General features: G+C 66.2%; 206 protein-coding genes, 2 tRNA genes, 1 pseudogene and 1 other annotated feature (1 of these 210 running past the window's edge). Of the genes and pseudogenes, 119 read left to right on the forward strand and 90 right to left on the reverse strand.

Annotation, left to right across the window (positions count from 1 at the left end; all coding sequences use genetic code 11):
• The 8 genes from AC3WJR_RS13045 to AC3WJR_RS13080 all read left to right on the forward strand — a co-directional run.
• Positions 1-105, forward strand: partial view of a dicarboxylate/amino acid:cation symporter gene (locus tag AC3WJR_RS13045; RefSeq protein WP_492725445.1) — the 3' portion only. 1251 nt of this gene lie to the left of the window's left edge; only the last 105 of its 1356 coding nucleotides appear in the window; its start codon lies beyond the left edge, outside the window; it ends in the stop codon at positions 103-105.
• Positions 106-124: 19 nt separating this feature from the next.
• Positions 125-1612, forward strand: a complete 1488-nt coding sequence (locus tag AC3WJR_RS13050) for an alginate export family protein (RefSeq protein WP_354279214.1) — start codon at positions 125-127, stop codon at positions 1610-1612.
• Positions 1530-3239, forward strand: coding sequence for an NAD-dependent malic enzyme (locus AC3WJR_RS13055; protein ID WP_492726139.1), 1710 nt, complete (start codon positions 1530-1532; stop codon positions 3237-3239). The genes AC3WJR_RS13050 and AC3WJR_RS13055 overlap by 83 nt, the downstream gene beginning before the upstream one ends.
• Positions 3240-3290: 51 nt before the next feature.
• Positions 3291-4019 carry an extensin-like domain-containing protein gene (locus AC3WJR_RS13060; RefSeq protein ID WP_492725446.1) on the forward strand — a complete coding sequence of 243 codons (729 nt, stop codon included), beginning with the start codon at positions 3291-3293 and terminating at the stop codon, positions 4017-4019.
• A gap of 154 nt (positions 4020-4173) precedes the next feature.
• The gene (locus AC3WJR_RS13065; protein ID WP_492725447.1) at positions 4174-6591 is read left to right on the forward strand and encodes a hypothetical protein; all 2418 of its coding nucleotides are present in this window, start codon (positions 4174-4176) and stop codon (positions 6589-6591) included.
• Positions 6592-6655: 64 nt separating this feature from the next.
• Positions 6656-6856 (forward strand): hypothetical protein, encoded by a 201-nt coding sequence (locus tag AC3WJR_RS13070; protein WP_010214848.1) that lies wholly within the window; start codon positions 6656-6658, stop codon positions 6854-6856.
• Positions 6857-6908: 52 nt separating this feature from the next.
• Positions 6909-8549: an NAD(P)/FAD-dependent oxidoreductase gene (locus AC3WJR_RS13075; protein WP_492725448.1), complete on the forward strand. Its 1641-nt coding sequence runs from the start codon at positions 6909-6911 to the stop codon at positions 8547-8549.
• Between the two features lie 51 nt (positions 8550-8600).
• Positions 8601-8882, forward strand: a complete 282-nt coding sequence (locus AC3WJR_RS13080) for a SemiSWEET family transporter (protein ID WP_492725449.1) — start codon at positions 8601-8603, stop codon at positions 8880-8882.
• Positions 8883-9005: 123 nt separating this feature from the next.
• On the opposite strand, the gene putA is transcribed toward AC3WJR_RS13080, so the two are convergent.
• Entirely contained in the window at positions 9006-12662 is a 3657-nt protein-coding gene (putA, locus tag AC3WJR_RS13085) for a trifunctional transcriptional regulator/proline dehydrogenase/L-glutamate gamma-semialdehyde dehydrogenase (protein WP_492725450.1), read from the reverse strand.
• A 100-nt stretch (positions 12663-12762) separates the two neighbouring features.
• Between putA and AC3WJR_RS13090 the strand changes: the two genes are divergently transcribed.
• Positions 12763-13248 (forward strand): Lrp/AsnC family transcriptional regulator, encoded by a 486-nt coding sequence (locus AC3WJR_RS13090; protein ID WP_492725451.1) that lies wholly within the window; start codon positions 12763-12765, stop codon positions 13246-13248.
• Between the two features lie 21 nt (positions 13249-13269).
• Here the strand turns inward: AC3WJR_RS13090 and AC3WJR_RS13095 are convergent, their stop codons facing one another.
• The 8 genes from AC3WJR_RS13095 to AC3WJR_RS13130 form a co-directional block, all read right to left on the reverse strand.
• On the reverse strand, positions 13270-14271 hold the full coding sequence (locus AC3WJR_RS13095; protein WP_492725452.1) for a glycoside hydrolase family 43 protein: 1002 nt from the start codon (positions 14269-14271) through the stop codon (positions 13270-13272).
• Positions 14272-14407: 136 nt separating this feature from the next.
• Positions 14408-14483, reverse strand: a tRNA-Val gene (locus tag AC3WJR_RS13100).
• A gap of 79 nt (positions 14484-14562) precedes the next feature.
• Positions 14563-15519 (reverse strand): hypothetical protein, encoded by a 957-nt coding sequence (locus AC3WJR_RS13105; RefSeq protein WP_492725453.1) that lies wholly within the window; start codon positions 15517-15519, stop codon positions 14563-14565.
• 216 nt (positions 15520-15735) lie between these two features.
• Complete coding sequence (locus AC3WJR_RS13110; protein ID WP_492725454.1) at positions 15736-17148, reverse strand: NAD(P)(+) transhydrogenase (Re/Si-specific) subunit beta; 1413 nt, start codon at positions 17146-17148, stop codon at positions 15736-15738.
• A 41-nt stretch (positions 17149-17189) separates the two neighbouring features.
• A complete protein-coding gene (locus AC3WJR_RS13115) occupies positions 17190-17483 on the reverse strand; it encodes an NAD(P) transhydrogenase subunit alpha part 2 (RefSeq protein ID WP_010218984.1) in 294 nt (97 codons plus the stop codon).
• An 18-nt stretch (positions 17484-17501) separates the two neighbouring features.
• Entirely contained in the window at positions 17502-17717 is a 216-nt protein-coding gene (locus AC3WJR_RS13120) for a type II toxin-antitoxin system HicB family antitoxin (protein WP_010161882.1), read from the reverse strand.
• A 248-nt stretch (positions 17718-17965) separates the two neighbouring features.
• Positions 17966-19087, reverse strand: coding sequence for an NAD(P) transhydrogenase subunit alpha (locus AC3WJR_RS13125; protein WP_492725455.1), 1122 nt, complete (start codon positions 19085-19087; stop codon positions 17966-17968).
• A gap of 2 nt (positions 19088-19089) precedes the next feature.
• Positions 19090-19218: an aa3-type cytochrome c oxidase subunit IV gene (locus tag AC3WJR_RS13130; RefSeq protein ID WP_277968944.1), complete on the reverse strand. Its 129-nt coding sequence runs from the start codon at positions 19216-19218 to the stop codon at positions 19090-19092.
• 176 nt (positions 19219-19394) lie between these two features.
• Here AC3WJR_RS13130 and AC3WJR_RS13135 point away from each other — a divergent pair, with 176 nt between their 5' ends.
• A complete protein-coding gene (locus AC3WJR_RS13135; RefSeq protein WP_492725456.1) occupies positions 19395-20819 on the forward strand; it encodes a sigma-54-dependent transcriptional regulator in 1425 nt (474 codons plus the stop codon).
• Between the two features lie 7 nt (positions 20820-20826).
• Here AC3WJR_RS13135 and AC3WJR_RS13140 read toward each other — a convergent pair whose 3' ends face one another.
• The 6 genes from AC3WJR_RS13140 to AC3WJR_RS13165 form a co-directional block, all read right to left on the reverse strand.
• Positions 20827-21711, reverse strand: a complete 885-nt coding sequence (locus tag AC3WJR_RS13140) for a bestrophin family protein (RefSeq protein ID WP_354279202.1) — start codon at positions 21709-21711, stop codon at positions 20827-20829.
• Between the two features lie 200 nt (positions 21712-21911).
• Positions 21912-22976 (reverse strand): dihydropteroate synthase, encoded by a 1065-nt coding sequence (gene folP, locus AC3WJR_RS13145; RefSeq protein ID WP_492725457.1) that lies wholly within the window; start codon positions 22974-22976, stop codon positions 21912-21914.
• Between the two features lie 58 nt (positions 22977-23034).
• On the reverse strand, positions 23035-26448 hold the full coding sequence (gene smc, locus AC3WJR_RS13150) for a chromosome segregation protein SMC (RefSeq protein ID WP_492725458.1): 3414 nt from the start codon (positions 26446-26448) through the stop codon (positions 23035-23037).
• Positions 26449-26467: 19 nt separating this feature from the next.
• Positions 26468-27220 carry a thioredoxin domain-containing protein gene (locus AC3WJR_RS13155; RefSeq protein WP_354279199.1) on the reverse strand — a complete coding sequence of 251 codons (753 nt, stop codon included), beginning with the start codon at positions 27218-27220 and terminating at the stop codon, positions 26468-26470.
• Between the two features lie 27 nt (positions 27221-27247).
• Entirely contained in the window at positions 27248-27976 is a 729-nt protein-coding gene (locus tag AC3WJR_RS13160; protein ID WP_492725459.1) for a thioredoxin domain-containing protein, read from the reverse strand.
• Positions 27973-28536 carry a DUF721 domain-containing protein gene (locus tag AC3WJR_RS13165; protein ID WP_354279197.1) on the reverse strand — a complete coding sequence of 188 codons (564 nt, stop codon included), beginning with the start codon at positions 28534-28536 and terminating at the stop codon, positions 27973-27975. The genes AC3WJR_RS13160 and AC3WJR_RS13165 overlap by 4 nt, the downstream gene beginning before the upstream one ends.
• 50 nt (positions 28537-28586) lie before the next feature.
• Between AC3WJR_RS13165 and AC3WJR_RS13170 the strand changes: the two genes are divergently transcribed.
• The 3 genes from AC3WJR_RS13170 to nudC are packed head-to-tail and all read left to right on the forward strand — an operon-like array spanning position 28587 to position 31797.
• Positions 28587-29597, forward strand: a complete 1011-nt coding sequence (locus AC3WJR_RS13170; RefSeq protein ID WP_492726141.1) for an A/G-specific adenine glycosylase — start codon at positions 28587-28589, stop codon at positions 29595-29597.
• The gene (locus AC3WJR_RS13175; RefSeq protein ID WP_354279196.1) at positions 29597-30931 is read left to right on the forward strand and encodes a serine hydrolase domain-containing protein; all 1335 of its coding nucleotides are present in this window, start codon (positions 29597-29599) and stop codon (positions 30929-30931) included. Before AC3WJR_RS13170 ends, AC3WJR_RS13175 begins: the two co-directional genes overlap by 1 nt.
• Positions 30928-31797 carry an NAD(+) diphosphatase gene (gene nudC / locus AC3WJR_RS13180; protein WP_492725460.1) on the forward strand — a complete coding sequence of 290 codons (870 nt, stop codon included), beginning with the start codon at positions 30928-30930 and terminating at the stop codon, positions 31795-31797. The genes AC3WJR_RS13175 and nudC overlap by 4 nt, the downstream gene beginning before the upstream one ends.
• A 126-nt stretch (positions 31798-31923) precedes the next feature.
• Here nudC and AC3WJR_RS13185 read toward each other — a convergent pair whose 3' ends face one another.
• Entirely contained in the window at positions 31924-32814 is an 891-nt protein-coding gene (locus tag AC3WJR_RS13185) for a prephenate dehydratase (RefSeq protein WP_492725461.1), read from the reverse strand.
• A 145-nt stretch (positions 32815-32959) separates the two neighbouring features.
• Here AC3WJR_RS13185 and AC3WJR_RS13190 point away from each other — a divergent pair, with 145 nt between their 5' ends.
• Positions 32960-33625, forward strand: coding sequence for a c-type cytochrome (locus tag AC3WJR_RS13190; protein ID WP_492725462.1), 666 nt, complete (start codon positions 32960-32962; stop codon positions 33623-33625).
• A 63-nt stretch (positions 33626-33688) separates the two neighbouring features.
• Here the strand turns inward: AC3WJR_RS13190 and AC3WJR_RS13195 are convergent, their stop codons facing one another.
• From AC3WJR_RS13195 to AC3WJR_RS13210, 4 genes are all read right to left on the reverse strand, one after another.
• The gene (locus AC3WJR_RS13195) at positions 33689-34795 is read right to left on the reverse strand and encodes an ATP phosphoribosyltransferase regulatory subunit (RefSeq protein ID WP_354279192.1); all 1107 of its coding nucleotides are present in this window, start codon (positions 34793-34795) and stop codon (positions 33689-33691) included.
• Positions 34795-35190, reverse strand: coding sequence for an endonuclease domain-containing protein (locus tag AC3WJR_RS13200; RefSeq protein WP_492725463.1), 396 nt, complete (start codon positions 35188-35190; stop codon positions 34795-34797). The genes AC3WJR_RS13195 and AC3WJR_RS13200 overlap by 1 nt, the downstream gene beginning before the upstream one ends.
• A gap of 63 nt (positions 35191-35253) precedes the next feature.
• Positions 35254-36831: a phosphoglycerate dehydrogenase gene (gene serA, locus AC3WJR_RS13205; RefSeq protein ID WP_492725464.1), complete on the reverse strand. Its 1578-nt coding sequence runs from the start codon at positions 36829-36831 to the stop codon at positions 35254-35256.
• Positions 36832-36967: 136 nt separating this feature from the next.
• Positions 36968-38101, reverse strand: coding sequence for a phosphoserine transaminase (locus tag AC3WJR_RS13210; RefSeq protein ID WP_492725465.1), 1134 nt, complete (start codon positions 38099-38101; stop codon positions 36968-36970).
• Positions 38102-38249: 148 nt separating this feature from the next.
• On the opposite strand from AC3WJR_RS13210, the gene AC3WJR_RS13215 reads away from it, so the two are divergent.
• From AC3WJR_RS13215 to AC3WJR_RS13225, 3 genes are read left to right on the forward strand one after another with little or no spacing between them, the layout of a single operon-like run.
• The gene (locus AC3WJR_RS13215) at positions 38250-38882 is read left to right on the forward strand and encodes a DUF4328 domain-containing protein (protein ID WP_492725466.1); all 633 of its coding nucleotides are present in this window, start codon (positions 38250-38252) and stop codon (positions 38880-38882) included.
• Positions 38883-38916: 34 nt separating this feature from the next.
• Positions 38917-39591: an extensin family protein gene (locus tag AC3WJR_RS13220; RefSeq protein WP_492725467.1), complete on the forward strand. Its 675-nt coding sequence runs from the start codon at positions 38917-38919 to the stop codon at positions 39589-39591.
• A gap of 52 nt (positions 39592-39643) precedes the next feature.
• On the forward strand, positions 39644-40537 hold the full coding sequence (locus AC3WJR_RS13225; RefSeq protein ID WP_492725468.1) for an LOG family protein: 894 nt from the start codon (positions 39644-39646) through the stop codon (positions 40535-40537).
• Between the two features lie 48 nt (positions 40538-40585).
• Here the strand turns inward: AC3WJR_RS13225 and AC3WJR_RS13230 are convergent, their stop codons facing one another.
• Positions 40586-42067 carry a SulP family inorganic anion transporter gene (locus AC3WJR_RS13230; RefSeq protein WP_492725469.1) on the reverse strand — a complete coding sequence of 494 codons (1482 nt, stop codon included), beginning with the start codon at positions 42065-42067 and terminating at the stop codon, positions 40586-40588.
• A 74-nt stretch (positions 42068-42141) separates the two neighbouring features.
• Positions 42142-42197 (reverse strand) — a sequence feature (sul1 is cis-regulatory element that is thought to sense ions involved in sulfur or methionine metabolism; They are found in Alphaproteobacteria).
• Positions 42198-42508: 311 nt separating this feature from the next.
• Here AC3WJR_RS13230 and AC3WJR_RS13235 point away from each other — a divergent pair.
• Together AC3WJR_RS13235 and AC3WJR_RS13240 are read left to right on the forward strand one after the other, a co-directional pair.
• The gene (locus AC3WJR_RS13235; protein WP_492725470.1) at positions 42509-43426 is read left to right on the forward strand and encodes a GGDEF domain-containing protein; all 918 of its coding nucleotides are present in this window, start codon (positions 42509-42511) and stop codon (positions 43424-43426) included.
• Positions 43427-43511: 85 nt separating this feature from the next.
• A complete protein-coding gene (locus AC3WJR_RS13240) occupies positions 43512-44801 on the forward strand; it encodes an adenylosuccinate synthase (RefSeq protein WP_492725471.1) in 1290 nt (429 codons plus the stop codon).
• Positions 44802-44866: 65 nt separating this feature from the next.
• Here AC3WJR_RS13240 and AC3WJR_RS13245 read toward each other — a convergent pair whose 3' ends face one another.
• A complete protein-coding gene (locus tag AC3WJR_RS13245; RefSeq protein WP_492725472.1) occupies positions 44867-45193 on the reverse strand; it encodes a hypothetical protein in 327 nt (108 codons plus the stop codon).
• A 110-nt stretch (positions 45194-45303) separates the two neighbouring features.
• Entirely contained in the window at positions 45304-46383 is a 1080-nt protein-coding gene (gene aroC, locus AC3WJR_RS13250; protein ID WP_492725473.1) for a chorismate synthase, read from the reverse strand.
• Positions 46384-46630: 247 nt separating this feature from the next.
• Between aroC and AC3WJR_RS13255 the strand changes: the two genes are divergently transcribed.
• Positions 46631-46909 carry a hypothetical protein gene (locus tag AC3WJR_RS13255; protein WP_492725474.1) on the forward strand — a complete coding sequence of 93 codons (279 nt, stop codon included), beginning with the start codon at positions 46631-46633 and terminating at the stop codon, positions 46907-46909.
• A 592-nt stretch (positions 46910-47501) separates the two neighbouring features.
• The gene (locus AC3WJR_RS13260) at positions 47502-48404 is read left to right on the forward strand and encodes a class I SAM-dependent methyltransferase (RefSeq protein ID WP_492725475.1); all 903 of its coding nucleotides are present in this window, start codon (positions 47502-47504) and stop codon (positions 48402-48404) included.
• 241 nt (positions 48405-48645) lie between these two features.
• On the opposite strand, the gene AC3WJR_RS13265 is transcribed toward AC3WJR_RS13260, so the two are convergent.
• The 10 genes from AC3WJR_RS13265 to AC3WJR_RS13310 all read right to left on the reverse strand — a co-directional run bounded on the left by AC3WJR_RS13265 (position 48646) and on the right by AC3WJR_RS13310 (position 59476).
• Complete coding sequence (locus AC3WJR_RS13265) at positions 48646-49005, reverse strand: VOC family protein (RefSeq protein ID WP_492725476.1); 360 nt, start codon at positions 49003-49005, stop codon at positions 48646-48648.
• Positions 49005-49808: an enoyl-ACP reductase FabI gene (fabI, locus tag AC3WJR_RS13270; RefSeq protein WP_354279177.1), complete on the reverse strand. Its 804-nt coding sequence runs from the start codon at positions 49806-49808 to the stop codon at positions 49005-49007. The genes AC3WJR_RS13265 and fabI overlap by 1 nt, the downstream gene beginning before the upstream one ends.
• Entirely contained in the window at positions 49805-50764 is a 960-nt protein-coding gene (locus AC3WJR_RS13275; RefSeq protein WP_354279176.1) for a YihY/virulence factor BrkB family protein, read from the reverse strand. The genes fabI and AC3WJR_RS13275 overlap by 4 nt, the downstream gene beginning before the upstream one ends.
• A 6-nt stretch (positions 50765-50770) precedes the next feature.
• A complete protein-coding gene (locus AC3WJR_RS13280; protein WP_492725477.1) occupies positions 50771-51709 on the reverse strand; it encodes a DnaJ C-terminal domain-containing protein in 939 nt (312 codons plus the stop codon).
• 73 nt (positions 51710-51782) lie between these two features.
• Positions 51783-52673: a transglutaminase family protein gene (locus AC3WJR_RS13285; protein WP_492725478.1), complete on the reverse strand. Its 891-nt coding sequence runs from the start codon at positions 52671-52673 to the stop codon at positions 51783-51785.
• Positions 52670-55147, reverse strand: a complete 2478-nt coding sequence (locus AC3WJR_RS13290; RefSeq protein ID WP_492725479.1) for a circularly permuted type 2 ATP-grasp protein — start codon at positions 55145-55147, stop codon at positions 52670-52672. The genes AC3WJR_RS13285 and AC3WJR_RS13290 overlap by 4 nt, the downstream gene beginning before the upstream one ends.
• Positions 55148-55333: 186 nt before the next feature.
• Positions 55334-57871, reverse strand: coding sequence for a DNA ligase D (ligD, locus tag AC3WJR_RS13295; RefSeq protein ID WP_492725480.1), 2538 nt, complete (start codon positions 57869-57871; stop codon positions 55334-55336).
• 123 nt (positions 57872-57994) lie between these two features.
• Entirely contained in the window at positions 57995-58858 is an 864-nt protein-coding gene (gene ku, locus AC3WJR_RS13300; protein ID WP_492725481.1) for a non-homologous end joining protein Ku, read from the reverse strand.
• A gap of 64 nt (positions 58859-58922) precedes the next feature.
• On the reverse strand, positions 58923-59201 hold the full coding sequence (locus AC3WJR_RS13305) for a type II toxin-antitoxin system RelE/ParE family toxin (RefSeq protein ID WP_492725482.1): 279 nt from the start codon (positions 59199-59201) through the stop codon (positions 58923-58925).
• Positions 59198-59476 carry a ribbon-helix-helix domain-containing protein gene (locus tag AC3WJR_RS13310; RefSeq protein WP_492725483.1) on the reverse strand — a complete coding sequence of 93 codons (279 nt, stop codon included), beginning with the start codon at positions 59474-59476 and terminating at the stop codon, positions 59198-59200. Before AC3WJR_RS13310 ends, AC3WJR_RS13305 begins: the two co-directional genes overlap by 4 nt.
• A 71-nt stretch (positions 59477-59547) precedes the next feature.
• Between AC3WJR_RS13310 and pdxH the strand changes: the two genes are divergently transcribed.
• Genes pdxH through AC3WJR_RS13330 form a run of 4 tightly spaced genes read left to right on the forward strand, consistent with a single transcriptional unit; the run spans position 59548 to position 62716 of the window.
• A complete protein-coding gene (pdxH, locus tag AC3WJR_RS13315) occupies positions 59548-60129 on the forward strand; it encodes a pyridoxamine 5'-phosphate oxidase (protein ID WP_492725484.1) in 582 nt (193 codons plus the stop codon).
• Complete coding sequence (locus AC3WJR_RS13320) at positions 60126-61070, forward strand: cation diffusion facilitator family transporter (protein ID WP_354279167.1); 945 nt, start codon at positions 60126-60128, stop codon at positions 61068-61070. The genes pdxH and AC3WJR_RS13320 overlap by 4 nt, the downstream gene beginning before the upstream one ends.
• Positions 61067-61897, forward strand: a complete 831-nt coding sequence (locus tag AC3WJR_RS13325; RefSeq protein ID WP_492725485.1) for a PhzF family phenazine biosynthesis protein — start codon at positions 61067-61069, stop codon at positions 61895-61897. The genes AC3WJR_RS13320 and AC3WJR_RS13325 overlap by 4 nt, the downstream gene beginning before the upstream one ends.
• A 54-nt stretch (positions 61898-61951) precedes the next feature.
• Positions 61952-62716 (forward strand): metallophosphoesterase, encoded by a 765-nt coding sequence (locus AC3WJR_RS13330; protein WP_492725486.1) that lies wholly within the window; start codon positions 61952-61954, stop codon positions 62714-62716.
• A 228-nt stretch (positions 62717-62944) separates the two neighbouring features.
• Here the strand turns inward: AC3WJR_RS13330 and galU are convergent, their stop codons facing one another.
• The 8 genes from galU to AC3WJR_RS13370 form a co-directional block, all read right to left on the reverse strand.
• Entirely contained in the window at positions 62945-63814 is an 870-nt protein-coding gene (gene galU, locus AC3WJR_RS13335) for a UTP--glucose-1-phosphate uridylyltransferase GalU (protein ID WP_354279164.1), read from the reverse strand.
• A gap of 100 nt (positions 63815-63914) precedes the next feature.
• On the reverse strand, positions 63915-64268 hold the full coding sequence (locus tag AC3WJR_RS13340) for a HesB/IscA family protein (protein ID WP_354279163.1): 354 nt from the start codon (positions 64266-64268) through the stop codon (positions 63915-63917).
• Positions 64268-64726 carry an SUF system Fe-S cluster assembly protein gene (locus tag AC3WJR_RS13345; protein ID WP_492725487.1) on the reverse strand — a complete coding sequence of 153 codons (459 nt, stop codon included), beginning with the start codon at positions 64724-64726 and terminating at the stop codon, positions 64268-64270. The genes AC3WJR_RS13340 and AC3WJR_RS13345 overlap by 1 nt, the downstream gene beginning before the upstream one ends.
• 9 nt (positions 64727-64735) lie before the next feature.
• Entirely contained in the window at positions 64736-65947 is a 1212-nt protein-coding gene (locus tag AC3WJR_RS13350) for a cysteine desulfurase (protein WP_492725488.1), read from the reverse strand.
• Between the two features lie 133 nt (positions 65948-66080).
• Positions 66081-66830 carry a SufD family Fe-S cluster assembly protein gene (locus AC3WJR_RS13355; protein ID WP_492725489.1) on the reverse strand — a complete coding sequence of 250 codons (750 nt, stop codon included), beginning with the start codon at positions 66828-66830 and terminating at the stop codon, positions 66081-66083.
• Between the two features lie 121 nt (positions 66831-66951).
• Complete coding sequence (gene sufC, locus AC3WJR_RS13360; protein ID WP_492725490.1) at positions 66952-67695, reverse strand: Fe-S cluster assembly ATPase SufC; 744 nt, start codon at positions 67693-67695, stop codon at positions 66952-66954.
• Positions 67696-67839: 144 nt separating this feature from the next.
• Positions 67840-69324: a Fe-S cluster assembly protein SufB gene (gene sufB, locus AC3WJR_RS13365; protein ID WP_492725491.1), complete on the reverse strand. Its 1485-nt coding sequence runs from the start codon at positions 69322-69324 to the stop codon at positions 67840-67842.
• A 142-nt stretch (positions 69325-69466) separates the two neighbouring features.
• A complete protein-coding gene (locus AC3WJR_RS13370; protein ID WP_277970935.1) occupies positions 69467-69880 on the reverse strand; it encodes an SUF system Fe-S cluster assembly regulator in 414 nt (137 codons plus the stop codon).
• A gap of 231 nt (positions 69881-70111) precedes the next feature.
• On the opposite strand from AC3WJR_RS13370, the gene AC3WJR_RS13375 reads away from it, so the two are divergent.
• From AC3WJR_RS13375 to AC3WJR_RS13385, 3 genes are all read left to right on the forward strand, one after another.
• Positions 70112-71143: a quinone-dependent dihydroorotate dehydrogenase gene (locus AC3WJR_RS13375; RefSeq protein ID WP_492725492.1), complete on the forward strand. Its 1032-nt coding sequence runs from the start codon at positions 70112-70114 to the stop codon at positions 71141-71143.
• A 108-nt stretch (positions 71144-71251) separates the two neighbouring features.
• A complete protein-coding gene (locus AC3WJR_RS13380; RefSeq protein ID WP_492725493.1) occupies positions 71252-72130 on the forward strand; it encodes an aldose 1-epimerase family protein in 879 nt (292 codons plus the stop codon).
• Between the two features lie 17 nt (positions 72131-72147).
• Positions 72148-73719 carry a peptide chain release factor 3 gene (locus tag AC3WJR_RS13385; RefSeq protein WP_492725494.1) on the forward strand — a complete coding sequence of 524 codons (1572 nt, stop codon included), beginning with the start codon at positions 72148-72150 and terminating at the stop codon, positions 73717-73719.
• Positions 73720-73872: 153 nt separating this feature from the next.
• Here the strand turns inward: AC3WJR_RS13385 and AC3WJR_RS13390 are convergent, their stop codons facing one another.
• The 5 genes from AC3WJR_RS13390 to rpmF all read right to left on the reverse strand — a co-directional run bounded on the left by AC3WJR_RS13390 (position 73873) and on the right by rpmF (position 76878).
• Positions 73873-74238: a MerR family transcriptional regulator gene (locus AC3WJR_RS13390; RefSeq protein WP_492725495.1), complete on the reverse strand. Its 366-nt coding sequence runs from the start codon at positions 74236-74238 to the stop codon at positions 73873-73875.
• An 8-nt stretch (positions 74239-74246) separates the two neighbouring features.
• Entirely contained in the window at positions 74247-74546 is a 300-nt protein-coding gene (locus tag AC3WJR_RS13395) for an integration host factor subunit alpha (protein ID WP_131530498.1), read from the reverse strand.
• Positions 74547-74639: 93 nt separating this feature from the next.
• Positions 74640-75614, reverse strand: coding sequence for a beta-ketoacyl-ACP synthase III (locus AC3WJR_RS13400; protein ID WP_354279154.1), 975 nt, complete (start codon positions 75612-75614; stop codon positions 74640-74642).
• Positions 75611-76642, reverse strand: coding sequence for a phosphate acyltransferase PlsX (gene plsX, locus AC3WJR_RS13405; protein ID WP_354279153.1), 1032 nt, complete (start codon positions 76640-76642; stop codon positions 75611-75613). Before plsX ends, AC3WJR_RS13400 begins: the two co-directional genes overlap by 4 nt.
• A gap of 56 nt (positions 76643-76698) precedes the next feature.
• Positions 76699-76878, reverse strand: a complete 180-nt coding sequence (rpmF, locus tag AC3WJR_RS13410; protein WP_131530505.1) for a 50S ribosomal protein L32 — start codon at positions 76876-76878, stop codon at positions 76699-76701.
• 220 nt (positions 76879-77098) lie between these two features.
• Here rpmF and AC3WJR_RS13415 point away from each other — a divergent pair, with 220 nt between their 5' ends.
• Positions 77099-77521, forward strand: a complete 423-nt coding sequence (locus AC3WJR_RS13415) for an MAPEG family protein (protein WP_492726143.1) — start codon at positions 77099-77101, stop codon at positions 77519-77521.
• A 105-nt stretch (positions 77522-77626) separates the two neighbouring features.
• On the opposite strand, the gene AC3WJR_RS13420 is transcribed toward AC3WJR_RS13415, so the two are convergent.
• The gene (locus AC3WJR_RS13420; RefSeq protein ID WP_492725496.1) at positions 77627-78286 is read right to left on the reverse strand and encodes an MBL fold metallo-hydrolase; all 660 of its coding nucleotides are present in this window, start codon (positions 78284-78286) and stop codon (positions 77627-77629) included.
• A gap of 111 nt (positions 78287-78397) precedes the next feature.
• Between AC3WJR_RS13420 and pabB the strand changes: the two genes are divergently transcribed.
• The 3 genes from pabB (at position 78398) to AC3WJR_RS13435 (ending at position 81721) form a co-directional block, all read left to right on the forward strand.
• Complete coding sequence (pabB, locus tag AC3WJR_RS13425) at positions 78398-80212, forward strand: aminodeoxychorismate synthase component I (RefSeq protein ID WP_492726144.1); 1815 nt, start codon at positions 78398-78400, stop codon at positions 80210-80212.
• Between the two features lie 42 nt (positions 80213-80254).
• Positions 80255-81454 (forward strand): pyridoxal phosphate-dependent aminotransferase, encoded by a 1200-nt coding sequence (locus tag AC3WJR_RS13430; protein WP_492725497.1) that lies wholly within the window; start codon positions 80255-80257, stop codon positions 81452-81454.
• Positions 81455-81580: 126 nt separating this feature from the next.
• On the forward strand, positions 81581-81721 hold the full coding sequence (locus tag AC3WJR_RS13435; protein ID WP_354279482.1) for a hypothetical protein: 141 nt from the start codon (positions 81581-81583) through the stop codon (positions 81719-81721).
• 153 nt (positions 81722-81874) lie between these two features.
• On the opposite strand, the gene pepN is transcribed toward AC3WJR_RS13435, so the two are convergent.
• Positions 81875-84481 carry an aminopeptidase N gene (gene pepN / locus AC3WJR_RS13440; RefSeq protein WP_492725498.1) on the reverse strand — a complete coding sequence of 869 codons (2607 nt, stop codon included), beginning with the start codon at positions 84479-84481 and terminating at the stop codon, positions 81875-81877.
• Between the two features lie 98 nt (positions 84482-84579).
• Between pepN and AC3WJR_RS13445 the strand changes: the two genes are divergently transcribed.
• A complete protein-coding gene (locus tag AC3WJR_RS13445; RefSeq protein ID WP_492725499.1) occupies positions 84580-86190 on the forward strand; it encodes a M28 family peptidase in 1611 nt (536 codons plus the stop codon).
• Between the two features lie 94 nt (positions 86191-86284).
• Here the strand turns inward: AC3WJR_RS13445 and AC3WJR_RS13450 are convergent, their stop codons facing one another.
• The gene (locus AC3WJR_RS13450; protein WP_354279148.1) at positions 86285-87556 is read right to left on the reverse strand and encodes a dicarboxylate/amino acid:cation symporter; all 1272 of its coding nucleotides are present in this window, start codon (positions 87554-87556) and stop codon (positions 86285-86287) included.
• Positions 87557-87634: 78 nt separating this feature from the next.
• Here AC3WJR_RS13450 and glmM point away from each other — a divergent pair, with 78 nt between their 5' ends.
• The 9 genes from glmM to AC3WJR_RS13495 all read left to right on the forward strand — a co-directional run bounded on the left by glmM (position 87635) and on the right by AC3WJR_RS13495 (position 97819).
• Positions 87635-88975: a phosphoglucosamine mutase gene (glmM, locus tag AC3WJR_RS13455; protein WP_492725500.1), complete on the forward strand. Its 1341-nt coding sequence runs from the start codon at positions 87635-87637 to the stop codon at positions 88973-88975.
• Positions 88976-89029: 54 nt separating this feature from the next.
• Positions 89030-89509 (forward strand): nuclear transport factor 2 family protein, encoded by a 480-nt coding sequence (locus tag AC3WJR_RS13460; RefSeq protein WP_492725501.1) that lies wholly within the window; start codon positions 89030-89032, stop codon positions 89507-89509.
• 224 nt (positions 89510-89733) lie between these two features.
• Entirely contained in the window at positions 89734-89964 is a 231-nt protein-coding gene (locus tag AC3WJR_RS13465; protein WP_492725502.1) for a DUF1272 domain-containing protein, read from the forward strand.
• Positions 89961-91082 carry a bifunctional hydroxymethylpyrimidine kinase/phosphomethylpyrimidine kinase gene (gene thiD, locus AC3WJR_RS13470; protein ID WP_492725503.1) on the forward strand — a complete coding sequence of 374 codons (1122 nt, stop codon included), beginning with the start codon at positions 89961-89963 and terminating at the stop codon, positions 91080-91082. Before AC3WJR_RS13465 ends, thiD begins: the two co-directional genes overlap by 4 nt.
• A complete protein-coding gene (gene rnhB / locus AC3WJR_RS13475) occupies positions 91075-91671 on the forward strand; it encodes a ribonuclease HII (protein ID WP_492725504.1) in 597 nt (198 codons plus the stop codon). The genes thiD and rnhB overlap by 8 nt, the downstream gene beginning before the upstream one ends.
• Positions 91672-91855: 184 nt before the next feature.
• On the forward strand, positions 91856-92986 hold the full coding sequence (locus AC3WJR_RS13480) for a site-specific DNA-methyltransferase (protein WP_492725505.1): 1131 nt from the start codon (positions 91856-91858) through the stop codon (positions 92984-92986).
• A 61-nt stretch (positions 92987-93047) separates the two neighbouring features.
• Positions 93048-94808 (forward strand): gamma-glutamyltransferase, encoded by a 1761-nt coding sequence (gene ggt, locus AC3WJR_RS13485; protein WP_492725506.1) that lies wholly within the window; start codon positions 93048-93050, stop codon positions 94806-94808.
• A gap of 53 nt (positions 94809-94861) precedes the next feature.
• Positions 94862-96646, forward strand: coding sequence for an AMP-dependent synthetase/ligase (locus tag AC3WJR_RS13490; RefSeq protein WP_492725507.1), 1785 nt, complete (start codon positions 94862-94864; stop codon positions 96644-96646).
• A gap of 174 nt (positions 96647-96820) precedes the next feature.
• A complete protein-coding gene (locus AC3WJR_RS13495) occupies positions 96821-97819 on the forward strand; it encodes an SMP-30/gluconolactonase/LRE family protein (RefSeq protein ID WP_492726146.1) in 999 nt (332 codons plus the stop codon).
• Positions 97820-97969: 150 nt separating this feature from the next.
• Here AC3WJR_RS13495 and AC3WJR_RS13500 read toward each other — a convergent pair whose 3' ends face one another.
• A complete protein-coding gene (locus tag AC3WJR_RS13500; protein WP_354279139.1) occupies positions 97970-100897 on the reverse strand; it encodes a M16 family metallopeptidase in 2928 nt (975 codons plus the stop codon).
• Between the two features lie 116 nt (positions 100898-101013).
• On the opposite strand from AC3WJR_RS13500, the gene AC3WJR_RS13505 reads away from it, so the two are divergent.
• The 8 genes from AC3WJR_RS13505 to miaB all read left to right on the forward strand — a co-directional run bounded on the left by AC3WJR_RS13505 (position 101014) and on the right by miaB (position 106617).
• The gene (locus AC3WJR_RS13505) at positions 101014-101586 is read left to right on the forward strand and encodes a NifU family protein (RefSeq protein ID WP_354279459.1); all 573 of its coding nucleotides are present in this window, start codon (positions 101014-101016) and stop codon (positions 101584-101586) included.
• A complete protein-coding gene (locus tag AC3WJR_RS13510; protein ID WP_492725508.1) occupies positions 101586-102176 on the forward strand; it encodes a malonic semialdehyde reductase in 591 nt (196 codons plus the stop codon). The genes AC3WJR_RS13505 and AC3WJR_RS13510 overlap by 1 nt, the downstream gene beginning before the upstream one ends.
• A gap of 4 nt (positions 102177-102180) precedes the next feature.
• Positions 102181-102828, forward strand: a complete 648-nt coding sequence (gene tsaB, locus AC3WJR_RS13515; RefSeq protein WP_492725509.1) for a tRNA (adenosine(37)-N6)-threonylcarbamoyltransferase complex dimerization subunit type 1 TsaB — start codon at positions 102181-102183, stop codon at positions 102826-102828.
• Positions 102825-103295: a GNAT family N-acetyltransferase gene (locus AC3WJR_RS13520; RefSeq protein WP_492725510.1), complete on the forward strand. Its 471-nt coding sequence runs from the start codon at positions 102825-102827 to the stop codon at positions 103293-103295. The genes tsaB and AC3WJR_RS13520 overlap by 4 nt, the downstream gene beginning before the upstream one ends.
• Before the next feature lie 110 nt (positions 103296-103405).
• A complete protein-coding gene (locus AC3WJR_RS13525) occupies positions 103406-103828 on the forward strand; it encodes a Ros/MucR family transcriptional regulator (RefSeq protein WP_354279135.1) in 423 nt (140 codons plus the stop codon).
• 94 nt (positions 103829-103922) lie between these two features.
• Positions 103923-104345 carry a Fur family transcriptional regulator gene (locus AC3WJR_RS13530; RefSeq protein ID WP_010162106.1) on the forward strand — a complete coding sequence of 141 codons (423 nt, stop codon included), beginning with the start codon at positions 103923-103925 and terminating at the stop codon, positions 104343-104345.
• The gene (locus tag AC3WJR_RS13535; protein ID WP_492725511.1) at positions 104329-105246 is read left to right on the forward strand and encodes a lysophospholipid acyltransferase family protein; all 918 of its coding nucleotides are present in this window, start codon (positions 104329-104331) and stop codon (positions 105244-105246) included. Before AC3WJR_RS13530 ends, AC3WJR_RS13535 begins: the two co-directional genes overlap by 17 nt.
• A 42-nt stretch (positions 105247-105288) precedes the next feature.
• Positions 105289-106617, forward strand: coding sequence for a tRNA (N6-isopentenyl adenosine(37)-C2)-methylthiotransferase MiaB (miaB, locus tag AC3WJR_RS13540; RefSeq protein WP_492725512.1), 1329 nt, complete (start codon positions 105289-105291; stop codon positions 106615-106617).
• Here miaB and AC3WJR_RS13545 read toward each other — a convergent pair.
• Positions 106610-107128 carry a PilZ domain-containing protein gene (locus AC3WJR_RS13545; protein ID WP_354279132.1) on the reverse strand — a complete coding sequence of 173 codons (519 nt, stop codon included), beginning with the start codon at positions 107126-107128 and terminating at the stop codon, positions 106610-106612. The two genes, miaB and AC3WJR_RS13545, sit on opposite strands and share 8 nt — an antisense overlap.
• A 198-nt stretch (positions 107129-107326) precedes the next feature.
• On the opposite strand from AC3WJR_RS13545, the gene AC3WJR_RS13550 reads away from it, so the two are divergent.
• From AC3WJR_RS13550 to AC3WJR_RS13585, 8 genes are all read left to right on the forward strand, one after another.
• Positions 107327-107485: a hypothetical protein gene (locus AC3WJR_RS13550; RefSeq protein WP_354279131.1), complete on the forward strand. Its 159-nt coding sequence runs from the start codon at positions 107327-107329 to the stop codon at positions 107483-107485.
• Positions 107486-107693: 208 nt separating this feature from the next.
• A complete protein-coding gene (locus AC3WJR_RS13555) occupies positions 107694-108698 on the forward strand; it encodes a PhoH family protein (protein ID WP_354279130.1) in 1005 nt (334 codons plus the stop codon).
• A 47-nt stretch (positions 108699-108745) separates the two neighbouring features.
• Complete coding sequence (locus AC3WJR_RS13560; protein ID WP_354279129.1) at positions 108746-109000, forward strand: type II toxin-antitoxin system VapB family antitoxin; 255 nt, start codon at positions 108746-108748, stop codon at positions 108998-109000.
• Complete coding sequence (locus AC3WJR_RS13565; RefSeq protein WP_492725513.1) at positions 108997-109392, forward strand: type II toxin-antitoxin system VapC family toxin; 396 nt, start codon at positions 108997-108999, stop codon at positions 109390-109392. Before AC3WJR_RS13560 ends, AC3WJR_RS13565 begins: the two co-directional genes overlap by 4 nt.
• Complete coding sequence (gene ybeY / locus AC3WJR_RS13570) at positions 109392-109901, forward strand: rRNA maturation RNase YbeY (RefSeq protein WP_492725514.1); 510 nt, start codon at positions 109392-109394, stop codon at positions 109899-109901. Before AC3WJR_RS13565 ends, ybeY begins: the two co-directional genes overlap by 1 nt.
• A gap of 9 nt (positions 109902-109910) precedes the next feature.
• The gene (locus tag AC3WJR_RS13575; protein ID WP_492725515.1) at positions 109911-110852 is read left to right on the forward strand and encodes a hemolysin family protein; all 942 of its coding nucleotides are present in this window, start codon (positions 109911-109913) and stop codon (positions 110850-110852) included.
• Positions 110853-111121: 269 nt separating this feature from the next.
• Positions 111122-113368, forward strand: coding sequence for a catalase/peroxidase HPI (gene katG / locus AC3WJR_RS13580; protein ID WP_492725516.1), 2247 nt, complete (start codon positions 111122-111124; stop codon positions 113366-113368).
• Between the two features lie 226 nt (positions 113369-113594).
• Positions 113595-114920 carry a PQQ-dependent sugar dehydrogenase gene (locus AC3WJR_RS13585; RefSeq protein WP_492725517.1) on the forward strand — a complete coding sequence of 442 codons (1326 nt, stop codon included), beginning with the start codon at positions 113595-113597 and terminating at the stop codon, positions 114918-114920.
• Between the two features lie 50 nt (positions 114921-114970).
• On the opposite strand, the gene AC3WJR_RS13590 is transcribed toward AC3WJR_RS13585, so the two are convergent.
• A complete protein-coding gene (locus AC3WJR_RS13590; protein ID WP_492725518.1) occupies positions 114971-115273 on the reverse strand; it encodes a polyhydroxyalkanoic acid system family protein in 303 nt (100 codons plus the stop codon).
• Positions 115274-115298: 25 nt separating this feature from the next.
• Positions 115299-115715: a VOC family protein gene (locus AC3WJR_RS13595; protein ID WP_354279122.1), complete on the reverse strand. Its 417-nt coding sequence runs from the start codon at positions 115713-115715 to the stop codon at positions 115299-115301.
• Between the two features lie 258 nt (positions 115716-115973).
• Between AC3WJR_RS13595 and lnt the strand changes: the two genes are divergently transcribed.
• Both lnt and metK read left to right on the forward strand, forming a co-directional pair.
• A complete protein-coding gene (gene lnt / locus AC3WJR_RS13600) occupies positions 115974-117503 on the forward strand; it encodes an apolipoprotein N-acyltransferase (protein ID WP_492725519.1) in 1530 nt (509 codons plus the stop codon).
• Between the two features lie 72 nt (positions 117504-117575).
• Positions 117576-118793 (forward strand): methionine adenosyltransferase, encoded by a 1218-nt coding sequence (gene metK, locus AC3WJR_RS13605; RefSeq protein ID WP_354279120.1) that lies wholly within the window; start codon positions 117576-117578, stop codon positions 118791-118793.
• Between the two features lie 118 nt (positions 118794-118911).
• Here the strand turns inward: metK and AC3WJR_RS13610 are convergent, their stop codons facing one another.
• Both AC3WJR_RS13610 and AC3WJR_RS13615 read right to left on the reverse strand, forming a co-directional pair.
• Complete coding sequence (locus AC3WJR_RS13610; protein WP_492725520.1) at positions 118912-119514, reverse strand: phosphatase PAP2 family protein; 603 nt, start codon at positions 119512-119514, stop codon at positions 118912-118914.
• 67 nt (positions 119515-119581) lie between these two features.
• The gene (locus AC3WJR_RS13615; RefSeq protein ID WP_492726147.1) at positions 119582-120424 is read right to left on the reverse strand and encodes a formate/nitrite transporter family protein; all 843 of its coding nucleotides are present in this window, start codon (positions 120422-120424) and stop codon (positions 119582-119584) included.
• Positions 120425-120500: 76 nt separating this feature from the next.
• Between AC3WJR_RS13615 and trmB the strand changes: the two genes are divergently transcribed.
• Positions 120501-121181, forward strand: coding sequence for a tRNA (guanine(46)-N(7))-methyltransferase TrmB (gene trmB / locus AC3WJR_RS13620; protein ID WP_492725521.1), 681 nt, complete (start codon positions 120501-120503; stop codon positions 121179-121181).
• A gap of 3 nt (positions 121182-121184) precedes the next feature.
• Here trmB and AC3WJR_RS13625 read toward each other — a convergent pair whose 3' ends face one another.
• On the reverse strand, positions 121185-121457 hold the full coding sequence (locus tag AC3WJR_RS13625; protein WP_492725522.1) for a UvrB/UvrC motif-containing protein: 273 nt from the start codon (positions 121455-121457) through the stop codon (positions 121185-121187).
• Between the two features lie 76 nt (positions 121458-121533).
• Between AC3WJR_RS13625 and AC3WJR_RS13630 the strand changes: the two genes are divergently transcribed.
• Positions 121534-121983 carry a DUF2721 domain-containing protein gene (locus AC3WJR_RS13630; protein ID WP_354279115.1) on the forward strand — a complete coding sequence of 150 codons (450 nt, stop codon included), beginning with the start codon at positions 121534-121536 and terminating at the stop codon, positions 121981-121983.
• Between the two features lie 15 nt (positions 121984-121998).
• On the opposite strand, the gene AC3WJR_RS13635 is transcribed toward AC3WJR_RS13630, so the two are convergent.
• Entirely contained in the window at positions 121999-123588 is a 1590-nt protein-coding gene (locus tag AC3WJR_RS13635; protein ID WP_492725523.1) for an amidase, read from the reverse strand.
• 466 nt (positions 123589-124054) lie between these two features.
• Entirely contained in the window at positions 124055-124717 is a 663-nt protein-coding gene (locus tag AC3WJR_RS13640; RefSeq protein WP_492725524.1) for a hypothetical protein, read from the reverse strand.
• Positions 124718-124751: 34 nt separating this feature from the next.
• Here AC3WJR_RS13640 and AC3WJR_RS13645 point away from each other — a divergent pair, with 34 nt between their 5' ends.
• On the forward strand, positions 124752-125120 hold the full coding sequence (locus AC3WJR_RS13645) for a PRC-barrel domain-containing protein (RefSeq protein WP_354279113.1): 369 nt from the start codon (positions 124752-124754) through the stop codon (positions 125118-125120).
• Here AC3WJR_RS13645 and AC3WJR_RS13650 read toward each other — a convergent pair.
• From AC3WJR_RS13650 to uvrB, 3 genes are all read right to left on the reverse strand, one after another.
• On the reverse strand, positions 125117-125452 hold the full coding sequence (locus tag AC3WJR_RS13650; protein ID WP_354279112.1) for a HigA family addiction module antitoxin: 336 nt from the start codon (positions 125450-125452) through the stop codon (positions 125117-125119). The genes AC3WJR_RS13645 and AC3WJR_RS13650 overlap by 4 nt on opposite strands.
• Positions 125427-125720 carry a type II toxin-antitoxin system RelE/ParE family toxin gene (locus AC3WJR_RS13655; protein ID WP_492725525.1) on the reverse strand — a complete coding sequence of 98 codons (294 nt, stop codon included), beginning with the start codon at positions 125718-125720 and terminating at the stop codon, positions 125427-125429. The genes AC3WJR_RS13650 and AC3WJR_RS13655 overlap by 26 nt, the downstream gene beginning before the upstream one ends.
• Positions 125721-125824: 104 nt before the next feature.
• Positions 125825-128032: an excinuclease ABC subunit UvrB gene (uvrB, locus tag AC3WJR_RS13660; RefSeq protein WP_492725526.1), complete on the reverse strand. Its 2208-nt coding sequence runs from the start codon at positions 128030-128032 to the stop codon at positions 125825-125827.
• 81 nt (positions 128033-128113) lie between these two features.
• Here uvrB and AC3WJR_RS13665 point away from each other — a divergent pair, with 81 nt between their 5' ends.
• On the forward strand, positions 128114-128665 hold the full coding sequence (locus AC3WJR_RS13665; protein ID WP_492725527.1) for a DUF3617 domain-containing protein: 552 nt from the start codon (positions 128114-128116) through the stop codon (positions 128663-128665).
• A gap of 47 nt (positions 128666-128712) precedes the next feature.
• Here AC3WJR_RS13665 and AC3WJR_RS13670 read toward each other — a convergent pair whose 3' ends face one another.
• From AC3WJR_RS13670 to panC, 3 genes are all read right to left on the reverse strand, one after another.
• Positions 128713-129867, reverse strand: coding sequence for an MBL fold metallo-hydrolase (locus tag AC3WJR_RS13670; RefSeq protein WP_492726149.1), 1155 nt, complete (start codon positions 129865-129867; stop codon positions 128713-128715).
• A gap of 200 nt (positions 129868-130067) precedes the next feature.
• Positions 130068-130364: an SEL1-like repeat protein gene (locus tag AC3WJR_RS13675; RefSeq protein ID WP_354279108.1), complete on the reverse strand. Its 297-nt coding sequence runs from the start codon at positions 130362-130364 to the stop codon at positions 130068-130070.
• A 103-nt stretch (positions 130365-130467) separates the two neighbouring features.
• Positions 130468-131313, reverse strand: coding sequence for a pantoate--beta-alanine ligase (gene panC, locus AC3WJR_RS13680; protein WP_492725528.1), 846 nt, complete (start codon positions 131311-131313; stop codon positions 130468-130470).
• A gap of 80 nt (positions 131314-131393) precedes the next feature.
• Between panC and AC3WJR_RS13685 the strand changes: the two genes are divergently transcribed.
• The 9 genes from AC3WJR_RS13685 to AC3WJR_RS13725 all read left to right on the forward strand — a co-directional run bounded on the left by AC3WJR_RS13685 (position 131394) and on the right by AC3WJR_RS13725 (position 139838).
• A complete protein-coding gene (locus AC3WJR_RS13685; protein WP_492725529.1) occupies positions 131394-132188 on the forward strand; it encodes a division plane positioning ATPase MipZ in 795 nt (264 codons plus the stop codon).
• A complete protein-coding gene (locus AC3WJR_RS13690) occupies positions 132188-132445 on the forward strand; it encodes a J domain-containing protein (RefSeq protein ID WP_492725530.1) in 258 nt (85 codons plus the stop codon). The genes AC3WJR_RS13685 and AC3WJR_RS13690 overlap by 1 nt, the downstream gene beginning before the upstream one ends.
• A gap of 59 nt (positions 132446-132504) precedes the next feature.
• Positions 132505-133887, forward strand: a complete 1383-nt coding sequence (gene pgmG, locus AC3WJR_RS13695) for a phosphoglucomutase/phosphomannomutase PgmG (RefSeq protein WP_492725531.1) — start codon at positions 132505-132507, stop codon at positions 133885-133887.
• A gap of 83 nt (positions 133888-133970) precedes the next feature.
• On the forward strand, positions 133971-134735 hold the full coding sequence (locus tag AC3WJR_RS13700; RefSeq protein ID WP_354279103.1) for a 3'-5' exonuclease: 765 nt from the start codon (positions 133971-133973) through the stop codon (positions 134733-134735).
• A gap of 74 nt (positions 134736-134809) precedes the next feature.
• Positions 134810-136330, forward strand: coding sequence for a sensor histidine kinase (locus tag AC3WJR_RS13705; RefSeq protein WP_492725532.1), 1521 nt, complete (start codon positions 134810-134812; stop codon positions 136328-136330).
• Between the two features lies 1 nt (position 136331).
• Positions 136332-136781, forward strand: coding sequence for a response regulator (locus tag AC3WJR_RS13710; protein ID WP_492725533.1), 450 nt, complete (start codon positions 136332-136334; stop codon positions 136779-136781).
• The gene (locus AC3WJR_RS13715; protein WP_354279100.1) at positions 136778-137830 is read left to right on the forward strand and encodes a sensor histidine kinase; all 1053 of its coding nucleotides are present in this window, start codon (positions 136778-136780) and stop codon (positions 137828-137830) included. Before AC3WJR_RS13710 ends, AC3WJR_RS13715 begins: the two co-directional genes overlap by 4 nt.
• Before the next feature lie 134 nt (positions 137831-137964).
• Entirely contained in the window at positions 137965-138243 is a 279-nt protein-coding gene (locus AC3WJR_RS13720; RefSeq protein ID WP_492725534.1) for a hypothetical protein, read from the forward strand.
• Positions 138240-139838 carry a methyl-accepting chemotaxis protein gene (locus AC3WJR_RS13725; protein ID WP_492725535.1) on the forward strand — a complete coding sequence of 533 codons (1599 nt, stop codon included), beginning with the start codon at positions 138240-138242 and terminating at the stop codon, positions 139836-139838. The genes AC3WJR_RS13720 and AC3WJR_RS13725 overlap by 4 nt, the downstream gene beginning before the upstream one ends.
• A gap of 34 nt (positions 139839-139872) precedes the next feature.
• Here the strand turns inward: AC3WJR_RS13725 and AC3WJR_RS13730 are convergent, their stop codons facing one another.
• Entirely contained in the window at positions 139873-140658 is a 786-nt protein-coding gene (locus AC3WJR_RS13730) for a class I SAM-dependent methyltransferase (RefSeq protein WP_492725536.1), read from the reverse strand.
• Positions 140659-140831: 173 nt separating this feature from the next.
• On the opposite strand from AC3WJR_RS13730, the gene AC3WJR_RS13735 reads away from it, so the two are divergent.
• Positions 140832-141788 carry a DUF808 domain-containing protein gene (locus AC3WJR_RS13735; protein ID WP_492725537.1) on the forward strand — a complete coding sequence of 319 codons (957 nt, stop codon included), beginning with the start codon at positions 140832-140834 and terminating at the stop codon, positions 141786-141788.
• 16 nt (positions 141789-141804) lie between these two features.
• On the opposite strand, the gene AC3WJR_RS13740 is transcribed toward AC3WJR_RS13735, so the two are convergent.
• Positions 141805-143022 carry an ROK family transcriptional regulator gene (locus AC3WJR_RS13740; RefSeq protein ID WP_492725538.1) on the reverse strand — a complete coding sequence of 406 codons (1218 nt, stop codon included), beginning with the start codon at positions 143020-143022 and terminating at the stop codon, positions 141805-141807.
• A gap of 336 nt (positions 143023-143358) precedes the next feature.
• Here AC3WJR_RS13740 and AC3WJR_RS13745 point away from each other — a divergent pair, with 336 nt between their 5' ends.
• Entirely contained in the window at positions 143359-144825 is a 1467-nt protein-coding gene (locus tag AC3WJR_RS13745) for a glycoside hydrolase family 125 protein (RefSeq protein ID WP_492725539.1), read from the forward strand.
• A gap of 40 nt (positions 144826-144865) precedes the next feature.
• Entirely contained in the window at positions 144866-147193 is a 2328-nt protein-coding gene (locus tag AC3WJR_RS13750) for a GH92 family glycosyl hydrolase (RefSeq protein ID WP_492725540.1), read from the forward strand.
• Between the two features lie 33 nt (positions 147194-147226).
• Here the strand turns inward: AC3WJR_RS13750 and AC3WJR_RS13755 are convergent, their stop codons facing one another.
• Entirely contained in the window at positions 147227-148465 is a 1239-nt protein-coding gene (locus tag AC3WJR_RS13755; RefSeq protein WP_492725541.1) for an amino acid deaminase, read from the reverse strand.
• 89 nt (positions 148466-148554) lie between these two features.
• Between AC3WJR_RS13755 and AC3WJR_RS13760 the strand changes: the two genes are divergently transcribed.
• The 3 genes from AC3WJR_RS13760 to AC3WJR_RS13770 are packed head-to-tail and all read left to right on the forward strand — an operon-like array spanning position 148555 to position 151748.
• Positions 148555-150012: an N-acyl-D-amino-acid deacylase family protein gene (locus tag AC3WJR_RS13760; protein WP_492725542.1), complete on the forward strand. Its 1458-nt coding sequence runs from the start codon at positions 148555-148557 to the stop codon at positions 150010-150012.
• Between the two features lie 4 nt (positions 150013-150016).
• The gene (locus AC3WJR_RS13765; protein WP_333996803.1) at positions 150017-150409 is read left to right on the forward strand and encodes a RidA family protein; all 393 of its coding nucleotides are present in this window, start codon (positions 150017-150019) and stop codon (positions 150407-150409) included.
• Position 150410: 1 nt separating this feature from the next.
• Positions 150411-151748, forward strand: coding sequence for a GntT/GntP/DsdX family permease (locus tag AC3WJR_RS13770; RefSeq protein ID WP_492725543.1), 1338 nt, complete (start codon positions 150411-150413; stop codon positions 151746-151748).
• An 11-nt stretch (positions 151749-151759) separates the two neighbouring features.
• Here AC3WJR_RS13770 and AC3WJR_RS13775 read toward each other — a convergent pair whose 3' ends face one another.
• From AC3WJR_RS13775 to AC3WJR_RS13785, 3 genes are all read right to left on the reverse strand, one after another.
• Entirely contained in the window at positions 151760-155224 is a 3465-nt protein-coding gene (locus AC3WJR_RS13775; RefSeq protein WP_492725544.1) for a glycosyl hydrolase 2 galactose-binding domain-containing protein, read from the reverse strand.
• A gap of 32 nt (positions 155225-155256) precedes the next feature.
• Entirely contained in the window at positions 155257-157842 is a 2586-nt protein-coding gene (locus AC3WJR_RS13780) for a glycoside hydrolase family 3 C-terminal domain-containing protein (protein WP_492725545.1), read from the reverse strand.
• A 70-nt stretch (positions 157843-157912) separates the two neighbouring features.
• Positions 157913-160936, reverse strand: coding sequence for a TonB-dependent receptor plug domain-containing protein (locus AC3WJR_RS13785; protein ID WP_492725546.1), 3024 nt, complete (start codon positions 160934-160936; stop codon positions 157913-157915).
• A 292-nt stretch (positions 160937-161228) separates the two neighbouring features.
• On the opposite strand from AC3WJR_RS13785, the gene AC3WJR_RS13790 reads away from it, so the two are divergent.
• Both AC3WJR_RS13790 and AC3WJR_RS13795 read left to right on the forward strand, forming a co-directional pair.
• The gene (locus AC3WJR_RS13790; RefSeq protein ID WP_354279085.1) at positions 161229-161711 is read left to right on the forward strand and encodes a c-type cytochrome; all 483 of its coding nucleotides are present in this window, start codon (positions 161229-161231) and stop codon (positions 161709-161711) included.
• A gap of 5 nt (positions 161712-161716) precedes the next feature.
• Complete coding sequence (locus AC3WJR_RS13795; RefSeq protein WP_492725547.1) at positions 161717-162391, forward strand: cytochrome b/b6 domain-containing protein; 675 nt, start codon at positions 161717-161719, stop codon at positions 162389-162391.
• A 27-nt stretch (positions 162392-162418) separates the two neighbouring features.
• On the opposite strand, the gene AC3WJR_RS13800 is transcribed toward AC3WJR_RS13795, so the two are convergent.
• A complete protein-coding gene (locus AC3WJR_RS13800; RefSeq protein ID WP_492725548.1) occupies positions 162419-164215 on the reverse strand; it encodes an ABC-F family ATP-binding cassette domain-containing protein in 1797 nt (598 codons plus the stop codon).
• Positions 164216-164361: 146 nt separating this feature from the next.
• On the opposite strand from AC3WJR_RS13800, the gene AC3WJR_RS13805 reads away from it, so the two are divergent.
• The 3 genes from AC3WJR_RS13805 to AC3WJR_RS13815 all read left to right on the forward strand — a co-directional run bounded on the left by AC3WJR_RS13805 (position 164362) and on the right by AC3WJR_RS13815 (position 166810).
• Positions 164362-164670, forward strand: a complete 309-nt coding sequence (locus tag AC3WJR_RS13805; protein WP_354279080.1) for a hypothetical protein — start codon at positions 164362-164364, stop codon at positions 164668-164670.
• Between the two features lie 32 nt (positions 164671-164702).
• Entirely contained in the window at positions 164703-165368 is a 666-nt protein-coding gene (locus tag AC3WJR_RS13810; RefSeq protein ID WP_010162021.1) for a response regulator transcription factor, read from the forward strand.
• A 116-nt stretch (positions 165369-165484) separates the two neighbouring features.
• Positions 165485-166810 (forward strand): sensor histidine kinase, encoded by a 1326-nt coding sequence (locus AC3WJR_RS13815; protein WP_354279454.1) that lies wholly within the window; start codon positions 165485-165487, stop codon positions 166808-166810.
• A 118-nt stretch (positions 166811-166928) separates the two neighbouring features.
• Here AC3WJR_RS13815 and AC3WJR_RS13820 read toward each other — a convergent pair whose 3' ends face one another.
• The 3 genes from AC3WJR_RS13820 to AC3WJR_RS13830 form a co-directional block, all read right to left on the reverse strand.
• Positions 166929-167570 carry a PEPxxWA-CTERM sorting domain-containing protein gene (locus AC3WJR_RS13820; RefSeq protein WP_354279079.1) on the reverse strand — a complete coding sequence of 214 codons (642 nt, stop codon included), beginning with the start codon at positions 167568-167570 and terminating at the stop codon, positions 166929-166931.
• Positions 167571-167897: 327 nt separating this feature from the next.
• Positions 167898-168896, reverse strand: a complete 999-nt coding sequence (locus tag AC3WJR_RS13825; protein ID WP_492725549.1) for an LLM class flavin-dependent oxidoreductase — start codon at positions 168894-168896, stop codon at positions 167898-167900.
• A 23-nt stretch (positions 168897-168919) separates the two neighbouring features.
• Positions 168920-171289, reverse strand: coding sequence for a S8 family peptidase (locus AC3WJR_RS13830; RefSeq protein WP_492725550.1), 2370 nt, complete (start codon positions 171287-171289; stop codon positions 168920-168922).
• Between the two features lie 113 nt (positions 171290-171402).
• On the opposite strand from AC3WJR_RS13830, the gene AC3WJR_RS13835 reads away from it, so the two are divergent.
• The 3 genes from AC3WJR_RS13835 (at position 171403) to glpX (ending at position 174070) form a co-directional block, all read left to right on the forward strand.
• Positions 171403-172071 carry a pyrimidine 5'-nucleotidase gene (locus tag AC3WJR_RS13835; RefSeq protein ID WP_492725551.1) on the forward strand — a complete coding sequence of 223 codons (669 nt, stop codon included), beginning with the start codon at positions 171403-171405 and terminating at the stop codon, positions 172069-172071.
• A complete protein-coding gene (gene dapD / locus AC3WJR_RS13840) occupies positions 172068-172892 on the forward strand; it encodes a 2,3,4,5-tetrahydropyridine-2,6-dicarboxylate N-succinyltransferase (RefSeq protein WP_492725552.1) in 825 nt (274 codons plus the stop codon). Before AC3WJR_RS13835 ends, dapD begins: the two co-directional genes overlap by 4 nt.
• A 209-nt stretch (positions 172893-173101) precedes the next feature.
• The gene (glpX, locus tag AC3WJR_RS13845) at positions 173102-174070 is read left to right on the forward strand and encodes a class II fructose-bisphosphatase (RefSeq protein ID WP_354279074.1); all 969 of its coding nucleotides are present in this window, start codon (positions 173102-173104) and stop codon (positions 174068-174070) included.
• Between the two features lie 133 nt (positions 174071-174203).
• Here the strand turns inward: glpX and AC3WJR_RS13850 are convergent, their stop codons facing one another.
• The 6 genes from AC3WJR_RS13850 to gluQRS all read right to left on the reverse strand — a co-directional run bounded on the left by AC3WJR_RS13850 (position 174204) and on the right by gluQRS (position 179218).
• A complete protein-coding gene (locus tag AC3WJR_RS13850) occupies positions 174204-175073 on the reverse strand; it encodes a 3-hydroxyacyl-CoA dehydrogenase NAD-binding domain-containing protein (RefSeq protein ID WP_492725553.1) in 870 nt (289 codons plus the stop codon).
• Between the two features lie 71 nt (positions 175074-175144).
• Positions 175145-176122 (reverse strand): L-histidine N(alpha)-methyltransferase, encoded by a 978-nt coding sequence (egtD, locus tag AC3WJR_RS13855; protein WP_492725554.1) that lies wholly within the window; start codon positions 176120-176122, stop codon positions 175145-175147.
• The gene (gene egtB, locus AC3WJR_RS13860) at positions 176122-177381 is read right to left on the reverse strand and encodes an ergothioneine biosynthesis protein EgtB (RefSeq protein ID WP_492725555.1); all 1260 of its coding nucleotides are present in this window, start codon (positions 177379-177381) and stop codon (positions 176122-176124) included. Before egtB ends, egtD begins: the two co-directional genes overlap by 1 nt.
• A gap of 72 nt (positions 177382-177453) precedes the next feature.
• Positions 177454-178038: a cob(I)yrinic acid a,c-diamide adenosyltransferase gene (locus AC3WJR_RS13865; protein WP_492725556.1), complete on the reverse strand. Its 585-nt coding sequence runs from the start codon at positions 178036-178038 to the stop codon at positions 177454-177456.
• A 49-nt stretch (positions 178039-178087) separates the two neighbouring features.
• Positions 178088-178330, reverse strand: a complete 243-nt coding sequence (locus tag AC3WJR_RS13870) for a twin transmembrane helix small protein (RefSeq protein WP_354279068.1) — start codon at positions 178328-178330, stop codon at positions 178088-178090.
• 9 nt (positions 178331-178339) lie between these two features.
• The gene (gene gluQRS, locus AC3WJR_RS13875) at positions 178340-179218 is read right to left on the reverse strand and encodes a tRNA glutamyl-Q(34) synthetase GluQRS (protein ID WP_492725557.1); all 879 of its coding nucleotides are present in this window, start codon (positions 179216-179218) and stop codon (positions 178340-178342) included.
• A gap of 186 nt (positions 179219-179404) precedes the next feature.
• Here gluQRS and AC3WJR_RS13880 point away from each other — a divergent pair, with 186 nt between their 5' ends.
• From AC3WJR_RS13880 to ppc, 3 genes are read left to right on the forward strand one after another with little or no spacing between them, the layout of a single operon-like run.
• Positions 179405-179971 (forward strand): HNH endonuclease, encoded by a 567-nt coding sequence (locus AC3WJR_RS13880; protein ID WP_492725558.1) that lies wholly within the window; start codon positions 179405-179407, stop codon positions 179969-179971.
• Between the two features lie 43 nt (positions 179972-180014).
• Positions 180015-180431: an EF-hand domain-containing protein gene (locus AC3WJR_RS13885; RefSeq protein ID WP_492725559.1), complete on the forward strand. Its 417-nt coding sequence runs from the start codon at positions 180015-180017 to the stop codon at positions 180429-180431.
• A gap of 38 nt (positions 180432-180469) precedes the next feature.
• Positions 180470-183157 carry a phosphoenolpyruvate carboxylase gene (gene ppc, locus AC3WJR_RS13890; RefSeq protein ID WP_492725560.1) on the forward strand — a complete coding sequence of 896 codons (2688 nt, stop codon included), beginning with the start codon at positions 180470-180472 and terminating at the stop codon, positions 183155-183157.
• Between the two features lie 180 nt (positions 183158-183337).
• On the opposite strand, the gene AC3WJR_RS13895 is transcribed toward ppc, so the two are convergent.
• The 5 genes from AC3WJR_RS13895 to AC3WJR_RS13915 all read right to left on the reverse strand — a co-directional run bounded on the left by AC3WJR_RS13895 (position 183338) and on the right by AC3WJR_RS13915 (position 189038).
• Positions 183338-183958: a YbhB/YbcL family Raf kinase inhibitor-like protein gene (locus tag AC3WJR_RS13895; protein ID WP_492725561.1), complete on the reverse strand. Its 621-nt coding sequence runs from the start codon at positions 183956-183958 to the stop codon at positions 183338-183340.
• A gap of 60 nt (positions 183959-184018) precedes the next feature.
• Positions 184019-184414: an acyl-CoA thioesterase gene (locus tag AC3WJR_RS13900; RefSeq protein WP_492725562.1), complete on the reverse strand. Its 396-nt coding sequence runs from the start codon at positions 184412-184414 to the stop codon at positions 184019-184021.
• Entirely contained in the window at positions 184411-184986 is a 576-nt protein-coding gene (locus AC3WJR_RS13905; RefSeq protein ID WP_492725563.1) for a DedA family protein, read from the reverse strand. The genes AC3WJR_RS13900 and AC3WJR_RS13905 overlap by 4 nt, the downstream gene beginning before the upstream one ends.
• A gap of 79 nt (positions 184987-185065) precedes the next feature.
• Complete coding sequence (locus AC3WJR_RS13910; RefSeq protein WP_492725564.1) at positions 185066-187162, reverse strand: S9 family peptidase; 2097 nt, start codon at positions 187160-187162, stop codon at positions 185066-185068.
• A gap of 43 nt (positions 187163-187205) precedes the next feature.
• Complete coding sequence (locus AC3WJR_RS13915; protein ID WP_492725565.1) at positions 187206-189038, reverse strand: methyl-accepting chemotaxis protein; 1833 nt, start codon at positions 189036-189038, stop codon at positions 187206-187208.
• A gap of 268 nt (positions 189039-189306) precedes the next feature.
• On the opposite strand from AC3WJR_RS13915, the gene AC3WJR_RS13920 reads away from it, so the two are divergent.
• A complete protein-coding gene (locus tag AC3WJR_RS13920; protein ID WP_492725566.1) occupies positions 189307-190359 on the forward strand; it encodes a sensor histidine kinase in 1053 nt (350 codons plus the stop codon).
• Between the two features lie 118 nt (positions 190360-190477).
• Entirely contained in the window at positions 190478-192271 is a 1794-nt protein-coding gene (locus tag AC3WJR_RS13925) for an aminopeptidase P family protein (RefSeq protein WP_492725567.1), read from the forward strand.
• Here AC3WJR_RS13925 and AC3WJR_RS13930 read toward each other — a convergent pair.
• Positions 192261-192398 carry a hypothetical protein gene (locus AC3WJR_RS13930; RefSeq protein WP_492725568.1) on the reverse strand — a complete coding sequence of 46 codons (138 nt, stop codon included), beginning with the start codon at positions 192396-192398 and terminating at the stop codon, positions 192261-192263. The two genes, AC3WJR_RS13925 and AC3WJR_RS13930, sit on opposite strands and share 11 nt — an antisense overlap.
• Positions 192399-192466: 68 nt before the next feature.
• Here AC3WJR_RS13930 and AC3WJR_RS13935 point away from each other — a divergent pair.
• From AC3WJR_RS13935 to AC3WJR_RS13955, 5 genes are all read left to right on the forward strand, one after another.
• Positions 192467-192541 (forward strand) — tRNA-Thr (locus AC3WJR_RS13935).
• 189 nt (positions 192542-192730) lie between these two features.
• Entirely contained in the window at positions 192731-193420 is a 690-nt protein-coding gene (locus AC3WJR_RS13940) for a hypothetical protein (protein ID WP_492725569.1), read from the forward strand.
• Positions 193421-193640: 220 nt separating this feature from the next.
• Positions 193641-196019: an FdhF/YdeP family oxidoreductase gene (locus AC3WJR_RS13945; RefSeq protein WP_492725570.1), complete on the forward strand. Its 2379-nt coding sequence runs from the start codon at positions 193641-193643 to the stop codon at positions 196017-196019.
• Positions 196016-196801 (forward strand): formate/nitrite transporter family protein, encoded by a 786-nt coding sequence (locus AC3WJR_RS13950; protein ID WP_492725571.1) that lies wholly within the window; start codon positions 196016-196018, stop codon positions 196799-196801. Before AC3WJR_RS13945 ends, AC3WJR_RS13950 begins: the two co-directional genes overlap by 4 nt.
• A gap of 10 nt (positions 196802-196811) precedes the next feature.
• On the forward strand, positions 196812-197927 hold the full coding sequence (locus AC3WJR_RS13955) for an NADH:flavin oxidoreductase/NADH oxidase (RefSeq protein WP_492725572.1): 1116 nt from the start codon (positions 196812-196814) through the stop codon (positions 197925-197927).
• Between the two features lie 151 nt (positions 197928-198078).
• Here the strand turns inward: AC3WJR_RS13955 and AC3WJR_RS13960 are convergent, their stop codons facing one another.
• Positions 198079-198693, reverse strand: a complete 615-nt coding sequence (locus AC3WJR_RS13960; protein WP_492726151.1) for a peptidylprolyl isomerase — start codon at positions 198691-198693, stop codon at positions 198079-198081.
• A 241-nt stretch (positions 198694-198934) separates the two neighbouring features.
• Between AC3WJR_RS13960 and AC3WJR_RS13965 the strand changes: the two genes are divergently transcribed.
• The 18 genes and pseudogenes from AC3WJR_RS13965 to AC3WJR_RS14050 form a co-directional block, all read left to right on the forward strand.
• Positions 198935-199216: a hypothetical protein gene (locus AC3WJR_RS13965; RefSeq protein ID WP_492725573.1), complete on the forward strand. Its 282-nt coding sequence runs from the start codon at positions 198935-198937 to the stop codon at positions 199214-199216.
• A complete protein-coding gene (locus AC3WJR_RS13970; protein WP_492725574.1) occupies positions 199213-200562 on the forward strand; it encodes an AtzE family amidohydrolase in 1350 nt (449 codons plus the stop codon). The genes AC3WJR_RS13965 and AC3WJR_RS13970 overlap by 4 nt, the downstream gene beginning before the upstream one ends.
• Entirely contained in the window at positions 200559-201932 is a 1374-nt protein-coding gene (locus tag AC3WJR_RS13975; protein ID WP_492725575.1) for an NCS2 family permease, read from the forward strand. The genes AC3WJR_RS13970 and AC3WJR_RS13975 overlap by 4 nt, the downstream gene beginning before the upstream one ends.
• Positions 201933-201937: 5 nt before the next feature.
• Entirely contained in the window at positions 201938-202864 is a 927-nt protein-coding gene (locus tag AC3WJR_RS13980; protein WP_492726153.1) for a 5'-methylthioadenosine/S-adenosylhomocysteine nucleosidase, read from the forward strand.
• Complete coding sequence (locus AC3WJR_RS13985) at positions 202864-204444, forward strand: gamma-glutamyltransferase family protein (protein WP_492725576.1); 1581 nt, start codon at positions 202864-202866, stop codon at positions 204442-204444. The genes AC3WJR_RS13980 and AC3WJR_RS13985 overlap by 1 nt, the downstream gene beginning before the upstream one ends.
• The gene (locus AC3WJR_RS13990; protein ID WP_492725577.1) at positions 204438-205673 is read left to right on the forward strand and encodes an allantoate amidohydrolase; all 1236 of its coding nucleotides are present in this window, start codon (positions 204438-204440) and stop codon (positions 205671-205673) included. The genes AC3WJR_RS13985 and AC3WJR_RS13990 overlap by 7 nt, the downstream gene beginning before the upstream one ends.
• The gene (locus tag AC3WJR_RS13995; RefSeq protein ID WP_492725578.1) at positions 205663-206904 is read left to right on the forward strand and encodes a pyridoxal-phosphate-dependent aminotransferase family protein; all 1242 of its coding nucleotides are present in this window, start codon (positions 205663-205665) and stop codon (positions 206902-206904) included. The genes AC3WJR_RS13990 and AC3WJR_RS13995 overlap by 11 nt, the downstream gene beginning before the upstream one ends.
• Positions 206901-207788 carry an allantoinase PuuE gene (gene puuE, locus AC3WJR_RS14000; RefSeq protein ID WP_492725579.1) on the forward strand — a complete coding sequence of 296 codons (888 nt, stop codon included), beginning with the start codon at positions 206901-206903 and terminating at the stop codon, positions 207786-207788. Before AC3WJR_RS13995 ends, puuE begins: the two co-directional genes overlap by 4 nt.
• Positions 207789-207793: 5 nt before the next feature.
• Positions 207794-208174: an oxalurate catabolism protein HpxZ gene (gene hpxZ / locus AC3WJR_RS14005; protein WP_492726155.1), complete on the forward strand. Its 381-nt coding sequence runs from the start codon at positions 207794-207796 to the stop codon at positions 208172-208174.
• Positions 208171-208611, forward strand: a complete 441-nt coding sequence (gene uraD / locus AC3WJR_RS14010) for a 2-oxo-4-hydroxy-4-carboxy-5-ureidoimidazoline decarboxylase (protein WP_492725580.1) — start codon at positions 208171-208173, stop codon at positions 208609-208611. The genes hpxZ and uraD overlap by 4 nt, the downstream gene beginning before the upstream one ends.
• The gene (locus tag AC3WJR_RS14015; protein WP_492725581.1) at positions 208608-210053 is read left to right on the forward strand and encodes an FAD/NAD(P)-binding protein; all 1446 of its coding nucleotides are present in this window, start codon (positions 208608-208610) and stop codon (positions 210051-210053) included. Before uraD ends, AC3WJR_RS14015 begins: the two co-directional genes overlap by 4 nt.
• Positions 210050-210379 (forward strand): hydroxyisourate hydrolase, encoded by a 330-nt coding sequence (gene uraH / locus AC3WJR_RS14020; RefSeq protein WP_492725582.1) that lies wholly within the window; start codon positions 210050-210052, stop codon positions 210377-210379. Before AC3WJR_RS14015 ends, uraH begins: the two co-directional genes overlap by 4 nt.
• A 1-nt stretch (position 210380) precedes the next feature.
• A complete protein-coding gene (gene xdhA, locus AC3WJR_RS14025) occupies positions 210381-211787 on the forward strand; it encodes a xanthine dehydrogenase small subunit (protein ID WP_492725583.1) in 1407 nt (468 codons plus the stop codon).
• Positions 211780-214110 (forward strand): xanthine dehydrogenase molybdopterin binding subunit, encoded by a 2331-nt coding sequence (gene xdhB / locus AC3WJR_RS14030; RefSeq protein WP_492725584.1) that lies wholly within the window; start codon positions 211780-211782, stop codon positions 214108-214110. Before xdhA ends, xdhB begins: the two co-directional genes overlap by 8 nt.
• Positions 214107-215030 carry a xanthine dehydrogenase accessory protein XdhC gene (gene xdhC / locus AC3WJR_RS14035; protein WP_492725585.1) on the forward strand — a complete coding sequence of 308 codons (924 nt, stop codon included), beginning with the start codon at positions 214107-214109 and terminating at the stop codon, positions 215028-215030. Before xdhB ends, xdhC begins: the two co-directional genes overlap by 4 nt.
• Positions 215027-216319, forward strand: a complete 1293-nt coding sequence (gene guaD, locus AC3WJR_RS14040; RefSeq protein ID WP_492725586.1) for a guanine deaminase — start codon at positions 215027-215029, stop codon at positions 216317-216319. Before xdhC ends, guaD begins: the two co-directional genes overlap by 4 nt.
• An 88-nt stretch (positions 216320-216407) precedes the next feature.
• The gene (locus AC3WJR_RS14045; RefSeq protein ID WP_492725587.1) at positions 216408-217424 is read left to right on the forward strand and encodes an adenosine deaminase; all 1017 of its coding nucleotides are present in this window, start codon (positions 216408-216410) and stop codon (positions 217422-217424) included.
• A 29-nt stretch (positions 217425-217453) separates the two neighbouring features.
• Positions 217454-218521, forward strand: a pseudogene (locus tag AC3WJR_RS14050) (nucleoside hydrolase); the annotation flags it as partial.
• 26 nt (positions 218522-218547) lie between these two features.
• Here the strand turns inward: AC3WJR_RS14050 and AC3WJR_RS14055 are convergent.
• Together AC3WJR_RS14055 and AC3WJR_RS14060 are read right to left on the reverse strand one after the other, a co-directional pair.
• Positions 218548-219078 carry a phosphoribosyltransferase gene (locus tag AC3WJR_RS14055; RefSeq protein ID WP_492725588.1) on the reverse strand — a complete coding sequence of 177 codons (531 nt, stop codon included), beginning with the start codon at positions 219076-219078 and terminating at the stop codon, positions 218548-218550.
• Positions 219079-219169: 91 nt separating this feature from the next.
• The gene (locus tag AC3WJR_RS14060) at positions 219170-220126 is read right to left on the reverse strand and encodes a LysR family transcriptional regulator (protein ID WP_492725589.1); all 957 of its coding nucleotides are present in this window, start codon (positions 220124-220126) and stop codon (positions 219170-219172) included.
• Between the two features lie 444 nt (positions 220127-220570).
• Between AC3WJR_RS14060 and AC3WJR_RS14065 the strand changes: the two genes are divergently transcribed.
• From AC3WJR_RS14065 to AC3WJR_RS14080, 4 genes are all read left to right on the forward strand, one after another.
• A complete protein-coding gene (locus tag AC3WJR_RS14065; protein ID WP_492725590.1) occupies positions 220571-223054 on the forward strand; it encodes a TonB-dependent siderophore receptor in 2484 nt (827 codons plus the stop codon).
• A 91-nt stretch (positions 223055-223145) separates the two neighbouring features.
• Entirely contained in the window at positions 223146-224255 is a 1110-nt protein-coding gene (locus tag AC3WJR_RS14070; RefSeq protein WP_492725591.1) for a purine nucleoside permease, read from the forward strand.
• A 10-nt stretch (positions 224256-224265) separates the two neighbouring features.
• Entirely contained in the window at positions 224266-225627 is a 1362-nt protein-coding gene (locus tag AC3WJR_RS14075; protein ID WP_492725592.1) for an 8-oxoguanine deaminase, read from the forward strand.
• The gene (locus AC3WJR_RS14080) at positions 225627-226982 is read left to right on the forward strand and encodes a uracil-xanthine permease family protein (protein WP_492725593.1); all 1356 of its coding nucleotides are present in this window, start codon (positions 225627-225629) and stop codon (positions 226980-226982) included. The genes AC3WJR_RS14075 and AC3WJR_RS14080 overlap by 1 nt, the downstream gene beginning before the upstream one ends.
• On the opposite strand, the gene AC3WJR_RS14085 is transcribed toward AC3WJR_RS14080, so the two are convergent.
• Positions 226979-228508: an adenosine deaminase family protein gene (locus AC3WJR_RS14085; protein ID WP_492725594.1), complete on the reverse strand. Its 1530-nt coding sequence runs from the start codon at positions 228506-228508 to the stop codon at positions 226979-226981. The two genes, AC3WJR_RS14080 and AC3WJR_RS14085, sit on opposite strands and share 4 nt — an antisense overlap.
• Between the last annotated feature and the right edge of the window lie 130 nt (positions 228509-228638).

The following is a 228638-nucleotide window of genomic DNA, read 5'->3' on the forward strand; positions in this document are numbered from 1 at the left end:
AAGCTCGACATCGAGCAACTCAACGCCGCCCTCTCCGGCAAGACGACGGTTGCCTCGCCCGGGCCGACCAGCCCGGTTGCCGTGACGCTCAGCGTCGCGAACTGACTTTCAAGGGACGTTTGCCATGATGATGGGTTCGCGACTGCGTGTCGCCACGGCGTTGATCGCGCCATATGCCGCCCTCGCCGCCTCCGGCGCGCACGCGCAGGTAAGTGCCGGCGAAAAGGCCCCGGCGACGGAAATTGCCACCAGCTACCCCGCTGCCGGCGGGGGCGAAGGCGCCAACACCAACGGCTATAACCTGTCGCGCTGGGCCGAGGACTGGCGCGGGATGGCCGATCCCGCGAAGCGCAACGATCCGCTCGACCGGCTCAAGTTCCTGCCGCTCGATTCCAACGGCGACGTCTATTTGACGCTGTCGGGCGAGTTGCGACTGCGGATGAACCACACGACCAACCCCAATCTGCGCGAGAGCAAGGCGCAGCGGCAGGACATCACCCGCATCGTCGGCGGTGCGGACCTGCATGTCGGGCCGCATCTGCGCGGCTACGTCGAACTGGCGCACGGCGGCATTTCGGGGGTGGAACTCGGCGTCCCCGCGACCAACCTCCGCAATGACCTGGTCGTCCAACAGGCGTTCGTCGAAGGTGACGTCAACGTCGGCTCTGTCCAGCTCGGTGCGCGCTATGGGCGTCAGGAATTCACCGACGGGCCCAACCTGCTCGTGTCGCAACGCGACAACAACACGATCCGCTATACGCTCAACGGCATCCGGCTGTGGGCCAAGGGCAAGACCGTCCGCGCCGACCTGTTCGATCTCAAGCCCACGGCGTACGGCGATCTCGGCACCGACGACGATGTGACCGATCCGGCGCGGCGTTTCTCAGGCGTGTCGCTTGGTTTTGCGGTGCCCAAGACCGCGTTCGGCGGGTCGAGCCTGTTCGTCGATCCGTTCTTCTGGCGGCGAAAGAATTCGGTCGGCGCGTGGGGCGGGCGGATCGGGCCGGCGGAACGCTTCTTCGCGGGCGTTCATGCTTACGGCGACGCGGGCCCGGTGACGATCGACTGGACCGCCAACCACCAGTTCGGCACCTATATCGACCAGCGGATCGATGCCTGGCAGTTCTTCGTGGCGCAGACCTACCGCGTCGGAAAGGCCAAGACCGCGCCGCGCGTCGGCGTCCATTTCGACTATTCGAGCGGCGGCGGCGGCTATGGCGGTCGGACATTGGCCAACGCCTATGCGCCGTTCGGAAACAACATCTATTACAGCTATCAATTGTTCCTGACGCCGTCGAACCTCGTCACGGTCGCCCCCAACGTGACCGTGGCTCCGGCCAAGTCGCTACGCGTGACCGCGGAATATGCGCTCAACTGGCGCGCCAACGTCACCGACGCAGTGTACCGCGCGAGCGGTGCGCCGTTTGCGGGAACGCAGAACTTCCGCGCCGCGCGGATCGCCAACGTCTCGCGCTTGCAGGCGGTCTGGGCGGTGACGCCGCGCGTGTCGCTGACCGGGCGCTACGAGCATCTCGACGCCGGCCCCGCGCTGCACGACGCGGGCTACAAGAGCTCGGACTTCCTCGCGGGCTGGATCAGCCTGCGCTTCTGAAAGGACCCTTCTCATCGCTCCCGCCTACTACGCCGCCGCACGCGCGCTGCTCGCCGATCCGCTGACCAACAAGGGGACGGCGTTTACCGAGACCGAGCGCGACACGTTCGGGCTGCATGGCTTGCTCCCGCCGCATATCGGCACGCTCGACAGCCAGATCGAACGGCGGATGCGCGCGCTCGACGGGATGGCGGACGATTTCCATCGCTACGCCTTCCTGCGCGAGCTGCAGGATTCGAACGAGATCCTGTTCCACGCGCTCGTCCAGCGCGACCTGCCACGGATGCTGCCGCTGATCTACACCCCGACCGTCGGCGAAGGGTGCGAGCGGTTCAGCGAAATCTGGCATCGCCCGCGCGGGCTGTTCCTGAGCTATCCCAATCAGGACCGGATCGCGGACATTCTCGCCGACCCGGCGTTCGACCGGGTCAAGGTGATCGTCGTCAGCGACGGCGAGCGGATCCTCGGGCTCGGCGACCAGGGCGCGGGCGGCATGGGCATCCCGATCGGCAAGCTCGCGCTCTATACGGCATGCGCAGGGCTGCATCCGGCGGAAGTGCTGCCGATCCTGCTCGACGTCGGGACCGACAATGCCGCTAGGCGCGATGATCCGCTGTACGTCGGCTGGCGCCATGCCCGCGTGCGCGGTGAAGACTATGACGGCTTCCTGGAAAGCTTCGTCACCGCCGTCGCCGAGCGGTGGCCCGGCGTGTTGCTCCAATGGGAGGATTTCGCGGGCCACAATGCGCATCGGCTGCTCGATCGCTATCGTGACCGGCTGCTGAGCTTCAACGACGATATCCAGGGGACCGCGGCGACCGCGCTCGGCACGTTGCTTTCCGCGATCCGGCGGACCGGCGGCGCGCTTGCGGACCAGCGGATCGTGCTGTTCGGCGCGGGCGCGGCGGGTTGCGGGATCGGCGAACTGCTCGTCCGCGCGATGGTTGCGAACGGCTTGAGCGATGCCGAGGCGCGTACGCGGATCTGGGCGGTCGACCGCGACGGGCTGATCGTCGACGACATGCCGGGGCTGACCGAATCGCAGATGGCGCTTGCCCGCCACGACAGCCCGCGCGACCTGTTCAACCCGCACGGGCATGACTTGCTCGCCACCATCGAGCTGGTTGCGCCGACAGTGCTGGTCGGCACGTCGGGGCAAAGCGGCGGGTTCAGCGAAGCCGCGGTGCGCGCAATGGCGGCGCGTGTCGAACACCCGATCATCTTCCCGCTGTCCAACCCAATCTCGCGCGCGGAAGCGCATCCGACCGACCTGTTCGACTGGACCGGCGGCCGCGCGATCGTCGGCACCGGCAGCCCGTTCGGGGTCGCCGGCGTGACACAGGTCAACAACGTCTTCATCTTCCCCGGCGTCGGGCTCGGCGCGCTGTCGGTCGGCGCGCGCTGCGTGACCGAGGGCATGTTCATGGCAGCGGCACGCGAGCTCGCGACGATGGACGGCGAAGGCGGCACGTTGCTCCCCCCGATCACGCATCTGCGCGACATCGCGCTCAGGATCGCGACCGCGGTTGCGCGGCAGGCGATCGCCGAGGGCGTTGCGCAAGCCGAATGCCGGGTCGTCCAGGAAAACGATATCGGCGGCGCGATGTGGGCGGCACGCTACGATTGATCGCGGGAGACCAGCGCAGCCAAAGCGCCTGTTTCCGCGTTGGCTGCGCTGATGGTTGTATCGATCGCTCTTCGCTGGTTGCGCCGGATCGTCGTCCTCGCGCTATGTGCCGCGGTGGCGCTGGTCGCGTTCGCACTGTTTCGCCCTGCCCCGCAGGACCTGCCGTGGACGCCGCTACGGCTGGACCAGCCGCCGGGGGTGTTCACCGGGCGCAAGATTGCTGCGCTCGGGCGTGATCCTGCAGCGTGCGCCACGCTGCTGAAGAATGCCGGGCTGCGTTTCACGGCAGTCCCCGCACGCGGCCCGACGCAATGTCGCGCGCCCGACAGCATCCGCACTGCCGCGCGCCAGGACATGCTGGCGCTCAGCCCCGTGGTGACGACCGCCTGCCCCGTCACGGCCGGGCTGGTCGCGTGGCAAGCGCATGTCATCCAACCCGCCGCGCAACGCCTGTTCGGCACCACGGTCGCGCGGATCGAGCATTTCGGCAGCTATTCGTGTCGCCGCATGTACGGGCGCGAGGAAGGGAGCTGGAGCGAACATTCGACCGGCAACGCGATCGACGTCAGCGCCTTCGTCCTGACCGATGGCCGCCGCATATCGGTGCTCCGCGACTGGTCGCGCGACGATCCGCGCGGACGTTTCCTGCATGCGGTGCGCGACGGTGGATGCGGCATGTTCGCGACGGTCCTGTCCCCCGATTACAATGCTGCGCACCGCGATCACCTGCATCTCGACCAGGCGGATCGTGGCGACATGGGGTGGCGCGCCTGCCGCTGATCGGGCGTAGCGGACCCGGCCCTATCACCGTCGCCGATGCCCGCGCCCCCTTGCGCCATGTGGCACACAGGTTAAGTCCGGCACCGTTGAACACCGCCGCGGGCCTTATTGTGAACACAGGTCGGAAGCAGGAGATCTGATGCTTTTCAGAGCGATGCCGAAATCCGTACTGCGCCGCGCGCGATCGTTACCGCTCGTTCTGGCGGTCTCGATGGCGGCCCTGTGCGCCACGTCGCCAACGCTGGGCGCGTCCTCGTCGTTCGATCTGGTCGGTCCCAATGTCGTCGTCACGGTCAAGCACGGCGATATCACGCTTCCACTCGAGTCCGTCCCCAACCTCGTCGAAGGCGACGTGGTGTCGATCAAGCTCGACCTGCCCGCGAACCAGACCGAGGGCTTCCGGATCGTTGCGGGCTTCCTGCGCGGTGCGATCGACCGGCCGTCGAAGGACTGGTTCCATGAAGCGCGCAGCTGGAAGGGTAAGGGCGCGGACTTCTCGCTGACCGTCCCCAAGGGCGCGCAGCAAATGGCGCTGCTCGTCATTCCCGAAAGCGGCGGTGGCGCGAATGCGGTGATCAGCACGGTGCGCAAGCGCCCGGGCGCGTTCGTTCGGGCGGTGCAGGAACTTAACCAGGCGACGCTCGATCGGGCGCGGCTCGATGCGTTCCTGCGCGAAACGTTGAAGGTCGAGCGCGAGAATCCCGAAGCCGTCTCTGCCGCATCGCAGAATTTGACGCGCAGCCTGTCGATCAAACTCAAGGCTGAGTGCCTCCAGCAGCCCGCCGAATTGCAGGCGGCATGCCTCACCGGTGACCGCGAGACGCTTCTCCTCGCGGATACGCACAGTTCGCAGCTGGCATCGACGCTCGCGGGCGCGCCGACCGATCTCGCGTTCCAGCTGAGCGCGACGCCGGCGGGCGGCTACGGTTCGTACAGCTCCTACATCGGCGTGGTGCGCGACATGTTCCGCTTGCTCGGCGCGTTCCAGTCGACGCAATTGCAGTTTATTCCGGCGCTGTCGCAGATCAGCAACGGCCGGACGACCTTGCTGCTCAACACGCCCCTGTCCTTTTCCAAGCCTACGTCGGTGATGGTCGTCGCGATGCCCGCTGTGGAAGCGGCCAAGCCACCCCCGCTGCGGGCGTCCACGCCCGATATCGCATTGTGCGCATCGCCCGGCATGACCCTGCCGGTCGAAGGCGCGCCGCTGATCTATGCAACGCAATATGCGCGCGAAATGGCCTTGCGATTGAAGCGCCCGGACGGGACGCTGGTCGACGTGCCGATCCATGCCGATGCGCGGCGCGGCGGCTATGTCCTTGACAAGGCGATTCCGGAAGGTCCGTTCGGTGGCGCGATCCCGGCGCAGATCCACGGGCTATGGGGCTTCACCCCGTTCGAGGGCCCAAGCTTTGCTTTGTCTAACCCGCAGCAGAACAATTGGAAGACCGCCGACGGCACCTCGCTGGTCGTCGGGCGCGCCAATGACGTGCAGGTGCTTGGCGGCGGCGCAGGCTGTGTGACGCAGGTTTCGCTTCGTCGCGGTGACGGCGCGGCCAAGCCCGTCACGTGGAAGCAGGCGGGCACGCGCGGGATCGTCGCGACGCTCCCGCTCGACAAGATGGCACCGGGACCGGTGTCGATCGTGATCGAGGGCGCATCGGGCACCACCCCCGCGGTCGTGACGCTGGCCGCGTTGCAGGAAGCGGGCAGCGTCGACGACCTGATCTTCCATGCCGGCGACAGCGAGGCGATCCTGACGGGCGCGCGGCTCGACCAGGTGAAGGGCATGACGCTGGGGCAATTGTCGTTCCACCCCGGCGGATTGACGCGAGTCGATAATCAGGACCGACTGACGCTGCTCGCGGACGATCCGACCAAGGCGCAGACGATCGGGGCGGGAACCAGCCTGAGCGCGGAAGTGGCGTTCAGCGGCGGGCGCAAGAAGACCGTACCAGTGACGATCGCGGGCCGACGCACGGGCGCGACGCTGGTCCACATCGCCGGACAGGTGCCGACGCACGAAGGCATGGTGCCGGTCGTGATGCGCAGCGACGACGTCTTCGCACAGGACGCGCGGATCAGCTTCGCCTTCCACAAGGATGCGATGGAAACGCTCGACGGTCAGGAATCGATCGAGATCGCGACCGCCGACGGGCGCGCATCGGGGATCATCAAGGCCGGCAAGGGCTATGACCTGCAGGACGCGAGCACCGGTATCGTCGCCTTCTCGCCGATCGAAGCGCTCGGCGCGCTCGCTTATGGTCCGGTCCGGTTCCGCGTGATCGAGGGCGACGGCGCTTCCAACTGGACCTCGCTCGCGACGATCGTTCGGCTGCCCGACATTCGATCGGTCAGCTGCCAGGCGCGCGACAAATGCCAGATCGCAGGGGATCGCCTGTTCCTCGTCAAGGCAGCCGGCGCGAGCGAACAGCCCGATGCGATGCAGCAGATTCCGGACGGGTTCGTCGCGCCCAAGATCACCACGACCGCCAGCCGCGACGGACGGATCTTCCTGCAATTGCGCGATGCCCCGCAGGCATTCGCGACGGTCGCAACGTCATCGCGATAAACCGTTCGGGCAAAGCGCGTTCCGGTCTGGACAGCCGGGACGCGCCGCCGGTATCGCCGCACGGATGAGCATTACCGCAACGATCATGAACACGGCCACCGGCCAGCCCATCCAGAAAATGGTTTTCGGCCGGATGCCCAAGCCGTGGGTATCCTTCAATCTTGAGACGGGCGAGCTCGTCACCGCCGACCGCGTCGAAGTCGGCAAGCCCGCGCCGGGCAAGTTCGCGGTGCCGGTGGCGGTGTGGGTCACGCCCAAGGGCTGATTCGCCCGTCCAAGTCATGGCATCAGGACGCATCTCGCGGTAAGGGCCGGCGATGTTGCGCATTACCGAACTGGCCCTTCCGCTCCATCATCCCGATGAGGCGATCCCCGCTGCGATCTGCAAGCGGCTCAAGATCAGCCCACGCGACCTGATCCGCTTCAAGATCGCGCGCCGGGCGCATGATGCGCGCGACAAGATGGCGATCCTTTTGGTCTATTCGCTCGACGTCGCGGTGAAGAACGAAGCGACCGTGCTCGCCAAGTTCCGCAAGGACCGCAACGTCGGCACCACCCCCGACACGCGCTACAAATTCACCGCGCAGGCCCCCGCGGTGCAGAGCGAGATCCGCCCGGTCGTGATCGGCGCTGGCCCGTGCGGGCTGTTCGCCGGGCTGATCCTCGCGCAGATGGGGTTCCGCCCGATCATCCTCGATCGCGGCAAGGTCGTGCGCGAGCGGACCAAGGACACCTGGGGGCTGTGGCGCAAGAGCGTGCTCAACCCCGAATCGAACGTTCAGTTCGGCGAGGGGGGTGCGGGCACCTTCTCCGACGGCAAGCTCTACAGCCGGATCAAGGATCCGCGCCACCTCGACCGCAAGGTGCTGACCGAATTCGTGAAAGCAGGTGCGCCCGAGGAGATCCTGACCGAAGCGCATCCGCATATCGGCACGTTCCGGCTGGTGACGATGGTCGAGAGCATGCGCGAGAGCGTCGAGGCGCTCGGCGGCGAATATCGCTTCCAGCAGCGCGTCGAGGGGATCGACATCGAGACGCGCGGGGACGGCACGCGCCATGTGCGCGGACTCCACATCCACGACGGCAGCTATCTGCGCGCGGATCATGTCGTGCTCGCGATCGGGCACAGCGCGCGCGATACCTTCGCGATGCTTCACGAGGCGGGGGTCTATGTCGAGGCCAAGCCCTTCTCGCTCGGCGTGCGGATCGAGCATCCGCAATCGTGGATCGACACCGCGCGGTTCGGGCCAAGTGCTGGCAACCCGATCCTCGGCGCGGCGGATTACAGCCTATCGCATCACTGCAAGAACGGGCGGACGGTCTACAGCTTCTGCATGTGCCCGGGCGGCACCGTCGTCGCCGCGACCTCGGAGGAGGGCCGCGTCGCGACCAACGGCATGAGCCAATATTCGCGCAACGAGCGCAACGCCAATTCGGGGCTGGTCGTCGGCATCGACCCCGAGCGCGACTATCCGGGCGATCCGCTCGCAGGGATCGCATTCCAGCGACACTGGGAATCGCTCGCCTATGTCGCGGGCGGATCGAGCTACAAGGCGCCCGCGCAACGGCTGGGCGATCTGCTCGAGGGCAAGCCGTCGTCCGCGCTCGGGCAAGTCGTGCCGTCCTATCGCCCGGGCGTGACGATGGGTGACCTGTCCGAATGCCTTCCCGAATTCGCGATCACCGCGATGCGCGAGGCGCTCCCGGTGTTCGGGCGGCAGATCCCGGGGTACGACCATCCCGACGTGCTGTTGACCGGAGTCGAGACGCGCACCTCCTCGCCGGTCCGCTTCAAGCGCGGCGACGATCTGCAGAGCCTCAACACGCGCGGACTGTATCCGGCGGGCGAAGGGGCTGGGTACGCGGGGGGTATTCTTTCGGCGGCGGTCGACGGGATCAAGATCGCCGAAGCGGTTGCCGCGAGCCTCACGCAGACGGCGATGCCGCTGCCGGAGTGAACCGAACGGTTCAACCTTTGTTGTGCACTGCAACACAAAGGGAGATTGATGATGGCCAACACGGCCAAACCCCTCACCGCCGAGCGCGCGATCCTGATCCTTGGGTGGGTCGCGACCGCGACGGCGGTGATGATGTATGTTTCGTACATCTCGCAGATCCAGCTCAACCTTGCGGGGCACAAGGGCTCGGTGATCCAGCCGCTGGCGACCGCGGTGAATTGTACCTTGTGGGTGGCGTACGGGCTGCTCAAACCGCAGCGCGACTGGCCGGTGGCGCTGGCGAATGCGCCGGGGGTGGCGCTCGGCGCGATCACGTTCGCGACCGCGTTGTAACTCTATAGCCCCTCCCCTTCAGGGGAGGGGTTGGGGTGGGGCAGTCCCGCAGAACTCCGCTCTCTGCGAGGCACAGCCCCACCCCCAACCCCTCCCCTGAAGGGGAGGGGCGAAGAGACGGCACTACGCCAGCGTCATCAAACTCGCATTCCCGCCCGCCGCCGTGGTGTTGATCGAAACCGAAACCTCCTCGCACAACAGATCGAGCGGATACGCATCCGCCCGTTCCACCACGTCCGCGCTCGAAGCACCATGCAGCGACACGATCGCCCCCTCCCGCGCCGCCAGCGCCCGCGACGCAGCGGCGACGTCCGCCGCATCCCCCTCGACCAGCGCGCCCGCCAACGCATCGACCTCGGCCAGCCCCTGCGTCGGCCAGACGATCCGCGCCGCAACCACAGCGGGCAACCCCGCCGGTGCCACCGCCAGCGGCCCGCCCGGAATCACCACCGCATGGTTCCCCGTCGCGAGCACCGCGCCGATCTGCCGCCACAACCCATGCGCAGTCCGCGCGATCACCGCGATCCGCCCGCGTGGATGGAGCGCGTAGCGATTGATCTCGCCGACCGGACCCGCCAGCTCGATTTCATAGCCAAGCCGCGACCGGTCCGCGATCGCGCCGACCGCCGCCGCCATCTCGGGCTCGCCCTGCGTCCCAAGCCACGTCGCCAGCACCCTAGCGACCGGATCACCGCCCGTTGCCGAAACCGCCGCCGTTTGCGCGGCATGGACCAGCCGCGTCAGATACATCGGCCCACCCGCCTTGGGGCCAGTGCCCGAAAGCCCGCGCCCGCCGAACGGCTGGACCCCGACGACCGCGCCGATCGTGTTGCGATTGACGTAGACATTCCCCGCCCCGATCGCGCGCGTGACGCGATCGATCGTCGCGTCGAGCCGGGTGTGGAGCCCGAAGGTCAGCCCATAGCCGGTCGCGTTGATCGACTCGACCAGCGCATCCATCGCCCCGCTGCGGAACCGCAGCACGTGCAGCACCGGCCCGAACACTTCGCGTTCGATCTGCGCGATGTCGTCGATCTCGATGATCGTAGGCGGAACGAACGTGCCGTACCCCGTCGCGGCGGGCAAAGCGGCCTGCTCGACCCGGTGCCCCGCCGCCCGCATCCGCGCGATATGCGCGTCGATCCCGTCGCGCGCCTGCGCGGTAATGACCGGGCCGACGTCGATCGCGAGCCGGTCGGTGCGGCCGATCGTCAGTTCCGCCACCGCGCCGCGCAGCATCGCGAGCGTGCGGTCCGCAACCTCTTCCTGCAGGCACAAAACGCGGAGCGCCGAACACCGCTGCCCCGCGCTGTCGAACGCAGACGCTAGCACGTCGCCCACGACCTGTTCGGCCAGCGCGGAGGAATCGACGATCATCGCATTCTGCCCGCCGGTCTCGGCGATCAGCGGGATCGGCTTGCCCTCTGCGCTCACGCGCCCGGCGAGTTGACGCTGGATCGTCCGCGCGACCCCGGTCGATCCGGTGAAGATCACCCCCGCCGTCGCCGCCGCGCCGACCAGCGCCGCGCCGACTGCACCGTCGCCCAGCACCAGTTGCACGACGTTCTCGGGCACGCCCGCGCGGTGCAAAACGCGCACCGCTTCCGCCGCGATCAGCGGGGTCGGTTGCGCGGGCTTGGCGACGACCGGGTTGCCCGCGACCAACGCAGCGGCGATCTGCCCGGTGAAGATCGCGAGCGGAAAATTCCACGGGCTGATGCACACGACCGGGCCGAGCGGCGTCGCGCCGTCCAGCGTGGTCCGCGCCTGCGCCGCATAATAGCGCAGGAAATCGACCGCTTCGCGCACTTCGGCGATTGCATTGGCGGCGGATTTGCCCGCTTCGCGCATGATCAACCCGAGCAGTGTCGGCATCGCCGCTTCGAGCATGTCGCCCGCGCGGTCGAGGCAATCGGCGCGCTCGGCAACGGGCGTCGCCGCCCACCGCGCCGCCGCCCCGACCGCGCGATCGACCGCCGCTTGCGCCGCGGCTTCGTCCGCTTCGAAGACATGGCCGACGATGTCGCGGTGGTCCGCCGGGTTGCGGATCACGACCGCGGGCCGCGCGCCCGTGTCCACGCCGCCGGTCCATTCGGACGCGGCACTCGCCACCAGCGTTTGCGACAGCATCGCAAGCGTCGCTTCATCGCTGAGGTCGAGCCCCTGCGAATTGCGCCGCGCGCCATAGATCGACGCGGGCAGCGCGATCTCGTCATGCGGTGCGCCGGGGACCGGCATCGCGCGGACGATCTCGACCGGGTCGGCGATCAGATCCTCGATCGGCACTGCGGGATCGCCGATCCGGTTGACGAACGACGAGTTCGCCCCGTTCTCGAGCAAGCGGCGGACGAGATACGCCAGCAACGTCTCGTGCGTGCCGACCGGGGCATAGACCCGACATGGGCGCGCAAGGCCGTTCGCGCCGACGACCTGATCGTAGAGCGGCTCGCCCATGCCGTGGAGGCACTGGAACTCGTAATCGCCGACGACGAAATCCTCGCCCGCCAGCTGGTAGATCGTCGACAATGTCTGCGCATTGTGCGTGGCGAATTGCGGGAACACCGCGTCGCGCGCCGCCAGCAGCTTCCGCGCGCAGGCGATGTACGCGACGTCGGTGTAGATCTTGCGCGTATAGACCGGGTATCCGGAAAGCCCGTCGACCTGCGCGCGCTTGATCTCGGCATCCCAATAGGCGCCCTTAACCAGCCGGATCATGATCCGCCGCCCGGTCCGCCGCGCGAGCGCGATGACGAAATCGATCACCAGCGGGCAGCGCTTGCCGTAAGCCTGGATAACGAAACCAAGCCCCTTCCAGCCGTCGAGCTCGGGATCCTCGGCGAGCGACTGGAGCAGGTCGAGCGACAGTTCGAGCAGGTCGGCTTCCTCGGCATCGATGTTGAAGCCGATGTCATAGCCCTTGGCGAGCAACGCCAGCCCGCGCACGACCGGCAGCAGCTCGCCCATCACCCGCCCCGCCTGCGCACGGCTGTAGCGCGGGTGAAGCGCGGACAGCTTGATCGAGATGCCCGGGCCGCCGTAAACGCCGCGCCCGTCCGACGCCTTGCCGATCGCGTGGATCGCCTGTTCGTAATCCTTCAGATAGCGCGCCGCGTCCGCCGCGGTCGTCGCGGCCTCGCCCAGCATGTCGTACGAAAACCCATAACCCCGCGCCTCGCGGTCCTTTGCGTGGCGCAGCGCCTCGTCGATCGTCTGGCCGGTGACGAACTGTTCGCCCATCATCCGCATCGCCAGATCGACCCCGCGCCGGATCACGGGCTCGCCCACCCGCGCGACCAGCCGCGTCAGCGCGGTGGCGAGACCGCGGTCGTCCGCACTCGCCGCCAGCTTGCCGGTGACGACCAGCCCCCAGGTCGCAGCATTGACGAACAACGAGCGCCCGTCGCCGATATGCGCCGCCCAGTCGCCGCCCGCGATCTTGTCGCGGATCAGCGCATCGCGCGTCGCGGTGTCGGGAATGCGGAGCAACGCTTCGGCGAGGCACATCAACGCGACGCCTTCCTGGCTCGACAGCGCATATTCCTGCACCAGCGCCTGCACCCCGCCCCGCGCCTTCGACCCGCGCAACCCTTCGATCAGCGCGCGCGCGGTCCCTGCGGCAGCGCGACGAACGGTGTCGGGAACGGTTGCCGCCTCGACCAATGGCGGCACGCAGATCGGCTCGGGCGTCCGCATCGCCGCGGTGATTGCCGCGCGCATCGGATCGGGGGTGCGCACCGTCGGAGCAAAGCACGCAAATGGCATGGACGATTCGGTGGTCATGGCGATCCTCTGAGTAGATCTTCGCCATACGCGCCTATCCCGGAGGGAATCTTCCCGTTCAAACTTGACGAACAACAGATCTCGACCGCATTTCGGGGCCATGAAAGACAAATCGCCTGCACACCCGCCCTCTGACAGCGAATTGGACCGGTTCGACCGCGCGATCATCGATCTGTTGGCGCAGGATGGGCGAATGTCCGTCACCGACCTTGCCGCGCAGATCGGGCTGTCCAAGACGCCGACGCAGGTGCGGCTCAAGCGGCTGGTCGACCAGGGCTATATCCTCGGCTTCCGTGCGGTGACCAATCTCGCCAAGCTGGGGCTCGACCACGTTGCCTTCACCGAGGTGAAACTGTCCGACACGCGCGAGAATGCGCTGCGCGATTTTAACGCGGCGGTGCGGCGAATTCCCGAAATCGAGGAATGCCATCTGATCGCGAGCAGCTTCGACTATCTGCTCAAGGTGCGTACCACCGACATCCGCCGCTACCGCTATGTGCTGGGGGAGAAGATCTCCAGCCTGCCGCATGTCGCGAGCACGTCGACCTTCGTCGCGATGGAGACGATCCTCGACCACGATCGCTGACCGGGTCGAGCATCACCACCCTTACTTGGGCGGTGCCATCGTCACCGTATTCGGCGTCTGCACGACCGGGCGCATCGTCCCGTCCTTGTTATATGTCAGCGGATAGACCGTCACCGCACGCCGTCCGATCGCCCCGCGCTGGTCGTCGATCGCAAGATCGGCGTTGTGAAGGAACAGGTACGATTTGCCCTTGAAATCGGCGATCCCCGGATGGATCGTAAAGCTGTACTTGCCCGACCCGGTCAGCAGCCCGTGCGGTGTCCACGGCCCGCGTGGCGACGATGCAGTCGCATAGGAGACATGCTCATCGCGCTGCGTCTTTCGATCCAGCGAGGCATAGGTCAGATAATAGGTCTTGCCGCGCTTGTGCAGCCACGGCCCTTCCTCGAAATGCGGCGGCGTGATCTCGGTGATCGGGCCGTCGATCTCGATCATGTTGGGCTTGAGCTTGGCGATATAGCATTGCCGATTGCCCCACGCGATCCAGGTGGTGCCGTCGTCATCGGTCATCACGGTGGGATCAATGTCTTCCCAGCTGTGCGTGCCCTTGGGCGTCATTTCGTTGGTGATCAGCGCGGAACCCTTGGCATCGCGGAACGGCCCGGTGGGCGTGTCGGCAACGGCCACCGCAATTGCCTTGCCGGGGTGCGTGGCATCGTGCTCGACCGCGGCGTAGAACCAGACCTTGCCGTTTTTCTGGATCGCCTGCGAGGCCCAGGCGTCTTGCTTGGCCCATTTGAAATCGGCGACGTTCATGATCGGCCCATGATCGGTCCAGCGCTTCATGTCCTTGGTCGAATAGACCATCCATTCGCGCATGTTGAACATCTCGTCGCGCTGCGCAACGTCATGGCCGACGTAGAGGTACAGCGTATCCCCCACGACCATCGGCGCAGGATCGGCGGTGAACTTGTCCCGGATGATCGGGTTGGAAATCTTTGGCGCGGGATCTGCCGCGCCGACCGACACTGCGGTTGCGGCGAGCACCAGTCCGCCAATTGCCAATCCACCGAAAATCCGCATCCCACTCTCCCCGCCTGTCTTTCGCAACGCGCAAGGCGGAGGATACGAGGCGATGCTAACGCTAACAAGCGATCAATTGTTGGACTGATGGCCTAAAACACGACCCGGTTCAAAGGGCGGGATCATCGATGGGAAATGGTGGGCGATGACGGGCTCGAACCGCCGACATTCTCGGTGTAAACGAGACGCTCTACCAACTGAGCTAATCGCCCGCGCGAGCGCTTTGGGAAGCGCGATCGGCGTGGGGCGCGCAATGCCACCGCTCGCCGCGCAGGGCAAGCCCGAACGTGCTTATCCTATCGTGGCGCCTACGTGCCGCGCCGCCGCGACGTAGTTGCGCATCCCGAGACTTGCGTGCGATGACAGCGCTATGAAGGCGCGTCGGCGATCGAACGGGTCGGGATGCCGTTCGAACAATCCCGCGTCGGTCATCCGGGCGATCCAGCGCAATGCCGTAGTCGGTGCGACCGCAGCCGCAATGCACAGACTCGATACCGACACCTGCACGCGCTCCAGTTCGGCCGCGAACAGGTCGAGCAGCATGTCCCACGCCGGATCCTCGAACAGGCCGGGGCCGAAGAACTGGTCGCGCAGCCGACGCGCGCGGATCGCGTTGCGCACGTCGCGCACGCGAATGTCCGGGCGTTCGAGCAATGGTCCCGCGCGATAGGTCAGTCCGGGATCGGATACCGATGTCGGCCGGGACATCTCGTCCTCACCGCGCGTCAGCCAGGTAAGCGTTTCCGCGATCCGCGCGATCTCCTCGTTGAGCCGCATCAGGCGCACAGAATCGGGCGTTCCGCCGATATCGTGCAGCCGCTGTGCAGTGGGGGCCAGCGCGAGGTACAGGCTCGCAACGCGCTCGGTCGTGGTCGGGGAGCATAGCAATTCGATCGGCGCGGAACCGATCGATCCGGCAACGCAGTCGATCTGGGCGGGATCGAACACGATTATGGCGCTGGCATCCCCCGCATCGACCAGGTCGGCGATCAACGGGAGCACGCGTTCCAGTACGGCATCGGGCACACCCGACGCCTCGGCGAGGATCGCACGGCACAGGCCCTGGTGCTGCAGCCGCATCTCGGCCTCCGTCCAGGCGACGGGACCGAGCAAGCGCGCATGGCAGGCCTGGATCGCATCTGCCCCCGCCGAACGCTCTTCCGCGATCAGCAGAACGGATGGACGGTCGAGCGACGCCGGACCGTGCGCGGATCGCCCAACGTCGTCGAAGGCCGACGGTTCGGTCATGCGTGCGCTCCCCCAAGCCGAAGGCTTCTCGGCCCCTGCTTTACGTAAAATACGCATTACACCACAATGGAACAGCAAAATCCGCGCCATTTCGGCGGTCGTCACGCGATCAAAGACGCAGCGGAGCGTTATTAGCACCGAAGTGGAGCAAGTTTCAGCGTCAGTTAGCCGTCAACAGTTGGTGCCACCCGTCGGGAATTTGGTGACAAGACGCCATCAGTCGAGCGACTTGACGATTTCCTCGACCATCTTCTTGGCGTCACCCAGCAGCATCATCGTGTTGTCCATATAGAACACATCGTTGTCGACCCCGGCATAGCCGACCCCGCCCATCGAGCGCTTGATGAACAGCACGGTCTTGGCCTTTTCGACGTCGAGCACCGGCATGCCGTAGATCGGCGAGGTCTTGTCGGTCTTGGCCGCCGGGTTGGTCACGTCGTTCGCGCCGATCACGAAGGCGATGTCGGTCTGCGAGAATTCACTGTTGATGTCCTCGAGCTCGAAAACGTCGTCATACGGCACGTTGGCTTCGGCAAGCAGCACGTTCATGTGCCCGGGCATCCGGCCAGCGACCGGATGGATCGCGTATTTCACGCGGACGCCGTGTTCCTTGAGCTTGTCGCCCATCTCGCGCAGCGCGTGCTGCGCCTGGCTGACCGCCATGCCGTAGCCGGGAACGATGATGACCTGTTCCGCCTGCCCCAACAGGAACGCCGCGTCGTCGGCCGAGCCGCGCTTCCACGGGCGCTGCTCCTTCGCCTCGCCGCCCGCCGCCGCGCTGTCGCCGCCGAAGCCGCCCGCGATGACGCTGATGAAGCTGCGGTTCATCGCCTTGCACATGATGTAGCTGAGGATCGCGCCGGACGAGCCGACCAGTGCGCCGGTGATGATCATCGCGCTGTTATGGAGCGTGAACCCCATCGCCGCCGCTGCCCAGCCCGAATAGCTGTTGAGCATCGACACGACGACCGGCATGTCCGCGCCGCCGATCGGCACGATCAGCAGGAAGCCGATGACGAAGCTCAAAGCGGTAATCGTCCAGAACACCCAGGCGCTCTGGTCCTGCGTGAAATAGCCGACGAGGCCGAGGATCGCGGCGAGCACCGCAATGTTGATGATATGCCGTCCAGGCAACATGATCGGCTTGCCCGACATGTTGCCGTTGAGCTTGAGGAACGCGATCACCGAGCCGGAGAAGGTGATCGCACCGATCGCGATGCCGAGCCCCATCTCGATCCGCGAGACGGTCAGGATCTGCCCGTCGTCACCCAGAATCCCGAACGCGCCGGGGTTGAGATACGCCGCCGCCGCGACCAGTACCGCCGCCATGCCGACGAGCGAATGGAACGCCGCGACGAGCTGCGGCATGTCGGTCATCGCGATCCGCCGTGCGGTGACGATCCCGATCGCGGCACCGATCGCCATCGCGATCCCGATCTCGAACGGCGAGGCAAGGTGATGCGCGAACAGCGTCGTGCCGACCGCGAGCGCCATGCCGATCATGCCGAGCCGGTTGCCACGCTGCGCGGTCGCGGGCGACGACAGCCCGCGCAGCGCGAGGATGAAGCACACCCCCGCGACGAGATACGCCAGCGCAACCCAGGGATTTACCGGTGCCGTATGTTCCATCGCTTAACCCCCTACCCGCCCGCTATGCCGTCCATGCCGCGTCACTTCGCGACCGGCCGTTCCTTTTTCTTGTACATCGCAAGCATCCGCTGCGTCACCGCGAACCCGCCGAAGATGTTGACGCTCGCCAGCACCACCGCGAGCAGCCCGAGCCATTTCGACCAGACCGACCCTTCCGCCGCCGACGCGATCAACGCGCCGACGATGATGACCGAGGAAATCGCGTTGGTCACCGCCATCAGCGGCGTGTGGAGCGCGGGCGTGACCGACCAGACGACATAATAGCCGACGAAGCAGGCCATGACGAAAATCGACAGGATCGAGATGAAGTCCATGACGTACGTGTCTCCCGTTCAGGCCGCGGCGCGGCGGGGTTGCGGAACCGGACGCCCCATTTCCTGCGCCGCCTCGATCCAGCACCCGATGGCATCGTAGATATTGTCGAGCGCTTCCTGCGGCGTATCGCCGTCGGAACGACACCCCGGCAGTTCGGGCGCCACAGCCGTGAACCCCCCGCCGTCTTCGACCGACAGCGGCAGGATGTCGACTTCGTAATCGAACGGATTCATGATGTCCCTTCCCGAACGGCATCGACGAACCGTACCAGCGCCCGGATATACACAGGCTTGATCGGCCGGTGCGCGGGGACGGTCAGGATCTCGGCCATATCGATATGCTTCACCTTGAAATGTGATCCCTTGCGCGGTGGTGTGCAAGCGATGTCGAACCCATTGCATAGCGCTTCGACATCCCCGATCCGCCAATCGCGCGGATTGACGCGCATTTGCTCGAGCAAGGCCTCAGCGGAAGCCAACCGCTAGCTCAGCAACCGCGCGTTCGCCACCTTGCCGCCCTGCGTCAGCCGGATCGCGTCGCCGATCTCTTCGTCGAGCACCGGCTTGCCCTGTTCCTTGTCCCAGAAGGCGCTCAGGAAATTGAACAGGTTGCGCGAGAACAATGCAGAGGCATCCGCCGCCAGCCGCGACGCGACATTGCGATAGCCGACGATCGTCACGCCCGAAACGACGACCGCCTCGCCCGCGACCGAACCCTCGACGTTACCGCCGCTCTCGACCGCGAGATCGACGATCACCGAGCCCGGCCGCATGCTCGCGACCTGCACCGCCGAGATCAGCCGCGGCGCGGGGCGCCCCGGGATCAGCGCGGTCGTGATGACGATGTCCTGCTTGGCGATATGGCCCGACACGAGTTCGGCCTGCGCCGCCTGATATTCGGGGCTCATCTCGCCGGCATAGCCGCCCGAGCCCTCGCCCTCGATCCCGGCGACATTCTCGACGAAGATCGGTTTCGCGCCAAGGCTCTGGATCTGCTCGCGCGTCGCCGATCGGACGTCGGTCGCGGACACTTGCGCGCCAAGACGCCGCGCGGTGGCGATCGCCTGGAGCCCCGCAACGCCGACCCCCATCACGAACACGCGCGCCGCCGAGACGGTGCCCGCCGCGGTCATCATCATCGGAAACGCGCGGCCATAAGCCGCCGCCGCATCCAGCACCGCCTTGTATCCCGCAAGGTTCGACTGAGACGACAGGATGTCCATCGACTGCGCGCGCGTGATCCGCGGCATGAACTCCATCGCCAGCGCCTCGAGTCCCGCGGCGGCATAGCCGTCGATCCGCCCGCGATCCGCAAACGGGTTGAGCGCGGCGACCAGCCAGGCCCCCTGCGTGACCCCTGCGAGCGACGCCGCATCCGGACCCTGGACCGCAAGCACGATATCCGCGCCCGCCAGCGTCGCGTCGCGATCCGCGACGGTGGCGCCGGCCGCGGCATAATCGGCATCGGCGATCGACGCGGTGCTGCCCGCGCCTGCCTCGATCGCGACGGTCGCGCCGAGACCGATGAATTTCTTGACCGTTTCCGGGGTGGCGGCGACGCGGCGCTCGCCTTCGGCGGTTTCGCGGAGAACGGCGATCTTCACCGCTACTTGCCCGAGATCAGCCACACCACCGCAAACGCGATGATGAAGCAGGCAACCGCTCCATATTTGAGGACCCCGATGACCTTGGTGTAAGTCGCGCGGTGGACTTGCAGATCGCCCTCGTTCGCCATCGGTTCGTTCCTCACCTTTTTGTTCTTCCCGTGCTTAGCTCGCGCCACGCAACCCCTCAACCCCCGCAATTATTCGGCACGGCCTGTCTCGTTCGTCCCGGGCTGGGTCGTTTAAGGCGGCTTTTACATCTTGCCGTTACAGAATCGCTCCAAACAGAGTGAATTCGGGGAAGAGCATGACGCGAAACGGCCAACGCCTGCTGATGCTGATCGACGACGAACCCGCGCAGCGCAGGCTGATCGCGGCGATCGCCGCGCGGCGCGGATGGCGTGCGATCTTCGCCAATGACGGTGAGACCGCGATCGCGATGCTGGGCTCACCGGAGGGCTTGCAGCTCGATGCGATCCTGATGGACCATTGGGCGCCGGAGGCGGACCCGACCGCGCTGATCGCCGAATTTCGCACCCGTCGCCCTGCGCTACCGCTGTTGCTGCTGACCGCGAACGGGTCGGTCGCACAGGCCGTCCATGCGATGCGCTCGGGCGCGACCGACTTCCTGGTCAAGCCGCTCGCGCCCGAACGCCTGCTCGCCGCGCTCGATGCCGCGGTCGCCGACAAGGTCGCGGGCGAATTGCGCCCGTTGACCGAGAAGATTCCGGCACTGCTGGCGTTCGACGAGATCGTCGGCTCCGCCCCCGATTTCCGCGCAGCACTTGCGATCGCCGCCAAGGCCGCGCGCGCACGCGTGCCGGTTCTGCTCGAGGGTGAAAGCGGCGTCGGCAAGGAAGTCGTCGCCGAGGCGATCCACGCCGCCTCGCCGCGCGGCAAGAAACCGATGATCGCGGTCAATTGCGGTGCGATTCCGGCCAATCTCGTCGAGAGCGAATTGTTCGGCCACGAAAAGGGCGCGTTTACCGGCGCATTCGAACGCAAGACGGGTCGTTTCCAGGAGGCTGACGGCGGGACGCTGTTCCTCGACGAAATTGGCGAAATGCCGATCGAAGCGCAGGTGAAGCTGTTGCGCGTGCTCCAGTCGGGCGAAATCCAGCCACTTGGCGCACGGCAGGTGCGCGAAGTCGACGTCCGCGTCATCGCCGCGACCAACAAGCGGCTGACCGACGAAGTCGAGGCCGGACGCTTCCGCGAAGACCTTTATTACCGGCTTAACGTCGTCCAGGTGACGATCCCGCCGCTGCGCGAACGCACCGGCGACATCCCCGCGCTCGCGCGGCACCTGATGGCACGGATCGCGCAACAGCCGGGGTTGCGTCAGCTCGGCATCACCGACGACGCGCTCGCGCTGCTCGGTCGCTATGACTGGCCGGGGAACGTACGCCAGTTGCAGAACGCGCTCTTCCGCGCAGCCGTGCTGTGTGATGGCGACGCACTGACCCAGGCCGATTTTCCGCAGATCGCGGCGCTCGGCGGCAAACGTCCCGCATCACCCTCGCAAGCTCCGCTCGGCACGTCGGGCGGAATCACGCTGTTCCATGCAGACGGCAATCTGCGCGCGCTCGATGACATCGAGGCGGACGTCATCCGCCTCGCGATCGGCCATTATCGCGGGCGGATGACCGAGGTTGCCCGGCGGCTCGGGATCGGGCGGTCGACGCTGTATCGCAAGCTGGGCGAGCTCGGGATCGACAACGCCGCCGCCTGATCGCGTCTTACCAGAGGATGCCCTTGACCGGTTTGACCGGCTCGGGCGCTGGTTCGCCGAGGGCCTGCAGCAAGTCGATCTCGACCGTGGTGCACATCGCGGTCAGCGGCACGTCGTGAACGGTGTCGGCGAACGGATCGACCAGATCGTCGCCGATCTTGAGGACCGCGAGGAACATCAGGCCAGCGACCGTCGATCCTATCGGCGTCGCGAACCCCAGCGTCTCGACCAGTCCGATCGGGAGCAGGATGCAGAACAGCCGCGCGAAGAATTCAGGGAAGAAACGATACTGGTTGGGCAGCGGCGTGTTCTTCAGCCGCTCCATCCCGCCCTGGGCATTGGCGATGTCGACCAACACGCGCTCGATCGACGCCTGCTGGATCGTGTCGATCCACCCCTTCTGCCGCGCCTGATCGACCCGGCGGCCGGTGCCGTCGAGGATGCCGTTGGCGACGTTGTTGCGCGCAAGCGGGGGCTTGGCCTCGTCAGGCGACAGGAAGCGCAGCGCTTCCGCCCGCGTGTCCTGCTTGCGCAACTGGCAACGGAGCACATGGACATAGGTGATCTGGCGCAGGATGATCGCACGCTGCAGGTCGCGCCCTTCTTCATCGGGCAGGTAGCTGCGCGCCGCACGCGACAGACTGCGCGATGCGTTGATCATCCGCCCCCACAGTTCACGCCCTTCCCACCAGCGTTCATACGCCGAGGTGCTACGGAACCCGAGGAACAGCGCAAGCGCCGAACCGAACAGCGTCAGCGGCAGCGACGGCGCCTTGAACGGCAAGATGTAATAAGTGACCGTGACGATCACGTCCCACACGAACAGCGCGAGCAGCGGCCGCCACACTTCGGCGACGATCTGCCGATATCGCGGGACTGCGTCGATGATCATGAATTTCCTCCAGGCGTTGCGATGTTGCAGTGCGATACGAACGCGCTGCGATTAGGTTCAGAACGGAAGCACTGCGCCAACGGCACGTCCTCCGCGCGCTGCCGGTAGGCGGCATCGCATGTCGAACGTATAACGATTGTGTTATTTTCCGCTACGGATCGTCGCGCGGGACGAACGGATCGATACGGTCGACCAGACGCTTAGCGGGCCACCAGTGCCTGATCGCGCAGTCCACGCCACACGCGCACTGCCTGGACCGTTTCGGCCACGTCGTGGACGCGGAGCAGTTGCGCGCCCGCCTCGACGCCCTTCAGCGCGAGCGCGATCGAGCCCCCAAGCCGCGCATCCGCCGCCGCTTCGTTCGATAGCGCGCCGATCATTCGCTTGCGGCTCGCGCCAAGCAGGATCGGGCACCCCAGGCCGTGGAAGATCGCCAGCCCATTGAGCAAGGCGAGGTTCTCCGCGAGCGTCTTGCCGAACCCGATACCGGGATCGACGATGATCCGCGCACGATCGACGCCGCCTGCCACCACCGCATCGATCCGCGCCTCCAGCCAGTCGAACACGTCGGTCAGCACGTCGCGATAGCCTTGCGCACCGTGGCCCCCGCTTCTGGGATCAGGCGAATGCATCAGGACAACCGGGCACCCGGCGCGGGCTACCACCTCCAGCGCGCGATCGTCCCACAGGAGTGCAGCGACATCGTTGACGATCGCAGCGCCTGCCGCGAGCGCGGCTTCCATCACTCCGGCCTTGCGCGTGTCGATCGATACCAGCGTCCCGCTCCGCGCGAGCCGTTCGATCACCGGCACGACGCGCGTGATCTCGTCGCCTTCCCACACGACCGGCGCACCGGGCCGCGTCGATTCGCCGCCGACGTCGATGATCGCCGCGCCCGCCGCGGCCATCGCGACCCCAGCCGACGCCGCCTCAGCCGGGTCTCCGCCATGCGTGCCGCCGTCGGAGAAGCTGTCGGGCGTGACGTTGAGGATCGCGGCGACCGACGGCTGATCGAACCGCAGTATCCGCTCCCCGAGCGTCAGCGCGGCGCGCGGTGCAGTGATTCGGGCGTGGAGACGGGCCGCGCGATCGTCCTGTAGTAGATCGGCCAGCGCGGTGATCGGCACGGTGCGACGGCGACCGCCTTCGATCACCTCATACGCCGCGAACCACAGCATTCCGCCCGCGAGCCGAGCGACCTCGCCATCACGGCCGACGGGGGTGTCGACAAATTGGACCGGGCGGAGGTGGAGGGGATCGCGCATCGAACCCTATGTCGTCGTTTGCGGGACAGATGCTACCCGAAAAGCCGCCCCGACCGCTTCATTCCGCCGCGAGCAACGTCTCCGCCGCGCTCAGATCGACCGAGACCAGCCGGCTGACCCCCTGTTCGATCATCGTCACGCCGAACAGCCGGTGCATCCGGCTCATCGTCACCGCATTGTGCGTGACGATCAGGTAGCGCGTCTCGGTCTCGCGCGTCATGACGTCGAGCAGGTCGCAAAACCGCTCAATGTTGGCGTCATCCAGCGGCGCATCGACTTCATCCAGGACACAAATGGGTGCAGGGTTGGTCAAAAACAGGCCAAAAATGAGTGCAACGGCGGTCAACGCCTGCTCGCCGCCCGACAGCAGCGTGAGCGATTGGAGCTTCTTTCCCGGCGGCTGCGCCATGATTTCGAGCCCCGCCTCAAGCGGGTCGTCCGAGTCGACCAGCTCCAGATGCGCCGCGCCGCCGTTGAACAACGTCGTGAAAAGCCGCCGGAAATGCCCGTCGACCGCCTCGAACGCGGCGAGCAGCCGCTGCCGCCCCTCGCGGTTCAGCGTCCCGATCGACCCGCGCAACCGGTTGACCGCCAGCCCCAGCTCCTCGCGCTCGGCAGCATTGCCCTGCGACGCCGACTCCAGTTCGGCGAGTTCGGTTTCGGCGATCAGATTGACCGGCCCGATCCGCTCGCGGTCGACGGTAAGTTTCTCATGTACCGCGGATTCTTCCGCGGGGGCGCGCACCGACGCACCGTCGAAACCGACACGTTCGGGGAGCAGCACCGACGGACATTGGAAGCGTTCGCTTGCGAGCCGGTTCGTCTCGACCCGGCGCATTTCCTGATTCTCCGCCCGCGCCGCCGCACCCGCGCGCGCCTCGCGCGCCTGGGCGAGCGTTTCGGCAGCGGCGGCGGCGGTCGCCTCGGCGGCGCGGAGCGCAATATCCGCCGTGCGTTCAGCGGCTTGCGCGGCATCCGCATCGGCGCGTGCGGTGGCATGGGTCGCTTCCAGCGCAACGACTTCGGCGGCGAGTGCCTCCGGCCGACCCGCCAACGCCTCCGCCTCCAGCGCGAGCGCGGCGTCGCGCTTGTCCATGTCCGCGATCCGCTTGGCCGCCTCGCCCGCGCGCGTGCGCCAGCCCTTCGCCTCCGCCACCATCGCCGCGAGCCGGTCGCGCGCGCTGCCGAGGTCGCGGTCGACCCCGGCGCGATCGGCGCGCGCGGTGGCGATCTCGGCGCGACGATGCTCCGCCGCGCGCGACAGTTCGGCGACGCGCGCACGGGTCGCGCTGCCGTCGGGAAGCGCGGCGTGCGCCTCGGTCGCGCGAGTCACTTCGGCGGCGGCTTCGGCGTGATCCGCCTCGATCCGCGCGCGTCGGCCCGCGAGATCGCTGCGTTGCGCCTCGATCCGCTCGATCGCGGCGGTCGCGCGATCCTCGGCACGCGCCGCCTCGCGCACGCGTGTTTCGGCGCTTTCGAGCAACCGCCGTGCCGCCACCGCCGCGCTTCGCGCTTCTGCGATCGCAGCGTCGATCCGCGCGAGGTCTGCATCGGCGGATTCGACCGCGCGAACCGCGGCGGGGCGCTGATCCTCGATCGCGCGCAACCGGTTCATCCGTTCGAGCCGCTCCGCTGCCGCCGCCCCGCCCGATTTCGCGACATAACCGTCCCACCGTCGCACGCTTCCGCGTAGCGTCACCAGCCGCTGCCCGACTGCGAGCGCGACGCCATCGTCGGCATCGACCACGAAGATCTGCGACAGCCGTCGCGCCAGCGCAGGTGGCGCAACGACATGGCTGGCGAGCGGCACCGTGCCAGACGGCGCGGGCGGATCTTCGGGGAGCACGTCGGCGCCAGCCCAATAACGCTCGCCCGCTGGATCGAGCCCCGCCTCCAGATCATCCCCCAGCGCCGCCGCGAGCGCGCGTTCATAGCCCGGATCGGGCCGCATCCGGTCGAGCACGCGGTCGCGCCCGTCGCGTCTGGTCGCGCGGGTCAGCGCCGCCGCCTCGCTGTCGAGCGCTGCCAGATCGGCATGCGCGCCCGATCGCGCCGCCTGCGCCCGGTCGCGCTGGTCGCGCGCGCCGCGCTCGTCGGCATCGGCGCGCGCCAGCCCGGCGCGCGCATCCTCCCCATGTTGCAATGCCTGCGCGCGTGCCTCCTGCGCAGCAGTGCGGTCCTTGAGCAATGGCGCTGCATCACCCAGCGCCGCCGCTTCCGCCGTCACCCGCGCGAGATCGCGCGCGCTGCGGTCCGCCCGCGCGCGCGCCGCGGCGAGCGCTGCTTCGGCAACGCGCGCATCCGCCGCTTCGGTCGCCTGCGCGGCCAGCCCCTGCGCGAGCGCGACCTCGGCATCGCGCCCGGCGCGCTCCGCTTCAGCCTGTCGCGCTTCGAGCGCGGGAACGCGCGCGGTCATCTCGGCCAGCCGCGCCTCGGTCGTCCGCGTTTCCTCGGTCAATCGCGCAATCGCCTCCGCGGCGTCGTGCGCGAGCGCGCCCTCGCGCAAGCGGTCCTCCGTCAACCGGGTGCGCGCCGAGGCCAGTTCGTCACGTCGCCGCACCGCCGCCGCCTGCTCGCCGCGCAAGGTCGCCAGTCGATGCGCCGCTTCGCTCGCTGCATCACGCAGCGCCTGAGCCACGGCACGCGCGGTCGCCAGCGCCTCGGTCGCGGCGAGCGCATAGGCAGCCGCCGCACGCTGCGCCTCGGCGGCATCTGCGACGCGCGCCTCGCAGGTCACCGCCTCGGCCTTCGCCGCATCCGCCGCCGCTTGTGCATCGCGCCAGCGCGCGTAGATCATCCGTGCCTCGGCCACGCGAATCTGGTCGGACAGCATCCGATAGCGTTCGGCCTGTTTCGCCTGCCGCCGAAGCGATGCCGCCCGCGCATCCTGATCGGAAATCAGTTCGTCGAGCCGCGCGAGATTGGCCTCGGTCGCGCGGAGTTTCTGCTCGGCATCGCGGCGGCGGACGTGGAGGCCCGCGATCCCGGCGGCTTCCTCAAGCATCGCGCGGCGCTCGGCGGGCTTGGCGGCGATGATCGCGCCGATCCGCCCCTGGCTGACCAAAGCGGGGGAATGCGCACCCGTCGCCGAATCCGCGAACAGCAGCGCCACGTCCTTGGCGCGCACGTCGCGCCCGTCGATCCGGTAAGCGGAACCCGTCCCGCGCTCGATCCGGCGGACGACTTCGCTTTCCTCAGGCCCGGACGATCCAGGCGTTTCGATCAGCATCGAGACTTCGGCGAAATCGCGCGCTGGCCGCGTCGACGTGCCCGCGAAGATCACGTCGTCCATTCCCGCCCCGCGCAGCGACCGCGCCGAGGTCTCCCCCATCGTCCAGCGCAATGCTTCGAGCAGATTGGACTTGCCGCAGCCGTTGGGCCCGACGATTCCGGTCAGCCCGGGTTCGATCCGCAGATCGGCGGCGTCGACGAAGCTCTTGAACCCCGACAGCCTGAGCCGCTTGATCTGCATCCCCCCGGACCTGTCCGGGTCAGCCGCCGGCGCGCTTGAGCGCCTGTTCGAGCTGCGGCCAGGCACCACCGGTCGGCTCGAGCGCAACCGCCTCGTTGTTGATCAGGAAGGTCGGCGTGCTCGTCACGTTGTGATCGGCGTTGGCTTTGGCGGTCGCCTTGGTCAGCGCATCAAGTTGGGTCGAATCCGCAAGGCAGGCGCGCGCCTTGGCATCGGGCACACCGCGCTGCTTGACGAAATCGAGATAGCCCAGATCCTGCGCGAAGGTCGCCGCGATCGTCTGTGGCGATGCGCCCTGCATTCCCTGCACCTTCTGCGCGACTTCCTGCTCCTTGGCGAGCAGCGTCTGCTGGTTCGCCATCATCGCCTCGAGCAGCGGGAAGAACGCGGCATCGTCGACGCAATGGCCAAGCAGGATCGGCGCGATGTCGAGCGCGCCGTGGATCGGGTAATCACGGAACTCGTACGAGACCTTGCCGCTCGCGATGTACTGCGACTTGAGCAGCGGGAAGCCTTCCGCCTCGAACTGTGCGCAGAACGGGCAGGCGCGCGAGCCATATTCGACCAGCTTGATCGGCGCATCGGGGTTGCCCATGCGATAGCCATAGTCGGCGGTCTTGACGACCGTGTCGGTCCAGCTCTGGCCAGCGGGTGCGGCCTTGCCTGCGACGGGGGCACTGGCAGCGGTGGTGGTGCCGGTGCCCTTGCTGTTGTCGCCACAGCCGGCAATGAGCAGAGCGGGCAGCGCAAGCGCCAGGATACGGTTGGTCATCTCAAGCTAGCTCCTAGGTATCGGATATTATTTAGCGGCAAGCGCGGTCTTCAGCACAGGCTCGAGCGTGTCCCAGGCGAACACGTTCGGGATGACCTTGCCGTCAAGAATGAAGCTCGGCGTCCCGCTGATCTTGTAGGTCGACTGGCCGATGTTGGCGCGCGAGACGATCGTGTCGATCGCCTTGGGGTCCGCCAGACACGCCGCAGCGCGCGGCCGCGGCAGGCCCATCTTCACGACCAGATCAGTATAGCCATAAAAATCCGCCAGATAGGCCGCGACGACGTTGGGGGTGGCTTTCTCAAGCTCCTTGCCCTTCGCCTCGGGAACCTCGGCGGGCCGGCCGACCAGGCTCTTCTGCTGCGCCATCATCGCTTCCATCACGCGGAAGAAGTGCGGCAGCGGTACGCAATCGCCCAGCAGGATCGGACCGAGGTCGAGCGCGCCATGCACCGGGTAATCGCGATATTCGTAGCTGACGCGCCCGTTCGCGACATAGCCCGCGACCAGCTTGGGTTCCCCCTCGACCGCGAATTGCGCGCAGGTCGGGCAAGTGCGTGCGCCATATTCGATCAGTTTGACCTTGGCGTCGGGGTTGCCCATCCGCACGCCGCCTTCGGGCGTCCGCACCAGCGTGCGAGTCCAGTCGACCGCCCCGGGCCGTGGCGCGGGCTTGCGCTGTACCGGCGCAGCACCCGCCGGCGCGACCAGCGCCGCGCTCGCCACGAGCGCGACCAACCCCAGGCTCCGCATCATGCTTTCCGTTCCCCGATCACCGGCACGCCACGCGATGCGGCCACCCCTGCGGCAAGCGCTTCAAGCACCGCCTTCAATTCCGGATCCGCGATCGTCCGCAGGCTCTCGCCCAGTTCGGGCGGGGCGGGCGGGAGCGCGGGCGGCGGCGTGCGCTTGGCCCGCGCGATCACGTCGCCTTGCCGGATCTGCACCTTGGCAATCGCGGCATAGCCGAAGAAGCGATTGACCCGCTCGATGATCTCGGGCGCGATATGCTGCATCATCGTCGCATGCGCGCCGCGCACGACCAGGTTGAGCGTGCCGCCGGTGCGCTCGCCGTGCGGGAACTTGATCGATTCGGGTGCCGATACATTGGCATAGCGCGGGCCGACGATCTCGCCCCAGCGCGTCACGACCGCGCTCTGGACGAAGCCGAAACGGCGGAATGCCGCGCGTCCGGCATCGGGCAGGAGTTCGGCGACCGAACGCGCGCGACCGCCGCGGCGATGCTCGGGCTGCGCGGGGGGTAACTTGGTCTTGGGGGGGGCTTTGGTGCCGCTGGTGCTCATCCCGCCGTCCATGCCATAGCGATGCCGTGTCCGCCAAGCGTCCTTCCCAAATCGCCACCCATTTGCTCAGCTGGTACGATGCGCATGCGCGCACGTTGCCCTGGCGTGCCGCCCCCGGGAGTAATGCGCCCGACCCGTATCGCGTCTGGTTGTCCGAGATCATGCTCCAGCAGACGACCGTCGCGGCGGTCACCCCGCGCTTCGCGGAGTTTATCGCGCGCTGGCCGAGCGTCGAGGCGCTTGCCGCCGCGCCCGAGGCCGATCTGATGGCGGCGTGGGCGGGGCTCGGCTATTATGCGCGGGCGCGCAACCTCCATGCCTGCGCGCGGGCGGTGGTTGCGGCGGGCGGGTTTCCGACCACCGAGGCGGGTCTGCTCACGCTGCCCGGGGTCGGTGCCTATACCGCCGCCGCGATCGCCGCGATCGCGTTCGGGGAGCGCGCGGTCGTAATCGATGCAAACGTTGCACGCGTCGTCGCGCGGCTGTTTGCGATAGAAACTCCACTTCCCAATGGCTTGGCCAAAATCCGCACCGCGACCGACACGATCACGCCGGACACGCGATCGGGCGATTTCGCGCAGGCGATGATGGACCTCGGATCGAGCGTCTGTACCCCGCGCACCCCACGCTGCCTCGCCTGCCCGCTGTCCGCCGACTGCGTGGCCTACGCGCAAGGCAACCCCGAGGGTTTCCCGATCAAGCTGGCCAAGCCGGTCAAGCCGCAGCGCTACGGCACGATCTTCTGGCTCGAACGGGACGACCGCGTGCTGCTCGTCCGCCGTCCGCCGCGCGGGTTGCTCGGCGGGATGCGCGCGCTGCCGACGGGGGCGTGGGCGGATGCGCCGCCAGGGCTCGCCGATCCGCCGGTTGCCGCCGACTGGACCCCGCTGCCGCAGACGGTCGCGCACGTCTTCACGCACTTCCGGCTCGAACTGTCGCTTGCCGTGGCGCACGGCGGTGGGCATGGCGATTCGGGTGAATGGTGGCCCATCGCCGAGCTCGACTCAGCGGGGCTGCCGACGGTCTTCGCCAAGGCGGCGACGGCGGTTCGGGTGGCAAACAGGAGAAGATGATGAAACGGTATCTGATTTTGGGAAGCGCCCTCGCCGCTCTCACCGCAGGCGTCGTGGTTGCACAGCAGCCGGCACCGCGCATGGCGCCCCAGATGGCCGCACAGCCGCAGACCGGCACGCCGTCGCTCCCCGCCACGCAGAAGCTGTTCGCCGACTATATCGCCGCCAACAAGATGCCCGGCATCGTCGGTGTGATCGGGCATGGCGATGCACCCCCCGCAGTGATCGCCAACGGCAAGCTCGGTGACGAACCCGGCGCGGCAATGACCGACGCCGACAGCCTGTGGCGCGTCTATTCGATGACCAAGCCGATCACCGCGATGGCGGCGATGATGCTGATCGAGGACGGCAAGATCGGCCTCGACCAGAAGGTCAGCGATTTCATCCCCGCGTTCAAATACATGAAGGTCCAGGTCAGCCCGGATTCGATGACTTCGCTGCCCGCGACGCACGCGATCACGGTTCGCCAGCTGCTGACCCACACCGCCGGGCTCGGCTATACGATCATCACCAAGGGGCCATTGCTCAAGGCGTATGAGGAGGCAGGGATCACCCCCTTCACCGCCGACGTAAAGAGTGAGGCGCAGATGCGGCTCAAGCGCCCGGCGACGCTGGAGGCCTTCGCCAACAAGGTCGCGACGCTGCCGCTGATCGCGGAACCCGGCACGCGCTGGAGCTATTCGATCGGGCTCGACGTGATGGGCCGCGTGATCGAGGTCGCAAGCAAGATGCCGTTCGACCGCTTCCTCCAGACGCGGATCTTCAAGCCGCTCAAGATGAACTCGACCTATTTCACCGTGCCGCAATCGGAAGTCCGCCGTCTCGCGACGGGCTATGCGATCGTCGGTGACAACCGCGTTCCGCTCGATCCGGCGGCGACCTCGGTCTATCTCCAGAAGCCGAGCTTCCCTTACGGTGGGGCCGGGCTGGTAATGTCGGCGCGCGATTACGATCGCTTCCTCCACATGCTCCAGAACGGCGGCACGCTCGATGGCAAGCGCGTCCTCAAGCCCGCGACGGTCCAGCTCGCCATGTCCGATCTGCTCCCGCTGGGCGTGGTCTATCCGGGGTCGGTCTCGGCGACGGGCGGCACGACCAATGCGCAGGGGTTCGGCGCGGGCGGTTCGGTGACGTTGTACGATACGCCGGGCGGTCCGGGTAAGGGCACGTATAGCTGGGGCGGGGCCGCGGGCACGATCGCCTGGGTCGATCCGACCAACAAGGTCCGCGCGACCGTCATGGTCAATTACCTGCCGAGCGACAAATACCCGCTCCGCACCGATTCGACCAAGTCGATCTACGCCGACCTCGCACCGGTCCTGACCAAGCGGTGATTGCTCCGGGCTTTACCGGCGGGACGCTCGACCGGGCGGACGCGCTGCGCCACGACGAAGCGGGGCTTGCCGCGCTGGCGAATGACTGGCGCTCGCGGCTGCTCCGGCTCGACGGGTTCGACCCCGTGCTGATGGGCGACGGGACGCTGGGGTGGACGACGCTTGCCGACGTGCCGGACGGGGCCGAGCTGGTGCTGCTCGGGCTCGACGAGAACGGGCGCGGGCATTTCGCGGCCTATGTGCCGGGGATGCGCGCGCCGCCGGGGCGCTCGCCCCGGCTGTTCGGGTTGCTCGGGCAATTCGCGCCGGGCGAGGCAGCGACTTATGCCGCCGCGCGCAGCGTGCTCGACTGGCACAGCCGGCACCAGTTCTGCGCGAATTGCGGGCACCAGACCGAGATGTTCCGCGCGGGCTGGGGGCGACGCTGCCCGAGTTGCAAGGCCGAGCATTTCCCGCGCGTTGATCCCGTCGTCATCATGATCGCCGAACATGACGGCCGCGCGTTGCTCGGGCGGCAACCGGCGTTTCCGCCCGGTCGCTATTCGGCGCTCGCGGGGTTCCTCGAACCCGGCGAATCGATCGAGGAAGCGGTCGCGCGCGAGATCATGGAGGAAGCGGGCGTACGGGTACGCGATGTGCGCTACATCGCCAGCCAGCCATGGCCGTTCCCGTCGTCGCTGATGGTGGCGTGCGTCGGGATCGCGGACCATGACACGATCACGCTCGATACCAACGAGTTGGAAGATGCGATCTGGGTCTCGCGCGAGGATGTGCGCGCGGTGCTGGCCGGGGGTGACGGGCCGTTCCTGCCGCCGCCCGCTTATGCGATCGCGTTCACATTGCTGACGGCCTGGGCCGAAGGGTAACTTCTCCTCCCCTCCCTGGAAGGGAGGGGGCGGGGGTGGGTTGGTCCGTTCTTCGGATGTCGCCAGCCCCGGAGAGCGACCCACCCCCCGCCCCTCCCTTCCAGGGAGGGGAGCAAGGCGCGCCTCCTACCCGCGCGCACGCGCCTGTCGATACGTCCCCAGCACGCGCACCCATTTCGAATGGAACGCGAGTTCCGCGAGCGCACGCCCCAGCCCCGGGTCGCCCGGACGGCCCTCGACATCGGCGTAGAATTCGGTCGCCGCGAAGCTGCCGCCGCGCTGGTAGCTTTCGAGCTTGGTCATGTTCACGCCGTTGGTCGCGAAGCCGCCCATTGCCTTGTAGAGCGCTGCCGGAACGTTGTTCACCTCGAAGATCAGCGTCGTCATCCACGGCCCGTCACCGATCGGCTCATGCCCCTCGCGGGCGAGCACGACGAAGCGGGTGGTGTTGTGCTCGGCGTCGGCAATGTCGCTCGCGAGCGTCTCCAGCCCGTACAGCGCCGCCGCGCCGGGGGGCGCGAGCGCCGCCAGCGTCGGGTCGGCACGCTCCGCCGCTACCGCCGCGGCCCCCGCGGTATCGGGATAAGCGACCGGCAGGATGCCCCGGTCGCGCAACCACAGGCGGCATTGCCCGAGCGCCTGCGGATGGCTCATCGCCTCGCGCACTTCGGACAGCGGCCCCGTCCCCATCAGCGCGTAGCGGATCGCGAGGAAATGCTCGCCGGTGATGATCAGCCCCGATTCCGGCAGCAGGAAATGCATGTCGGCAACGCGCCCGTGGAGCGAATTCTCGATCGGGATGATCGCGCAGTCCGCGCGGAAATCGCGCACCGCGTCGATCGCGTCGGCGAAGTCGAAACACGGCAGCGGCAGCCCTTCCGGAAACGCCTGAAGCGCCGCGATATGCGAGTTCGCCCCCGGTGCGCCCTGGAAGGCGACCGCGCGGGACGGCTGGGCGGCGGCGGCGTTGGTCATCTGTTCGACGAGCGCGCGGGCGGGGGCGGCAAAATTGTCCATACGGCCCCGGCGCGTACCCGGCTCGCATCGGAACAGCAAGCGGTGGAAAACGCGCGGCTTGCGATGCGCGTCCGGCGAATCTATGCACGGTAGGATTATCGCGGCTCCACTGAGGGCCGAACATCGGCAGGGGTAGCGGCACGACATGGACAACCGGACCAATACGATCGCGGGCTGGGTGCTCGGCACGATGGGCCTGGCGCTCGCGCTGACGATCGGCGGCAACATGCTGGTCAAGCCGATCGCCTCTGAAAAGGAAGGCTATCCGATCGAAGCCCCCGCCGAGGGCGGCGAAGGCGGTGCCGCCGCTGCCGAGGAACCGATTGCCGCGCTGCTTGCCAAGGCCGACGCCGCGCACGGGGCCGAAGTGTTCAAGAAGTGCACCGCCTGCCACTCGGTCGCGCAGGGCGGCGCGAATGGTATCGGGCCGAACCTGTATGGCACGGTCGGCGAAGCCATCGCGCAGGGCAAGGGCGGCTACGCCTTCTCGGATGCGCTCAAGAAGGCGGGTGCGGGCAAGAAGTGGGACTTCGAGGAGCTCAACAAGTGGCTCACCTCGCCGCGTGGCTATGCCGCCGGGACCAAGATGACCTTCGCCGGGCTGACCGCGGGCAAGGATCGCGCCGACGTGATCCTGTATCTCAACCAGCAGGGCTCGAACGTGCCGTTGCCGCCGCCCCCCGCGGGCGCACCGACCGCAACCGATGCCAAGACCCCGCCCGCTGCGGGTGAGGCCGATCCGGGTGGCAAGGCGTCGCCGAGCGTCGAGGGGCTTGGCAACACCACGGTTCCCGCAGCCGCGGGGAAGTAATCCGCTTACGCCCCCCTCCCCCGTTCTCGCGAAACGAACGGGCGGAGGGGACGGCATCACCCGCTAGAGCGCGCGCGGTTCACCCTCGGCGAGGAAGTGCGTGCAGAGCTGCGCCTCGGGCGTATCCCCTGCCTCCAGCGCAGCAACCGTGACCCAGCCCGCCGCACGCATCTGCGCCGCCACTGCGGGATCGGTCCCCATCGGCACGAACAGCCGTCGCCGGTCGACCTCGGCGAGCCCAGCCGCGACGATCGCATCGGCGTAAAGCGAGAATCCGACCGCGGACTCCTCGGCACCACCTTCGTGCATGATCGTATAGGTGCCGCCACGCCCGATCTCGCCGCGCACGCCGCCCGCGAAGATCGAGAAACCCAGCCAGCTCTGATATTCGAAGCCGTGGCGTTCGGTCGGGTCGAGCGTGAGCGCGACGCGGCCCTTCAATCCGTCCGCGATCTTCCACAGCGCATCGAGCCGCGAGGTGAGCGCGCCGCGCGCGTCGAACGCGCACAGCCGGTCGTGCGCGGTCTCGAACGGGCCGGCGGCTTCGATCAGCGGGAGGTAGGCGGGCGCGATCGCCGCGACCCCGCCCGCGTCCTTGGCATCGAGCCGGTCGCGCAACGCATCGATCTGCGCCGCGTCGATCGGGAACGGCCCGCCTGCGAGCACGTCGATCAGGTCGGGGAGCGTGAAGTCGATCGAGATATTGGTGACGCCAGCCGCCTCTAGCGCGGCGACCGCGACCTCGACCACTTCGCGCGCCGCCGCGACCGTATCGAGCCCGATCAGCTCGCAACCGATCTGGCGGAGTTCACGCTCGGGCGCGAGCTGCGAGGCGCGCAGCTTGAGCACCGGGCCGGCGTAGGACAGCCGCACCGGGCGCGGGTGATGCGCCATGCGGGTGGCGGCGATCCGGCCGATCTGCGCGGTCATGTCGGGGCGGATCGCGAGCGTCGCCTGGCTGACCGGATCGACGAAGCGCACCGCATCCTGCGCGCGCGCGGACTTGAGGCGACCGGCGAGGCCAGCCTCGAACTCGGCGAGCGCGGGATCGGCGCGTTCGTAACCGTACGCATAGGCCGCGGCGAGCGCGGCGGCCTCGAGCCGGGCGGCGGCGTCGGCGAAGGGAGGGAGCCGGTCACGAAAGCCGGTCGGGAGGAGCGCGGTGGTCATCAAATGTCCTTCTCCCTCTCCCCTGCGGGGAGAGGGCCGGGGAGAGGGGCAGCCGCAAGCGCAGCGCCGATCGTCTCGAGCACGCCGTCGAGATTTCCCATCACATCGGCATTGTCGAAGCGGATCACGCGATACCCTTGTCGTTCGAGCCACGCGGTGCGGCGGGCGTCGGCGCTCTCGTCGTCGGCGTGGGTGTCGCCGTCAAGCTCGATCACGAATTTTCGGGAGCGCGCGACGAAGTCGGCGATGAATGGGCCGATCACGACCTGGTGGGTGAACTTGACCGCCGCGAATCGTTTGGCGCGGAGATTGTACCAGAGGCGTGCTTCTGCGGGGGTTGGGTTGCTGCGCATTGCTTTTGCACGCGCCAGCAACAGCTTGTCGGTTTGCGGCACGGCCCCTCTCCCCGGCCCTCTCCCCGGAGGGGAGAGGGAGAAGAAGAGGGTACCGTTTGCCAGTTAGAACGCCAGACCCATCGCGGTCACCACGCCCGGCAGCGCGCGGACTTGCGCCAGCAATTCCGGCGTCAGCGCCTCGTCGATCGACAGCAGCAGCACCGCCTCGCCACCCGCCGAGCGGCGACCGAGGTGGAACGTCCCGATGTTGACCCCGCCCGTGCCGAGCAGCGTCCCGAGGCGCCCGATGAACCCAGGCGCATCCTCGTTGACGACGTACAGCATGTGGCCCGCGAGATCGGCCTCGACCTTGATCCCGAACAGTTCGACCAGCCGCGGCGCGGCATCGCCGAACAGCGTGCCCGCGACCGAGCGCTCGCCCGCATCGGTCTTGACCGAGACGCGCAGCAGCGTGTGGTAATCGCCCTCGCGCTCGGTGCGGACTTCGCGGACTTCCATTCCGCGTTCCTTGGCGAGCAATGGCGCGTTGACCATGTTGACCGTGTCGGTCTGCGTCCGCAGGAACCCGGCGAGCACCGCCGACACCATCGGCTTCTGGTTGAGCTCGGCCGCGGCACCCTCGCTGTGGATCGAGATCCGCGCGATCGCGCCGTGCGTGAGCTGGCCGACCAGCGACCCGAGCTTCTCGGCAAGCGCCATGTACGGCTTGAGGCGCGGCGCTTCCTCGGCGGAGAGCGACGGCACGTTGAGCGCGTTGGTGATGCCGCCCGACATCAGATAATCCGACATCTGCTCGGCGACCTGGATCGCGACATTGACCTGCGCTTCGTCGGTCGAGGCGCCGAGATGCGGCGTCGAGACGAAGTTGGGCGTGCCGAACAAAGGCGAGTCCTTGGCGGGCTCGGTCACGAACACGTCGAGCGCCGCGCCGCCGATGTGACCCGAATCGAGCCCGGCCTTGAGCGCCGCCTCGTCGATCAGGCCGCCGCGCGCGCAGTTGATGATGCGCACGCCCTTCTTCGTCTTGGCGAGATTCTCCGCTGATAGGATGTTGCGCGTCTGGTCGGTGAGCGGGGTGTGGAGCGTGATGAAGTCGGCGCGCGCGAGCAACTCGTCGAGCTCGACCTTCTCGACGCCGAGTTCGACCGCGCGTTCGGGCGAGAGGAACGGATCATAAGCGACGACCTTCATCCGCAGGCCGAGCGCGCGATCCGCGACGATCCCGCCGATGTTGCCCGCGCCGATCAGGCCGAGCGTCTTGGCGGTCAGCTCGACCCCCATGAAGCGGTTCTTCTCCCACTTGCCCGCCTGCGTGCTGGCGTCCGCTTCGGGAAGCTGGCGCGCGAGTGCGAACATCAGTGCGATGGCGTGCTCGGCGGTGGTGATCGAATTGCCGAACGGCGTGTTCATCACCACGACGCCCTGCGCCGACGCAGCGGGGATATCGACATTGTCGACGCCGATCCCGGCGCGGCCGATGACCTTGAGGTTGGTCGCGGCAGCGAGAATCGCCTTGGTCACCTTGGTCGAGCTGCGGATCGCGAGGCCGTCATACTCGCCGATGATCGCGATGACTTCTTCCGGGGTCTTGCCGGTGATCTCGTCGACTTCGACGCCGCGTTCACGGAAGATCTGCGCGGCTTTGGGGTCCATTTTGTCGGAAATGAGGACTTTTGGCATGATTTTTCCTTCTGCTCCCTCTCCCCTTCAGGGGAGAGGGTCGGGGAGAGGGGAAGTGGGCAATTCGGGGGAGGTGGCGTGCTGGACTGCCCCTCTCCCCGGCCCTCTCCCCGCAAGCGGGGAGAGGGAGAAGCGGTTACGCGGCCTTCACGCTCGCATAGGCCCAGTCGAGCCACGGCCCGAGCGCGACGATGTCCGCGGTGTCGACGGTCGCGCCGCACCAGATCCGCAGGCCCGGCGGTGCATCGCGGTAGCCCGCGATGTCATACGCCGCCTTTTCCTTCTCGAGCAGCCCGGCGAACGCCTTGATGAACGCCTCGTCCGCGCCCTCGACCGTCAGGCAGACGCTGGTCTTCGACCGCGTCGCTTCGGCCGCCGCGAGATGCCCGAGCCACGGCCGGTCCGCGACGATCTGGTCGAGTGCCGCCGCATTGGCGTCGCTGCGCGCGATCAGCCCGTCCGCGCCGCCGACCGTCTTCGCCCATTCGAGCGCTGCGATACAGTCCTCGACCGCGAGCATCGACGGCGTGTTGATCGTCTCGCCCTTGAACACGCCTTCGGTCAGCTTGCCCTTGGAGACCAAGCGGAACACCTTCGGCAGCGGCCAGGCGGGGGTGTAGCTCTCGAGCCGCTCGACCGCGCGCGGCCCGAGGATCAGCACGCCGTGCCCGCCCTCGCCGCCGAGCACTTTCTGCCAGGAGAAGGTCGCGACATCGATCTTGTCCCAGTCGATGTCATAAGCGAACACCGCGCTGGTCGCGTCGGCGAAGGAGAGGCCTTCGCGGTCGGCGGGGATCCAGTCGGCATTCGGCACGCGGACGCCAGAGGTGGTGCCGTTCCAGGTGAACAACACGTCGTTCGACCAGTCGACTGCGTTCAGATCGGGCAACTGGCCATAATCGGCGCGGACGACGGTGGGATCGATCTTGAGCTGCTTGACCGCGTCGGTCACCCAGCCTTCGCCGAAGCTTTCCCAGGCGAGCGCGGTGACGGGTTTAGCCCCCAGCATCGTCCACATCGCCATTTCGTAAGCACCGGTGTCGGAGCCGGGGACGATCCCGATGCGATGCGTATCGGGGAGCTTCAACAGCTCGCGCATCAGGTCGATCGAATATTGCAGCCGCGTCTTGCCGATCTTCGAGCGGTGCGAGCGCCCCAGCGATTCGGTCGCGAGATTGGCGGGGTTCCAGCCCGGAGGCTTGGCGCATGGCCCTGAGGAAAAATACGGGCGTGCAGGCAGTTGCGCAGGACGCGCAGGCAGTTCAGTCATGTAGTCTCTCCTTACAGAGAGCACGCGCGGCGTTGGGACCGCGTGGCCCGTCGCCGCTCCTAAGCCCGTGCCGCGCAACGTCAAGTCGTTTCGGTCGACACGCACGCAACGATCGTTCAGGATACGAGTCTTACCGGGGGGTAATCACATGAAGATCATCGATCCGCGCGAACCCGCTGCGGTGTATTCCATCGTCTTGTGGCTTGTCACGGATCTGGGGGTTGCAGTGTCCGGCGCACTGCTCATCGTCAGCCTCGGGGGTTTCGGCGACATCTGGTCCCCGCCCGCGCTGGACTTCGTCAAGCGCTTTAGCATCGCGACCAACATCTGTTCGATGACAGCGTTTGCTTTGTCCGTGGTATGCTTCGCACGCTGGATCCACAACGCAAGCTTACGGGCACACTTGTTTTCCGGCGGGATGACGATCTCGCCGGGCTGGGCAATCGGTTCTTATTTCATACCGATCGTCAACCTGTTCAAACCGTTCCAGGCGATGCGCGAGATCTGGCAGGCCAGTATCGCGCCGAATGCCACCGGTATCGTACCCGTGCCGGTCGGGATGCGAATCTGGTGGGGCCTGTGGCTGGTACGCGTCGGTCTGAGCAATGCCAATTACCAGGTCATCGCCAACGTCAGGAACCTCCTCGACATCGGGATCAGCGGAGCGCTCAACATCCTGACGTTCGTGATCGACGTGCCGATGGCGGTGCTGCTGATCGTCCTGATCCGTCGGCTCGGCGCAAATCACCGTGCGCGCGTCGAAGCACAGATTTTTGGATAGCGATCCGGGCACGGGAAGACGCTAACGGTCTGGCATGTTTCGTAGCCTTGCCGTTGTTCTGCTGACGCTTTCGCTCGCCGCCTGCGCATCGGGAGACCGACGTAACGCGCAAGCGCCGCAGCGCCCGACAGGGTCGCGCCCGATCACCCTCGACCTGCCGACCAGCCGCGAGACCAAGGCGTGCTTTGCCGACCTGTCGCGCGCCGAGGTGCGCTACTCCCCCCTGCCCGACCGCGATTATGGCGGCGGATGCCAGATCGTCGGCGCGCTGCAACTGCTCGACATCGGGATCCCGGTCACCAACCTGCGCGCGATGCGGTGCGGGCTCGCGAAGAGTTTCTCGGGCTGGGTCGAACATGCGGTCGTCCCCGCCGCGCATCAGATGCTCGGCAGCGACCTGGTGCGGATCGAGAGCATGGGCACCTACGCCTGCCGCAACGTCGTCGGCACCAAGGCGGCCTATGCTGCGCGCCGGTCCGGCCATGCCACCGCCAATGCGGTCGATATCTCGGGGTTCGTGCTCCAGGACGGGCGGCGGATCACGATCCAGGGGGGATGGAACAACCCGGATCCCAACATCCGCGCGTTCCTGCGGACGATCCGCGCGTCGGCGTGCCGGCGGTTCGGCACGGTGTTGAGCCCGGATTACAATGCCGCGCACTACAACCACCTCCATATCGAGGACGATCGCGCGGGGTTCTGCCGGTGACGGTGGCACGTCTTGCCTTCAAATCCGCCACCGAAAGGCCTATTTGGCGCAGATGAGTCAGTCCCCCAAGCACGACACGCACGTTCCCTCGCGCGTATTCCCCGCCGCCCGCACCGATGCCGAACAGGCCAAGACCGGTGTCAGCACCCCGCAGACCGAAACCCCGGCGTATCGCCTCGCCTTCCAGGACATGGATTTCCTGCTGCGCGAGGATCTCCGCCCGATCCGTTTCCAGCTCGAATTGCTCAAGCCCCAACTCATCATGGACGAGGCCAACATCGCCTCGACCTTCGTGATGTACGGCTCCGCGCGCATCCCCGAGCCCGCCAAGGCGCAAGCCGTTCTCGACATTGCCCATGCCGCGGTCGACAATCGCGAGCAGGCGATCCGCATCGCCGAGCGGCTGGTTGAGAAGTCCAAATATTACGACGTCGCACGCGAACTAGCGCAACTTGCAAGCGGATTTCCGCTCGATACCGAAGGCAAGCGCCACTTCGTCGTGTGCTCGGGCGGCGGCCCTTCGATCATGGAAGCCGCCAATCGCGGTGCCGCGGAAAGCGGGCATGAATCGATCGGGCTCAACATCGTACTCCCGCACGAACAGGCCCCCAATCCGTACGTCACCCCGGCGCTGTCGATGCAGTTCCACTATTTCGCGCTGCGCAAGATGCACTTCCTGCTCCACGCGCGCGCGCTTGCGGCGTTCCCGGGCGGGTTCGGGACGTTCGACGAACTGTTCGAGCTGCTGACGCTGATCCAGACCGGCAAGATCGCGCCGATCCCGGTGCTGCTCTACGGCCGCGACTTTTGGAACCGGGTCGTCAATTTCGACGCCTTGGTCGAGGAAGGCGTGGTCAGTGCCAAGGATCTGTCGATCTTCACCTTCGTCGAGACCGCGGAAGAAGGCTGGGACGTCGTCCAGGAGTTCTACCGCGACCGCGACTGATGCCGGCCGGCTCGGGCGGTGTCGATGCACCGCCCGAGCCGCAACCCCTTACAGCGCCGGTTCGCGCAGCAACGGCGCGTGCCGGTCGACCAGCGTCGCACTCGCGGCGTTAAGCCCGATCACCTCCACCGCGATGTCATGCCGCCGCATCTTGGACACGACGTCCTCGAGCGCGCCGACCGCGGTAATGTCCCACAGATGCGCACGCGTGAGATCGATCCGGGCGTTGCGCGCGGTATCCGCCACGTCGAACCGGTCCGCGAAGATGTCGGCGCTGGCGAAGAACACCTGCCCCGTTACGTCGTACAGTCGGGTGTCGCTCGCTTCGTCGTAAGCGACCGCGACATCCATCAGCCGCGTGACCTTGAACGCGAAGAACACCCCGCTGAGCAAGACCCCGACGACAACCCCCATCGACAGGTCGTGCGTCAGCACCGTGACCACGACGGTCGCGAGCATCACCACGCCCGACACCTTGGGATGCCGCGCGAGATCGCGCAGCGAGCCCCAGGAGAAAGTGCTGATCGACACCATGATCATGATCGCCACCAGCGCCGCGACCGGCACTTGCGCGATCCACGGCCGCAGCGGCACCATCACCACCAGCAGGAACACGCCCGCCGCCAGCGTCGACAGCCGCCCGCGCCCGCCATAGCGGACGTTGCCGACGGTCTGCCCGACCATCCCGCACCCGGCGATCCCGCCGAACAACCCCGCCGCGAAGTTGGCGAGCCCGAGCCCGGTCGATTCACGCGCCTTGTCGCTCTTGGTTTCGGTCAGATCGTCGACCACGGTTGCGGTCATCATCGATTCGAGCAACCCGACCGCCGCCATCGCCACCGCGTAGGGCGCGATGATCGTCAGCGTGTCCCAAGTGAACGGCAGATTGGGGAGCGCAAACGTCGGCAGCGATGCGGGCAGTTTGCCGAGATCCGCCACGACATGGACCGGCATCGGAAACGCGATGCTCACCGCGGTCAGCACGACGATGCAGATCAGCGGCGACGGGATCGCGGTCGTGACCCGCGGGACGAGGTAGATGATCGCCAGCCCCAGCGCGATCATCGCATAGGTATGCCAGCTGACGCCCAGCATCTGCGGCACCTGCGCCGAGAAGATCAGGATCGCGAGCGCGTTGACGAACCCGGTCCGCACCGAGCGCGAGACGAAGCGCATCAGCACGTCGAGCTTCAACAGCCCGAACACGATTTGCAGCACGCCTGCGAGCAACGTCGCGGCGAGGAGATATTGCAGGCCATGCGCATGGACGAGCGCGGCGGCGACCAGCGCGACCGACCCCGCCGCGCCCGAGATCATCGCCGGACGCCCGCCCGCGAATGCGATGACGATGCCGATGACGAAGGAGGCGAACAACCCGACTTGCGGGTCGATGCCGGCGACGAAGGAGAAAGCGATGACTTCGGGAATAAGCGCGAACGTCCCCACCATGCCGGCGAGGACATCGCGCCGCGCGCCGGTAAGATCGGTGAACCATTCGGCGCGGTAGCGCGAAAGAGACAGTGTATTCATGAAAATGAGGTCCGCATTGACCGCCGACACGCGTCGCTTCCTTGCGACACGCGGATGTTTGAATTGGCGGATTGCGTTGTCCGGCGGATCGGCGGCCGGAATAGCCACCCGGGTTTTCACCGGGTCCTTACGAATGCAGCGCTGCTAGGCGAGAATGCGCGGCGGCGCAACCACCTTGGGCGACGGCCCGGCAGCCGTTCCGCGCGCTCCGCTCCTTTACCTGCGGTCACCAAGGTGCAGCACGCCGCATGGCATGGTACGCCAAGATCGAGTGACCACCGCAGCAATGGGTCATCATGACATGATTGTCATGCAAATGTGGTCTTGTCGATCACCTGCGTTTGTCATTTACTGCTTATCATTGCCTTGGGCCTTGTTATAGCGAGATTTCCCCGCCTGGCATTTCGGACTGATATGAAATCGATCTATGCAAACGCACGCATGGCTGTTGCTTTTCTTGAAGTTCACGATCTCGAACCGCGGGGAGAAACGTTCGAGATCGCGTATGATATCACCGCCAATCCGATGACGGATTTTGCCCGCGCGATCGCGGACGAGATCGACGCCGGCGTGCGATTGACTCCGGATATCCTGGCAAAGCTTCACACGCGGTTCGACCGCGCGCATCGTGCCACCGACGTCGCGACGCGCGAACGCTCGGTCGAGCGGCGGGCATCGCGGCTCAATACGCTGACGTCGGACGCGCAGGACATCACCCGCACGCTCGGGCATGACGTAACCGCGCTGGCGAAACAGGCGGACAACTGGCCCAGCACCGAGGATCTCGTCGTTCGGCTGTCGGATGCCGAGCGCGATCTGTCCGAGTTGCGAGCCGAATTCGCGAAATTGCGCGACGATGTCGTCGCGACGCCGGGTGGCGAGGAAGACCTCGACCATGACAGCCTGACTCGCCTCCTGAACCGCAACGGCGGTGGCCCGGTGCTGGACAAGCTGGCAAGCGAAGGCCCCTTCATCCTCGTGATGTTCGGGATCGACACGCTCGATCCGATCAACGCTCGCTATGGCCGCGCGGTGGGGGACAATATCCTCAACGCACTCGCCACCACGCTCCGCCAGACCTTCGCCAGCAGCGATGTCATCCGCTGGAGCGGCAACCGGTTCATCGTCGCGACGGCGGACTTGTCCTTCGCTGCGGCGCGGCTGGTGGCCGAGGATGTGCTGTCGTCGTTTTCGGCGCGACGGTTCAAATTGCGCGGGACCGGTGAATGGATCGGAATCGTGACCGCATCCGCGGGGATCGCGATGGGAGCACCGGGGGCAATCGACGCGACGCTCGAACTCGCCCGGCACAACATGCAGACCGCGCTGGAGAATGGCGGGAACGCCGCCGAGTCGTAAAATCCGCCACGCATTACAGATGGACCCCCCGCCCCGCCCGCATTAGGGCTGCACGCTTTGTCACAGACGATGTGTGGAACAGGCCGTGGGAAACGTAGCAGTAATCGGCGCTCAATGGGGCGATGAGGGCAAGGGCAAGATCGTCGACTGGCTCGCCGAGCGCGCCGATGTCGTCGTGCGCTTCCAGGGCGGGCACAATGCCGGCCATACGCTCGTCGTGGGCGAGAGCGTCTACAAGCTGTCGCTGCTCCCCTCGGGGATCGTGCGCGGCACGCCGTCCGTCATCGGCAATGGCGTGGTGCTCGATCCGTGGGCGCTGAAGGCCGAGGTCGAGAAGCTCCGCGGCCAGGGCGTGACGATCACCCCCGACACGCTGATGCTCGCGGACACCTGCGCGCTGATCCTGCCGTTCCACCGTGATCTCGACGCGCTGCGTGAGGATGCGAGCGGTGCGGGCAAGATTGGCACGACCCGGCGCGGGATCGGCCCTGCCTATGAGGACAAGGTCGGCCGCCGCGCGATCCGTGTGTGCGACCTCGCGCATCTCGATTCGCTCGATGCGCAGCTCGACCGGCTGACCGCGCATCATGACGCGCTGCGGGCAGGCTTCGGCGAGCCGCCGATCGATCGCGAAGCCTTGGTGCAGGAACTGCGCGAGATCGCCGATTTCGTCCTGTCGTTCGCCAAACCGACGTGGCGCGTGCTCAATGACGCGCGCGCGAACGGCAAGCGGATCCTGTTCGAGGGCGCGCAGGGCGTGCTGCTCGACGTCGACCACGGCACCTATCCGTTCGTCACCTCGTCGAACACGATCTCGGGCACCGCAGCGGGCGGCTCTGGCCTCGGCCCGAGCGCGGTCGGCTTCGTGCTGGGGATCGCCAAGGCGTACACCACGCGCGTCGGCTCGGGCCCGTTCCCGACCGAGCTCGAGGACGAGACCGGTGCACGGCTCGGCGAGCGCGGGCATGAGTTTGGCACCGTCACCGGGCGCAAGCGTCGCTGTGGCTGGTTCGATTCGGTGCTGGTGCGGCAGTCCGCCGCGGTCGGCGGCATCACCGGAATCGCGCTCACCAAGATCGACGTGCTCGACGGGTTCGACGAGGTGAAGATCTGCACCGGCTACCGCCTGCGTGGTGAAACGCTCGATTATTTCCCCGCGCACGCCGCGGATCAGGCCGAAGTCGAGCCGGTTTATGAGAGCATGCCCGGCTGGCAGGAAACCACCGCAGGCGCGCGCAGCTGGGCGGATTTGCCCGCGCAGGCGATCAAGTACATTCGCCGGATCGAGGAACTGATCAAATGCCCGGTCGCATTGGTCTCGACCAGCCCCGAGCGTGACGACACGATCCTCGTTCGCGACCCCTTCTCGGACTGACACGCAAAAGGCCCCGATTGCTTTCGCAACCGGGGCCTTTGCTATCTACCTTGACGGCAGGATGATTACATCGGGCGCTTCTTGGTGCGCTTCGACTTAGTCGTCGTCGTGGTGTCCGTGGAGCTACCGGTGGTCATCGCCGAATCGGTCGACGTCGCGGGATCCGCAGTCGTCGGGGCAGTCGGCGTGCTTGGCTGCATCGACGGATCGGCCTGTGCCGAGCCTGCTGGTGCGCCCGGCATTGCAGACGGATCACCCGGCATCGTCGACGGTGCGCCTGGCATCGAACCGGGGGCACCCGTCTGCGCGCCGCCGGGGGCTGGCGTCATCTGCGAGACGGCTGCGGTGGAAAGTCCAAGTGCGGCAATTGCTGCCAAAGTTGCGATACGCATGGGTCTGGTCCTCTTCTGTGACATGACCTTCGAATGGGTCGGGGTAATAACGCCCGACTTGCGTTTTGGTCCCTCTTTCCGTCGCCGATTTTAACCAACCTATCAGTTTATTAACCGTTTTTGGCCCCGCATTGCGCCATGTGCAGCAGTTTTTGGTCAGCCAGCACGAGCGCCACCATCGCCGCCACCACGGGTACGCCCCGAATGCCCACGCACGGATCGTGGCGCCCCTTGGTGGCGATTTCGGCGGCTTCCCCGTCGGGCGAAATCGTCGCCACCGGGGTCAGGATCGAACTCGTCGGCTTGAACGCAACGCGCAGCGTCACGGGCTGGCCGGTGGCGATCCCGCCCGCGATGCCCCCGGCATGGTTGGCGAGGAACTTGGGGCCATCCGTCCCCGGACGCATCGGGTCCGCATTGTCCTCCCCGCGCAAGGTCGCAGCAGCAAAGCCGTCGCCGATCTCGACGCCCTTCACCGCATTGATCCCCATGCACGCCGACGCTAGTTCGGCATCGAGCTTGGCATACAGTGGCGCACCCCAGCCAGCGGGCACGCCTGTCGCCGCACACGCCACGACCGCGCCGAGCGACGAGCCCGACTTGCGCGCAGCATCGACCAGCGCTTCCCAGCGCGCCGCCGCCTGCGCATCGGGGCAGAAGAACGGGTTGCGGTCGATCTCGTCCACGTCGAAATTGACCGGATCGATTGCGTCGCCACCGATCGCCTCGACCCAGGCAGTGATCGTCACTTCGCTGACGACCAGCCGCGCCACCGCCCCCGCCGCGACCCGTGACGCAGTCTCGCGCGCAGACGACCGCCCGCCGCCGCGAAAATCGCGGAAGCCGTATTTCGCGTCATAGGCATAATCGGCATGGCCGGGGCGATACGCCTTGGCGACCTCGGAATAGTCCTTCGAACGCTGGTCGACATTCTCGATCATCAGGCTGATCGGCGTTCCCGTCGTGCGCCCCTCGAACACACCCGAGAGGATGCGGACCTGATCGGGCTCCTGCCGCTGCGTGGTGAAGCGCGACGTGCCCGGGCGGCGCTGGTCGAGCCACGGTTGGATGTCCGCCTCGGTCAACGGGATCCCCGGCGGGCACCCGTCGACGACCGCGCCAATCGCGGGACCGTGGGATTCGCCCCAGGTGGTGAAGCGGAAGACGTGGCCAAAAGTGTTGAAGCTCATCCCCTCCCTGTCATCCGCCTGTGCGTGCGGGTCAAGCCATCGGGCATGATCAGCCCTGCGTCCGATCGCCGATCAGTTCAGGCGAATTTGCAATTTTGGTGGGCGGCTTCGACCACCGGGGTTGGGATAGCGTGCATTCGCCTGGCAAACAAAGACGCGGGCGGAGCGCTGCACGTGAGGGCAACCGGCGGAAAATCTTTGGTAGAAGCAATCGTCCTGTCAAATATGACGTCTAGATCTACCTGCCATGTCCTGGTCCGCGCTGCTGATACCCGCACTGGTCGCAATCGCTCTCGCAGCAGCGATCACCATCAGCGTGCAAAACTGGAACCGCTTGGAACCGGCGTTGGCAATGTGGGGTTGGCTCGGCACATTGCTTGTCGCAATCCTGCAACTCTGGATGGCATACGATGGCTGGACCCGTGGCGACAGCATAAGGACGGCGGTATTCGGAATCGGTGCCGTCGTTCTGTCGATGGTAGGTATCGCAGAATATCGGCGGACGCGTCGGCAAACTGGCCACTGAGCGGCGCGCGTCCCTGACGAAGGTCCGCCTTCAACGTGGTGAAGCACGATGTCCCCGGGCGGCAATGATCGAGCCGAAGATGGATATCGGTTTCGAGTCAGCGAAATATCCGGCGGGCACTCGTCGACCACCGTGCGATCGCGGGACCGCGGGACCGCGAGATGCTCCCTGGCGGCGAAGCGGAAGACGTGGCCAAGGAAAGTTGGTATTCCAAGAACGTCTGGTTGGGTAGGCAAAAAGTCTCTGAAGCGATCGAGATTGCCTTGCTGAGTTAGGATCGTGCCCCTGCACAACGAGTATCAAAGCCGCGCCAAACCGGAAGGGGGGTGGCCTTCGTGATCTGCACGCGATTCACCATCAGTCATCAGCTCTGAAATAACTCAAAGTAATACCAATATCATTCGATTAGTTTCATTAGAGTGATTATTTGTTCGTTTTCTCAAGAATTATATTTACTTCAATAGAGGTCTTCATACACTACCATTATGCTCACATGCGATGTAAGTACGCCATCTGAGATTAGCTGAATCGTTTCCACTCTCGCAGACATCATGTTCATATCACGAGATTTTAAAAGCGAAGTATGTCTGTAATGTCCTTCTTCAACCGCGCATGTCCGGTCTGTGCTTCCGCTTCCTCACATGCCGAGATGTCCTCTGATCAGCGCGCCGAGGAACTCTCGCTTGATCAACTCCGCCCCTATTGGAGCGGCCTGTTCAAGGAAAAGATATTCTTCTCCTACGATCGGTGCGCGATGTGTGGCGTTTTGTTCGCACCGACGTATTTTTCAGATGAACAACTCGGGCAGCTTTATGCCGACATGGCGCCGAACATGGAAATGGTGCCGACCGCCGCGCTTGAAGCGACGCAGCGCGGATATTGGGATGTCGCGGCCAAGACGGCGCCGCTTGACGGTGGATATCTCGAAATCGGCCCCGACGTCGGCTATATCGTTCGCCATGCAGTCTTCGAAGCGCGGTTTGACCACTATTGGCTGTTCGAGCCGAATGGTGCGGTCCATGGCGCGCTAGCGGAAGCGACAGGGGATAAGCCGCACGATATAGCGTTCGAGATGAACGATCTGTCCATGGTACCCGACAGCTCGGTCGGCCTCGCTGTGATGGTCCATGTGCTTGACCACTTGCTCGATCCGCGAGCGATGCTAGAGCGTATCCGGGTCAAGCTCAAGCCTGGCGGTCTCGTGATGATCGTTACCCACAATGAGGCGTCGTTGCTGCGCAAGGTGATGGCTTCGCGCTGGCCGCCTTTCTGCCTCCAGCACCCCGAAATCTACAGCCCGGCCTCGATAAAGAACCTCGTCCGCCGTGCTGATTATCAGAAGGTCGAGGTGCAGAGGTCCGTCAATTATTTCCCGATCGACTTCATGATACGGCAAGCCGCCTACACGGTAGGGATCAACTTGGGCAAAACCCCCTTACCCAAGACGGCCTTGGGCTTGAAGCTTGGCAATATGATCACGCTAGCGCACGTCTGAGATTGCGTTCCCGGTTCGGGGTGGTTTTGGAAGCGACTTGGGAGGGGTTAACGGCCGCGTCTGGGCCTGACCGGGACTAATCAGCACATCGAGGACTCGGAAAGTTCGTCGAATTCTAGCGCCACTTCCGGCTGAGTAGAATCGCTCATCTGCGATCCATACTCAGCCGCGGATGGGCGTTACTGACCATCCGCTCCGACCAGCCGAACATACAATAACGAACAATGCGCGCAGCCGCGGCTCACCCCAGCTGGATCAGTTCCAGTCGGTTGCCAAACGGATCCTCGGTAAAGAACCGAATGCGCCCCGGGATCGGCACGTCCTCGCCGATCGGACACCCCGCATCCTCCAACCGTCCGCGCAGCGCGCCAAGATCGTCGGTCGTCAGCGCGACATGCGCCTTGCGTGCAGGGTGGAAATCCGCGTCCGCGCCGAGATGAAGCTGGTGGAGGCCGAGATCGTACCAGCACCCGCTCCGCCCCGCCAGACTCGCGGGACGGTCGAGTTCGCGCAGGCCGAGCAGCGTACCGTAAAAGGCACGCGCCACGTTCTCGCTACCCGGCGGGATCGCGATCTGCACATGGTCCAGCGCGAACGCCATTACGCCAGCGCGATGTCCGGCGCATCCTCGGCCTTCATCCCGATCACGTGATAGCCCGCATCGACATGATGCGTCTCGCCGGTCACGCCGCTGGCGAGGTCGCTCAACAGGTACAACCCGGCCCCGCCGACGTCCTCGATCGTGACGTTGCGCTTGAGCGGCGAGTTGAGCTCGTTCCACTTGAGGATCAGGCGGAAGTCGCCGATCCCCGAGGCGGCGAGCGTCTTGATCGGCCCGGCCGAGATCGCGTTGACGCGGATATTGTCACGCCCGAGGTCGACCGCGAGATATTGCACGCTCGTCTCGAGCGCAGCCTTGGCGACGCCCATCACGTTGTAATGCGGGATGACCTTCTCAGCGCCATAATAGCTGAGCGTCAGCAGCGATCCGCCGTTGGGCATCATCGCCGCCGCGCGCTTGGCGACCGCGACGAACGAATAGACTGAGATGTTCATCGTCATCAGGAAGTTGTCGAGCGACGTATCGACATAGCCGCCACGCAGTTCGTTCTTGTCCGAAAAGCCGATCGCGTGAACGACGAAATCGATCGTCGGCCATTCCTTCGCGAGATCGGCGAAGGTCGCGTCGAGCGCGTCCATGTCCGACACATCGCAGTTGAACAGCCGCGCCACACCGAGCTGCTCCGCCAGCGGCCGCACGCGTTTTTCCATCGCTTCGCCCTGATAGCTGAATGCGATTTCCGCACCAGCTTCGCTCAGCTTCTTGGCAATTCCCCAAGCAAGCGAACGATCATTGGCCAAACCCATGATCAAACCGCGTTTGCCCGCCATCAATTCCGTCACGCCGCTACCGCCTCCTGTTGGTCTGCTCCGCTCTCTACCCCGTGTTCGGTCGGTTCCGCCAGTGCTGCATTGAGATGCGCGCCAAACACGATCCCCAAACCGACCAGAAAGAAGAACAACAAGGCAACGATCACACCCGCGAGACTGCCGTAGGTAAGGTCATAACTGCCCAGCTGCGACAGCACGAGCGGGAGCAGCGCGGTGATGCTGATCCACCAGACGGTGGTGAACATCGCGCCGGGCCATTTGGGGCATTTGCTCAGGCGGTATTTGGAAGGCGTTACCGACAGGAACAGCATGTACAGCGCACCAAACATGACGACACCCGGTACGGCCCGCGATAGGCCGACCCAGCCCGCGATGTCCTCGGCGAACGGCAACAGCGCATAGATGAAACGCTCCGCCGCGGTCAGTACGCCCTGAATCAGGAACGACAGCAATGCGAGCACGACCGACGCGATGATCACCAGCATCGAGCTCAACCGATAATGCCAGAACGGCTTGCTCGATTTGACGCCGTACGCGCGGCGGAAGATGTCGCGGATCGTCTCGACGAAACTCCCGACCGACCACAAGGCGACCAGCGCACCGATCCACAGCAGCGAGCCGGTCCGCGCGAGCAGCACGTCGTGAATCGGCTTCTCTAGCAGTTCGGCAACATTGCGCGGCAGCACGTGGAGGAACGAGGCGACCGCACGCTGCGTCTCTTCGCTCTGGCCGATCAGCGAGGCGATCGCGGCGGCCAGGATAAAGAAGGGGAAGACCGTCAGCAGTGCAAGATAGGCGAGGTTGCCCGCGTGGATGAAGCCGTCGGTGAAAACGCCGATCAACGCCCGCTTGGTCACCTCCCACGCGCGGGCCAGGATATTGGCGCGTCCCGCTGCGGTTTTGAGGTGGTTGCCCGCCCCTCCACGCAGCGCACGCTCTTCGGGGGAGGCGGGGGAAACGTCACTCATTCGGCGTTAGACGCCCATGTCACCCCGAGGGTTCCCTAAGTCGCGGTCTTTCCAGCCTTGTACGAACTCGATCAGCGCGTCGTCGCCGACCGGCAAATCGACCATCAGCGTCACCAGCTGGTCCCCGCGCGTGCCGTCCTTGCGGTGAAATCCCCGCCCACGCAGCCGCAGCATCTTGCCCGAGGAAGAGCCCTTGGGGACCGTCAGCATCACCGCGCCTTCGACGGTGGGCACGCGGACGCTCGCGCCCAGTACCGCTTCCGACAGGCTGATCGGCAGGTCGAGGAGGACGTTGTCGCCATCGCGTTCGAAGAAGCGATGCGGCTGGATTTCGATCGTGACGATCCCGTCGCCATTGCCCCCCGGCCCCGGCTGTCCCTTGCCCGCAAGCCGCATCTGCGCGCCGCTTTCGAGTCCCGCCGGAATCTTGAGGTCGATCGTCTTGCCATCGGCGAGCGTGATCCGCTGCGGCTTGGCGGCGGCGGCATCGGCAAACGACACGTCGAGCTTGTAGAGGACGTTCGCGCCCTTGGGCTGCTCGCGCCCACGGCCGAAGCCACCGAATCCGCCCGAGAAGCCGCCCCCGCGCCCGCCACCCGAGAACATGCCCTCGAAAATGTCGCTGAGATCGGGGCCATCCGCCTGAAACCCCTGCCCGCCCGGACCGGGGCGGAACCCGCCGCCCCCGCCGCCCGGACCACCGAAACCGAACGGCGACGCGGGATTGCCCTCACCGTCGATCTCGCCGCGGTCGAAGCGCGCGCGCTTGTCCTTGTCGTTCAGGATGTCATAGGCTTGCGTCACCTTGCCGAAGCGGTCGCTGGCCTTGGGATTGTCCTTGTTGCGATCGGGATGAAGTTCCTTCGCAAGCTTGCGATACGCCTTCTTGATGTCCGCTTCGCTCGCGGTGCGTTCGACGCCCAATGTCGTGTACGGATCGGCCACTTCTATCCCCGGTGTTGGTCTTTCCCCATAGTTGGGGAGTCATTACGCCCAGCGCAAATACCGGCCGCAAATCTCAGGTGACGGGTTCTAGCACAGGTGCGACGTCGACGCTGACATCCATCTTCTGCGCGCTCGACCCCAGCACGACCCCATCGATCGGCGCGATCTCGCCGTAGTCGCGTCCGATCGCCATGACGATGTGGTCGCCCGCCATCCAGATCCCGTTGGTCGGATCGACCCCGACCCAGCCGAGCTCCGGCCCGCACCACAGCAGCACCCACGCATGCGTCGCATCCGCGCCGACCAGCCGCGGCTGGCCCGGTGGCGGGAGCGTGCGAATATAGCCCGAGGCATAGGCCGCGGGCAGCCCCGCCGCGCGCAACCCCGTGATCATGATCTGCGCGAAATCCTGGCAAACGCCGCCGCGCTTGACGAACGCCTCGTGCGGGGGCGTGTCGACCAGTGTCGCATGCGGATCGAACGCGAAGTCGTTCTGGATGCGCTGTGCAAGCGCGATCGCGGCATCGAGCGCGGGGCGATCGGGGTCGAGATCGATCGCGCAATAGTCCGCAATGTCGCGATCGAGCGGGATCAATGGCGACGGGAAGAGATAGCTCGCCGGCCCCGCCGGCGACGCATCGCGGCTGGCGCGCGCCGCTGCGGCGATGTCGTGCAGCCGGGGCGACCCGTCCGACGGCATCGGGATCGGGCGGTCGATGTCGATCCGCGAGATGCTCTCGATCACCAGATGCCGGACGGGCTCGTCGACCACCAGCCGGACGACGTTGGCGAGCCCCGCTTCGGCGCGCGCGGGGGCAATGCGGCCCGCGGGGGAAATGCGCAGGTCGTAATCGAGCAGCGTCTGGCCCGACCAGTGGATCGGCTTCAGCCGCAGGTTGCACCGCGCGAACTTGACGTTCCCGCCGTAGTCGAACCGCGTGATGTGGCGAATGTCGTAGATCACGCGAGCACCATCCCCGCCGCGCGCAGCGGCTCCGCGCCTTGCAGGAAATAGCGCCGCGCGATCGCCTCGGACAATTGGAACAGCCGCCGCTCGACATCGCCTAGGATATCGTCATCGAGCGCGGCCGCGGTCGCGGTCGTGATGATCGCCTGCAACACGGTGCCCTGCGCCTGTTGCGGTTCTTCCATCCCGTCGTCCTCAAGCACGGGTAAGTCCTTCAGATGCTCGCAGATCCGAACGATCTGATACGCCAGCGAGCGCGGATTGTTGGGGTCGAGCGCGACCAGGTCCACCACCGGCACGCGCGCGAGGCCCGTCAGATAGCGCTGGCGATAGCTGATCTGGCTGTCGGCGAGATCGAGCAGCGTCGACAGATCGTCCCCGCTCGCGCGCGCCAGTCCGAACGCGCGGACCGCGCGCGTCATGCCCGTCGCCCGTTCGAGCCGCCGCCCGAGATCATGGAACCGCCACGATGCGGTGCGCCCCATATGCTCGGCGGACAGCCCCGACAGCGCCGCATACCTGCGTTGAAGCGAGCCCGCGCGGTCGAGCATTCCGCCCCGGCTCGGGAAGGGCGCGTCGAGCAAGCGGATCACGTCGGCGGCAAGCCGGTCACGCGACCCCTGCCCGATCCCGCGCGCGAGCCGGTTGATCGTGCGGACGCTGTGCCAGTCGCCATCCTCGAGCGCGGTGCGCGCGAAGGCGGACAGGTCCGCGCGGCGCAGCGTCGGGGGCTGCGGTGCGCCACCGCCGTTGACGACCAGCGACACCAGCCCGCCGACCGTTTCCGCCCCCAGCGCCGCACCCGCATCGGCGTCAATCGAATTGCCCAGCATCACGCGGATGATCCCGAGCAACGCCTCGCCGCGCTCGAGATAGCGCCCGAGCCAGAAGAAATTGTCCGCAACGCGGCTGGGGAGCGTCCCCGGATTGCGCCGCACATGGATCGTATCGGCAGGTTGTAGCAGCGACACCGGCGGCACCGTCTCACCGCCGTGGACGACCACGTCGGCGGACCATGTCCCCTGCCCCATCACCGACGCGCGCGGATCGGGATGCTCCGCGATCCGCGCGAAACCGCCGGGAAGCACCGTCCAGCCGCCATCCCCGCCGCGCGCGGCAAAGACACGCACCGTGAACGGGCGCGCAGCCAGCCCGCTGTCGGTGACGACCGGCATGGTCGACAGGCGGACGATTTCCTGCCCGACATAATCCTGCGGGCGCCGTTCCATATCCGCGAGCAGCGCGGTGCGTTCGGGGCCGGTGATCTCCGACCCCGGCCGGGCGATCCCGTCGGGCAAGCCGAGCGGTGCGACCCCGAACGCCGAGCCGATCAGCATCGTGTCGAAATCCTCGGTCACGCAGGCGCGCGCGGCGTCCTGCCCGCACCACCAGGTCGCGATATTGGGGAGGATCAGGTCGCGCCCGGTCTCGCGCGCGGCGATCCGCGGCAGAAATGCGCCGAACGCGGGCGATTCGAGCACACCCGCACCGGGGGCGTTGGCAATGACGAGATTCCCCGCCGCCGCCGCATCGATCAGCCCCGCGACTCCGATCCGCGAATGCGAATCGAACGCGAGCGGATCGAGCAACCGCGGGTCGACCCGGTTCCACAGCGCATCGACGCGTTTGAGGCCGCCGATCGTGCGGACGTACAGCTTGTCCTCGAGCGCCGCGAGATCCGCCCCCTCGACCAGCAGGAACCCGAGATAACGCGCGAGATGCGCCTGTTCGGCATAGCTCGCGCTATACCGCCCCGGCGTGAGCAGCCCGATCCGCGGCTCGACCCGGCGACATGCCGCCGCCAGTCCGTCGCGGAAGGCGGCGAAGAACGGCGCGTGCCGCTGGACGTTGAGCCGCGCCTGCAACCCGCCGAGCGTCCGCGCGATCGCGAGCCGGTTTTCAAGCGCATAGCCAGCACCCGCGGGCGCGCGCAGATGATCCGCCAGCACGCGCCATTCACCCGTCGGTCCACGCCCCAGATCGATCGCAACGAAATGCAGGTGATGCCCGCCCGGCGGGACCAGCCCTGCCATCGGGCGCAGAAAATGCGGCGATCCGCCGACCAGCGCGGCGGGCAGAAGCCCGCGCGTGACGAGGCTGGCGTCGCCGTAAAGGTCCGCCGTGATCGATTCGAGCAGATCGGCACGCTGGACGATCCCCGCCTCGATATGCCGCCATTCGTCATGATCGATCAGCAGCGGCACCGGGGAAAGCGGCCACGGCCGTTCCTCGCTTTCGCCGATGATGCGGAAGCCTGTGCCGATGTCCTCGGCATGGCGCTGCACCCGGTCGCGCGCCTGGCCGAGATCGTCGCCCGCGATTGCGGCGAGTTCCTCGAACATCCCGCTCCACGCGGGATCGGGCTGCGCGCACAGCACATCGCCCGACGTCGCGCGCGCGCGATATTCCGCGATCCAGCGCGCGGCGTGCGTTCCGGCGTCGAGCAGCGAGGGGGCTGGGGCGGTTGCCATCAGTTCGCTCGCTGTTCGGTTGTACGACCGTGCCGACGCGGCCCCGCGCAGTCGACGCGAGCGGCTGCCCGGCGCTGTGCGCCCGCCGACGCATGGGTGCGGCAGAAGAATGGCGTGACGATCACTCGGGCCCCTTTGATCCCCGGAGGACTTGGCCACAAGTCGCTCGCATGTGCAACACGCCAATCAAAGATCGGGAAGAACCTGATTCGCAATTCCCCAACCGGCAAGATCGGGGGAGGCCGCGCGGACGATCAATTCGTCCGCATCCCCAACGCTCCAGCGGTTCGCTCGATCCAGGTCGCGCAGTTCCGTCCAGGATACGGGCGCGGCAACGGGCGCCCCGATCCGCGCGCGTGCGACATAGGGCATCACCGCGGTCGCGCCGCGCTGGTTGCGCAGCCAGTCTATAAAGATCCGCCCTTTCCGCTTCGCCTTGGACATGGTCGCGACGAAGCGCGCGGGCTCCGCCTCGCCGAGCGCGCGCGCGAAGCGGTCCGCAAAGTCCTTGACCGCGGGCCATTCGGCCTCTGGCGTCAGCGGCACGACGACATGGACGCCCTTGCCCCCCGAAAGGAGCGCGAAGCTGACCAGCCCGAGTTCGGCGAGATGCTCCTTCAAATCCTCGGCGGCCTTCTTGACCACGTCGAACCCCAGATCCTCATCGGGGTCGAGGTCGAACACCAGCCGGTCGGGCTTTTCGAGCGTGGCGATCGACGATCCCCAGCCGTGGAATTCGATCGTCCCCATCTGGACGCAGGCGACCAGTCCATCGGCATCGTCGACGTAGAGATATTCCTCGGTCGACCCGTCCTTCTCGAGGATCGGCACCTTGTGGACCTGATCCTCCTTGAAGCTGCCCGCGTCATGTTTCTGGAAGAAGCATTGTTTCGCGCGCCCCTGCGGACAGCGCACCAGGCTGATCGGCCGGTTCCCCGCGAAGGGCAGCATGATCCCGGCGACCTTGGCGTAATAGTCCGCGAGTTGGCCCTTGGTGACGTTCGATTCGGGAAAAATCACGCGATCGCGGTTGCTGACCTTCACGTTGGTCTTGGGGACTTCGCCGGTTTCGACGGGGGTTTCGACGGGCTTTTCCGCGACGACTTCGGATGCCTTCTTGTCCTCGCGTAGCCCCAGGAAGCTCGAATGGCGCAGCACGCCGTCGGGCGTTGTCTCGGCGAAGGCAACCTCGGCAACGAGCTTGGGAGTGACCCAATGCGCGCCCTTCACCGCCGCGCGCGGCGCCTCGACCGTCGGGGTCTTGCGCTCGATCTTCTCCAGCCGCTCGCGCAGGTCGAGCATCGTCGCGGTATCGAAGCCGGTCCCGACCTTGCCCGCATAGACCATTCCGTCCGGACCGTTGACGCCCAGCAGCAACGACGCGAACCCGCGCGTCTTGGCGCTCGGGGTCCAGCCGACGATGACGAACTCCTGCCGCTGGATGCATTTGATCTTGAGCCACGCCTGCGTGCGCTTGCCGCGATACGGCGCGTCCGCGCGTTTCGACACGACGCCTTCATAGCCTTCGCGACACATCGTCTCGAACAGCGCCTCGCCCTGCCCGATGACATGATCCGAATATTGGATCCGCGCGTCTTTGCCATCGATCAGCGGCTGAAGCCGGTCCTTCCGCGCGCTGTTGGCGAGCCCGGTCAGGTCCTCCCCGTTGAGGGCGAGCAGATCGAACGCGAAGAAGGTCATATCGCCGCCCGCCGAGATCGCGTTCTTCAAGGTCGAGAAATCCGGCTTGCCGTCCTTGAACGCGACGATTTCGCCGTCGAGCAGTGCGGTGTCGACAGGGAGCCTGGCGGCGGCATCCGCTATCTTCTGGAACTTGTCGGTCCAGTCGAGGCCGGAGCGGGTGAACACCTTGGCCTTGCCTTTGGCGACGGCGATCAGCGCACGATAGCCGTCGTATTTGACCTCATGCAGCCACTGGTTCCCGGTCGGCACCGAATCGACCAAGGTGCAGAGCTGCGGATCCTGAAACTCCAATTCCTCCCCGGCACGGGGAGGGGGACCGCCCGGCTTCTTCAGCCGGGTGGTGGAGGGGGCCTTCCCCGAGCGCGACGCTGCCTTCCCGCCCCCTCCACCATCTGCTGAAGAAGCAGATGGTCCCCCTCCCCGTGCCGGGGAGGATTTGGTTGGCTTTTTCCCCTCGGCGATCTCCACCATCGTCCTGCCGGTCGAAACACTTGTCAGCGCGGTCTCGACCAGTACGTCGGTCCCGCCCGCTTCGGCATCGCCGACCTTGCGGAGCAGCCAGTTCTCGCCCTTCTCCTTGCCGCGCGGTTTTAGGCGGATCAGCATCCACTCGCCCTTCATCCGCTCGCCATTGAGGACGAAGTGGAGGTGGCCGTGCTCGAGATCCTTCGCGCTCTTGCCCGCGATCGGTGACCAGGTGCCGCTGTCCCACAGCATCACCGTGCCGCCGCCATATTCGCCCTTGGGAATCGTCCCCTCGAATTCAGCGTAGGACATCGGATGATCCTCGGTCCTGACCGCAAGCCGCTTCTGGTCGGGATCGATGCTGGGGCCCCGCGTGACCGCCCAGCTCTTGAGCACGCCGTCGACCTCGATCCGGAAGTCCCAGTGGAGGCGGCTGGCGTCGTGCTTCTGCACGATGAAGCGGTTGCCGTTTCCGGGCGCGAGCGTTCCGGCGGGCTCCGCGGTTTTGGCGAAGTCGCGCTTGGCGTTATATTTCTCAAGCGGATCAAGGGGCATTTCTACTCCCCTCCCTGGAAGGGAGGGGTTGGGGGTGGGTCGCTCTGGAACGGGCGATCGGTGCCTCTGCGGGCCGACCCACCCCCTGCCCCCTCCCTTCCAGGGAGGGGAGAATGACACACGTTACGCACGCTTCTTCGCCGGTGCGCGCTTGGCGGGGGCCTTCTTCGTCGCCGGCTTGTCCTCGGTCTTGGCGCCGCTCGCCCCCATCGACTTCTTGAGCGCCGCCATCAAGTCGACCACGTTCGACCCCTTGGCCGATGCGTCGTCGTCCTTCTCCTCGATGATCTTGCGCCCCTTCGACTTGCGCTTGCGCTCGATCAGGTCACGCAACGCATCGACATAGCGATCGTGGAAGTCCTGCGGATGGAACGCCCCGCTCTTCTTCTCGATCAGCGCTTCGGCCAGATCCATCAGGTCGGCGTCGGGCTCGTCGTCGGGAATGTCGCGGAAATAGCCCTGCGCCTTGTTGACCTCGTCCGCATAGCGCAGCGTCTCGAGCACCATCCCGCGCCCGCATGGCTTCAAGCTCACGACATATTCCCGCCCGCGCATCGCAAGTTGTCCCAGCCCGACCTTCTTGGTCCGCCGCAGCGCCTCGCGCAGCACGATGAACGCCTCCTCCGCCAGATCGTCGGCGGGCACCACGAAATACGGCTTTTCGTAATAGAGCACGTCGATCTCGCTCGCATCGACGAACTGCGTCAGCTCGAGCGTCTTCTTCGATTCGAGCTTTACCGCGTCGATCTCGTCCTGTTCGAGCAGGACATAGGAGCCCTTTTCATATTCGAAGCCCTTCATGATCTCGTCGGTGTCAACCGGGCCGACCCCGGTGACGACCTTGTCGTAATGGATCGGCTTGCCGCTCGGCTCATGGATCTGCTTGAAACTGACCTGCGCGCCCGATTTGGTCGCGCTGTAGATCTCGACCGGGATCGACACCAAAGCCAGCCGGATCTGTCCTTGCCAATAGGCGCGTGCGGCCATTGCGATCGGTCCCTTCGTTGCGAGACCGATTCAATTCTTGGCGCGCAGAGTCGTTCCGGTCATCCTAACGAAAGCGCTGGTGATCACGCGCGCCATGCCAAATTGAAACGATGAATACCTTCGCGTGAACACGATAAAGAATAAGATACTGCTCGAAAGTCCGCTTCCGCAGGGTGCGGCTGCCGGGCAAGAAGGGATACATTCGCGGGTTCGCGCCAAGCTCTTCACAGGCGCGACGCAATTCGGCGACAAAACTGATCGCGCGGCCCGGATTGTCTCGCGCTATCCAGTCGCCGATCGCTTCCAGATCGGCATCCGCACGCTGCGAGAAAACGACGATCAACGCTTTTCGGCCATCGCCGTATATTTCGCGGTCAACCGGTCGAACACCTCGTCTGCCGGGATCACCCGTCCCGCTACGATATCGGCAAGCCCTTGTTCAACAGCGGCACGATGGTCCGGGGACAGGCTGTCGAGATCGACCTCTTCGTCTTCCCAATCGTCCAGCCGCCAGATCGCCGCCTCGACCGCCTGCTCGAGCGACTCATAACGTCCGCTCGACACCAGCGCCTCGGCGTGCGCCTTGGCCGCCGCGCTGATCACCACCGATATCGTCATGGGCCAACCTCCACACCGATCATACGCGCGAAGCGGTGGCGATTGAAGCGGGTTTGTCCTAAAGCGCACCCATGTCCAGCGACCCCTTCCCCCTGTTCGACGCCTGGTATGCCGAGGCGCGCTCGAGCGAGATCAACGACTCGAACGCAATGACGCTGTCCACCGCCGATGCGGCCGGGCGGCCGTCGTCGCGGATGGTGCTGCTCAAGGGGCATGGCCGCGACGGCTTCGTCTTCTACACCAACCGCGAAAGCCGCAAGGCGCGTGCGATCGCGGAGAACCCGCAGGTCGCGCTGCTCTTCCACTGGAAATCGCTGCGCCGCCAGATTCGCATCGAAGGCGCGCTCGCACCTGTCAGCGACGCCGAGTCCGACGCCTATTTCGCCTCTCGCGGTCGAGATTCACAACTCGGCGCGTGGGCAAGCGAGCAATCGCGCCCGCTCGACACGCGCGACACGTTCGAGGCCGCGTTTACCGCAATGACCGAACGGTTCGCGGGCGGCGATGTCCCGCGCCCGCCGCATTGGGGCGGGTACCGCGTCGCCCCCGACCGCATCGAATTCTGGCAGGACCGCGCGCACCGGCTCCACGAACGCCGCCTGTTCACCCCCGACGCCGACGGCAACTGGTCGGAAGGACTGCTTTTCCCATGACCGAGGAACAACGTCTCGCAATCCCGCATACCGTCCGCGCAGCCCTCGCGAGCGTGGCGATGGCGTGCGGGCTGATCGCGCTCAAGACCTATGCCGCCTGGACGACCGGATCGGTCGCGATGCTCGGCAGCCTCGCGGATTCGGGGCTCGACCTGCTCGCCAGCCTCGTCACGCTGTACGGCGTGCGGCTGGCGGCGCAGCCCGCCGATCACGACCACCGCTTCGGCCACGGCAAGGCGGAGGCGCTCGCCGCTTTGTTCCAGGTCATGCTGATCACCGCATCCGCCGCCGGGATCGGCTGGCGCGCGGTGCTCGCGTTCGGGAGCAACGAGCCGACCAAGGGGGCCGAATTCGGCATCGGCGTCTCCATTATCGCGATCGTCGCGACGATGGGCCTGCTCGCCTATCAGCGCTCCGTCATCCGCCAGACCGGGTCGGTCGCGATCGTCGCGGACAACGTCCATTACCAGTCCGATGTGCTGCTGAACGGCTCGGTCATCATCGCGCTCGTGCTCGACCAGTATCTCGGCTGGCGCAGCGCGGATCCGATCTTCGGCATCGTGATCGCGCTATGGCTCGCCTATGGCGCGTTCCGCGCCTCGTCCAACGCGATCGATCAGCTGATGGACAAGGAATGGCCCGAGGACATGCGCCGCGACTTCATCGAAGTTGCCGCGCGCCAGCCCGGCATCAAGGGCATCCACGATTTTCGTACGCGGCATTCGGGCGCGCATGACTTCGCGCAATTCCACATGGAAGTCGCGCGCGACATGACCGTCGCCGAGGCCCATCACGTGGTCGAGAATGTCGAGGTCGCCCTTCGCCGCGCCTTCCCCAAGGTCGAAGTGCTGATCCATCTCGACCCCGAAGGCCATGTCGATACCGACAACCCGCTGGTCGAAGCCGACGTCACCCCGCACTGGTTTGGAAAACGGGTATGAAGCTCCCCATCGCACAGATCGATGCGTTCGCGACGAAGCCATTCGAGGGCAATCCCGCAGCGGTCATGCCGCTGACCGAATGGCTCGACGACGCGGCGCTCCAGGCGATCGCCGCCGAAAACAACCTCAGCGAGACCGCCTTCATCGTTCCCGACACGACCGGCGTGAGCGAGTTCGAACTTCGCTGGTTCACTCCGACGTCGGAGGTCGTGCTGTGCGGCCATGCGACGCTGGCGAGCGGGCATCATGTCCTGAGCAGCGACCCTGCCCTCACGACGGTGCGGTTCCGCACGCGCAAGGCGGGGATCCTGTCGGTGACGCGGGCGGGCGACGGCTATGAACTCGCGCTCCCCGCCTGGGCCGCCGAACCCAGCCCGCTGCCGCACATCGTCGCTGCGCTGGGCCTGAGCTCAGCGGTCGAGACCTTGTGGCACCCGCATCGCTATGCACTGATCGTCCTCGAGAATGCCGCGCAGATCCGCGCCTTGGACCCCGACTTCCGCGCGCTCGGCCGCCCGTCGGAAGCGGACCCTACGGTTTCGGGCAGCGCCGAACCCGACGTGCTGACGATCGTCACCGCACCCGGCGACGACACCGACATCATCAGCCGGGTCTTTGCCCCCGGCGCGGGGATCGACGAGGACCCGGTGACGGGGTCGGCGCATGCGGTGATGACCCCCTATTGGACGCAGCGGCTGGGCCGCGACCGTTTCACCGCCTATCAGGCTAGCGTGCGCGGCGGGCATCTGACGTGTCGGCTCGATGGCGACCGGGTCGTGCTCGGTGGCCGGTGCGTGACGGTGCTGGAGGGCGTCTTCTTCCTCTAGCGCGATACCGCGGCGGGCGCGTCGTCCCGTCCTATCCGCGACAGAAGGCCGACCGTGCGATTGTTTCGAAACCCCTTCAAGACCGAGCGCATCCCGCCGACCACGCCACCCGACAGCCGCGTCTATGCGGTCGGCGACGTGCACGGGCGGCTCGACCTGCTGCTGGACCTGCTGGCCCGGATCGAAGCGGATCGTTGCGCACGCCCCTGTGCGAACGAGCGGGTCATCTTCCTCGGCGACCTGATCGATCGCGGTCCGCATTCCTGTGGCGTCCTGCAACTGCTGGCGCGCAATCAGGCCCATCTCCCCGATCCAGTGTTCCTGATGGGCAATCACGAGGAAATGCTGCTGCGCGTGCTTGGGACCGATCAGGAGAGCATTTTCGACTGGCTGAGCTTCGGCGGGTATGAATTCGCCGAAAGCTATGGGATCGATGTCGATGCGTTCGAGACCGCGGACGCCGCGACCGTGGCGCGCATGATCCGCGCGGTCGTGCCCGAACGCGACCTCGCCTTCGTCGCACGCTTCGAGGACTCGTTCCGCTTCGGGGATTATCTGTTCGTCCACGCCGGGATCAAGCCGGGCATTGCGCTGGAAGACCAGAAAGCCGTGGACATGCGCTGGATCCGCGAGGCGTTTCTGGACAGCCGAGTGCAGCATCCGGCGTTCGTCATCCACGGGCACACGATCAGCGCTACACCGGACGAGCGCGACAATCGGATTGGGATCGACACCGGTGCCTATGCCAGCGGCATCTTGACCGCAATCTGTCTGGAGGGGACCCAGCGCCGCTATATCACCGCACAGCGGCCCGCCTGAACGACAGGGGCAGTGCCACGCCGGCAGCGGCCGACCGGCGTTCCGTTCAAGCGCTTCCCTAAGGCCTTTCCCCGGCGAAGGCCGGGGCCAAGGAGCGAGCCGATCGTAATCCGCGCGCTACGTATCGTTACATCGGCCATCACGACTGGGCCCCGGCCTTCGCCGGGGAAGCCGGCGGTACAGAGCAATCGGCGTCTCGCCTCAACTACCCCGTACCGCCCGCTCGGCTTATTTCAGCAGGTCGACCGCGAAGATGCGGACCGTCTCGGCGATCTCGGGCCGGGTCAGCGCGACCGCAAGGTTGGCGGTCATATAGCCCGCCTTGTCGCCGCAATCGTACCGCTTGCCCTGGAAGGTCAGCCCGTGGAACGGCTGGTCGCCGATCATCCGCGCCATCGCGTCGGTCAGCTGGATCTCGCCGCCGGCGCCCTTGCCCTGCGTCTCGAGGATGCGCATCACTTCCGGCTGAAGAATGTAACGCCCAATCACCGCCAGGTTCGACGGCGAGGTGCCCGCGGCGGGCTTCTCGACCAGGCCCTTGACCTCGGTCAGCGCGCCGTCGCGCGTGCCCGGGGTGATGACGCCGTACATGTGCGTCATGTCGTCGGGGACTTCCTGCGCACAGATGATGTTGCCGCCGGTCTTTTCATAAGCAGCGACCATCTGCTTGAGGCACCCCGGCTCGCCGACCATGAAATCGTCTGCGAGCAGCACGGCGAACGGCTCGTCGCCGATGATGTCGCGCGCGCACCACACCGCATGGCCAAGCCCCATCGGCTCCTGCTGGCGGACATAAGCCACCGCGCCGGGTGCAAGGCGGGTCTGCTCGAGCAGCTTGAGCGACTTGCCGCGGGCGGACATCGTCGCTTCGAGCTCATAGGCGATGTCGAAATGGTCCTCGATCGCGGACTTGCCGCGACCGGTGACGAAGATCATTTGCTCGATGCCGGCTTCGATCGCTTCGTCGACCGCGTACTGGATCAGCGGACGATCGACGACCGGGAGCATTTCCTTCGGCACGGCCTTGGTCGCCGGAAGGAATCGCGTCCCCAGTCCGCCAACCGGGAAAACAGCCTTGCGCAGAGGTTTAATGGCCATCGCAATATTCCTTCGAGAACGTATCAATTCCCGAAGGCGTTACCGCGCCGCAACACGAATTTAAAGGGCGTTGACCCCGACAATATGCCGGTCCGGCTGCTTATACGGTAAAACTCTCGCCACACCCGCATGCGCCCTTGGCATTCGGGTTGTTGAAGACGAACCCGGCGGTAAAGTCGTCTTCCACCCAATTCATTGTTGACCCAATAAGATACAATATCGAGCCACCGTCGACGAACAATGTCCCGCCGGCGGTATCAATCCGTTCGTCGAACGGTTTCGCCTCGCTCACATAATCGACCGAATAAGCGAGGCCCGAGCAGCCACGCTTGGGGGTCGACAGCTTTACGCCGATCGCATCCGCCGGCGCGCGCTGCATCAGGTCCGCGATGCGCGCTTCGGCCGTAGGGGTCAGGTTGAGCGCGGCAGGCCGCGGGCGGGCGATCGTCGCCATTACAGCATCCCCAGTTCGAGTTTCGCGTCGTCCGACATCTTGGCGGGATCCCATGGCGGATCCCAGATGAGGTTGACCTCGGCCGAGCCAACCCCGGGGACCGACCCGACACGAAGTTCGACTTCGCCCGGCATCGATTCCGCGACCGGGCAGTTCGGCGTGGTGAGCGTCATCATCACGACGGCGTGTCCGGCCTCGGTTACTTCGACGCCGTAGATGAGGCCCAGGTCGTAGATGTTGACCGGGATCTCCGGGTCGTAAATGTCCTTGAGCGCTTCGATCACGCCTTCGTACACCGCGCCGCCGGGCGCACCCGCCGCTTCGACCTGCGGCTTTTGCGTCAGGAAGCCCTCGAGATAATCGCGCTTGCGCTCGAACGTCTCGGTTGCGGCTTCGACGCGGGCGCGCGGGGGCTGCTCGACGCCCGTCACCTCTTCGATCTCGATCCGGTCACTCATGTGAAAGTCCTACCCAAAAATTCGCGTCACGCGCTCGATCCCACGGACCAGCGCCTCGACGTCTGCGGCGGTGTTGTAGACACCGAAGCTCGCTCTAGCCGTCGCATCGACGCCGAGCGATGCCATCAGCGGCTGCGCGCAGTGGTGGCCGGCACGGACCGCCACCTTCGCTTCGTCCAAGATGGTGCCGATGTCGTGCGGATGCACCCCCTGAATCGAAAAGCTAACGATTCCAGCAGAATCCTCAGGCCCGAACAGCGTCAGCGAGTTGATCTGCGACAGCGCCTCGCGCGTCATCGTGACGAGCGCGGTTTCGTGCGCGTGGATCCGGTCGAGCCCGATCGATTCGACATAGTCGATCGCGGCATGGAGCCCCAAAGCGCCGACGATGTGCGGCGTTCCCGCCTCGAACCTACCCGGGGGCGGCGCGTAGGTCGTGCGTTCGAAGCTGACACTGTCGATCATCGATCCGCCACCCTGATAGGGCGGCATGACGTCGAGCAATTCGGGCCGCGCCCACAACACGCCGATCCCGGTCGGGCCGTACAGCTTGTGCGCGGAGAAGACGAAGAAATCGCAATCGAGCGCGGCCATGTCGACGCGCATCCGCGGGACCGACTGGCACCCGTCGAGCAGGATCTTCGCGCCTACCGAATGCGCGATCTCCGCCGCGCGCTTGCCGTCGAGCACTGAGCCGAGCACGTTCGAGACATGCGCCAGCGCGACGAGCTTGTGCTGCGGCGTGATCATCGCCGCCATCGCGTCGAGATCGATCCGGTGATCCGCGGTCAGCGGGAGCACGTCGATGTGCGCACCGACGCGCTCGGCGACCATCTGCCACGGCACGATGTTGCTATGATGCTCGAGCTGCGACAGCAGGATGCGGTCACCCGCCTTGAGCTGCGTCCCCGCCCAGCTGTGCGCGACGAGGTTGATCCCCTCGGTCGCGCCGCGGACGAAGACGATCTCGTCCGCGCTGCCCGCGCCCAGGAAGCTCGCGACTTTTCGCCGCGCAGCCTCATAGGCGAGCGTCATGTCGGCGGAGCGCTGGTAGACGCCGCGGTGGACGGTTGCGTAGGACGAGTCATAGGCGCGGGTGATTGCATCGATCACCGGCTGCGGTTTCTGTGCGGTGGCTGCGGTATCGAGATACGCCCAGCCGGCGGGGATCGCGGGAAAATCCGCGACATGGTCCAGCGCGGCGGTCCGGGTTTCAGTCATCACGTTCACACCAAACTCCCGTCATCCTGAACTCGTTTCAGGATCCAGCCCTCAACGAGTCCGGCCAGCCGGTGCGGCGCAGTGGATGCTGAAACAAGTTCAGCATGACGCTGCTGGTGGGAGGGCACCCCCCTCACAACAACCGCTCCAACGCCGCCTGCGCCGCCGCCTCGACCCGCACACGCTCGGCCGGATCGTCGATCCCGTCGAACACCGACCCGATGAATGCCCCCAGCAGCATCACCTTGGCCTGCGCCGGCGCAATCCCGCGCGACGCGAGATAGAACAGCGCATTCGCATCCAGCTCGCCCACGGTCGCGCCATGGGCGCACTTCACGTCGTCGGCATAGATTTCGAGCTCGGGCTTGGCATTCGCGGTCGCGGTGCGGCTGAGCAGCATCGCCTTCACGCTCTGCGACGCATCGGTCTTCTGCGCATGCCGCGCGACCGCGACCTTGCCGAGATACGACCCCGTCGCGCGCCCGCCAAGCACTGTACGCACCACCTGGTTGGAAGTGGCGTTGGGCTCGATATGATTGAGCGTGGTGACGATCTCGAGCGTCTGCTCCCCCGTCCCCAGCATCGCGCCGCCAAGTTCGAAATGCGAGCCCGAGTGGCATGTCACATCGATCGCAATGCGCCCGAAGCTCCCGCCGGTATTGAGCACATGAAACGTCGCGGTCGCGCCTTCGCGCAGGATCACGCGGTAATCGCGGATCGCAACGGTGTCGGTCGCGGCATCCTGCACGATGACGCGCGCGATCGATGTGCCGGCGGGCACATCGATCACTTCGGTCTGGACGGGCCAGACCGAGGCGACGGCCTCGAGGTTGCTATAATGCCACGTCTCGTCGCGACGGGTTGGGACGGCGAACACGCTCATCTCCCCTCCCCTTCAGGGGAGGGGCTGGGGGTGGGGAAGTGTCTCACGGAGAGCAGCGCTTGTGACAGCTCCACCCCAACCCCTCCCCCGAGGGGGAGGGGCTTGCTGATGCGCAAGCGGCTCACGCAACCACCCCGGCATAGCCTTCGCGCTCCAGCTCGGTCGCCAGCTCCGGCCCGCCCGAGCGGATGATGCGCCCGGCCGACAAAACATGGACGAAATCGGGCGCAACATAGCTCAAAAGACGCTCGTAATGGGTAATGAGGATCACCGCTTTGTCTGGTTTCCGCATGATTCTGTTGATGCCGTCGCCAACGATCCGCAGTGCATCGATGTCGAGCCCGCTGTCAGTCTCGTCGAGAATCGCGAGCTTGGGATCAACGATTCCCATCTGGACCATCTCGTTGCGCTTCTTCTCGCCGCCGGAAAAACCGACGTTTACAGGGCGCTTGAGCATTTCGGCATCCATCGACAACGCCGCCGCCTGCTCGCGGGCGAGCTTGAGGAACTCGGCACCAGACAACGGCTTTTCGTCACGACCACGGCGCTGGGCGTTCAAGGCTTCGCGCAGGAACTGGACGTTGGAAACACCGGGAATTTCAACCGGATACTGGAAGCCGAGGAACAGCCCCGCCGCAGCACGCTGGTGCGGTTCCATCTCAAGCAGATCCTGCCCGGCGAATTCCACCGAACCCGATGTCACTTCATAGCCAGGCCGTCCGCCGAGGACATAGCCGAGCGTCGACTTGCCCGCGCCGTTCGGGCCCATGATCGCATGGACTTCGCCAGCGTTCACTTCGAGGCTGAGCCCCTTGAGGATTTCCTTGCCGTCGATTTCGGCGTGGAGGTCGGTGATTTTAAGCATCTGTCTTCCGCAAATTCGTTTGAACTATAGTCCGTCCTTCACCCTGAACTTGTTTCAGGGTCCACCGCGCCACACGTCCGGTCCGTGCCAGTTGCACGGTGGATGCTGAAACGAGTTCAGCATGACGGCAGTTTGGGCCGGCGTTTACCCCACAGAACCCTCAAGGCTGATCCCGAGCAACTTCTGCGCTTCCACCGCGAATTCCATCGGCAGCTGCTGCAGCACTTCCTTGGCGAACCCGTTGACGATCAATGCCACCGCACTCTCCGAACCGAGCCCGCGCTGCATCGCGTAAAACATCTGGTCGTCCGAGATCTTCGAGGTGGTCGCCTCATGCTCGATCTGCGCCGACGGGTTGCGCACCTCGATATACGGCACAGTATGCGCGCCGCACTGGTCGCCCAGCAGCAGCGAGTCACATTGGGTGAAGTTGCGCACGCCCTCCGCACCCGGCGCGACGCGCACCAGCCCGCGATAGGTGTTGTCCGAACGCCCCGCCGAAATCCCCTTCGACACGATCGTCGAGCGCGATCCCTTGCCGTTGTGGATCATCTTGGTGCCGGTATCCGCCTGCTGGCGATTGTTGGTGACCGCCACCGAATAGAATTCGCCGACCGAATTCTCGCCATTGAGCACGCACGACGGATATTTCCACGTGATCGCGCTGCCGGTCTCGACCTGCGTCCACGACACCTTCGAGTTTTTGCCCTGGCACAGCGCGCGCTTGGTGACGAAATTGTAGATCCCGCCCTTGCCGTTCTCGTCGCCCGGATACCAATTCTGGACGGTCGAGTATTTGATCTCGGCATCGTCCAGAGCGACCAGCTCGACCACCGCGGCGTGGAGCTGGTTCTCGTCGCGCATCGGGGCGGTGCAGCCCTCGAGATAGGAGACGTACGACCCCTTGTCGGCGACGATCAGCGTGCGCTCGAACTGGCCGGTATTCTCGGCGTTGATACGGAAATAGGTCGACAGCTCCATCGGGCAGCGGACGCCCTCGGGGATGTAGACGAAGGTCCCGTCGCTGAACACCGCGGCGTTGAGCGTGGCGAAGTAATTGTCGGTCATCGGCACGACACGCCCGAGCCACTTGCGGACGAGCTCGGGATATTCCTTGATCGCCTCGGAGATGCTGCGGAAGATGACGCCCGCGGCCTCGAGCTCCTTGCGGAAGGTCGTCGCGACCGAGACCGAGTCGAACACGGCATCCACCGCGACACGCCGCTTGGGCTGGCCGTCTTCACCGAGCTCCTCGACGCCCGCGAGCATCTTCTGCTCGGCGATTGGGATGCCGAGCTTTTCATAAACCCGCAGGATCTCGGGATCGACTTCGTCGAGCGAACCGAGCTTTGGTTTCGGCTTGGGCTCGGCGTAGTAGAACGCGTCCTGGTAATCGATCGGTTCGAGATTGAGCTTCGCCCAGTCGGGCGATTCCAGCGTCTGCCACAGGCGGAATGCCTTGAGCCGCCAGTCGAGCATCCACTGCGGTTCGCCCTTCTTGGCGGAGATGAACCGGACGGTATCTTCGCTCAGCCCCTTGGGCGCGAAGTCCTGTTCGATGTCGGAGTGGAAGCCCCACTCATAGGTCTTGTTGACGGCCTCATAGGCCTGCGCATTCTTGGTAGCCATCGTCAAATCCTCGCCGCGCAGCGGCTTGCAGAAACTCTAAAACTTTTCGCGGCTTTGCGTCTTTGCGTGAGAAAGTCTGACTCACGCAAAGGCGCAAAGCCGCAAAGGAAGAAGGGGGTTGAAGGCGCTTTGCGCTGAGCGGTCATGCCGGCGCCCTCGACAGGCTGGCCAGCGAAACACCGTCGAGCGCACCGCGGACCGCGCCGTTGACGACGTTCCAGTGCGGCTTGACCCGGCAATCGCCTTCCAGCGCGCAATCGTGACGGCCCTCGTCGACACAGGTCGTCATCGCGATCGGCCCTTCCACCGCCTCGATGATCTCGGCCAGCGAGATAGCCGCGGCGGGGCGCGCGAGGCGAAAACCACCACCGGTGCCGCGCGTACTCTCGATCAGCCCGCCCGCGGATAGGCGGCTGACGAGCTTCTGTACGGTCGGCAATGGTAGTCCCGTCTCCTCGGCGAGTTGCGTCGCGTTCAGCCGACCCGACGAACCGCAATGTCGCGCGGCGGCGGACATCATCACGACGGCATAGTCGGCAAGGCTGGAAAGACGCATAAGCTCCAATCGGACTGATCTGGTAGGATTGCAAATGGGGGTGCGGGGTGAGTCGGTCAACCCCTGTGGGTGACAACGCCGCCGCTCATTTTTCGGTCACCCTGAACGCGGTTCAGGGTCCACTGTGCAGCAGGCACGGACCGGACTTGCGGCGCAGTGGACCCTGAAACAAGTTTAGGGTGACGGAGAAGGGCGCTTTGACGCAGGCCAGCACCAGTGTCATCAGGCGCCATGCTCTTCCCCCTCCTCCGCCCCGCGCTGTTCGCGCTCGATGCCGAACAGGCACACGGCCTGACGATCAAGTTGCTGGCGCGCTTCCCAGGCTCCGCGCCAAAAAGCGCTCCGATCCTGCGGACCACCGTCGCCGGGCTCGATTTCGCCAACCCGCTCGGACTCGCCGCCGGGGTCGACAAGAATGGCGAGGCGATCGACGGCTTTTTCGGGCTGGGCTTCGGCAGCGTCGAGATCGGCACGCTGACCCCGCTCCCGCAAGTCGGCAACCCGCGCCCGCGGCTGTTCCGGCTGGTCGAGGACGAAGCCGTCATCAACCGCATGGGCTTCAACAACGGCGGGATCCACGCGGCCCTCCCCCGCGCGAAAGCGGCGAAGCGGCGCGGGGTGCTCGGCATCAACGTCGGGGCGAACAAGGATGCGCCCGACCGGATCGCGGATTACGCCCACGGCGTCGCGGCGGCGGCACCGATCGCGGATTATGTTACGGTCAACATCTCGTCCCCCAACACGCCTGGCCTACGCGATCTCCAGCATGGCCGCGAACTGACCGACCTGCTCGCCGCCGCAGACGATGCGCGCCGGATCGGCAAGACACCGCGCCTGTTCCTCAAGGTCGCGCCCGATCTCGACGCGTCCGCGATCGACGCGATCGCGCGTGCGGCGAACGACCATCATGTCGATGCGCTGATCGTCAGCAACACGACGATCTCGCGCCCCGACCTGCGCTCGGCAAATGCGGTCGAGACGGGCGGCCTGTCGGGTGCGCCGCTCGCGCCGCTCGCACGCCAGCGATTGCGCGATTTCCGCAAGGCCACCGGGGGCACGATGCCGCTGATCTCGGCGGGCGGGATCGACAGCGCGGACGAAGCCTATGCCCGCATCCGTGCAGGTGCGAGCCTGGTCCAACTGTACAGCGCGCTGGTCTATCGCGGGCCGGGCCTGGCACGAAGGATCACGCATGGCCTGGCAACGACGCTCGAGCGCGACGGCTTCACAAATGTGGCGACTGCGGTTGGCGTCGACGGCTGATCGACGCCGCTGCCATCCGCTTGAATTCTGGCTCGAACCCACCGATGCGCTGGCGTGACCCCAGCCCGATGGATAGGGCGCGTTGATCCGCTTCGAAGGAATGGTCCGATGTCTGCACCCGAACTCATCCACATCGCCACGCCGCATCTGTCCGCCGCGATCAATCCGATCGGCGCGGAACTGACGCATCTCCACGATGCGGATGGCCGCGAATTGATGACCAACGCCGATCCAGCCTTCTGGGCGGGCCATGCGCCGTTGCTGTTCCCGGTCGTCGGGCGGCTGAACGGCGACGTGCTGCATGTCGACGGCACCGCTTATCCGATGAAGCAACATGGCTTCGCTCGCCGCAGCCTTTTCACGCTGATCGAGCACGATGCGAGCCGCGCGGTGTTCCTGCTGGAAGACACTGCGGAAACCCGCGCCGCCTATCCCTTCGCCTTTGCTTTGCGCGTGACCTACACGATCACCGACGCGACGCTGGCGATTTCGGTGGAGATCGAGAACCGCAACGACACCAGCCTCCCCGCGAGCTTCGGCTTCCACCCCGCCTTCGCCTGGCCGCTGCCTTACGGCTTGCCGCGCAGCGAGCACCGGATCGTCTTCGCTCAAGATGAACCCGACGCCCTGCGCGAACTCGCGGACAACGCGATCATCGAAAAACGCCGTCCATCCCCGCTAGACGGCCGTACGCTCGCGCTCGATGACGCGCTGTTCGACCGCGATGCGCTGATCTGGGATTCGGTCCGCTCGCGCAGCGTGCGCTATGGCGCGCCGACCGGGCCGCAGCTTCGCGTCGATTTCCCCGACATGCCGATGCTCGGGATCTGGACCAAGCCGGGTGCCGCGTTCATCTGTATCGAGCCGTGGCACGGCATCGCCGACCCGGCGGGCTTCGCGGGCGATATCCGCGAGAAACCGGGCATCGTCGAGATCGCGCCGGGTGCGACGCTGGCGTGCGCGATGCAGGTGACGTTGGAGGGCTGAGGCGCTACAGCGCAGCGATGAATCACACGTCCGACCGCCGCACCTTCGCGATCATCTCCCATCCTGACGCCGGCAAGACCACGCTGACCGAAAAGCTGCTGCTGTTCGGCGGCGCGATCCATCTCGCCGGCGAGGTCAAGGCGCGCGGGCAGAACCGGCGTGCGCGCTCGGACTGGATGAAGATCGAGCAGCAGCGCGGCATCTCGGTGACGTCGTCGGTGATGACGTTCGAGCGAAACGGGCTGACCTTCAACCTGCTCGATACGCCGGGCCACGAGGACTTTTCCGAGGACACCTATCGCACGCTGACCGCGGTCGACTCCGCGGTGATGGTGATCGACGCCGCGCGCGGGATCGAGGCGCAGACGCGCAAGCTGTTCGAAGTCTGCCGGTTGCGTTCGGTGCCGATCATCACCTTCGTCAACAAGGTCGACCGTGAGGGGCGCCCCCCGTTCGAGCTGCTCGACGAGATTGCCGAAATGCTCCAGCTCGACGTCACGCCGATGAGCTGGCCGGTCGGGATGGGGAGCGATTTCGAGGGGGTGTACGATCTCCACAATAACAGCCTGAGCCAGCCCGAGGGGCCGAGCCGCGAGTTCCTCGGCAAGGCGCTGAACTTCACCGGGCTTGACGACCCCGCGCTCGCCACAACGCTGAGCCCGGCGGGGCTGCAGTTGCTTCAGGACGAGTCCGAGCTCGCACTCGGCGGTTATGGCGCGTTCGATGTCGAGGCGTATCGCGGCGGCGACCAGACCCCGGTCTATTTCGGATCGGCGTTGAAGGAGTTCGGCGTCGCCGAGCTGATCGACGCTCTCGGCCGCCATGCGCCGGGTCCGCGCCCGCAGCCCGCCGAGCCCGAGCAGGTGCTGCCCGAACGTGCCGACGTCACCGGCTTCGTGTTCAAGGTCCAGGCGAACATGGACCCCAACCACCGCGATCGCATCGCGTTCATGCGGCTATGTTCGGGCACCTTCAAGCGCGGCATGAAGCTGACGCCTACCGGCCACGGCAAGCCGATCGCGATCCACTCGCCGATCCTGTTCTTCGCGCGTGAACGCGAGCTGGCGGACGAGGCGTTTCCGGGTGACATCATCGGCATCCCCAACCACGGCACGCTGCGGGTGGGGGATACTTTGTCCGAGCGCGCGGACGTGCGCTTTACCGGGCTGCCCAATTTCGCGCCCGAAATCCTGCGCCGCGTCGCATTGAAGGACCCGACCAAGACCAAGCAGTTGCGGAAAGCACTCGACGACATGGCCGAAGAGGGCGTGACGCAGGTGTTCTATCCCGAGATCGGGTCGAACTGGATCATCGGCGTGGTCGGGCAGCTTCAGCTCGAAGTGCTGCTATCGCGGCTCGAGGCGGAGTATAAGGTCGATGCGGGGCTCGAAATGGCGCCGTATGACACCGCGCGCTGGGTCTCGGCGGCGGATCCGGCGGACCTCAAGGCGTTCATGGACTTGAACCGCACGTCGATGGCGAAGGATCGCGACAACAACCCGGTCTATATGGCGAAGACCGCGTGGGACGTCGGCTATGTCGCGGATCGCTACCCCAAGGTGACGTTCGCGGCGACGCGCGAACGCTGAAGCGGGTACCTTCTTCCCGAACGGGAGGGGGTGTTCCAGCCTGCGTCCCGCCGCCCCCGTTCGGGCTGAGCGAAGTCGAAGCCCCATGCGCAACGCAAGGGCCTTCGACTTCGCTCAGCCCGAACGGATGGGGTTGGTACTTAGATGCCCCCCTTATGCCGCCGCGTCCTGCTCCAACGCCTCGGCCAGCGCCTCGCGCACCGCGAGGATCGTGCCATAGCTTGCGGCTGGCAACGGCGCGCTGGCGACGGGGCGCTTGCGCTCTGCCATCAACGCCTGCTGCACCCCGCGAATGGTATAACCATCCTCGTTGAGCATCTTTGCGATGCGCTGCACCAGCGCCACGTCGGCCGGTCGGTAATAACGCCGGTTACCGGCGCGTTGCAGCGGCCTTAGTTGCGGGAAACGCGTTTCCCAATAGCGCAGGATGTGCTGCGGCAATCCCGTATCGCGCGACAGTTCCCCGATCGTGCGATAGGCGCCTTCCGCCTTGACGGGCGGTGTCGGTAGTGTTGCCATGGTGCTGCTCAGTCGGCTTCGACGATGCGGTCACGCATCATCTGGCTTGCCCGGAACGTGAGCACACGGCGCGGCGCGATCGGAACCTCGATCCCGGTCTTGGGGTTGCGCCCGACGCGCTCTCCCTTGTCGCGGAGAACGAAGGTGCCGAACCCCGAAATCTTCACATTGTCGCCCTTCGCGAGCGAGCCGCACATGTGCGACAAAATCTGTTCGACCAGTCGCGACGAGTCCGCGCGGGACAGTCCGACCTGATGATGTAGTGCTTCGGCAAGATCTGCCCGTGTCAACGTTCCTGCAGGTGCCATTCCGGTATCCCTCCCCAAGCGGCAAGACGTTGGTCTAACACACAGAAGGCGATAACGGAAAGTGCTAGTTACAGAAGCGTAACAATGGTTGCCCTAAAAGCGGACAACTGCGGCGCCCCAAGTGAAACCACCACCCATTGCTTCGAGCACGATGAGGTCGCCGCGCTTGATCCGGCCGTCCTTTACTGCGGTGTCGAGCGCGAGTGGAACCGATGCCGCGGAAGTATTGGCGTGTTGATCGACGGTCACGACGACCTTGTCCGGGGACAGGCCCAACTTGCGCGCGGTCGCATCGAGGATGCGGGCATTGGCCTGATGCGGGACGACCCAATCGACGTCTTCCGCCGACAGCCCGCTGGCCGCCAGCGTTTCGGTCATCACACCCGCCAAATTGACGACGGCGTGGCGGAACACCTCGCGGCCCTTCATGCGAACCTTGCCCACCGTGCCCGTGGTGGAGGGGCCGCCATCGACATACAGCAGCTCGTTGTGGCGACCGTCGGCGTGCAGGCGAGTCGACAGGATCCCCCGCCCCTCCGCGCCGGTGTCGTTATTTTCCTGGCCTTCCAGAACGATGGCACCGGCACCGTCGCCGAACAGGACGCAGGTAGTGCGGTCCTCCCAATCGAGGATGCGGCTGAACGTCTCCGACCCGATCACCAGCGCACGGCGCGCGGACCCGGCGCGGATCATGCTGTCGGCGACCTGCAAGGCATAGAGGAAGCCCGAGCATACCGCAGCCACATCGAACGCGACGCAGTCGTTGATCCCGAGGCTCGCCTGGACCTTGGTCGCGCTCGACGGGAAGGTCTGGTCGGGCGTCGCGGTCGCAAGCACGATCAGGTCGATGTCCTGCGCCGACAGGCCCGCCGAACCAAGCGCAGCGCGGCACGCGTCAGCCGCAAGCGTCGCGGTCGTCTCGTCGGGGGCTGCGATGTGGCGAAAGCGGATACCGGTGCGTTCGACGATCCATTCGTCCGTCGTATCGACGGTCTCGGCCAGTTCGGCATTCGATACGCGTCGCGCTGGGAGTGCCGACCCAGTGCCGACGATTACCGAACGAATCATGCTGCCTTCGCCTCGAATTCACGCAGATCCTCGGCGATTCGCCGAGTCAGGTCATCCCGCACCATCTTCGCAGCGGCAGCGATCGCGGTCGCCACGCCGATCGCATTGGCACTGCCGTGGCTTTTCACCACCAGCCCGTTGAGGCCGAGAAAGACCGCGCCGTTATGATTGTTGGGGTCGAGATGATGCCGCAACAGATCGGTCGCGGGCTTTGAAATGAGGAAGCCGATCTTCGAGCGCGTCGAGGATCGAAATGCGCGCTTGAGCAGATCCGCGACGAATCGTGCGGTGCCCTCGGCGGTCTTGAGCGCGATGTTGCCCGAGAAGCCGTCGCAGACGATCACGTCGACATCGCCGCGCGACAATTTGTCGCCTTCGATGAAGCCGGTAAACTGCAGCGGCAGATGCGACGCGTGACGCAACGCCGCGGCTGCGTCGCGAATCACATCGGTGCCCTTCTGGTCTTCGCTGCCGATGTTGAGCAGCGCGACTCGCGGGCGCGCAAGCTCGAGCGTGGTGCGCGCGTAGGCAGCGCCCATCACCGCGAACTGGATCAGGTTGCGCGCATCGCACTCGGTATTGGCACCGAGGTCGAGCACGACCGTATCGTTGTCCCCGAGCGTCGGCATCAAGCCGGCGAGCGCGGGACGATCGATTCCGGGGATCATCCGCAGCGACAGCTTCGCCATCGCCATCATCGCGCCGGTATTCCCGGCGGAGACGCACGCGGCAGCGCGACCCTGCTTCACCATATCGATCGCGATGCCCATCGACGTCTTCTTCGATCGGCGAATCGCCTGGGTAGGCTTTTCGCTCGATCCGACGACTTCGGGGGCATGAACGATCTCGGCGTGCGGGATCAGGTCCGGATGCCGCTTGAGTTCGGCAGCGATTGCATCCTCGTCGCCGACGAGGATGAACTGCATGTCCGTGAATCGTTGCCGCGCACGGGCGACTCCGGCCAGCACTACTGCCAGCCCTTCATCGCCACCCATCGCGTCGACCGCGATACGGGAGCTGTTCGTCACGCTGGCCGCTCCCTGTACACGCCCGATGGCACGATCCGCTGCCGATCCCTTGAGGATCAGCCTTCGACCGAGACGATCTCGCGGCCGTTATAGTGGCCGCACGACGTGCAGAGGTTGTGCGGACGCTTCAGTTCGCCACAGTTCGGGCATTCCTGGAACGACGCAACGGTCAGCGAGTCGTGCGCACGACGCATGCCGCGCTTGGAAGGCGTGGTTTTTCTTTTTGGGACGGCCATTTCGGCGAAACCTTATACTTGTCTAAACCGGTGCGATAAGCCCGAACCAGTTACGACGCAATCGACACAAGGTCGACCGCGCAAGCGGCACCGGCAGCCAGACATCTCGCGAAGATGGCGGGCTATAGCGATTCTGCGCGGCGTTGCAAGCATTGCGCGCCCGTGCGACGGGGTCGATCAACGAATAAAGGGACGATTTTCGATGATAACCGGTTCTGACATGGCAATCTCGCTCGCAACCGCGGGTGCGGCGGCGATCATCAATCTGTGGCTGGCAATTCGGATCGGCGCCGTTCGAACCAAGGCCAAGATTCTGGTCGGCGACGGCGGCAATGAAATGCTGATTCGCCGGATGCGCGCGCATGCCAATTTCGTCGAATATGCCCCCTTCATCCTGATCCTGATCGCGCTGATAGAATTCACGAGCGGAAGCTCGTGGTGGCTGTGGGGCGCGAGCGCCGCGTTTGTCGTCGCGCGCATCCTGCACGCCCTGGGGATGGACGGCTTCAAGATCGGGCGAATGGTCGGCACGATCCTGACCTTCGTGCTACTGCTCGGGCTTGGCGGTTACGCCATTGTGGTGCCGTTGCTCGGGCATTCCACGGCGGGCGTCGTCGCGCCGAGCGTTGCGCCAGCGGGCTGATGAGGTTCTGCCCGATCCAATTACCGCACTGTTCCGACTGAGCGAAGTCGAAGCCCCGTCTCACCGTCGACGATGATCGGTGAGACGGGCTGGCCTCAGCGCCGCTTACGCAGCCAGCGCCGAGTCGCTGACGAACATGTTGGTCGCGCGCTCGTGCGCGAAGGTGCTTGCCGGACCGTGGCCGGGGAGGAAGGTCGTGTCGTCGCCCAGCGGCCATAATTTGGTGACGATCGAATCGATCAGTTGCGGGTGGTTACCCCGCGGAAAATCGGTCCGGCCAACCGACCCGGCGAACAGCACGTCGCCGACGATCGCCAGTTTGGACGGCGCATGGTGGAAGATGACGTGGCCCGGGGTGTGCCCCGGGGTTTCATAGACGTCGAGCACGAGATCGCCGACGGTCACGGTGTCGCCCTCGACCAGCCAGCGGTCGGGTTCGAAATTGACCCCCGGAATGCCATATTGCGCGCCGCTCTCGGACAGGGTGGAGGTGAGGAAGCGGTCCTCCTCGTGCGGCCCCTCGATCTGCACGCCATAGTCGTCGGCAAGCGGCTTCGCCTCGCCGCAATGGTCGATATGGCCGTGCGTGAGGATGATCTTCTCGATCGTCACGCCGTGCTGCGCCGCCGCCGCGCGCAATTTGGGAAGGTCGCCACCGGGATCGACGAACGCACCGCGCATCGTCACGGTACACCATAGCAAGGTGCAATTCTGTTGCAGCGGCGTCACCGGGATAATTGCGGCGCGAAGGGGCGGTATGCTCATACGCCTTGGATAGAATGCCACGGCGGGTCGGGCAAGGATCGGGTTTCGCGGTGCAAATGGACACTGCGGGGTTGCCCCGGGGGCCTCAAGCGGGGCATCTGACCGCCAGTGATGCTCAGCAACCAGACCAAGCCGTTCGTCCTGCTGGACGATGCCCGCGCGGACGGAGCGTCCGCACGCTTGTATCTCGATCCGGTCCGCATCCTGACCGCGCATACGATCGGCGAGATCGATGCGGTGCTGGCAGCGGTGCGCGCCGGGCGCGATGCCGGGCACGATGTGGTCGGCTATCTTGCGTACGACGCCGCCGCCGCGTTCGAGCCTGCACTTGGGCACGCCGCTCCAGACATCGACGAACACGCACAGCCGGATGCAGCTCCTTCGCTACCGCTGGCTTGGTTCGGCCTGTTTGCGGGCTATCGCACAATCGCGCCGGGCGATGTTCCCGCCCTGCTGCCCAGTCCCGCAGGTGCGTGGAACGCCGCGCCCGAACCCGATATCGCGCTCTCGACCTACGACACGCAATTCGCCGCCGTGCAGGCGGAGATCGTCGCGGGCGGACTGTATCAGGCAAACCTGACCTATCGCGCGCAGATGAAGGTGCACGGCGATCCGCTGTCGCTTTATGCCCGACTGCGCACACAGGCGGGCGCAGGATTTGGCGCGTTGATCGATACCGGCGACGCGACGATCCTGTCGCTGTCCCCCGAACTGTTCTTCGCGCTGGACGGCGATCGGCTGACCTGTCGCCCGATGAAGGGTACGGCCCGCCGAGACCCCGATCCGGTGGCGGATGCGGCCGCGGTTGCCACACTTGCGCAGGACCCAAAGCAGCGCGCCGAGAATCTGATGATCGTCGACCTGATGCGGAACGACCTTGCACGCGTCGCCCGCGCCGGATCGGTCGCGGTGCCGGGCCTGTTCGCGGTCGAAAGCTATCCGACGGTGCATCAGATGGTATCCACCGTCACCGCCGACCTCGCCCCCGGACTGGACGCGATCGACGTGCTCACCGCACTGTTTCCGTGCGGGTCGATCACAGGCGCACCCAAGATCGCCGCGATGCAGGCGATCGCACGGATCGAAACCAGCCACCGCGCGCTCTATACCGGCACGATCGCGCGGTTCGATGCGAACGGCGACGCGATGGCGAATGTCGCGATCCGGACGCTGGTCTGGCCGAAGGACACCGAGACGGCGTGGCTCGGCGCAGGCGGCGGGATCGTCGCAGATTCGGACCCGGCGGCGGAATGGGACGAAGCGAAGGCCAAGCTTGCGTTCCTGACGCATGACGTGCGTCGCTTCGATCTGATCGAGACGATGGCGTTCGACCCCCACCACGGCCTCCTGCTGCTCGAGACACACATTGCGCGATTGTCCGCCAGCGCACAGGCGTTCGACTTCGTGTTCGACCGCCACACCGTCCGCAACGAACTCCAGGCCGCGACCTTCCGCTTGCGAACCGCGGCGCGCGTGCGGCTGTTGCTCGCGCCGAGCGGGGCGGTCGCGGTCGAAATCGGGGAAATGCCCGCGCCTTCTACCGAACCGGTAGAGGTGGGGATCGTGCCGCTGCCGGTCACCGCTGCCGACATCCGGCTGCGCCACAAGACGAGCGACCGGACCTTTTACAATAAAGCGCGACAGGGATCGGGGTGTTTCGAAGTCGTGTTCGAACGCCCTGACGGCCGGTTGACCGAAGGCAGCTTCACGTCGCTGTTCGTACCGCGCGGCGATATGCTGATAACACCCCCGATAACCGACGGATTGTTGCCCGGCGTGTTGCGCGCAGACCTGCTGGCAAGCGGGCGCGCAGTCGAAGGACATCTCACCGAAGCGGACCTTGCGCACGAATTTTTCATCGGCAATGCGCTTCGCGGATTGATTCGTGCGCGACGGGCGGTTGCGGCGTCGCCCGTCGCACGATAAGCGCTCGCGCGTCCATTCGTCATCCGACCAAGGCTCTTCACTATGAACCCCTCCGCCGCGCTCAACCGTATCAAGCCGTCGCCGACGCTTGCCATCACGTCGCGGGTCCAGGAGCTGAAGCGCGCGGGCGTCGACGTGATCGGGCTGGGCGCGGGCGAACCCGATTTCGATACGCCCGATTTCGTCAAGGAAGCCGCGATCAAGGCGATCCGCGACGGCCAGACCAAATATACCAACGTCGACGGCACGCCCGAACTGAAGGCGGCGATCGCCGCCAAGTTCACGCGCGACAACGGCCTGACCTATGCGGCGGACCAGATCAGCGTGAACGTCGGCGGCAAGCACACGCTGTTCAACGCAATGGTCGCGACGGTCGAGGCGGGCGATGAAGTGATCGTGCCCGCGCCGTATTGGGTCAGCTACCCCGACGTCGTGCTGTTCGCTGGCGGCACGCCGGTGTTCGTCGCCGCCGGCCCCGAGCAGGGCTACAAGCTGCTCCCAGAGCAGCTCGAGGCAGCGATCACGCCAAAGACCAAGTGGGTGATCCTCAATTCGCCGTCCAACCCGACCGGTGCCGCCTATACTGCCGCCGAGCTGAAGGCATTGGGCGACGTGCTCGAGCGGCATCCGCACGTGTGGATCTTCTCGGACGATATGTACGAGCACATCCTGTACGACGGCTTCGAATTCGCGACGATCGCGCAGGTCTGCCCGTCGCTCTACGAGCGCACGCTGACCGTCAACGGCTGCTCCAAGGCCTATGCGATGACCGGCTGGCGGATCGGCTTTGCGGGCGGCGCGTCGTGGCTGATCAAGGCGATGGCCAAGCTCCAGTCGCAATCGACCAGCAACCCCTGCTCGATCGCGCAGGCGGCGTCGGTCGCGGCGCTCAACGGTGACCAGTCGTTCCTCAAGGATCGCGCGGCGGCGTTCCAGGTGCGGCGCGACCTGGTGGTCGGGATGCTCAACGCGGCGGAGGGCATCACCTGCCCCAAGCCCGACGGCGCATTCTACGTCTATCCGGAGTTTTCCGCGCTGATCGGCAAGTCGACCCCGTCGGGCAAGCTGATCGACTCGGACGAGGCGATGGTCGCCTATCTGCTCGACGACGCGAAGGTCGCGGCGGTCCAGGGCGCTGCGTTCGGCCTATCGCCGGCGATGCGCATCTCCTATGCGACGTCGGATGCTTTGCTGACGTCGGCGTGCACGCGGATCCAAGAGGCGTGCGCCGCGCTTCGCTGAACCGGAGCCGAAACGATCGTTCAGCTTTTGGCAACGCAGAGTTTGCGAAATGTCTCTTGCCGCAGCGCACAATCAGGACGATTGGCGCTACGGCATTTGGCATTCCTGCCAGGGCAAAGAGGTATCGTGATGCGTCGCATCTTCAAATCGGATTTCGTCTGGCAGTTCGTTGGCGGCTTCGCGCTGGGCGCGATTGCACTGGTGACGCTGCATCCGGTCGAAGGCGCGCATGCGGCTACCCGCCCACAGATCGAGGCGACGCGCTGAGGCGGCACTCTGCCCGCTAACTGCTAACCGCTTCCCCGGCGAAGGCCCGGGCCCAGTCGTGATGGCCGAGGTAACAGCGCGTAGCGGCTTGCCGCGACCCGGTGCCCCCCTGGGCCCCGGCCTTCGCCGGGGAAGCGCAGCAGCCCGCCTTCCCTACCCTTCCAAACTCCGCGACGCCTGTTCGAACATGTCCTTCGACAGCCCCGGCGTCGCCACGATCCGCTCCAGCTCCGCGCGCATCAACCCCGCCCGCACCGAATCGAATCGCCGCCAGCGCCCGAGCGGCGGGATCAGCTTCGCCGCGGTCTGCGGGTTGAGCTTGTCGAGTGCGATCAGCTGGTCCGCAAGGAAGCGATACCCCGCCCCCGACACCGCATTGAACGCGCGCTGGTTGACCCCGAACGCGCCGACCAGCGCGCGTGCGCGGTTGGGGTTGGACAAGGTGAAATCGCGGTGCCGCGACAGCGCCTCGACCGCGGCGCCGGTATCGTCGCGTGGGGCCATCGCCTGCACCGAGAACCATTTGTCGAGCACCAGCGCATTGTCGCTGTAGCGCTTGTAGAACATGTCGAGCGCGGGCTCGCGCTGTGGCGCGTCCCCGCCGACCAGCGTCGCAAGCGCGCTTTGACGGTCGGTCATGTTGTCCGCCGCCTCGAACTGCGCGAATGCGAGATCACCCGCATCCGCCGCGCCCGATGCGGCGATATAGCCCAAGGCGACCGCCTTGAGCCGGCGCTGGCCCTTGGCGTCGGGCGAATAGACATAGCCGCCGTCGGTATTCGCGCGCGCGCGATCATAGGCCGAACGCCATTCGCTCTCGAGCGCGCGCCCGATGTCGCGCCGGAGCGACTCGCGCGCGCGGAAGATCGCCTCGGGGTCGACGATCGCGAGCTGGTCGCCGATGAAACTCTCCGACGGAAGCAGCACCGCTTCGGCGATGAACGCCGCGTCGAGCTTTGCGTCGGCAAGCGTGCCCTTGATCGCAGCAACCACCGCGGCATGATCCGCCTGACCCTGCGACGCGCCCTGAACGAGCGTGTCGAGCATCAGCTGCTGGAGCGCTTCGTACCGCGCGAACGGATCGTCGTCCTGCGCGCCGAGGAAGGCGAGGTCCTCCGCGGTCCGGTCGGTCGCGATGATCGCAGGCGCGGAGAAGCCGCGGTTGATCGACAGGACGGGCCGCTCGGTGACGGTCTCGAATACGATCGTCTGCTCGGTATCGGTCAGCAGGATCGTCTGTTCGTCGGTCAGCGCATGGCCGGTTTCCGCGCCGAACAGCTTGATCTTGAGCGGGAGCACCACCGGAAGCTTGTCCGGCTGCCCCGGCGTCGGCGGCGTGCGCTGCGTCAGCACCAGTTCCGCACGCGCCGACCCCAGATGATGCGTCAGCGATGCCGTTACGCGCGGCGTCCCCGCCTGACCGTACCAGCGACGGAACTGCTTGAGATCGACGCCGCTCGCCTCCTCGAGGCTCGCGACGAAATCCTCGCACGTTGCCGCCGTCCCGTCGAACCGGTCGAAATACAGATCGGTGCCCGAACGGAACCGCTCCGCGCCCAGCATCGTCGCCAGCATGCGGATGATCTCGGCGCCCTTGTTGTAGATGGTGGCGGTGTAGAAGTTCGAGATTTCCTGATAGGCGTCAGGCCGGATCGGGTGTGCGAGCGGCCCGGCATCCTCCGGAAACTGCGCCGCGCGAAGCCCACGCACGTCCTCGATCCGCTTGACCGCGGCAGAACCTTGGTCGGCGGAGAAGGTCTGGTCGCGATAGACCGTGAACCCTTCCTTCAGCGACAGCTGGAACCAGTCGCGGCAGGTGACTCGGTTGCCCGACCAGTTGTGGAAATATTCGTGCGCAACCACCGCTGCGATCGCGTCATAATCATAATCGGTCGCGGTGTCGGGGTCCGCCAGGATATAGCGGCTGTTGAAGATGTTCAGCCCCTTGTTCTCCATCGCGCCGAAGTTGAAATCATCCACCGCGACGATGTTGAACACGTCGAGGTCATATTCGCGGCCATAGACCCGCTCGTCCCACGCCATCGAGGTCTTGAGCGCGTCGAGCGCATGGTGCGTGCGCTCCAGATCGCCCTCGCGAACCCAGATGCCGAGTTCGACCGTCCGGCCCGAGGCGGTGACGAACGTGCCGCGGTTGACCGACAGATCACCCGCGACCAGCGCAAACAGATAGCTCGGCTTGGGGAACGGATCGTTCCATTCCGCCCAATGCCGCCCGTCGCCCGCATCGCCCTGCGCAACCGGATCGCCGTTCGCGAGCAGCACCGGGTAGCGCGCCTTGTCGGCGGTCATTCGCACGCTGTAGCGGCTCAGCACGTCGGGCCGGTCAGGGAAGAAGGTGATGCGACGAAACCCTTCCGCCTCGCACTGGGTGCAGAGGTTTCCGCCCGAAGCGTACAGCCCCATCAACTGCGTGTTGCGGTCGGGCGCGATCTCGACGACCGTCTCGACGACATGCGACGATCCGGTGAGCGGCAGCACCAGCGCGCCGTCCTCGATCACCCACTCGTTGATCGCCACGCCATCGACCTTGAGCGAAACCAGCGTCTGCCCTTCACCGTCCAGCCGCAGCGGGCGATGATGGGCATCCCCGCGCACGACCTGCAAGCGCGCGCTGACGCGGGTGCACGCCGGGTCCAGATCGAAATCGAGTGCGATCTCCGGCACCTGCCAGTCCGGAGCGGTGTAATCTGCACGACGGGTGACGTGCGGCTGGGCGAGGCTGGTCTGGATATCGAGCATGACGAAGATGTAGGCAGCGTGGTGCCGCCATGCCACCGAAATCGCCGCGGAGCGTGCAACCGACTTGCCTCGCGTAGCCTCGCTGCTACCCGGGGTGAATGATGCACAAAGCCCTTCTCGCGGTCCTCGCCACGCTGGCCCTCGCTCCCGCCACGCATGCACAAACCGCACCCGCCGCCTTGCCCGACGACCAGGCGCAAATGAAGGCGCACGTCCTGTTTCTCGCGTCCGACGCGATGCGCGGGCGCGAGGCGGCGAGCCCCGAATATCGAATCGCGGCGGAATATGTCGCGGCGCAATTCTTCGCGGCGGGGCTGGTGCCCGCCGGACAGGACGGCGGCTATCTCCAGAAGGTCCCGCTCGTCGCCTATCGCGCCGCCGACCACGGCGATGTCGTGCTGACGCGCAAGGGGGCCGGGCCACAACCGCTGCTGTTCGGCGAGGATTTCACCCCCGGCGCGGTCGCGGGCGCGGCGCGGACCACGCTCGACGCGCCGATCGTGTTCGTCGGGCACGGGATCGTCGCGCCGCGCTACAAGCGGGACGATTATGCGGGCGTCGACGTACGCGGCAAGATCGTCGCCTTTTTCGCTGGCGCGCCCGCAAGCTTCCAGAGCGAGGAACGCGCGCATTTCCAGAGCGGCGCGACAAAGGCCGCGATTGCCGCTGCACACGGGGCGGTCGGCACGATCCTGCTGACGCGCGGCGTGCTGCCACCCGAGGGCGGCGCCTGGGACCGCGCGCGGACGGCCTGGGCGAAGGCGGACGGCACCGGCGACATGGCGGGCGCGCCGCAACTGGCGACGCTCAGCGCGACCGGCGCGGCCAAGCTGTTCGCTGGCGCGAAGGTGCCGTGGAAGGCGATCCTCGCCAAAGGCACCGACGCCGAAGCACGCTTCACCGCCGAACCACTCGGTGCGCGCCTCGCGGTTGCGCTGCGGACCAGCTTCGAGCCCGGCACCAGCGCTAACGTCGCGGGCATGATCCACGGCAGCGACCCTGTGCTCGGTAAGGAAGTCGTCGTCTTGTCGGCGCATCTCGACCATCTCGGGGTCAAGGCCGAGGGCAAGGGCGACCTGATCTACAATGGCGCAGAGGACAATGCGGTCGGCATCGCCGCACTGATCGAGGAAGCCAAACGCTTCAAGGCCTCGCGCAAGCCGCCGCGCCGCTCGATCCTGTTCCTCGCGGTCACCGCGGAGGAAAAGGGCCTGGTCGGCTCGGACTATTTCGCGCGGCACCCGACCGTGCCGATCAAGAGCATCGTTGCGGACGTCAATCTCGACATGCCGATCCTGTCCTATGCGTTCGAAGACATGACCGTGTTCGGCGCGGATCGCTCGACGCTGGGACCGATCGTCGCAAAGGCAGTCGGGACGCTGGGCGTGACGATGTCGCCCGATCCCGATCCCGCGCAGGGCATCTTCGTCCGGTCGGACCATTATCGCTTCGTCCAGCAGGGGGTGCCCTCGGTGTTCCTGTGGCCGGGGCAAAAGGGACCGGGCAAGGCGGCAACCGCAGAGTTCTTCGCGCACCGCTACCACCAGGTGTCGGACGACCTGTCGCAGCCGATCGACTGGGCGCAGGGCATCCGCTTCGTGAATGCCAATTACGCGATTGCGCGCGAGATCGCCGATGGCGACGCGCGGCCGCGGTGGAACAAGGGCGACTTCTTCGGGCTGCTGTACAACGGATACGGCGCGAAGTGACGCGCCGCACCAGGCCAGCCGCTAGCTGTTGATGCCCTGCCCCCTGCCCGCTCGAACCGAACGGGACGACGGGGATTAGCGCCCCGACGCGGTGCTAGCCCGCGCGATCCTGCAACAACGCATCTGCGCTGCTTGTCGGCGCGAGCGCGCTGCGCGCGGAGACCGTGAGCGTCACCGCCAGGTCCATCACGACATTGCCCATCGTGCGGAAGATATCGGGGATCGTCTCGACAGCGACGAGCAAGCCGAGCGGCGCGACCGGCACCCCCAGCGTGACCGCGATCGGCGCGATCGCGCCGATGAAGCTGATCTGTCCGGGCAGGCTGACCGACCCGAGCGAGGTCAGCACCGCAATCGCGGTAGCCGCGCACAGCGTGGCGAAGCTTACGTGCACCCCGAACCAGTTCGCCACATAGATCGCGACCGCAAGGTTCATCGCTGGGCCGGTCGCGCGCAACATCGCCACCGCGATCGGCAGGACAACGCCCGAGGTCGCCACCGGCACACCCATGTCCTCCGAACTCCGCAACATCGCGGGCAGGCTGGCGAGCGAGGATTGCGTGCTCATCGCCACCGCCAGCACGGGGGCTGCACCGCGCACGAACCGGGTCAGCGCGATGCGCCCGCCCAATACCGCGAGCGGAAAGGCGAACAGCGACACCACCACGCCGACGCTCGACACCGTGACGATGTAATGCAGCAGTGCGCCGACCGCGGCGGTTCCGGTCTTGGCGGCAACCGTGATCGCCAGCGCGAACACCCCGATCGGCGCGATCCAGATGATCCAGCCGATCACCACCAGCATCGTGTCGCGGATCGCGGAGAAGAAAGTGATTAGCAACGCGCGTGGTTCGGGTGCGATTTGCGCAAGCGCGAAGGCGAATACCAGCGCGAACAGGATTAGCGACAGGAACCCGCCGTTCGCCGCCGCCGCGACGACGTTGCTCGGCACCATGCCGACCAGGAATTCACCAAGCGGCTGGACCGGCCCCGCCGGGGCAGCCCCCGCCAACGCGGCCCGCAGCGCGATGCCCGAAGCCGCAGGCATCGGTGCGAGACTGAGGAACAGCGGCGTCAGGATGGCTGCCATCACTGCGCTGAACACCATCACCGACACGATCATCGCGATCGCGCGCGCCGCCACTGCACCGCTGCGCGCAGCCTCGGCGGTCGCGGCGATCCCGGTGACGAGCAGCGAGAAGACCAGCGGCAACACCGTCATCTGCAACGCGTTGAGCCACGCAGTCCCGATCGGTCCGGCAATCTCGACCGTCACCGGCACCGCCCCCGGCGCCCAGCCCGCCAAGGCGGCACCGACGGCAAGCCCGAGGACGAGCGACAACAGGATACGACTGGATTGCGACATGCAGGCCCTTTTGCAGATGCACGGCCCGTTTTGGCCGCTTATGAGTGCAACGCACATAACCGAACGGATGCGCGCGTAATGGCAAGAAAATATTTCGGTACCGACGGGATTCGCGGCCTGACCAATACCGCACCGATGACCGCGGCGATGGCAATGCAGGTCGGCATGGCGGCAGGCGCGCACTTTCATCGCGGCGAACACCGCCACCGCGTCGTGATCGGCAAGGACACCCGGCTGTCGGGCTATATGCTCGAATCCGCGATGGTTGCAGGCTTCACCAGCGTCGGCATGGACGTGGTGCTGCTCGGCCCGATGCCGACGCCTGCGGTCGCGATGCTGACCCAGTCGATGCGCGCCGACCTCGGCGTGATGATTTCCGCAAGCCACAACCCCTACGCCGACAACGGCATCAAATTGTTCGGCCCCGACGGCTACAAGCTGTCCGATGCCGACGAAACCGCGATCGAGGCGCTGATTGACGGCGACATCGCGCTCAGCCCCGCCCCCGAAATCGGCCGTGCGCGGCGCGTCGACGATGCGCAGGGGCGCTACATCCATTTTGCCAAATCGACCTTCCCGGAGAACCTGCGGCTCGACGGGATGAAGATCGTGGTCGATTGCGCGAACGGTGCTGCCTATCGCGTCGCGCCGACCGCGCTTTGGGAACTCGGCGCGAACGTGGTGTCGATTGGCGTCAGTCCCGACGGCAAGAACATCAACGACGGCGTCGGCTCGACCGCGCCCAAGGCGCTGTGCGAGACGGTGGTCGAGACCGGCGCGCAGCTTGGCATCGCGCTCGATGGCGACGCCGACCGGCTGATCGTGGTCGATGAAAAGGGCCATGTCGTCGACGGCGACCAGCTGATGGCGACGATCGCGAGCAGCTGGGCGCGCGCGGGGCGGCTCAAGGGTGGCGGGCTGGTCGCGACGGTCATGTCCAACCTCGGGCTGGAACGCCATCTCGCGACGCAGGGGATCGGGCTGATCCGCACCAAGGTCGGCGACCGGCACGTGCTCGAGGCGATGCGCGCGCAGGGCTATAATGTCGGCGGCGAGCAGTCAGGGCACATCATCCTGTCGGATTACGCCACGACCGGCGACGGCTTGGTCGCAGCGCTCCAGATCCTCGCCGAACTCGCGCGCTCGGGGGTTCCGGCGAGCGAATTGCTCCACCGTTTCGAGCCGCTCCCGCAATTGCTCAAGAACGTGCGCTTCGCGGGCGGCAAGCCGCTCGAGGCGGAGTCGGTCAAGGCGGTGATCGCCGACGCCGAGGCCGAATTGAAGGGCAAGGGCCGCCTCGTCATCCGCCCGTCGGGCACCGAACCCGTCATCCGCGTGATGGCCGAGGGCGACGATGCCGCGCAAGTCGAGGCGGTGGTCGACCGCATCTGCGACGCGGTGCGGACGGCTGCGGGGTAATCTGCTATACCCTGCCCGCCGGGCTCGACTCCGAGTCCGCCTGGGGGCAGGGATATGGACACGATCGATCCGCGGGCGAATTCGCGCGGTGGAAACACGCGCGAGTTGGTCGGCGAAGCGCTGGACGCTGCGATCGCGGCGCATCCCGCTCTGGCGGCGGTGCTGGCTGCTTCCGACGCGGTCGACCGTGCGATCGTGACTGGCGACAAGGCGACGTTCCTCGCGACACTGGCGGACGATTGCGTCGTCAACACGCCCGGCAATGGGGTCGCGGGCAAGGCGCAGATTGCCGACTTCTTCGAGCGCGGGCAGATCGATTACGCGTATTACCACAAGCGCATCGAGCATCTCGAACCCTATGGCCCGAATGTGCTCGTGATGGGCGAGGAGACCTATGTCCCCCGCGACGGAACGTCCTCGCCGCCGACCGTCTCACGGCGTTTCACCGATCTGTGGCGCACCGACGGCGACCGCTGGGTGATCGCGATCCGCCAGGCGACGATCTTCCGTATCTCGCCCGGCGGAACCGACTGACGGCGCGCCAATCCCCGTCTTCCTGCGAAGGCATGGCCGCGAAACCACAACTGTTCTCCCGCGAAGGCGGGAGTCCAGGAGTCGCGAGAACTGTAAGTCGTTGTTCTGCTTGGCTCTGGACTCCCGCCTTCGCGGGAGAACGAAAGCGCCTGCCCCCCATTGATCGTGCCGCGACCGTACATCCCCGGGGTGACGTCCTACCAAACCCTCGCTAAACTGCCGTCATGCTCGAAATGCGCCCTGACTGCGAACGCTGCGGTACCGATCTCCCCGCCGACGAAGCGGGGGCGTTCATCTGCTCGTTCGAATGCACCTATTGCGCGCCGTGCGCCGAGGCGCTCGACGATCGCTGCCCCAATTGCGGCGGCGAGCTGATGGACCGCCCCGCCCGCGTTGACGAGGCGCTCGCGCGGCATCCGGCGTCGACCGTGCGGTGGTACAAGCCGCGCGCATGACGCCGCGCATCCTGGTCATCGCGGGGTCGGACTCGGGCGGTGGCGCAGGGATCCAGGCGGACATCAAGACCGTCACGATGCTTGGCGGCCACGCGATGACCGCGATCACCGCAATCACCGCGCAGAATACGCTCGGCGTTCAGGCGGTGCTGCCCGTGCCGACCGACATGGTGCTCGCGCAGATTGACTCCTGCCTGTCCGACATCGGCGTGGATGCGGTGAAGATCGGGATGATCGGGTCGGCCGAGACGGCTGACGCGGTCGCCGACCGGCTCGAAACGCTCGACGTGCCGGTGGTGTTCGATCCGGTGATGGTGGCGACCAGCGGCGCGACGCTCGCCGACCCGGCGACGATTTCGGCGTTCGCGCGGCTGATGCGGATCGCCACGGTGGTCACGCCCAACACGCCCGAACTCGCGGCGCTGGGTGGCGAAACCGCGATCCTCACGCATGGCTGCCGATTGCTCGCCAAGGGCGGCCACGTCGAAGGGGCCGACGTCGTCGACCGCCTGATCGGACCGGACGGAGAGATCGCGCACTGGTCCGCCCCCCGGATCGAGACGACGAGCACGCATGGCACCGGCTGCACGCTCGCCTCGGCGATCGCCACCCTGCTCGGGCAAGGACGATCGCTACCACAAGCGGTCGGGGCGGCGCGCACCTTCGTGCGGCTGGCGTTGCGCGATGCGCCGGGGCTCGGGCGCGGGCACGGTCCGATGGGACATCAGGCGGTCCGGCTCGACCTCGGCGCGGATCTGCGGCTCAACCAGGTTACCGTGGGCAGCACCGATCACGCAGCATCGCGCGCCTTCTATGCGGCTCTCGGGCTTCGCCAGATCGTGGACAGTACCAACCATTATGCTCGGTTCGAGACGGCGGGCGGCGCGACGGTGTCGATCGAGCGGGCAGCGGAAACAACGCTGTTCCTCGAATGCGACGACCTCGATGCCACCGTCGCGCGATTGCAGACGGCCGGAATCGTCTTCGATCAGCTCCCCACCGACCAGAGCTGGCTCTGGCGCGAGGCGCGGCTGCGGGATCCTGCGGGCAATAGGGTCTGTCTCTACCATGCTGGCGAGAACCGCCGCTATCCGCCATGGCGGTTGCCTGATGCCTAGTCTCAAACACGAAAAGCTCTGCCTCGCCCCCGTCGCGGGTGTCGACGAAGCGGGCCGCGGTCCGCTTGCCGGGCCGGTCGTCGCCGCTGCGGTGATCCTGCCCCCCAAGGGCATCCCGCGCGGGATCAACGATTCGAAGAAGCTCTCCGCCGCCGAGCGGTTGCGGCTGCACGACCGGCTGCAAGATTGCGCAACGGTCGGGATCGGGATCGTCGAGGCGGATGAGATCGACGTGCTCAACATCTACTGGGCGACGATGAAGGCGATGACGCTCGCGGTCGAGGCTTTGGGCGTCGTACCCGGGCATGTGCTGGTCGACGGCAACCGCTTGCCGCGCTGGACGCACGCCGCGACACCGCTGGTTTCGGGCGACGCGATCAGCACGTCGATCGCCGCAGCGTCGATCATCGCCAAGCACACCCGCGACACGATCATGCTCGCCCATGCCGAATCGCATCCGCAGTACGGATGGCACTCGAACAAGGGCTATGGATGCGCTGCGCATCTGGCGGCTTTGCGCGAACATGGGCCAACCCCGCTCCACCGGCGCACATTTCGTCCCGTCGCCGACGCGTATCTTCTGCTCTGAGTCTTTTGCGTCACACACTATCGCTTGAGTCCGCCGATCACGACGGACTCAACATCTAGCTCGCGTCCCGGGAATGTTCCGGACGGCCAACGAATCTGCGACGAATCCGGTTAACGCATCGCCCCTTGACGCGAGTCCCCAGATTCGCAGGGATGCGCGCGACAGTGAATCAGGGGCGGCGGTTATGGGCGTTTTGGAAAAGATAAAGGTCGGCAAGCGCCCGACCATCACGCCGATGGCGGAGCTTCCGCTCGACCAGATCTTGCGCTCGGACTGCATCGCGGCGATGCGTGCTTTACCCGCCAAGTCGGTCGACATGATCTTCGCCGACCCGCCCTACAATCTCCAGCTCGGCGGCGACCTCGCGCGGCCCGACGGCAGCCATGTCGACGCAGTGACCGACGCGTGGGACAAGTTCGACAGCCTCGACGCCTATGACGCGTTCACCCGCGCGTGGCTGGCGGAGGCCAAAAGGATCCTCAAGGACAATGGCGCGATCTGGGTGATCGGCAGCTATCACAACATCTTCAAGGTCGGCGCCGCGATCCAGGATCTGGGCTACTGGATCCTCAACGATATTGTCTGGCGCAAGTCGAACCCGATGCCCAATTTCAAGGGCACGCGCTTCACCAACGCGCATGAGACGCTGATCTGGGCGTCGATGGGCGAGAAGGCGCGCTACACCTTTAACTATCGCAGCATGAAGACGCTCAACGACGAGCTTCAGATGCGCAGCGACTGGGAATTTCCGGTCTGTGGCGGGCCCGAGCGGCTGAAGAAGGACGGGATCAAAGTCCACCCGACGCAGAAGCCAGAGGCTTTGCTGTACCGCATCCTGTTGGCGTGCACGAAGCCCGGCGACGTGGTGCTCGACCCGTTCTTCGGCACCGGCACGACCGGCGCGGTCGCCAAGCGGCTCGGCCGGCGCTGGATCGGGATCGAGCGCGAGCCCGATTACATCGCCGCCGCCGAGGAGCGGATCGCCGCGGCGCTCCCGCTCGACGAGAGCCTGCTCAAGACGATGCAGAGCCCCAAGGCCGCGCCCAAGGTCGCGTTCGGCGTGCTGGTCGAGAACGGCTTCCTCACCCCCGGGCGGTTCGTGGTCGACGCCAGGCGCAAGCACCGCGCGATGATCCGCGCCGACGGCAGCCTCGAGAGCCTGTGCGGCGCGACGGGGTCGATCCACAAGCTCGGCGCGACGCTGCAAAACGCGCCGTCGTGCAACGGCTGGACCTATTGGCATTTCGAGACCGGCGAGGGGCTGAAGCCGATCGATTCCCTACGACAGGAGTATCTGCTCGCAACGCAGCCGTAAGGCTGCGATCGCGACGTCACGCGACCTTGCCTGCCCGACAAAGGCCGCTACGGTCGCAACGATGCACAAGCCGTTCGTCACTTTAGCTCTCCTCCTGCTCACCCCGACCGCGCTCGACGCGCGGAGGACCGATCCGAAGCCTGTCGCCGCCCAGGCCGGCACCGGCATGGTCAGCGCCGCCGACCCGCGCGCCGCCGCGGCTGGCGTCGAGATCCTCAAAGCCGGCGGCAGCGCGACCGACGCCGCGATCGCAACGATGCTCGCGCTCAACGTGGTCGAGCCGCAGAATTCGGGGATCGGCGGCGGCAGCTTCATGATCCATCACGACGCCGCCGCCAATGCGACGACCAGCTTCGACGGCCGCGAAGCCGCCCCCGCCGCCGCCGATGCGCGCTGGTTCTATGGCAAGGACGGCCAGCCCCTCCCCTTCACGCAAGCCGTGCCGGGCGGGCGCAGCGTCGGCGTGCCGGGCAACTTGCGGATGATGGCGCTCGCGCACAAGCGCTACGGGGTGCTCCCCTGGGCACGATTGTTCGCGCCCGCGATCAAACTCGCGCAGCTCGGCTTCACGGTCACGCCGCGGCTCCACAACGGGCTCGCCAATTTCGGCGACCGGCTCGATCCCGCCGCGCACGCGCGCTTCTTCCCCGTCGGCAACGAACCCGTCGCGGTCGGCACGATCTTCCGCAATCCCGCGCAAGCCGCGCTGTTCACGAAGATCGCGCAGCAGGGGCCCGACGCCTTCTACAAGGGCGCGGTCGCGCAGCGGATCGTGAAGGCGGTCAACACCTCGCCGCGCAACCCCTCGAAAATGACGCTCGCCGACCTCGCCGGTTATCGCGCAAAGGAACGCGCGCCGATCTGCGGCACGTACCGTGTCTACAAGATCTGCGGCATGGGCCCGCCGGGATCTGGCGGGATCGGCGTGCTGATGATCCTCAAGCAGCTCGAACGCTTCGACATGGCCGGCCTCGGCAAGACCAGCCCGGTCGCGTGGCATCTGTTCGCCGAATCCGAACGCCTCGCTTATGCCGATCGGGATATGTATCTCGGCGATCCCGACAAGGTCGACGTTCCCGCCAAGGGCTTGCTCGACCCCGCCTATCTCGCGCAGCGCTCCGCGCTGATCGCGCCCGACCGCACGATGCAGAGCGTCAGCGCGGGCACGCCCCCCGGCGCTCCGGCGCGCCAGCTTGCCCCCAACGCCGACGTCCCCGGCACGAGCGATCTCGTCACGGTCGACCGGCGCGGCAACGTCGCCGAAGTCACCACCACGATCGAAAGCTATTTCGGCTCAGGCCTCTCGGTCGATGGCGTGCAGCTCAATAACGAGCTGACCGACTTCGATTTCGTGCCGGAAAAGAACGGCAACCTCGTCGCCAACCGCGTCGCCGGGGGCAAGCGCCCGCGCAGTTCGATGTCGCCGACGATCGTCTACAACCCCGACGGTTCGGTCCGCATCGCGATCGGCGCGGCGGGCGGCTCGACGATCATCGCGCAGGTGTCCAAGGCGCTGATCGCGGTGCTCGACTGGAAGATGTCGGCACAGGATGCGATCGGCCTCGGTTTGCTATATGCTCCGGGCCAGACCGCGGCGGCGGAAAAGGGCACGCAGCTCGACGCGATGATCCCGGCGCTCCGCGCACTGGGCGAACGCGTGGTTAGCGCGCCGCTGGGGCTGAAGGCGAATGCGATCGAACGCGTGGATGGCCGCTGGGTCGGTGCGGCCGATCCGCGCAGCGAAGGCGTCGCGATCGGCGAGGACGGGCGGATGACCGAGATCGTCCGGGTCGGCGCGCTCGCCAACCGCCCGCCCGAATAAGCCGCCCGAAGTATCACGCGCAGTCGAACACGACGCGCCAAAGGGAGAGACCGATGCGTACTCTTGAAACCTTCCCGAACCTCGTTGCGATGTTCCTCGCGCGCGTGACTGAGCAAGGCGATGCGCCGTTCCTGTGGCACAAGGCGGGCGGCGCCTGGCGCTCGCGCAGTTGGACGCAGACCGCGCGCGAAGTCGCCAGCCTTTCGGCGGCGCTGAAGGCGATCGGGCTGGTCCCCGGCGACCGCGTCATGCTGGTCAGCGAGAACCGCCCCGAATGGTGCATCGCCGATCTTGCGATCATGGCGGCGGGGTGCATCACCGTGCCGACCTACACGACCAATACCGAGCGCGACCACACCCACATCATTGAGAATTCGGGCGCGAAGGCGGTGATCGTCTCGACCGCGAAACTTGCCAAAACGCTGCTCCCGGCCGCGATCCGCGCATCGACCGCCAAGATCGTGATCAGCATCGAGGATCTGCGCAGCGGCCAGCAGGGCGCGCTCGAATTCCACCATTGGGACACGTTGCTCGCGGACCATGCCGCCGAACCGTCGACGATCCGCACCACTGCGACGCGCGACGATACCGCGTGCATCATCTACACCAGCGGCACCGGCGGTGCGCCGCGCGGGGTGATGCAGCATCACGGCGCGATCCTCCACAATGTATTCGGCTGCTGCACGATCATCTCGGAGGATTTCGGCTGGGACGACGAGATCTTCCTGTCGTTCTTGCCGCTGAGCCACGCCTATGAACATAGCGGCGGGCAGTTCTTCCCGATCGCGCTGGGCTCGCAGATCTATTATTCCGAAAGCCTCGACAAGCTCGCCTCGAATATCGAGGAAGTCCGCCCGACGATGATGGTGGTGGTGCCGCGGCTGTTCGAATTGCTCCGCGCGCGCATTTCCAAGGCGGTCGAGAAACAGGGCAAGCTCTCGACCTATTTGCTCGGGCGCGCCGAGGCACTCGGGAGCAAGCGAGCGGCGGGCAAGGCCGGGCTGCTCGACAAGCCGATGGATTTGTTGCTCGCAGCGACGCTCCGCCCCAAGATCCAGAAGCGCTTCGGCGGACGGATCAAGGCGATGGTCTCGGGCGGCGCGCCGCTGACGCCCGAGGTCGGCACCTTCTTCGACGCAATCGGGATCACCGTGCTGCAGGGCTATGGCCAGACCGAGTCCGCGCCGGTTATCTCGTGCAACCGCCCCAAGGTCGGGATCAAGATGGACACGGTCGGCCCCCCGCTTCCCAACACCGAGGTGCGCATTGCGGAGGATGGCGAGATCCTGGTGCGCGGCGAGCTGGTGATGAAGGGCTATTGGCGCAACGACGCCGAGACCGCGCGCGTGTTGAAAGACGGATGGCTTCACACCGGCGACATCGGGGTGATCGATACCAAGGGCAGGATTCAGATCACCGACCGCAAGAAGGACATCATCGTCAACGATAAGGGCGAGAATGTCGCGCCGCAGAAGGTCGAGGGGATGCTGACGCTGCAACCCGAGATTTCGCAGGCGATGCTGTTCGGCGATCGGCGGCCCTATATGGTCGCGGTGATCGTCCCCGATCCCGAATGGACCCAGCAATGGTGCGCGCGGAACGGCGATGCGTGTAACTTCGCGCGACTGGCCGAAAACAGCGAATATCGCACAGCGCTCGGTCACGCGGTCGAACGCGTCAATGCCGAACTATCGCTGACCGAACGGATCCGGCGTTTCGTGCTGGCGGACGAACCGTTCGGGATCGAGAACGAGCAGCTGACCCCGTCGCTCAAGATCCGGCGGCACGTGCTGAAACAGGTATATGGCGCTCGGCTGGAGGGACTGTACAAGTCCTAACCTATTGATGCGTTGACGTTTTAATCTGGACACCGGTGGTGGCTGGACGTGCGTCGAGGCGGATGCGAGGATGCCGCCACCATCCGCCATATCCGGACATCGCCCATCGTGTCGTATCAGCCTTCCCTGCCCGGCCCCGTCGAACGCGCGCCGAACTGCCCCACCCGCCGTACGATGATCGGCGGCATGGCCGCGCTCGCCACGATCCCCGTCTGGTCGGGCACGGCGGCAGCCGCGACGACCGAACCGACACTCGAACGGCTGTCCCCGCTTGCAGACCGCTTTCTCGCGCCGAGCACCAGGATCGAGACGATCGCGAGCGGGATTCGCTGGGCCGAAGGTCCGGTGTGGATTCCCGCGAGCAACGCGCTGTTGTTCTCCGACCCTCCCGCCAACCTGATCCGTCGCTGGACCCGTGCAGGCGGTGTCACCCCATTCCTGACGCCCTCGGGCCTCGCCAATCCCGACCCCAAGCTGTTCCGCGAGGCAGGATCGAACGGGCTTGCGCTCGGCCGCGACGGCGCGCTGGTCATCGCCGACAGCGGCAACCGCGCGGTGATGCGCTACGACTTCGCCAGCAAGAAGCGCGCGGCGCTGGTCGATCGCTATCAGGGCAAACGGTTCAACAGCCCGAACGACCTCCACATCGCGCGGAACGGCGCGATCTATTTTACCGATCCGCCTTATGGCCTCATCGACGGCGCGACCTCGCCGCTGCGCGAACTGCCGCACAACGGCGTGTATCGCTGGACGCCGGGCGGCGAAGTCGTGCTGATCGACGGCACGCTGAGCTATCCCAACGGGGTCGCGCTCTCACCCGATGAGCGCAAGCTTTACGTGTCGGTGTCGGATGACAAGGCACCGCGGATCATGGTCTATGATCTCGATGCGCGCGGACTGCCGCTCAAGCGGCGGGTGTTCCTCGATGCGTCGACCCTCAAGGGACCCGGCCTGCCCGACGGAATGAAGGTCGCCGCGGACGGGACACTGTTCTGCAGCGCACCCGGCGGCTTCTACCTGATGACCCCCGAAGCCGAGCCGATCGCCCGCTTCGCGCACGGCGGCCCGATTGCCAATGGTGCGTTTGGCGAGGGCGGAAAGACATTGTTCCTGACCGGGAACGACCGCGTCATGCGCGTGCCGCTGGCAAAGTCGGCGACGGCGCGGGGGTAGCGGCCCGACTATTCGTTTAGCGCAGTCCAAGATTCTACCATCGTCACCCTGAACTTGTTTCAGGGTCCACCGCGCAACCAGTCCGGCCGGTGCCCGTTGCGCGGTGGATGCTGAAACGAGTTCAGCATGACGGGGGGAAAGGGAGCAGCGTCACTTCCCCTTCGGCACCACCTGCATCGTCCAGTCACGCTCGGGCCGAAGATATTTCGCCGCGGTTTCCTGCAACTGCGCAGCGGTCATCGACGAAATGTCGCTGTACAAATGCGTCAACGCGATGATCCGCGCCGGATCGTAGGTCGCGCCATCGAGCTGGTTCATCCAGAACTGGTTGCCCGTCGACTGACGCATGATCGATTGCTGCATCGGCCCGATCGTGCGCTTCAGCTCGTCCTCGTCGATCGGCTTGGACACCAGTTCGGCGGCGATTTCGCGCGACAGCTTGAAGAACAACGGGACGTTCGACGGTGCGACCTGCCCGATCGCGAGGATGCGCCCGCCGCCCGGCTGACCCACCGGCCAGCTGCTCGACACGTTAGGGCTGTAGCTTGCGCCTGCCTGTGAGCGCAGCCGGTCGAACAGACGGTCGCTGAAGATCGCGGCGAGCACGTCGAGCCGCCGCGCATCGGTCAAACCGGCGACGCCGCTGCCGGTCGGCCAGGCGATCACCGCCGCCGCCTGGTTTTCCGGGCCGTCATGGGTGCGGACCACCGGAGTCTGGTTGTGCGCGGGGAAGCGGACCGGCGGCGCGACGAAATTGGGCGTGGCGGGACGCGGCGGGAGCGACCCCAGCGTCTTCTGCACCGCGGCGACCGCGACGTCGGCCTTGATGTCGCCGAACACCATCACCTCGACTGGCCCGGTCTTGAGCAACGGCTCCCACAAGGCGCGGAAGTTGGCAGGAGTCGTTCCCTGGATCGCGGCGAGGCTGGGGGTTCCCCAGCGAGGGTCGCCATCGTGGAGCAGCCGTTCCAAATCGCGCTGCAAAACGCCGTCCGGCGACGAACTATATCCGGGATAGGCGGAGACCGCGACGCTGCGCGCGCGCGCGACCGGTGCGGGGTCCCAGCCCGGTGCCGAGATCGCGGCCGCCATGATCCGCAACTGATCGGGCAAATCGGTCGGTGAGGTCAGCGCATTGTAGGTGAAGGCATCCTCATCGACCCCGAAGTCAAGACCGATCCGCCGCCCCGTCGTCAACGCGTCGAGATCACCCTGGTTGAGCTTGCCGATACCCCCCGCGGTCAGCGCGAGGTCGGCGGCCCAGGCGGGCGATTCCTTGTCCACCGGCAACGCATTGTAGCCATTCCCGAAGCGCACGCGGACATAGACGCGGCTATCCTCGGACGTCGTCGGATACACCAGCACGCGCACCCCGTTCGACAGCGTATATTCCTGCATGTCGAACGGCTTGATCGGCGTGGTCGAGGCGATCGTGGCGGGCGCGCCGAGCTTGGGCAGCTTGTCGAACGATACCGCGCCCTGGCGACGGCGCGTGCTGGGGAGTGCCTTGACGTTGGCCTTCAACGCATTGGCGAGCGAGGTCTCGATCCCCTGCTCCGCAGTCGGCGTCGAAATGAGCGCGCGCGGCGGTGTGCCTTCGAACAAGCGGCGGGTCGATTCAAGGATCTTGGCGGGCGCGAAGAAGCCCTTCGCCACCGCATCCTCGAACACCTTCTGGATCACCGCGGGCGAGGTCGTCGTCTCGCGGATATCGACTGCCTGGACCATGTCGTCGGCTTCCTTGGCGCCAGCTTCGGCGCGATAGGTGTCGACTTGGGTGCGGAACTGGACGCGCTGCTCGGCGAGCTCGCGTTCGATCTCGGCTTTGGTCGGGGGCGACTTCTGTGCATCCGCAATCACCGCGCGGACGTCCTTCAAGGCAGGCTCCCACGCATTGCCGACCGGCAGGATCGTGACGAAGGTGCCGTTCGCCGAACGCGACGGATCGTCGAGCCGCACCGCTGCGGCGATGAAGCTGCCGCCCGAACGCGCCAGCGTTTCCAGACGGCGGTTGACGATCGCGAGCCCGAGGAAGTCGACGAGGCGCTTCTGGTTGAAGATCACCGTATCGTCATTGTACTGCCACGGCCGCAGGATCGCCATTTCGATCCGCGATGCGATGCCGGGTTCGACCACCGCCTTGGCGGTCGACTGCTTGGGATCGGGCTTGCCGAAATCGGGGTCCTTGGGCGCTTCGCCACTTCCGCGCCAGTCGCCAAAATTCTTGGCGACCATCGCTTCGAGTTGCGCAGGGTCGTAATCGCCCGCGACGACGACGACCGCGCGTTCGGGGCGATACCAGCGATCGTGGAAGGCCTTCACGCTTTCAGCCGTCGCGGCCTCGAGTTCCTTCACATGCCCGATCGGCGAGCGATCGGCGAGCGGCTGGCCCGCGAAGAAGGTCGCGTTGAGGGCGTTGATGAAACGCACCTGCGGCCCCGGCGCTTCGCGCTGTTCGGCAAGCACCGCGGGACGCTCCGCACCGAGTGCGGCCTGCGTGATATTGGGGCGCGACACCATGCCCGACAGGATCTTGAGACTCTCGTCGATCCCGGCGGGCGTCGCGCTCGGCAAGTCGAGTTTGTAGACGGTCTGCGTCGTGGTGGTCTGCGCGTTGGTGTCGGACCCGAAAGTCGTTCCCATCCGCTGCCAGATGCGCTTTGCCTCACCGTCGGGCACATATTGCGATCCACGGAACGACAAATGCTCGATCATGTGCGCATAACCGCGCTCGGAATCGGTCTCGTACAGCGAACCAACGTCCATCCGCACGCGCACTGCGATCTGGCCGGGGGGCACGCCGTTCTTGCGGACCGCATAACGCAGGCCGTTCTTGAGCGTCCCGAACTTCCACTCCGCGTCGGGGGTGATGTCGCTGCCCTTGTACAGCCACGCGTCGCGGTTCGCGATCGCCGCATCCCCTGCCTGCGCGATCGCCGCCGCGGATACGGGTTGGGTCGCCGAAGGAGTCGTGGCGGGCGGCGGGGCGGTCCCCGCAGGGGGATTCTGCTGGGGCGCGGCACCGATGATGAGGGACGACAATAGGGCGAGGCGCATCTTGCGCTGGAGCGAAGTCATGTCCTGACAATAGCGGGGAAATCCCGCGACCGCCAGCATTGGGGCTTGGTAGCCGCTACGCGGCATCCCGGCGATGATCCCTTGCGATCCCCGCCCCTGCGCGCCACATGACGGTCATGCTTATCGAAACCGAACTGACGCCCAACCCGGCGACCCTCAAATTCCTGCCCAACCGCACGGTCATGGCAGCCGGCACGCGCGACTTTGCAACGCCGGAGGACGCCGAAGCATCGCCGCTGGCGGACGCGCTGTTTGGCCTGGGCGATGTGACCGGCGTGTTCTTCGGGAGCGATTTCGTGTCGGTGACGGCAGCGGCGGGCACCGACTGGGCCTCGCTCAAACCCGACGTGCTCGGCATCCTGCTCGACCATTTCAGCGCGGACATGCCGCTGTTCCGCCCCGGCAGCGCAGGCGAGATCAGCGTCGCGAGCGACACCGGTTTTGCCGATGATCCCGAGGACGCGGACATCGTTGCGCAGATCAAGGACTTGATCGAGACGCGGATCCGTCCGGCGGTGGCGAATGACGGTGGCGACATCGTTTATCGCGGGTTCGAGAAGGGCAAGGTTTACCTCGCCATGCAGGGTGCCTGCGCAGGCTGCCCATCGTCGAGCGCGACGCTCAAGAACGGGATCGAGCAGTTGCTCCGCTACTATGTCCCCGAAGTGACCGAAGTACGGGCGATCTGATGAACAGGCTTGATGATGCCGCGCTCGACCGGATCTTCCGCACCGCGCGCACCTATAACGGCTATACCGACACACCGGTCGGCGAGGACGAACTGCGCGCGATCTGGGACCTGATGAAATGGGGTCCGACCTCGGCCAATCAGCTTCCTGCGCGGCTGCTGTGGTGCACGACCGATGAATCTAAGGCGAAGCTCGCGGAATGCGTGTCCGCGCAGAATGCGCCCAAGATCCTCAAGGCCCCGGTCAGCGTCATCATCGGGATGGACCGCGAATTTCACGAGCATCTCCCGATGCTGTTCCCGCATGTCGATGCGAAAGCATGGTTCGATGGTAACGCCGAACTGCGCGCGGCCTCGGCGTTTCGCAATTCGTCGTTGCAGGGCGCGTATTTCATCATCGCGGCGCGTGCGCTCGGGCTCGATACCGGGCCAATGTCGGGTTTCGACGGCGGCAAGATCGACAAGGCGTTCTTTACGGATACGCCATCGGTGAGCGTCAATTTCATTTCCACACTCGGCCACGGCGACCACGCGACGATCCACGATCGTTCGCCCCGGCCGGACTTCGAGATGTTCAACACGATCGTCTGAGCAGATGCGCACGCTCGTCATAGAAACCGCAACCGCCGCGTGCTCGGTTGCGCTGATCGACCATGATCGCGTGATCGCGCGTCGGCACGAAGTCGTCGGGCGGGGCCATGCCGAACGCCTGATCGCGATGATCGCCGAGCTGCCCGATGGCGGGCGGGCCGGGCGCATCCTTGTGGATTGCGGCCCGGGCAGTTTCACTGGCATCCGCGTCGGGATCGCCGCTGCGCGTGGCCTCGCGCTCGGCTGGGGCGCGGCGTTGTCGGGCTATTCCTCGCTCGCGTTGCTTGCGGCGGCCGCATTCGGCAGAAATCCGGCATGTTCCGATCTTGCGGTGGTGCTGGAAGGCGGGCATGGCGAAGTCTTCATGCAAGGTTTCGCCGCCCCGCTCCGCGCGACCGCTCCCTTTGCTTCGCTTCGACCGGAAGCGGCGCTCGACGCCTTGTCGCCGGAGCTTGCACTGGCCGGCAACGGAGTCCGCTTCATCACCGCGCTTGATCCCCGGCGTACCGCTGACGATGTTCTGCCCGACGCCGCGGATGCGGTGCTGCTTCCGCCCGAATTCGCTGCATTGCCCCCGGTGCCGATCTACGGTCGTGCGCCGGATGCCAAGCCCGCCGTGCCAAAGGCGGGCATCGCCGGATCCATCGCATGAGCACGATGGTGCGGGTCGACCTGCGCAACGGCGCAGCAGGCGACCTGAAAATCGTCGACCAGATGATGCAGGCCGCGTTCGAACCCCGCTTCGGGGAAGCATGGACGCACAATCAGGTGCTGGGACTGCTCGCCATGCCGGGCGTCTGGCTGACGATCGCGACGATCGACGGGAACGCGGCGGGATTTGCGCTGTCGCGGCGTATTCTGGATGAAGCGGAACTGTTGTTGTTGGCGACCGTCCCGACGTTTCGTCGTCGCGGCGTAGCGGGAGCGTTGCTGCGCTCGGTCATTACGGACTCGGCAAGTCAGGGCGCACTAACGCTGCACCTGGAAGTGCGAAGTGGTAACGATGCGATCAGTTTGTACCGATCAGTAGGGTTCGAAAAGGTCGGCGAACGTCATCAATACTATCGAGGCCGGGACGGTCAGGCATTCGATGCCCTGACATATCGACGCAATCTATAATACCGATTACGTTAACTTCGTAATTGATCCTTGCATTCGATTGAGTGCAGGACGATAGCCCGCCACTGCCACGGACTGTAATCGTGTGCAATTGAGTTGAAAGGATTCCAATGGACATCAACAGCGAGCTTCAGGACACCCTGATCACGCTTACCGCTGACATCGTCGCGGCCCACGTTAGCAATAATAGCGTCGCGGTTTCTGACCTGCCCGTGCTCATCGCCAATGTGCATGGCGCCTTGACGACGCTTGGCGGCCCTGCCCCCGTCGCTGAAGTTCGCCAGGAGCCGGCGGTGTCGGTCCGTTCGTCGATTAAGCCCGATTTCATCGTGTGCCTCGAGGACGGCAAGAAGCTCAAGATGCTCAAGCGTCACCTGATGACCCATTATCAGATGACCCCCGAACAGTATCGCGCCAAGTGGAACCTTCCGGCTGACTATCCGATGGTTGCTCCCAACTATGCGGAACAGCGCCGGACTCTTGCCAAGAAGATCGGGCTCGGCACTAAGCGCCGCAAGCCGGTCGGTCGCTGACTTTCGGCGACAGGCCCTTCCCCGCTGCGGGGAAGGGCTTGTTGCGAGTCACTATCCTCTTTCGCAATAAATCGAAGACGCCTACATCGGCGTCATGCCGCGTCATATCGATCTAGAAGCCCTGTGTGCCGAAAAGGGCCTGCGCATCACCGACCAGCGTCGGGTCATTGCGCGCGTCCTGTCCGATGCCGAAGACCATCCGGATGTCGAGAAGGTGTACGAACGCGCTTCCGCGATCGACCCGGGTATTTCGATCGCCACCGTGTACCGCACCGTCCGCCTGTTCGAAGAAGCGGGTATCCTCGATCGTCATGATTTCGGCGACGGCCGGGCACGCTACGAACCTGCGCCCGAAGCGCATCACGATCACCTGATCGATGTCGAGAGCGGCAAGGTCATCGAGTTCGTCGATCCCGAATTGGAACAGTTGCAGAAGGCGATCGCCGAGCGGCTGGGGTTCCGGCTGGTCGACCACCGGATGGAACTGTACGGCGTCGCGCTTGACCGCAAGGGCTGAAGCCGCTGCCGCGCGCGTGGCTGCGCGCGCCGATGCGGCGGCCGGACGGCCACCCCCGATCAATCGGCTCGGCTGGATGCGGCTGTGGACGCGCGTGGCGTTGCTCGCAGTTTCTCTCCTGTTCGCGATTCCGCTGCATTATCTGTGGCGTTTCGTTCGCCTTTCGTCGCCGTGGCCGCGCCTGTTTCTTGGGACGGCGGCGCGCATCTGTGGCGCACGGGTCCGTGTGGTCGGCGTGCCGCTCAAGCGCGACGTCTTCTATGTTTCCAACCATGTCAGCTGGGTCGACATCTGCGCGATTGCCGGCGCCAGCGGCACGGCATTCGTCGCCAAGGCGGAAATCCGCGAAGCCCCGGTGGTCGGCTGGCTGGCGACGCTCAACCGTACCGTGTTCGTCGCGCGCGAGGACCGGCTTGGGGTCGCGGAACAGATCAACGCATTGCGCGAGACGCTGGCGGAGAATTGGTCGGTGACCGTGTTTCCCGAAGGCACGACCACCGACGGGCGGTCGCTGCTGCCGTTCAAGACATCGATGCTCAAGGTGCTCGAGCCGCCGCCGCCGGGGGTGATGGTCCAGCCGGTGTTGCTCGATTATGGCCCGGTCGGCGCGGACATCGCTTGGATCGGGGAGGAGAGCGGCAAGGCCAATGCGATGCGCCTGCTCGCACGCAAGGACCGGTTCCGCGTCGCGGTGCACTTCCTTGAACCGTTTTACCCGCGCGACTTTCCGGGCCGCAAGGCGATTGCGGCGGAGAGCAAGCGTCGTATCGAGGCAGCCCTGTCGGTCGTGATGTGCGGCCCGGTGCCGCCGTTCATCGGGCATGACGTATGGGCCGGCAAAGGCCCGACCCTTCCCGCCGCGATCGACATCAAGGATCATGTGCGCGCGCCCAACGGCTAGGGGTTCAGTCGCAGCGCAATTACGCCTATAGCCGCGCCGATCATGACACCGGACCCAAAACTTCCCCACAAGGCGCCGCGGACCTTCGCGGTCAAATCGTTCGGCTGCCAGATGAACGTCTATGACGGCGATCGCATGGCTGAACTGATGGCGGCGCAAGGGCTGACCCAGGCCGATCCCGCCGAAGCCGACCTGGTCGTGCTCAACACCTGCCACATCCGCGAACGCGCGACCGAAAAAGTCTATTCGGACATTGGTCGCCTGCGCAAACACGGCAACGACCCGATGATCGCGGTCGCCGGGTGCGTCGCGCAGGCGGAGGGGGCGGAGATCGTCCGCCGGGCGAAGGTCGACGTCGTGGTGGGGCCGCAAGCCTATCACAACCTGCCGGAGCTGGTCGCGAAGGCGGCACGGGGCGAATCCGCGCTCGACACCGACATGCCGGTCGACATGAAGTTCGGGCATTTGCCGGCGCGCCGTCGGGTGCCGCCGAGCGCGTTCCTGACCGTGCAGGAAGGGTGCGACAAGTTCTGCACCTATTGCGTCGTGCCCTATACGCGCGGTGCAGAAGTCAGCCGCGGATTCATGCAAATCGTCGACGAGGCCAAGTCGCTGGTCGATGCGGGCGCCCGCGAGATCACATTGCTGGGGCAGAACGTCAACGCGTGGACCGACGATACGCGTGGGTTGCAGCATCTGGTCGCGACGCTTGCCGAAATCCCGGACCTTGCGCGGATCCGCTACACGACCAGCCATCCCAACGACATGACGCAGGGGCTGATCGACGCGCACCGCGACATCGACAAGCTGATGCCGTTCCTCCACCTGCCGGTGCAGGCGGGCAGCGACCGCATCCTGAAAGTGATGAACCGCAGCCACAGCCGCGATTCCTACCTGCGCATTCTCGATCGCGTTCGCGCTGCGCGTCCCGATATCGCGCTGTCGGGCGATTTCATCGTCGGGTTTCCGGGTGAGACCGAAGCGGACTTCGCGGAGACGTTGAGCCTGGTCGATGCGGTTGGCTATGCGCAGGCGTTCAGCTTCAAATATTCGCCGCGTCCCGGCACACCTGCCGCGACGATGGGCGATCACGTGCCCGCCGAGGTGATGGACGAACGGCTGCAGCGGCTGCAAGCGGCGCTCAATCGCGATCAGGCGGCGTTCAACGCGGCAAGCGTCGGGCGGCGGTGTGCGGTGCTGATCGAGCGCAAGGGCAAGTTGCCCGGGCAGATGCTCGGCAAGTCGCCGTGGTTGCAGTCGGTCCACTTGGTCACGGATGCCGCGATCGGCGATCTCGTGACGGTGGACATCACACAGGCCGGACCCAACTCGGTTTCGGGTGCCGAACCTGTACTGGCTGACGTCAGCTAAGCGCGGCAGCCGCAGCGACGACCCCGGTCACGACCACGCCCCACAAGGCGAGCGACGCGCCGACGATGACGAGCGCACGTGTGCGCAGCGGCAGGCGCTGGAATTCGGGAAGCGTTTCGGTCATGTCGGCGCCAGTGGGAAGCGGGTCGGCGGAGGTTGCGAAGGGTACGACGGTTTCCACTGCACGTGCCGCGAGGATCGCGGCATCGCTCAGCCGCTCATCGAACGCACACCCGTAGCGCGAGCCGTTACGGCGCACGATCTGTGCGGAAACCCTGCCGATCCCGGCGATCCCGATGCTGATGTTCGACGGCACCGCGATCACGCCGTCTACGACGATCAGGCAGCCGGTGGCCGACATGTCGAGGACCTTGGCGTCGATCGGCCGGGCGCTTTCGTCGCGCACCGTGGCACCCGCCACGATCGGCTGACGCGGCGCCTGACGACCGCTGGGACCCTGCGCTTGCTGGGCATCATCTTCCTGCAGAAACAGTTGTGCAGTCATAACCATATGCCGTTCTCCGAGAGCGGCATCTTTGACAGCGGAGTCCTAAGATTTCGTAACGCGGGTTGGTCGGTAGTGGAGGTAACACCCCGCAGCCGGCAGCCTGCAGGCTGTATCCGCATCGACCTGGGCCGGCGACGACGCGACGCCTGCGACGACAGCCGCGTACACATTTCCTCGACAAACATGCCGATTTCTAGCAGCATGCGAACAATGTTCCCCGACCCCGCCCCCCTGGAACTTGCACCCGGCCAGTGGAAGCCGAATCCACCGGCGCTGTGGGCCTACATCTTGCTGGGTGTCGGGCGAATCCTCCTGTCCGGAGCAGAAGTCGTGCTGATCCGCCTCGGCCTGCGGCGCTGAAACTGCAGCGGCGTCCCACCCGCGCGCCGATAGGTCCGCGCTCCGTTGTGCCGCGACTCGATCGGCGCTGGCAAAGACATCTTCAGGATACCGCCATGCAGCGTGCCGCCGTCCTTGCCGGGATCGCCATCGCTCCCCATGTTCGCGTTCCGTTCAGCGCCCATTCTCGTGGCGTCCACCGTCTGCGCTGTCCCAGCAAAGGAATTGCATGAGCCGCAAGCCAGTCCCCGCGCAATCCGGCGATCGTAGCCGCACCGAAGTCCTGTTCGACCGTCCGCAACTGATGGCGCAGCTGTTCGGTGAATTCGACCAGAACCTGCTCGCGCTCGAGAACAAGCTCGGTGTCTATATTACCGCGCGGGGCAACAAGGTCGGGCTTGAGGGGACCGCGGAGGCGGTCGCGCAGGCGCGCGACGTCCTGCACGGTTTGTACAACCGCATCGCGCGCGGCGAAGTGGTCGACACAGGGCTGATCGACGCGGTGATTGCGATGTCGAGCGAGCCGACGCTCGCGGGGATCCTCCAGGCGGATTCGGGCGGCGGCGCGGTGCCACAGATCATGATCCGCACGCGCAAGAAGACGATCGTCCCGCGCACGATCGCCCAGGCGCATTACATGCGCCAACTTCTCAACAACGACATAATCTTCGCGCTCGGGCCAGCGGGCACCGGCAAGACCTATATCGCGGTCGCGCAAGCCGTCGCACAGCTCATCACCGGCAGCGTCCAGCGGCTGATCCTGTCGCGCCCCGCGGTTGAAGCGGGCGAGAAATTGGGCTTCCTCCCCGGCGACATGAAGGAGAAGGTCGATCCCTATCTCCGCCCGCTGTACGATGCGCTCAACGACTGCCTTCCCGCGGAGCAGGTCGAGCGGCGCATCGCGAGCGGCGAAATCGAGATCGCACCGATCGCGTTCATGCGCGGGCGGACGCTCGCGGACGCGTTCATCATCCTCGACGAGGCGCAAAACACCACGCCGGCGCAGATGAAGATGTTCCTGACCCGCTTCGGTGAGAACAGCCGGATGGTGATCTGCGGCGATCCAAAGCAGACCGATCTTCCCGGCGGCATGAACGCCTCCGGGCTGAACGACGCGGTCGGGCGGTTGGAGGGGGTCGAAGGGCTGTCGATCTGTCGCTTTGGGTCGGGCGACGTGGTGCGCCATCCGATCGTCGGCCGGATCGTCGAGGCGTATGAAGGCAAGTCGGATTGACGGTGGGGAAATCCCGAACGTATATTTGGGATATCCCGGAGGCTGCGATGGCATCGCTCTACATCAAGAACCAGGACACCGCAGACCTGGCGCGAGAGGTCGCCGCGTTGCTGGGGACCAGCAAGACGGCGGCCGTCCACGACGCGCTCGAACATCGCAAACGGGCCCTGCAGGCCGAACGGAGCGGCAGCATCCACGATCGGCTCGAAGCGTGGCGTGCAGCCCATCCGCTCGGCGAACCGACCGGTCTCGACGCCGACAAGGCGTTTTACGATTCGCTGAATGACGAGGACGAGGATTGATCCTCTTTCTCGATGCATCCGCGATGGTCGCGATGATGACCGGGGAGCCCGGCTCGCCCGCACTGGAGGAACGATCGGCGCGGCTGACGAGATATTATGTTCGGCGATCGCGCTGTGGGAGACGGCGCGCCGTCGCCAAGGTTCGAACCGTTCCCATCCCGCTCGCGTCTTCCGAAATTGAGAGCTTCGTCGCCGACTTCGCGATCCGTCTGATTCCGATCGCCGCCGCCGAGAGCCGCGTCGCGGTCGAGGCGTATCATCGTTACGGCAAGGGCACCGGTCATCCCGCCAAACTCAACATGGGCGACTGTTTTGCGTACGCCTGCGCCAAGACCAACGCCGCGACCCTGCTCTACAAGGGCGACGACTTCCTCCATACGGATCTTGCCTGATGCTTGAAATTGCCCTCTCCCACGAAGACATCTGGCCCGAACACGACTGGGAGGCACTTGCCACCCGCGCCGCCGCCGCTGCGATCGAGCGCACCCCGCACGGTCAGCTCGCCACCGGCGCGGCGACGGTCGAGATTTCGGTGCGTCTCACCGACGATGCCGAAGTGCAGACGCTTAACGCGCAATATCGCCACAAGGACAAGCCGACCAACGTCCTGTCCTTCCCGATGGTGCAGGCCGATCTGCTCGACACGATCGCGCAGAATTCGGACGATGGCGAGGTGCTGCTCGGCGATATCGTCCTCGCCTATGAGACGTGCGCGCGTGAGGCGGCGGAAAAAGGCGTGACCGTCGAAACCCACACGACGCATTTGATCGTGCATGGCACGCTGCATTTGCTAGGGTATGATCACATGGACGATGACGAGGCGGGGGCGATGGAAGCGATCGAGATCGCGGCCCTCTCCGCACTTGGCATCGCCGACCCGTATATGATCGCTGAGGACTGACGTAACCCCATGCCCGACGGCCAAAGTACCACCGGCACCGCCACGCATAACGGCGGTGTCACCCATGCTCCCTCGGGGCATGAAAACAGTATCTGGCGGTCGTTCCGCAGCTGGATCTCGGGCCATTCTGGCGACGAATCACTCCGCGCGACGCTCGAAGAAGCGATCGATGCGCATGAGGACGATCCCGGCCCCGACGCCAAGGGCGATCTTTCCCCGCTCGAACGGACGATGGTTCGCAACCTGCTCCACTTCGGTGAGCGTGATGCCGGCGACGTCGGCGTGCCGCGCGCGGACATCATCGCGGTCGAGGAAGCGACCAGCTTCGCCAACCTCGTCGCGCTGTTCGCGGAAGCGGGGCACAGCCGCCTGCCGGTGTACCGCGAGAAGCTCGATACGATCATCGGCATGGTCCACATCAAGGACGTGTTCCAGATCCTCGCGACCGGCGCGGAACATCCGACAAGCATCGCGCCGCTGATTCGCGAACCGCTATACGTGCCGATGTCGCGCGGCGCGCTCGATCTGCTTGCCGATATGCGGCAGAAACGCGTTCATCTCGCGATCGTGCTCGATGAATATTTCGGGACCGAGGGCCTCGTCACGATCGAGGATCTGATTGAGGAAATCGTCGGCGATATCGAGGACGAGCATGACGACGCACCCACCGCGCTGCTCGTCCCGCTCGATGGCGGTGCGTGGGATGTCGATGCGCGCGCCGAGCTCGAGGATGTCGGCGAGACGATCGACGAGCGGCTGGCCGAGGTCGATGGCGATATCGACACGATCGGCGGCTTGGCCGCGGTGCTGGCGGGGCATGTGCCCAAGGTTGGCGATTGCATCGTGCATGACAGCGGCTGGACACTAGAGGTGGTCGCAGCGGATACGCGCCGCGTGCTGAGCCTGCGGCTGCATCCGCCACGCCCGGAGCCTGAGGGGCGGGACGACTAGGGCTAACGAGCGCCCGTCCCCGTCCCCGCTTCCCCGGCGAAGGCCGGGGCCCAGGAGCGAAACGCCGAAAGGTGAGGACTGCGCTTCGTTACTCCGGCAACCGCTCCTGGACCCCGGCCTTCGCCGGGGAAATGAAGGATTTTGTCAGCGCACCACCGCACTCCAAATATCACCCATCCGATCACTATCTTCGGATTAATGCATTTCATCGATCGCCCGGATCATGGCAAACTCCCGACCGAGTTTAGAAGAGTCGAATGGAGAGACCCATGGACGCAATTACATCCGGCAGCCCGCTGAGCGATCCGAGCAAGGAACCCGCCGCAATGCGCACGCTGCTCGGCCGCACCAACCGCGATTGGTGGCCGAACCAGCTCAGCCTCGAAATCCTCCAGCAGAACGGCCTGTCGGCAAACCCGATGGGCGACGACTTCGATTATGCCGAAGCGTTCAACGCACTCGATTACGCCGCCGTAAAGCGCGACCTGACCGCGCTGATGACCGACAGCCAGCCGTGGTGGCCGGCCGATTACGGGCATTATGGCCCGTTCTTCATCCGCATGGCGTGGCATTCCGCCGGCACCTATCGCACCGGTGACGGGCGCGGTGGCTCATCGTCGGGCTCGCAGCGGTTTGCGCCGCTGAACTCCTGGCCGGACAACGGCAACCTCGACAAGGCGCGTCGCCTGTTGTGGCCGATCAAGTCCAAGTACGGCAAGCAGCTGAGCTGGGCCGATCTGTTCATCATGGCGGGCAACGTCGCGATCGAATCGATGGGCGGACCCGTGTTCGGCTTCGGTGGCGGGCGCGAGGACGTGTTCGAGCCCATGAAGGACATCTACTGGGGTACCGAAGAAGAGTGGCTCGGCCAGACCCGCATCGACGAGGAATCGGGCAAGGCGCTCGAGAACCCGCTCGCCGCGATCCAGCTCGGCCTCATCTACGTCAACCCGGAAGGCCCCGGCGGCTGCCCCAACCCGATGGGCTCAGCGCGCGATATGCGCGAGACGTTCGCGCGCATGGGCATGAACGACGAAGAAACCGTCGCACTCACCGCGGGTGGCCACACCTTCGGCAAGGCGCACGGCGCAGGTGACGCATCGCTCGTCGGCGTCGAGCCGGAAGGCGCGGACATCGCAACACAGGGCATGGGCTGGGTGTCGACGCACGGTACCGGCATGGGCGACGACACGATCACCTCGGGGATCGAGGGCGCGTGGACGCCGACGCCGATCACCTGGGACCAGACCTATTGGGACATGCTGCTCGACCACGAGTATGAGCTCGTGAAGAGCCCGGCGGGCGCACACCAGTGGCAGCCGGTCGGCAACCCCGAGGAAACGCTCGCTCCCAAGGCGCATACGCCGGGCGTCAAGGTCCCGACGATGATGACGACCGCCGACATGGCACTCAAGAAGGACCCGGCGTACCTCGAGATCAGCAAGCGCTTCCAGAAGGATCCGGCGGCGTTCGCCGACGCCTTCGCGCGCGCCTGGTTCAAGCTGACCCACCGCGACATGGGGCCGAAGGTCCGCTATCTCGGTCCCGACGTTCCGGCCGAGGACCTGATCTGGCAGGACCCGATCCCCAAGGCCGACTATCCGCAGATCGACGCGGGGGATGTCGGTGGCCTCAAGCAGGCGATCGCCAATTCGGGGCTTTCGGTGGCCGAGCTGGTGACGACCGCCTGGGCATCGGCCTCGACCTATCGCCAGTCGGACCACCGTGGTGGGGCAAATGGCGGACGGATCCGGCTTGCCCCGCAGAAGGACTGGGAGGTCAACCAGCCCGAGCAGCTCGCCAAGGTGCTTGGCATCTATGAGGGCATCAAGGCCGAGTTCGACGGTCAGGGTGCCAAGAAGGTGTCGATCGCGGATTTGATCGTGCTTGGCGGGTCGGTCGGGGTCGAGGCGGCTGCCAAGGCGGCCGGCAAGACGATCGAAGTGCCGTTCCTCCCGGGTCGGACCGATGCGTCAGCCGAGCAGACCGATGCCGAGAGCTTCGACGTGCTCGAGCCGAAGGCGGACGGCTTCCGCAACTATCTGTCGGTCAAGTTCAGCGTTCCGACCGAGGAACTGCTGGTCGACAAAGCGCAGTTGCTGGGGCTGAGCGGCCCGCAGATGGCAGTGCTGCTCGGCGGGCTTCGTGTCCTCGGCGCGAACCACCCGAAGGCCGAGAACCACGGCGTGTTCACCGATCGCAAGGGGCAGCTGACCAACGACTATTTCGTCAACCTGCTCGACATGCAGACCGCATGGAAGCAGATCAGCGACGAAAGCGACGAGGAATATCTCGGCACGCTGCGCGAGACCGGCGAGCAGAAGTGGACCGCCTCGCGCACCGACCTGGTGTTCGGCGCCAACTCGCAGCTTCGCACGATTGCGGAAGTTTATGCTTCGGCGGATGCGGGCGACAAGTTCGTCAAGGACTTCGTCGATGCGTGGGTCAAGGTGATGAACGCGGACCGGTTCGACGTCGCGTCGGGCCATGTCGAAGGCGAGCCTGCGGTCGCGTAACGTCGACCGTGCTTCTGCGCAGGCAGGAGCCCAGGGTTACGGGCGCTACGCCGGTAACCCTGGGCTCCCGCTCTCGCGGGGGAACCTGCTGGATACGAGATGGCGGAGGCGCTAGCGCCACCGCCATTTTTGTACATCGGAGGATTCCCCCTCCCCCGGCTGCGAGGATGACGCACCGCCAACTCTAGCCCTTCCACCAAGCGCCGCCGCGCCCTATCAAGCGGCTATGCGCAAACACATTCTCATCATCCTCGGCATCTTCGCGGTCGTCGGGGTCGCGGTCCTCTGGTGGATGTTCCAGCCCGAACCCGCCCGGATCCCGATTGCTCAGGTCGAAGGCGAGCGCCCGACCATCTCCGCACCGCGCGAACAGACGATCCCCACGACCAAAGTTGCCAAGGCGGTCGGCTGGCCCGCAGGCGCGACTCCGGTCGCCGCAGCGGGGCTCAAGGTGGCGGCGTTTGCGCAAGGGCTCGAGCATCCGCGCTGGCTTTACCGCCTCCCCAATGGCGACGTGCTGGTTGCCGAAACCAATTCACCGCCGCGCAAGGGCCGCAGCATCACCGACACCGTGATGCGCTATTTGCTCGGACGCGCTGGCGCTGGCGTTCCCTCCGCCAATCGCATCACGCTGCTGCGCGACGCCAACGGCGACGGGGTGGCAGAACAGAAGACCGTGCTGATCGGCGGCCTCAACTCGCCGACCGGCATGGCGCTGCTCGGCGACTATCTTTACATCGCCAACACCGACGCGCTCGTCCGCGTGCCGTTCAAGCCCGGCCAGACCAGGATCGACGCCAAGCCCGAGCGGATCATACCGCTCAACGGCGGCGGCAACCATTGGGCGCGCACGCTGATCGCGGACCCGAACGGCAAGTATCTGTATGTCGGTGTCGGTTCGTCGTCGAACATCGCCGAGAACGGCATGGGTGCGGAACGCTACCGCGCGAACATCCTCCAGGTCGACCCGCAGGCAAAGAACTACCGCGTGTTCGGCGCGGGCCTGCGCAATCCGCAAGGCATGGCGTTCGAGCCGAAGTCGAACGCGCTGTGGGTCGCGGTCAACGAGCGCGACATGCTGGGGTCGGACATCGTTCCCGATTACATCACGCGCGTTGGCCTCGGGGATAACTTCGGCTGGCCTTGGTATTATTGGGGTGGCTATCCCGACACGCGGGTGAAGCCCGAGAACCCGGCCTTGCAGGAATATTCCAAGCGACCGGACTTCGCGATGGGGCCACACGTGGCGGCGCTGGGGCTGACCTTCGCGTCCGACGCGAAGCTGGGGGCGACCTACAGCAATGGCGCGTTCGTCGGCGAGCATGGATCGTGGAACCGCGTGCCGGTGTCGGGCTATAAGGTCGCGTTCGTGCCGTTCGGGGATCTCGGTTTTCCCAAGAAGGGTGCCAAGCCGGTCGACGTGCTGACCGGCTTCCTCAACGCCAAGGGCGAAGCACAGGGACGCCCGGTCGGGGTGACATTCGATCGCGCGGGTGCACTTCTTGTCGCGGATGACGTTGGCAACACGGTGTGGCGGGTGAGCGCGAAGTAACCGTCCTTGCTCCCCTCCCTGGAAGGGAGGGGAGACGCCTACAACCAGCGTTATTCCAGCATCTTCGGCGCTTCCTTCGCCAGCTTCGCGCGGATCTTGTCGGCAAACAGTGCGAGGAACGGTGGCAGGTCGACCTCGGCACGGACCGAGGTTTCCGCAACCGTCAGCTTGCTCGCCACACGCTGCCCCATCGCCGCGACGGTGAAGAACATCGTGTCGCCGTCCCAGCGATGATCGACCGCAGCGCCGCCCGGAAACATCCCTGCAAGCTTGCCGATCCCGCCATCGACGCGCGCACGCGCCCCCGCGAGCCCGAGCTTGTGGGGAATTTCGACGACGATCGGTTCACTCATGTCAGGTCCTTCACGCCTCGGCGTATCATTGCGCGAAGATCATCGCGTCGTCGGCAAACGCCTTGAACTCGAGCGCGTTGCCGCTCGGGTCATAAAAGAACATCGTTGCCTGCTCGCCCGGCTGCCCGACGAAGCGGGTGTGCGGTTCGATCCCGAAGCGCGTTCCGGCCGCAGTCAGCCGTTCGGCGAGCGCCTGCCAGTCGGGCATCGTCAGCACGACGCCGAAATGCGGCACCGGCACCGCATGGCCGTCGACCGCGTTCGACACCGCGACGGGCTTTGCCGCTGGGTCGAGATGCGCGACAATCTGATGGCCGTAGAGATCGAAATCGATCCACTGGTCCGAACTCCGCCCCTCGGTGCACCCGAGCGTCTCGCCGTAGAAGGCGCGCGCGGCGGCGAGGTCGTGGACGGGAAAGGCGAGATGGAAGGGGCGGGTCATGCCGGCATGATAGCGGCGGGGTTGGGGGGCGTCACGTTCAACATGTTGGGCGCCACCTCCAAACCACAGGTGCTTCCCCGGCGCAGGCCGGGGCCCCAGAGAGGAACAGAAGATTGCGGGCTGCTGCGCTTCGTTACGTCGGCCATCGCTCCTGGGCCCCGGCCTTCGCCGGGGAAGCGCAAAGAGGGGAAGCAGCACAAAGAGGTAAGATCGCTCCGCCGTTGCGTCCCCTCCTCGATCACGCGATAGCCGCTTCCCATGACTCAGCGCCCCGCCCTTTTCTCCTTCCTGCTCGGCGGGATCGCCGCGGTCGGCTTCGCCCCGCTCGCGCTGTGGCCCGTCACGCTCGGCTGTTTCGCCGTCTGGATGTGGCTGGTGCATCAGGCCCCGACACGACGCGCGGCGCTCTGGCGCGGGTGGCTGTTCGGCTTTGCGCATTTCACGATCGGCAACAACTGGATCGCCAAGGCCTTCAGTTTCCAGGACGCGATGCCGCATGCGCTCGGTTGGTTCGCGCCGGCGTTGCTGTCGCTGTATCTCGCAATCTTCCCGATGCTCGCGGCAGGGGTCGCATGGAAGCTCCGGCGCCCGGTGCTGGACGCGAGCTATGTCCTGATCTTTGCCACAGCGTGGATCGCGACCGAATATCTGCGCGGGACGCTGCTGACCGGCTATCCATGGAATCCGCTGTCCGAACTGTGGCTGCCGACCCCGGTCGCGGCAAGCGGGCGCTTCCTGGGCACCTATGCGCTGTCGGGGGTCGCGGTGCTGGCGGCGGGTGCGATCCTGCTCGCGGCCCGGCGGGCTTGGCGGTTTCCCGTCGCGGTGGCCGGCGTGGTCGCGGTGCTCGCGTTAACCGCGATCGACACGACTCCCGCCGTACCCTTCGCAGCCGATGCCCCCCGCGTCCGCGTCGTCCAGCCCGATCTCGACCAGGAGCAACGCCCGCGCGACGATTATGCCGAGACGAACTTGCGCACGCTGGCGGGCCTCAGCGGCACGCCGCATAGCGCGCCCCGCCTGATCGTCTGGCCCGAGGGCGCGCTGCGCTATCTGCCCGAGGACGGCTATCCGCCAGGCTATTACGGCGACTCCGCCCCGTTCCTGACCCGCGCACGGATTGCGGCGCTGCTCGGTCCGCGTGATGTCGTGCTGACCGGCGGGACGGCGTTGCTGTTCGATTCCGCGGAGGAAGTCACCGCCGCGACCAACGCGATCTTCGCGATCGACGCGCAGAAGCGGATCGTCACCCGCTACGACAAGGCGCATCTGGTGCCGTTCGGCGAGTATCTCCCGCTGCGACTGCTGCTGTCCGCGATCGGGCTGTCGCGACTCGTCCCCGGTGACTTCGACTTTGCCCCCGGCAAGGGGCCGGACGGCGTCGACCTGCCCGGCATCGGGCGTGTCGGGTTCGCGATCTGCTACGAGATGATCTTCTCGGGCTCGATCGTCGACCGCCGCCACCGCCCTGCCTTGATCTTCAATCCATCCAACGACAGTTGGTACGGCAGTTGGGGCCCTGCGCAACATCTGGCGCAGGCGCGGATGCGCGCGATCGAGGAAGGCCTGCCGATCATCCGCGCGACCCCGACCGGCATCTCCGCGATCATCGATGCGCGCGGGCGAGTGCTTGCGGCGATCCCATGGGAGACCCGCGGGGCGATCGAACTTCCGATCCCGCGCGCGGCACCGCCAACCATGTTCGCGCGTATGGGCAACCTGATGGCGCTCCTGTGCGGGGTCGTGCTGGCGTTAACGGCAATTGCCATCCGCCGGTTGGCGCGATAGGAGCACATATAAGGAAAGCTTTATATGCGTGTTCCGGTCATCCCGGTTCACGCCCAGACGAGGGTTTCATCAATGCGCGCTTCGTTTCTCTTCACCTCCGAGTCCGTCTCGGAAGGTCATCCCGACAAGGTCGCCGACCAGATTTCGGACACTGTCGTCGATCTGTTCCTGAGCAAGGATTCCCAGGCGCGCATCGCGTGCGAGACGCTGACCACGACCAACCTCGTCGTCCTCGCGGGCGAGATCCGCTGCAAGGGCGTGTACGAGAACGGCGCATGGGCCGATGGCGCGCTCGCCGAGATCGAGGCTGCGGTGCGCAACACCGTTCGCGAGATCGGTTATGAGCAGTCGGGCTTCCACTGGGAAAACTTCCGGTTCGAGAACAACCTCCACGGCCAGTCCGCCGAAATCGCGATGGGCGTCGATGAGGGCGCGAACAAGGACGAGGGTGCCGGCGACCAGGGCATCATGTTCGGCTACGCGACCGACGAAACCCCGGGCCTGATGCCCGCGACGCTCTATTACAGCCACAAGATCCTCGAGCGGATGGCAGCGGATCGCCATTCGGGCGCGGCCCCGTTCCTCGAGCCTGACGCCAAGAGCCAGGTCACGCTGGAATATCGCGACGAGAAGCCGGTCCGCGCGACCGCGCTGGTCGTCTCGACCCAGCACAAGGCGGGCTATTGCCTCCAAGGCGACAACGCCAACCCGGCGCTGTACGAAGAACTCCGCAGCTACGTTGCTGGCGTGATGAAGGACACGTTGCCCGAGGGCTTCGTGACCGACGCGACCAAGATCTACATCAACCCGACCGGCGCATTCGAAATCGGCGGTCCGGATGGCGACGCTGGCGTCACCGGCCGTAAGATCATCGTCGACACCTACGGCGGTGCTGCCCCGCACGGCGGCGGCGCGTTCTCGGGCAAGGATCCGACGAAGGTCGATCGCTCGGCCGCCTATGTTTCGCGCTATCTCGCAAAGAACGTCGTCGCGGCTGGCCTCGCGCGCCGTTGCACGATCCAGCTGAGCTATGCGATCGGCATTGCCGAGCCGTTGTCGCTCTACGTCGACCTGCACGGCACGGGCACGGTCTCCGAAGCGAAGATCGAGGAAGTGCTTCCGCAGCTCGTCCGCCTGACGCCGAAGGGCATCCGCGAGCACCTCAAGCTCAATGCGCCGATCTACAAGCGCACTGCAGCCTATGGCCACTTCGGGCGCGAGCCCGATGCGGATGGCTTCACCTGGGAAAAGACCGATCTGGTCGACGCGCTCAAGGCTGCCGTCGCCTGATCCTGCACCGGGCGCGGCTTATGCCGCGCCCGGGATACCCGCTACCTTGAGACGCTGAGCACCCTACCCAGTCAGCATCTCATGCGCCAGAATTGGCACCGCAAGAACGGCGCCGTCGTCAGCGCCGTCGGTCGAGCGCACGCACGATGACTCGTTCCGTCACTCGGACGGCAGCGCTCGCCGCGCGTTGCGCGACGAAGCCGATCGCGGCTCCGGCGACGGTATCGAGCAGATAGTGTTTCCCGCGCGGCAACTGCATCGCCGCGACCCCGCCGGCCAAGGCATAGGCCGCAGCTCCCCTTACCGGGGCACCCTGCGCCAGAGCCCCCGCCACGGCGACTGCGCCCGCGGTATGCCCCGACGGGAAGGAGCTCTGGTCATGCTCCTTGCTGTCGCCTGCTTCGAACTTGTGCTTGCCCGTCTCGATTGCCTTCTTGGGGCGCGTGCGATCGACCGAACGCTTGATCACCGTCTTCATGCCGGTCGCGACGATCTCGCTTGCGAGCATCCGGGCGCCGGTGCGCAGGATCGTCGGCTGGCGCAACAACGCACCGACGACGAGCGTCCCCGCTCCCAGCAGCAGCAACGGCGGCTGATCCGCACCCTCGCTGAGCTTTCCGAGCAGTTTGACGCTGGGCTTGTCGCGGTGCTTGGCGGCGTCGTGCGCCACCTTGCGGTCCATCCGCACCAATTCCTTCGCTGCCTTGGTTACCTTGCTCATCGTCCGCGTCTCCCAATGTGTAGCGCCGAACGGGCGAACCGGGGAAATCGGTCCATTGCGGACATGATCATTCCCCGTCCTCCTGTACCTGCCCGTGCGCGAGCACCGCAAACAGCCCTGCCCCGCCCAGCAGATTGCCGAGTACCGCGGGCACGAGGAATGCGAGCACGCCACCGATCCCGATCTCGCCCGTCCACAACAGCAGGAAGGCTTCGCTCGACCCGACGATCGAATGGCTGAACCCGCCGATTGCGACGACATAGACGATCCCGAAGATCACCAGCAAAGCATGTTCGCGCGCGTTGGGCAGCGACCAGGCTACAATTGCGATGAGGAACCCCGCCGGCACCGCGTTGAAGAAGGTTTCCACCGCGCCGTGGTGGGTAATCGCCATCGACACTTCGATCATCCCGGCGTCGAGCGTGGAATCGCCTAGCGCCATTCCGGCGAAGGCGCCCGCTGCCATGGCGGTCCCGATGCAATTCGCGCAGAGCACGACCGCCCACAACCGCAGCGTCCGCCCCAGCGCGTCCCACGACGGCGTGGTGACGAGCGGCAGCATCGCGGTCACCGTACTTTCGGTGAACAGCTGCATCCGCCCCAGGATCACCATCACGAAACCGATTGGATAGCCGAGCGCGATGATCAGCGCGCGGGATGGCCCGGCCGGTACATGCGCCGCGATCGCCCCCTCCGCGACGAGGGACGCGGTCACCGCCAGGCCCGCCGCCAGCCCCGACCAGAACAGCGCGGAAACCGGGCGTTCGAGTTCTTCCGCGCCGGACTCGCGCACCGCGCGGTGAAGTTCCTGCGCATTGGCGGCCTTGAGCGCCTCGACGTCGCCGTTCCCCGCCATATCCCCCGGCCGGTCGCCAGCCTCGTCCGCGCGGCCTCGCTCGATCATTCCCATCATCCCGTCGTTGTAGCAGTGTAACGACCGCTGCGGCCCTTTGCTCCGCCACGATCCCGCGCTACAGGCCCGCGGGATGACCGATCCGATGACGACACGCCGCCTCTATGGCCGGCGACAGGGGCACAAATTGCGGCTGGGCCAGGCTGATCTGGTGGAAACGCTGCTCCCGCAGATCAGCGTGCCCGGGGATGGCCCCTTGGACGCGACACGGCTGTTCGGTGCGGACCGCCCGCTCGAGGTCGAAATTGGCTTTGGCGCGGGCGAGCATCTCGCAGGACAGGCAGCGATGCGCCCTGATACCGGCTTCATCGGGTGCGAGCCGTTCCTCAACGGCGTGGTCGGCGCGCTCGCGCACATCCGCGACGACGCGCTCGACAATGTCCGCATTCACATGGGCGACGCGCTCGACGTGGTCGAACGGCTCCCCGATGCGTCGCTGTCGCGGCTGTATCTTTTGCATCCCGATCCGTGGCGCAAGGCGCGCCACGCCAAGCGCCGGATGGTCAACCACGGCCCGCTCGATCTGATCGCCGCAAAGCTCAAGCCCGGGTGCGAATTCCGGCTCGGCACCGACGACCCGACCTATTGCCGCTGGGCGATGATGGTGATGGGACAGCGCCGCGACTTTGAATGGACCGCGTGCGGCCCCGCCGATTTCCTCACCCGGCCGGACGACTGGCCGGAGACGCGCTACGAACGCAAGGCCCGGCGGCAGGGCCGCGAGGTGTGGTACTTCCGCTACCTGCGCGTGTAACGCTTATCGCTTGCGCGACCGGCCGCGCGTCATCGGGTCGGGCTTGCGCGGCCGGGTCCAGCCGGCGGGCGGGGTCATCCGTTGCTGGCTCGACCCAAGCCCCATCGCGCCGGGCTGTTGCCGCACCAGACCAGCCGTGTCGGCCACCGCTGCGTCGTCGGCTTCGGCGCCACCACGCAACAGGCTGATCCGGTCGCGCAGTCGCCGTGCTTCTTCAAAATCCAGAGCGGAAGCAGCGGCTTCCATTTGTTCCTGAAGACGATCGAGTTCGGTCATCACGCGTCAACGCGGAACTGCGGCGTCGGCTCCGTGCGGCTTGCGTCGGCCCGGCGCATTGCGCACAACACCCGAGATGAATCCCTATCCCGCCGTTACGACGATCGCACAGACGATCCAGCTGTCCCTGTCGCCCGTCTTCATGCTGGCGGGGATCGGCGCGTTGCTCAACGTATTGGCGGGGCGATTGTCGCGCGTGGTCGATCGCGCCCGCGCACTGGAGGCGTTGCATCCCGCCTCGCAAGGTCCCGAACACGACCGCCACGTGTGGGAATTGCGCCTGCTCGACAAGCGGATGACCGTCATCAACGCATCGCTCGTCCTCGCCGTGTCGAGCGCGGTGATGACATGCCTGGTGGTTGCGCTGCTGTTCGTCGCCGAACTGGTCAAGCTGCACATCGGCACCGTCGTCGCGCTGTCGTTCATTCTCGCGATGGGGCTGCTGATCGCCTCGCTCATCTCCTTCCTGATCGAAGTGCGCATGTCGCTGATCGCGATCCACATCCGACCGGAATTGCTCGAATAAGCGTCGGGACCCGCGTTACCGCGCGCCCGCGAGCCCCGGGCCGGCGTCGTTGGTCGGCAGATATTTCGGGACGACGCGCGCCTTGGCCGCTTGCTCGAACACATAACCCGCATTGAGTACCGCCTGGTCCGCCCAGCGAGTCGCGATGAACGACAGGCCGACCGGCACGCCGCGCACCAGCCCCATCGGCACGGTCAGATGCGGATACCCCGAGATGGCGGGCAATTCGCTCGCGCTCGGCCCGTTGAAATTGTCCCCGTAGACCGTGTCCGACAACCACGGCATCCCGTAGGTCGGCGCGACGATCAGCGTTGCCTGCGCCTTGGCCAGCACCGCATCGATCCCTTCGGCACCCGCAAGCCGCAGCGACTTGGCGCGTGCGCCGAGATATTCCGGATCGGTCAGGCCGCGCGTTTTCGCCGCGGCGACGAAGGTTTCCTGCTCGAAAAACGGCATTTCGGTGACGGCATTGGCGGCGTTGAACGCAATGACCTGATCGAGCGTCCGGGTGGTCACGGTCCTGGGCGTCGACGCGAGGTAGGTGTCGAGGTCCGCCTTGAGTTCGGTTTGCAAGACGAGCAATTCCGCCTCGCCGATCCCGTCGAGCTTGGGCATGTCCGCATCGACCAGGATCGCGCCCTGCGCCTTCAGCACCTCAAGCGTCGTTTCATAGTGACGCTTGAGGGCGTCGGGCATCTCGGGGCGCAACACCGCAACCCGCACGCCCTTCAGCGATGCCGCCGCCAGCGGGGCGGCGAAGTCGTGGATATGGCCCTGGCTCTCCCGGGTTGCGGGGTCCGCGGGATCGACCCCGACCATCGCGTTGAACAGCAGGGCGGCGTCGCGCACGCTCCGCGCCATCGGGCCCGGCGTATCCTGGCTGTGGCTGATCGGGACGACATGCGTCCGGCTGACCATGCCCAGTGTCGGCTTCAGTCCGACCAGTCCGTTCATCGACGACGGACAGACGACCGATCCGTCAGTCTCGGTCCCGATCGCGACCGCAGCATAACTCGCCGCGACCGCCGCCCCCGACCCGCTCGACGATCCGCACGAGGTCCGATCGAGCGCATAGGGATTTTGCACCAGCCCGCCGACCGCACTCCACCCGCTGATCGAATGCGTCGAGCGGATGTTGGCCCATTCGCTGAGGTTGGTCTTGCCGAGGATCACCGCGCCCTGCTTGCGCAACGCCGCCACCACCGGTGCATCGCGCCGCGTGACATTGTCCTTGAGCGCGAGGCTGCCCGCGGTCGTGGCGAGCGGATCCCTGGTCTCGATATTGTCCTTGATCAGCACCGGGATCCCGTCGAGCGCGCCGAGCGGCTTGCCCGCCTTGCGTCGCGCGTCGCTTGCCTTGGCCTGTGCGACGGCATCGGGATTGGTCGCGATAACCGCACGCAGCGTCGGCCCGGTGCGATCCATCGCCGCGATCCGCGCGAGATAGGCCTGGGTGATCGCGACGCTGCTCGTCCCCTGCGCCATCTGCGCGCGCAAGGCGTCGACCGATTGTTCCTCGACCTGCACCGGAACGTTGGAAGCATCCTGCGCCGCCAGCGCGGTCGGCAGCATCAGCAATGCCACGGCTGCAGTTCGGATCATCATCCCATATTCTCCCCGGTCATACCCTGCCCGGATCATGCGGCGGTCGCGCCGGAACGACAAGCATTCCCAGTGCGATACCCCAAAAATGAAAAGAGGCTGCCGGGGGTCTTGACGACACCCCGGCAACCTCCTGACATGGTCAGCGGCCGGAAGCTCCAGCTTGGGAGACCATGCGAACCACCAGTGCCTCGATCCGGTTACGGCGTTGACTGAGGGACCATACCCTCCGCCCTGCGGATCGAACGGGTTTCCCCGAAGGCCTAGCGGTGCGTCCCCCGAACGAACTGAACCGACCCCATTGCTGAACCATGAGACATCGGATCACCTCCTTTCGCTAGTTGAAACGGCGTGACCTGCGGTGGTCACGATACCTGTGTGAATCAGATATTCACGCGAAACAAGTCTTGTAATGTTGGTCGGAATCCACGATTCTCTTTCGCCTGCCCAAAGCCGGTCGAACTGGCGTTCAGCGGCGGCAATCCTCGGTCACACGCGCGATTTCGGCCCAGGCGGGCACTACCAGCGTCGCCGCCCCGGCCTGTTCCACGATGAAGCGTCCACGGCTGTACACGATCGCATCGAGCAACGGATCCCGCGCCGCGAGACGCGTCGCGACATAGGTCGGCGATCCGGCTGGCCCGGGACTGGTCGGCTGCACCGGAAGGCTCCGCGCTACCGTCGATGTACGGATCGTGAGCGGTGTTGCCGCACTCCCCTGGCGAGACAGATACAGCGTCGCGCTGGCGGTGTCGCAGCGTAGCGTCAGCACCGCATTGCCACCGCCCGCACCGAACAACGCGGTCGATCCGCCCTGATCCTGCCGATATGCCCAATCCCCTGCGGTGACGGGCCAATCCCGCCAGTCACTACCCTTCGGCGGAACAGGTCGCGGAACCACCGCGGGACGCGCAGCCGGTGCGGCTGCAGGCGCGCGGGCCGGTGCAACCGGCTTTGCCACGCACCCCGCCAGAACGGCCCCGGTGAGAACGACCATAGCAAACAAGGGGATAGTGTTACGCATCGAGCGTCTATGCGCGAAGCCGTCCGAGCGCTCAACCGCAGTGGCCACGTCGCCGCGCGTTTTTCCACCGATCCAGCCGGTAAGCGTGCGGAACCGGGAACCCCCCATCGCCGTTACGATCGCGAACCGAAGGAAGTGTGCCATGTCCCAGACCGAACCCACCCAGTTGCTGCTCCAGTCGAACAAGAGCGACGCAATGCAGGTCCGAAGCCGCGACGGCGACAAGATCGGCTCGGTGCTGTCGTTGATGGTCAACAAGCGAACCGGCCAAACGATCTACGCGGTGCTGACGATCGGCGGGTTCCTCGGCATGGGCAAGGCCTATTACCCGATCCCCTTCTCGCTGCTCCAGTTCGACCCCGTCAACGACACTTACATCGTGACGATCGACCGCCGCGTCCTCGAAGGCGGTCCGAGCTGGGCTAGCAACGCGCCGACGTTCGACCAGGCCTATGCCGACCGCGTGTCGAAATATTACGATGTGGCGGTTGAGGATCTCTCGCTCGATTAAGCCGCGCGGGGAACGATCCGGTCAAGCGCGCCATTGAGGGCGCGCTTGGCCTCGACGATTTCATAATCGCTTTGCAGACCCAGGAAAAAGCCCGGGGTCATTCGGAAGTAGCGGGCGAGCCGCAAATCGAGATCTCCGGTCATTCGCGTCGCGCCTGCGATCGTATCTCGCAGCGTAGTCTCGCTTACCTCGATTTTCTTCGCGAGGTCGTGCGCAGACAACCCCAAAGGTTGCATGAACTCAAGCGCTAGCATCTCGCCGGCATGCGGGTTGGGCAACCACTCGCCATGGGTATCCCCATCTGGCTCAATGATAGTCGGTAATTTCGACATCTGTCATCATTCCGTCGATCGGGGTAAACGCGATGCGCCATTGCTGGTTGATCCATATAGCATATTGCCCGGCGCGATTTCCAGCGAGCGCGTGAAGCTTGTTTCCCGGCGGGTAGCGCAAGTCGTTCCAGTCATCGATGCGCGCCATGATGCGAAGCAATCGGTATGCTTTGGCCTGTATCTCTATTGGTCGCTTACGACTGCGCTCGCCGTTCGCGATTTTAGCAGTCTCTTCGTCCTTGAAGTTACGTATCACAACGACCTCCATCAGAAGTGGCGTCGGATACGCTCCCGTCTCAGTCGGAGGTCACTGGGTTCGACGTAGGATCGAGATACCAGATAGAGCCATCATTTCAATTTTGCGTTCCCCAATCATCGCGCCCGCCGCGAACTCCCCGCCATTCCAGCTCGCATCTTCTGACTCTTGCCATAGCGCGTCTTGCGCGTGCCTGGTTTGCCCTCGTTCGAGCGTCCCATGATCGGCGCCTTCTGCTGCTCGACCGGAAGCCCAAGCTCCTCCTGCTCGAGCTGCCGGATCTCGTCGCGCAAACGGCCCGCGGTCTCGAACTCGAGATCCGACGCCGCCGCGCGCATCTTTTTCTCGAGATCCTCGATGTAGGCGCGCAGGTTGTGGCCGACCATGTGTGGTCGATCCTCGTCGATCTCCACCGTCACCTGATCGCGGCTCGACACATCCTGGATGATGTCGCCGATGTTGCGTTTGATCGTCGTCGGCGTGATGCCGTGTTCTTCGTTATACGCGCGCTGCTTTTCGCGACGGCGCTCGGTCTCGTTCATCGCGCGCTCCATCGAGCCCGTGATGCGATCGGCATAGAGGATCACGCGCCCGTCGACGTTGCGCGCCGCGCGGCCGATCGTCTGGATCAGCGAGGTTTCCGAGCGCAGGAAGCCTTCCTTGTCCGCATCCAGGATCGCGACCAGCCCGCACTCGGGGATATCGAGCCCCTCGCGCAGCAGGTTGATCCCGATCAGCACGTCGTACACGCCAAGCCGCAAGTCGCGGATCAGCTCGATACGCTCCAGCGTCTCGACGTCGCTGTGCATGTAGCGAACGCGCAAGCCCGCCTCGTGCATGAACTCGGTCAGATCCTCCGCCATCCGCTTGGTCAGCGTCGTCACCAGCGTGCGATAGCCGAGCTCGGCGGTCTTGCGCGCTTCGACGATCAGGTCCTGCACCTGTTCCTCGACCGGCTTGATCTCGATGGGCGGATCGATCAACCCGGTCGGGCGAATGACCTGCTCGGCGAACACGCCGCCGGTCTGCTCCATTTCCCACGCGCCCGGCGTCGCCGAGACATAGGTCGTCTGCGGGCGCATCGCCTCCCATTCGTTGAAGCGCAGCGGGCGGTTGTCGATCGCCGAGGGCAGGCGGAAGCCATATTCGGCGAGCGTCAACTTGCGACGGTGATCGCCGCGCGACATGCCGTTGATCTGGCCGATCGTCTGATGGCTCTCATCGACGAACAGCAGCGAATTCTCGGGCAGATATTCGAACAGCGTGGGGGGCGGCTCGCCCGGCATCCGTCCGGTCAGGAAGCGCGAGTAATTCTCGATCCCCGCGCAGGAGCCCGTGGCCGCGATCATTTCGAGGTCGAAATTGGTGCGCTGCTCCAACCGCTGCGCCTCGAGCAATTTGCCCTCAGGCACCAGTTCCTTGAGCCGCTCGGACAGCTCGAACTTGATCGCCTCCATCGCCTGCTTGAGCGTCGGCCCCGGCGTCACATAGTGCGAATTGGCGTAGATCCGGATATAACCGAGGCTCGCGACCTTCTTGCCGGTCAGCGGATCGAACTCGACGATATCCTCGATCTCGTCACCGAAGAACGACACGCGCCATGCGGTATCGTCATAATGCGACGGGAAGATCTCGAGCGCATCGCCGCGCACGCGGAAATTGCCGCGCTGGAACGCCGCGTCGTTGCGCTTGTACTGGAGCGCGACGAGCTTGCGGACGATCTCGCGCTGGTCGACGGTCTGGCCCTTCTTGAGGTCGAAGATCATCGCCGAATAGGTCTCGACCGAGCCGATGCCGTACAGGCACGACACCGACGCGACGATGATCACATCGTCGCGTTCGAGCAGCGATCGGGTCGCGGCGTGGCGCATCCGGTCGATCGCCTCGTTGGTCGAACTTTCCTTCTCGATGTACGTGTCCGACCGCGCGACATAGGCCTCGGGCTGGTAGTAATCGTAATAACTGACGAAATACTCGACCGCATTCTCGGGGAAGAACGACTTCATTTCCCCATAAAGCTGTGCAGCAAGGATCTTGTTCGGCGCAAGAATCAGTGCGGGGCGCTGCACCGCTTCGATCACCTTCGCCATCGTGAAGGTCTTGCCCGAACCCGTCACGCCCAGCAGCACCTGGTCGCGCTCGCCCGCCTCGGTCTGCGCGACGAGCTCGGCGATCGCGGTCGGCTGGTCGCCCGCCGCGGTATAGTCCGAGACGAGCTTGAACCTTTTGCCCCCTTCCGCCTTGGGCGGACGCGCCGGGCGGTGGGGGACGAAGCTGACCCCGGTTTCGGGTTCATCGAGCGTGGTGCGAATCTGGATTGCCATCACGCAGCAATATGGGAAGGGATGCGGCAACAGACAATCGTGCCCGACGCCTCGGTTGCGGGTCAATCGGGGTTAAAGATCATGGCGTTTCATCGCATCGCGCAGCTTGGCCTAATTCTGCCGATACTGACGATCGTCGCTTGCTCCCCCGAGCAAGTCATCAAACGCGAGCCGGGAAGCTGGACGCAGAAGGTCGAAATCCTGCAACTGGAGGGCAAGGGCGCGACCCCGCAGGTCAAGGCGCAGATGCAAGCGATGTTCGATGCGATGGCGGGCATGTCGATGTGCCTGACGCCAGACGCCGCCGCGAAAGAAAATCTGGCCGAAACGATGCAGCAGATCGGCACGCGCGGCCAGAATTGCACGGTCGACAAGCATGACGACACCGGCGCAACCATCGGCCTCAGTGCGGCTTGCCCGCAACCCGGTGGCGGCGTGGTCAAACTCAACGTGACGGGCACCAACGCAACCGGGGACCGCGACCTGACGATGAAGTCCGAGGGCTTCACCGCGAAGGGCGCCAAGGAAGGCGTCATGGAAATGCGCGTCCATGCGATCCGAAGCGGGCCATGCAAGCCCGGCGACATCACCCCGCCCGCAACCCCCGCGACAACGCCAGCGGCGAAGCGCTAGCGCCGGACGGGTTGGGGCACGGCTTCTCACGCCGGGACGACATCTCGCTAGGGCAATGTGCGCGCCGCAGCAGGCAACCGTCCGACGATCTCGATCCGGTCAATCGGTGCGGGACGCGTGCGTGCGACATAGGGTGGAATGACGCTCGGGTTTCCCAACGCGACAGTCCCGAACCCGCGCAGCCCTGCAACGCGATTGACTGCCGCCAGTAACCGCGGCGGCGTGTCGTACGCTTCCGCCGACAGATGGAACGTCCCCCAGTGGATGCCGATCCCGGTCGATGCGCCCAGCCGGCGATAGACTTCTGCGGCATCGATCGGTCCGATATGGCTCCCCGACACCATCTGGCCGGGCACGAAGCGGAACGCGCCAATCGGGATTAGCGCCAGCCTGACGGGACCATAGCTCGCCGCCGAATCCGCCCAGGTCAGATCGCCTGGCCCGGTATCGCCTGCAAAGAACACGTTGCCGCCCGGCAGCCGCACGACGAAGCTCGACCACAAGGCCCGGTTGCGGTCGGTGAACCAGCGGCTGCCCCAATGGTGGTTGCGCGTGACGACGACCTCAACGTTCGGCTTGACGGAAATCCGGCCACCCCAGTCGAGTGCATGCGACGGAACCCCGGCTTGCGCGATGACACTGTCATTGCCCAGGCTGGTGACGATCAACGGATGGTCACGCTTCCACAGCCGCCGCAACGTTTCCAGATCGAGATGATCGTAATGGTTGTGGCTAATCAGCACGACATCGATCTTCGGAAGCTTTTCGAACGCGATACCTGGCTCCGCAACGCGGGCAGGCCCAACCCCAAGCGGTCCGGACGTCCGGCTCCACACCGGGTCGGTCAGGATATTGAGCCCTTGCGTCTGCACGAGCACCGTGGCGTGCCCGACCCAAGTCGCCGTCATCGATTGACCATCCACCCGCGCGGGCGGAGCAATGGCGTGGACCGGGACGTGATCGGGCCATGCCGGACGCCCGTCGCTGCGGGTGAGATAGCGCAACAGGAAGCTGCCGCGATTGCCGCCCGTGCCCGCCAAGTCATCCTGCTCGCCGTCAGGATTGAAGAACCGTTGCCCGTCGAAATGGCCGCCGGGTAGCCCACTGTAGTAGCGTGCGTCGAGAAAGCGCGGGACGATCGTGATCAGCAGACACAGGACGACCACCACCCAAAGCAGCGCCGTGCCGATTCCCTTCGCGATACTTCGGACGCTCAATGGCCTGACTTTCTCTGCGACCCGCCGAAGCGACCGTTACGGGATCCCGCGACGGGGTTCCGCCTTCATGGCGGACCTCGACACGTTCTCGCTATCGTAAGGCCCAACTCCTGCAAGACCGGGTCGATCCCCGGTGCAGAATAGTCCGCGCACAGGCGCCGTTCTCGCACCTGCACGACGGCGTTTCAGGCGGCGCGACGCTGTGTCGCGCGCAGCCAGGCGCGGGCCGCACCCTGAGCCGTCGCGATCTCGCGCGCGGTCATGTCCTCGGCGATCTCGCCACGGCTGACCATACCAGCCTCGCTACCGGCCACCGCCGCCAGATTGAACCATTTGTGCGCCTCGATCAGATCGACGGCGATCCCCGCCGCGCCGCTCGAATACACCATGCCGAGTTCGTAGCAGGCATCGGCATCGCCGCACGCCGCTTCCGCCAAACGACTGTCGATCAGAAATTGCGCATTTTTCAGGCTCGTGCCCATGTCGATCCGTCCCGGTTAACCATTCTCTGCGGCCGACATTGCGTCGGACCGAGTCAAATAAAGGTTAACGGCGACATTGAACTTTAGGCGTACGACCAATGGGTTAGACGGTAGCCGGTACGTCGAGATTGTCGATCAGACGCGTGGTCCCGAGCCGCGCCGCCGCAAGCAACCGGCGTGGGCGGGACGGATCCGTATCCGCGGCCAAGGTCGCTGCATCGACCAGTTCGACGTAATCGACCACAAAACCGGCGGTCGTCAGCGAGTCCCGTGCCGATGCCAGGACATCGTCCGGCGCGTCGCCGCGCAGAATGGCCCGCGCGGCCTCTCCCAAGGCGCGGGGTAGCGCCACTGCCGCTGCGCGCTGTTCGTCGTCGAGATAGACGTTGCGCGATGACAGCGCGAGGCCGTCATCATCGCGCTGGGTCGGCACACCTTCGATTTCGATCCCGAAATCCAAGTCCGCGACCATGCGGCGAATCACCGCGAGTTGCTGGAAATCCTTCTCGCCGAATAGCGCAATGTCCGGGCGCACCTGGTTGAACAGCTTGGCCACCACCGTCGCGACGCCGTCGAAATGGCCTGGCCGAGCCGCGCCATCGAGTCCTTCGCTGACCCCTGCCACCGAAATGTTCGTTGCAAAGCCCGCGGGATACATCACGTCCACCGGGGGCAACCACAGCAGGTCGCACCCCGCCTCGGTCAGCATCCGCGCGTCCGCCGCCTCGCGCCGGGGGTAGCGCGCGAGATCCTCATTGGGACCGAACTGCTTGGGATTGACGAAGATCGACGCGACCACCTTGCGCCCCTGCCGCCGCGCGGTCTCGATCAGCGCGATGTGGCCGGGGTGCAGTGCTCCCATCGTCGGGACCAGTGCGATGTCTGATCCGGCACTGCGGAAGTCGGCGATCGCGGCGCGAAGCGCTTCGAGTGTACGGATGGTTTGCACGCGGGTTGGGCCTTCGGTAAGGACGGAACGGCCTTCTATGGGGGCGGGCCCGACCGAACAAGACGTAGGATACCATCCCGTTGGCAAGTGCTGCGCGAAAACCACACATTATCGTTTTCGCCAACGAAAAGGGCGGCACCGGCAAATCGACGACCGCGGTGCATGTGGCGATCGCCCTGGCGGCGCGTGGGGCCAAGGTTGCCGCCTTCGATCTCGACCATCGCCAGCGCACGATGGGGCGCTATTTCGACAATCGCGCCGCCACGGTCCAGCGTACCGGGCGCGCTTTGCCGATCCCGCGCCACGCGACGCACGACGGGGAGACGGACGCACGGTTCGAGGAGCTGTTCGCCGATCTCGCGCACGATACCGACTTCTTGGTCATCGACACGCCGGGCCGTGACGACCGGTTCGGGCGTCTGTCGGCCGCGCGCGCCGACACGCTGGTGACGCCGATGAACGACAGTTTCGTCGACTTCGACCTGATCGGGCAGGTCCACCCCGAAACCTACCAGGTCACACGCCCGAGCTTTTACGCCGAGATGATCTGGGACGCCCGCAAGGCGCGTGCGCGTGCGGATGGCTCGACGATCGACTGGGTCGTGCTGCGCAACCGCGTCCAGCATATCGAGGCACGCAACATGCGCCGCGTGTCCGATGCGCTCGACCAACTCGCCAAGCGCGTGGGGTTCCGCATCGTGCCGGGACTGGGCGAGCGCGTGATCTACCGTGAGCTGTTCCCCGCCGGACTCACGATGCTCGACGCGGGCGAATTCGGCGCGATGGGGCTGGCGCATGTCGCCGCGCGCCAGGAGCTTCGCGAGATGATGGGCGCGCTCGCGCTGCCCGAAGCCGTGTTGCCGCAGGTCGCGTGATGACGAAGGTTCTCCTCTTCATCGCGCTGATCGTGGGTGTTTGGTTGCTGCTGCGCCCCAAACCCAAGGCGACGCGGATCCAGCCTCCCGAGGAGACCGAGGCGCGCGCGGTGCTGGGAGTCGGTCCGCGCGCGAATGCCGCCGATATCCGCGCGGCACATCGCCGTCTTGTCACCGCGCTGCATCCCGACAAGGGCGGATCTGCGGAACTCACCCGCCGCATCAACGCGGCACGCGACACATTGCTCAAACCATAGTCTTTGAACTTTCGCACGTTTGGTCGATTGACCCGTGCACAGACCCCAGGAGGACAAACATGACCCATCGTTTCGACCCGACTTCGCTCCGCGAATATGACATCCGCGGCATCGTCGGCAAAACGCTCGGCACCGCCGATGCGGACGCGATCGGTCGCGGCTTCGGCACGCGCGTTCGGCGCGCGGGCGGCACGCGGGTTGCGGTCGGCTATGACGGTCGCCTGTCCTCGCCCGAACTCGAGGCGGCCCTGATCGGCGGCCTCACCGCATCGGGCGTCGACGTGGTGCGGATCGGCATGGGGCCGACCCCGATGCTCTATTACGCCGAAGCCACGCTAGAAGTGGATGGCGGCATCGAGATAACCGGCAGCCATAATCCCTCCGACTACAACGGCTTCAAGATGGTGCTCCAGCACAAGCCGTTCTTTGGCGCGGACATTCAGGAGCTCGGCCGGATGGCCGCCGAGGGCGATTGGGAAACCGGCGAGGGTACCGTCTCGACCGCCGATATCGAGGACGAATATGTCGGTCGCCTGGTCGCGGGTTTCGCGGGCGGCACCTACAAGATCGGTTGGGACGCCGGTAACGGCGTCTCGGGCCCGATCATCGAGAAGCTCGTCAAGTTCCTGCCAGGTGAGCATCACCTGCTGTTCACCGATGTCGACGGCAATTTTCCCAACCATCATCCCGATCCTACCGATGAAGCCAATCTGGTCGATCTCAAGCGGCTCGTCGCGGAGAAGAACCTCGATTTCGGTTTGGCCTTCGATGGCGACGGCGACCGGATCGGCGCGATCGATGGCGAAGGCCGCGTGATCTGGGGCGACCAGATCCTCTCCATTCTCGCCGAACCTGTCCTAAAGGAGCTTCCGGGCGCGACGATCATCGCCGACGTCAAGGCGTCGCAGATGCTTTACGACCGCGTCGAGGAACTGGGTGGCAAGCCGCTGATGTGGAAGACCGGGCACAGCCTGATCAAGATGAAGATGAAGGAAACCAACAGCCCGCTCGCGGGCGAGATGAGCGGCCACATCTTCTTCGCGCATGAATATTACGGGTTCGACGACGCGCAATACGCCGCCGTCCGTTTCATCCGTGCGGCGCACATGATCGGCAAGTCGGTCACCGAACTGCGCGGTGCGATGCCCGCGCTGGTCAACACGCCGGAAATGCGGTTCCAGGTCGACGAGAGCCGGAAGTTCGCGGTGGTCGAGGAAGTGCTCGCGCGGCTCGAGGCCGACGGTGCCGAAGTCGACCGCACCGACGGCGCGCGCGTCAACACGCCCGACGGCTGGTGGCTGCTCCGTGCATCGAACACGCAGGACGTGCTCGTTGCCCGCGCCGAGGCCAAGGACCAGCCTGCGCTCGACCGCCTGCTCGCGATGATTGACGACCAGCTCGAGAAGAGCGGCCTGCAGCGCGGCCCGCAGGCAGCGCACTAAGCGTTGGACCGTCACCCCGGGTTCGTCCCGGGGTGACGGATACGCCCCTCGCAATCCTCGGCTAAACACGCCACTTAGGCGCAATGCCTCCCCCCGCTCCCCAGATCATCCGCGTCATCGACCTAGAGACCACCGGCGAAGGCCCGCCGATCCACGGCGTGTGCGAAATCGGCTGGCAGGACGTCGCGCTCCAGAAGGACGGCCGCTGGGAGATCGAAGGCGAAGGCGGCGCGCGCCTCGTCAACCCCGGTCGCCCGATCCCGCCGCTGACGCAGGCGATCCACCACATCCTCGACGAACAGGTCGCCGACGCACCGTTCTGGCATGACGTCGCGCGCGGGGTGCTCGATCCCTATCCACGCCGGATCGCGCTCGCGGCGCACCGCGCGGATTACGAACAGAAGTTCTGCACGACCCCGCTGACGCGCGGCGCGCCGTGGATCTGCACTTGGAAATGCGCGCTGCGGCTGTGGCCCGACACGCCGAGCTTCTCCAACCAGATGCTACGCTACTGGCGCAAACCCGAAGGGATGATCCATGAACGCGGCCTGCCCGCGCATCGGGCCTTCCCCGACGCCTATGTCACCGCGTTCCACCTGCGCGACATGCTCAATGAGGTCGGCCCCGAGCAACTGCTCGCCTGGTCGGCGGTCCCTGGCCTGTTACCGCGCGTGATTCGCCCCGGGCCGGATCGCGGCAAGAGCTGGCAGGAGATCAGCGACGATTCGCTTTCGATCATGCTGGGCGACCGCGACATGGACGTTCGCTTCACCGCCGAGACCGAGCTAGCCCGGCGGCGTGGCGGTGGTGTCGTGGGTCGACCTTCTCCGCAAGGGAAGTTGCTCTAAAGCCACAAGTTGCTTGATCGGCGTTAGTGCGGCGGTACTGGTGTTTATCGTTGCCGATGCGTAAGGACGACCGCATGTACAGGCGGTTGCTTCCCGGTTTCAGCGTCAGTGAAGGGCGCATGGGCCGTTTCCTGGTGACCTGCATGGCGCTGGGGTTCTTCGCATTGATCGTCGCCGGAGTCGCCGCGGCATGGTCAACCGCTCAGAATGAGCAGCACACCGCCGATGTCGGCCACACCTATCAGGTCGAGATCGCGATCAACCGCGCGCGCGTGCTGATCGAGCAGAGCGAGACGGCCCGACGCGGGTTCCTGCTGACCGGCGACACGGCGTATCTGCAATCCTATCGCACCGTCATGGCCGCCCTCCCCGGCGCGATCGGGCGGATCGCTACGCTTACCGCAGACAACCCGGGACAACAGTCCAAGGTCGCCACGCTGCGCCGGCAGATCGCCGATCTTGAGCAGCACCGTGAGCGCACGATCAGCCTGTCGGTGCGCGGCGACCAGTCGGCAGCGCTCGTCCAGTTTCAGCAGGAGACGAGTATCCGCCGGATGCGCGCGGTACGGACGCTCGCAGACGGGATGATTGCGGAAGAACAGCGCTTGCTGGCGATCCGTGATGCCGCACAGCAGGCGAGCGTCCGGGTCTTCTACATCACGTTGATCTGTGCCGGCCTGCTGCTGGTCCTGGTCGCGATCATCACGCTCGTGACGCTGTTGCGCTACACACGCGAGCTGGCCACGTCGCGCGACGCGATCCGCGATTTTGCCGATACGCTCGAGGATCTGGTCGAGGAACGCACCGCCGACCTGAGCCGCGCGAACGAAGAGATTCAGCGTTTCGCGTACATCGTCAGCCACGACCTCAGAAGTCCGCTGGTCAACGTCATGGGGTTCACGGCTGAACTCGAGGCGGCGACGGGCACGATCGGCGAACTGATCGATCGCGCCGAGGAACGCGCTCCCGAGCTCGTCACCGAGGACGTCCGCTTTGCCGCCCGCGAGGATCTGCCCGAGGCGATTCGTTTCATCCGCACCTCGACGCAGAAGATGGACCGTCTGATCAACGCGATCCTCAAGCTGTCGCGCCAGGGCCGCCGCGTGATTGCCGCCGAACAGCTCGACATGACGACGCTGATCGACGGGATCGGCGCGAGCCTGACTCAGCAGATGGAACAACGCGACACGATCCTGACGATCGAGCAACCGCTGCCGGATCTGGTCAGCGACCGATTGGCGGTAGAGCAGATCTTCTCCAACCTGATCGAAAATGCGGTGAAATATCTCGATCCCAAGCGCCCGGGCCGGATCGTCGTGCGCGGGAAGCGTGACGGCAAGCGCATTCACTATGAGATCGAGGACAATGGCCGCGGCATTGCCCCGTCGGACCACAGCCGCGTCTTCGACCTGTTCCGCCGCTCCGGGACGCAGGACCAGCCCGGTGAAGGGATCGGACTCGCGCATGTCCGTGCGTTGGCGTATCGCCTCGGCGGGGTGATCGACGTCGCGTCCGAATTGGGACGTGGTGCAACCTTCCGCCTGACACTGCCGGCAACCTATGCCGAACCCAAGACCGACACCCGAGGACGTTGACATGACCGACCACCAGACCGTCAGCATCATCATGATCGAGGATGACGAAGGTCACGCCCGGTTGATCGAGAAGAACATCCGCCGTGCCGGCATCCTGAACGAAATTCAGCATTTCACCGACGGCACCAGCGCGCTCGAATATCTGTTCAACGCCGACAAGGGCCCGGGGCGCGGTGGCCCGGCGCTGGTGCTGCTCGATCTCAACCTGCCCGACATGGGCGGGATCGACATTCTCGCGCGAATCAAGGGGTCGGACGGTCCGCTCAAGCGCACCCCCGTCGTGGTGCTCACCACCACCGACGACAAGGTCGAGATCCAGCGCTGCTATGATCTGGGCTGTAACGTCTACATCACCAAGCCGGTCAATTACGAGAGCTTTGCCCAGGCGATCCGCCAGCTCGGCCTGTTCCTGTCGGTGATCCAGGTTCCCGACGCCGAGGGCCACGGGTGATCGCAACCGCCGAACCTGGCACCGGACCGGCGGTCCTTTACATCGATGACGACGCGGGCCTGCGCCGGCTCGCGGCGCGGTCCTTGTCGCGACATGGCTTCATCGTGACCGTTGCCGAAGGCGGTGCCGAAGGGCTTGCCCTCGCACAGCAACACGCCTTCGATCTGATCGCAGTCGACCATTACATGCCGGGCATGGACGGGATCGAGACGCTGGAGGCGATCCGCAAACTACCGGTCTCGCCGCCGGTGGTGTACGTCACCGGATCGGAGGAAGGCCGCATCGCGGTCGCCGCGCTCAAGGCAGGCGCGTCCGACTATGTCGTCAAGACGATCGGTAGCGACTTCTTCGACTTGCTGGCGAGCGCGTTCGAACAGGTGCTCGAACGCGCTGCGCTCGAGCGTGACAAGGCCGCGGCCGAGGACCAGTTGCGCGCGAGCAACGCGCGGCTCGAGGCGCTGCTGCGCGAGGTCAACCACCGCGTCGCCAACAGTCTGCAGATCGTGTCTGCGATGGTGCGGATGCAATCCGCTGCCTTGCAGGATGACGGTGCGCGTCTCGCGCTGGAGGATACGCAGCGCCGGATCGCCGCGATCGCGCAGGTCCACCGCCGCCTCTACACCAGCAACGATGTCGAACAGGTCGACATGCGTGAATATCTGAAGGCGCTGGTCGACGAACTTGGCGAAACCTGGTCAACGCCGACCGCACCGCGCGTGCTGTCGCTGTTTGCGGAACCGATCCGACTTGCCACCGATCGTGCGGTGTCGCTCGGTGTGATCGTCACCGAACTCGTCAGCAATGCGTGCAAATATGCCTATCCAACCGGTGGCGGCGAAGTCCGCGTATCGCTTCGGGGGGATGGCGAGGCGCATTTCTGGCTCGCCGTGGAAGACGACGGGGTTGGCATGGGGCCAGACGCCACGCCGCAAGGCACGGGCGTCGGGACCAAGCTCATCCGCGCGATGGCGCAGAGCCTGCAGACGATCGTCGAATATGACAGCATCGGCACAGGCGTCCGCGCGACCTTGCGCGCGACGCGCGACTGACGAATCGAAAAGAGCGGCGGCGCTCCAACTAAAGTCTCAGGCGATGTTGCCGCCTGACTTACCTGCTATTAACCGCGACACCGTAATTCGGTCGGATGCGCCATTCCTCGACCGCCATTGTCCTTTCCCTTCACGTGACGGCGATTAGCGCATCGCTGCTCGGCATGGCGTTGTGGCCGCCTCGATCGGGTGCGATGATGCTGGTGCCGCTTCATCAAAACGTCGCGTCGGTCGCAACGCTTGCGCGCGCGGGTGGCGCAATGCTGCTGGGCAAGGGGCCGTTTCCCGGCTCGCTCGTGGTGGTCGGCAATCGCGCGCAAATTGCCCGTCACATTCCGACCGGCGACGTGCTGATCCTCGCCAGCCTGCCGACAGGGTGTGGTGACGCGAGCGCTCTGGAGACCTTGGCATGAACCGCTTGTCCACGATGATGACCAGGCTCTCGACCTTCACCGGCGATGCCATCCCCGGCAATCCGCTCGATACCATGCGGCGCCGTGGCGTGCGGATCTGGGCCTTGATCGGGTGGATCTCGCTTGCCCTGCTGCTGATCGGCAATAGCGCGCTCGGCGCGGGAGCCGGGTTGCCGCTGATCGTCATCGGCGTGGCGATCAATATCGCCCCGACACTGGTCGCTCTGCGGGGGCGATATGATGCACCGGCGCGGACACTGATGGGGTCGACCGCGGCGATCCTTCCCGCGATGCTCGTCTTCCTGCTGAAGGGCCATGCCTGGCAGATGGACGCGCACATGTATTTCTTTGTCGGCATGGCGGCGTTGGTCATTCTGGCCGACTGGCGCCCGATTGCACTCGCGACGGTGCTGGCCGCGCTGCACCACGTGTCGCTGGAATGGCTTGCGCCGCAATATGTGTTTTCGGGGACGGGCAATATCGGGCGGATCCTGTTTCACGTCGTCGCGGTCGGCCTGCAATTCGGCGTTCTCGCCGCGCTGACGATCCAGCTCGAACGGCTAATCCTCGGGCAACAGGCAGCGCTCCAGCGCGCGCGAGAACTGGCCAGGACTGCCGAGGATGGCCAGCGCCAGACCGAACACGCAATGCAGCAAGCGCGCTTCGCCGCCGCCGACGCCGCCCGCGAACGCCAGCACCGTGAAGAAGAGGCGCGCCGCACCGCGCAGGAACGCCGCGCCGAACTCGTCACCATCGCGAACGAATTCGAGCGGTCGGTAACGTCCGTCATTAAAATGATCGGCGATTCGACCCAGCGGCTCGAACAGTCGGCGGTAAAGCTCGAGGATCTGACCGACAGCACGACGCACGATGCGGACGAAGCCGCGGCGGGGGCCGGGCGCGCGGCGGTGGACATCGCACAGGTCGCGGCGTCGATCCGCACGTTGTCGCAATCCGTCCAGACCATCGCGATTGCCGCGGATCGTCAGTCGGTCCTGACCGAGACCGCCAGCGCGGAGGCCAAGCGAAGCGTCGAGACCGTCGCGATGCTGGAGGGGCACGCGGTCCAGATCGAAGGCTTCCTCGACGACATCCGCAAGATCGCGGCGAAGACCAATTTGCTCGCGCTCAACGCGACGATCGAGGCCGCACGCGCTGGCGACGCGGGCCGCGGCTTCGCGGTTGTCGCGGGCGAAGTGAAGGCGCTGTCCGCCGATACGACGCGTGCAAGCGACCGCATCGGCAACCTCATTTCCGGCATTCGCGAGGGCGTCGCGGATACCAGCACCAAGCTCAACAGCGTCAACGGCGCGATCCGGCAGGTCTCGCTGGCGGCATCCGGGATCGCGACGGCGGTCGCCGAACAGCGCTCCACGGCAGAAGACGTCGACGCCGGCGCTGACCGCGCGGCATCGACCGCGGACGAGGTCGAACGGCGGATCACCGACGTCGCCCGCGCCGGGGGCACCGCATCGTCGCTCTCTGCCGACGTCAGCAAAAGCGCGGGCGAACTCGCCGTCAGCGCGCGCGACCTGCTGCGGTCGACCGATCGGTTCGTGTCGTTTCTGCAGGACGACCACGCCGTCGCCGCCTGACGGCCACGGCGGGATCGCGCAGTCCGGACCGGCTTTAGCGCGGTTTGCGGAAACGATAGACGAACTGATCGGTCTTTCCGCGGATCGCCGGATCGAACACCGCCGCATTATGGTCATCGGCTGGGTTGCGCAGCGCATCGCTTTCGCCGTCGAACACGAAGCCCGCCTTGACGACCTCCGCCTTGACCGCGGCGGGATCGATCCGGTGTTTAGTCGACGTCCCCGCGAGCCCGCTGCCGGGCACGTCGGCATGGTCGATCACGACATAGGTGCCGCCGGGCTTGAGCGCCGCGAACACCTGCTTGTTGAACGCATCGATCGCCGCTTCGCCCGCAGGCGTATTGGCGACGTCGTGATAGTTCTGCACCGTCCAGAACAGGTCGACCGGCTCGGACGCGCGGATGCTCGGTCCCGACATGACCGTCAGCGAGGTGTTCGAGAGATGCCGTGCCTCCAGCGCGGGAAGCGTTTTCTCGGCATATTTGGCACCCGCCGCGGGCCAGATCGCATAGACATGCCCGGCCTTGCCCACCGTGCCCGACAGGATCCGCGTCCAATATCCGGCGCCCGGGAAGAAATCGACCACCTCGTCCCCCGGCCCGACGCCCGCGAACGCAAGCACGTCCGCCGCCTTGCGCCGCGCATCGTCGCCCTGCGCATCGGCGCGCGCCGGATCGGCCAGGGCCTTGGCGACCGCGCGTTGCGTCTCCTTGGGATTGTGCTTCGACGCGACCGCCACCGACGCGGCATTGGCGTTAACCGATACCACGGCCCCCGCGATCAACCCTGTTGCAACAAGACCCGTCCACATCGTCCGCATCGTCTTCTCCCCCGGCCATGACGGCCTGTATCGATTGTATCCCATTTCCAACGCTGCTGCATCGCCCATCCTGACGGAGTGTTGCACGGTCCGTACGGATCGATAAGCAGGCAGCGGTGTTCCCTTGAGACCGGACGTCCCGGCGCCCGTCTCGTCCAATCGAAAGCCTTCACATGCCCTCTGGTCTGGTCGCCCTGCTCGACGACGTCGCTGCGATCGCGCGCCTTGCCGCCGCGTCGGTTGACGATGTCGCGGCCGCTTCGTTCAAGGCATCGTCCAAGGCAGTCGGCGTGGTGGTGGACGATGCCGCGGTCACGCCGAAATACGTCTCCGGGCTGACCCCGGCGCGCGAGCTTCCGATCATCTGGCGGATCGCCAAGGGGTCGCTGCGCAACAAATTGCTGTTCCTGTTGCCGGCTGCGTTGTTGTTCAGCGCGTTCCTGCCGTGGATCATCACGCCGATCCTGATGGTCGGCGGCCTGTATCTCGCCTTCGAAGGCGCGGAGAAGATCCTCGGTGCGCTGCTCGGCCACGATGCGCATGCCGAAGACGCCGCGCTGGAAGGGCAGGACGCCACGGCGATCGAGAACACCAAGGTCGCTGGGGCGGTCCGCACCGACCTGATCCTGTCCGCCGAAATCATGGCGATCGCCTTGTCCGAAGTGTCGGACCAGCCGATCCTGACGCAGGCGGCGGCGCTGATCGCAGTGTCGCTGCTGATCACCGCCGGGGTCTACGGCGTGGTCGGGCTGATCGTGAAGATGGACGATATAGGCCTTCACCTGGCGCAGCGCTCGAACGCCACTTCGCGCGCGATCGGGCGCGGGATGGTCGCGGCGATGCCGGTCGTGCTCGGCGCGCTGGCAAAGATCGGGACGGTCGCGATGCTGTGGGTCGGCGGGGGAATCCTGGTGCACGGACTGGAAGAGTTCCACCTCGTCACGATCCCGCACGTCGCTGAGGGTATTGCAGCGTTCTTTGCCCGCCTGCTGCCCTTCGCTCCCGGTGTCGGCCACTGGTTCGGTTTCGCGCTCGCATCGGCCTTGGTCGGGCTCGTCGCAGGCGGCGTTCTCGCGCTGATCGTGCCGCGCGTGATGGCGTTGTTCGGAAAGAAGGCCCCCGCCCACTGAGCGGCCGACGCCGCTGCTAGACGCCCCGCCCGACCTGCATCAGAGCCGCATCCGAGGGCAGCAACTGGTCGAGGAAAGGCAACAGCGCGGCGCCGATGACCGGCGCGTCACCGCCCAGCGCAGCCCGCACGATCGGGGCCATCGTCGGCAATGGCATCTCGCCGAGCAGCACGTGGAGCCGCTCGATCAGCGCATCCACCAGCGGCTCGGACAGGCGCCCGCCGATGATGATGGTATGCGGGTCGATCAGGCAATTGATGCTGACGAGCGGCGCGATCAACGCACGCGATGCCGCATCGACCCAGCGATCCAGAACGTCGCGTACCGCCGGGTCGCTCGCATCGATGTCCGCCGGGCTGGCAACGCGGATGCCTGCCGTTTCCAGCGCCTGCATCAACGCTGACAGCGAGACGATATCCTGGACCACCGCGCCAGCGACCGCGCTGGTCGGATCGGGAAGCAGCCCCAGTTCCGCGCTGCGCCGGTTCGCGCCCTCGACATAATGGCGATCGATCATCAATCCGCCGCCGAGCCCGGAATTGATCAGGATGTAGAAAAAGCTCGGCTCCGAACGGCCCATACCCGACTGCGCCTCCCCGATTGCCGCCGCCGCCGCGTCATTGTCGACGAGCACCGGCCACGGCAGCACGGGGGACAACAGATCCGGGATCGATAGGTTGACCCAATCGCTGTACCGCTCCGGGCGACCGGGGAGCGCGATGTTGCCCAGATCGTCCGGCACCGCGACCCCGACCCCGAGGACGCGGTCGCGTCCGACCTTCGCCTCGGCCAGCAATGGATCGAGCGACGCGGTTACGAAGGCGACCACATCCGCGGGAAGCGCGAACGGGATATCATTGGCGATCCGCGCACGGACCTGCCCGGCCAGATCCAGCGCGACCAGTGTCAAATGATCGCGATCGATGTTGAGGCCGATCGCGACACACCCCAGCGGCTCGATCGTAAGGCGGATCGCGGGTTGCCCCCGCGGCCCCTGCAGACGACCGATCTCCTTGACCAGCCCCGCATCCATCAACCGGCGCGTGATGTTGGCGATCGTCGGCGCGGTCAGCCCGGTCGTGCGGCACAGGTCGACCCGCGTGGTTTCCTCGCTGTTGCGGATGACCTGAAGGACGACGCGCTGGTTATAGTCGCTGGCACGCGCGAGATTGGTGCCCGACAGGGACACGGCCAACCGCGCACCGCGTGGCTCTCGAACGGGTTCAACGGTCATCATCCTGCCTTTCAACGATGGGCATAAGGATCATGGGTAACCCGTCATCCGCCCCATTCGCAATCTCGTACCCGCGGGCATGGGGCGGTGTCACGCGCGACCGTACCGCTGGGAAGTAACAAAATTAAATTTATTAAATTGCTTGCTCGGGCCGCGCCCCTGCCTTAGCTTTCGATTGCTTCAACGGCAGGCGACTGACCTGCTCGCCATAACAACAAGATACGCCGCATTGGTCGCAGGAATGCGCCAAGTGGATCGGGAGAAAGATCGTGGCGGTTCGCACGCCAATTCCATCAGGCCTGACAGCAATGGTATTGATGCCATCGGCACGTCGGCATGACTGATCGTCCGTCCGCTTCGCTCGGTCGCCGCGATCTGCTGATCGCTGGGGCCAGCACCGCTTCGCTCCTTGCCTTCCCCGGAACCACTTTTGCCGCCACCCTCGCGCCGGGCGAAGCGATGGCCAGCCGACGTCCCCCGCGCAACCAGCGACGTTTCGTCAGCCCCGCGGTCGAACGCGAGATCAGCCGGGTCAAGGCGCGCATCGCGGACCCCGGCCTCGCGCAATTGTTCGAGAATTGCTACCCGAACACGCTCGACACCACCGTCTTCACCAGCACCATCGACGGCAAGCCCGACACGTTCGTCATCACCGGCGACATCGAGGCTATGTGGCTGCGCGACAGTTCGGCGCAGCTCCAGACCTACGTCCATCTGTGTCGCCAGGACCCTGCCCTGCGCCGGCTGTTCCAGGGTGTGATCCAGCGGCAGGCACGCTGCATCCTGATCGACTCCTACGCCAATGCGTTCATGGCGGACCCCACCGCCAAGTCGAACCTCGGCGCGATCACCGACATGACCGAGATGCGGCCGGGCGTCGCCGAGCGGAAGTGGGAACTCGATTCGCTCTGCTATCCGATGCGGCTGGCGCACGCCTATTGGAGCGAGACGAAGGACACCGTTCCGTTCGATGGCTTGTGGGCAAAGGCGATGGCGCGCGCCGTCGCGACGATGCGCGAACAGCAGCGCAAGACGGACGACGGACCGTATAAGTTCGAGCGCGTCAATCGCCATGCGACCGAGACGCTGATGTTGAAGGGAATCGGCGCACCGACGAGCAAGGTCGGGTTGATCCATTCGATGTTCCGGCCGTCCGACGATGCCTGCACGCTGCCGTTCCTGATCCCGTCCAACCTGTTCGCGGTCGCCGCGCTGCGGATGCTGGCGAAGATCCACGCCGAGGCGCGCCACGATACCGCCGCCGCCGCAGATTGCATCGCGCTGGCGGACGAAGTCGATGCCGCGCTCAAGGCGCATGGCCAGATGGACGACGGCAAGGGCAGCAAGGTCTGGGCGTTCGAGGTCGACGGGTTCGGCAATGCGATCTTCATGGACGACGCGAATGTACCGAGCCTGTCCGCGCTGCCGTTGCTGGGCGCCGCCCCGCGGACCGATCCGCTGTATCGCCGCACCCGCGCGCTTGCCTGGAGCACGCGCAATCCGTATTTCTTCACCGGCACCGCCGCCGACGGGATCGGCGGCCCGCACAAGGGCCTCGGCATGATCTGGCCGATGTCGATCATCGTCCGCGCGATGACCAGTGATGACGATACCGAGATCCGCCAGTGCCTCAAGTGGCTGAAGACGACCGATGCGGGCACCGGCTTCATCCATGAATCGTTCGACAAGGACGATCCCGCGCGCTTCTCGCGCCCGTGGTTCGCCTGGGCGAACGGTCTGTTCGGCGACCTGATCCTCGATCTCGAGCGGCGTCGCCCCGCTTTGCTGGCCGAACGTTTCTAACCCCTTTCCCCACACCGTCCCTGATTCAGGAGAGTATCGCTTGATCCGCGCCAACCGTCGCCAGTTGCTCGCAGGCTCGGCCCTTGCCGCGCTCGGCACCGCCTTGCCGTCCATCGCTTCGGCGCAATCGTCCAGGGCGGCGGTAAAGAACACAGCCCCCAATCTGTTCGTCGGCACCGGCGGGCACGGCCACACCTTCCCCGGCGCAACGATGCCGTTCGGAATGGTGCAGCTGTCCCCCGACACCAACAATTTCGGCTGGGATGCCTGCTCGGGCTATCACCAGTCGGATCGTTCGATCATGGGCTTCTCGCATACCCATCTGTCGGGGACCGGGATCGGCGACATGCTCGACGTGCTGGTCGTGCCGACGCGCGCACCGTTGAAGCTCGTCCCCGGATCGCGCGAGAACCCGTCCTCGGGCTATCGCCAACGCTATAGCGAGGAACATGCCGAGCCCGGCTATTACCGCGTGAAGCTTGAATCGGGTGTCGTCGCGGAATTGACCGTGACCGAACGGACCGGATTGCACCGCTACACCTTCGCCAAGGGCCCGGGCCACATCCTGATCGACTTCACGCATTGCAAGCAGGAGACCGAGGCAGAGCTGATCCGGATCGAGGATGCCTCGCTCGCCCTCAGCGACGATGGGACGCTGACCGGCAGCCGGCAGGTCTTCCGCTGGGCCGAAGGACGCCGGATCCACTTCGCGATGCAGCTTTCGCGCAAGCCGGACCGCGTGCAATTCTATGGCGACGACGATCGCCCCGTGGCGCCGGGTGCGAAGGGCGTGACCGGCCACCGGCTCAAGGTCGCGCTGTTCTACGATGATGCGGGCGCTTCACCGATCCTCGTCAAGACCGGGATCTCGGGGGTCGACGTCGCTGGCGCGCGCGGTGCGCTGGCGGAAGCGCCGGGCTGGGCATTCGATCGCGCCAGCACCGCCGCACGCCGGACCTGGGCAAAGGAACTCGACATCCTGCGCGTGTCCGGCGGCACGCCTGCGCAGCGCACGATCCTGTCGAGCGCACTCTACCATACGCTGATGGGGCCGACATTGTTCAGCGACCGTGACGGGCGCTACATGGGGCTCCAGCAGCAAGTCCATACGCTCGCCGCCAGCGAGCGTGCGTACAGCGCCTATTCGCTGTGGGACACGTATCGCGCGCTGCATCCGCTGATGACGCTGGTGCGCCCCGACATGGCCGAACGCTTCGTCCACGACCTGATCCGCCAGACGCAGCAAAGCCCGTACGGTCCGCCGACCTGGCCGCTTCAGGGGTTCGAGACGGGCTGCATGAATGGCTGGCATTCGGTCGTCGTGCTCGCCGAAGCGCACGCCAAGGGGATCAAGGCCGATTACGCCGCGGCCTGGCCCAACATCCGCAAGCGCGCATTCGATGCGAGCTACAAGGACAGCCTCGCGACGCTCGGGCGCGACCATTACATGAAGCTCGGCTATATCCCGGCGGACAAGATCAAGGAGTCGGTCAGCCGTACGCAGGAATATGCGTATGACGATTACGCCATGGCGGCACTGGCCGACGCAATCGGCGAGCGCAGCGATGCGGCGGTCCTGCGCAAGCGCAGCGGCAACTGGCGCAACGTGATCGACCCCAAGATCGGGTTCGCGCGCCCACGTTTTGCCGATGGAAGCTGGTGGGCGGCGTATGATCCGGTCACGCTCGGTCACATGCCGCAGCCGCGCTGGCGCGATTATACCGAGGCCAACGGCTGGCAGGCGACGTTCCTCAACCAGCATGACATCTACGGCATGATCGCGCACATGGGCGGCGACGCGGCGTATGAGGCGAAGGTTGATTCCTTCTTCAACGCGCCCTCCACGCTCCCCGACAACGCTCCGCCCGACATCGCAGGATTGGTCGGGCAATATGCACACGGGAACGAACCCGGGCACCACGTCGCCTATCTCTATGCCTATGTCGGCGCGCCGTGGAAGACGCAGGCGATGGTTCGGCGGCTGTGTGCCGAGATGTACAAGAACGATCCGGACGGCGTGATCGGCAACGACGATTGCGGGCAGATGAGCGCGTGGTTCATCCTGTCGTCGCTCGGCTTCTATCCGGTCGACCCCACGACGGGGATCTATGTGCTGGGATCGCCGCTGTTCGACACCGCGGAACTGCGCGTCGGTGCGGGCAAGACCTTGCGCGTCCGCGCGATCGGCAATGCGCCCGACCGGCCCTATGTTCAGTCGGTACGCTGGAACGGCAAGCCGTGGACGAAGAACTGGATCGCGCACGCCGACATCATTGGCGGCGGGGAGCTCGAGTTCACGATGGGCGCGAAGCCGTCGCGCTTCGGTGCAGGGGTCGCGGATCGTCCGCCGTCCGCACCACGCGCCTGACGAAACCGGGCGGGGGTCGCCCCCCGCCCGCCTTCAGAAGAATGTCTCCACAACGTCGAGCACCGTGAAATCGTCATCGACCACGAGAATTTTGCGCCATTTGTCGAAGGTCAGGCATGGGTGCGAGATGTCGAACGCGATCACGTCGCCGACCGCGATGTCGTCGCCCGGCGCGATCGTCAGATACGCGTGCTGGTCCATCAGACCGGTGACTTCCCAATGGACGGGTGCCTCGGCGGGACGATCGTCGCGGTCGGGGCGGAACAGCGTCGCCGGGCGCGGCAGCCCGGCATCGAACGCCACGTCGCGCTTGCCCATCGCGATGATCGCGCGCGTCGGATCGGGGATCGACTGCACCACCGCCCAGATCCGCAGCGCGGGCAACAACGCCTCGCCGAACGTCGGGGCGACGGCGTTGCGCTTGAGGATCGCTTCCTGCGCGACCCGGTACAGTCCGTCGTCATGGCTGATGTAGCAGCCCGGGCGCAGCACGACCTCGACCTCACCCGCCTTCGCCATCGACGCGGTTTCGTCGGCAACGATGTCATACCAGGCGGAACCCGCGCCCGACAGGATCGCAGGCGTCCGGTCGATCCGATCGTCCGCGATCAGCCGCTTCGTCACCTCGACCGCGCGGCGGACGAACCGCCGGACATGCGCTTCGTCGGGAAGCACGCCCTCGTAGAATTCCACGCCGCCGAGCCGCAGATGATCGCGCCATTCATCCAGCGCGGCGAGAACCTCCGCAAGCCCCGCTTCATCGCGAACTCCGGCACGATACCCGGGCTGATCGGGCTCCGGCGCCAGTTCGATCAGCACATCGAGCACCACGCCCGCCGCGCGGCATCCCTCGCCCAGCAACGCCACGCCCGCTGCGGAATCAACGATGCAGATCACGTGCTGGTCGGGGATCGCCAGCAGACCGACGACCGCCGCGACATTCGCCTTTCCGACGATCTGGTTCGCGATCAGGATCCGACGGACTCCGTGCGCGGCGGCGACCTGTGCCTGCTGGCTCGTGGCGACCGTGATGCCCCACGCGCCGTGCGCGATCTGCCGCTGGAACAGCTTGGGGGCCATCGTCGTCTTGCCGTGCGGCGCGAACGAGACGCCATAGGCGTGGATGAACGACCGCATCCAGTCGAGATTATGCTGCATCCGCCGCTCGTTGAGCACGGCCGCCGGGAAGCTGACATCGCCCCGCAGCAGGTTCCACGGGTCTGCGTCCACGACGCCTATCCCCTTGTGAAGCTCCAGCTTCTGATCGTCCACGCGCCTGCTCCTCGTTAAAGAAAATTGTTTACATTATTACCCGCCAAGGTGACAACGCCGTTGTGACCGGAAGCGTCGGGGATAGTGGAATGACACGGACGATCATCGCCGGGGTGAGCGTGTACGACGGTACCGGCACCCCCGCCTATGAAGCGGATGTCGAAATTCGCGACGATATCATCGCGAGCATCCGCCCGGCCGCCAGCCATCCCCCGACCGATTCCATCGATGGACGCGGGCTGGTGCTCGCGCCGGGCTTCGTCGATGCGCACACCCATGACGATTTCGCAGTAATCGCCGCGCCCGCCATGACCGCCAAGGTGACGCAAGGCGTGACCACCGTCGTCGTCGGCAATTGCGGCATCAGCGGCGGCTTGAACGTCACGGCGCACGGTGATCTCCCCGATCCGCTCGTGCTGTTGGGTGGTGCGGACGCATTCCGGTACGACGACTTTGCCGCTTATGCCCAGGCGGTGGATCGCGCAGGCCCGGCGACCAATGTGGTCGCGCTGGTGGGACATACCGCGCTGCGCGCGCGGCATATGGACGCGCTCGACCGCGATGCGACGGGAGCTGAGCGCACGGCGATGCGCGCCGATCTGACGACCGCGCTCGATGCCGGCGCGTTCGGGTTTTCCACGGGACTCGCTTATGCCAACGCCAACGCGGCATCGACCGAAGAGGTGATGACGCTCGCAGAGGCGCTGCGCGACACCAATGCACTGTATTGCACGCACTTGCGGAGCGAAGCGGGCGAGATCGTCGCCGCGCTCGACGAGGCGTTCGCGATCGGCCGCCATGCCGCCGCACAGGTGGTCGTCTCGCATCTCAAATGCGCGGGCGCGCCGCAATATGGTCGCAGCGACGAAATCCTCGCGATGCTGGAGACGGCCGCGTTGGCGCAGCCGGTCGGGTGTGACTGCTACCCGTATACCGCCAGTTCCTCGACGCTCGACCTGAAGCAGGTCGTCCCCGAAACCCCGATCAAGATCACCTGGTCCGAGGCGCAGCCCGCGCAAGCCGGGCGGATGCTCGCCGACATCGCGGCGGACTGGGGCACCGATCTGCGGACGGCCGCCGAGCGGCTGCAACCGGCGGGCGCCGTCTACCATTGCATGACCGACAGCGATGTCGACCGGATCCTCGCGCACGATCTGACGATGGTCGGTTCGGACGGCCTGCCGTGCGATCCGCGCCCGCATCCTCGCTTGTGGGGCAGCTTTCCCCGCGTGATCGGCCATTACGCGCGCGACCGCGGATTGTTCTCGATGGCAACCGCGATCCGCAAGATGACCGGCCTTCCCGCCGACCGCTTCGGCCTGAGCGACCGCGGTTATGTGCGCGAGGGGTTGGCGGCGGATCTCGTACTGTTCGATCCCGGGCAAATCGGCGACCGCGCCACCTACGACGATCCGACCGTTCCCGCCGCCGGGATCGTCGGCGTGTGGGTCAACGGCATCGCGACCCTGACGCTTGCGGGCCCGACCGGCGCACGCGGCGGCCGGATGCTGCGGCGTCCAACCCATCCCACCACCAAAGGACTTTGAAGACATGACCGACGAACTCAAGCGCTACGGCGTCGAAGGCGGCAGCGGCACCGGTGGCCAGCATCTCCCGTTCGCGCGCGCGGTGCAGGCCGATGGCTGGCTCTACGTGTCGGGCCAGGTCCCGATGGTCGATGGCGAAGTGATTGACGGCGGGATCATCCCGCAGACGCATCAGGCGATCCGCAACGTCCTGAAGATCCTGGAAGAAGCCGGCTACGGCCCCGAACATGTTGTCCGTTGCGGCGTGTGGATCGACGACGCGCGCGACTTCATGTCGTTCAATCGCGTGTTCAAGGAATATTTCGGGGCGAACCCACCGGCGCGCGCATGCGTCGTTTCGCAGATGGTCGTCGACTGCAAGGTTGAAGTCGACTGCATCGCCTGGAAGAAGCCCTAAGATGGCGCCGGGCGGCCTGCTCCTGATCGAGGCGGGGGTCGCGGTCGCCCTGCTCATCGTGCTGATTGTCCGGGTTCGGCTGAGCCCGTTCATCGCGCTTACCCTCGTCTCGCTCGGACTGGCGCTTGTCGTCGGGATCCCGCTCGGCGGGATCGTCAAAAGTTTCGAGGCGGGGGTCGGCGGCGCGCTCGGCCATATCGCGCTCGTCGTCGGGCTCGGCACCATCCTCGGCAAGATGATGGTCGAGTCGGGCGGTGCCGAGCGGATCGCGGATACCGTCATCGGTTTCTTCGGGCCAGCCCGCGCCGACTGGGCGATGATGACGGTCGCGCTAATAGTCGGCCTGCCTGTGTTCTTCGAAGTCGGGTTCGTCCTGCTCGTGCCGATCGTCTTCACGCTCGCGCGGCGGCTCGGGCAGCATCCGATGCGGATGGGGCTGCCGATGGCGGCTGGGCTCTCGGTGGTCCACGCGATGGTCCCGCCGCATCCTGCGGCTTTGCTCGCGACGCAGGCGTATAACGCCGATGTCGGCCTGACCGTGTTGTACGCTTTGATCGTGGGAATCCCGACGGCGGCGATCGCCGGACCGCTTTACGGACGGCTAATCGTCCCACGGCTGGCACCCCTGCCGATCGCGCCTGTCCCGGTTGCGGACGAACATGACGACCGGGTCCTCCCCGGCTTCGGGATAACGCTCGCGACCTTGCTGCTTCCGGTCGTGCTGATGATGGCTGGCAGCCTGGCAACCGCAGTGGCGGTGCCGGGATCGACCCTTGATGGCATCTTGCGCTTCATCGGAACCCCCGTGGTCGCGCTGCTCGCCGCAGTGCTGGTGAGCTATTGGACGCTTGGCCTCGCGCGCGGGATGAACCTCGGGACGATCCAGAAATTTACCAACGACTGCCTCGCGCCCACCGCGATGATCACGCTGGTGGTCGGCGTCGGCGCGGGGTTCGGACGGGTGCTGATCGACAGCGGCGTGTCGAACGCGATCGTCGCCGCAGCGACTAGCGTGCATCTGCCGATCGTCCTGCTCGCCTGGGTGATTGCCGCCCTGATGCGCGTGGCGACGGGATCGGCGACGGTATCGATGGCCACCGCCGCCGGTATCATCGCGCCGCTTGCCGCCGCCAATCCTGGCATCCGCCCCGAATTGCTCGTCCTCGCGACGGGCGCGGGATCGGTGATCCTGAGCCACGTCAACGACGGCGGCTTCTGGCTGGTGAAAGAATATTTCGGGCTCAGCGTCGCCGACACGATCCGCAGCTGGACGGTGTGCGAGACGCTGATCTCGGTCATCGGGCTGACGCTGACGCTTACCCTGTCGCTGGTGGTCTGAAGGGGACCGTACTACCGCGTGCCCCTCACGCTTGCTTCCACCACGTTCCACCCGCGCAGCCGCACCGTGGCGACACCACGATTGCCCGGATAGCGCACCGTCACCGTGCGCGATTCGCCCGGTAGCAACGATACGTAATTGTCGCTGAAATAGGCCGGCAGAACCTGCACCCCCTTCTCATCGAACAGCGTCAGCTTGGCCTGGAGCGCAGGTGTCTTGCTCGGATTGAACAGCGCAACCGTGACGGTCCGCTCCCCATTCGCAGCGCTCCCCGCCTGTGCATCGGCCTTGAGGGCTACCTTGGGCATCGCTTCCATCGCCCGCAGGTCCGCAGGCTTTGCCGCCTGCCAGTAGAAATTTTCAGACAACCGCCCGCCGTCGGCACCGATCGCCTCCACCCGCACCAGCACCGGCCCCTTGGCCAGCGCCGGATCGAGCGCGAGTTGGAAGGTCGAAACGGTCTGGTTCGCGGGGACGTCGACGGTCTGCTCGCGCGTCGTAACGAGCGTCCCCGCCAGATCGGTCACGCGCGCGCGGACCGTCACGCCGCGCAGCATCGCCTGCGTCGTGTTCGCCATCACCACCGTCCGGTCGGGCTGGTTCATCTGGACGTGGACCGGTTCCGCCCCCTTCTTGGTCCCGTAGAAGGCCGCGTGGGTGTCGTAATCCGAGGAGTAGATCTGGAAATCGCTCGACGGCCACGCCGGGTGCGTCATCCATAGCATCCGCGCGCTGTTGGTGGTCCACAGCCCTGCGGTGAACCCCTCGAAGATCGCCCGATACGATTCGTAGTTGAGCATCTGCGCCTTGCGCTCGAAATCGGCGAGATCGCGCGGTGCGCCGAACTCGGTCTCCAACGCCTTCATGAAGCTCGTCATCGAGACACCGCGCTCCTGATGCCAGTCATGATAGACCCACGTATCGCTGATCGGCCATCGATCCGCCGCGGGCACCGTGCGCTGCCAGGATTCGAGCGTCGGAAAACTCGACGTGCCGACTTCGATCGCGAAGCCGTGAGGATAGCTGGTGAAATAATCCTCGGGCGGATGCCATTCATACGGCCCCGACCCACCGAGATTGATCACGCGCGAATTGCCCTTGTAGATCCGCGTGCCGTCTTCCTGCCACACCATGTCCTGCAACGCGGTCTGGAGCACCGGCTGCGGCACGCCTTCGTTGCGCCCGAACCACAGCACGATCGAGGGGTGCGTGCGATACCGCCGCACGACATCGCGCGCATTAGCGACGAACAACGGCACGTCCTGCGCCTCGGCGTCATTGTCCTGCGTCGATTCCCAAAAATCGTTGAGCACCATCAATCCGTTGCGATCGGCGAGCGCGTAGAACGCCTCTTCGGTGCTTTGCCCCATCCAGTTGCGGATGATGTTCATCCCCGCCTCGCGGTGGAGCCGGAAATAGGGCGCGAGCCGGTCGGTGCCGACACGCTTCATCATGTCGTCCATCCCCCAATTGCCGCCGCGCGCCGCGATCCGCACGCCGTTGACGCGGAGCACCATCTGCGGCGACAACGGGTCCTCGGGCAGGCTTTGCACCGCAGGCGACGTCTCCGCCCCCGGCATCAACGAATTCGCCCAGCCGCCGCGCACCTTGCGCAGCGCAGGATGGCGTTCATCGATGACGGGCTTGCCCAGATCGTGTGCCAGCGCGCTGTCGACCAGCACGCGGCGCAGCGCACCCGCGGTATCGAGCGACGACAGTTCGTAGGTCACGCTGCGCATCCCGAAATCGAGACTGCGACGGTCCGATACCGCCTGATCGCTCGCCACCGTCAGGTTGAGCGTGTGCAGCGCAGGGTCGCCATAGCCGTTGGGCCACCACAATTTCGGCTTCTGCACCGCGAGTTGCGGGAAACTGGCTGGCGTGAAGCGGACGACCTGCGTCGCACCCGCCGGCAGCGTGACGCTCTGTTCCACCGCGACGTCGTCGAAGGCGGCGCGCACCATGGCTGTGATCGGCGCGCTGCCATGGTTGGTGACGGGGACGTCGATCGAGACGTCCGCGACCGAATTGTCGGGGCGCGGCAGGCGCGTCGAGACCGCCGGATCGCCGATCGTCACGATCCCCGTCGCCGCCAGGTCGACGCCTTGCCACAACCCCATGTTGCGGTCGCGCACGCCCGGGATCCAGTCCCACCCCTCGCTCGCGCCGAAGGTCGGGCCATCGCTCATCAATGCGCCGCCATTGTCGCCGCGTCCGCCCGCAAGCGACTGTTCGTGCGCGATCCCGGGATGCGGCGGCGGCGAAATCAGCACCGCGACGCTGTTGCGCCGGCCCGGCCGCAGCCGCTCGGTCACGTCGAACGTTCCGCGGATGAACGCACCCTTCACGTCGCCGACCGGACTGCCGTTGACCCACACCTGCGCGGCGTAGTTGATCCCGTCAAAGGTCAGCGTCAGCTGTTTCGCAGGCGTCTCCGGAAGCGTGAATTCGGTGCGATACCAATAGGCTTGCCGCGACAGGCTTTCCGGGATCGCCATGTTGTTGAGCCCGATCGTCGGATCGGGATAAACCCCGCGATCGACCAGCGTCGTCAGCACCGTCCCCGGAACCGTCGCCGCATGCCAGCGCGCCGCATCGAACCCGGGCTGCGAGATCGTCGCACCGCCCGCCTGAACCGCGGGCGCATCGATCAGCCGCCACGCATTGACCGCATAATGGCCTTCGCGCGTCGGTTGCAGCGCAGGCACGGTCGACACCGGCTTGGCGCGCGGCTGCGGGAACGGCGCCTTGCTCGTCGGCAATTCCCACGTCGGTTGCGGCGTGGTCAGCCCATATTGCGTCTTGACCTGCAACGGCCAGGACGGGCTCGCGTCCTCGAACCGGGTCAACGCTTCGTCCGGCGCGGTCTTGCCAAGCGCCGCGATCTGCGACGCCGACAGCATTTTCGGTTCGAGCGTCACGCCAGCGATCCGCCCCGCAAAACCGGGCAACCCGGCCAGCCGCGGCCCAATCGCGACGATGGCGGCGGGGGGTGCGGCCTCCGCCTGCATCGTCCCCGCCGCACGTCCGTCGACATAGAACCGCACGGTTGCGCCATCACCGGTTGCGACGAGCAGGTGCCAGCGATCCGGGGTGATCGCGCCACCGGCCTTGACCGTCTTGCCCGCCAACGTGAACCGGGGCCGGCCATCCTCCAGCGCGAAAGTGCGCGCGGTTGCACTGCCGGGCTTGCCGATCGCGGCAACGGGCACGAGGCCGGTTGGTATTGCCGAAGGCTTGATCCAGGCACGAAGCGTCCATTGCGGCATCGCAGGCATCGTTTCGCCCGCGGCATAGCCCTGCGCCGGACGCTCGATCCCGTCCGATCCTGACAGGAATACGGCATTGTACGGCCCGATGACCGACTGCTTGGGATGCGCGATGCGCGTCGATGGCCAATCGACCTGTTGCGCCGAAACCTGCGCCACCGCGGCACCGGTCAGCAACAGCGCGGCGTAGCTCGTGACTTTGCGCATGTGCGGGGTCTTTCGTTCAAATTGGGTGATCGTCATTTCGGCAGGACGACGCGGTCGCCCGTGATCGTCACGTCGGTCCACACGCCCCCAACCGCTGCCTCGGCGTCACCCGGTTGCCCGCCTGCCACGAACAGCCGGTAATGCCCGGGAACGATCGCGCGCGTTCCGTCACGCTCGACCAGGCTGAGGCTGCGGGGCTCGATCGTGAGCGCAACCGTAAGCCGTTCGCCGGCGCGCAGCGTGGTCCGGCTGAACCCGACAAGTTGCCGCTGCAGCACGGGCGTGGTGCGGCCCTGTTCCTGCGGTGCGGTCGGCGCGAGATAGGCCTGCACGACCTCGTCGCCCGCGACCTTACCGACATTGCGGACCCCGACCGTGACCACCAACGGCTGTCCCGCCACGACGCTCGTCGTCGCAGGCGAGACCGCATCATACGCAAACCGCGTGTAGCTGAGTCCATGGCCGAACGGGTACAGCGGCGTGCCGGTAAAGAAGCGGTAGGTCCGGTTCTTCATGCTATAGTCGATGTACGCAGGCATATCGCGCGTCTGCGCATAGACCGTCACCGGCAGCCGCCCACCGGGATTGATATCCCCCGCCAGCATCCGCGCGATCGCCGTCCCGCCCGACTGGCCGGGATACCAGGCCGCGACCACCGCGTCGGCATTCTGCTTGCTCCAGGCATCGGCAATCGCCGAGCCGGTCATCTGCACCACGACCAGCGGTTTCCCGGCGGTCGCAAGCGTTTCCAGCAGCGCACGTTGCGGCTGGGGAAGTTCGATCGCGGTGCGATCGCCGCCGATGAACCCGGGGACGTCGAGCCGCAACGCCTCGCCCTCCAGTGTCGGGGACAGCCCTGCGAACACCACCACCACGTCTGCCGCGCGCGCGACGGCCAGTGCTTCCTCGCGTTGCGCCGCATCGGGCGCGACCCAGCGCAACCCAATGCCGCCGTCTTCGCTGACATGGCGATATTCGATGCGGATCGCGTGCGGCTTCGCATCATCGAGGTCGACGCTCGCCTCGACCGCACTGTCGTCACCGGAGTCGGTGATGATCGCCTTGTCGTCGAACCACAACTGCACCGGATCATGCCCGTCGCAATCGAAACAGCGCGCGACGTCCAGCCGCAGGCGATAGCGTCCCGGCGCGGGCGGCGTGAGCTGCCCGGTCCAGCGGACCCCATAGCCCTTTTCCGCCAACCCTGGCGCTGGCGGCGCACGGTCCCAGTCGAAGTCGATCTTGCGGTCCTGCCGGGTGACCGAGGCCATTCCGGTCATCGCGCTGGTTCGGAAATATTCGCCCCTTAGCCCAGGCTTGCCCCCTGCCGACAAAGCGGTCTCGGGCACCGGCAACGGCACCCCTTCGGCAAGGCCGCTACCCTGCGCATAGCGGACCTGCGCCGCACCGAAGCGCGTGCGGATCCCCTCCAGCGGGGTGACCGGGGCCGCGGCGGTGCCATGATAATTCGCCTCGAGCACATCGAGCGAGTCCGCGTTCGGCCCGATCACCGCGATTTTGAGACCGGGCTTGAGCGGAAGCCGGTCCTTGTTGGTGAGCAGCACCAGCGACTTTTCCGCCGCGGTCTGTGCCAGCGCGCGGTGCGCCTTCGTATCGACCTGCGACGGCTTGATCCGATCCCACGGACTGCGTTGCCCAAATGCGATCCCGAGGGCCGCGCGCGACGCCAGCACACGGTGCAAGGCGGCATCGACGGTGGCTTCGGGAACGAGGCCCTGGCGGACCGCGGCGGGCAGCGCATCGTAGCTCGGCCCGCAATCGAGATCGGTGCCCGCCGAGAGTGCCGCGGCGGCGGCGCCGGGCAGGTCGGGCTTGTAATAATGGAAGGTGGTGATGTAGCCGACCGCATCGCAGTCCGACACGACCATCCCGCGGAAATTCCAGTCACCGCGAGCACGGTCGTTGAGCAACGCTTCCGAAGCGCAGGCCGGCGTGCCGTGCAGCGAATTATACGCGCACATGATCGACCGTGCACCGCCCTCGATCACCGTGCGGCGGAAGGCGGGGGTATAGGTTTCCGCCATGTCGCGCGGCGACACGTCCGCATCGAAACTGTTGCGCCCAGCTTCGGGGCCTGAATGCGCGGCATAATGTTTGGGGGTGGCGATCGCCTTGGGGTGGTCGGGGTCCGGCCCCTGGATTCCCTGCACGAACGCGACGCCGAGCGTGCCGGTCAGATACGGATCCTCGCCATAGGTCTCCTGCCCCCGCCCCCAGCGCGGATCACGGAAGATGTTGACGTTGGGCGACCAGATATGGAGCCCCGAGAAGCGACGCCGATCGCTGCCCTTCGGCTTCGCATTGTATTTCGCGCGGGCCTCGGTCGACACGACGTCGCCGACCTGATGCAGCAGGCCGATGTCCCAGGTCGCGGCAAGCCCGATCGCCTGGGGGAAGACGGTCGCGATCCCGTCGCGCGCGAAGCCGTGAAGCCCCTCGCTCCAGTAATCATATCCGGGCAAACCCGCCTTGGGCAGCGCGGGCGCGCTGCTGCCGAGTTGGGCGGCTTTCTCCTCGAGCGTCATCGTGGCGATCGCGCGATCGATGGTCTCGGAGGCGGGTGGCACATCGGCGGCCATCAGCAGGAATGGCAGCATCAGCGTTCCCCGAAATAGTGCAGGATAAGGTGGAGCCGGTCACGCCACATGGCACGCCGGCTCCATGCGCTTAGAAGTTGGCGCGCATACCGACCCGGAAGACGCGCCCGGAGACGTCGTACAGGCTCGGCGTCGTGATATCGGCCGGAACGTTCGCTGCGTCCTTGTTGAACGCATTGTCGATCTTGATGTAGCCCTGCACCGCCTTGGTGAACTTATATGCGGCACCGAAATCGACGTACAACGCACCGGCGATCCGGTTGTGATCGACCGTCGGGTTATTGACGGTCGAGACCGGGCAGTTGGTCTGGCAGACGATGAACTCGTTCGAGATCACCCCAGCGCTGATCCACCGCTCCTGCGCCGTAACGGTCAGGTTGCCGAGGCTGTAATCCTGTCCGGCGAGAACCTTCCATTTCGGCGTCGCATTGCCGCCGATGTTCACGCCCGCACCCTGCACCGGGATGGTGTTGGGCAGGCCGCGATCCGAGATGTAGTTCTTGATATGCGTCGCGAACGACCGCAGCGCGAGCTTGCCGGGCAGACCGACGCCATCGAGGTTGGTCTGGTAGCTCGCTTCTATGTCGAACCCGTCGGTGAAGATCGACGCGAAGTTGAACGGCTGGACCGTGACGAACGCGCTGTTCACGTTGCTCAGGTCAAAGCTGCCGCAGGTGAACTGGACGCCCGAGAAGCACAGGTTGATCTGCTGCTGCGCATCCAGCGCCGAGATCGCGCTGTTGATCTTGATCCGATAGTAATCGAACGAGATGTTGAGGCCCGGTGCCCAGCTCGGCCGCGACAGGACGATGCCCGCCTCGGTGTTGCGCGCGATTTCCGGACGCAGATTGGGGTTGCCGGTGGTCGTCTGCAACACGGTCAGCGACGTGTTGGTGAACGGATCGATCGTGCCGGTGCGGTTGCTGGTGACGGGGGCCGCGAACAGCTCGCTCAGGTTCGGCGCGCGAATGTCCCGCGAGGTGACGGCACGCAGGCGGATACCGTCGAGCGGCGTATCCCAGGTACCACCGACCTTCCACGTATAGACCGTGCCCGACGTGCTGTAATGCGTGCCACGGCCAGCGACGTTGAGGTTCGCCTTGCCGATCGCGTCGGAGTTGAACAGCGGGGCGTTAAGTTCGAGGAACCCTTCGTACACGCTATAGGCGCCCGTACCGTTGCGGTAATTGCCCGCATACCAGTTGCCGCCGTTGGTGTTGAGCAGCGGGTCCACGGGATAATCGGCGGTATTCGCGCTGGTAACGTTGCCATTACCGTACGGATCGGCGTTCACCTGGTAGAATTCGTGACGATATTCGCCGCCGAATGCGATCGCCAGCGGCCCTGCGGGCAGACTGAACGGCTCACCGCTGACCGAGAAGCTCGCCACGTCCTGCGTCTGGCGCGTGTGCTGATAGGGTCCGTTTTCCGGCAAGACATAAGCGAGCGCCGCGGCGCTCGGCGTCTGGCCACCGAAGATGCTGATCGGCTGACACCCACTCGCGACCGCCGCCGAGTTCGCGCAGGTGATCGTACCGTCCGGCTGCCGCACCGCCTGGATCGCCGCATTATACCGCGGCATCAACGGGATGTTGCTGACGTTGATGTCGGTCAGTTCGAGGCCATGCTCGTAATAGCCGTCATAGCGCCATGCCGTGCCGAACACGTTGACCTTGCCCTTGGCGCCGGCGACGAAGCGATACTGCTTGCGCTCGGTATCGACGTCGATGAAATCCGGGAACAGCGCGTTGTCGACGCCGTAGCGGAAGCTCGTGATCCCGTTGGCGGCGCAAGCCGCCTGGACCGATGCCGGTACATACGGGTTTGAGCACTGCATCGTCAGGTTGCCGAACTGCGCCGAACCCGGGTTTGGCGTGTTGCTCGAGCGGACCCGCGCGATGTTGGCGGTGGCATAGATCTCGTTGTCTGGGTCGATATCGAAGCCGACCCGGCCATAGCCGTTGAGCCGCTGGAGCGACGATTTCAGGCTGTTGCCATTGGTGACGTTGCCCGACCGGTCGCCGCCTTCGCAAACGCCGTTGAAGCACCCGATGACCGCGCCCGACGCATCCCGCGCCGGAACACCGTTCGAGCCATATTGGAACGGGAACGGATTGCCGTTGTAATCGAACGCGGTGCCCTGCAGCGGGCCAGCGGTGATCAGGCCGTACAGACTGCTCTGGTTGGACTGGGTGAAGCTGCGGTCGAGATATTGCGGCAGACCGTCGTTGGTGATGCCGCGGTTGATCAGATTGCGCGAGATCATCCACGTGCGCCCACCAGGGCCGCTGCCGTTCGGGTCGTTGCCGACGCCGAACCCGGCCGATCCGATCCCGTCTTCCTGGCTATATTCACCGCTGCCGATGACGTGCAGCCGATCGTTGAGGAACGCCTTACCGAACGCGGCTTGCGCCGTGTAATTGGCGTCGTCGCCGTAGGTGCTGATGCCCGACTGGATGTTCGCGCGGAAACCCTGGAACTTGGTGTTGGTGATGAAGTTGACGACACCGCCGACCGCATCCGAGCCGTAGGAAGCCGACGCACCGCCGGTCACCACGTCGACGCGCTCGATCAGCAACTGCGGGAACAGGCTGACGTCCGCGACGCCGGTCACGTTCGCACCGACAACGCGCTGGCCGTCAAGCAGCGTCAGCGTGCGGATCGGTTGCAGGCCGCGCAAGCTGAGCGTGCTGAGGCCCTGGACGCCGGTCGACGTGCCGTTCGACCCGACCGACGAACCGGTGCTGCCCTGCAGCGAAGGCAACTGCTGCACGGTCTGGAAAATGTTCGGCTGCGCGTTCTTGGTGATTGCGTCGTAGCTCAGGACCTGCGTCGGCGTCGGTGCCGAGAAGCCCGACGAGGTGATGCGCGATCCGGTAACGACGATGTCGCTCTGGACGGGGGCCGGTGCGGCATCCGGGGCGGGTGCTGCCGTTTCAACGGGGGGCGCTTCCGCAGCAGGGGCGGTTGTCGCAGGCGCAACCGGTGCCGGCGCAGGGACGGTTGGCGCAACCTGTGCGAACGCGGGCGTCGCCAGCATGGTCGATGCCGCGAGCGTCGTGCGCAGGATCCGAATGTTGAAAAGTCGCCGCATGAGTATCTCCCCTTTATGCGGTCGGGCGCTCAATCCGCCTTAACTACCGCTTTTGGCGAGCATAAATCGAAACGGTTCCGTGGTGCAACATAAGTTTCGTAAAATTTCTTAATAAATTACATGGCTGTTTGGCGATGGGGTTTGCTTCAAAGGGGCAAGTGGGCGCGCTTCGGCGGCGCCTGCGATCGATCGGAAGCGCGAGAATCTCGCAGTGCTTTTGCAAAACGGGCTGGCACATTGTTCGCGGATGCGAGACAAACGCGGCATTGCCGCCACCACGAGGGATTGTGTGATGCCTGGACTCGCTACCTTCAAATCATTCTCCCTTGGGGCGTTTGTCCTTTCGGCAACCGTCCTGACGGGTTCGATCGCGGCGAATGCTGCCCCAACCGCGGATGCGGTCATCGCGACGCGGGTCGCGGGCTTCAAGAAGATGGGCGGCGCGATGAAAGCGCTCGGCGATCAGCTTAAGAGCGGCGCGCCGGCAAAGGCCACGATGGTGGCGGCGGCGCAAACGATCGCGACGACCGCTCGCGGACAGGGCAAGCTGTTCCCCGCGGGCAGCGGCCCCGCCCCCGGGGTCAAGACCGACGCCTTGCCCAACATCTGGACCGATCGCGCCACCTTCGATGCGCAGATGGCCAAGCTGGTGGTCGAAGCCGACAAGCTCGTCGCCGTCACCAATAGTGGCGACGCGGCGGCCATCGGCGCGCAAGCGAAGGCGACCGGAGCGGTCTGCGGCGGATGCCATCGCAAGTTCCGCGCGGAAGACTGATCGGCATGGCATCTTCCCCGACCAGCCGGGGCGCAAGCCTGTGGGATCTCCCGATACGGATGTTCCACTGGCTTCTGGTCGCGCTGCTTGGTTTCTCCTGGTGGAGCGGGGAAGAGCATCTGATCGATTGGCACCGGCTGTCGGGGCTGACGATCCTCGCGCTATTGCTGTTCCGGCTGTACTGGGGGCTGGTCGGCAGTCCCACCGCACGTTTTGCGCGGTTCGTGCGCGGCCCGGGGGCGGTGCTGGCGTATGTGCGGGGCACCGACAGCACGCCTGCGCCGGGGCATAATCCGCTTGGCGGGTGGAGCGTCGTCGCGATGCTCGTTGTGCTGTTCACGATGGTCACGGCGGGGCTGTTCGCGGTCGACGTGGACGGGCTCGAATCCGGGCCGCTGGCGGATTACGTCAGCTTCGAGCAGGGACGGCTTGCCGCCGAAATCCACGGGTTTGTCTTCAACGTGCTGCTCGGGCTGGTCGCTTTGCATCTGCTGGCGATCGTCTTCTACCTGGTTCGCGGCAAGAACCTGACCGCGCAGATGATCACCGGCCGCAGCCATGCGCCCGATGCCGAGGCACGGGCTTCGGACCAGGCCCGGCCGTGGCGGTGGAAAGCCGTGCTCGGCGCGGGCGGCGCCGCGCTGATCGCGGTCGCCTTCGCGCGCGGCTTCCGCTTCTAGGAGCTTCCGTTTCCGGGGCTCGGGAGCTTATCCCTGCCCCTCGACCATTTCCGCCAGTTCGAGCCAGCGCAGCTCGGCGGCGTCCTTGTCCGCTTGCGCTTGGCCGATCGCTTCCATCAGCTTCTCGAACCGGTCGGGATCGCGGATGTACAGCTCGGGATCGGATAGCAATTCCTGGTCACGCATGATCGCCGCGTCGAGCGTCTCGATCCGCTTCGGCAGCATCTCATAATCGCGCTGGTCCTTGTAGGTCAGCTTAACCTTGCCCGGTGCCGCCCCGCCAGTAACCGGCGGAGCAGACGTCGCATTCTTGGCGATCGCGCCGCGCTTGGTCGGGGCGGCGGCCTTGCGGCGGCGTTCCCAATCCTCGTAGCCGCCCGCGACGACATCGACCGTGCCCGATCCGTCGAGGCCGAGCGTGATCGTCACCGTGCGGTCCAGAAAGTCGCGATCGTGGCTTACGATGAGCACGGTGCCGTCATAGTCGCCGATCACGTCCTGGAGCAGATCGAGCGTCTCCAGATCGAGGTCGTTGGTCGGCTCGTCCAGGACTAACAGGTTGGAAGGCTTGGCGAATTCCCGCGCAAGCAACAGCCGCGAGCGTTCCCCGCCCGATAGCGTGCCGATCTTCGCGTCCAACACGCCCGGCTCGAACAGGAACTCCTTGAGATAGCCGACAACATGCTTGCGGATGCCCTGCACCTCGATCCAGTCGCCGCCGTCCGCGAGCACGTCGCGGATCGTCTTGTCGGGCTCCATCTTGCTGCGTTGCTGGTCGATTACGATCCGTTCTATGGTCTTTGCGAACCGGATTTGTCCAGAGTCGGGCTGTAATTCGCCCGTTAATAGCTTGAGTAGCGTCGATTTGCCCGCGCCATTCGCGCCGACGATGCCGATCCGGTCCTTGCGTGTCACGCGCAGCGACAGGTCGCCGATGATCGTCCGGTCGCCGAATGCCTTGGAAATGTGCTTGGCGTCGATCACCACCTTCGAACGCGCATCGTCGGTCCCGATCGTCAAGTTCGCCGACCCCTGCGGCCCGACCATCGACGCGCGTTCGGCGCGCATCTCGACCAGCTTGGTGAGACGCCCCTGGTTGCGCTTGCGTCGCCCGGTGACGCCGCGCAGCAGCCAATGCTCCTCGAGCTTCAATTTCGCGTCGAGCTTCTCCGCATTGCGCTGCTCGTCGGCGTAAACCTGCTCGGTCCACGCATCGAACCCGCCGAAACCGATCTCGGCACGCCGCAAATTGCCGCGATCCATCCACAGCGTCTGCTTGGTCAGCTTGGTCAGGAAGGTGCGGTCATGGCTGATGACGACGAACGCGCCCCGGAACCGCTGAAGCCATTCCTCGATCCATTCGATCGCGCCGATGTCGAGATGGTTGGTCGGCTCGTCGAGCAGCAATACGTCGGGGTTCTGCGCAAACGCACGGACGATCGCAGCGCGACGACGCTCGCCGCCCGACGCCTTGGCGGCTTCGCGCGTGAGGTCGATCCCGAGCTTGTCGGCGATCGCTTCCGCCTCATATTGCTGCGGCGCATCGTCGCCGCCGAGGACATAGTCCGCGAGCGTATGGCAGCCGGTCATCGCGGGTTCCTGCTCGAGCTGGATCACACGCGTGCCGGGGACGATCGTGCGGCGGCCCTCGTCTGAATCGATCTTGCCGCCGAGCAATTTCAACAGCGTGGTCTTGCCGGCGCCATTGCGCCCGATCAGCGCGAGCCGGTCGCGCGGGCCGACGTGGATGTCGAGCCCCCGAAAGAGCCACCCCGAGCCCTGGATGATGCCGAGATTTTCATATGCTAGGATAGGTGCAGCCATGACGGGCGCGTTAGGCTGCGGGGGCGTTGCAAGCAAGCGGTGTGGCGCGAAGGCAACCGGCTGCCGCGGAATCGCAAGGGCTTCGATTCATCCCGTAAGCCGCACCATTCACAGGCTGTTCAACGCACCATAGCTATGCCAAGCCCATGACGATGCTCGCCGCCATTCTCATGGGACTTGCCGTGGCCCCTGCCCCCGCGCTGCCGCCGGTCGCGGGGCTGCTGCAGCATAGCGACCAGCGCGAGGCGCTGCGCGGTCGGCGTGAAGGGCGGTTGCTGTCGGCCAGGGATATCGAGGCGCGCGTCGTGCCGACCATGCGCGGCGCACAGTATCTCGGCTTTGACTTCGATCCGGAGGGCGGGATTTACATACTCAAGTTCCTGCGCAATGGATCGGTCATCTGGGTCGAGGTCGATGGCCGCTCAGGCCAGATCCTCGGTCGCACCGGCAACTGAGCCACCGACCGGCGCCTTCAAGGAGAATTTCGATGCGCGTTCTGATCGTCGAGGACGAACCCAATCTCGGCCAGCAGCTGAAGAGCACGCTCGAGGGCGCAGGCTATGCGATCGACCTCGCGACCGACGGCGAGGAAGGCCATTTCCTCGGCTCGACCGAGAATTACGATGCGATCATTCTCGATCTCGGCTTGCCCGAGATCGACGGGCTCACCGTGCTCGACCGCTGGCGGAAGGAAGGCCGCACCGCCCCGGTGCTGGTGCTGACCGCGCGCGACAGCTGGTCGGACAAGGTCGCCGGGCTCGATGCAGGTGCCGACGATTACGTCGCCAAGCCGTTCCAGTCGGAGGAACTGATCGCGCGGCTGCGCGCGCTGATCCGCCGCGCCTCGGGTAATGCCTCGTCCGAACTGACCGCAGGGGGTGTCCGGCTCGACACGCGCAGCGGCAAGGTCACGCTCAACGGCGAATCGGTCAAGATGACCGCGCAGGAATATAAGCTGCTCAGCTACCTGCTCCACCACAAGGGCAAGGTGGTCAGCCGTACCGAGCTGATCGAACATATCTACGACCAGGATTTCGACCGCGATTCGAATACGATCGAAGTGTTCGTCACGCGCATCCGCAAGAAGCTCGGGCAGGATGTCATCACCACGATCCGCGGGCTCGGCTATAGCCTCGAGGATCCCGATGCCTGAGCCGCATCGGGCCGGAGCCCATGACTGAAACGGACTCGCCCGCAACGCTCCCGCCGATCGAGGCGGAGCCGCGCATCAATCCGCGCGTGAAGACGACGGGATCGCTCAGCCGTCGGATGATCCTGATCGCGGCGGGGTGGATCCTGCTGTTGCTGACCGGCGGCGGCTATGCGCTCGACAGCATCCTCGTCACCGCGGTCACGCGCAATTTCGACGACCAGCTGGAATATGTGCTGACCGCGCTGATCGTGTCAGCCGAGATCGGCCCCGAAGGCGAGGTGCTCAACAGCCGCGAACCTGCCGACCAGCGTTTCCTCGAACCCAATTCGGGGCTGTATTATCAGGTCAGTGCGCCGGGGCAGGAAATCTATGCGTCGCGCTCGCTCTGGGATCGCAAGCTGGCCTATGGCGCGCGTCATAACGATCTGACCGTCCACGCGTATGACAGCGATCAGTTCGTCGATCCCAAGGCGGATCCTCCGGAGCGACTGCGCATCGTCGAGCGTGACGTAACGCTCCCCGGTTCGAAGCTGCAGTGGCGTTTCCAGGTCGCACAGGTGCGCGATGGGCTCGACGCGCAGATCCGGGTGTTGCGCAAGACACTGCTGCGCAGCTTCCTGCTGCTCGCCTTCGGGCTGATCGTGATGGCGGCGTTGCAGACCTTCTACGGACTGTGGCCGCTGCGCCGGGTCCGCGACGAGATCGCGCGGATGCGTGCAGGCAAGGCGCGGCAGGTCGAGCGGCCGATGCCGATCGAGGTGGCACCGCTGGTCGAGGAACTCAACGCGCTGATCGAACACAATGAACGTCAGGCGGAGGAAGCGCGGCGGCATGCCGGCAACCTCGCGCATGCGCTCAAGACGCCGCTGACCGTCATCATGAACGCCGCGACTGCCAAGGCGGACGATCTGGGCGATACGGTGGTGCGCGAGGCGCGGACGATGCGGCGACAGGTCGACCATCACCTCGCGCGGGCGCGCGCGGTCGGGCGGCGCGGGTCGGCGCACAGCCGCGCGGATGTCTGGCCAAGCCTGGAATCGGTCGAGCGTGCGGTCGGCGTGCTGTATCGCCACGTCCGCATCGACACGTCCGGCCCGCGCGACCTGCAGGTCCATGTCGAACGACAGGATCTGGACGAGATGCTCGGAAACCTCATCGAGAATGCCGCCAAGTATGGCGGGGGCAGCGTGTTCGTCACGGTGTCCAAGCATTCAGGCTTCGTCGAGTTCCTGATTGAGGACGACGGCGTCGGCATTCCGGAAGAGGAACGCATCCGCATCTTCGATCGCGGCGTACGGCTCGACTCCGGCAAGCCGGGAACGGGGCTGGGCATGGCGATCGTGCGCGATGTCGCGGAGATCTACGAGGGCACCGTATCGCTCGAGGAGAGCGAGGACCTCGGCGGCTTGTTGGTGCGACTGCGGTTGCCCGCTGCAAACTGACCTCGCCCTGCGGTGCGACCCAAACGAGCCGTCGGTCTGCCCCCGCTCTCCACAAAAGAAAAACCGCCGGTCCGGGTGGACCGACGGCTTTTCCCGTCAACGGTGAACGCGGATGCGTTCAGGCGTAAGTCACGCTCGTGCGGACCTTGCCGCGCGAACGGAGGCCGGCACCGATCATGCCGAAGCCAGCAAGCATCATCAGCCACGTGGTGGGCTCAGGAACTGCGCCGGACACGGTGAACGAGAACAGACCGCTATAGTCGTTCAGGTCGCCACCGGGACGGGCGAACTTCTGGCTGACGACGTTCGACGGAACCGCGCGTGCCCAGCTGAAGCCGCCCATCGCGTAGGTCGTGCCGCCGACGGTATCGGACGTGCTGATCAGCGTGCCGAGCGGGTCAGCGGTGCTGAAGATCGCGCCGATGGTCGCGCCGTCTGCGAAGTTCAGGACGATCTGGTAAGCCGATGCGGCTTCGCCGGTCAAACCGAAGGGCTGGCCGTCGCCGAGCGTGGAGAAGCTGTTGAGGCCTTCGCTGGTCGCGATGTTGATCGCTTCGCTGCGCGGGTTGACGATGCCGGCGAAGTCTTCGGTGAACTGCTGGACGAAGACCGTGTTGTTGGCGCCGTTCAGCGTATCCCACGAAAAGCTGCTGCCGAGACCGTTGATCGTCACGTTGGTCAGGTTGGCGGCCGCATAGGCGTTCGAGGAAACCAGAGCCATCGTCGTTGCGGCGGCTGCCGCCAGAAACTTCGTACGCATTCCATACTCCTAAAACTACTTGTTCGGAGTTATGCAACGCCCGTGCCAAGTGCATTCGCGAGGGGGAACGGTCGGCGGCGACGCTTAACTGTAAGGTTCAGCGACAGCTGTGGGAAATCAGCAACTTATCGTTAATGCCGCGCGCTCGGGCGTGGCATCGGGACGATCGGCCGATCTTGCGAAACGGCGCAAATGCGTGCCATTCATGCTGCGTTCAGCCAATTCTACAGTGTAAGCGGTAGCGACACTCCGGGCAAACCAGTTGTATCCGGCACGGTGTCTATCCCTTTAGGAAGACACGCTTAGCCGCCACCGCGCACTGTCGGGTCAGGCCGCGATCGCCAGTTCCTGCAGCGCTTGCGCCGTGATCGTCAGGCTCCGCTTGCGCGCTTCGTGATCATAGATCGAACTGGCGATCATCAGTTCATCGACCCCGGTCCGCGCGACGAACGCGGCGATCTCGCGCGCGACCTTGGCCGGGCCACCGACCGCCGAGCAGGACAGCACATGATCGAGGATCGCACCGCCCTGTGCGCCGAGGCTCTCGCGATAGCCTTCGACGGGCGGCGGCAGCTGGCGCGGGTTGCCGGTCCGCAAGGCGACGAATGCCTGCTCCTGCGAACTCGCGATCAGCGCACCCTCGGCATCGGTGTCCGCCGCGAACACGTTGAACCCCGCCATGACATGCGGCTTGGCCAGCACCGCCGACGGGCGGAAGGTGCGGCGGTAGATCTCGATCGCACTCATCAGCGCATCCGGCGCGAAGTGCGAGGCGAAGGCATAGGGCAACCCGAGCATCGCGGCGAGTTGCGCGCCGTACGTGCTCGACCCGAGGATCCACAGCGATACGTCCGCCCCCGCCCCCGGGGTCGCGTGGACGCCGGTCTGGCCGTCGCCCGCGAAATAACTTTGCAGCTCGAGCACGTCGTTGGGGAAGGCATTGGGATCGGTGTTAAGGCTGCGCCGCATTGCGCGCGCGACGATCTGGTCCGAGCCCGGCGCACGTCCGAGCCCGAGATCGATCCGTCCGGGGAACAACGCGTCGAGCGTGCCGAACTGCTCGGCGATCGCGAGCGGGGCGTGGTTGGGGAGCATGATCCCGCCCGCGCCGACGCGGATCGTCGAGGTCGCCTGCCCGATATGTGCGAGCACGACCGAGGTCGCCGCACTCGCGATGCCGGTCATGCCGTGATGTTCGGCGGTCCAGTAGCGCGAGAAGCCGAGGCTTTCGGCATGGGCGGCGAGATCGCCAGCGTTGCGGAGCGCCTGGGCGACGCTGCCGCCTTCGACGACGGGGACGAGATCGAGCAGGGAATAAGCAGTCATGGACCCGATATGGGAAGCCGGTTTCAGAATGCTACCGACCACCGCGTGGCTGCGCCAAGATCCTGCCCCAGCGCGACGAAATTCCCCGGCTGGCGGCGGAGAAACAGATTGGTCTGGAGCATCCCCGTCCCCAGCGGCACCGCATAGCGCGCCTCCAGGTCGATCTCGCGCCCGGTCGGCGCGAGGTTCATGCGCTGGACGGTCCACCCCGACACCGCGAGCGTGTCGTAATCATAGGCCGTCGGCAGCGTCAGATCGATTCCGCCGCGCGCGACGCGGAGCGGTTGCGCGACGCGCAGGCCGAAACTGTCGCGCAGGCCGAACAGCCGGTCCTTGCCCACATCCGCGGCGAAGGCATTGGTGCGGAGGGTTCCACGCCCGTTCAACCCGCCGCGCACGTCCGCGTTGGTCCAGCCCTGGCGCAGCGATCCGCCGATGCTCCACCCGTCCTCATTCTCGAAACGCGCCGCGCCGTCGAGGAACCAGCTCGTCGCGCGCGTACCCCCGAGCGCATCGCCGAACCGCGCGCCCAGCACGGTCGCGCGTTCCGCCAGCCGCGTGCCGGTCAGCGCGACGCTGAGGTTGCCGAACGCACGGTCGAGCGTGATCGCGCTGCGGTCATAGCCATAGCGGCGATAGCGGTTGCGCAGCGCGACGAGTGCGTCGGGATCGCGCGCCAAGGCGTCGCCGCTTTCGACCGCGGCGGTCAGCCCGAACGCACCGACTTGCTGGCGGACCGCGCTTGCCCCGCGTGCACGGCTGTCGAAGCCTGCGCCCTGCAACGGATCGCGCGCGACGAGGAACGCCGGGTCGTTGCGCCCGACGAGGCGCGCGGTCAGCACTGCGCCGCCCTCCGCGAACCCCATCGCGAAGCTGGCGTGCGGGCCGATCCGGCTGGTCACCGTCCCCGCGATCGCGCGCGCCTGATCGGCATTGCCGCGCGACAGCATCAGCCGCGACACGCTCGCCCCGCCGCCCGCGACCGGCGCGACCGTCAGCGCGACGCTCATCGTGCCGCCGACGCTGGTGGTGACGTTGCGCGTGGTCGATTGCAGCTGGCCGAGCAGCGTTGGCGCGGGGCCATCCCGGTGGATCGTCCGCGCGAGGTCGACCGCGAAGGCACGGCTGAACCCGTCGAGCACCACTGCGCCCAATGCCCCTTGCGCCGCATCCCCCATCGGCGCGGACAGCATCGCATTGGACGCGAGCGAGGCCGCGGACGTCGTCCCCGCCACCGACGTCCCGCCGATCGGCTGGAACGCGCGGGTCAGGTCGAGCACGCCCTTGCCGTACACCGCATCCTCCCCCGCCGCGCCCGCATCCCGCGCCGAGGCGTAGAGGATCGCGACGATCTGCGCGCCGGTCAGATTGGGAAACGCCTGCGCGAGCAACGCCGCCGCACCCGCGATCTGCGGCGCGGAGAAGGACGTGCCCGACCACAGGAAGGGCGTGCCCGTGGCATCGGGGGCGCGGACGCCTTCCCCGACCGCCGCAAGATAATGTGCGGCGGAATTGCCCGCACGGTTGCTGAAGCTGGAGATCGTGTCGCCGCCCGCGGTCCGGCTGGCGTTCGCGCCGACCGACCCCGCGATGATGACGAGCCCGCGCGCGGCGGCGGTGTTGGCTACTTGCGCGAAACCGTCGGGGTTGACCGCATTCGTCGGGTCGGTCGCGAAATCGTTGCCCGCAGCGATTACGATCACGATCCCTGCGGCGGTTGCGCGGTTGACCGCGGTGATCACGGAGTTTCCGGCAGTCCCGCCGCCGAGCGAGATGTTGATGACACGCGCGCCGTTATTGACCGCAAGGTCGATCCCACGCGCGATCGCGCTGTCGGCGAAGGTACAATTGTCGGTCCCGCCTCCAGCCGTCGCGCACGATCCGGGCGCGTCCGCGCGCGCGGCGAGGATCGTCGCCTCGAACGCGATGCCTTGCGTCCCGGTATCGTTGCGCCGTCCGGCCAGGGTAAAGGCGACCGCGGTGCCATGCCCGTCCTCGTCCGCCGCACTCGTCCCGCCCGCGACATTGGCGGATGCCGAGGAGATGCGACCGGTGAACTCTTCGCTGGCGAGCGCCACGCCGCTGTCGACGATCCCGACCGTGATGTTCCGCCCCGTCGCCCCCGCCTGATACAAAGCGAGCGCATTGGCCGACACCGCCCCCACCGTCGCGCGATATTCGGCGGTATCGTAATTCGTCGCGGTTGGCGTCGGGGTGGGAGTCGGCGCAGGCGTTGGCGCTGGAACCGGCGTAGGCGTCGGGGTCGGGGTCGTTGCGGGCGGCGGCGCAGGAATGCCCCCCACGCCGCCCCCGCCCCCGCCACACGCGCCGAGCAGGCTCACCCCCGCAAACGCCGTGGTCCGGGCCAGAAGTCTCTTCGTCTGCGGTCGCATCGTCGTTCGCCCCCACTCTCGTCCCGCGAGGCGCGCGTCGTGTCCCGACCGCGTCGCCCTCGCGTCATCCCTGCCTTGCCCCCCGCGTGACCTGCGCGTAGGACCCGCCCGCAATGCTCGCGCGCCTCGCCCTTATCCGCAATTGGGTTTTCGATTTGGATAACACGCTGTATCCAGCGTCGGCGCGGCTGTTCGACCAGATGGACGTCAAGATGACCGCCTATGTCGCGAACGCGCTGGGCGTCGACCTGGTCGAGGCGCGGCGGATCCAGAAGGCCTATTTCTTCGATCACGGCACCACGCTTGCCGGGCTGATGGCCGAGCACGGGATCGACCCGCATCATTTCCTCGCCGACGTTCACGATATCGAGATGGACGTACTCAAGCAGAACGCCCCCCTCGCCGCCGCGATCGCGCGACTGCCGGGGCGCAAGATCATCTTTACCAACGCCGACACGCCGTATGCGACGCGCGTGCTCGACCGGCTCGGCCTCGGCGAGAGCTTCGAGGCGATCCACGACATCCACGCGATGGACCTCAAACCCAAGCCCAATGCCTCGGCCTATGCCGGGCTGTGCGCGGCGTTCGACATCGATCCGACCGAGTCGCTGTTCGTCGAGGACATGGCGCGCAACCTCGCGCCCGCCAAGGCGATCGGCATGACGACGGTGTGGATCGACAATGGCTCCGAGCAGGCCGCCGCCGAGCAGGACCGCAGCTTCATCGACTTCACCACGCCCGATCTGACCGCGTGGCTTCACGACATCATGGGGGATTTATGAGCGACTTACAGACGACGATCGACGCAGCCTGGGATGCACGCGACACGGTAAGCTTCGAGACCAAGGGCGACATCCGCGACGCGGTCGAAAGCGCGCTCAACCAGCTCGATTCAGGCGCGGTGCGCGTCGCCGAGCCCGATGGCGCGGGCGGCTGGCGCGTCAACCAGTGGCTCAAGAAGGCGGTGCTGCTGTCGTTCCGCCTCAACGACATGGCCGAGATCGCAGGCGGCCCGGACGGCGCGAACTGGTGGGACAAGGTGCCCTCCAAGTTCCACGGCTGGGGTTCGGCCGAATTCCGCCAGGCGGGGTTCCGCAGCGTGCCGGGCGCGATCGTCCGGCGTGGTGCATTCATCGGCAAGGGCGCGGTGCTGATGCCGAGCTTCGTCAATCTGGGTGCCTATGTCGGCGAGAATTCGATGATCGACACCTGGGCGACGGTCGGCAGCTGCGCGCAGATCGGCAAGGGCGTGCACATCTCGGGCGGCGCCGGGATCGGCGGCGTGCTCGAGCCGCTCCAGGCCGACCCGGTCATCATCGGTGACGGCGCGTTCATCGGTGCACGCAGCGAAGTCGCCGAGGGCGTTCGCGTTGGCGAAGGCGCGGTGCTGTCGATGGGCGTCTATCTCGGCGCCTCGACCAAGATCGTCGATCGCGCGACCGGCGAAGTGTTCCGCGGCGAGGTGCCGCCGTATGCAGTGGTCGTCCCCGGCAGCATGGGCGGCGGCGACGGCAAGCCAAGCCTGTACTGCGCGGTGATCGTGAAACGCGTCGACGCGCAGACGCGGTCGAAGACCAGCATCAACGAATTGCTGCGCGACTGATCTTACTAGCCCCTCCCCCTCGGGGGAGGGGTTGGGGTGGGGCAGTTCAGCAGAACCAACGCTGGGTATTCTGCACAGCCCCACCCCAACCCCTCCCCTGAAGGGGAGGGGCTTAAGAAGGCAGCCCCCAAAGAGAGGCGCCCTCCCCAAACTCGACATCCTTTGCCTCCCCGCTTAGTCCACTCGACAAACGACAAAGAGGATCCCAGATGACCACCACCCGCTCCCAGACGCTCGACCGCGTTCTCGTGCTCGAAATGGTCCGCGTGACCGAGGCAGCGGCGGTTGCCGCATCGACCCTTACCGGTCGCGGTGACGAGAAGGCGGCCGATGCCGCCGCGGTCGAGGCGATGCGCGCCGCGCTCAACGAACTCTACATGGACGGCACCGTCGTGATCGGCGAAGGCGAGCGCGACGAAGCGCCGATGCTGTTCATCGGCGAGAAGGTCGGCTCGGCGATCGGCAAGGGCCCGAAGATCGACATCGCGCTCGATCCCTTGGAAGGCACGACGATCTGCGCAACCGCGGGCCCGAACAGCCTCGCGGTGCTCGCGATCGCCGAGGAAGGCGGGCTGCTCAACGCCCCCGACGTCTATATGGACAAGATCGCCTGCGGCCCTGGCTATCCCGAGGGGATCATCGATCTCGACAAGTCGCCGAGCGAAAACGTCCGTGCGCTGGCAGCCGCCAAGGGCGTCGACCCCAAGGACATCATCGCCTGCGTGCTTGATCGTCCGCGCCACCAGAAACTGATCGCCGAACTGCGCGACCTCGGCTGCGGGATCATGCTGATCGGCGACGGCGACGTCGCGGGCGTGATCGCGACGACCAACCCCGATACGACGATCGACATCTACATGGGGGCCGGTGGCGCTCCGGAAGGCGTGCTCGCCGCGGCGGCGCTGCGCTGCGTCGGTGGGCAGTTCAAGGGGCGGCTGTTGTTCCGCAACGACGACGAGCGTGCGCGGGCGGCCAAGTGGGGCGTGACCGATCTCGACAAGCAGTACGACCTGACCGAACTCGCGCGCGGCGACTGCATCTTCGCGGCGACGGGCGTGACCGACGGCTCGCTGCTCGCGGGCGTCAAGCGCAAGGGCAAGATCATGACGACCGAAAGCGTCGTGATGCGCGCGAGCTCGGGCACGGTCCGCTGGGTCAAGGGCGAACACCGGATTTGATCTAGAGCTTTAGCCCCTCCCCTTCAGGGGAGGGGTTGGGGTGGGGCCGTGCAGCAGAACTGACGTTAGGTAATCTGCACTGCCCCACCCCCAGCCCCTCCCCTGAAGGGGAGGGGAGCTAACAGTGCCAGCATCACCGCGTCGGCACAGGCTCCGCGCCGGAATAATCATAGAACCCGCGCTTGGTCTTACGCCCGAACCACCCCGCCTCGACATACTTCACCAACAATGGCGCAGGCCGGAACTTGGGATCCCCCGTCCCCTCGAACAACACGCGGGTAATCTCCAGACACGTATCGAGCCCGATGAAATCGGCGAGCGTCAGCGGCCCCATCGGATGGTTGAGCCCGAGCTGGCACGCGACGTCGATATCGCGCACCGTCGCGACGCCCTCCCCCAACGCGAAACACGCTTCGTTGAGCATCGGCATCAGCACGCGATTGACGATGAACCCCGGCGCATCATTGGCATGGACGATCTCCTTGCCGAGCTTGCGCCCGAACGCCTCGACCGCCGCCACCGTCGCGTCGGACGTGGCGAGGCCACGGATCAGCTCGATCAGCCCCATCACGGGCACCGGATTGAAGAAATGCACGCCCATGAACCGCGCCGCATCGGGCGATGCCTGCGCCAAGCGCGTAATCGGGATCGACGAAGTGTTCGACGCGAGGATGGCGTCCGACGCGAGCACCTTGCCGACCTCGGCGAAGATCGACCGCTTGATCTCCTCGCGTTCGGTCGCCGCCTCGATCACGAGGAACGCGGGCGCCATCGCGGACAGGCCCTCGACCGGCTCGATCAGCGCGAGCGCCGCATCGCGCGCCTCCGCAGTAATCTTCTCCTTGGTGACGAGCCGGTCGAGCGCCTTGGCGATCCCCGCCTTGCCCGTCTCTGCACGGTCCTTCGACACGTCGCTGAGCATAACGTGGAACCCCGCCTGCGCCGCAACCTGTGCGATCCCCGCACCCATCTGGCCTGCGCCGATGACACCTACCGTCTGCATATCCTGTCCTTCGCTACGTTTTGCCGCAGCCTTAGGGATCAGGCGATGCGGCGGCAATCGCCGCGCGTCGGTTACGGCGCGAGGCGCGCAGGCTGTGCCTCCGCGAGGATCACCGCGAACCGCCCCTCGAGGTCGGTCCATTCGCCGACCGGCGTCCACCCGCCCGCGCGGAGCAGGATCCGCGCGTCGCGTGGCCCGAACTTGTGGCTGTTCTCGGTGTGGATCGTCTCGCCCGCCGCCATCTCGAACGGCCGCCCCTCGATCGTGAAGCGCACGTCGCGGGTCGCCTCGAGATGCATCTCGATCCGGGCGCGATCGTCGTTCCAGATCGCGCGGTGGCGGAACGCATCGACCGGGATCGTCGCCCCCAGTTCGCGGTTGATCCGCTCGAGCAGGTTGAGGTTGAACGCCGCCGTCACCCCCTGCGCATCGTCATACGCAGCTTCGAGCGTCGCCTGATCCTTGATCCGGTCCATCCCGATCAACAGCATCGCGCCTTCGCCGAGCGACATCTTCATCGCGCGGAGCAGATCGACGCTGGCGTGCGGGATCATGTTGCCGATCGTCGATCCGGGGAAGAACCCGAGCTTGGGCGTGTCGATCACTTGCCCCGGCAGATCGATCGGCTTGAGGAAGTCGGCCTCGACCGGCAGCACCGGCAATCCGGGGAAGGCGGCGGAGAGATCCGCCGAGGATTCGCGCAGGAAATCGCCTGAAATGTCGATCGGCACGTAAGCCGCCGGGTTGACCGCCTTGAGCAAGATCGGCGTCTTGGTCGACGAGCCCGAGCCGAACTCGACCACCGCGCGTCCGGTGCCTGCGATCCGCGCGACGTCGGCGCAGCAATCGCGCAGGATCGCGGTCTCGGTCCGGGTCGGATAATATTCGGGCAAGTCGGTGATCGCCTCGAACAGCTCGGACCCGCGCCGGTCGTAGAACCACCGCGCCGGGATCGCGCGTGGGCGGATGGTGAAGCCCTGCAACACGTCATGACGGAACGCCGGATCGGCCAGGCTCGCCTGACCGTCCTCGATTTCTGGCTTAAGCATTAGAGATCCTTGGCAAGCCGGACGCCGGTGAACTGCCAGCGTTGATGCGGATAGAAGAAATTGCGGTAGGAAGCGCGCGCATGGCCGCGCGGGGTCGCGCAGGATCCGCCGCGCAGGACGCACTGCCCGCTCATAAACTTGCCGTTATACTCGCCGACCGCACCCTCGACCGCGCGGAAGCCCGGATAGGGGCGATACGCGCTCCCGGTCCATTCCCACACGTCGCCGAAGAAAGCCGGGCCGCCCGTCGACGGGCGCGGCTCGACCGGGCCGGCGGTATCGAGCTGGTTGCCGCCGAGCGGATCGTGGCGCGCCGCTGCGGCTTCCCATTCGGCTTCGGTCGGCAAGCGTGCGCCTGCCCAGCTTGCATAGGCATCCGCTTCAAAGAAGCTGACATGCGTCACCGGTGCCGCCGGGTCGATCGCACGCCGCCCGTCGAGCCCGAAGCGCGTCCACGCGCCGTCGCGCTGCTCCCAATAGAGCGGTGCCACGATCCGTTCGCGCTTCACCCACGCCCAGCCATCGGACAGCCAGTGGCGTGGTTCGGTGTAGCCGCCATCCGCGATGAACGCGGCCCACTCGCCGTTGGTGACGGTGCGATCCGCGATCGCATGCGCGCTGAGCAGCGCCTGGTGGCGTGGCCCCTCGCAATCGAACGCAAAGCCGTCGCCGTCATGGCCGATCTCGACGAGCCCGGCGGTGCGCTCGATCCAACCGACCGGGCGCGGCATCTCCACCGGAACCTTGCGCGCCGCGGGCCAGATCGCGGGCTCGACCGGGTTCTGCGCCATCAAATGCAGGATGTCGGTGACGAGCAACTCCTGATGCTGCTCCTCATGATGACACCCCAGCGCGATCAGCTCCTGCGCCGCCTCGGGCAGGTCCGGCATCGCCGCGAGCACCTGCGCATCGACATGCGCGCGATACGCCAGGATCTCGTCGAGTGCCGGGCGCGTGATCATCCCTCGCCGGTTGCGCGCGTGACGCTGGCCCTCGGCTTCGTAATAGCTGTTGAACAGGAACGGGAAACGATCGTCGTACAGTTTATAACCGCTGACGAAATCGCGCAGGATGAAGGTTTCGAGAAACCAGCTGGTGTGCGCCAGATGCCATTTGGCGGGCGACGCATCGTCCATCGACTGCGCGGTCGCATCCGCATCCGACAGAGGCGCGACCAAAGCGACGGTCAGGTCGCGGACTGCGCGGAATCGTTCGCCAAGCGGTGCGGCGTCAGTCCTTGGAGCAGTCCGTGTCGCCATCGCCTCGTCCGTTCCGGAAAAATCCTGCCCCCGCCGGGGCGTTCAACGAGGCAATCTCCCACCGATCTCACATCAGCGGGTTGCACCCGGTCGCCACAAAACGTCCCCGCCCGCATTTTGGTTCACGACGCGCGCCGCGACGAACAGATAATCAGACAATCTATTGAGATAGGTGAGCGCAAGCGGATTGAGTGCGACCTGCCGCGCCGCCCCGACCGCGGTCCGCTCCGCGCGCCGGATCGTGGCGCGGGCGACGTGGAGCGCTGCCGCACCGCGCGTACCGCCGGGCAGGATGAAACTGGTGAGCGGACTGAGCTCGCTGTTCATGCGATCGATTTCGGTTTCGAGCCGCTCGACCTGCGCCGCGACGATCCGCAGCACCATCTCGGACGGCGCAAAGTCCTCCCCCGGGGTCGCCAGATCCGCACCCAGATCGAACAGGTCGTTCTGCACCCGCTCCAGCAGCGCAACCAGCCAGATATTGTCGATGCCGGTTTCGCGGAGAGCAACCGCCGCCACGCCGATCAGGCTGTTCGCCTCGTCGACATCGCCGATCGCGGCCATCCGGGCATCGTCCTTGGCCACACGCGACCCGTCGACCAGCCCGGTCGAGCCGTCATCCCCGGTACGCGTGTAGATACGATTGAGCTTTACCAAACCCTGTCCCCCGATCCGGTCCCGTCAAGGACCGGTGCTTTCTCCGCGGTCAGCTCTTGCCCGCGAGCCACATGATCAGCACGACTAGGAAGATCGCCACCGCCTGGAACATGATGCGATACTGCATCATCTTGTTCGACTTGACCGCCGACGGGCTGATCCCGTCCGCACTTCCCGTCCCGTCGCGCGCCTGCTGGCTTGCACCAAGCAGGAAGACCACCAGGCCTCGGACCAGAACGACGACCGTGGCGATCATCGCCGCGATCAGCAGGATTGTCAGGAAAGTGCTCATGCCATCAACTTAGGCGTTCGGGACGAGAAAGCCAGTGGTCACAATGTCCGAGGGCACCTGTCCGCTGCGCAGCGTCCGCGCGAGCGCAATGCCGTCTTCCCCCGCCAGCCGCAACCGTTCGAGCGTTGGCGCATGGGTGCGCTTCGCCAGCCGCACGCCGTCCGCATCGTGGAGCAGCGCGTGATGATGATAGACCGGCGTCGGCAGGTCGAGCAGCGCCTGGAGCAACCGGTGGACGTCGGTCGCGCCGAACAGGTCGAGCCCGCGCACGACATGCGTCACACCCTGCGCCGCATCGTCGACCGTCACGGCGAGATGATAGCTCGCGGGCGCATCCTTGCGTGCGAGGACGACGTCGCCGTGCGTTTCTGGCCGGGCAACGATGTGGCCTGCGCGCTCGTCGTTCCAGTCGAGCGGGCCCGTGCGAGCGACTGCGGCGGCCATGTCGATCCGCCACGCATGCTGCGCGCCCTCCGCAATCCGCGCAGTTCGGGATGCGTCGTCCATATGGCGACACGTTCCGGGATAGACCGCACCCGGTCCGTGTGGCGCGGACAGGCTCGCGGCGATCTCGGCGCGCGTGCAGAAACAGGGGTAGAGCAGGCCTTCGCCCCGCAATTGATCGAGCGCGACGGCATAGGCGTCGAGCCGGGTCGACTGGAACAGCACCGCCCCGTCCCAAGCCAGCCCGAGCCAGGCCAGATCCGCCTCGATCGCCGCGACATGCTCGGGGCGGCTGCGCGTCCCGTCGATATCCTCGATGCGCAACAGGAACACCCCGTCGCCGGACCGAGCGCGATCGTGCGCCTGGATCGCCGAGAAAGCGTGGCCGAGGTGAAGCTTACCGGTCGGGCTCGGGGCGAACCGGCTGACGATTTGCGCGGTCATCGCGCCGTCGCGATCGGAGCGCGGTGCGCCGCTCCGGGAGCGTACCCTACGATCGTTCCCCTTGACCCCGAGTCGCGCCCTGTGCTGTGTTCGTTCAAGATTGGCGCGGCTGTCATGACAGCGTCATCCTAACCGGCAAGAAGCCGCGCAGGAAGCGTCACGCGACCGAGGAAAAGGGGGGCTTGAATGTACCATCCCGATCTCATCCGCCACCCCGATGGCTGTCCTGCGCTTGTGCTCAACGCAGACTACACCCCGCTGAGCTATTATCCCTTGTCGGTCTGGCCGTGGCAGACCGCGATCAAGGCGGTGTTCCTCGACCGAGTCGACATTGTCGCCGAATATGAACGCGAAGTGCGCAGCCCGACGCAGCGGATCAAATTGCCATCGGTGATCGCGCTCAAGCAATATGTGCGGCCAAGCGCCTTCCCCGCCTTCACCCGATTCAACCTGTTCCTGCGCGACAAGTTCACCTGCCAATATTGTGGTTCGGGCAGCGACCTGACCTTCGACCATATCGTCCCGCGCGCGCAGGGCGGGCGGACGACGTGGGAGAATGTCGCGACCGCCTGTTCGCCGTGCAACCTCAAGAAGGGCGGGCGTACGCCGAAACAGGCAGGCATGCCGCTTCATATCGACGCAATCCGGCCTACAAGTTGGCACTTACAGGAGCATGGCCGACGCTATCCGCCCAATTTCCTGCACGAAACGTGGCACGACTGGCTGTATTGGGACGTTGAGCTGGAAGCTTGACGCCGATACACGCGCGTCGACCTGTTCGGTCCGGGAGACGAAGATGCTGCGTATGGGGATTGTGGGTCTGGCGGCCCTGGTATTGGTAACGTCCGGCTGCGGCCGCTCCGCACCCAGTGACGACGCCCTGAACGACTTCGTGCCGCCGACGCTCGCCAAGCGCGATGAGGTCCGGCAACTGCTTGAAAAGCGCTTCGACGAACGCGACGCCGACGGTGACGGCCGACTGAGCAGGCTGGAACTCGGCAACACGCGCGCAGACCGCATTGCGCGCGCGGACACCGATCAGGATGGCGCGATCAGCAAGAGCGAATTCGTCGCGCGCGGGCTTGAGCGGTTCGACGAGGCCGATGCCAACAAGGACGGCATGGTGACCAACAAGGAACAAGCGGCCGCCCGCGCCGCGCAAGGTGCCAAGGCAACGCCCGCCACCCCGGCGGCGACTCCAGCAACACAGTGATGGTTGACCCCGGGGGTGTTGCGATGCAGCATCCCCGGATGGCTGACCTCCCCTCGATCACCAATAATCCCGACATCCGTTTCCTGGGCAAGCTGCTCGGCGACGTGATCCGCGCTTATGGCGGCGACGCCCTGTACGAGCGAACCGAAACGATTCGCGCAGCGTCGGTTGAGCGGCACCGCGGTGCGGCCGACGATAAAGCCGTCGACCTCGCGCTCGATCAGCTCGACCTCGACGAGACGATCGATTTTGTCCGCGGTTTCATGCTCTTCTCAATGCTCGCCAATCTTGCCGAGGACAGGCAGGGCGTGACTGCGGAACAGGGCGCGGACCTTGCTTCCGCGCTCGACCGCTTGGCGGATGAAGGGATCGACAAGGCCAAGGCGATCGCGCTGCTGCAGCATGCCTTGCTCGCTCCGGTGCTGACCGCGCACCCGACCGAAGTGCGCCGCAAGTCGATGATCGACCATCGCAACCGGATCGCCGCGCTGATGCTGCTGCGCGACACCGGCGCGACCGACACGCCCGAGGGCGACGACGTAGAGCAGGCGATCCTTCGCCAGATCGCGCTGCTGTGGCAGACGCGCGTGCTGCGGCGCGAACGCCTGTACGTCACCGACGAGGTCGAGACCGCGCTCAGCTATCTGCGCGATGTGTTCCTCCCCGCCCTCCCCGCGCTGTACCAGCGCTGGGATCGCGCGCTTGGCGAACGCACGCCGGGGTTCCTCAAGCCCGGCAGCTGGATCGGCGGCGATCGTGACGGCAATCCGTTTGTCACGGCCGACAGCCTGCGCGCCGCCCTCGCCAAGGCGAGCGAAGCGGTGCTGGTCTATTATCTCGATGCGGTCCACGCGCTCGGTGCCGAGCTGTCGATCTCGACCAATCTCGCACCCGCCGACACCGCGGTCACCGCGCTGGCGGACGCAAGCGGCGACAACGCCGAAAGCCGCAGCGACGAACCGTACCGGCGCGCGCTGTCAGGCGTTTACGCCAGGCTCGCCGCGACGCATCTGGCGCTGACCGGCAAGGCCGCGCCGCGACCAGGACCGCTCACGGGCGAGCGTTATGCCGATCCGCAGGCGTTCCGCGCCGATCTCGTCATCATCGCCCGCGCGCTCGCGGCGGGTGGCGGAGGGACCTTGTCGTCGGGCGGCGCGCTCGGACGGCTGATCCGCGCAGTCGAGACGTTCGGCTTCCATCTTGCGACGCTCGACCTGCGACAGAACAGCGCGGTGCTGGAGCGCGTCGTCGCCGAGCTGCTCAAGGTCGCCGGGGTCGAGGACGATTATCTGGCGCTGAATGAATCGCAGCGTGTGTCGCTGCTGCGCCACGAACTGTCCAACGCGCGGCCGTTGGGCAGCGCATTCGCGGACTATTCGGACGAGACCAAGTCCGAACTCGCGATCCTGCGCGCTGCCGCGACCGCGCATGCCACCTATGGCACCGCGTGCATCGTCCAGCATATCGTGTCGATGGCGCAGTCCGTGTCAGACCTGCTCGAACTCAACGTGTTGTTGAAGGAAGTTGGTCTGTACCGGCCGCAGGGAACCGACGGGCAAACCCCGCTCGCCGCGATCATGGCGGTGCCGCTGTTCGAGACGATCGGCGATCTGGAAGCAGCGCCCGAGATCATGACCGAATGGTTCGCGCTGCCCGAGGTTCGCGCGGTCACCGCCGCGCGTGGTTATCAAGAAGTGATGATCGGCTATTCGGATTCGAACAAGGACGGGGGGTATCTCACCTCGACCTGGAGCCTGTCCAAAGGGTCCACCGCGCTGCGCAGCGTTTTCGCCGACGCAGGCGTCGGCATGCAGCTGTTCCACGGCCGTGGCGGCGCCGTCGGGCGTGGCGGTGGCTCGGCCTTCGCCGCGATCCGCGCACAGCCGTTCGGCACCGTGCAGGGCCGGATCCGCATTACCGAACAGGGCGAGGTGATCGCGGGCAAATATGGCACGCGCGACAGTGCGATGACCAATCTGGAGGCGATGGCTTCGGCGACGTTGCTTGCCAGCCTCGAGCCCGAGCAATTGTCTGCCGCCGACACGCAGCGTTTCTCTGAGGCGATGGACCAGCTCTCGGCGAGCGCGTTCAAGGCGTATCGCGACCTCGTCTATGGCACCGAGGGATTCCGCACCTTCTTCCGCGAAATGACACCGATCGCCGAGATTTCGGGACTCAAGATCGGCTCGCGCCCCGCCAGCCGGACCAAGAGCGACCGGATCGAGGATCTGCGCGCGATCCCCTGGGTGTTCAGCTGGGCGCAGGCGCGCGTGATGCTGCCGGGCTGGTACGGCGTCGGCCAGGCGATCGACGCGTTCGAGGACAAGGCACTGTTGCGCGACATGGCGCAGGGCTGGCCGTTCTTCGCGGCGACGCTCGCCAATATGGAACAGGTCATCGCCAAGTCCGACATGGGGATCGCCGCGCGCTATGCCGCGCTGGTCGAGGATCGCAGCCTTGCCGACGCGATCTTCCCGCGGATCGAAGCGGGGTGGCGGCAGGCGCATGACGGTCTGCTGGACGTGACCGGCCAGTCTCGCCTGCTCGAAGCGCATCCCGCGCTCGAGACGTCGATCCGGTTGCGCCTCCCGTACATCGAGCCGCTCAACCTGCTCCAGATCGAGCTGATCAAGCGGCGCCGCGCGGGCGATGAGGACGAGCGGATCGGCGAGGGCATCCTGCTTTCGATCAACGCGATCGCGACTGCGTTGCGCAACAGCGGGTAAGGGTTGCGTCGGTGGCCTGAGTTCATAACTGCTTCCCCGGCGAAGGCCGGGGCCCAGTCGAGGAACAGAAGATTGCGAGCGGGTGCGCGCCGTTACTTCGGCCATCGCGACTGGGCCCCGGCCTTCGCCGGGGAAAAAAGTTAGGGGAACGCGACCCGACGTCAGCGCCCACGTGAGGTGTCAGGCGACCACAGGCGCGCCATCACCCGGGACCACATCCGCCGGTTCGCCGCGCGAATACAGCCCGACCAGCAACCCTGCGCCGATCACATGGCCCGCCATTGCGTTGAGCACCGCACCGCGCCCCGGTGCTTCACCGATGTCCTCTGCCGCGCAATCCAGTGCAAAGACCTGAAACGCATAGCGATGATCGCCATGGCCGGTCGGCGGATCCGGCGCGAGCCACCCCTCGGACAGATACGAGTTGCGACCGACGTCGCCACCATCGGGCTGCGCGTTCGCCGTGATCGCACCTTCCGCGATCCGCCCGGCATCGGCAGGCAAGCCCCAGAGGATCGCGTGCACTAGCGGTGCCGGTGTCGGTGAATCGGCATCCTCGACGACCAGCGCGACGCTCAGCGTCCCCGGCGGGACCGCACCCCAGGTCAGCGGCGGCGAAACGCCCTCGCCGTCCGCGGTGAAGCGTGGCGGGATGCGGCCTTCCTGCGCGAAGGCAGGGCTCGTCACCTCGATCGTCGTATAATTATTGCCGAGCACCGGCTGGGTGATCGTCAACTTGTCGGCACCGGCACGCACGCTGCGCAACGCGGCACCCAACCAATGGGGGAGATGTTCCAGCATCGCGGGCCTTTCCTTGGCGGGATTCCTCCATTCAAGCCCCCGAGGCGCCAAGCGGTTCCGTCAACTGGACAAAAACGGCGCTGCAATCTCGTCCCGCACGCGCAGCAGCCGACCGCTCGCACGGTCGATCAGCGCCCAGGTCGTGACGGCCTGCACCTTAACCTTGCCGTCCGGCCCAAGGAACCGGACATGGCGGTCGAAGCGCGCGCCGGTGGGCGGTTCGGGGACCCAGGTCTCGCCGGTCACCGTCTCGCCCGCCGCGACATTGCCGCGATAGTCGATCTCGTGCCGCGTCACGACCCAGACATAGGCCGCCTGCTGTTCGGGCGGGGCGAGTGCTTCCCAATGCGCGACCGCGATCTGCTGGATCCAGCGGACCCACACCGCATTGTTGACATGGCCGAGTTCGTCGATGTCGTCGGGGGTCGCGGTGATCGAAAGCGTGAAGCGCGTCATGCCGCCTGTGTGCGCCGCCCGCGCCACCAATGCCAGAGGCCGAGCAACAGCGCGATCGCGACGATCACGCACCCGACGATCAGGATCGCGTGCTTGTCGGGGAGGAAGCGTTCGATCAGTTTTTCGAAACTGTGCCCGAACAGATAGCCGATCCCGGTGAACACGATCCCCCAGACGATCGCCGCGACCAGGTTGATCATGACGAACAATCTGGTCGAGACCTTGGTCGTCCCGATCGCGATCGGGCTGATCGTGCGGAAGCCGTAGATGAACCGGAACGCGAAGATGAACCCGATCGGATAGCGTTCGAGCAACCCCAGCGCGCGCTCGAAGATCGGCTTCTCGCGCGCACGGCGGACCCACGGCTTGTCGCGGAAATAGCGGCCGAGCGAGAAGAAGATCTGGTCCGCGACGAACGACCCCGCCGCCGCCGCCGCCATCGCGCCGGGCAGCGAAAACAGCCCCTTGTGCGCGAGCAGCCCACCCGCGACGACGACCGTCTCGCCCTCGATCCCAGCGCCCGCGAACAACGCGATGAGGCCGTAGTGCTGGATGATGGATTCGATCGTCATAAGCGGCTCAAATCCGCGCGCGCGCCGATGTTCCCCCGCGACGGCGGGGGGCCAGAGCAAAGCGCCACGGGCGTTTCGCTTACTCCTCGATACCGAGCTGCCACAGCACGAACGCATGTTCCTCCGCGCCCTCGCGCAGCGATTCGAACCGCCCCGATTTGCCGCCATGCCCCGCGCCCATGTTGGTCTTGAGCAGCAGCACGTTATCGTCGGTCTTGGTCGCGCGCAGCTTGGCCGCCCATTTCGCGGGCTCCCAATAGGTCACGCGCGGGTCGTTGAGACCGCCCGAGATGAACATCGGCGGATAGGCCTGCGCCTTGACCTGATCGTAGGGCGAATAGCCGCGGATCAGTTCGAACGCCGCCTTGTCCTCGATCGGATTGCCCCATTCGGGCCACTCGCCCGGCGTCAGCGGCAACTCGGCGTCGAGCATCGTGTTGAGCACGTCGACGAACGGCACGTCGGCGATCACCGCGCCCCACAGTTCGGGGTCGGAATTGACGACCGCACCCATCAGCTCGCCACCCGCCGAGCGACCCGCGATCGCGATCTTGCCCGCGGAGGTCCAGCCGTCCGCGACCAGCCCCTTTGCGACATCGACGAAATCATTGAACGTGTTGGCGCGTTTCTCGAGCTTGCCGTCGAGATACCATTGCTGGCCGAGATCGTCCCCGCCGCGGATATGCGCGATCGCATAGGCAAAACCGCGATCGAGCAGCGACAGCCGCCCGGTCGAGAAGCCCGGCGGGATCGCGTAACCATATGCGCCGTAAGCATAAAGGAACAACGGTCGCGACCCGTCCTTGGGGAAGTCGGCGGGATAGACGATCGACACCGGCACCTCGGTCCCGTCGCGCGCGGTGATCTTGAGACGTTCGGTGCGATATTTGGCCGCCTGATAGCCCGAGGGAATTTCCTGGACCTTGAGCGTCGTCAGTTCGCCGGTCGCGACGTCATAGTCGTACTCGGTCCCCGGCGTGACCATCGATTCATAGCCGACGCGCAGCACGTCCATCGCATATTCGGGGTTGTTGCCGAGCCCCGCGTCATAGCTCGCTTCGGGGAAGCGGATACGCTGCGGCGCGATGCTGTCGTCGTAGCGGTGGATCTCGATCTGATCGAGCCCGTCCTCGCGCCCGTCGACGATAAAGAAATCGCGGAAACAGTCGATCCCGGTCATGTAGAAATGCCGCGACGGCGCGATCTTCTCGACCCATTCGCCCGGCGCCGAGATATGCGCGGTGCACAGCCGGAAATTGGGGTCGGTATCGTTGGTGTGGATGAACAACGTGTCGCCATGCATGTCGACGTCATATTCACGCCCCACTTGCCGCGCCGACACCAGCAGCGGCGTCGCCAGCGGATCGGTTGCGGGGAGCAGGTAGATTTCGCTCGTCACATGGTCGCCGCTCGACAGCACGATCCACTTGCGGTCGCTTGTCTCGCTCACCCCCACGCGGAAGCCCTCGTCGGCTTCCTTGAACAGTTCGATATCGTCCGCGATCGGCGTGCCGAGCCAGTGCAGCCGCGCGTTGTCGGTGCGCCACTGGTCGTTCGCCAGGCCGTAAAGGAAGCCCTTGTCGTCCGCGGTCCAGACGATTTCAGACAGCATCCCCGGGATGACATCGGGCAGATGCTCGCCGGTGGTCAGGTCCTTGACGCGGATCTCGAACCGCTCCGAGCCATTGTCGTCGATCGCATAGGCCAGCAGCCGCCCGTCGTTGCTGATCGAGAAGGCGCCCAGCCGGAAATATTCCTTGCCCTCGGCAAGCACGGGCTCGTCGAGGATCAGTTCGTCCTTGCTCGTGTCAGTGCCCGCGGCGACCGGGCGACGCCACCATTTGCGATACTGGCCGCCGGTCTCGAACGCGGTCCAGTACAGCCAGTCGCCGTCCTTCTGCGGGACCGAGGAATCGTCTTCCTTGATCCGCCCCTTCATCTCTTCGTACAGCCGGTCGATCAGCGGACGATGCGGCGCCATCACGCTTTCGAAATACGCGTTTTCCGCCGCCAGATAGGCGAGCACGTCGGGATCGGTCACCTCGGGATAGCCCGGATCCTTGATCCAGGCGTAGGGATCCTCGATCGTGACCCCGTGCGTCGTGAAGCTGTGCGGGCGGAGCGCGGCGACGGGTGCAACGGGAAGAGGGGCAGCGGGGGGCGTGGAGTCGGTCATCCGCGCCCCCTACCCCGCCACCCCCGCTCAAGTCGAGCCGCGCCTATGCGGGGAGCAATTCCCTCGCCCGCGCGGCGTTCGCCGGACCGCGCCGGTCGGCACGGCTGCCCGCGGACGCGCCGGTGCGGGGTTTACGCCGTTCGACCGTCACGGGAACGTCGCTTGCGCGCAAGTCATACTGGAACGCCGCCGCATGGCCGGCCAGCCTCTGCACGTCCCGCGCGAGTCCTCCCGCAGCGGCGGAGGTCTGGTCTACCATCGCGGCATTCTGCTGGACGATCTGGTCGAGCTGCGACACCGCGCTGTTGATCTCGCCGATCGCGATGGACTGCGCGACATTGTCGTCGGCGATCCCCTGCGTCAGCGCGGCGGCTTCGGTGCAGCGCGTCAGGATCGTCTGGAGCGCGCCGTCGACCAGACCGACCGCCTCGACCGCGACGGTGACGTCCTCCTGCGTCGCGCTGAGTTGCGTGCGCGCGCGCTTGGCCTCCTCCTCGGCGCGCATCGCCAGCGTCGAGACGAGATCCGCGACCACCGCGAACCCGCGACCGGCATCCCCCGCCCGTCCCGCTTCGACCGCAGCGTTCATCGCCAGCACGCGGGTCTGGAACGCGATCTTGTCGAGCCCCTCGATCACGTCATCGATCCCGCTGGTGCTCTTGGACACACGGTGCATCGCTTCCATCGCGCCATCGGTGCGGGTGCGGACTTCGCTGGCTGCGTCCAGCGTCTGCTGCGATCCGTCGGACGTCTTGCGCGCCGCCTCGGCGGTGCTGCGCAGCCGCTCGTCCATGCGATTGACCGCAGCCGACGTCTGCTCGATCGCCGCGGCACTGCTCTCGGTGCGCCGCGCGAGTTCCTCGGTCGCGCCCGCGATCGATCGGGACGCGCCGTCGATCTCGTTGGTCGTCTCGACCACCGCGCAGACCATCTTGCGCAGCGTCTCGACCGCGCCGTTCAAATCGCTGTTGACGCCGGTGTACCCTGCGGGGAATTCGATTGCAGTGCCATGCCGCAAGTCGCCCGCCGCCATCCGGCGCAGGACCTGCCCCACGCCGTCCGCGACTATTGCGGTATCCGCGGCGGCGCGGGCGTCCTGCGCCGCGCGTTCCTTTGCGCTGCGCCGGAAGAAGTCGACCGCTTCCGCCATCGCACCGAGTTCGTCGGTGCGCCCGAGATGCGGCACCGTACAGTCCTGCCCACCCGCGAGCGTAGTGGTCGACTGGATCAGTTCATCGAGCGGCGCCATCACCTTGCGCGTCAGGTAAACGCCTGCACCGATCGCAAGCGCGAGGATCGTCAACGCCAGCACGAGCAACGCGCTCGACGCCGTGGTCAGGCTGCGGTGGGCGTCCTGCTTGAGATTGGCCTGATAGTCGGTCGCCAGCGTGACCGCGCGGTCGATCTGGGTCCGGTGCTCGGCATAGGCACTGGCGATCGCGGCGTAGCTGTCGCGCATCGCGGCGGCATCACCCTTGCGCGCCGCGGTTTCCAGCCGCGCGACCTGCTGCCAGAAACGCTGTGCGGGAACGTTCGCATCCTGGGTGAGCGCTGCGGCGAGTTCGGGACTGATGTTGCCGGTTTTCCAATAGGCCTGACGCTCGTCATATGCCTTGCGCAAGGCCGCGAGGTGCGCGGCACGCTGCTCCACCTGTTCGGGGTGATCGACCAGCAACGTGGCTTCCAGGAACGGTTCCAACACATAGGCGGGCGGCGGGAGGATGTCCGCGACGTAATCCGATGCGGACTGGATCCGCTCGGCGACCGGACCACCGATCCTGACGAGGTTGATGCTGTACGCGGCGATCGCGATCGCCAACAGGACGATCATGGCGATCAGCCCCGAACCAAGCTGAAGACGCTTTGCAATTGACATGACGATCCGGCCTTCACCGCTGCTGTACCGCTTCGCATTGTAGAGGCGATGGCCGTCACCGGGCGGCGGGCACCCCGTGATTTTCGGTTTAACAGGCGGAGGGACCGCGGTTTCAAAACCAATTGCAGGCGTAACAAGTTTTGTTGCAGCGGAAGGGGAGCATATGCGATAGGAACGCCTGCGCACCGATGTTCGATTTGTGCTGGAAGGATTCGACCGATCGCCCCCCTTCCCCTCCAGCGCCGCGACCGCAAGCTTTGATGCTCTGATGCCGAGCAGGCCCCTCACCTTCCTCGAAAGGCTGCCGCTGCTATCCGACCGGCCGGTGTTGCGCCATGCGCTCGCTGCGGGCCTGTCCGTGGGTGCGTGCCTGTTGCGCAGCGGGCTCGACCCGTGGTTCCCGCCCGGTTTCCCGTTCCTGACCTTCTTCCCCGCAGTCATCGTGTCGGTGTTCCTGCTGGGGCGCGGCCCGGGCACGCTTGCCGCCGTGCTGTGCGGGTTGATGGCGTGGTATTACTTCATCCCGCCGGCCCGCAGTTTCGCGATCGGACCCGGCACGGCACTTGCGCTGGGCTTCTATGGGGCGGTGGTGGTGGTCGACATCACGCTCGTCGAATGGATGCAGCAAGCCAACCACCGCCTGCGTCGCGAACGCGAACGCAGCCACGACCTTGCCGAACAGAGCGCGCGGCTGGCCGAACGCAACGAATTGCTGTTCCGCGAGCTCCAGCACCGCGTCTCTAACAATATCCAGATGGTCGGTGCGATGTTGACGTTGCACCGGCGCGGGGTCGACCATGCGCTTGCCAAGAAAGCGCTCGACGATGCCGCCGCGCGTGTCGGGCTGATCGGGCGGATCCAGCGGCAACTCTACGACATCGACGGCAAGAACACCGATCTGGCGGCGTTCCTGCAGGGACTCGTCAACGATCTGGCTGAATCGGACGGGCGCGTCGGCATTCGTTACGACATCGCGGTCGAACCCGGGATCACGCTGCACGGCGATTCGCTCATCCCGTTCGCGCTGATCCTCGCGGAAGCGGTCGCCAATGCCAACGAACACGGCTTTGCCGACCGTACGACGGGCGTGATCCATATTGCGCTTCACCGCGCGCAGGGCGGCGTCACGTTGCGGGTGACCGACGACGGCGTGGGGCTGCCCGAGGGCTTTGCCGTCGCCGGGGCGACCAGTCTCGGCCTCAAGATCGCACTCGCGCTGGCGCGCCAGTTGAACGCGCAGTTCGAAGTCCATCCCGGTCCCGGCGGTGGCACCGCGAGCGTCCTGACGATCCCCGATCGTCCGACGGTTCAACCCGCCTGATCGCTCGCAATGGCGCATGACGGATCGTCTCACGTCGCTTGATGCTCGCAACGGGGGAGCGGCTGGCCTAATCCGGCGTTCAGATCCTTGCTGCAACCATCCGGAAAGACCCTTGCCGATGTCTACCCACGCCGACCGCCTTGCTGCCCTGCGCGACCAGCTCCAGCGCGACCGGCTCGACGGTTTCGTCGTTCCGCTGACCGATGAGCACATGTCCGAATATGTCGGCGGCTATGCGCAGCGCCTTGCCTGGCTGACCGGATTCCAGGGATCGGCGGGGAGCGCGGTCGTGCTTCCGCAAGCTGCGGCGATCTTCACCGACGGACGCTACACGTTGCAGGTGCGCGAGCAGGTCTCGGGCGACGACTGGCAGTTCGTCGCGGTACCGCAGACGAGCGTCGCTTCATGGCTGGGCGACAATGCCGCCAACGGGGCGCGGATCGGCTATGACCCGTGGCTCCACACGCGCGCCTGGGTCGAGGAAGCGCGCGCGAAGCTGGCGGCGCGCGGTGCCGAGCTGGTCGCAGTCGACACCAACCCGGTCGATGCGGTGTGGCCCGACCGCCCCGCCCCCTCTACCGCGCCGCTCGGCGTACAGGACGACGATCGCGCCGGCGCGACGTCCGCCGCGAAGCGGGCGTTGATCGCGGACTGGCTGGCGACCGAACAGGCCGACGCGGTCGTGCTCACCGCGCTCGATTCGATCGCGTGGGTGCTCAACGTCCGTGGCCGCGATGTCCCCCACACCCCGGTCGCGCTGGCCTATGCGATCGTCGACGCGGACGGCACCGCCGATCTGTACGTCGCGCCCGACAAGCTGACCGATGCCGTGCGCCAGCATCTCGGCAACGCGATCCGCCTGCATCCGCGTGATGCGTTTGCCGACGGACTCGCGCGTTATCCCGGCAAGACGATCGCGGTCGATCCCGCAGGCGCCGTCGCGGCGATCTTCGATGCGCTCGAAGCCGGTGGCGCGACCGTCACCGCACGCCGCGATCCGGTGCTGCTCGCCAAGGCGACCAAGAACCCGGTCGAGATCGCAGGGCACCGCACGGCGTCGGTCCGCGACGGGGCCGCGCTCGCGCGCTTCCTGCGCTGGGTCGAGGCCGAGGCACCCAAGGGCGGGCTGACCGAGCTCGATTGCGTCGCGCGGCTGCAACAGTTCCGCGAGGCGACTGGTGTGCTGCTCGACACGTCGTTCGACACGATTTCGGCGACGGGCGCACATGGCGCGAGCCCGCATTACCACGCGACGCCCGAATCGAACGCCCGGCTCGAGCTGGGGCAGCTCTATCTGGTCGATTCGGGCGGGCAATATGCCGACGGCACGACCGACGTGACTCGCGTGCTGCCGATCGGCACGCCGACCGCGGAGATGCGCGATCGCTTCACCCGCGTGCTGCAGGGGCATATCGCGCTCGCCACCGCGGTGTTCCCGGCGGGGACGACCGGGGGGCAACTCGACGGCTTCGCGCGGCGGCCATTATGGCAGGTCGGGCTCGATTACGCGCACGGGACCGGCCACGGCGTCGGCGCCTATCTTTCGGTGCATGAAGGACCGCAGCGAATCGCACAGCCCTTCTACCCCGGTGGCGGCCCGGCCGAGCCGCTGCGCGCGGGGATGATTCTCTCGAACGAGCCCGGTTATTACAAGGCGGGCGAATATGGCATCCGAATCGAGAATCTGCTGCTGGTCGAGGATCGCAGTTTTTCGGACGGTGCGCCGTTCCTCGGGTTCGAGACGCTGACCTTCTGCCCGATCGAGCGGAGCATGATCCTCCCCGAACTGCTCAGCACCGCCGAACGCGCGTGGCTCGACGCCTATCACGCCGAGGTGTTCGCGGTGCTGAGCCCGGCGTTCGACGCCGAGGAACGCGCATGGCTTGTGGAGAAATGCGCGCCTATCGCGTGACGTCGTCGGGGAGCGGCGCGGGGTCCGATACGGGTTCCGCGGCGCGTGCCTGTGCCTTGCGCCGCTTCAGATTTTCGCGAAGCGCCGCTGCCAATCGGTCGGCCTTTTCGTTTTTTGTGTCGGCCATTGTGCATGTGCTCCTTGACATTCCCTGCTCATCCGTCTCTTACGCCGCTTCCGCTGCAAAGTGGAGTTGCTGCCGTAGCTCAGTGGTAGAGCGCATCCTTGGTAAGGCTGAGGTCGTGAGTTCAATCCTCACCGGCAGCACCATCTTCCCCGATCGTCGTCGAGAATTTCCCCGCGGGGGGAACCATCCTTTAATCCGATCGGTCTAGTATCGAGCGAGCCGAGACGGTATCGGTACATTTCAAGCGGTTGTATTCCGCGCGTTTGAAAGGTTGCGTAACAGTGGCAAGGGCTCAGCCGAGGTCGATCGACCCGCTCTCCTCCACGTTCGACATGGTTCGGATCATCAATCTTCCGCATCGGTCTGATCGCCGCAAGGGTGCCATCGCCACGGTGCGGAACCTCGGGGCCGAAATCGACGGTCGCACGATCGCGTTCCACGACGCCACCCGACCGGACAGCCCGGGCGGATTTCCCACGATCGGTACGCGGGGATGTTTCCTGAGCCATCTCGGTGCGCTGCAAGCGGCGAAGCGCGCCGGTGTGACATCGCTGCTGATCCTCGAAGACGATGTCGCCATCTCGCGCAGTGAGATGGCGCAGTTGCCCGTCGCGCTGGCAGCGCTCGCGCGCGAGCCGTGGGATGTCTTCTATGGCGGCTCGCCTGCGACCCAGAATGCACGTCCGCTGTCCGTGGTCGCGCCCGACGAGGAATTGCTGCTGGCGCACTTCATCGCCTTCTCTCAACGCGCGATCGACGCGCTGGTCCCGTATCTCGAAGCCATTCTGACGCGTGAACCCGGTAGCCCCGAAGGCGGACCGATGCATGTTGACGGTGCCTATTCCTGGTTCCGCGCGGCACGCCCCGACATGCGCGCCTTCGCCGCGACCCCGCACATCGCGCATCAGCAATCGTCGCGCACCGATATCCACGCGCTCGGTGCCAGCGACACGACCACGGTGCTGCAACCGTTCCTGCAAGTCGCCCGCACGATCAAGAACGCCATCCGCAACCGGAACTAGACCGGTTCGTCACGCCGCGATTGCCCGTTGATGTCATAGGATTGCTGGCAGTGGGAATGCACTGTGGGCGTGTCTGTTCCACGAATTAACCCGATCACCAACTGCGGAAATCTCCCTTTTGCGATGGGAGGGTGGGCGCATAACGCAAGCCAATCGAGGCTCGTGGATGAGCCCGCCCCCACCCATCGCCGCGACTTCGGGTCGCGCTGGAGAAACGACCGTGGCCACCAAACGCCCCGACGGAATCAAGGATTATACGGGACCCGCCGGCGGATGGGGTGCGCTGAAGGCGGTCGCCGTCTCGCTCAAGGCGCAACAGATCGTCACCAGCGGCGCGCAGACGCTGCTCAAATCGAACCAGCCGCACGGATTCGACTGCCCGAGCTGCGCCTGGCCTGACCCCAAGCACACCAGCTCGTTCGAATTCTGCGAGAATGGCGCGAAGGCCGTCGCGTGGGAATCGACCGCGAAGAAGATCGGGGCGAAGTTCTTTGCCGAGCACAGCGTTTCGGACATCTGGAAAGAGAGCGATCACTGGATCGAGGATCAGGGCCGCGTCACCGAGCCGCTGCGCTACAATGCTGCAACCGATCATTATGAAGTCGTCGGCTGGGACGAAGCGATCGCCGAGATCGGCGCGGGGCTCGCCGCCGTACCCGATGCCGACCAGGCCGAATTCTACACCTCGGGCCGCTGCTCGAACGAAGCCGCGTTCCTGCTCCAGCTGTTCGTGCGGCTGTACGGCACCAACAACTTCCCCGATTGCTCGAACATGTGCCACGAGGCGACCTCGGTCGGCCTTCCCAAGTCGATCGGGATCGGCAAGGGCACCGTCAGCCTCGAGGATTTCGATCATAGCGACCTGATCCTGTCGTTCGGCCACAACCCCGGCACCAACCATCCGCGGATGATGGCGACGCTGCGCGAAGTGTCGAAGCGCGGGGGCAAGATCATCGTCTTCAACCCATTGAAGGAACGCTCGCTCGAACGTTTCGAATCGCCGCAGTCGGTGGTCGAGATGGCGACGGGCAACGCGACGCCGATCGCGTCGACCTATCTGCAGGTGAAGGTCGGCGGCGATGCCGCGGCGATCAAGGGTATCGCGAAGGCGCTCGTCGCGCTTGACGATGCCGCGCGCTCCTCGAACGCAGCGGGTGCCACAGCGGCGGAGCCGACGCTCGACCATGACTTCATCGCCGAGCATACCGCCGGGATCGAGGCGTATATCGCCGACCTGCGCGAAACCACCTGGGACGCGATCGAGCGCGGCAGCGGGTTGAGCCGCAGCGAGCTCGAAGGCGTCGCGCAGATCTACGCCGTGTCGAAGGCGACGATCGCCTGCTACGGCATGGGGATCACGCAGCAGCGCACCGGCACGAGCAACGTCCAGCAGATCGCAAACCTACTGCTGCTCCGCGGCAACATGGGGCGGCCGGGCGCGGGCATCTGTCCGTTGCGCGGGCACAGCAACGTCCAGGGCGATCGCACCGTCGGGATCACCGAGCGGCCAAAGCCCGCGTTCCTCGACCGGATGCGCGACGTGTTCGGGTTCGAGCCGCCGCGCAAGGACGGCCATTCGGTGGTCGAAAGCATTGCCGCGATGCGCGACGGCAAGGCCAAGGCGATCGTCTGCCTCGGCGGCAATCTCGCGATCGCCTCGTCGGATCCGCAGGCGTGTGCCGAGGGGTTCCGCAACATGGATCTCGCGGTCCACATCACCACCAAGCTCAACCGCACGCATTTGCTGATGGCGAAGGCGACCTACGTCCTGCCGTGCCTCGGTCGCACCGAAGCGGACGAGCAAGCAAGTGGTCCGCAGTCGGTGACGGTCGAGGATTCGATGTCGATGGTCCACGCCTCGCGCGGTTTCCTGAAGCCACCGGGCGCGAACGTGAAGTCCGAGATCTGGATTGTGGGGCAGATCGCCAAGGCGACGCTCAAGGGCAAGGGCGCGATCGACTGGGACGGCTTCATCGCCGACTACGATTTGATCCGCGACAAGATCGAGGCCGTCTTCCCCGATTTCTCGGACTATAACCGCCGCATCCGCGAGCCCGGCGGGTTCCATCTGGCCAACAGTGCCGCGCTGCGGGTGTGGAACACCGACACCAAGAAGGCGAACTTCCTCTGCACACCGACGATCGAGGACGATTCGACCAACGGCGACCCCAATATCCTGCGGCTGACGACGCTCCGCGCACACGATCAGTATAACACCACGGTCTACAGCCTCGACGACCGCTATCGCGGCGTGTTCGGCCGCCGCGACATCCTGTTCATGAACGAACGCGATATCGCCCGGATGGGGTTCGTCGAAGGCGATCTGGTCGACATTGCGACAGCACTCGACTTTGCCCGTGCAGATCGCGTGGTACAAAAACTTACAATCGTGCGTTACGCGCTGCCTGAGGGATGCTGTGCATCCTATTATCCGGAGACCCAGCCGTTGATCGCACTCGAAGACCATGATCCCCAGAGCTTCACGCCATCGTACAAATCGGTGCCGGTGACGATCCGCGCGACGGGAAGCGACCTTGGTTCCGAATTCGCCGTCGTCCGTGCGGGCGTCGTCGGTCGATCGAAACCCGTGCCGGCGTGAGCAATTACGCGCCAACGATCGACATTTACGCAAAGCTCGCCGCGACCAAGGCGGCGGCGCTCCGGCGATCGCCCGCCGGGTTCTTCGCCGGCGCGATGTTGGCGGGCACGTACATCGGGATCGCGATGATTCTGGCGCTCAGCACGGGTGCCGGCCTCCCCGCCGGGGTACGCCCGCTGGTGATGGGCGCGACTTTCGGGATCGGGTTGATTCTGACCGTGTTCGCGGGGGCGGAGCTGTTCACCGGATACGTCATGTATCTGGGGTTCGGCCTCGCGCGGCGGACAATTACCCTGTGGGATGCGCTTCTGCTGACCGTCGTGGTGTGGGTCGGCAATCTCGTCGGCGGGGTCATCCTGTCGCTGGTGTTCGCGGCGGGGGGCGGCGGGGCGATCTTTGCCAATGCCGACACGATGTTCCACGCCTATGCCGCGCACAAGGTCGAGGCGAGCGCGCTCGCCCTGCTGGCAAGAGCGATCCTGTGCAACTGGCTGGTGTGTCTCGCGATCTGGACCGCGGCGCGGATGCAGGGCGATGCCGCCAAATGCATCGCGATGGCGTGGATCCTGCTCGCTTTCGTCGCCGCAGGGTTCGAGCATTCGGTCGCCAACATGACCGGGCTGACGCTGGGGCTATTAGTCGATCACCCGTCGATCACCATTGCGGGCATGGTCCGCAATCTCGCGATCGTCTCGGTCGGCAATGCGATCGGGGCGCTGGTGTTCGTCTGCGGTGGCTACCTTGCCGCATCGCGGACCGACGTCGTCGCGGTCGCCAAGTAAAGGAACGAACATGCCCGGTCCCCGCCTTTTCGAACCGCTGACGATCGACGGGCTGACGCTCGCCAACCGCATCGTCATTGCGCCGATGTGCCAATATTCCGCGGTCGATGGCTGCATGACCGACTGGCACCTGATCCATCTCGGGCAGCTTGCGCTGTCGGGCGCAGGGTTGCTGACGATCGAGGCGGCGGCGGTGGTACCCGAGGGGCGGATCACTTACGCCGACGTCGGGCTGTACGACGATGCGACGCAGGCGGCGATGGGCAAGACGCTCGACAGCATCCGGCGGCATTCGGACATGCCGATCGGCATCCAGCTCGCGCATGCCGGGCGCAAGGCGTCGACCGACCTGCCGTGGCGCGGCGGTGCGCACATCGCGCCGGGTTCGGACAAGAGCTGGCAGACGGTCGCGCCGTCCGCATTTGCGTTCGGGACGGACGATACGCCGCCGCTGGCGCTCGACCGCGACGGCCTTGCTCGAGTGCGTGACGCGTTCGTCGCGTCTGCCAAGCGTGCTGCGGATCTCGAGCTCGACCTTGTTCAGTTGCACGGTGCGCACGGGTATCTGTTGCACCAGTTCCTGTCGCCGCTCTCCAATCGCCGCGAGGACGATTATGGCGGGAGCCTCGAGAACCGGATGCGCTTCCCGCTCGAGGTGTTCGATGCGGTGCGTGCGGCGTTCCCGGCTGGCAAGCCCGTTACGATGCGGCTGTCGGGGACCGACTGGGTGGACGGCGGCTGGGGGATCGAGGACAGCGTTGCGTTCTCGCAAGCGCTCGAAGCGCGCGGCTGTTCGGCGATCCATGTGTCGAGCGGCGGACTCGATGCCGGGCAGCAGATCCCGGTCGGGCCGAGCTATCAGGTGCCGCTCGCGCGCGCGGTGAAGCAGGCGGTCGAGATCCCGGTCGTCGCGGTCGGGCTGATCACCGAGCCCGAACAGGCCGAAGCGATCGTCGGTACGGGGGACGCCGACATGATCGCTCTGGCGCGCACGATCCTCTACGAGCCGCACTGGCCGTGGCGTGCCGCCGCAGCGCTTGGCGGGACGGTGGTTGCCCCCAACCAGTATCTCCGCTCGCAGCCGCGCCAGTATAAGGATCTGCTGCAACCGCCTGCGAAGCGATAGCGATTATCGTTTGAAGAACAGTTTCTTCCCCGGCGAAGGCCGGGGCCCAGTCGCGCTGCCGGAGGTAACGAAGCGCATCCGCCAGCAATCTGCCGTTTCTCTCCTAGGCCCCGGCCTTCGCCGGGGAAGAAGACGTTGCGGAGGGCGACCGTTACTTCCGCGGCAACAGCTGCCACACCTTGACCCGCCCGGTCGGATGCGGTGTCCCGTCCAGCCGAACCGCCCGCACGATCGACACCGGGCGGCGCAGCGTTTCGCCCTTCATCGGGCCCTCGCCACCTTGGCTCGTCGGCATCGCGAGGATGCGTTTGACGACGTCCATTCCCGTCACGACCTTGCCGAACACCGCATAGCCGGGCGAGCCGGGGCGCGCGTCCATGTTGGGGAAAGGCCCCGACATCAGCGAGAAATTGGCGGTCCCTGAATCCAGCGCGTCATAGCGCGCCATCGAGATCACCCCGTCGACATGCCGCAACCCGGTCTTGCTGGTCGGTTCGAGCGGCAAGGTGCCCAGCCGGCGGCGGGCATCGGTGCCGATCCCACCCTCGATGAACCCCAGCCCCGGCTTGCCCGGCCGCCGCGATGCACGGAAGAAGGCGGTACCGTCGAGCCGCTGGTCGTCGACATAGGCGAGGAAATTGGCTGTGGTTTTCGGCGCGTGGCGCGTATCGAGCGCGATCACGATCGGCCCCGCCGACGTCTCGAGCCGCACATGGACCATCGGTGGCTCGACCGGTGCCGCCGCCGTCAGCAGCGCAAGCGCCATCATCCCCACTATAAAACGCATGCATTCGTCTCCGCCAATCCGTGTGTCCCTAAGGACGAAGCACACAGAACGGTATCCCAGACCGCTCAGCCGGGGACGCCGCACGATAAACCGAAGGACCGCGCTACGGTTCCGATGCCGCATGCGGGTCTCCGGCCTGTCTGGGGTGCACGCTTTTTTGCAACGATCCATGCCGGTCATTATGTTGGATCGTGCAGGTAAAGCGCGCCATGACGGCCCCATGCCGCGCGCCGCCAGAACGTCCCCTTCCGTTGATCGCGTCCTGTCGTGGCTGGCCGGTTCCGCTGTTGTCGCTGCGGTCGTGCTCGGCTGGCGATACTCGCGGCGCGCACAGGTCGCACCCACGGCGGTGCCCCGCACGCGCGCAGAGATCGCGACCGCGGCGGCGCAGCGCGGGTTTGCCGTGCCCGATGCGTGTTTGCCCGGCGTCATCGAGACACTGGCGGTGCTGGACGACCACGCCGCACGCTTGCTCGGCGATGCCCCCGGGGTCGCCTCGTGAAGCACGCGACCGAGATCGCCGCCGCGGTTCGTGCGCGGCGGACCACCGCGACGGCGGTCGTCGATCGCTGTCTTGCAGCGCTTGCGGCGGACGACAACCGGCTGGTCGCGGTAACGCGCGTGCTCGCCAAGCGCGCGCGGCGGGAGGCGGCGCTGGTCGATGCCGCGATCGCCGCAGGACGCGATCCGGGGCCGCTCGCGGGGGTGCCGTATGGCGTCAAGGATCTGTTCGACGTGGCCGGTTTGCCGACGACGGCGGGGTCCGCGCTCTATGCCGGGGCCGCGCCCGCGACGACGGATGCCGTGGCGATTCAGCGGCTTGGCGCGGCGGGAGCGGTGCTGGTTGCGACGCTCAACATGGATGAGTTCGCCTACGGCTTCGCGACGATCAACGCGGTTCACGGCACCACGCGCAATCCACATGATCTCAAACGGATCGCAGGCGGATCGTCGGGCGGATCGGCGGCGGTGGTCGCGGCGGGGCTGTTGCCCTTCACGCTCGGATCGGACACCAATGGCTCGATCCGCGTGCCCGCCAGCCTGACGGGCATCTATGGCCTGAAGCCGACGCACGACGCCTTGCCGATGGCGGGGGTGTTCCCGTTCGCCAAAAGCTTCGACGATATCAGTCCGTTTGCGACATCGCCGAGCGATCTTGCGCTGCTTTGGGACGTGTTGCGCGCCGGTTCTGGTCGATCCGAAACCGAAATCGACCCGGTTCGCGTCGCCCGATTGGGCGGTCGCTTCGCGGTCAACCTCGATCCTGCGCAACAGGCGGCGATCGACGCGATCGCGCCCGATGCACCGATGGTCGATCTGGGCGATGTCGCGCGCGCACGCTCGGCGGCGTTCCTGATCACCGCCTTCGAAGGGGGCGCCGTCCACCGCGCGGCGTTTGCGCGCGGGGAGGCGATGCGGTTCGACCCCGCGACGCGCGACCGGTTGCTCGCGGGCGCATTGCTGCCGGATGGCTTGTACGACCAGGCGCAAGCGTTCCGCACGGCGTTCAAGGACACGCTCGCTTCCGTGTTCGCCGAGCATGACATTTTGATCGCCCCCGCCGCCCCTTGCGTCGCGCCGACGATCGCCGATCCGTGGATCGTCATCGATGGCGAACGCACCCCGGCGCGGCGCGATCTGGGGGTGCATAGCCAGCCGATCAGCTTCGCCGGACTGCCCGCGCTCGCGGTCCCGCTCAGGCGGCCGGGGCAATTGCCGCTGGGGTTGCAGCTGATCGGGCGACCGGGGAGCGAACGAATGCTGTTCCGTTTCGCCGAGATGCTGGAAGAACGGGGACTGACCGGCGTCTGCGCACCCGGCGAAGCACTTCAGGGGGACAGCCGATGACGCAAACGATTAGACCGATCGATCCGGGAACCGGCTTGTCCGCCCCAAGCGGGCTCGACCGCTATTTCCGGCTAAGCGAGCGCGGCACATCGACCCGGACCGAAGTGCTGGCGGGGTTCACCACCTTCCTGACGATGGCGTATATCGTGCTGGTCAACCCGGCGATCCTCGGCCAGGCGGGGATGCCCGTCGCCGCGGTTGCTGCGGCCACGTGCTTTGCGGCGGCGTTCGGGTCGATCCTGATGGGGATGGTCGCCAACACCCCGCTCGCGCTTGCGCCCGGCATGGGGCTCAACGCCTATTTCAGCTTCACCGTCGTCCAGCAGATGGGCGTGCCGTGGCCGGTCGCGCTCGGGTGCGTGCTGATTTCGGGCGTGGCGTTCCTAATTCTCACGCTGACCGGGGTCCGCCAGATGATCGTCGCGGTGATCCCGGCGCATCTGTTCGCCGCGGTCGCGGGCGGGATCGGGCTGTTCATCGGCTTCATCGGGCTGAAGAATGCGGGCATCATCGTCGCCAATCCCGCGACCTTCGTGGCGCTGGGCGATCTCAAGGCCCCCGGCGCGGCGGTCGCGCTGTTCGGGCTGCTCGCGATCGGGGCGCTGAGCGTATGGAACGTGCGCGGCGCAATGCTGATCGGGATCGTCGCGACGACGCTGGTCGGCTGGTTCGCCGGGCTGGTCGTCGTCAGCCCCGAGCCGTACAGCCTGACCGCGCTGACCGGGACCGCGTTCCAGCTCGATCTTGCCGGGGTGTTCGGGGTCGGCGGCAAGCACGGGCTCGGGCTGCTCGAAATCCTGTTCGTCTTCCTGTTCGTCGACCTGTTCGACAATATCGGCACGCTGGTCGCGGTGACCAAGCGCGCCGGGCTGATGGATGCCGCGGGGCGCATTCCGGGCCTCAACCGAATCCTGATGACCGATGCGGTCGCGACGATCGTCGGCGCGCTGGCGGGGACGAGCACCGTCACCTCCTATGTCGAAAGCGCTGCCGGCGTGCAGGCGGGCGGGCGCACCGGGCTGACCGCGGTGGTGACGGGGGTGTTGTTCCTGCTCACGATGTTCGTGGCCCCCTATGCGCAGATCGTCCCGCTCGCGGCGACCGCGCCCGCGCTGATCATCGTCGGCGGGCTGATGCTGTTGCCGATCACCGAGGTCGCGTGGGAGGACCCCTATTCGGCGATCCCCGCCTTCCTGACGGTCGCGATGATCCCGCTGACCTTTTCGATCGCGAACGGGCTTGCCTTCGGGATCACCGCGCACGCGGTGCTCAAGCTGGTGCGCGGACGGATCACGACTGCGGACTGGTTCCTGCTGTTGCTTGCCGCGCTCTTCGTCGTTCGCTTCTTTTGGATGAGTGCAGCCGCATGACCCATATGATCCGCCGCCTTTTCCTGCTCCTGCTGTTCGCGGGATCGGTGCCTGCGATGGCGCAAACCCGCGATACGACGCCGCGCACCGTGGTGATGACCGCCTTCCTGCCCGAATGGAATGCGTTGATCCGCTCGGTCGACTCCCCGGTCGAACAGAAGATCAACGGCCTCGTCTTCGTGACGGGCACGATGGCGGGCAAGCCCGTGCTGCTGATGCAAAGCGGCGTCAGCATGGTCAATGCGGCGATGAACACGCAGCTCGTGCTCGATCGCTTTACGGTCAAGCGTATCGTGTTCTCGGGGATCGCGGGCGGGGTCGACCCGTCGCTCGCGATCGGCGACGTGATCGTGCCCGAGCAATGGGGCCAGTATCTCGAGGTCTCCTTCGCCCGCAAGGGACCGCAAGGCTGGATTCCGCCCGAGGCGATCGACCCCGAGGCCCCCGCGGCGTGGGACATGATGTTCCCGCGCGGTGTCCGCGTCGGCAATGCGAAGGAAGCGTGGCAGCGGCATTATCTGCTCGCCGCCGATCCTGCGCTGCTCGCGCTCGCGCGCAAGGTCGCGGGGTCGATCACGCTGCGCCGCTGCGTCGAGGATGGCGCGGCGACGGCGGCGCGTCCCGCCGCGTGCCTGGCCCATCAGCCCAAGATCGTGATCGGCGGCACGGGGGTCAGCGCGGGCGTCTATGCCGACAATGCCGCCTTCCGCGATTACCTGTTCGACGCGTGGAAGGCGCGCGTGCTCGACATGGAAAGCGGCGCGGTGACGCAGGTCGCCTTTGCCAATGGCGTTCCGGTGATCGTGTTCCGCAGCCTGTCCGATCTGGCAGGCGGCGATGCCGGGTCGAACCAGATGACGACCTTTATGACGCTCGCCTCGATCAATTCGGCGGATGTCGTGCGGCACTTCGTCGCGGCGTTGCCCGACTGATGCGCCACACCGTCCGCTCCTATCGCGGCATGGTGACCGCGCCGCATCACCTAGCCGCGCAAGCCGGCCTCGGGGTGCTGCAGGACGGCGGCACCGCGATCGAAGCGAGCGTCGCGGTCGCGGCGACGCTCGCGGTGGTCTATCCGCACATGACCGGGATCGGCGGCGACGGCTTCTGGCTGATCGCCGAGCCCGACGGGCGAGTCGATGCGGTGCATGGTTGCGGTTGTGCGGCGGCAAATGCCGATCTGGCGCTCTATGCGGGCCACGCCGGTGTGCCGACACGCGGACCGCTGGCGGCGAATACGGTGGCGGGGACGATCTCCGCCTGGGCTGCCGCGCTTGATCAGGGTGGTGGATCGTTGCCGCTCAGTCGGTTGCTGCGCGATGCGATCTTCCATGCCGGGAATGGCGTCGCGGTGACTCGCGGCGGGGCGGCTATTGCGGCGGCAAAGGGTGCTGAGCTGCGCGGGCAGCCCGGTGCCTATGCCGCGATCTTCGAACCCGCGGGGCGGCCGTTGCGCGAAGGCGAGCGGCTGCACCAACCCGCGCTCGCCGCCACGCTACGGATGCTGGCGCGGGACGGAGCGGAGGGTTTCTATCGCGGCACGCTCGGGGCGTTGCTCGCCGAGGATCTGGCCACGCTCGGCAGCCCGGTTTCGGCATCGGATCTTGCCGCGCACGAAGCGACCCGCCCCACGCCGCTCCACACCCGCATCACCGACGCCGATCTCTACAACAGCGCCCCGCCGACGCAGGGTTTTGCCTCGCTGCTGATCCTTGCGCTGTTCGATCGGCTGAAGGTCGCGCGCGGGGAGGATTTCGATCACGTTCACGGGCTGGTCGAGGCGACCAAGCAGGCGTTCCTGTTGCGCGACCGGCATATCGGTGATCCGGCGTTCCACGATTTCGACGTGCAGGGCCTGCTCGACGATCCCGCCGCGCTCGACCGGCTGGCGGCGCAGATCGACCCGGCCACCGCGCTGCCGTGGCCACGCCCCGCGGCGCTGGGCGATACGTGCTGGTTCGGCGCGGCGGATGCGGACGGTCGCGTCGTCAGCGCGATCCAGTCGACCTATTTCGAGTTCGGATCGGGGCTGGTGCTGCCGCAGACCGGCCTCACCTGGCAGAATCGCGGCAGTTCGTTCCTGCTGGCGAGCAACGGATGGAATGCGCTCAGCCCCGGCCGCAAGCCGTTCCACACGCTCAACCCCGCGCTTGCGCGTTTCGATGACGGGCGCGTCATGGCGTACGGGACGATGGGTGGCGAGGGCCAGCCGCAGACGCAGGCGGCGCTGTTCACGCGCTATGCGCGCTTCGGCACGGGGTTGCAGGACGCGATCAGCGCGCCGCGCTGGCTGCTCGGGCGGACCTGGGGCGAGGCGAGCACGACGCTCAAGATCGAGGACGGCTTTGCGCCCGAACTGTACACAGCGCTCGCCGTCGCCGGGCACGACGTCGAACGGATCGGGCCGCCCAGCGCGACGATGGGCCATGCCGGCGCGATCGTCCGCTCGGGCGACGGGCTGCTCGAAGGCGCGACCGATCCGCGCAGCGACGGCCAGGTGGCGGCGTGGTGAGCGCCCCCCTCCCCGGCGGCGCGCGCGCGGTGGCGCGGTGCGATATGCTCGGCGTCGCGCCCTATAGCGACACGGCGGAGGGGCTGTATCGCGGCTATCTGACGCCTACCTTCCACGCCGCATTGGACGTGGTGGCCGCATGGATGACCGAAGCAGGCATGACGGTCCGCCGCGATGCCGCCGCCAATCTGATCGGCCGTTACGAGGGCAGCGTACCCGATGCGCCTGCGCTGCTGATCGGCAGTCATATCGACAGCGTGCGGGATGCCGGGCGCTATGACGGGCCGCTCGGCATATTGCTCGGGATCGAGGCTGTCGCGGCGCTCGCCGGGGGCCGCCTGCCCTTCGCGATCGAGGTGATCGCGTTTGGCGACGAGGAAGGCTCGCGCTTCCCCGCCGCGATGCTGACGAGCCGCGCAGTCGCGGGGACGCTCGATCCGGGCGCGCTCGGGCTGTGCGACGGCGACGGCGTGCGGCTGGGGGAGCTGATCGATCTCGCGGGTTACTGCTCGGCTGCGCGCGCGCCGGGCACGACGCTCGCCTATCTCGAGGCGCATATCGAACAGGGGCCGGTGCTCGAGGCCGAGGGGCTTGCGGTCGGCACCGTGACCGGGATCGCCGCGCAACTGCGCTACCGTGTCGCGGTGATCGGGGCGGCGGGGCATGCGGGGACGTGCTCAATGCCGCTCCGGCGCGATGCGCTGGCGGGTGCAGCGGAGATGGTGCTTGCGGTTGAGGCGATCGCGCGTGCCGCTGCGTCGGATCTGGTCGCGACGGTCGGCACGATCGAGGCTTTGCCGGGTGCTGCCAACGTCATCGCGGGAAGCGTGCGCTTCACGCTCGAGGTGCGCGCAGGCGATGCCGCGCGGCGCGATACGGCGGCGGAAGCGATGCTGGACCGGATCCACGCCATCGCCGACGCGCGGGGGCTCGATTTTGCGATCGAGCGTGTTCACGACCTTCCCGCCAGTCCGTGCGATCCCGCGCTGATGGACCTGCTCGACGCGGCGACGGTCGCGGCGGGGCAGCCGGTGCGGCGGCTCGTCTCGGGTGCGGGGCATGATGCGATGGTGATGGCCGCTTTGTGCCCGACCGCGATGCTGTTCGTCCGCTGCAGGGACGGGATCAGCCATAATCCCGCCGAGCATGTCGACCCCGCCGATGCGGAGATCGCTTTGCGCGTCATGCTCGGCTTTATCGAACGACTGGGAGCGGCGCATGCCGAATGATGACGCGATCGACCTGTTCGGCGAAATCGATCCGCCGCAGCGGCTGCTGATGGGCCCCGGCCCGGTCAACGCGCATCCGCGCGTGCTGCGCGCAATGTCGGCGGATCTGCTCGGGCAGTTCGACCCGGAAATGACCGGCTACATGAACCAGGTGATGGCGCTGTATCGCCCGGTGTTCGGCACGCGCAACCCGTGGACGATGCTGATCGACGGCACCGCGCGCGCCGCGATCGAGGCGTCGCTGGTGTCGCTGGTGGTGCCGGGTGACCGCGTGCTGGTGGTCAATTTCGGGCGGTTCGGGCTGTTGCTGACCGAAATCCTCGCGCGGATCGGCGCGGTGGTCGAAACGGTCGATGCACCATGGGGCGAGACCGTGCCGCTCGATGCGATCGCCGCCGCGATCGAGCGGTTCGCACCCAAGGTCGTCGCCACCGTCCACGGCGACACGTCGACGACGATGGCGCAGCCGCTCGAAGGTCTGGGGGCGCTGTGCCGCGCGGCGGGGGCTTTGTCCTATGTCGATGCGACCGCGACGCTCGGCGGGATGAAGATCGCGACCGACCGCTGGGGGATCGACGTCGTGACGGGCGGCCTGCAGAAATGCCTCGGCGGCCCTTCCGGCTCTGCACCGATCACGCTGTCCGACGCCGCCGCCGCGCACATCGCTGCGCGCCGCCACGTCGAACAGGGCATCCGCCGCGCCGACATCGCCGATGGCGTGGGGCCGCGGATCGGGTCGAACTATTTCGATCTCGCGATGATCATGGATTATTGGTCGGAGAAGCGGCTCAACCACCATACCGAGGCGACCTCGATGCTCTATGCGGCGCGTGAATGCGCGCGCGTGGCGCTGGGCGAAGGGCTCGAAGCGCGCTTCGCGCGCCATGCCGCCGCGGGTCGCGCGATGACCGCGGGGCTGCGCGCGATGGGCTTGCGCGTGTTCGGGGACGATGCGCACCGCATGACCAACGTCACCGGCGTCTACATTCCCGAAGGCGTCGACGGCGAGCGCGTCCGCACCGCGATGCGCGACCAGTTCGAGATCGAGATCGGGACCGCGTTCGGCCCGTTGCAGGGGCGGATCTGGCGACTCGGTGCGATGGGCTACAATGCGATGAAGCATAAGGTGCTGATCACGCTCGGCGCGCTCGAGGCGTGCCTGCGCCGCGAGGGGGTCGTGCTGCCCGCAGGCGGCGCGGTCGATGCGGCGATCGCCGCGTGGGACGCATGACGCCGCCGCGCGACCTGATCGGCTATGGCGCCACCCCGCCCGATCCGCGCTGGCCCGGCGGCGCGCGCGTCGCGGTGCAGTTCGTCGTCAATTACGAGGAAGGTGCCGAGAATTCGGTGCTCAACGGCGATGCCGGGTCGGAGGCCTTCCTGTCCGAAATGGTCGGCGCAGGCAGCCATCCCGACCGCGCGATGGCGATGGAAAGCCTGTACGAATATGGCGCGCGTGCGGGGTTCTGGCGGTTGCACCGACTGTTCGTGGCGCGCGGTGTTCCCGTGACGGCGTTCGCAGTCGCGAGGGCGATGGAGGCGAACCCCGCGGTCGTTGCGGCGATGCAGGATGCCGGGTGGGAAATCGCCAGCCACGGGCTGCGCTGGATCGACTACCAGACCGTTCCCGAAGCGACCGAACGCGCGCATATCGCGGAGGCGATTGCACTCCACACGGCGCTGACCGGCGCGCGACCGCTCGGCTGGTATCAAGGGCGGACCTCGCCCAACACCGCGCGGCTCGTCGCCGAGGAGGGCGGGTTCCTTTACGATGCCGACAGCTATGCCGACGACCTGCCTTATTGGGACCGGCGCCACGGCGCTGCGCAACTGATCGTCCCCTATACGCTCGACGCCAACGACATGAAGATGGTCGCGCTCAACGGCTTTACCGAGGGCGAGCAGTTCTTCCGCTACCTGCGCGACAGCTTCGACCAGTTGCGCGAGGAAGGTGGGCGGATGCTGTCGATCGGCTTGCACGGCCGGATCGCAGGTCGCCCGGCGCGGGCGCGCGCACTGGCGCGCTTCGTCGATCATGTGCTTGCTTCTGGCGATGCTTGGATCGCGCGGCGCATCGATATCGCGCGCCACTGGCGGGAGGTTGACCCGGCATGACCGACATCCCGATCGACGACCCGGTGCTGCTCGCGGAAATGACGCAAGCGTTCCACGCCTATGAGCGCGCGCTGATGGCCGACGACGTCGCCGCGATGGACGCGCTGTTCCACGCCGCGCCGACGACCAACCGCTACGGCGTCGCCGAAGTGCTGTACGGCATCGACGCGATCCGTGCCTTCCGCAAAGGCCGCGGCGGATCACCGCAGCGCAGCCTCGGGCGCGTTGCGATCACCGTCTATGCCGCGGGGTTCGCCACCGCCGATGCCGAATTCTTCCGCGCGGGGAGCGACCGGCGCGGACGCCAGAGCCAGGCCTGGGTCAAGTTCGCCGATGGCTGGAAGGTCGTCTCGGCGCATGTCAGCCTCGAAGGGGACAGCCATTGAGCGCGCTGTTCGAGCATAGCCCGTGGGTCGAGCAGCGCGCCGATGCGAACCCGTCGTCGGGCGACCGCCATGCCGATCTGATGGCGGTGGTCGCCGCCGCGACGCGCGACGAACAGCTCGCGCTGATCCGCGCGCATCCCGAGCTCGCGGGCAAGGCGGCGATCGACCGCACGCTGACCGATGCATCGGCGGCGGAACAGGCATCGGCCGGGCTCGATCGGCTGACGCCCGAAGACTATGCACGCTTCCACGCGCTCAACGCGGCGTACACGGCGCGCTTCGACTTCCCCTTCATCATCTGCGTGCGGCGAACCGACAAGGCCGGGATCCTCGCCGCGATGGAACGCCGCCTCGCGTACGACCGCGACAGCGAGATCGCGACCGCGCTCGGCGAAATCGGCGAAATCGTCAGACTGCGACTGGAGGACATGCGATGAGCGACGCAATCGGCCTGCCCGCGCTCGAGGCGGAACTGAAGCGGCATTTGATGCTGATCGGGCACGGCGGGGCGGACTGGACCCGGCCGCGCAGCGTGGAGGGCACGCATGTCCATGACGTCGTGATCGTCGGCGGCGGGCAAAGCGGATTGGCGGCGGCGTTCGGGCTGTTGCGCGAGCGCGTCTCGAACATCCTGGTGATCGACGAAAACCCGGCGGGCTTCGAGGGCCCGTGGGAAACCTATGCGCGGATGATCACGCTGCGCACACCCAAGCATCTCAACCCGATCGACTTCGGCATCCCCGCGCTCAGCTACCGCGCCTTCTGGGAGGCGCAGCATGGCCGCGCGGGCTGGGAGGCGGTCGACAAGATCGCGCGCGGCGACTGGATGGCGTATCTGCGCTGGTATCGCCGCGTGCTCGCGCTGCCCGTGCGCAACGACACGCGGCTGACGCTGATCGAACCGTTCGCGGACGGTATCCACCGGCTGCATCTCGACGGACAGCCGGCGCTGCTCGCGCGCAAGGTCGTGCTCGCGACGGGGATCCAGGGCGGCGGCGAATGGCATGTGCCCGCGATGATCAAGGATGCGCTGCCGCCGACGCTGTACGCGCATACCAGCGCCGCGATCGACTATGCCGCGCTCGCGGGCAAGCGGATCAGCATCCTCGGCGGCGGCGCTTCGGCGTTCGACAACGCCCATTGCGCGTTGCAGGCGGGGGTCGCCGAAGCGCACGTCTTCATCCGGCGCAGCGTGCTCCCGCGGATCAACCCGATCCGCTTCATGGAACGCGTCGGCTTCACTGGGCGCTATCCGGCGCTGTCGGACGGCGAGAAATATGCGGTGATGGCGGCGTTCCTCAGCCACAACCAGCCGCCGACCAACGACACCTTCGCGCGCGCCGCGGCATGGCCGGGGTTCACGCTCCACCTCGGCGCACCGTGGCTCTCGGTCGCGGCGACGGCTGACGGCGCGCGCGTGACGACGCCGCAGGGCGACCATGACTTCGACTTCCTCGTCCTGTCGACCGGGCTCGTCAGCGATCCCGCCTTGCGCCCCGAATTGCGGCTGGTGGCGGATGGCGTCGCGCGCTGGCGTGACCGCTTTACGCCGCCTGAGGGCAGCGCCAACGCGCTGATCGACGCGCACCCCTATCTCGGGCCGGGGTTCGAGCTTCTCCCGCGCACCGAGGGCGATGCGGCGCGGATGCACGGGCTGTTCGCGTTCCATTACGGCGCGCTGATCAGCCTCGGCCTGTCGGCATCGGCACTGTCGGGATTGCAGGGGGCGTTGCCACGGCTGGTGCGCGGGGTTTCAGATCAGCTCTTTCTCGACGATCGCGCAGCGCTGATCGCCGACCTGCTCGCGTATGACGAGGCGGAGTTTGTCGGCGCATGGCCGCTCCCCGTCCCCACCCCCCAGACAGCGGCGGCAGCATGACCAGCCTTTCGACGCACGTGCTCGACACCACGCACGGCCGCCCTGCTGCCGGGATCGCGGTGCGGCTGACCACCGCCGATGGTGCACCGCTGTTCGAGGGCATCACCAACGCCGACGGCCGTTGCACCGGGTTGCCCACGCTTGCGACCGGCCGCTATCGCCTCGTCTTCGCGGTCGCCGCCTATTTCCGTGCGGCGGGTGTCGCCCTGCCCGATCCGCCGTTTCTCGACGTGGTGGCGATCGACTTCGGCATCGCCGACGACGGCCATTATCATGTTCCCCTGCTCGTCTCGCCGTTCGGCTATTCGACCTATCGGGGAAGCTGAGATGGACGTGCGCTTCCTCCTCGATGGCGAAACCGTCGCGCTGACGGGCGTCGACCCGACCGCCACCTTGCTCGATCACCTGCGCTACACCGCGCGCCGCACCGGCACCAAGCAAGGCTGTGCCGAGGGCGATTGCGGCGCGTGCACCGTGCTGGTCGGCGAACCCGATGCGGCGGGGACGGCGCTGTCCTGGCGCGCGGTGAACGCCTGCATCCAGTTCCTGCCGATGCTCGACGGCAAGGCGTTGCTGACGGTCGAAAGCCTCGCCGACGCAGACGGTGCGCTGACGCCGATCCAGACGTGCATGGCCGAGAACGGCAGCGCGCAATGCGGCTTCTGCACGCCGGGGTTCGTCATGTCGCTCTACGCGCGCTGCATCGGCGCGGCGGGATCGACACTGCCCGTCGCGGACGTTCTGTCGGGCAATCTGTGTCGCTGCACCGGCTACGGCCCGATCCTCGCTGCGGGCGAAGCGGCCTCACCGGTGACACGCGACGATGCCGCGTTGCTTGCGCAGCTCCACGCGCTCGGCGACGCGGGCGCCGACGCCCCGTGCACCCCCGAAGCGCTGGCGGATCTGCTCGTGGAGCATCCCGATGCGTGCCTCGTCGCAGGCGCGACCGATGTCGGCCTGTGGGTAACCAAGCAGTTGCGCGAGATCAGCAACCCGATCTTCATCGGCGACATCCCCGCCTTGCGCCAGATCGACGAGAACGCGAACGGCATCCGGCTCGGCGCGGCGGTGCGCTATGCCGAGGCACATGCGGCGTTCTCGCGGCTCCACCCCGATCTGGGCGAACTGACGCGGCGCTTTGCCGGATTGCAGGTGCGCAACGCCGCGACGATCGGCGGCAACATCGCCAATGGCTCGCCGATCGGCGACGGTCCCCCGGCGTTCATTGCGCTCGCCGCAGAGCTGACGCTGCGCAGCAAGGCGGGCCGCCGCACGATCCCGATTGAGGACTATTTCATCGCCTATCGCGAACAGGATTTGCGGCCGGGCGAGTTCGTCGAGAGCCTGTGGCTTCCGCGCCCGGGTCCCGACGATCTGGTGCATATCTCGAAGCTCACCCGTCGCTTCGACAGCGACATTTCGGCGGTGTGTGGGGCTTTCAAGCTGACGCTCCGCGAGGGGCGCATCACGGAGGCGCGCGTCGCCTTTGGCGGCATGGCCGCGACGCCGAAGCGCGCAGCGGCATGCGAAGCCGCACTGACGGGCGCGGACTTCACGCGCGCGACGATCGAGCGCGCGGCGGATGCGCTGCGCAGCAACTTCACCCCGCTCGACGACGTCCGCGGGTCGAGCGCGTATCGGCTCGAAGCGGCGGGCAATCTGCTCCGCCGATTGTGGCACAAGGCGCACGGGGAGACCGTTTCGGTGCTCGATCTGGAGACGATCGATGGCTGAGCGCGACCTTGCCCAGCCCGTCCGCGCGCCAACCCGCGACACGCGCGCGCCGCCGCACGACAGCGCGCGACTGCATGTCAGCGGGGCGGCGAGCTATGCCGACGACGGGACCGAGCCGCCGGGAATGCTCCACCTCGCCTTCGGGCAGAGCACGCAGGCGCATGCCGCGATCGTAGGCATCGACCTGGCGGCAGTGCGTGCCGCACCCGGCGTCGTCGCGGTATACACCGCCGCGGACATTCCCGGCGCGAACGACGTCAGCCCGGTCGCACACGACGACCGGCTGCTTGCCGATGGCGAAGTGCTGTGCGTCGGGCAGGCGGTTTTCCTCGTCGCCGCGACCAGCCGGACCGCGGCGCGCAAGGCCGCGCGGCTCGGACGGATCGATTACGAACCGCGCCCCGCGCTGCTGACGATCACGGATGCCCGCGCGGCGGAGTCGCTGATCGAGCCGACTCAGCGGATGGCGCGCGGCGATGCGGCGGCGGCGCTGGCGACCGCGCCGCATACGCTGTCGGGCGGGTTCGATCTTGGCGGACAGGATCATTTCTACCTCGAGGGGCAAGTCGCGGTCGCGACACCCGGCGAGGACGGCCAGATCCATCTGCTGAGCTCGACCCAGCATCCGAGCGAAGTCCAGCATCTCGTCGCGCATATGCTCGGGCTCAGTTCCGCCGATGTCACGGTCGAGGTGCGCCGGATGGGCGGCGCGTTCGGCGGCAAGGAGACGCAGGCGGCGCTGTTCGCCGCCGCCGCCGCCTTGGTCTCGGCGAAGACCGGGCGGCCCGCCAAATTCTGCTGCGACCGCGACGACGACATGGCGATGACCGGCAAGCGCCACGATTTCCGGATCGACTATGCCGTCGGCTTCGATGGCGAGGGGCATATCCTCGCGCTGCAATTGCGGCTTGCCTCGCGCTGTGGCGCGACGGTCGATCTCTCCCCCGCGATCAACGACCGCGCGATGTTCCATGCCGACAATTGCTACTGGCTGCCCGCGGTCGAGATCGTGTCCGAACGGCTCAAGACGCACACCGTCTCGGCGACGGCGTTCCGCGGTTTCGGCGGGCCGCAGGGGATGATCGCGATCGAGCGCGTGCTGGATGCGGTCGCGCTCGCGCTCGGTCGCGATCCGCTCGCTGTGCGGATCGCCAATCTCTACGGTCCGGGCCGCGACGTCACGCCCTACGGCATGACCGTCGCCGACAATATCGCGCCCGAACTGATCGCACGGCTGCGGCAGACGGCGCGCTACGACATGCGGCGCGCGGGCGTCGATGCGTTCAACGCGGCGAACACCGTGCTCAAGAAGGGGATCGCGCTGACCCCCGTCAAGTTCGGGATCAGCTTCACCAGCACGCATCTCAACCAGGCGGGCGCGCTGGTGCTGGTCTATGCCGATGGCAGCATCCAGATCAATCACGGCGGCACCGAGATGGGCCAGGGCCTCTACGTCAAGGTCGCACAGATCGTCGCGGACGTGTTCGCGGTGCCGCTGGCGCAAGTCCGGATCACCGCGACACGGACCGACAAGGTGCCAAACACTTCGGCGACGGCGGCGTCGTCGGGGGCCGATCTCAACGGCATGGCAGCGTACCATGCCGCGATGACGATCCGTGACCGGCTCACCGCCTTTCTTGCGCGGAGCTGCGGCTGCGACGCGGCGGCGGTCGCGTTCACGCCCGACGGCGTCGTCGCGGGCGGCGAGCGGATCAGCTTCGGCCAAGCGTGCCGCAAGGCGCATATCGGGCGGATCTCGCTCGCGGCGACCGGTTATTACGCCACCCCCGACATCGCCTATGATCGCGCGGCGCATCACGGACGGCCCTTTTATTACTTCGCTTATGGCGCGGCGGTGGCGGAGGTCGCGATCGACACGCTGACCGGCGAGCATAAGGTGCTGGCGGTCGATATCCTTCACGATGTCGGGCGTTCGCTCAATCCCGCGATCGATCTCGGGCAGATCGAGGGCGGTTTCCTGCAGGGCCAAGGCTGGCTGACAACCGAGCAGCTGGTGTTCGACGACGCCGGACGGCTGCTCACCCATTCGCCGGCGACCTACAAGATCCCGACCGCGTCGGACCGCCCGCGCCGTTTTGCGATTGACCTGTGGGACGGCGAGAATGTCGAACCGACGATCCATCGATCGAAGGCAGTCGGCGAGCCGCCGTTCATGCTCGCGATCTCGGTGTTTTCCGCGCTGACCGCAGCGGTTGCCGCGACCGCGCCCGATCGACGGACGCTTCCGCCGCTCGACGCTCCCGCCACGCCCGAGGCGATCCTGCGCGCGATCGCGGGCCATGTGGCGGCTGGGCCGGCATGACCGCATGGCTCGGCTGGTTGCGCGACATTGACCGCTGCGACCCCGCCGCATTGGTGTCGGTGCTCGCGACCGAAGGCTCCGCGCCGCGCGGGGCGGGGACGCGGATGCTCGTGACCGCGGACGGCCTAAGCGGGACGATCGGCGGCGGGCAGCTCGAATTTCGCGCGATCGAGCAGTCGCGCGCACTGCTGGCGCTGCCCCCCGGGAGCTGGCGGATTCAGGATTATCCGCTCGGACCGTTGCTCGGCCAATGCTGTGGCGGGCGGGTTCGCCTGCTGATCGAACATGTCGATCCCGCGCGGCTGGCGTGGATCGCAGACGCGGGGGAACGGTGCGTGCTGGTCTCGACGCTGCTGCCCGACCGGATCGAACGCCATGTCAGCGCAGCCGCTGTGCCGATGGCCCTCTCCGCGCGCGGCGACCGGCCCCGCGCGGGGACCGACCTGGTCGAGACGATCGGACACTATCGCCGTCCGCTCTATCTGTTCGGGGCGGGGCATGTCGGTCAGGCGATCGCGCGACACGGCACATCCCTGCCCTTCCGGCTCGCCTGGTTCGACTCACGCCCGGTGTTCGATTCGATCGACGGGGTTGCGGTCGTGCCCGAGGGCGCGATCGAGCAGTGCGTCGCTGAGGCCCCCGACGATGCCGCGATGCTGATCCTGACGCACGACCATGCGCTCGATTACCGGCTGACGCGGGCGGCGCTTGCGCGCGAACGGATCGCTTTCGTGGGATTGATCGGGTCGGCGACAAAGAAGGCGCGCTTTTGCACGCGGCTGTCCGACGACGGGATCGGGGCGGAGGCGCTCGCACGGCTCACCTCGCCGATCGGGATCGCCGGGGTGACGGGCAAGGAACCCGACGTCATCGCAATCGCGGCGCTCGCGCAGTTGCTCCAGTTGCGGGAAACGGCATGACGCTCCTCGGCTTTCGCAGCGCGCTGCTGTCGGTCCCGCACGATCCGCGCGACCACCCCGATGCGGTCCGCCACGAGCCGGACGGATTGCTGGTGGTCGAGGACGGCATCGTCGTCGCGCGCGGCGACCACGCCGATATAGCACCGCGCTTCCCCGGTCTCACGATCGCGGCGTTGCCCGGCCTGATCGTCCCGGGCTTCGTCGACGCGCATATCCATTATCCGCAAATGGACCGGATCGCGTCGCACGGCGCGCAACTGCTCGACTGGCTCGACCGGCATATCTTCCCCGCCGAAATGGCGTTCGCCGACCGTGCCCATGCGGACGGCGTCGCGGCGGCGTTCCTTAGCGAGCTGCTCCGCAACGGCACCACCAGCGCGCTGGTGTTCGCGACGGTGCATCCGCAGTCGGTCGATGCGCTGTTCGAGGCGGCGGCGCTGCGCAACATGCGGATCATCGCCGGCAAGGTGCTGATGGACCAGGGGCCGGCGGGGCTTGCCGATACCGTGGACACGGGGCGCGCCGATAGCGCGGCGCTGATCCGCCGCTGGCACGGCCATGGACGGCTCGGTTATGCCGTGACACCGCGGTTCGCGCTCACCTCGTCCGATGCGCAGTTGCACGACACCGGCACGCTGCTGGCGGCGCATCCGGGGGTGTTGCTCCATACGCATCTCGCGGAAAATCTGGGGGAATGCGCCGCCGTCGCCGCGCGGTTTCCCGACGCGGCGGATTATCTCGATGTCTATGACCGGTTCGGGTTGGTCGGCCCGCGCTCGGTCTTCGCGCACGGCGTGCATCTGTCCGATCGTGCGTGCGCGCGGTTGCATGACAGCGGCGCGGGGGTTGCGGTCTGCCCAAGCTCCAACCTGTTCCTCGGGTCGGGCTTCTTCGATTTCGGACAGGCCGATCGCCACGCGCTCCGCCTCGGCCTCGGCACCGATGTCGGGGCAGGAACGTCCTTCTCGATGCTGTCGACCGCGGGGCTAGCGTATCAGGCGGCGCTCGCGCGCGGCGATCCGCTCGATCCGTTCCGCGCGCTGTATCTAGCCACCGCGGGAAGCGCGGAGCTGCTGCATATCGGCGACCGTGTCGGCAGCCTGGAACCCGGGCAGGAGGCCGATTTCGTCGTGCTCGATCCCGCCGCGACACCGCTGCTAACGCGGCGAACGCGCGGCGCGACGCTGGCGGAACAGCTGTTCGCGTTGCAGATCCTCGGTGACGATCGCGCGATCCGGCGCACCTATGTGATGGGCCTATGCGTTTGGGACAGGGATGCCCCGGCATGACGCGCGAAACGTACCCGTGCGAAAATTGCATGACCCCGTCGTGTTCATTGCGTTTGATGGTGCGACGCAGCATCCCTAGATTATGCGCATGACCGATCTCGACTCCTTCATCGCCGGCTTGCCCAAGGCCGAACTCCATCTGCACATCGAGGGCAGCCTGGAGCCCGAACAGATGTTCGCCTTTGCGCAGCGCAACGGGGTCGCGATCCCTTATGCCTCGGTCGACGAAGTCCGCGCGGCCTATGCCTTCGGGAATCTGCAGGACTTCCTCGACATCTATTATGCCGGCGCCGACGTGTTGCGGACGCAAGACGACTTCCACGATCTCGCCACCGCCTATTTCGACCGCGCGGCGGCGGACGGGGTGGTCCATGCCGAAATCATGTTCGATCCGCAGACACATACCGATCGCGGCGTGCCGTTCGGCGTGGTGATCGAAGGGCTGTTGTCCGCGATGGCGGCGGCAGAGGAGCGTCATGGGCTGACCAGCGCGCTGATCCTCAGCTTCCTGCGCCACCTGAGCGAAGACGCCGCGTTCGAGACGCTCGCCGCAGCCGAGCCGTGGCTCGACCGGATCGCCGCGGTCGGGCTCGATTCGTCCGAACTCGGCCATCCCCCGGAAAAGTTCGCGCGCGTGTTCGCCGCCGCGGCGGCCAAGGGACTGAAGCTGGTCGCGCACGCCGGCGAAGAAGGCCCGCCCGACTATGTCTGGCAGGCGCTCGACACGCTAAAGGTCGACCGGATCGACCACGGTAATCGTGCGCTCGAGGATGAGGCGCTGGTCGCCCGGCTGGCGCGCGACGCGATGACGTTGACGGTGTGCCCGCTGTCCAACCTCAAGCTGTGCGTGGTCGGCGATCTGGCGGAGCATCCGCTCGACCGGATGCTCGCTTTGGGGTTGCGCGCTACGATCAATTCGGACGATCCCGCTTATTTCGGCGGCTATATCGGCGACAATTACCGCGCGGTCACTGCCGGGCGCGGGCTCGATCGCGCCGCACTCGTCACGCTGGCGCGCAACAGCTTCACCGGCTCGTTTCTCCCCGACACTGCGGTTGCCGCCAATCTCGACCGACTCGACCGCTACGTCGCGGCGCACGCGTGAGCGGCGCGCGGCGGTTCCTCGCAATCCTGATGGGAATCGTCGCGCTGACCGCGTCGGCGGCGACAGCGGCACCGCCGGAGCGGCGCAAGATCATCATCGACGACGAAGGCTTCGCGTTGATGCACGTGATGCTGCTTCAGGCACCCGACGTCGAAGTGCTCGGGCTGACGACGGTGTCGGGCAACGTCTGGGTCAACCGCGCGACTGCACAGGCGCTGCGCGGTCTCGAGATTCTGGGGCGCGAGGACGTGCCCGTCGCGGCAGGGGCGACCTATCCGCTGGTCAATAGCGAGCGCCAGACCGAACGCTGGGAAGCGCTCTACGGCAAGCTGACGTGGAAGGGCGCGTGGATGAAGCAATGGGTCGAGCCGACCCAGCAAAGCACCCCGCCCTATCATGGCCCCGACGATCCGGTCGATTTGCCCGACGGCAACCCGCATACCAAAGCCTCACCCGAGATCGCCGCCAACTTCCTGATCCGGATGGTGCATCGCTATCCCGGGCAGATCACGATTATGGCGACTGGGCCGATGACCAACCTCGCGCTCGCGCAGCGGCTCGATCCGAGCTTCGCGGGACTGGCCAAGGAGCTGGTCTATATGGGCGGCAGCTTCAATCCGCGGCAGATGCTCGACACGGTTTCGTCTGCGCAATTCGCACGCGAGTTCGTCAACACCCCGCGCCGCGAATTCAACATCCGCTTCGACCCCGAGGCCGCGAGCATCATGTCGCGCAGCCCGTGGCGCAAGATCACGGTGGTTCCGGTCGACCCATCCGCCGCGACCGAACTCACGCAGGATCTGCTCGACCGGCTCAAGCGCGCCGCAACCCCCGCGCTCGCCGCGTTCATCGCGACGATCGAGCCGGGCTTTCCGCTATGGGACGAGATCGCCGCCGGGGTGTGGCTTGATCCGAGCCTCGTGACCGAGCGTGAGACGCTGTTTGTCGATTACGACACGCAGTTCGGGGCGGGCTATGGCGACCAGCTGTCGTGGCGTGCGGGCTATCAGCCTGGCCTCGGCGAGCAGTCCGCCGAGGTTGTCCGCCGGATCGACCCGGCACGGCTGGAGGCACTGATGCTGCGGCTGATCGCCAACCGGCCGACCGGTGCGCGCCGCGCCGATCAGGCGAAGCGTTCGGGCACCGACAGGGATTCCTCGACGATCGTCTCGTCCATCCCGACCGCTTCCCACGGGAAGACGAACCAACGCTTGTCGTCGGTACGGTCGATCCGTTCGGCGCGGTAGTCGACCTGTACTTTCGAGCGGATGTTGTCGAGCAACACCGCAAAGCGCACCTTGCCGGTGTCGCAGCCATTCTCGACCAACAGACGCCGGATATCCGCGATCGTCCCGCCGCTGTCGTTGATATCGTCGACGAACAGCAACCGCACCCCGTCAGCGCTTTTCGCGGCGACCTTGCCGAGCAATTCGTCGGCGAAGCCCGGCACCTTGGACGAATGGTCGATCGACAGCATGTGGACGTTGAGCGCGTGCGACAGATAGACCGCGGGGACGAGACCGCCGCGACCGATGCCGATGACGAAATCGGGCATCCATCCCCCCTCGCGTACCGCCTGTGCGACTGCCTGTGTATCGGCGACGAACGTGTCGTGCGGGATGTGATAGAGTTCGGGGCTGGCGGCGGTGCTCATAGCGCGGCGATCCATGTGGCGGCCCGGTGGGCGGCGGCGGGGAAAAGGCGGGGTATCCGGTCCGGCAGCATTGGGCAACCGGAACGGCGGATCATGTCTCCGCCTCCGGGACGGCAAGCCCCGCGGTGGGCGTGATCGCGGCGGGATAGCTCAGTTGCGCGAACCCGTGCTCGATCTCGGTCAGCACCAGCCCCGCGGCATGCGACGGCGTCCGCGCGGATGCGGTGCACAGCGCAAGCGTCATCGGGCGCAGGATCGGGTCCGAGATTCGCGTGAAAGACAACAGCCCGCGCTGGATCTCGGTGATGATGTCGAGCGACGTCAGAATTCCGATCCCGACGCCTTGCAGCACGAGCGAGGTGATCATCTGGATATTGTCGGACGTCACCTTCTTGTCGAGCGCCACGCCGAGCGTCCCTTCCAGCACCGCGATCTGCTGGCACACCGCAAGCGGTTCGGCGGGCACGATCAGCGCTGATCCGACGCACGCCGAGAACCGCGCCTCGCGCCGCGCGCCGAACGGATGGCCCGCAGGCGTGACGAACCCGAGCACGACATCGACGAACGCACGCACCGTGATGTCGCGGAAGGTCTGCGGTTCGAAGAAGATCCCGAAGTCGACCTTGCCGCTCGCGATCGCGAGCCGCACCGCATCGTTCTCCAACACCTTCACGCCGATCGAAATGCCGGGATAGCGGCTCTGGATCGACTGGATCATGCCGGGGATATAGCCCTTGGCCAGCGCGTCGATGATCGCGATGTCGACATGCCCGCGCTTCAATCCCTGCAGATCCTCGATCTGCGCGCGGACGTCGGCCATGTTCTTCTGCCACCGCCCCCCCGCCGCCATCATGATCTCGCCCGCGGCGGTCAGCCGCAGCCCGGTCGGCAGCCGCTCGAACAGCGGCATGCCGATATCGGCTTCGACGTTGAGGATCTGCCGATCGATCGCCGAGGCGGAGACGTTGAGTTCGTCCGCGGCCTTGCGGATCGACCCGAGCCGTCCGACGGCGATGAAATAACGCAGGAAACGGGAAAAGGCGGGCATACCACTCTAACTTTTGCAACGGTCCGTCGAATTCATTGCATTTGCTCACGGCACGTCAAGCGATTACCCAATGTGTAGCAAATTATCGCGCAGGCAGCAGCTTCAGAAAACCAAATAAACAGGTTTCGTCGCTGGCAATATTAAGTGTCTCAACGGGTATCTCGCTGGGCTTTCTAAGCTTGCCTTGCGTAGTTCTTGCTCCTTTCGGACATACACATCTTTGCACAAGACGCCCTGTTGCGTCTCGTTATTGTCACACCAGCTACATCCATTTCTACGATGGGCAGGATTACCAGTTTACAGAACAAACATTGTCGTTTTAGTTTGTGCAGCGCAGCATTACCGCGGCAAAGACCAGCGGATCGCAATAAAGTTTCGTCAGCCGAGGGGGGATCGTTCGGCTGGAGCATCATCAAGGGGGTCAACGTTGTGACGGATTTGAGCTTGGATAATATCGCTACACCCGTCGTCACGCGAAGCCGGCGGACGCGCCGCGCGCTGCTCGGGGCCACGATCCTGTGTTGCGCTGCGCTCGGCACGCCAGCAATCGCGCAGACCGCCGTCGCCGAGCCCGACGGCACCGACACCGGGCAGGACATTGTCGTCACCGGCAGCCTCAACGCGCTGCCCAACAAGGACGTCGGCTCGATCTTTGGGTTCAACAAGACGCTGGTCGAAACCCCGCGCTCGGCCTCGACGATCAGCAGCGAACAGATCGAACGCTTCGGCGTCACCGACATCTACGATCTCGTCGCGCAGGCGCCGGGCACGTTCACCAACTCGTTCTTCGGGGTCGGTGGTGCGCTCGATATCCGCGGCACACCGGGCGAAGTCTATTTCCGCGGCGTGCGCCGGCTCGACAACCCCGGCAACTACCCCACGCCGATCGCCGCCTCCGCGCGGATCGACATCGTGCGCGGGCCGGCCTCGCCGATCTACGGGCCGTCCAAGACCGGCGGCTATATGAACTTCGTGCCCAAATCCGCGCGCGTGAAGGGCGGCGCGTTGCTCGATCATGCCGAGGGCCAGGTCAGCTACACCGGCGGCAGCTGGGACTATAATGTCATCAAGGCCGAGCTGCGCGGGCCACTCCGCGTGGGGGGCACCGAATTCGGCTATAGCCTGTATGGCGAGATCGAGGATTCGGGCAGCTATTACCGCAACATGTCGACGCGCAACGTCGTGCTGCAGGCGGCCTTCGACAATCAGATCACCGACAGCCTGCGGGTCGAGTTCGGCGGCATGTACCAGAAATACGACGGCCAGCAGAACGGCGGCTGGAACCGCCTGACGCAGGATCTGGTCGACAATGGCACGTACATCACCGGAAGCGCGAAACCGCTCGACACCAATGGCGACGGGCAGATTTCCCCGGGCGAATTCACCAGCGTCGGCACCTTCTCACCATTTGGCGGCTTTTCGTGCGGCGGCAACGTGTTCGCCGCGTCGATCACCAATGCGTGCTTCAACAACCTGAAGGCTGCGAACGGCAATCCCGCGCTCAACAACTATCTCGCGCTGACCAACACCGGCACCGCGACGCTCAGCCGCAAGAACGTGCTGACCGGCCCCAATGATTTCCTGCGCAACAAGCAGACGACCGGCTATTTCGACATCATCTGGGATGGCGGCAACAGCCTGGAGATCAAGAACCAGTTCTTCTACGACAGCACCGACAACCGCAACAACAACGCCTACGGCTTTTCACAATTCCACGATTCCTACGCGATCGAGGACAAGATCGTCGCCGCAAAGACGTTCAAGACCGATTACGCGACCTTCGCGGTGCAGCTCTCGCCGTCGATCCGCTACACCAAGTTCGATCACGGCGATGACTTCAACTTCGAATATTTCCACCGGGTCGATCTGACCAAGGGCTATGATGCGCTTTCGGACCGGTTGCTCTCGAACGAGTGCAACTGCGAATATGCGAACAACATGAAGGGCCATTATACCGATTACGGTTTTGCGGGCCTGATCGATGCCGATTTCGCGTTCGGGCTGGATGTGATCCTGGGGGGCCGGTACGACCAGGTCGACGTGTCCTCCACCAACCGGATCGAGACGCTGGTTTCGCCCGCGGGCGTGCTGCCCTCGGGGTCGGGCAGCAAGGGTGGCTGGTCGTACAATGCGAGCGTCTCGTACAAGCTGCCGTTCGGGCTGATCCCTTACGGCACGATCTCGCGCCAGACGACGATCATCGCAGGCCAAGGCTCCGAAGTCGCGGCGGCGGATGCGGCGGGCGGCACCTTCCTGACGGCTTCCAAACTGTTCGAAGGCGGGATCAAGGGCCAGTGGCTCAACGGCAAGCTGTACGCCGCGCTGTCGGTCTACAAGCAGGAGCGCGTCGACCGGAACATCCAGTCCTCGACCGTCAACCAGTCGGTCGAGACGCAGGGGGTCGAGGCCGAGGCACGCTGGTCGGTCGACAAGCATCTGTTGCTCACTGCGGCCTATACGCGGACCAAGGTGTATAACCTGACCTTCCTCGATGCCGGGTCGACGTTCAGCTTCTTCGGGATCGAGGACCTCGTCAACGTGACCGATCCGACGCTGTTCCTCGGCGGACAGCCGGGCGGGCTGGTGCTGATCCCCGACAAGGAAGCGTCGCGTCGCCAGGGGATTCCGACCAATCTCGTCTCGGGCACCGCGACCTATGCGTTCGACAATGGCTTCGCGCTCAGCGGCAGCATCGTCCATGTCGACTCGGTCTTCTCGGGCCAGTCGCGCGTGGTCAAGCTTCCGGCGTACACGCTGGTCGATCTCGGCGTGTCCTATACGCATGACGACTGGCTGTTCCGCCTGGTCGTCAAGAACGCGACCGACGCGACCTACTTCCGCGCCAACTTCACCGAACTGTTCGGCAGCACGATCGTGCTCCCCGAAAAGCCCCGCAGCTTCCAGGCGGGCGTGACCTACAAGTTCTGATCCGCGCGCGGGCACCGGTTCGCCGGTGCCCGCGCAGCTGTTTCCCCCGGTATCTCTCTAAGCGTTGCCGACCGACGAAAGTCCGACCCCCATGCGTTTCCCGTTCCGTCTTCGGCTTGCAGCATTCCTCGCGCTGATCGGTGTGGCCAGCGTCCCGCTTCCCGCGCAACCGTCGAGACCCGCCACCACCGCGACGCTCTGCAAGCCCGGCGGGCCGTGCGCGAAGCCGCTGCCGGTGCGGATCGTCATCGTCACGCTGTTCGAGATCGGCGAAGACAGCGGCGACGTCGCGGGCGAGTTCCAATTGTGGAAGCAACGCCGTCATCTCGATGTCCGCATCCCCTTCCCGCAAGGATCGCACGACCTTTACTACAACCCCGACAGCCAGATCCTTGGCGTGGTGACGGGGGTCGGCAATATCCGCTCGGCCAACACGACGATGGCCCTCGGGCTCGATCCGCGCTTCGACTTGCGCCACGCCTATTTCCTCGTCGCCGGGATCGCGGGGATCGATCCGCACCACGCCTCAATCGGGTCGGCGGCATGGGCGCGCTTCCTCGTCGATGGCGATCTCGCGCACGAGATCGACGCGCGCGAAATCCCGAAGGACTGGAAGACCGGCTATTTCGCGCGCGGCAAGCAGGGCCCGAACGACCGCAGCCCGCCCAAACCAACGGGCGAAGTGTTCGAGATCAACCCGCGCCTGCGCGACTGGGCGTATCGCCTGACGCGCGACGTGGCGCTGCCCGATGACCTGCACATCGCCGCCGAACGCGCGCGCTATGTCGGTTTCCCGATGGCGCAGCGTCCGCCGTTCGTGCTGACCGGCGACAATCTCGCCGCGCTGACCTTCTGGCACGGCGCGCGGATGACCGACTGGGCGGGCGACTGGGTCGATTACTGGACGCAAGGCAAAGGCACGTTCGTCACCTCGGCAATGGAGGAGACCGGCACCTATCAGGCGATCCTCGGGCTCGACCGGATCGGGCGAGTCGACAAGGACCGCTTCATGGTACTGCGCGCGGGCAGCAACTACACGATGCCGCCCCCCGGCGTGGACGCGGCATCGTATCTGCTGCGCGAGAACGAAGGCTATGCCGGGCTCGAGGCATCGGTGGAATCGCTCTACCGGGTCGGCTCCAAGGTGGTCGACGAACTGTCCGCGCATTGGGACAAGTATGAAAAGACCGTCCCGCAATGATCGCGGCCCCGTGCGCCTGACCGTCATCGTCCATGCCGACATGCTGGTCTGCATGGACACGCCGCGCCGCGAGATCACCGACGGCGCAGTCGCGTTCCGGGGTGGCGAGATCGTCGCGGTCGGCTCGACCGCCGACCTCGCGCGGCTGATCGGAACCGCGGACGAGGTCGTCCAGGCGCGCGGGTGCGTGGTGACGCCGGGACTGGTCAACACGCATCATCACCTGTTCCAGTCGCTCACCCGCGCGGTGCCGGGCGCGATCGACGCGCCGTTGTTCGACTGGCTCAAGCGGCTCTACCCGATCTGGGCACGCTATCGCCCCGAGGACGTGTTCGCCGCGACGCAATTGGGGCTTGCCGAACTGGCGATGTCGGGCTGTACGCTCAGTACCGATCACCTCTATCTGTTCCCCGACGGCGTGACGCTCGACGATACGATTGCCGCGGCGGACGGCATCGGCATCCGCTTCCACCCGACCCGCGGCGCGATGAGCGTCGGGACCAGCGCGGGCGGCCTGCCCCCCGACAGCCTGGTCGAGGACGAGGACGCAATCCTCGCCGACACGATCCGCGTAATCGATCGCTTCCACGATCCCGCCCCCGGCGCGATGGTGCGCGTCGCCGTCGCGCCCTGTTCGCCCTTTTCGGTCAGCCAGGGACTGATGCGCGATTCCGCACTGCTCGCGCGCGACAAGCGGGTGATGCTCCATACGCATCTGGCGGAAGACGCGGACGACGTCGCCTTTTCGCTCGAACGCTTCGGCTGCCGCCCGGGTGCCTATGCCGAAAGCCTCGGCTGGACTGGGCCGGACGTCTGGCTCGCGCATTGCGTGCAACTGGATCAGGCCGAGATCGAGCTGTTCGCACGGACTCGCACCGGAGTCGCGCATTGCCCGTGCTCCAACTGCCGGCTCGGATCGGGGATCGCCCCCTTGCGGGCGATGGTCGCGGCCGGGGTTCCGGTCGGCCTCGGGGTCGACGGATCGGCGTCGAGCGACAGCGGCAACCTGCTGCAGGAGGCGCGACAGGCGATGCTCCTCCAGCGCGCGGTCGGTGGCGCTGCCGCGTTCGACCCGCGTGCCGCGCTGTTCCTCGCCACGCGCGGCGGGGCCGAGATGCTCGGGCGCGACGATTGCGGATCGCTCGAAGTCGGCAAGCGCGCCGATATCGCGGTGTGGGACATGGCAGACCTTTCCTCCACCGGGGCATGGGATCTGGTCGCGGGGCTGATCCTGTCTCCGCCATCGGGCGCACGCGACGTGTTCGTCGAAGGCCGCGCGGTGGTGCGCGACGGCGCGCTCGCGCGGGTCGATCGTGGCGACATCGTGCGCGCGGCGGAACGGTCGATCGCCCGCCTCAAGGAGCTTGTCTGATGCGCGGAGCGATGACCCCGGCGCAGGCGCGCGACCCCGATTATTTCCCCGGCTTCGCGGTCGCGATCCCGCTCGGTATTCAGCATGTGCTGGCGATGTTCGTCAGCAACATGACGCCCGCGATCATCGTCGCTGGCGCGGCGGGCTTTGGCTACGGACCGAAGGATCCGAGCGCCATGATCTATCTGATCCAGATGTCGATGCTGTTCGCAGGGGTCGCCACGCTGATCCAGACCGTCGGGGTCGGCCGCGCGGGCGCACGCCTGCCACTGGTGCAGGGGACGAGCTTCGCCTTTCTGCCGATCATGATCCCGATCGTCGCAGGCCAGGGCCCTGCCGCGATCGGGGCGCTGATGACCGCGGCGCTGTGCGGCGGGCTGGTCCATGCCGGGCTGAGCGCGTTCGTCGGCCGCATCCGCTTCGCGCTGCCACCGATCGTCACCGGGCTGGTCGTGCTGATGATCGGCATCTCGCTGATGCGGATCGGTGTGCAATATGCCGCCGGCGGCGTCGCCGCGCAGGGCAGCGCCGCGTATGGCGCGGGTAGTAGCTGGCTGCTGGCGGGCGTGGTCGTCGCGGTGACGCTGGGCCTGAGTTTCTACGGGCGCGGGATCTGGTCATCGGCGGCGGTGCTGATCGGGCTGGGCGCGGGGTACGGCGTTGCCGCCGCGCTGGGCAAGGTGTCGCTCGCGCCGATCGGCGCGGCGGGATGGGTGATGCTCCCCTCGCCGTTCCACTTCGGCTATGCGGTGTCGGCATCGGCGATCGCGGGGTTCGTGCTGATGGGGTTCATCTCCGCAATCGAATCGATCGGCGCGGTCTCGGCGATCTGTGAAGGCACCGCCAGACGCCCCGCCACCGACCGCGAGCTGATCGGCGCGACCTGCGCGGACGGGGTCGGCACCGCGATCGGCGCGGTGTTCGGCGCGATGCCCAACACCTCGTTCAGCCAGAATGTCGGGTTGATCGCGATCACCGGGGTGATGAGCCGCCACATCGTCACGATCGGTGCGGTGTTCCTGTTGCTGTGCGGACTCGCGCCCAAGATCGGCGCGGCGATCATCACGATCCCGATCGAAGTGCTCGGCGGCGGCGTGATCGTGATGTTCGGGATGGTCGCCTCGGCGGCGCTGGCGATCCTGTCCGATGTCGCCTGGACTCAGCGCAACATGCTGATCTTCGGCGTCGCGCTGTCGGTCGCGGTGGGGCTTCAGCTCGAACCCGCGACGGTCGCGCATTTGCCCGATACGCTGCGGATCCTGGCGACGTCGGGCGTGTTGCCCGCGGCGGTGATCGCGATCGTGCTCAATCTCCTGGTGCCCGCCGACCCGGTCGCACACCCCGCCACCGCCTAGCGCCGGACCGCCTCGAACGCCGCGAGATCGCGCTCAAGCTGCGCCTGCTTGGCGGCCTTGGGATTGGCGGCGAGGAACGTCGCGCAGCCAGGCGTGGTCAGCACGCCGCACACCGTGACACGCGCACCGCCCGCCCGGTCCGCCCACAGGCTCGCCCCCGGCAGGAAGCTGTAGTGCAGCCCGTCGCGCACAATCTGCTTGAGATCGGCGTAGCGCAGATGCTGTTCGGTGACAGCGCGGACATATTCGTTGGTCATGTCTGAGCGCGATACGCCCTCGTCATCGGTCGACAGCACCACCGGCACGCCAGCCTGACGGTACACCGACAGCGGATGATCGCGACCCTTGACGCCCAGGATCACCGCATTGCTCGTCAAATTGATCTCCACCGCAATCCGCTCGCGCGCCATGCGTGCCAGCAGCGCGGTCGCGTCGGTCTCATACGCCACGTCGATCCCGTGCCCGATCCGGCGCGCGCCAGCGACCGCGACCGCATCGCGGATGTGGAACGCGAGGTCGCGCGGCGGGACCAGCCCCATCGTCAGTTCGCCCGCGTGGAGCGACAGATTGACTTGCGGATGCCGTGCCTTGAGGAACGCGATCATCCGCATGTGCAGCGCATAGTCGCGGATCGCGATCGGATCATGCTCGGGCGCGGCGATGTTGATCCCGACGAAGCGCGGATCGGCCTCGGCGACCGCAAAGCCCAGCGCAAGCTGCGCGAACACCGCCGCCGGGGGCAAGGTGCGGATCGCGGTGTAGAGGTAGCGCGCCTCCACGCCGCAAGCGGGCGCGGGCGTCGCACTGCCGCAGCGGTCGATCTCCGCGGCCTTCGCCTCGATCGCATCATATTCGGCGCGCACCTTGGCCACCGCGTCGGGTAGCATCGGGGCCATCTGCGTCGCCATCGCCGCAAAGTCCGTGGCGTCGGCAACCTTCGCGAGCGCCGCCACGGCGGTGGCGGACACGGGCGATCCCGAGCCGAGTTCGAGATAGGCCACGTGATCGGCGGCGGCCTGTTCGCGAGTCAAGGCAAGCGATGCGCCGCCATTGCCGCGCGCAGCGCCCGAAAAGGCGTCGAACGTCGCGAAGAAGCGGTCGTAGCCCGAGACCTTGGGGTCGCCGACGCCGGTTTCGAACCCACGCGTCGAGAACGCGTCGATCGCGCGGCTGTAGCGCGCATAATCGCGCTCCAGCCCCGCGGCGGGCACGCGGTTGGGCGCATCGCACGGCGGATCGACGACGCGCCAGCTATCGGTCGCGATGCACAGCCCGCTCACCGCCGCCCAGCGGAGGAAATCCTCGGCGTAGATCGACCCGCCATTGTGGTTGTGGAGGTCGCCGCCCTTGGGCAGCGTCGCGAGGAAAATCCGCAACCGCGGCGGACTGTCCGCGATCTTGTCGAGATAGGCGGCGGTGCGCGCAGCATCCGATGGCGGCGGTGCGCCCTTGGCCGACGCCGACGGCGCGCCCGCGGCGATGCCGACCGCGCACGCGGCGACCGCGACCAGAACCGACCTGTGCATTCATTTACCCCCCCGGCCGCGCATCGACCCGGCGGTTCTGGCCAGCGCATCCCCCCAGTTCAATGAGCATATTGCGCACGAGACGTTGCGCAAATGAGGGCTGCACGAGCGGCAGATGGCGGATGGGGCT

This window comes from Sphingomonas sp. FW306-05-A, from assembly GCF_058782275.1.

What these genes read in the sequence shown, in the direction of transcription:
- AC3WJR_RS13050 (WP_354279214.1), top strand. Translation starts at nt 125, where the DNA reads ATGATGATGGGTTCGCGACTGCGTGTCGCCACGGCGTTGATCGCGCCA.
- AC3WJR_RS13060 (WP_492725446.1), top strand. Translation starts at nt 3,291, where the DNA reads ATGGTTGTATCGATCGCTCTTCGCTGGTTGCGCCGGATCGTCGTCCTC.
- AC3WJR_RS13065 (WP_492725447.1), top strand. Translation starts at nt 4,174, where the DNA reads ATGCCGAAATCCGTACTGCGCCGCGCGCGATCGTTACCGCTCGTTCTG.
- AC3WJR_RS13070 (WP_010214848.1), top strand. Translation starts at nt 6,656, where the DNA reads ATGAGCATTACCGCAACGATCATGAACACGGCCACCGGCCAGCCCATC.
- AC3WJR_RS13075 (WP_492725448.1), top strand. Translation starts at nt 6,909, where the DNA reads ATGTTGCGCATTACCGAACTGGCCCTTCCGCTCCATCATCCCGATGAG.
- AC3WJR_RS13080 (WP_492725449.1), top strand. Translation starts at nt 8,601, where the DNA reads ATGGCCAACACGGCCAAACCCCTCACCGCCGAGCGCGCGATCCTGATC.
- putA (WP_492725450.1), bottom strand. Translation starts at nt 12,662, where the DNA reads ATGACCACCGAATCGTCCATGCCATTTGCGTGCTTTGCTCCGACGGTG.
- AC3WJR_RS13090 (WP_492725451.1), top strand. Translation starts at nt 12,763, where the DNA reads ATGAAAGACAAATCGCCTGCACACCCGCCCTCTGACAGCGAATTGGAC.
- AC3WJR_RS13095 (WP_492725452.1), bottom strand. Translation starts at nt 14,271, where the DNA reads ATGCGGATTTTCGGTGGATTGGCAATTGGCGGACTGGTGCTCGCCGCA.
- AC3WJR_RS13105 (WP_492725453.1), bottom strand. Translation starts at nt 15,519, where the DNA reads ATGACCGAACCGTCGGCCTTCGACGACGTTGGGCGATCCGCGCACGGT.
- AC3WJR_RS13110 (WP_492725454.1), bottom strand. Translation starts at nt 17,148, where the DNA reads ATGGAACATACGGCACCGGTAAATCCCTGGGTTGCGCTGGCGTATCTC.
- AC3WJR_RS13115 (WP_010218984.1), bottom strand. Translation starts at nt 17,483, where the DNA reads ATGGACTTCATCTCGATCCTGTCGATTTTCGTCATGGCCTGCTTCGTC.
- AC3WJR_RS13120 (WP_010161882.1), bottom strand. Translation starts at nt 17,717, where the DNA reads ATGAATCCGTTCGATTACGAAGTCGACATCCTGCCGCTGTCGGTCGAA.
- AC3WJR_RS13130 (WP_277968944.1), bottom strand. Translation starts at nt 19,218, where the DNA reads ATGGCGAACGAGGGCGATCTGCAAGTCCACCGCGCGACTTACACCAAG.
- AC3WJR_RS13135 (WP_492725456.1), top strand. Translation starts at nt 19,395, where the DNA reads ATGACGCGAAACGGCCAACGCCTGCTGATGCTGATCGACGACGAACCC.
- AC3WJR_RS13140 (WP_354279202.1), bottom strand. Translation starts at nt 21,711, where the DNA reads ATGATCATCGACGCAGTCCCGCGATATCGGCAGATCGTCGCCGAAGTG.
- folP (WP_492725457.1), bottom strand. Translation starts at nt 22,976, where the DNA reads ATGCGCGATCCCCTCCACCTCCGCCCGGTCCAATTTGTCGACACCCCC.
- smc (WP_492725458.1), bottom strand. Translation starts at nt 26,448, where the DNA reads ATGCAGATCAAGCGGCTCAGGCTGTCGGGGTTCAAGAGCTTCGTCGAC.
- AC3WJR_RS13155 (WP_354279199.1), bottom strand. Translation starts at nt 27,220, where the DNA reads ATGACCAACCGTATCCTGGCGCTTGCGCTGCCCGCTCTGCTCATTGCC.
- AC3WJR_RS13160 (WP_492725459.1), bottom strand. Translation starts at nt 27,976, where the DNA reads ATGATGCGGAGCCTGGGGTTGGTCGCGCTCGTGGCGAGCGCGGCGCTG.
- AC3WJR_RS13165 (WP_354279197.1), bottom strand. Translation starts at nt 28,536, where the DNA reads ATGGACGGCGGGATGAGCACCAGCGGCACCAAAGCCCCCCCCAAGACC.
- AC3WJR_RS13175 (WP_354279196.1), top strand. Translation starts at nt 29,597, where the DNA reads ATGAAACGGTATCTGATTTTGGGAAGCGCCCTCGCCGCTCTCACCGCA.
- AC3WJR_RS13185 (WP_492725461.1), bottom strand. Translation starts at nt 32,814, where the DNA reads ATGGACAATTTTGCCGCCCCCGCCCGCGCGCTCGTCGAACAGATGACC.
- AC3WJR_RS13190 (WP_492725462.1), top strand. Translation starts at nt 32,960, where the DNA reads ATGGACAACCGGACCAATACGATCGCGGGCTGGGTGCTCGGCACGATG.
- AC3WJR_RS13195 (WP_354279192.1), bottom strand. Translation starts at nt 34,795, where the DNA reads ATGACCACCGCGCTCCTCCCGACCGGCTTTCGTGACCGGCTCCCTCCC.
- serA (WP_492725464.1), bottom strand. Translation starts at nt 36,831, where the DNA reads ATGCCAAAAGTCCTCATTTCCGACAAAATGGACCCCAAAGCCGCGCAG.
- AC3WJR_RS13210 (WP_492725465.1), bottom strand. Translation starts at nt 38,101, where the DNA reads ATGACTGAACTGCCTGCGCGTCCTGCGCAACTGCCTGCACGCCCGTAT.
- AC3WJR_RS13215 (WP_492725466.1), top strand. Translation starts at nt 38,250, where the DNA reads ATGAAGATCATCGATCCGCGCGAACCCGCTGCGGTGTATTCCATCGTC.
- AC3WJR_RS13220 (WP_492725467.1), top strand. Translation starts at nt 38,917, where the DNA reads ATGTTTCGTAGCCTTGCCGTTGTTCTGCTGACGCTTTCGCTCGCCGCC.
- AC3WJR_RS13225 (WP_492725468.1), top strand. Translation starts at nt 39,644, where the DNA reads ATGAGTCAGTCCCCCAAGCACGACACGCACGTTCCCTCGCGCGTATTC.
- AC3WJR_RS13230 (WP_492725469.1), bottom strand. Translation starts at nt 42,067, where the DNA reads ATGAATACACTGTCTCTTTCGCGCTACCGCGCCGAATGGTTCACCGAT.
- AC3WJR_RS13235 (WP_492725470.1), top strand. Translation starts at nt 42,509, where the DNA reads ATGGCTGTTGCTTTTCTTGAAGTTCACGATCTCGAACCGCGGGGAGAA.
- AC3WJR_RS13245 (WP_492725472.1), bottom strand. Translation starts at nt 45,193, where the DNA reads ATGCGTATCGCAACTTTGGCAGCAATTGCCGCACTTGGACTTTCCACC.
- aroC (WP_492725473.1), bottom strand. Translation starts at nt 46,383, where the DNA reads ATGAGCTTCAACACTTTTGGCCACGTCTTCCGCTTCACCACCTGGGGC.
- AC3WJR_RS13255 (WP_492725474.1), top strand. Translation starts at nt 46,631, where the DNA reads ATGTCCTGGTCCGCGCTGCTGATACCCGCACTGGTCGCAATCGCTCTC.
- AC3WJR_RS13260 (WP_492725475.1), top strand. Translation starts at nt 47,502, where the DNA reads ATGTCCTTCTTCAACCGCGCATGTCCGGTCTGTGCTTCCGCTTCCTCA.
- AC3WJR_RS13265 (WP_492725476.1), bottom strand. Translation starts at nt 49,005, where the DNA reads ATGGCGTTCGCGCTGGACCATGTGCAGATCGCGATCCCGCCGGGTAGC.
- AC3WJR_RS13275 (WP_354279176.1), bottom strand. Translation starts at nt 50,764, where the DNA reads ATGAGTGACGTTTCCCCCGCCTCCCCCGAAGAGCGTGCGCTGCGTGGA.
- AC3WJR_RS13290 (WP_492725479.1), bottom strand. Translation starts at nt 55,147, where the DNA reads ATGGCAACCGCCCCAGCCCCCTCGCTGCTCGACGCCGGAACGCACGCC.
- ligD (WP_492725480.1), bottom strand. Translation starts at nt 57,871, where the DNA reads ATGCCCCTTGATCCGCTTGAGAAATATAACGCCAAGCGCGACTTCGCC.
- ku (WP_492725481.1), bottom strand. Translation starts at nt 58,858, where the DNA reads ATGGCCGCACGCGCCTATTGGCAAGGACAGATCCGGCTGGCTTTGGTG.
- AC3WJR_RS13310 (WP_492725483.1), bottom strand. Translation starts at nt 59,476, where the DNA reads ATGACGATATCGGTGGTGATCAGCGCGGCGGCCAAGGCGCACGCCGAG.
- pdxH (WP_492725484.1), top strand. Translation starts at nt 59,548, where the DNA reads ATGTCCAGCGACCCCTTCCCCCTGTTCGACGCCTGGTATGCCGAGGCG.
- AC3WJR_RS13320 (WP_354279167.1), top strand. Translation starts at nt 60,126, where the DNA reads ATGACCGAGGAACAACGTCTCGCAATCCCGCATACCGTCCGCGCAGCC.
- AC3WJR_RS13325 (WP_492725485.1), top strand. Translation starts at nt 61,067, where the DNA reads ATGAAGCTCCCCATCGCACAGATCGATGCGTTCGCGACGAAGCCATTC.
- galU (WP_354279164.1), bottom strand. Translation starts at nt 63,814, where the DNA reads ATGGCCATTAAACCTCTGCGCAAGGCTGTTTTCCCGGTTGGCGGACTG.
- AC3WJR_RS13340 (WP_354279163.1), bottom strand. Translation starts at nt 64,268, where the DNA reads ATGGCGACGATCGCCCGCCCGCGGCCTGCCGCGCTCAACCTGACCCCT.
- AC3WJR_RS13345 (WP_492725487.1), bottom strand. Translation starts at nt 64,726, where the DNA reads ATGAGTGACCGGATCGAGATCGAAGAGGTGACGGGCGTCGAGCAGCCC.
- AC3WJR_RS13350 (WP_492725488.1), bottom strand. Translation starts at nt 65,947, where the DNA reads ATGACTGAAACCCGGACCGCCGCGCTGGACCATGTCGCGGATTTTCCC.
- AC3WJR_RS13355 (WP_492725489.1), bottom strand. Translation starts at nt 66,830, where the DNA reads ATGAGCGTGTTCGCCGTCCCAACCCGTCGCGACGAGACGTGGCATTAT.
- sufC (WP_492725490.1), bottom strand. Translation starts at nt 67,695, where the DNA reads ATGCTTAAAATCACCGACCTCCACGCCGAAATCGACGGCAAGGAAATC.
- sufB (WP_492725491.1), bottom strand. Translation starts at nt 69,324, where the DNA reads ATGGCTACCAAGAATGCGCAGGCCTATGAGGCCGTCAACAAGACCTAT.
- AC3WJR_RS13370 (WP_277970935.1), bottom strand. Translation starts at nt 69,880, where the DNA reads ATGCGTCTTTCCAGCCTTGCCGACTATGCCGTCGTGATGATGTCCGCC.
- AC3WJR_RS13375 (WP_492725492.1), top strand. Translation starts at nt 70,112, where the DNA reads ATGCTCTTCCCCCTCCTCCGCCCCGCGCTGTTCGCGCTCGATGCCGAA.
- AC3WJR_RS13380 (WP_492725493.1), top strand. Translation starts at nt 71,252, where the DNA reads ATGTCTGCACCCGAACTCATCCACATCGCCACGCCGCATCTGTCCGCC.
- AC3WJR_RS13385 (WP_492725494.1), top strand. Translation starts at nt 72,148, where the DNA reads ATGAATCACACGTCCGACCGCCGCACCTTCGCGATCATCTCCCATCCT.
- AC3WJR_RS13390 (WP_492725495.1), bottom strand. Translation starts at nt 74,238, where the DNA reads ATGGCAACACTACCGACACCGCCCGTCAAGGCGGAAGGCGCCTATCGC.
- AC3WJR_RS13395 (WP_131530498.1), bottom strand. Translation starts at nt 74,546, where the DNA reads ATGGCACCTGCAGGAACGTTGACACGGGCAGATCTTGCCGAAGCACTA.
- AC3WJR_RS13400 (WP_354279154.1), bottom strand. Translation starts at nt 75,614, where the DNA reads ATGATTCGTTCGGTAATCGTCGGCACTGGGTCGGCACTCCCAGCGCGA.
- rpmF (WP_131530505.1), bottom strand. Translation starts at nt 76,878, where the DNA reads ATGGCCGTCCCAAAAAGAAAAACCACGCCTTCCAAGCGCGGCATGCGT.
- AC3WJR_RS13415 (WP_492726143.1), top strand. Translation starts at nt 77,099, where the DNA reads ATGGCAATCTCGCTCGCAACCGCGGGTGCGGCGGCGATCATCAATCTG.
- AC3WJR_RS13420 (WP_492725496.1), bottom strand. Translation starts at nt 78,286, where the DNA reads ATGAGCATACCGCCCCTTCGCGCCGCAATTATCCCGGTGACGCCGCTG.
- pabB (WP_492726144.1), top strand. Translation starts at nt 78,398, where the DNA reads ATGCTCAGCAACCAGACCAAGCCGTTCGTCCTGCTGGACGATGCCCGC.
- AC3WJR_RS13430 (WP_492725497.1), top strand. Translation starts at nt 80,255, where the DNA reads ATGAACCCCTCCGCCGCGCTCAACCGTATCAAGCCGTCGCCGACGCTT.
- pepN (WP_492725498.1), bottom strand. Translation starts at nt 84,481, where the DNA reads ATGCTCGATATCCAGACCAGCCTCGCCCAGCCGCACGTCACCCGTCGT.
- AC3WJR_RS13445 (WP_492725499.1), top strand. Translation starts at nt 84,580, where the DNA reads ATGATGCACAAAGCCCTTCTCGCGGTCCTCGCCACGCTGGCCCTCGCT.
- AC3WJR_RS13450 (WP_354279148.1), bottom strand. Translation starts at nt 87,556, where the DNA reads ATGTCGCAATCCAGTCGTATCCTGTTGTCGCTCGTCCTCGGGCTTGCC.
- glmM (WP_492725500.1), top strand. Translation starts at nt 87,635, where the DNA reads ATGGCAAGAAAATATTTCGGTACCGACGGGATTCGCGGCCTGACCAAT.
- AC3WJR_RS13460 (WP_492725501.1), top strand. Translation starts at nt 89,030, where the DNA reads ATGGACACGATCGATCCGCGGGCGAATTCGCGCGGTGGAAACACGCGC.
- AC3WJR_RS13465 (WP_492725502.1), top strand. Translation starts at nt 89,734, where the DNA reads ATGCTCGAAATGCGCCCTGACTGCGAACGCTGCGGTACCGATCTCCCC.
- thiD (WP_492725503.1), top strand. Translation starts at nt 89,961, where the DNA reads ATGACGCCGCGCATCCTGGTCATCGCGGGGTCGGACTCGGGCGGTGGC.
- rnhB (WP_492725504.1), top strand. Translation starts at nt 91,075, where the DNA reads ATGCCTAGTCTCAAACACGAAAAGCTCTGCCTCGCCCCCGTCGCGGGT.
- AC3WJR_RS13480 (WP_492725505.1), top strand. Translation starts at nt 91,856, where the DNA reads ATGGGCGTTTTGGAAAAGATAAAGGTCGGCAAGCGCCCGACCATCACG.
- ggt (WP_492725506.1), top strand. Translation starts at nt 93,048, where the DNA reads ATGCACAAGCCGTTCGTCACTTTAGCTCTCCTCCTGCTCACCCCGACC.
- AC3WJR_RS13490 (WP_492725507.1), top strand. Translation starts at nt 94,862, where the DNA reads ATGCGTACTCTTGAAACCTTCCCGAACCTCGTTGCGATGTTCCTCGCG.
- AC3WJR_RS13495 (WP_492726146.1), top strand. Translation starts at nt 96,821, where the DNA reads ATGATCGGCGGCATGGCCGCGCTCGCCACGATCCCCGTCTGGTCGGGC.
- AC3WJR_RS13500 (WP_354279139.1), bottom strand. Translation starts at nt 100,897, where the DNA reads ATGACTTCGCTCCAGCGCAAGATGCGCCTCGCCCTATTGTCGTCCCTC.
- AC3WJR_RS13505 (WP_354279459.1), top strand. Translation starts at nt 101,014, where the DNA reads ATGCTTATCGAAACCGAACTGACGCCCAACCCGGCGACCCTCAAATTC.
- AC3WJR_RS13510 (WP_492725508.1), top strand. Translation starts at nt 101,586, where the DNA reads ATGAACAGGCTTGATGATGCCGCGCTCGACCGGATCTTCCGCACCGCG.
- tsaB (WP_492725509.1), top strand. Translation starts at nt 102,181, where the DNA reads ATGCGCACGCTCGTCATAGAAACCGCAACCGCCGCGTGCTCGGTTGCG.
- AC3WJR_RS13520 (WP_492725510.1), top strand. Translation starts at nt 102,825, where the DNA reads ATGAGCACGATGGTGCGGGTCGACCTGCGCAACGGCGCAGCAGGCGAC.
- AC3WJR_RS13525 (WP_354279135.1), top strand. Translation starts at nt 103,406, where the DNA reads ATGGACATCAACAGCGAGCTTCAGGACACCCTGATCACGCTTACCGCT.
- AC3WJR_RS13530 (WP_010162106.1), top strand. Translation starts at nt 103,923, where the DNA reads ATGCCGCGTCATATCGATCTAGAAGCCCTGTGTGCCGAAAAGGGCCTG.
- miaB (WP_492725512.1), top strand. Translation starts at nt 105,289, where the DNA reads ATGACACCGGACCCAAAACTTCCCCACAAGGCGCCGCGGACCTTCGCG.
- AC3WJR_RS13545 (WP_354279132.1), bottom strand. Translation starts at nt 107,128, where the DNA reads ATGGTTATGACTGCACAACTGTTTCTGCAGGAAGATGATGCCCAGCAA.
- AC3WJR_RS13550 (WP_354279131.1), top strand. Translation starts at nt 107,327, where the DNA reads ATGCGAACAATGTTCCCCGACCCCGCCCCCCTGGAACTTGCACCCGGC.
- AC3WJR_RS13555 (WP_354279130.1), top strand. Translation starts at nt 107,694, where the DNA reads ATGAGCCGCAAGCCAGTCCCCGCGCAATCCGGCGATCGTAGCCGCACC.
- AC3WJR_RS13560 (WP_354279129.1), top strand. Translation starts at nt 108,746, where the DNA reads ATGGCATCGCTCTACATCAAGAACCAGGACACCGCAGACCTGGCGCGA.
- ybeY (WP_492725514.1), top strand. Translation starts at nt 109,392, where the DNA reads ATGCTTGAAATTGCCCTCTCCCACGAAGACATCTGGCCCGAACACGAC.
- AC3WJR_RS13575 (WP_492725515.1), top strand. Translation starts at nt 109,911, where the DNA reads ATGCCCGACGGCCAAAGTACCACCGGCACCGCCACGCATAACGGCGGT.
- katG (WP_492725516.1), top strand. Translation starts at nt 111,122, where the DNA reads ATGGACGCAATTACATCCGGCAGCCCGCTGAGCGATCCGAGCAAGGAA.
- AC3WJR_RS13585 (WP_492725517.1), top strand. Translation starts at nt 113,595, where the DNA reads ATGCGCAAACACATTCTCATCATCCTCGGCATCTTCGCGGTCGTCGGG.
- AC3WJR_RS13590 (WP_492725518.1), bottom strand. Translation starts at nt 115,273, where the DNA reads ATGAGTGAACCGATCGTCGTCGAAATTCCCCACAAGCTCGGGCTCGCG.
- AC3WJR_RS13595 (WP_354279122.1), bottom strand. Translation starts at nt 115,715, where the DNA reads ATGACCCGCCCCTTCCATCTCGCCTTTCCCGTCCACGACCTCGCCGCC.
- lnt (WP_492725519.1), top strand. Translation starts at nt 115,974, where the DNA reads ATGACTCAGCGCCCCGCCCTTTTCTCCTTCCTGCTCGGCGGGATCGCC.
- metK (WP_354279120.1), top strand. Translation starts at nt 117,576, where the DNA reads ATGCGCGCTTCGTTTCTCTTCACCTCCGAGTCCGTCTCGGAAGGTCAT.
- AC3WJR_RS13610 (WP_492725520.1), bottom strand. Translation starts at nt 119,514, where the DNA reads ATGAGCAAGGTAACCAAGGCAGCGAAGGAATTGGTGCGGATGGACCGC.
- AC3WJR_RS13615 (WP_492726147.1), bottom strand. Translation starts at nt 120,424, where the DNA reads ATGGGAATGATCGAGCGAGGCCGCGCGGACGAGGCTGGCGACCGGCCG.
- trmB (WP_492725521.1), top strand. Translation starts at nt 120,501, where the DNA reads ATGACCGATCCGATGACGACACGCCGCCTCTATGGCCGGCGACAGGGG.
- AC3WJR_RS13625 (WP_492725522.1), bottom strand. Translation starts at nt 121,457, where the DNA reads ATGACCGAACTCGATCGTCTTCAGGAACAAATGGAAGCCGCTGCTTCC.
- AC3WJR_RS13630 (WP_354279115.1), top strand. Translation starts at nt 121,534, where the DNA reads ATGAATCCCTATCCCGCCGTTACGACGATCGCACAGACGATCCAGCTG.
- AC3WJR_RS13635 (WP_492725523.1), bottom strand. Translation starts at nt 123,588, where the DNA reads ATGATGATCCGAACTGCAGCCGTGGCATTGCTGATGCTGCCGACCGCG.
- AC3WJR_RS13640 (WP_492725524.1), bottom strand. Translation starts at nt 124,717, where the DNA reads ATGGGGGGTTCCCGGTTCCGCACGCTTACCGGCTGGATCGGTGGAAAA.
- AC3WJR_RS13645 (WP_354279113.1), top strand. Translation starts at nt 124,752, where the DNA reads ATGTCCCAGACCGAACCCACCCAGTTGCTGCTCCAGTCGAACAAGAGC.
- AC3WJR_RS13650 (WP_354279112.1), bottom strand. Translation starts at nt 125,452, where the DNA reads ATGTCGAAATTACCGACTATCATTGAGCCAGATGGGGATACCCATGGC.
- AC3WJR_RS13655 (WP_492725525.1), bottom strand. Translation starts at nt 125,720, where the DNA reads ATGGAGGTCGTTGTGATACGTAACTTCAAGGACGAAGAGACTGCTAAA.
- uvrB (WP_492725526.1), bottom strand. Translation starts at nt 128,032, where the DNA reads ATGGCAATCCAGATTCGCACCACGCTCGATGAACCCGAAACCGGGGTC.
- AC3WJR_RS13665 (WP_492725527.1), top strand. Translation starts at nt 128,114, where the DNA reads ATGGCGTTTCATCGCATCGCGCAGCTTGGCCTAATTCTGCCGATACTG.
- AC3WJR_RS13675 (WP_354279108.1), bottom strand. Translation starts at nt 130,364, where the DNA reads ATGGGCACGAGCCTGAAAAATGCGCAATTTCTGATCGACAGTCGTTTG.
- AC3WJR_RS13690 (WP_492725530.1), top strand. Translation starts at nt 132,188, where the DNA reads ATGACGAAGGTTCTCCTCTTCATCGCGCTGATCGTGGGTGTTTGGTTG.
- pgmG (WP_492725531.1), top strand. Translation starts at nt 132,505, where the DNA reads ATGACCCATCGTTTCGACCCGACTTCGCTCCGCGAATATGACATCCGC.
- AC3WJR_RS13700 (WP_354279103.1), top strand. Translation starts at nt 133,971, where the DNA reads ATGCCTCCCCCCGCTCCCCAGATCATCCGCGTCATCGACCTAGAGACC.
- AC3WJR_RS13705 (WP_492725532.1), top strand. Translation starts at nt 134,810, where the DNA reads ATGTACAGGCGGTTGCTTCCCGGTTTCAGCGTCAGTGAAGGGCGCATG.
- AC3WJR_RS13710 (WP_492725533.1), top strand. Translation starts at nt 136,332, where the DNA reads ATGACCGACCACCAGACCGTCAGCATCATCATGATCGAGGATGACGAA.
- AC3WJR_RS13725 (WP_492725535.1), top strand. Translation starts at nt 138,240, where the DNA reads ATGAACCGCTTGTCCACGATGATGACCAGGCTCTCGACCTTCACCGGC.
- AC3WJR_RS13730 (WP_492725536.1), bottom strand. Translation starts at nt 140,658, where the DNA reads ATGCGGACGATGTGGACGGGTCTTGTTGCAACAGGGTTGATCGCGGGG.
- AC3WJR_RS13735 (WP_492725537.1), top strand. Translation starts at nt 140,832, where the DNA reads ATGCCCTCTGGTCTGGTCGCCCTGCTCGACGACGTCGCTGCGATCGCG.
- AC3WJR_RS13740 (WP_492725538.1), bottom strand. Translation starts at nt 143,022, where the DNA reads ATGACCGTTGAACCCGTTCGAGAGCCACGCGGTGCGCGGTTGGCCGTG.
- AC3WJR_RS13745 (WP_492725539.1), top strand. Translation starts at nt 143,359, where the DNA reads ATGACTGATCGTCCGTCCGCTTCGCTCGGTCGCCGCGATCTGCTGATC.
- AC3WJR_RS13760 (WP_492725542.1), top strand. Translation starts at nt 148,555, where the DNA reads ATGACACGGACGATCATCGCCGGGGTGAGCGTGTACGACGGTACCGGC.
- AC3WJR_RS13765 (WP_333996803.1), top strand. Translation starts at nt 150,017, where the DNA reads ATGACCGACGAACTCAAGCGCTACGGCGTCGAAGGCGGCAGCGGCACC.
- AC3WJR_RS13770 (WP_492725543.1), top strand. Translation starts at nt 150,411, where the DNA reads ATGGCGCCGGGCGGCCTGCTCCTGATCGAGGCGGGGGTCGCGGTCGCC.
- AC3WJR_RS13775 (WP_492725544.1), bottom strand. Translation starts at nt 155,224, where the DNA reads ATGCGCAAAGTCACGAGCTACGCCGCGCTGTTGCTGACCGGTGCCGCG.
- AC3WJR_RS13780 (WP_492725545.1), bottom strand. Translation starts at nt 157,842, where the DNA reads ATGCTGCCATTCCTGCTGATGGCCGCCGATGTGCCACCCGCCTCCGAG.
- AC3WJR_RS13785 (WP_492725546.1), bottom strand. Translation starts at nt 160,936, where the DNA reads ATGCGGCGACTTTTCAACATTCGGATCCTGCGCACGACGCTCGCGGCA.
- AC3WJR_RS13790 (WP_354279085.1), top strand. Translation starts at nt 161,229, where the DNA reads ATGCCTGGACTCGCTACCTTCAAATCATTCTCCCTTGGGGCGTTTGTC.
- AC3WJR_RS13795 (WP_492725547.1), top strand. Translation starts at nt 161,717, where the DNA reads ATGGCATCTTCCCCGACCAGCCGGGGCGCAAGCCTGTGGGATCTCCCG.
- AC3WJR_RS13800 (WP_492725548.1), bottom strand. Translation starts at nt 164,215, where the DNA reads ATGGCTGCACCTATCCTAGCATATGAAAATCTCGGCATCATCCAGGGC.
- AC3WJR_RS13805 (WP_354279080.1), top strand. Translation starts at nt 164,362, where the DNA reads ATGACGATGCTCGCCGCCATTCTCATGGGACTTGCCGTGGCCCCTGCC.
- AC3WJR_RS13810 (WP_010162021.1), top strand. Translation starts at nt 164,703, where the DNA reads ATGCGCGTTCTGATCGTCGAGGACGAACCCAATCTCGGCCAGCAGCTG.
- AC3WJR_RS13815 (WP_354279454.1), top strand. Translation starts at nt 165,485, where the DNA reads ATGATCCTGATCGCGGCGGGGTGGATCCTGCTGTTGCTGACCGGCGGC.
- AC3WJR_RS13820 (WP_354279079.1), bottom strand. Translation starts at nt 167,570, where the DNA reads ATGCGTACGAAGTTTCTGGCGGCAGCCGCCGCAACGACGATGGCTCTG.
- AC3WJR_RS13825 (WP_492725549.1), bottom strand. Translation starts at nt 168,896, where the DNA reads ATGACTGCTTATTCCCTGCTCGATCTCGTCCCCGTCGTCGAAGGCGGC.
- AC3WJR_RS13830 (WP_492725550.1), bottom strand. Translation starts at nt 171,289, where the DNA reads ATGCGACCGCAGACGAAGAGACTTCTGGCCCGGACCACGGCGTTTGCG.
- AC3WJR_RS13835 (WP_492725551.1), top strand. Translation starts at nt 171,403, where the DNA reads ATGCTCGCGCGCCTCGCCCTTATCCGCAATTGGGTTTTCGATTTGGAT.
- dapD (WP_492725552.1), top strand. Translation starts at nt 172,068, where the DNA reads ATGAGCGACTTACAGACGACGATCGACGCAGCCTGGGATGCACGCGAC.
- glpX (WP_354279074.1), top strand. Translation starts at nt 173,102, where the DNA reads ATGACCACCACCCGCTCCCAGACGCTCGACCGCGTTCTCGTGCTCGAA.
- AC3WJR_RS13850 (WP_492725553.1), bottom strand. Translation starts at nt 175,073, where the DNA reads ATGCAGACGGTAGGTGTCATCGGCGCAGGCCAGATGGGTGCGGGGATC.
- egtD (WP_492725554.1), bottom strand. Translation starts at nt 176,122, where the DNA reads ATGCTTAAGCCAGAAATCGAGGACGGTCAGGCGAGCCTGGCCGATCCG.
- egtB (WP_492725555.1), bottom strand. Translation starts at nt 177,381, where the DNA reads ATGGCGACACGGACTGCTCCAAGGACTGACGCCGCACCGCTTGGCGAA.
- AC3WJR_RS13870 (WP_354279068.1), bottom strand. Translation starts at nt 178,330, where the DNA reads ATGAGCACTTTCCTGACAATCCTGCTGATCGCGGCGATGATCGCCACG.
- gluQRS (WP_492725557.1), bottom strand. Translation starts at nt 179,218, where the DNA reads ATGACCGCGCAAATCGTCAGCCGGTTCGCCCCGAGCCCGACCGGTAAG.
- AC3WJR_RS13880 (WP_492725558.1), top strand. Translation starts at nt 179,405, where the DNA reads ATGTACCATCCCGATCTCATCCGCCACCCCGATGGCTGTCCTGCGCTT.
- AC3WJR_RS13885 (WP_492725559.1), top strand. Translation starts at nt 180,015, where the DNA reads ATGCTGCGTATGGGGATTGTGGGTCTGGCGGCCCTGGTATTGGTAACG.
- ppc (WP_492725560.1), top strand. Translation starts at nt 180,470, where the DNA reads ATGGCTGACCTCCCCTCGATCACCAATAATCCCGACATCCGTTTCCTG.
- AC3WJR_RS13895 (WP_492725561.1), bottom strand. Translation starts at nt 183,958, where the DNA reads ATGCTGGAACATCTCCCCCATTGGTTGGGTGCCGCGTTGCGCAGCGTG.
- AC3WJR_RS13900 (WP_492725562.1), bottom strand. Translation starts at nt 184,414, where the DNA reads ATGACGCGCTTCACGCTTTCGATCACCGCGACCCCCGACGACATCGAC.
- AC3WJR_RS13905 (WP_492725563.1), bottom strand. Translation starts at nt 184,986, where the DNA reads ATGACGATCGAATCCATCATCCAGCACTACGGCCTCATCGCGTTGTTC.
- AC3WJR_RS13910 (WP_492725564.1), bottom strand. Translation starts at nt 187,162, where the DNA reads ATGACCGACTCCACGCCCCCCGCTGCCCCTCTTCCCGTTGCACCCGTC.
- AC3WJR_RS13915 (WP_492725565.1), bottom strand. Translation starts at nt 189,038, where the DNA reads ATGTCAATTGCAAAGCGTCTTCAGCTTGGTTCGGGGCTGATCGCCATG.
- AC3WJR_RS13920 (WP_492725566.1), top strand. Translation starts at nt 189,307, where the DNA reads ATGCCGAGCAGGCCCCTCACCTTCCTCGAAAGGCTGCCGCTGCTATCC.
- AC3WJR_RS13925 (WP_492725567.1), top strand. Translation starts at nt 190,478, where the DNA reads ATGTCTACCCACGCCGACCGCCTTGCTGCCCTGCGCGACCAGCTCCAG.
- AC3WJR_RS13930 (WP_492725568.1), bottom strand. Translation starts at nt 192,398, where the DNA reads ATGGCCGACACAAAAAACGAAAAGGCCGACCGATTGGCAGCGGCGCTT.
- AC3WJR_RS13940 (WP_492725569.1), top strand. Translation starts at nt 192,731, where the DNA reads ATGGTTCGGATCATCAATCTTCCGCATCGGTCTGATCGCCGCAAGGGT.
- AC3WJR_RS13955 (WP_492725572.1), top strand. Translation starts at nt 196,812, where the DNA reads ATGCCCGGTCCCCGCCTTTTCGAACCGCTGACGATCGACGGGCTGACG.
- AC3WJR_RS13960 (WP_492726151.1), bottom strand. Translation starts at nt 198,693, where the DNA reads ATGGCGCTTGCGCTGCTGACGGCGGCGGCACCGGTCGAGCCACCGATG.
- AC3WJR_RS13965 (WP_492725573.1), top strand. Translation starts at nt 198,935, where the DNA reads ATGCCGCGCGCCGCCAGAACGTCCCCTTCCGTTGATCGCGTCCTGTCG.
- AC3WJR_RS13975 (WP_492725575.1), top strand. Translation starts at nt 200,559, where the DNA reads ATGACGCAAACGATTAGACCGATCGATCCGGGAACCGGCTTGTCCGCC.
- AC3WJR_RS13980 (WP_492726153.1), top strand. Translation starts at nt 201,938, where the DNA reads ATGATCCGCCGCCTTTTCCTGCTCCTGCTGTTCGCGGGATCGGTGCCT.
- AC3WJR_RS13985 (WP_492725576.1), top strand. Translation starts at nt 202,864, where the DNA reads ATGCGCCACACCGTCCGCTCCTATCGCGGCATGGTGACCGCGCCGCAT.
- AC3WJR_RS13995 (WP_492725578.1), top strand. Translation starts at nt 205,663, where the DNA reads ATGCCGAATGATGACGCGATCGACCTGTTCGGCGAAATCGATCCGCCG.
- puuE (WP_492725579.1), top strand. Translation starts at nt 206,901, where the DNA reads ATGACGCCGCCGCGCGACCTGATCGGCTATGGCGCCACCCCGCCCGAT.
- AC3WJR_RS14015 (WP_492725581.1), top strand. Translation starts at nt 208,608, where the DNA reads ATGAGCGACGCAATCGGCCTGCCCGCGCTCGAGGCGGAACTGAAGCGG.
- uraH (WP_492725582.1), top strand. Translation starts at nt 210,050, where the DNA reads ATGACCAGCCTTTCGACGCACGTGCTCGACACCACGCACGGCCGCCCT.
- xdhA (WP_492725583.1), top strand. Translation starts at nt 210,381, where the DNA reads ATGGACGTGCGCTTCCTCCTCGATGGCGAAACCGTCGCGCTGACGGGC.
- xdhB (WP_492725584.1), top strand. Translation starts at nt 211,780, where the DNA reads ATGGCTGAGCGCGACCTTGCCCAGCCCGTCCGCGCGCCAACCCGCGAC.
- xdhC (WP_492725585.1), top strand. Translation starts at nt 214,107, where the DNA reads ATGACCGCATGGCTCGGCTGGTTGCGCGACATTGACCGCTGCGACCCC.
- guaD (WP_492725586.1), top strand. Translation starts at nt 215,027, where the DNA reads ATGACGCTCCTCGGCTTTCGCAGCGCGCTGCTGTCGGTCCCGCACGAT.
- AC3WJR_RS14045 (WP_492725587.1), top strand. Translation starts at nt 216,408, where the DNA reads ATGACCGATCTCGACTCCTTCATCGCCGGCTTGCCCAAGGCCGAACTC.
- AC3WJR_RS14055 (WP_492725588.1), bottom strand. Translation starts at nt 219,078, where the DNA reads ATGAGCACCGCCGCCAGCCCCGAACTCTATCACATCCCGCACGACACG.
- AC3WJR_RS14060 (WP_492725589.1), bottom strand. Translation starts at nt 220,126, where the DNA reads ATGCCCGCCTTTTCCCGTTTCCTGCGTTATTTCATCGCCGTCGGACGG.
- AC3WJR_RS14070 (WP_492725591.1), top strand. Translation starts at nt 223,146, where the DNA reads ATGCGTTTCCCGTTCCGTCTTCGGCTTGCAGCATTCCTCGCGCTGATC.
- AC3WJR_RS14080 (WP_492725593.1), top strand. Translation starts at nt 225,627, where the DNA reads ATGCGCGGAGCGATGACCCCGGCGCAGGCGCGCGACCCCGATTATTTC.
- AC3WJR_RS14085 (WP_492725594.1), bottom strand. Translation starts at nt 228,508, where the DNA reads ATGCACAGGTCGGTTCTGGTCGCGGTCGCCGCGTGCGCGGTCGGCATC.